Origin of the sequence: Escherichia sp. E.sYA108 (assembly GCF_011754335.1) — a bacterium.
Taxonomy (GTDB): Bacteria; Pseudomonadota; Gammaproteobacteria; order Enterobacterales; family Enterobacteriaceae; genus Escherichia; species Escherichia coli.
On sequence record NZ_JAAQVZ010000001.1, the window covers coordinates 2,244,962 to 2,475,647 of the forward strand.

General features: G+C 49.8%; 226 protein-coding genes, 2 tRNA genes, 1 other RNA gene, 6 pseudogenes and 1 other annotated feature (1 of these 236 only partly in view). Of the genes and pseudogenes, 117 read left to right on the forward strand and 118 right to left on the reverse strand.

All coding sequences use genetic code 11. The annotated features are described in order from the left end of the window. Positions 1-120: 120 nt before the first annotated feature. The 3 genes from sdaA to pabB all read right to left on the reverse strand — a co-directional run bounded on the left by sdaA (position 121) and on the right by pabB (position 3,612). A complete protein-coding gene (gene sdaA, locus HBM92_RS10465; protein ID WP_000624295.1) occupies positions 121-1,485 on the reverse strand; it encodes an L-serine ammonia-lyase in 1,365 nt (454 codons plus the stop codon). Positions 1,486-1,668: 183 nt separating this feature from the next. Then, entirely contained in the window at positions 1,669-2,247 is a 579-nt protein-coding gene (locus HBM92_RS10470) for a CoA pyrophosphatase (protein WP_000456733.1), read from the reverse strand. Between the two features lie 3 nt (positions 2,248-2,250). Continuing rightward, positions 2,251-3,612, reverse strand: coding sequence for an aminodeoxychorismate synthase component 1 (gene pabB / locus HBM92_RS10475; RefSeq protein ID WP_000855013.1), 1,362 nt, complete (start codon positions 3,610-3,612; stop codon positions 2,251-2,253). 73 nt (positions 3,613-3,685) lie between these two features. Between pabB and HBM92_RS10480 the strand changes: the two genes are divergently transcribed. Continuing rightward, a complete protein-coding gene (locus tag HBM92_RS10480) occupies positions 3,686-3,865 on the forward strand; it encodes a YoaH family protein (protein ID WP_000457334.1) in 180 nt (59 codons plus the stop codon). A 119-nt stretch (positions 3,866-3,984) separates the two neighbouring features. Here HBM92_RS10480 and HBM92_RS10485 read toward each other — a convergent pair whose 3' ends face one another. Further along, on the reverse strand, positions 3,985-4,284 hold the full coding sequence (locus HBM92_RS10485) for a DUF1889 family protein (RefSeq protein WP_001111997.1): 300 nt from the start codon (positions 4,282-4,284) through the stop codon (positions 3,985-3,987). A 421-nt stretch (positions 4,285-4,705) separates the two neighbouring features. Then, positions 4,706-5,050, reverse strand: a complete 345-nt coding sequence (locus HBM92_RS10490) for a RidA family protein (protein WP_001295493.1) — start codon at positions 5,048-5,050, stop codon at positions 4,706-4,708. A gap of 131 nt (positions 5,051-5,181) precedes the next feature. Here HBM92_RS10490 and HBM92_RS10495 point away from each other — a divergent pair, with 131 nt between their 5' ends. From HBM92_RS10495 to rnd, 5 genes are all read left to right on the forward strand, one after another. Beyond that, positions 5,182-7,092, forward strand: coding sequence for an ATP-dependent DNA helicase (locus HBM92_RS10495; RefSeq protein WP_000128847.1), 1,911 nt, complete (start codon positions 5,182-5,184; stop codon positions 7,090-7,092). A gap of 57 nt (positions 7,093-7,149) precedes the next feature. Then, on the forward strand, positions 7,150-7,845 hold the full coding sequence (gene tsaB / locus HBM92_RS10500; RefSeq protein ID WP_001220976.1) for a tRNA (adenosine(37)-N6)-threonylcarbamoyltransferase complex dimerization subunit type 1 TsaB: 696 nt from the start codon (positions 7,150-7,152) through the stop codon (positions 7,843-7,845). A 39-nt stretch (positions 7,846-7,884) separates the two neighbouring features. After that, positions 7,885-8,466: a Slp family lipoprotein YeaY gene (yeaY, locus tag HBM92_RS10505; RefSeq protein ID WP_000290576.1), complete on the forward strand. Its 582-nt coding sequence runs from the start codon at positions 7,885-7,887 to the stop codon at positions 8,464-8,466. 204 nt (positions 8,467-8,670) lie between these two features. Then, positions 8,671-10,356 (forward strand): long-chain-fatty-acid--CoA ligase FadD, encoded by a 1,686-nt coding sequence (gene fadD / locus HBM92_RS10510; protein WP_000758422.1) that lies wholly within the window; start codon positions 8,671-8,673, stop codon positions 10,354-10,356. Between the two features lie 81 nt (positions 10,357-10,437). Further along, positions 10,438-11,553, forward strand: coding sequence for a ribonuclease D (gene rnd, locus HBM92_RS10515; protein ID WP_001296131.1), 1,116 nt, complete (start codon positions 10,438-10,440; stop codon positions 11,551-11,553). 92 nt (positions 11,554-11,645) lie between these two features. Here rnd and HBM92_RS25300 read toward each other — a convergent pair. Then, positions 11,646-11,801 (reverse strand): annotated as a pseudogene (locus tag HBM92_RS25300) (tartrate dehydrogenase); the annotation flags it as partial. Here HBM92_RS25300 and HBM92_RS25305 point away from each other — a divergent pair. From HBM92_RS25305 to HBM92_RS10540, 5 genes and pseudogenes are all read left to right on the forward strand, one after another. Then, a pseudogene (locus tag HBM92_RS25305) lies at positions 11,802-11,969 on the forward strand (LysR family transcriptional regulator); the annotation flags it as partial. A 126-nt stretch (positions 11,970-12,095) separates the two neighbouring features. Continuing rightward, positions 12,096-12,734 carry a leucine efflux protein LeuE gene (gene leuE, locus HBM92_RS10525; RefSeq protein ID WP_000457211.1) on the forward strand — a complete coding sequence of 213 codons (639 nt, stop codon included), beginning with the start codon at positions 12,096-12,098 and terminating at the stop codon, positions 12,732-12,734. Positions 12,735-12,906: 172 nt separating this feature from the next. Continuing rightward, the gene (gene yeaR, locus HBM92_RS10530) at positions 12,907-13,266 is read left to right on the forward strand and encodes a DUF1971 domain-containing protein YeaR (RefSeq protein WP_000939318.1); all 360 of its coding nucleotides are present in this window, start codon (positions 12,907-12,909) and stop codon (positions 13,264-13,266) included. A 3-nt stretch (positions 13,267-13,269) separates the two neighbouring features. Further along, complete coding sequence (locus tag HBM92_RS10535; RefSeq protein WP_000513737.1) at positions 13,270-13,452, forward strand: DUF1869 domain-containing protein; 183 nt, start codon at positions 13,270-13,272, stop codon at positions 13,450-13,452. Between the two features lie 147 nt (positions 13,453-13,599). Next, positions 13,600-13,848, forward strand: coding sequence for a GlsB/YeaQ/YmgE family stress response membrane protein (locus HBM92_RS10540; protein WP_000512153.1), 249 nt, complete (start codon positions 13,600-13,602; stop codon positions 13,846-13,848). Positions 13,849-13,907: 59 nt separating this feature from the next. Here the strand turns inward: HBM92_RS10540 and yoaJ are convergent, their stop codons facing one another. The 3 genes from yoaJ to dgcP are packed head-to-tail and all read right to left on the reverse strand — an operon-like array spanning position 13,908 to position 15,141. Then, positions 13,908-13,982 (reverse strand): protein YoaJ, encoded by a 75-nt coding sequence (gene yoaJ, locus HBM92_RS10545; protein WP_001386836.1) that lies wholly within the window; start codon positions 13,980-13,982, stop codon positions 13,908-13,910. 2 nt (positions 13,983-13,984) lie between these two features. Continuing rightward, complete coding sequence (locus tag HBM92_RS10550; protein ID WP_001219350.1) at positions 13,985-14,083, reverse strand: YoaK family small membrane protein; 99 nt, start codon at positions 14,081-14,083, stop codon at positions 13,985-13,987. A gap of 32 nt (positions 14,084-14,115) precedes the next feature. Further along, on the reverse strand, positions 14,116-15,141 hold the full coding sequence (dgcP, locus tag HBM92_RS10555; protein ID WP_001283456.1) for a diguanylate cyclase DgcP: 1,026 nt from the start codon (positions 15,139-15,141) through the stop codon (positions 14,116-14,118). 182 nt (positions 15,142-15,323) lie between these two features. On the opposite strand from dgcP, the gene yoaF reads away from it, so the two are divergent. Continuing rightward, the gene (gene yoaF / locus HBM92_RS10560) at positions 15,324-15,578 is read left to right on the forward strand and encodes a DUF333 domain-containing lipoprotein YoaF (RefSeq protein WP_000691930.1); all 255 of its coding nucleotides are present in this window, start codon (positions 15,324-15,326) and stop codon (positions 15,576-15,578) included. Between the two features lie 21 nt (positions 15,579-15,599). Here the strand turns inward: yoaF and HBM92_RS10565 are convergent, their stop codons facing one another. Then, entirely contained in the window at positions 15,600-15,947 is a 348-nt protein-coding gene (locus tag HBM92_RS10565; RefSeq protein WP_001025381.1) for a DUF488 domain-containing protein, read from the reverse strand. A gap of 54 nt (positions 15,948-16,001) precedes the next feature. Beyond that, complete coding sequence (gene nimT, locus HBM92_RS10570; RefSeq protein WP_000128510.1) at positions 16,002-17,183, reverse strand: 2-nitroimidazole transporter; 1,182 nt, start codon at positions 17,181-17,183, stop codon at positions 16,002-16,004. A 96-nt stretch (positions 17,184-17,279) separates the two neighbouring features. On the opposite strand from nimT, the gene nimR reads away from it, so the two are divergent. After that, entirely contained in the window at positions 17,280-18,101 is an 822-nt protein-coding gene (gene nimR, locus HBM92_RS10575) for a DNA-binding transcriptional regulator NimR (protein ID WP_000972263.1), read from the forward strand. Here the strand turns inward: nimR and HBM92_RS10580 are convergent. Then, a complete protein-coding gene (locus tag HBM92_RS10580; RefSeq protein WP_000460707.1) occupies positions 18,058-18,504 on the reverse strand; it encodes a DUF441 domain-containing protein in 447 nt (148 codons plus the stop codon). The genes nimR and HBM92_RS10580 overlap by 44 nt on opposite strands. A gap of 169 nt (positions 18,505-18,673) precedes the next feature. Between HBM92_RS10580 and yoaI the strand changes: the two genes are divergently transcribed. Beyond that, entirely contained in the window at positions 18,674-18,778 is a 105-nt protein-coding gene (gene yoaI, locus HBM92_RS10585) for a small membrane protein YoaI (RefSeq protein WP_000999628.1), read from the forward strand. On the opposite strand, the gene yeaK is transcribed toward yoaI, so the two are convergent. From yeaK to yeaG, 5 genes are all read right to left on the reverse strand, one after another. After that, positions 18,779-19,282, reverse strand: a complete 504-nt coding sequence (yeaK, locus tag HBM92_RS10590; protein ID WP_000138034.1) for a mischarged aminoacyl-tRNA deacylase — start codon at positions 19,280-19,282, stop codon at positions 18,779-18,781. A gap of 42 nt (positions 19,283-19,324) precedes the next feature. After that, positions 19,325-20,815, reverse strand: coding sequence for a diguanylate cyclase DgcJ (gene dgcJ / locus HBM92_RS10595; RefSeq protein ID WP_001298230.1), 1,491 nt, complete (start codon positions 20,813-20,815; stop codon positions 19,325-19,327). A gap of 180 nt (positions 20,816-20,995) precedes the next feature. Continuing rightward, positions 20,996-22,471, reverse strand: coding sequence for a GGDEF domain-containing protein (locus HBM92_RS10600; RefSeq protein WP_000621385.1), 1,476 nt, complete (start codon positions 22,469-22,471; stop codon positions 20,996-20,998). Between the two features lie 146 nt (positions 22,472-22,617). Beyond that, a complete protein-coding gene (locus HBM92_RS10605; RefSeq protein ID WP_000219684.1) occupies positions 22,618-23,901 on the reverse strand; it encodes a YeaH/YhbH family protein in 1,284 nt (427 codons plus the stop codon). Positions 23,902-24,013: 112 nt separating this feature from the next. Beyond that, positions 24,014-25,948: a protein kinase YeaG gene (gene yeaG, locus HBM92_RS10610; RefSeq protein ID WP_001019882.1), complete on the reverse strand. Its 1,935-nt coding sequence runs from the start codon at positions 25,946-25,948 to the stop codon at positions 24,014-24,016. A gap of 435 nt (positions 25,949-26,383) precedes the next feature. Between yeaG and mipA the strand changes: the two genes are divergently transcribed. Both mipA and yeaE read left to right on the forward strand, forming a co-directional pair. Beyond that, positions 26,384-27,130 (forward strand): scaffolding protein MipA, encoded by a 747-nt coding sequence (gene mipA / locus HBM92_RS10615; protein WP_000163775.1) that lies wholly within the window; start codon positions 26,384-26,386, stop codon positions 27,128-27,130. An 89-nt stretch (positions 27,131-27,219) separates the two neighbouring features. Further along, the gene (yeaE, locus tag HBM92_RS10620; protein WP_001296125.1) at positions 27,220-28,074 is read left to right on the forward strand and encodes a methylglyoxal reductase YeaE; all 855 of its coding nucleotides are present in this window, start codon (positions 27,220-27,222) and stop codon (positions 28,072-28,074) included. Positions 28,075-28,124: 50 nt separating this feature from the next. Here the strand turns inward: yeaE and HBM92_RS10625 are convergent, their stop codons facing one another. Continuing rightward, positions 28,125-29,009 (reverse strand): D-hexose-6-phosphate mutarotase, encoded by an 885-nt coding sequence (locus tag HBM92_RS10625; RefSeq protein ID WP_001298237.1) that lies wholly within the window; start codon positions 29,007-29,009, stop codon positions 28,125-28,127. An 83-nt stretch (positions 29,010-29,092) separates the two neighbouring features. Further along, entirely contained in the window at positions 29,093-30,088 is a 996-nt protein-coding gene (gene gapA / locus HBM92_RS10630; protein WP_000153502.1) for a glyceraldehyde-3-phosphate dehydrogenase, read from the reverse strand. Positions 30,089-30,429: 341 nt separating this feature from the next. On the opposite strand from gapA, the gene msrB reads away from it, so the two are divergent. The 10 genes from msrB to HBM92_RS10680 all read left to right on the forward strand — a co-directional run bounded on the left by msrB (position 30,430) and on the right by HBM92_RS10680 (position 40,239). Continuing rightward, positions 30,430-30,843 (forward strand): peptide-methionine (R)-S-oxide reductase MsrB, encoded by a 414-nt coding sequence (gene msrB, locus HBM92_RS10635; protein WP_001284618.1) that lies wholly within the window; start codon positions 30,430-30,432, stop codon positions 30,841-30,843. Positions 30,844-30,884: 41 nt separating this feature from the next. Then, positions 30,885-31,157: a YeaC family protein gene (locus tag HBM92_RS10640; RefSeq protein WP_001046792.1), complete on the forward strand. Its 273-nt coding sequence runs from the start codon at positions 30,885-30,887 to the stop codon at positions 31,155-31,157. A gap of 369 nt (positions 31,158-31,526) precedes the next feature. Then, complete coding sequence (locus HBM92_RS10645) at positions 31,527-32,603, forward strand: zinc-binding dehydrogenase (protein WP_000645203.1); 1,077 nt, start codon at positions 31,527-31,529, stop codon at positions 32,601-32,603. A 26-nt stretch (positions 32,604-32,629) separates the two neighbouring features. Then, the gene (locus HBM92_RS10650; RefSeq protein ID WP_000435290.1) at positions 32,630-34,009 is read left to right on the forward strand and encodes an MFS transporter; all 1,380 of its coding nucleotides are present in this window, start codon (positions 32,630-32,632) and stop codon (positions 34,007-34,009) included. A gap of 16 nt (positions 34,010-34,025) precedes the next feature. Beyond that, complete coding sequence (locus tag HBM92_RS10655; protein ID WP_000798120.1) at positions 34,026-35,069, forward strand: NAD(P)-dependent alcohol dehydrogenase; 1,044 nt, start codon at positions 34,026-34,028, stop codon at positions 35,067-35,069. A gap of 20 nt (positions 35,070-35,089) precedes the next feature. Next, positions 35,090-35,926: a ketose-bisphosphate aldolase gene (locus tag HBM92_RS10660; protein WP_000878889.1), complete on the forward strand. Its 837-nt coding sequence runs from the start codon at positions 35,090-35,092 to the stop codon at positions 35,924-35,926. 4 nt (positions 35,927-35,930) lie between these two features. Beyond that, on the forward strand, positions 35,931-36,878 hold the full coding sequence (locus HBM92_RS10665; protein WP_001298227.1) for a sugar kinase: 948 nt from the start codon (positions 35,931-35,933) through the stop codon (positions 36,876-36,878). A 9-nt stretch (positions 36,879-36,887) separates the two neighbouring features. Beyond that, positions 36,888-37,868, forward strand: a complete 981-nt coding sequence (ydjG, locus tag HBM92_RS10670; protein ID WP_000723717.1) for an NADH-dependent methylglyoxal reductase — start codon at positions 36,888-36,890, stop codon at positions 37,866-37,868. Between the two features lie 136 nt (positions 37,869-38,004). Beyond that, complete coding sequence (locus HBM92_RS10675) at positions 38,005-38,763, forward strand: DeoR/GlpR family DNA-binding transcription regulator (protein ID WP_000719088.1); 759 nt, start codon at positions 38,005-38,007, stop codon at positions 38,761-38,763. 117 nt (positions 38,764-38,880) lie between these two features. Then, a complete protein-coding gene (locus HBM92_RS10680; protein ID WP_001357805.1) occupies positions 38,881-40,239 on the forward strand; it encodes an MFS transporter in 1,359 nt (452 codons plus the stop codon). Positions 40,240-40,331: 92 nt separating this feature from the next. Here HBM92_RS10680 and pncA read toward each other — a convergent pair whose 3' ends face one another. From pncA to sppA, 3 genes are all read right to left on the reverse strand, one after another. Next, positions 40,332-40,973 carry a bifunctional nicotinamidase/pyrazinamidase gene (gene pncA, locus HBM92_RS10685; protein WP_001135068.1) on the reverse strand — a complete coding sequence of 214 codons (642 nt, stop codon included), beginning with the start codon at positions 40,971-40,973 and terminating at the stop codon, positions 40,332-40,334. 10 nt (positions 40,974-40,983) lie between these two features. Beyond that, a complete protein-coding gene (gene ansA / locus HBM92_RS10690) occupies positions 40,984-42,000 on the reverse strand; it encodes an asparaginase (RefSeq protein WP_001170168.1) in 1,017 nt (338 codons plus the stop codon). A 166-nt stretch (positions 42,001-42,166) separates the two neighbouring features. Continuing rightward, the gene (gene sppA / locus HBM92_RS10695; protein ID WP_001259835.1) at positions 42,167-44,023 is read right to left on the reverse strand and encodes a signal peptide peptidase SppA; all 1,857 of its coding nucleotides are present in this window, start codon (positions 44,021-44,023) and stop codon (positions 42,167-42,169) included. Positions 44,024-44,183: 160 nt separating this feature from the next. Between sppA and HBM92_RS10700 the strand changes: the two genes are divergently transcribed. From HBM92_RS10700 to HBM92_RS10725, 6 genes are all read left to right on the forward strand, one after another. Further along, positions 44,184-44,735, forward strand: coding sequence for an NAD(P)H nitroreductase (locus tag HBM92_RS10700; RefSeq protein WP_000339296.1), 552 nt, complete (start codon positions 44,184-44,186; stop codon positions 44,733-44,735). A 116-nt stretch (positions 44,736-44,851) separates the two neighbouring features. Further along, the gene (gene selD / locus HBM92_RS10705; RefSeq protein ID WP_001298241.1) at positions 44,852-45,895 is read left to right on the forward strand and encodes a selenide, water dikinase SelD; all 1,044 of its coding nucleotides are present in this window, start codon (positions 44,852-44,854) and stop codon (positions 45,893-45,895) included. Positions 45,896-45,899: 4 nt separating this feature from the next. Continuing rightward, on the forward strand, positions 45,900-47,846 hold the full coding sequence (gene topB, locus HBM92_RS10710; RefSeq protein WP_001235780.1) for a DNA topoisomerase III: 1,947 nt from the start codon (positions 45,900-45,902) through the stop codon (positions 47,844-47,846). A gap of 118 nt (positions 47,847-47,964) precedes the next feature. After that, positions 47,965-48,765 carry a hypothetical protein gene (locus HBM92_RS10715; RefSeq protein ID WP_000750708.1) on the forward strand — a complete coding sequence of 267 codons (801 nt, stop codon included), beginning with the start codon at positions 47,965-47,967 and terminating at the stop codon, positions 48,763-48,765. Positions 48,766-48,834: 69 nt separating this feature from the next. Next, positions 48,835-50,535: an Hsp70 family protein gene (locus HBM92_RS10720; protein WP_000583405.1), complete on the forward strand. Its 1,701-nt coding sequence runs from the start codon at positions 48,835-48,837 to the stop codon at positions 50,533-50,535. Next, positions 50,532-52,475, forward strand: a complete 1,944-nt coding sequence (locus HBM92_RS10725) for a J domain-containing protein (protein ID WP_000995914.1) — start codon at positions 50,532-50,534, stop codon at positions 52,473-52,475. Before HBM92_RS10720 ends, HBM92_RS10725 begins: the two co-directional genes overlap by 4 nt. A 55-nt stretch (positions 52,476-52,530) precedes the next feature. Here HBM92_RS10725 and gdhA read toward each other — a convergent pair whose 3' ends face one another. Continuing rightward, complete coding sequence (gene gdhA, locus HBM92_RS10730) at positions 52,531-53,874, reverse strand: NADP-specific glutamate dehydrogenase (protein ID WP_000373044.1); 1,344 nt, start codon at positions 53,872-53,874, stop codon at positions 52,531-52,533. 235 nt (positions 53,875-54,109) lie between these two features. Here gdhA and HBM92_RS10735 point away from each other — a divergent pair, with 235 nt between their 5' ends. Beyond that, positions 54,110-54,382: a YnjH family protein gene (locus HBM92_RS10735; protein ID WP_000085248.1), complete on the forward strand. Its 273-nt coding sequence runs from the start codon at positions 54,110-54,112 to the stop codon at positions 54,380-54,382. On the opposite strand, the gene nudG is transcribed toward HBM92_RS10735, so the two are convergent. After that, positions 54,348-54,755 (reverse strand): CTP pyrophosphohydrolase, encoded by a 408-nt coding sequence (gene nudG / locus HBM92_RS10740; protein ID WP_000781864.1) that lies wholly within the window; start codon positions 54,753-54,755, stop codon positions 54,348-54,350. The genes HBM92_RS10735 and nudG overlap by 35 nt on opposite strands. A gap of 86 nt (positions 54,756-54,841) precedes the next feature. Between nudG and HBM92_RS10745 the strand changes: the two genes are divergently transcribed. Then, the gene (locus HBM92_RS10745) at positions 54,842-55,462 is read left to right on the forward strand and encodes a CDP-alcohol phosphatidyltransferase family protein (protein ID WP_001298224.1); all 621 of its coding nucleotides are present in this window, start codon (positions 54,842-54,844) and stop codon (positions 55,460-55,462) included. 8 nt (positions 55,463-55,470) lie between these two features. Here HBM92_RS10745 and ynjE read toward each other — a convergent pair whose 3' ends face one another. From ynjE to xthA, 9 genes are all read right to left on the reverse strand, one after another. After that, positions 55,471-56,778 (reverse strand): thiosulfate sulfurtransferase YnjE, encoded by a 1,308-nt coding sequence (ynjE, locus tag HBM92_RS10750; protein WP_001304310.1) that lies wholly within the window; start codon positions 56,776-56,778, stop codon positions 55,471-55,473. 66 nt (positions 56,779-56,844) lie between these two features. Further along, positions 56,845-57,498 carry an ATP-binding cassette domain-containing protein gene (locus HBM92_RS10755; RefSeq protein WP_001304311.1) on the reverse strand — a complete coding sequence of 218 codons (654 nt, stop codon included), beginning with the start codon at positions 57,496-57,498 and terminating at the stop codon, positions 56,845-56,847. Continuing rightward, positions 57,498-59,033: an ABC transporter permease gene (locus HBM92_RS10760; protein WP_000224927.1), complete on the reverse strand. Its 1,536-nt coding sequence runs from the start codon at positions 59,031-59,033 to the stop codon at positions 57,498-57,500. Before HBM92_RS10760 ends, HBM92_RS10755 begins: the two co-directional genes overlap by 1 nt. Next, on the reverse strand, positions 59,006-60,172 hold the full coding sequence (locus HBM92_RS10765; protein ID WP_001215364.1) for an ABC transporter substrate-binding protein: 1,167 nt from the start codon (positions 60,170-60,172) through the stop codon (positions 59,006-59,008). Before HBM92_RS10765 ends, HBM92_RS10760 begins: the two co-directional genes overlap by 28 nt. Before the next feature lie 9 nt (positions 60,173-60,181). After that, on the reverse strand, positions 60,182-60,730 hold the full coding sequence (locus HBM92_RS10770; protein WP_000524076.1) for a carboxymuconolactone decarboxylase family protein: 549 nt from the start codon (positions 60,728-60,730) through the stop codon (positions 60,182-60,184). Beyond that, a complete protein-coding gene (locus HBM92_RS10775; protein ID WP_000977153.1) occupies positions 60,730-61,437 on the reverse strand; it encodes a TVP38/TMEM64 family protein in 708 nt (235 codons plus the stop codon). The genes HBM92_RS10770 and HBM92_RS10775 overlap by 1 nt, the downstream gene beginning before the upstream one ends. Positions 61,438-61,450: 13 nt before the next feature. Continuing rightward, positions 61,451-62,128 carry a lipoprotein YdjY gene (gene ydjY / locus HBM92_RS10780; protein ID WP_000939207.1) on the reverse strand — a complete coding sequence of 226 codons (678 nt, stop codon included), beginning with the start codon at positions 62,126-62,128 and terminating at the stop codon, positions 61,451-61,453. A gap of 4 nt (positions 62,129-62,132) precedes the next feature. Further along, positions 62,133-62,843 (reverse strand): TVP38/TMEM64 family protein, encoded by a 711-nt coding sequence (locus HBM92_RS10785; protein WP_001304313.1) that lies wholly within the window; start codon positions 62,841-62,843, stop codon positions 62,133-62,135. Positions 62,844-63,009: 166 nt separating this feature from the next. Beyond that, positions 63,010-63,816, reverse strand: coding sequence for an exodeoxyribonuclease III (xthA, locus tag HBM92_RS10790; RefSeq protein WP_000673932.1), 807 nt, complete (start codon positions 63,814-63,816; stop codon positions 63,010-63,012). A 445-nt stretch (positions 63,817-64,261) separates the two neighbouring features. On the opposite strand from xthA, the gene astC reads away from it, so the two are divergent. The 7 genes and pseudogenes from astC to ves all read left to right on the forward strand — a co-directional run bounded on the left by astC (position 64,262) and on the right by ves (position 71,882). Beyond that, positions 64,262-65,482, forward strand: a complete 1,221-nt coding sequence (astC, locus tag HBM92_RS10795) for a succinylornithine/acetylornithine transaminase (protein WP_000081990.1) — start codon at positions 64,262-64,264, stop codon at positions 65,480-65,482. Beyond that, a pseudogene (astA, locus tag HBM92_RS10800) lies at positions 65,479-66,513 on the forward strand (arginine N-succinyltransferase). Before astC ends, astA begins: the two are co-directional and overlap by 4 nt. Further along, a complete protein-coding gene (gene astD, locus HBM92_RS10805; protein WP_000177325.1) occupies positions 66,510-67,988 on the forward strand; it encodes a succinylglutamate-semialdehyde dehydrogenase in 1,479 nt (492 codons plus the stop codon). Before astA ends, astD begins: the two are co-directional and overlap by 4 nt. Further along, entirely contained in the window at positions 67,985-69,328 is a 1,344-nt protein-coding gene (gene astB, locus HBM92_RS10810) for an N-succinylarginine dihydrolase (RefSeq protein WP_000994986.1), read from the forward strand. The genes astD and astB overlap by 4 nt, the downstream gene beginning before the upstream one ends. Continuing rightward, on the forward strand, positions 69,321-70,289 hold the full coding sequence (gene astE / locus HBM92_RS10815) for a succinylglutamate desuccinylase (RefSeq protein WP_000368521.1): 969 nt from the start codon (positions 69,321-69,323) through the stop codon (positions 70,287-70,289). The genes astB and astE overlap by 8 nt, the downstream gene beginning before the upstream one ends. 329 nt (positions 70,290-70,618) lie before the next feature. Then, on the forward strand, positions 70,619-71,104 hold the full coding sequence (spy, locus tag HBM92_RS10820; RefSeq protein ID WP_001228972.1) for an ATP-independent periplasmic protein-refolding chaperone Spy: 486 nt from the start codon (positions 70,619-70,621) through the stop codon (positions 71,102-71,104). Between the two features lie 202 nt (positions 71,105-71,306). Continuing rightward, positions 71,307-71,882 carry an environmental stress-induced protein Ves gene (gene ves / locus HBM92_RS10825; RefSeq protein ID WP_000455604.1) on the forward strand — a complete coding sequence of 192 codons (576 nt, stop codon included), beginning with the start codon at positions 71,307-71,309 and terminating at the stop codon, positions 71,880-71,882. Here the strand turns inward: ves and cho are convergent. Together cho and nadE are read right to left on the reverse strand one after the other, a co-directional pair. Further along, positions 71,842-72,729, reverse strand: coding sequence for an excinuclease Cho (gene cho / locus HBM92_RS10830; RefSeq protein ID WP_000252363.1), 888 nt, complete (start codon positions 72,727-72,729; stop codon positions 71,842-71,844). The genes ves and cho overlap by 41 nt on opposite strands. Before the next feature lie 229 nt (positions 72,730-72,958). Next, positions 72,959-73,786, reverse strand: coding sequence for an ammonia-dependent NAD(+) synthetase (gene nadE / locus HBM92_RS10835; protein WP_000175018.1), 828 nt, complete (start codon positions 73,784-73,786; stop codon positions 72,959-72,961). Positions 73,787-73,987: 201 nt separating this feature from the next. Between nadE and osmE the strand changes: the two genes are divergently transcribed. The 7 genes from osmE (at position 73,988) to chbG (ending at position 79,866) form a co-directional block, all read left to right on the forward strand. Further along, complete coding sequence (gene osmE / locus HBM92_RS10840; protein WP_001039046.1) at positions 73,988-74,326, forward strand: osmotically-inducible lipoprotein OsmE; 339 nt, start codon at positions 73,988-73,990, stop codon at positions 74,324-74,326. A gap of 299 nt (positions 74,327-74,625) precedes the next feature. After that, entirely contained in the window at positions 74,626-74,946 is a 321-nt protein-coding gene (chbB, locus tag HBM92_RS10845) for a PTS N,N'-diacetylchitobiose transporter subunit IIB (RefSeq protein ID WP_000412169.1), read from the forward strand. Between the two features lie 84 nt (positions 74,947-75,030). Further along, the gene (chbC, locus tag HBM92_RS10850) at positions 75,031-76,389 is read left to right on the forward strand and encodes a PTS N,N'-diacetylchitobiose transporter subunit IIC (RefSeq protein ID WP_000073030.1); all 1,359 of its coding nucleotides are present in this window, start codon (positions 75,031-75,033) and stop codon (positions 76,387-76,389) included. A 50-nt stretch (positions 76,390-76,439) separates the two neighbouring features. Beyond that, the gene (gene chbA, locus HBM92_RS10855) at positions 76,440-76,790 is read left to right on the forward strand and encodes a PTS N,N'-diacetylchitobiose transporter subunit IIA (protein ID WP_000968919.1); all 351 of its coding nucleotides are present in this window, start codon (positions 76,440-76,442) and stop codon (positions 76,788-76,790) included. Between the two features lie 7 nt (positions 76,791-76,797). Next, positions 76,798-77,640, forward strand: coding sequence for a transcriptional regulator ChbR (gene chbR / locus HBM92_RS10860; RefSeq protein ID WP_000983641.1), 843 nt, complete (start codon positions 76,798-76,800; stop codon positions 77,638-77,640). Positions 77,641-77,742: 102 nt separating this feature from the next. Further along, positions 77,743-79,095, forward strand: a complete 1,353-nt coding sequence (gene celF / locus HBM92_RS10865) for a 6-phospho-beta-glucosidase (protein WP_000078752.1) — start codon at positions 77,743-77,745, stop codon at positions 79,093-79,095. Between the two features lie 12 nt (positions 79,096-79,107). Next, positions 79,108-79,866 (forward strand): chitin disaccharide deacetylase, encoded by a 759-nt coding sequence (chbG, locus tag HBM92_RS10870; RefSeq protein ID WP_000440430.1) that lies wholly within the window; start codon positions 79,108-79,110, stop codon positions 79,864-79,866. A gap of 46 nt (positions 79,867-79,912) precedes the next feature. Here the strand turns inward: chbG and katE are convergent, their stop codons facing one another. After that, positions 79,913-82,174, reverse strand: coding sequence for a catalase HPII (gene katE / locus HBM92_RS10875; RefSeq protein ID WP_000077879.1), 2,262 nt, complete (start codon positions 82,172-82,174; stop codon positions 79,913-79,915). Between the two features lie 182 nt (positions 82,175-82,356). Here katE and cedA point away from each other — a divergent pair, with 182 nt between their 5' ends. Then, on the forward strand, positions 82,357-82,620 hold the full coding sequence (gene cedA, locus HBM92_RS10880; protein WP_001241562.1) for a cell division activator CedA: 264 nt from the start codon (positions 82,357-82,359) through the stop codon (positions 82,618-82,620). Between the two features lie 46 nt (positions 82,621-82,666). Here cedA and tcyP read toward each other — a convergent pair whose 3' ends face one another. From tcyP to hxpB, 3 genes are all read right to left on the reverse strand, one after another. Further along, positions 82,667-84,058 (reverse strand): cystine/sulfocysteine:cation symporter, encoded by a 1,392-nt coding sequence (gene tcyP, locus HBM92_RS10885; protein WP_001010714.1) that lies wholly within the window; start codon positions 84,056-84,058, stop codon positions 82,667-82,669. A gap of 132 nt (positions 84,059-84,190) precedes the next feature. Further along, positions 84,191-84,781, reverse strand: coding sequence for a metal-dependent hydrolase (locus HBM92_RS10890; protein WP_001327813.1), 591 nt, complete (start codon positions 84,779-84,781; stop codon positions 84,191-84,193). 163 nt (positions 84,782-84,944) lie between these two features. After that, positions 84,945-85,613, reverse strand: a complete 669-nt coding sequence (hxpB, locus tag HBM92_RS10895) for a hexitol phosphatase HxpB (protein WP_000106821.1) — start codon at positions 85,611-85,613, stop codon at positions 84,945-84,947. 146 nt (positions 85,614-85,759) lie between these two features. On the opposite strand from hxpB, the gene HBM92_RS10900 reads away from it, so the two are divergent. Then, the gene (locus HBM92_RS10900) at positions 85,760-86,296 is read left to right on the forward strand and encodes a YniB family protein (RefSeq protein ID WP_000222171.1); all 537 of its coding nucleotides are present in this window, start codon (positions 85,760-85,762) and stop codon (positions 86,294-86,296) included. A 40-nt stretch (positions 86,297-86,336) separates the two neighbouring features. On the opposite strand, the gene HBM92_RS10905 is transcribed toward HBM92_RS10900, so the two are convergent. The 3 genes from HBM92_RS10905 to pfkB all read right to left on the reverse strand — a co-directional run bounded on the left by HBM92_RS10905 (position 86,337) and on the right by pfkB (position 88,623). Next, positions 86,337-87,197, reverse strand: coding sequence for a fructosamine kinase family protein (locus HBM92_RS10905; RefSeq protein WP_000267670.1), 861 nt, complete (start codon positions 87,195-87,197; stop codon positions 86,337-86,339). Between the two features lie 105 nt (positions 87,198-87,302). Next, positions 87,303-87,593: a type V toxin-antitoxin system endoribonuclease antitoxin GhoS gene (gene ghoS / locus HBM92_RS10910; RefSeq protein WP_000146146.1), complete on the reverse strand. Its 291-nt coding sequence runs from the start codon at positions 87,591-87,593 to the stop codon at positions 87,303-87,305. A 100-nt stretch (positions 87,594-87,693) separates the two neighbouring features. Then, positions 87,694-88,623 (reverse strand): 6-phosphofructokinase II, encoded by a 930-nt coding sequence (pfkB, locus tag HBM92_RS10915; RefSeq protein ID WP_001298221.1) that lies wholly within the window; start codon positions 88,621-88,623, stop codon positions 87,694-87,696. Positions 88,624-88,909: 286 nt separating this feature from the next. Between pfkB and HBM92_RS10920 the strand changes: the two genes are divergently transcribed. Beyond that, entirely contained in the window at positions 88,910-89,668 is a 759-nt protein-coding gene (locus tag HBM92_RS10920; RefSeq protein WP_000771396.1) for a YdiY family protein, read from the forward strand. Positions 89,669-89,720: 52 nt separating this feature from the next. Here HBM92_RS10920 and yniD read toward each other — a convergent pair whose 3' ends face one another. Together yniD and HBM92_RS10930 are read right to left on the reverse strand one after the other, a co-directional pair. Beyond that, positions 89,721-89,828, reverse strand: a complete 108-nt coding sequence (gene yniD / locus HBM92_RS10925; protein WP_001313892.1) for a small membrane protein YniD — start codon at positions 89,826-89,828, stop codon at positions 89,721-89,723. 170 nt (positions 89,829-89,998) lie between these two features. Next, positions 89,999-91,028, reverse strand: a pseudogene (locus HBM92_RS10930) (ShET2/EspL2 family type III secretion system effector toxin). A gap of 522 nt (positions 91,029-91,550) precedes the next feature. Between HBM92_RS10930 and thrS the strand changes: the two are divergent. From thrS to selO, 14 genes are all read left to right on the forward strand, one after another. Beyond that, complete coding sequence (thrS, locus tag HBM92_RS10935) at positions 91,551-93,479, forward strand: threonine--tRNA ligase (RefSeq protein WP_001144202.1); 1,929 nt, start codon at positions 91,551-91,553, stop codon at positions 93,477-93,479. A gap of 3 nt (positions 93,480-93,482) precedes the next feature. Then, on the forward strand, positions 93,483-94,025 hold the full coding sequence (infC, locus tag HBM92_RS10940; protein ID WP_001700733.1) for a translation initiation factor IF-3: 543 nt from the start codon (positions 93,483-93,485) through the stop codon (positions 94,023-94,025). Positions 94,026-94,121: 96 nt separating this feature from the next. Next, entirely contained in the window at positions 94,122-94,319 is a 198-nt protein-coding gene (rpmI, locus tag HBM92_RS10945) for a 50S ribosomal protein L35 (protein ID WP_001124225.1), read from the forward strand. 52 nt (positions 94,320-94,371) lie between these two features. Further along, positions 94,372-94,728: a 50S ribosomal protein L20 gene (rplT, locus tag HBM92_RS10950; protein WP_000124850.1), complete on the forward strand. Its 357-nt coding sequence runs from the start codon at positions 94,372-94,374 to the stop codon at positions 94,726-94,728. 116 nt (positions 94,729-94,844) lie between these two features. Next, positions 94,845-94,969, forward strand: a sequence feature (Phe leader region). Further along, entirely contained in the window at positions 94,851-94,895 is a 45-nt protein-coding gene (gene pheM / locus HBM92_RS10955) for a pheST operon leader peptide PheM (protein WP_001386830.1), read from the forward strand. (Overlaps the previous feature by 45 nt.) 209 nt (positions 94,970-95,178) lie before the next feature. Then, the gene (pheS, locus tag HBM92_RS10960; protein WP_000018588.1) at positions 95,179-96,162 is read left to right on the forward strand and encodes a phenylalanine--tRNA ligase subunit alpha; all 984 of its coding nucleotides are present in this window, start codon (positions 95,179-95,181) and stop codon (positions 96,160-96,162) included. 14 nt (positions 96,163-96,176) lie between these two features. Continuing rightward, positions 96,177-98,564 (forward strand): phenylalanine--tRNA ligase subunit beta, encoded by a 2,388-nt coding sequence (gene pheT / locus HBM92_RS10965; protein WP_000672322.1) that lies wholly within the window; start codon positions 96,177-96,179, stop codon positions 98,562-98,564. Positions 98,565-98,568: 4 nt separating this feature from the next. Then, positions 98,569-98,868, forward strand: coding sequence for an integration host factor subunit alpha (gene ihfA, locus HBM92_RS10970; RefSeq protein WP_001229265.1), 300 nt, complete (start codon positions 98,569-98,571; stop codon positions 98,866-98,868). Positions 98,869-98,968: 100 nt separating this feature from the next. Continuing rightward, positions 98,969-99,949, forward strand: coding sequence for a vitamin B12 ABC transporter permease BtuC (gene btuC, locus HBM92_RS10975; RefSeq protein ID WP_000956506.1), 981 nt, complete (start codon positions 98,969-98,971; stop codon positions 99,947-99,949). 61 nt (positions 99,950-100,010) lie between these two features. After that, the gene (gene btuE, locus HBM92_RS10980; RefSeq protein ID WP_001154183.1) at positions 100,011-100,562 is read left to right on the forward strand and encodes a bifunctional thioredoxin/glutathione peroxidase; all 552 of its coding nucleotides are present in this window, start codon (positions 100,011-100,013) and stop codon (positions 100,560-100,562) included. After that, complete coding sequence (gene btuD / locus HBM92_RS10985; RefSeq protein ID WP_000029464.1) at positions 100,562-101,311, forward strand: vitamin B12 ABC transporter ATP-binding protein BtuD; 750 nt, start codon at positions 100,562-100,564, stop codon at positions 101,309-101,311. Before btuE ends, btuD begins: the two co-directional genes overlap by 1 nt. A 77-nt stretch (positions 101,312-101,388) precedes the next feature. Next, positions 101,389-101,853, forward strand: a complete 465-nt coding sequence (locus HBM92_RS10990; protein ID WP_001209785.1) for a C40 family peptidase — start codon at positions 101,389-101,391, stop codon at positions 101,851-101,853. Positions 101,854-102,099: 246 nt separating this feature from the next. After that, positions 102,100-102,813, forward strand: a complete 714-nt coding sequence (gene ydiV, locus HBM92_RS10995) for an anti-FlhDC factor (protein WP_001304326.1) — start codon at positions 102,100-102,102, stop codon at positions 102,811-102,813. A 62-nt stretch (positions 102,814-102,875) separates the two neighbouring features. Next, complete coding sequence (selO, locus tag HBM92_RS11000; protein WP_000175635.1) at positions 102,876-104,312, forward strand: protein adenylyltransferase SelO; 1,437 nt, start codon at positions 102,876-102,878, stop codon at positions 104,310-104,312. 3 nt (positions 104,313-104,315) lie between these two features. Here selO and hemP read toward each other — a convergent pair whose 3' ends face one another. The 3 genes from hemP to ppsR form a co-directional block, all read right to left on the reverse strand. Beyond that, positions 104,316-104,507: a hemin uptake protein HemP gene (hemP, locus tag HBM92_RS11005; RefSeq protein ID WP_001313872.1), complete on the reverse strand. Its 192-nt coding sequence runs from the start codon at positions 104,505-104,507 to the stop codon at positions 104,316-104,318. Positions 104,508-104,638: 131 nt separating this feature from the next. Continuing rightward, positions 104,639-105,685 carry a 3-deoxy-7-phosphoheptulonate synthase AroH gene (gene aroH, locus HBM92_RS11010; RefSeq protein ID WP_001082226.1) on the reverse strand — a complete coding sequence of 349 codons (1,047 nt, stop codon included), beginning with the start codon at positions 105,683-105,685 and terminating at the stop codon, positions 104,639-104,641. A 156-nt stretch (positions 105,686-105,841) separates the two neighbouring features. Then, on the reverse strand, positions 105,842-106,675 hold the full coding sequence (gene ppsR, locus HBM92_RS11015; protein WP_000368046.1) for a posphoenolpyruvate synthetase regulatory kinase/phosphorylase PpsR: 834 nt from the start codon (positions 106,673-106,675) through the stop codon (positions 105,842-105,844). Between the two features lie 332 nt (positions 106,676-107,007). Between ppsR and ppsA the strand changes: the two genes are divergently transcribed. Then, a complete protein-coding gene (gene ppsA, locus HBM92_RS11020; RefSeq protein ID WP_000069372.1) occupies positions 107,008-109,386 on the forward strand; it encodes a phosphoenolpyruvate synthase in 2,379 nt (792 codons plus the stop codon). A 56-nt stretch (positions 109,387-109,442) separates the two neighbouring features. On the opposite strand, the gene fadK is transcribed toward ppsA, so the two are convergent. The 5 genes from fadK to HBM92_RS11045 are packed head-to-tail and all read right to left on the reverse strand — an operon-like array spanning position 109,443 to position 114,502. After that, positions 109,443-111,089, reverse strand: a complete 1,647-nt coding sequence (gene fadK, locus HBM92_RS11025) for a medium-chain fatty-acid--CoA ligase (protein WP_001546207.1) — start codon at positions 111,087-111,089, stop codon at positions 109,443-109,445. Positions 111,090-111,145: 56 nt separating this feature from the next. After that, positions 111,146-111,439, reverse strand: coding sequence for a ferredoxin family protein (locus tag HBM92_RS11030; protein WP_000081072.1), 294 nt, complete (start codon positions 111,437-111,439; stop codon positions 111,146-111,148). Then, complete coding sequence (locus tag HBM92_RS11035) at positions 111,436-112,725, reverse strand: FAD-dependent oxidoreductase (RefSeq protein ID WP_001278508.1); 1,290 nt, start codon at positions 112,723-112,725, stop codon at positions 111,436-111,438. The genes HBM92_RS11030 and HBM92_RS11035 overlap by 4 nt, the downstream gene beginning before the upstream one ends. A 54-nt stretch (positions 112,726-112,779) precedes the next feature. After that, positions 112,780-113,718: an electron transfer flavoprotein subunit alpha gene (locus tag HBM92_RS11040; protein WP_000080731.1), complete on the reverse strand. Its 939-nt coding sequence runs from the start codon at positions 113,716-113,718 to the stop codon at positions 112,780-112,782. A gap of 19 nt (positions 113,719-113,737) precedes the next feature. Then, entirely contained in the window at positions 113,738-114,502 is a 765-nt protein-coding gene (locus tag HBM92_RS11045; RefSeq protein WP_000692162.1) for an electron transfer flavoprotein, read from the reverse strand. A gap of 315 nt (positions 114,503-114,817) precedes the next feature. Here HBM92_RS11045 and HBM92_RS11050 point away from each other — a divergent pair, with 315 nt between their 5' ends. Next, the gene (locus HBM92_RS11050) at positions 114,818-115,729 is read left to right on the forward strand and encodes an AraC family transcriptional regulator (protein ID WP_000284798.1); all 912 of its coding nucleotides are present in this window, start codon (positions 114,818-114,820) and stop codon (positions 115,727-115,729) included. Between the two features lie 42 nt (positions 115,730-115,771). Here the strand turns inward: HBM92_RS11050 and HBM92_RS11055 are convergent, their stop codons facing one another. The 9 genes from HBM92_RS11055 to ydiK all read right to left on the reverse strand — a co-directional run bounded on the left by HBM92_RS11055 (position 115,772) and on the right by ydiK (position 125,048). Beyond that, a complete protein-coding gene (locus HBM92_RS11055) occupies positions 115,772-116,923 on the reverse strand; it encodes an acyl-CoA dehydrogenase (RefSeq protein ID WP_000347850.1) in 1,152 nt (383 codons plus the stop codon). A 13-nt stretch (positions 116,924-116,936) separates the two neighbouring features. Next, positions 116,937-118,532, reverse strand: a complete 1,596-nt coding sequence (locus HBM92_RS11060) for an acyl CoA:acetate/3-ketoacid CoA transferase (protein WP_000805707.1) — start codon at positions 118,530-118,532, stop codon at positions 116,937-116,939. Between the two features lie 145 nt (positions 118,533-118,677). Continuing rightward, positions 118,678-119,436: a type I 3-dehydroquinate dehydratase gene (aroD, locus tag HBM92_RS11065; protein ID WP_000860194.1), complete on the reverse strand. Its 759-nt coding sequence runs from the start codon at positions 119,434-119,436 to the stop codon at positions 118,678-118,680. 30 nt (positions 119,437-119,466) lie between these two features. After that, positions 119,467-120,333, reverse strand: a complete 867-nt coding sequence (ydiB, locus tag HBM92_RS11070; protein ID WP_000383469.1) for a quinate/shikimate dehydrogenase — start codon at positions 120,331-120,333, stop codon at positions 119,467-119,469. An 11-nt stretch (positions 120,334-120,344) separates the two neighbouring features. After that, positions 120,345-121,610: an MFS transporter gene (locus HBM92_RS11075; protein WP_001296106.1), complete on the reverse strand. Its 1,266-nt coding sequence runs from the start codon at positions 121,608-121,610 to the stop codon at positions 120,345-120,347. Positions 121,611-121,836: 226 nt separating this feature from the next. Next, complete coding sequence (locus HBM92_RS11080; protein ID WP_000795578.1) at positions 121,837-123,051, reverse strand: MFS transporter; 1,215 nt, start codon at positions 123,049-123,051, stop codon at positions 121,837-121,839. Between the two features lie 99 nt (positions 123,052-123,150). Then, a complete protein-coding gene (locus HBM92_RS11085; protein WP_001298235.1) occupies positions 123,151-123,507 on the reverse strand; it encodes a YdiL family protein in 357 nt (118 codons plus the stop codon). Between the two features lie 135 nt (positions 123,508-123,642). Then, positions 123,643-123,750, reverse strand: an RNA gene (rprA, locus tag HBM92_RS11090) — antisense sRNA RprA. Positions 123,751-123,935: 185 nt separating this feature from the next. Continuing rightward, complete coding sequence (gene ydiK / locus HBM92_RS11095; protein WP_000248637.1) at positions 123,936-125,048, reverse strand: AI-2E family transporter YdiK; 1,113 nt, start codon at positions 125,046-125,048, stop codon at positions 123,936-123,938. 213 nt (positions 125,049-125,261) lie between these two features. On the opposite strand from ydiK, the gene HBM92_RS11100 reads away from it, so the two are divergent. The 10 genes from HBM92_RS11100 (at position 125,262) to ldtE (ending at position 136,227) form a co-directional block, all read left to right on the forward strand. Continuing rightward, positions 125,262-128,318: an FAD-binding and (Fe-S)-binding domain-containing protein gene (locus HBM92_RS11100; RefSeq protein WP_000612982.1), complete on the forward strand. Its 3,057-nt coding sequence runs from the start codon at positions 125,262-125,264 to the stop codon at positions 128,316-128,318. Then, a complete protein-coding gene (menI, locus tag HBM92_RS11105; RefSeq protein WP_000637986.1) occupies positions 128,315-128,725 on the forward strand; it encodes a 1,4-dihydroxy-2-naphthoyl-CoA hydrolase in 411 nt (136 codons plus the stop codon). The genes HBM92_RS11100 and menI overlap by 4 nt, the downstream gene beginning before the upstream one ends. 99 nt (positions 128,726-128,824) lie before the next feature. After that, positions 128,825-129,013, forward strand: coding sequence for a YdiH family protein (locus tag HBM92_RS11110; protein WP_001296104.1), 189 nt, complete (start codon positions 128,825-128,827; stop codon positions 129,011-129,013). Positions 129,014-129,561: 548 nt separating this feature from the next. Next, complete coding sequence (sufA, locus tag HBM92_RS11115) at positions 129,562-129,930, forward strand: Fe-S cluster assembly scaffold SufA (protein WP_000367158.1); 369 nt, start codon at positions 129,562-129,564, stop codon at positions 129,928-129,930. An 8-nt stretch (positions 129,931-129,938) separates the two neighbouring features. Then, positions 129,939-131,426: a Fe-S cluster assembly protein SufB gene (gene sufB, locus HBM92_RS11120; protein ID WP_001304330.1), complete on the forward strand. Its 1,488-nt coding sequence runs from the start codon at positions 129,939-129,941 to the stop codon at positions 131,424-131,426. Between the two features lie 9 nt (positions 131,427-131,435). Continuing rightward, entirely contained in the window at positions 131,436-132,182 is a 747-nt protein-coding gene (sufC, locus tag HBM92_RS11125) for a Fe-S cluster assembly ATPase SufC (protein WP_000948882.1), read from the forward strand. Beyond that, positions 132,157-133,428, forward strand: coding sequence for a Fe-S cluster assembly protein SufD (sufD, locus tag HBM92_RS11130; RefSeq protein ID WP_000908034.1), 1,272 nt, complete (start codon positions 132,157-132,159; stop codon positions 133,426-133,428). The genes sufC and sufD overlap by 26 nt, the downstream gene beginning before the upstream one ends. Then, complete coding sequence (gene sufS, locus HBM92_RS11135; RefSeq protein ID WP_000144571.1) at positions 133,425-134,645, forward strand: cysteine desulfurase SufS; 1,221 nt, start codon at positions 133,425-133,427, stop codon at positions 134,643-134,645. The genes sufD and sufS overlap by 4 nt, the downstream gene beginning before the upstream one ends. Before the next feature lie 12 nt (positions 134,646-134,657). Beyond that, a complete protein-coding gene (sufE, locus tag HBM92_RS11140; protein ID WP_001196522.1) occupies positions 134,658-135,074 on the forward strand; it encodes a cysteine desulfuration protein SufE in 417 nt (138 codons plus the stop codon). Between the two features lie 148 nt (positions 135,075-135,222). Continuing rightward, the gene (gene ldtE / locus HBM92_RS11145; RefSeq protein WP_000817095.1) at positions 135,223-136,227 is read left to right on the forward strand and encodes a L,D-transpeptidase LdtE; all 1,005 of its coding nucleotides are present in this window, start codon (positions 135,223-135,225) and stop codon (positions 136,225-136,227) included. A gap of 62 nt (positions 136,228-136,289) precedes the next feature. Here the strand turns inward: ldtE and lpp are convergent, their stop codons facing one another. The 3 genes from lpp to HBM92_RS25310 form a co-directional block, all read right to left on the reverse strand. Next, the gene (gene lpp, locus HBM92_RS11150; RefSeq protein ID WP_000648420.1) at positions 136,290-136,526 is read right to left on the reverse strand and encodes a murein lipoprotein Lpp; all 237 of its coding nucleotides are present in this window, start codon (positions 136,524-136,526) and stop codon (positions 136,290-136,292) included. Between the two features lie 310 nt (positions 136,527-136,836). Further along, positions 136,837-138,249 (reverse strand): pyruvate kinase PykF, encoded by a 1,413-nt coding sequence (gene pykF / locus HBM92_RS11155; protein WP_001304331.1) that lies wholly within the window; start codon positions 138,247-138,249, stop codon positions 136,837-136,839. 7 nt (positions 138,250-138,256) lie between these two features. Then, on the reverse strand, positions 138,257-138,451 hold the full coding sequence (locus HBM92_RS25310; protein ID WP_242788909.1) for a hypothetical protein: 195 nt from the start codon (positions 138,449-138,451) through the stop codon (positions 138,257-138,259). 355 nt (positions 138,452-138,806) lie between these two features. Between HBM92_RS25310 and fumD the strand changes: the two genes are divergently transcribed. The 7 genes from fumD to ydhT all read left to right on the forward strand — a co-directional run bounded on the left by fumD (position 138,807) and on the right by ydhT (position 145,202). Further along, positions 138,807-139,016 (forward strand): fumarate hydratase FumD, encoded by a 210-nt coding sequence (fumD, locus tag HBM92_RS11160; RefSeq protein ID WP_000528342.1) that lies wholly within the window; start codon positions 138,807-138,809, stop codon positions 139,014-139,016. A 455-nt stretch (positions 139,017-139,471) separates the two neighbouring features. After that, a complete protein-coding gene (locus HBM92_RS11165) occupies positions 139,472-140,098 on the forward strand; it encodes a ferredoxin-like protein (RefSeq protein ID WP_001070247.1) in 627 nt (208 codons plus the stop codon). 20 nt (positions 140,099-140,118) lie between these two features. Beyond that, positions 140,119-142,221, forward strand: a complete 2,103-nt coding sequence (locus HBM92_RS11170) for an aldehyde ferredoxin oxidoreductase (RefSeq protein ID WP_001273524.1) — start codon at positions 140,119-140,121, stop codon at positions 142,219-142,221. Between the two features lie 12 nt (positions 142,222-142,233). Then, positions 142,234-142,872, forward strand: coding sequence for a YdhW family putative oxidoreductase system protein (locus HBM92_RS11175; protein WP_001298530.1), 639 nt, complete (start codon positions 142,234-142,236; stop codon positions 142,870-142,872). 63 nt (positions 142,873-142,935) lie between these two features. Beyond that, on the forward strand, positions 142,936-143,604 hold the full coding sequence (locus HBM92_RS11180) for a 4Fe-4S dicluster domain-containing protein (RefSeq protein WP_001529207.1): 669 nt from the start codon (positions 142,936-142,938) through the stop codon (positions 143,602-143,604). After that, complete coding sequence (gene phsC / locus HBM92_RS11185; protein ID WP_001070013.1) at positions 143,601-144,386, forward strand: thiosulfate reductase cytochrome B subunit; 786 nt, start codon at positions 143,601-143,603, stop codon at positions 144,384-144,386. The genes HBM92_RS11180 and phsC overlap by 4 nt, the downstream gene beginning before the upstream one ends. 3 nt (positions 144,387-144,389) lie before the next feature. After that, the gene (gene ydhT, locus HBM92_RS11190) at positions 144,390-145,202 is read left to right on the forward strand and encodes a protein YdhT (protein ID WP_000587573.1); all 813 of its coding nucleotides are present in this window, start codon (positions 144,390-144,392) and stop codon (positions 145,200-145,202) included. 5 nt (positions 145,203-145,207) lie between these two features. Here the strand turns inward: ydhT and HBM92_RS11195 are convergent, their stop codons facing one another. From HBM92_RS11195 to HBM92_RS11210, 4 genes are all read right to left on the reverse strand, one after another. Then, positions 145,208-146,818: an FAD-NAD(P)-binding protein gene (locus HBM92_RS11195; protein WP_000848173.1), complete on the reverse strand. Its 1,611-nt coding sequence runs from the start codon at positions 146,816-146,818 to the stop codon at positions 145,208-145,210. A 125-nt stretch (positions 146,819-146,943) separates the two neighbouring features. Then, the gene (locus HBM92_RS11200) at positions 146,944-147,249 is read right to left on the reverse strand and encodes a monooxygenase (protein ID WP_000212649.1); all 306 of its coding nucleotides are present in this window, start codon (positions 147,247-147,249) and stop codon (positions 146,944-146,946) included. Between the two features lie 108 nt (positions 147,250-147,357). Next, positions 147,358-147,434 (reverse strand) — tRNA-Val (locus HBM92_RS11205). 4 nt (positions 147,435-147,438) lie between these two features. Further along, positions 147,439-147,515 (reverse strand) — tRNA-Val (locus HBM92_RS11210). Positions 147,516-147,822: 307 nt separating this feature from the next. Here HBM92_RS11210 and HBM92_RS11215 point away from each other — a divergent pair. Beyond that, positions 147,823-149,079 (forward strand): AIDA repeat-containing protein, encoded by a 1,257-nt coding sequence (locus HBM92_RS11215; RefSeq protein WP_000534254.1) that lies wholly within the window; start codon positions 147,823-147,825, stop codon positions 149,077-149,079. A gap of 40 nt (positions 149,080-149,119) precedes the next feature. Here HBM92_RS11215 and mdtK read toward each other — a convergent pair whose 3' ends face one another. Further along, positions 149,120-150,493 carry a multidrug efflux MATE transporter MdtK gene (mdtK, locus tag HBM92_RS11220; protein WP_001174963.1) on the reverse strand — a complete coding sequence of 458 codons (1,374 nt, stop codon included), beginning with the start codon at positions 150,491-150,493 and terminating at the stop codon, positions 149,120-149,122. Between the two features lie 214 nt (positions 150,494-150,707). Between mdtK and ribE the strand changes: the two genes are divergently transcribed. Further along, entirely contained in the window at positions 150,708-151,349 is a 642-nt protein-coding gene (gene ribE / locus HBM92_RS11225) for a riboflavin synthase (protein WP_000493948.1), read from the forward strand. Between the two features lie 39 nt (positions 151,350-151,388). On the opposite strand, the gene cfa is transcribed toward ribE, so the two are convergent. Both cfa and punC read right to left on the reverse strand, forming a co-directional pair. Continuing rightward, positions 151,389-152,537, reverse strand: coding sequence for a cyclopropane fatty acyl phospholipid synthase (gene cfa / locus HBM92_RS11230; protein ID WP_000098896.1), 1,149 nt, complete (start codon positions 152,535-152,537; stop codon positions 151,389-151,391). A gap of 290 nt (positions 152,538-152,827) precedes the next feature. Continuing rightward, a complete protein-coding gene (gene punC / locus HBM92_RS11235) occupies positions 152,828-154,039 on the reverse strand; it encodes a purine nucleoside transporter PunC (RefSeq protein WP_001182336.1) in 1,212 nt (403 codons plus the stop codon). 112 nt (positions 154,040-154,151) lie between these two features. On the opposite strand from punC, the gene punR reads away from it, so the two are divergent. Next, positions 154,152-155,084: a DNA-binding transcriptional activator PunR gene (gene punR, locus HBM92_RS11240; RefSeq protein WP_000269506.1), complete on the forward strand. Its 933-nt coding sequence runs from the start codon at positions 154,152-154,154 to the stop codon at positions 155,082-155,084. Here the strand turns inward: punR and purR are convergent. Continuing rightward, on the reverse strand, positions 155,081-156,106 hold the full coding sequence (purR, locus tag HBM92_RS11245) for an HTH-type transcriptional repressor PurR (protein ID WP_000190987.1): 1,026 nt from the start codon (positions 156,104-156,106) through the stop codon (positions 155,081-155,083). The two genes, punR and purR, sit on opposite strands and share 4 nt — an antisense overlap. Positions 156,107-156,404: 298 nt before the next feature. On the opposite strand from purR, the gene cydH reads away from it, so the two are divergent. Then, positions 156,405-156,494 (forward strand): cytochrome bd-I accessory subunit CydH, encoded by a 90-nt coding sequence (cydH, locus tag HBM92_RS11250; protein WP_000102278.1) that lies wholly within the window; start codon positions 156,405-156,407, stop codon positions 156,492-156,494. Between the two features lie 165 nt (positions 156,495-156,659). Continuing rightward, positions 156,660-157,829 carry an MFS transporter gene (locus tag HBM92_RS11255; protein ID WP_000701056.1) on the forward strand — a complete coding sequence of 390 codons (1,170 nt, stop codon included), beginning with the start codon at positions 156,660-156,662 and terminating at the stop codon, positions 157,827-157,829. Between the two features lie 145 nt (positions 157,830-157,974). Here the strand turns inward: HBM92_RS11255 and sodB are convergent, their stop codons facing one another. Then, positions 157,975-158,556, reverse strand: a complete 582-nt coding sequence (sodB, locus tag HBM92_RS11260; RefSeq protein WP_000007283.1) for a superoxide dismutase [Fe] — start codon at positions 158,554-158,556, stop codon at positions 157,975-157,977. Positions 158,557-158,683: 127 nt separating this feature from the next. Beyond that, positions 158,684-159,511, reverse strand: coding sequence for a peptidoglycan DD-endopeptidase MepH (gene mepH / locus HBM92_RS11265; RefSeq protein WP_000101207.1), 828 nt, complete (start codon positions 159,509-159,511; stop codon positions 158,684-158,686). Positions 159,512-159,845: 334 nt separating this feature from the next. Here mepH and grxD point away from each other — a divergent pair, with 334 nt between their 5' ends. Then, positions 159,846-160,193 carry a monothiol glutaredoxin 4 gene (gene grxD / locus HBM92_RS11270; protein WP_000108172.1) on the forward strand — a complete coding sequence of 116 codons (348 nt, stop codon included), beginning with the start codon at positions 159,846-159,848 and terminating at the stop codon, positions 160,191-160,193. 50 nt (positions 160,194-160,243) lie between these two features. Here the strand turns inward: grxD and HBM92_RS25810 are convergent. The 6 genes and pseudogenes from HBM92_RS25810 to nemR form a co-directional block, all read right to left on the reverse strand. Then, positions 160,244-160,369 (reverse strand): annotated as a pseudogene (locus HBM92_RS25810) (ATP-dependent helicase); the annotation flags it as partial. Beyond that, a pseudogene (locus HBM92_RS11275) lies at positions 160,362-160,472 on the reverse strand (endonuclease); the annotation flags it as partial. The pseudogenes HBM92_RS11275 and HBM92_RS25810, both read right to left, overlap by 8 nt. Positions 160,473-160,564: 92 nt before the next feature. Then, positions 160,565-161,212, reverse strand: a complete 648-nt coding sequence (gene rnt / locus HBM92_RS11280; protein WP_001282281.1) for a ribonuclease T — start codon at positions 161,210-161,212, stop codon at positions 160,565-160,567. 102 nt (positions 161,213-161,314) lie between these two features. Continuing rightward, positions 161,315-161,722: a lactoylglutathione lyase gene (gloA, locus tag HBM92_RS11285; RefSeq protein WP_001237802.1), complete on the reverse strand. Its 408-nt coding sequence runs from the start codon at positions 161,720-161,722 to the stop codon at positions 161,315-161,317. Between the two features lie 80 nt (positions 161,723-161,802). Then, positions 161,803-162,900 (reverse strand): N-ethylmaleimide reductase, encoded by a 1,098-nt coding sequence (gene nemA / locus HBM92_RS11290; RefSeq protein ID WP_000093619.1) that lies wholly within the window; start codon positions 162,898-162,900, stop codon positions 161,803-161,805. Between the two features lie 36 nt (positions 162,901-162,936). Continuing rightward, complete coding sequence (nemR, locus tag HBM92_RS11295; RefSeq protein ID WP_001032936.1) at positions 162,937-163,536, reverse strand: DNA-binding transcriptional regulator NemR; 600 nt, start codon at positions 163,534-163,536, stop codon at positions 162,937-162,939. A gap of 102 nt (positions 163,537-163,638) precedes the next feature. On the opposite strand from nemR, the gene HBM92_RS11300 reads away from it, so the two are divergent. From HBM92_RS11300 to sodC, 3 genes are all read left to right on the forward strand, one after another. Then, the gene (locus tag HBM92_RS11300) at positions 163,639-163,878 is read left to right on the forward strand and encodes a DUF1289 domain-containing protein (protein ID WP_001313857.1); all 240 of its coding nucleotides are present in this window, start codon (positions 163,639-163,641) and stop codon (positions 163,876-163,878) included. 48 nt (positions 163,879-163,926) lie between these two features. Next, a complete protein-coding gene (locus tag HBM92_RS11305; protein ID WP_000250640.1) occupies positions 163,927-164,823 on the forward strand; it encodes an aldo/keto reductase family oxidoreductase in 897 nt (298 codons plus the stop codon). 80 nt (positions 164,824-164,903) lie between these two features. Next, entirely contained in the window at positions 164,904-165,425 is a 522-nt protein-coding gene (gene sodC / locus HBM92_RS11310; protein ID WP_001298528.1) for a superoxide dismutase [Cu-Zn] SodC, read from the forward strand. Here sodC and HBM92_RS11315 read toward each other — a convergent pair whose 3' ends face one another. Genes HBM92_RS11315 through HBM92_RS11325 form a run of 3 tightly spaced genes read right to left on the reverse strand, consistent with a single transcriptional unit; the run spans position 165,426 to position 168,534 of the window. Continuing rightward, positions 165,426-167,438, reverse strand: coding sequence for an FUSC family protein (locus HBM92_RS11315; protein WP_000994343.1), 2,013 nt, complete (start codon positions 167,436-167,438; stop codon positions 165,426-165,428). Further along, entirely contained in the window at positions 167,438-168,295 is an 858-nt protein-coding gene (locus HBM92_RS11320) for an HlyD family secretion protein (protein ID WP_001304337.1), read from the reverse strand. Before HBM92_RS11320 ends, HBM92_RS11315 begins: the two co-directional genes overlap by 1 nt. A gap of 2 nt (positions 168,296-168,297) precedes the next feature. Then, on the reverse strand, positions 168,298-168,534 hold the full coding sequence (locus HBM92_RS11325) for a DUF1656 domain-containing protein (RefSeq protein ID WP_000670994.1): 237 nt from the start codon (positions 168,532-168,534) through the stop codon (positions 168,298-168,300). A gap of 200 nt (positions 168,535-168,734) precedes the next feature. On the opposite strand from HBM92_RS11325, the gene slyA reads away from it, so the two are divergent. Next, positions 168,735-169,169, forward strand: a complete 435-nt coding sequence (gene slyA, locus HBM92_RS11330; protein ID WP_000445640.1) for a transcriptional regulator SlyA — start codon at positions 168,735-168,737, stop codon at positions 169,167-169,169. A gap of 46 nt (positions 169,170-169,215) precedes the next feature. On the opposite strand, the gene slyB is transcribed toward slyA, so the two are convergent. Beyond that, positions 169,216-169,683, reverse strand: coding sequence for an outer membrane lipoprotein SlyB (gene slyB, locus HBM92_RS11335; RefSeq protein ID WP_000597201.1), 468 nt, complete (start codon positions 169,681-169,683; stop codon positions 169,216-169,218). A gap of 273 nt (positions 169,684-169,956) precedes the next feature. Between slyB and anmK the strand changes: the two genes are divergently transcribed. From anmK to pdxY, 5 genes are all read left to right on the forward strand, one after another. Further along, complete coding sequence (gene anmK, locus HBM92_RS11340; protein WP_000835061.1) at positions 169,957-171,066, forward strand: anhydro-N-acetylmuramic acid kinase; 1,110 nt, start codon at positions 169,957-169,959, stop codon at positions 171,064-171,066. 97 nt (positions 171,067-171,163) lie between these two features. After that, entirely contained in the window at positions 171,164-171,493 is a 330-nt protein-coding gene (gene mliC, locus HBM92_RS11345; protein ID WP_000061974.1) for a C-type lysozyme inhibitor, read from the forward strand. A gap of 58 nt (positions 171,494-171,551) precedes the next feature. Beyond that, positions 171,552-172,208, forward strand: coding sequence for a pyridoxamine 5'-phosphate oxidase (gene pdxH, locus HBM92_RS11350; RefSeq protein ID WP_001282316.1), 657 nt, complete (start codon positions 171,552-171,554; stop codon positions 172,206-172,208). 128 nt (positions 172,209-172,336) lie between these two features. Beyond that, positions 172,337-173,611, forward strand: a complete 1,275-nt coding sequence (tyrS, locus tag HBM92_RS11355; protein WP_001339629.1) for a tyrosine--tRNA ligase — start codon at positions 172,337-172,339, stop codon at positions 173,609-173,611. 61 nt (positions 173,612-173,672) lie between these two features. Beyond that, complete coding sequence (gene pdxY, locus HBM92_RS11360) at positions 173,673-174,533, forward strand: pyridoxal kinase PdxY (RefSeq protein ID WP_001443142.1); 861 nt, start codon at positions 173,673-173,675, stop codon at positions 174,531-174,533. Between the two features lie 43 nt (positions 174,534-174,576). On the opposite strand, the gene gstA is transcribed toward pdxY, so the two are convergent. From gstA to blr, 12 genes are all read right to left on the reverse strand, one after another. Continuing rightward, positions 174,577-175,182: a glutathione transferase GstA gene (gstA, locus tag HBM92_RS11365; RefSeq protein WP_000765756.1), complete on the reverse strand. Its 606-nt coding sequence runs from the start codon at positions 175,180-175,182 to the stop codon at positions 174,577-174,579. A 105-nt stretch (positions 175,183-175,287) separates the two neighbouring features. Then, positions 175,288-176,790 carry a dipeptide/tripeptide permease DtpA gene (gene dtpA, locus HBM92_RS11370; RefSeq protein ID WP_000100937.1) on the reverse strand — a complete coding sequence of 501 codons (1,503 nt, stop codon included), beginning with the start codon at positions 176,788-176,790 and terminating at the stop codon, positions 175,288-175,290. 610 nt (positions 176,791-177,400) lie between these two features. Next, positions 177,401-178,036 (reverse strand): endonuclease III, encoded by a 636-nt coding sequence (gene nth / locus HBM92_RS11375; RefSeq protein WP_001030339.1) that lies wholly within the window; start codon positions 178,034-178,036, stop codon positions 177,401-177,403. After that, positions 178,036-178,731 carry an electron transport complex subunit RsxE gene (rsxE, locus tag HBM92_RS11380; protein WP_001289647.1) on the reverse strand — a complete coding sequence of 232 codons (696 nt, stop codon included), beginning with the start codon at positions 178,729-178,731 and terminating at the stop codon, positions 178,036-178,038. The genes nth and rsxE overlap by 1 nt, the downstream gene beginning before the upstream one ends. 3 nt (positions 178,732-178,734) lie before the next feature. After that, positions 178,735-179,355 carry an electron transport complex subunit RsxG gene (gene rsxG, locus HBM92_RS11385; protein WP_000920791.1) on the reverse strand — a complete coding sequence of 207 codons (621 nt, stop codon included), beginning with the start codon at positions 179,353-179,355 and terminating at the stop codon, positions 178,735-178,737. Positions 179,356-179,358: 3 nt separating this feature from the next. Further along, positions 179,359-180,417 carry an electron transport complex subunit RsxD gene (gene rsxD, locus HBM92_RS11390; protein ID WP_000231933.1) on the reverse strand — a complete coding sequence of 353 codons (1,059 nt, stop codon included), beginning with the start codon at positions 180,415-180,417 and terminating at the stop codon, positions 179,359-179,361. Beyond that, a complete protein-coding gene (gene rsxC / locus HBM92_RS11395; protein ID WP_000915828.1) occupies positions 180,418-182,646 on the reverse strand; it encodes an electron transport complex subunit RsxC in 2,229 nt (742 codons plus the stop codon). Then, positions 182,639-183,217, reverse strand: a complete 579-nt coding sequence (gene rsxB, locus HBM92_RS11400) for an electron transport complex subunit RsxB (RefSeq protein WP_000991093.1) — start codon at positions 183,215-183,217, stop codon at positions 182,639-182,641. The genes rsxC and rsxB overlap by 8 nt, the downstream gene beginning before the upstream one ends. Next, entirely contained in the window at positions 183,217-183,798 is a 582-nt protein-coding gene (rsxA, locus tag HBM92_RS11405) for an electron transport complex subunit RsxA (RefSeq protein WP_000133193.1), read from the reverse strand. Before rsxA ends, rsxB begins: the two co-directional genes overlap by 1 nt. 76 nt (positions 183,799-183,874) lie before the next feature. Next, on the reverse strand, positions 183,875-184,315 hold the full coding sequence (locus HBM92_RS11410) for a DUF2569 domain-containing protein (RefSeq protein WP_000214176.1): 441 nt from the start codon (positions 184,313-184,315) through the stop codon (positions 183,875-183,877). Positions 184,316-184,400: 85 nt separating this feature from the next. Next, positions 184,401-184,616: a transcription modulator YdgT gene (gene ydgT / locus HBM92_RS11415; protein WP_000217950.1), complete on the reverse strand. Its 216-nt coding sequence runs from the start codon at positions 184,614-184,616 to the stop codon at positions 184,401-184,403. Between the two features lie 272 nt (positions 184,617-184,888). Beyond that, complete coding sequence (gene blr / locus HBM92_RS11420) at positions 184,889-185,014, reverse strand: division septum protein Blr (RefSeq protein ID WP_001296096.1); 126 nt, start codon at positions 185,012-185,014, stop codon at positions 184,889-184,891. 242 nt (positions 185,015-185,256) lie between these two features. Between blr and HBM92_RS11425 the strand changes: the two genes are divergently transcribed. Continuing rightward, positions 185,257-186,297, forward strand: coding sequence for an oxidoreductase (locus HBM92_RS11425; RefSeq protein WP_001282503.1), 1,041 nt, complete (start codon positions 185,257-185,259; stop codon positions 186,295-186,297). A 35-nt stretch (positions 186,298-186,332) separates the two neighbouring features. On the opposite strand, the gene add is transcribed toward HBM92_RS11425, so the two are convergent. The 3 genes from add to malX all read right to left on the reverse strand — a co-directional run bounded on the left by add (position 186,333) and on the right by malX (position 190,212). Further along, a complete protein-coding gene (gene add, locus HBM92_RS11430) occupies positions 186,333-187,334 on the reverse strand; it encodes an adenosine deaminase (RefSeq protein WP_000567511.1) in 1,002 nt (333 codons plus the stop codon). Positions 187,335-187,437: 103 nt separating this feature from the next. Then, complete coding sequence (gene malY / locus HBM92_RS11435) at positions 187,438-188,610, reverse strand: bifunctional maltose regulon transcriptional repressor/cystathionine beta-lyase MalY (protein WP_000459361.1); 1,173 nt, start codon at positions 188,608-188,610, stop codon at positions 187,438-187,440. A gap of 9 nt (positions 188,611-188,619) precedes the next feature. Beyond that, entirely contained in the window at positions 188,620-190,212 is a 1,593-nt protein-coding gene (gene malX, locus HBM92_RS11440; RefSeq protein ID WP_000125604.1) for a PTS maltose transporter subunit IICB, read from the reverse strand. Positions 190,213-190,386: 174 nt separating this feature from the next. Here malX and malI point away from each other — a divergent pair, with 174 nt between their 5' ends. The 6 genes from malI (at position 190,387) to uidC (ending at position 197,988) form a co-directional block, all read left to right on the forward strand. Beyond that, the gene (gene malI, locus HBM92_RS11445; protein ID WP_000179501.1) at positions 190,387-191,415 is read left to right on the forward strand and encodes a mal regulon transcriptional regulator MalI; all 1,029 of its coding nucleotides are present in this window, start codon (positions 190,387-190,389) and stop codon (positions 191,413-191,415) included. Between the two features lie 111 nt (positions 191,416-191,526). Next, entirely contained in the window at positions 191,527-192,294 is a 768-nt protein-coding gene (hdhA, locus tag HBM92_RS11450) for a 7-alpha-hydroxysteroid dehydrogenase (protein ID WP_000483379.1), read from the forward strand. 228 nt (positions 192,295-192,522) lie between these two features. Continuing rightward, on the forward strand, positions 192,523-193,113 hold the full coding sequence (uidR, locus tag HBM92_RS11455) for a DNA-binding transcriptional regulator UidR (RefSeq protein WP_000969092.1): 591 nt from the start codon (positions 192,523-192,525) through the stop codon (positions 193,111-193,113). A gap of 389 nt (positions 193,114-193,502) precedes the next feature. After that, on the forward strand, positions 193,503-195,314 hold the full coding sequence (gene uidA, locus HBM92_RS11460; protein ID WP_000945903.1) for a beta-glucuronidase: 1,812 nt from the start codon (positions 193,503-193,505) through the stop codon (positions 195,312-195,314). Next, positions 195,311-196,684, forward strand: a complete 1,374-nt coding sequence (uidB, locus tag HBM92_RS11465) for a glucuronide transporter (RefSeq protein WP_001075887.1) — start codon at positions 195,311-195,313, stop codon at positions 196,682-196,684. The genes uidA and uidB overlap by 4 nt, the downstream gene beginning before the upstream one ends. 38 nt (positions 196,685-196,722) lie before the next feature. Beyond that, positions 196,723-197,988, forward strand: a complete 1,266-nt coding sequence (gene uidC / locus HBM92_RS11470; RefSeq protein ID WP_001227048.1) for a glucuronide uptake porin UidC — start codon at positions 196,723-196,725, stop codon at positions 197,986-197,988. Positions 197,989-198,032: 44 nt separating this feature from the next. Here uidC and HBM92_RS11475 read toward each other — a convergent pair whose 3' ends face one another. Beyond that, the gene (locus tag HBM92_RS11475; RefSeq protein ID WP_001043378.1) at positions 198,033-199,541 is read right to left on the reverse strand and encodes a YdgA family protein; all 1,509 of its coding nucleotides are present in this window, start codon (positions 199,539-199,541) and stop codon (positions 198,033-198,035) included. A 100-nt stretch (positions 199,542-199,641) separates the two neighbouring features. Then, on the reverse strand, positions 199,642-200,817 hold the full coding sequence (gene manA, locus HBM92_RS11480; RefSeq protein WP_001170643.1) for a mannose-6-phosphate isomerase: 1,176 nt from the start codon (positions 200,815-200,817) through the stop codon (positions 199,642-199,644). A 198-nt stretch (positions 200,818-201,015) separates the two neighbouring features. On the opposite strand from manA, the gene fumB reads away from it, so the two are divergent. Together fumB and fumC are read left to right on the forward strand one after the other, a co-directional pair. Continuing rightward, complete coding sequence (gene fumB, locus HBM92_RS11485; protein ID WP_000066639.1) at positions 201,016-202,662, forward strand: class I fumarate hydratase; 1,647 nt, start codon at positions 201,016-201,018, stop codon at positions 202,660-202,662. A 142-nt stretch (positions 202,663-202,804) separates the two neighbouring features. Next, on the forward strand, positions 202,805-204,208 hold the full coding sequence (gene fumC / locus HBM92_RS11490) for a class II fumarate hydratase (protein WP_001099099.1): 1,404 nt from the start codon (positions 202,805-202,807) through the stop codon (positions 204,206-204,208). Here fumC and tus read toward each other — a convergent pair. From tus to rstA, 3 genes are all read right to left on the reverse strand, one after another. Beyond that, entirely contained in the window at positions 204,205-205,134 is a 930-nt protein-coding gene (gene tus, locus HBM92_RS11495; RefSeq protein WP_001327661.1) for a DNA replication terminus site-binding protein, read from the reverse strand. The two genes, fumC and tus, sit on opposite strands and share 4 nt — an antisense overlap. Positions 205,135-205,209: 75 nt before the next feature. After that, on the reverse strand, positions 205,210-206,511 hold the full coding sequence (gene rstB, locus HBM92_RS11500; RefSeq protein WP_000732519.1) for a two-component system sensor histidine kinase RstB: 1,302 nt from the start codon (positions 206,509-206,511) through the stop codon (positions 205,210-205,212). Positions 206,512-206,514: 3 nt separating this feature from the next. Further along, positions 206,515-207,234: a two-component system response regulator RstA gene (gene rstA / locus HBM92_RS11505; RefSeq protein WP_001298660.1), complete on the reverse strand. Its 720-nt coding sequence runs from the start codon at positions 207,232-207,234 to the stop codon at positions 206,515-206,517. A gap of 128 nt (positions 207,235-207,362) precedes the next feature. Between rstA and HBM92_RS11510 the strand changes: the two genes are divergently transcribed. Beyond that, positions 207,363-207,698: a GlpM family protein gene (locus tag HBM92_RS11510; protein WP_000524861.1), complete on the forward strand. Its 336-nt coding sequence runs from the start codon at positions 207,363-207,365 to the stop codon at positions 207,696-207,698. Here HBM92_RS11510 and folM read toward each other — a convergent pair. The 3 genes from folM to ydgH form a co-directional block, all read right to left on the reverse strand. Next, complete coding sequence (gene folM, locus HBM92_RS11515) at positions 207,695-208,417, reverse strand: dihydromonapterin reductase (RefSeq protein ID WP_000520812.1); 723 nt, start codon at positions 208,415-208,417, stop codon at positions 207,695-207,697. The two genes, HBM92_RS11510 and folM, sit on opposite strands and share 4 nt — an antisense overlap. 36 nt (positions 208,418-208,453) lie before the next feature. Continuing rightward, the gene (locus HBM92_RS11520; RefSeq protein WP_000412379.1) at positions 208,454-209,836 is read right to left on the reverse strand and encodes an amino acid permease; all 1,383 of its coding nucleotides are present in this window, start codon (positions 209,834-209,836) and stop codon (positions 208,454-208,456) included. A 185-nt stretch (positions 209,837-210,021) separates the two neighbouring features. Next, positions 210,022-210,966, reverse strand: a complete 945-nt coding sequence (ydgH, locus tag HBM92_RS11525; RefSeq protein WP_000769307.1) for a DUF1471 family protein YdgH — start codon at positions 210,964-210,966, stop codon at positions 210,022-210,024. Positions 210,967-211,489: 523 nt separating this feature from the next. On the opposite strand from ydgH, the gene pntA reads away from it, so the two are divergent. Further along, a complete protein-coding gene (gene pntA, locus HBM92_RS11530; RefSeq protein WP_001298661.1) occupies positions 211,490-213,022 on the forward strand; it encodes a Re/Si-specific NAD(P)(+) transhydrogenase subunit alpha in 1,533 nt (510 codons plus the stop codon). Between the two features lie 10 nt (positions 213,023-213,032). Next, complete coding sequence (gene pntB, locus HBM92_RS11535; RefSeq protein WP_000014036.1) at positions 213,033-214,421, forward strand: Re/Si-specific NAD(P)(+) transhydrogenase subunit beta; 1,389 nt, start codon at positions 213,033-213,035, stop codon at positions 214,419-214,421. Between the two features lie 24 nt (positions 214,422-214,445). Here pntB and tqsA read toward each other — a convergent pair whose 3' ends face one another. Further along, on the reverse strand, positions 214,446-215,480 hold the full coding sequence (gene tqsA, locus HBM92_RS11540; protein WP_001118215.1) for an AI-2 transporter TqsA: 1,035 nt from the start codon (positions 215,478-215,480) through the stop codon (positions 214,446-214,448). Positions 215,481-215,891: 411 nt separating this feature from the next. On the opposite strand from tqsA, the gene mdtJ reads away from it, so the two are divergent. Beyond that, entirely contained in the window at positions 215,892-216,257 is a 366-nt protein-coding gene (gene mdtJ, locus HBM92_RS11545) for a multidrug/spermidine efflux SMR transporter subunit MdtJ (protein ID WP_000276156.1), read from the forward strand. After that, a complete protein-coding gene (mdtI, locus tag HBM92_RS11550; RefSeq protein WP_000046657.1) occupies positions 216,244-216,573 on the forward strand; it encodes a multidrug/spermidine efflux SMR transporter subunit MdtI in 330 nt (109 codons plus the stop codon). The genes mdtJ and mdtI overlap by 14 nt, the downstream gene beginning before the upstream one ends. A 38-nt stretch (positions 216,574-216,611) precedes the next feature. Here the strand turns inward: mdtI and HBM92_RS11555 are convergent, their stop codons facing one another. The 3 genes from HBM92_RS11555 to asr form a co-directional block, all read right to left on the reverse strand. Next, complete coding sequence (locus tag HBM92_RS11555; protein ID WP_001260849.1) at positions 216,612-217,433, reverse strand: trypsin-like serine peptidase; 822 nt, start codon at positions 217,431-217,433, stop codon at positions 216,612-216,614. 99 nt (positions 217,434-217,532) lie between these two features. Continuing rightward, entirely contained in the window at positions 217,533-217,616 is an 84-nt protein-coding gene (locus HBM92_RS11560; RefSeq protein WP_000233090.1) for a hypothetical protein, read from the reverse strand. Positions 217,617-217,708: 92 nt separating this feature from the next. Continuing rightward, entirely contained in the window at positions 217,709-218,017 is a 309-nt protein-coding gene (asr, locus tag HBM92_RS11565) for an acid resistance repetitive basic protein Asr (protein WP_001362115.1), read from the reverse strand. Between the two features lie 270 nt (positions 218,018-218,287). Between asr and HBM92_RS25815 the strand changes: the two genes are divergently transcribed. Continuing rightward, positions 218,288-218,356, forward strand: coding sequence for a KPN_01571 family protein (locus HBM92_RS25815; RefSeq protein ID WP_223931501.1), 69 nt, complete (start codon positions 218,288-218,290; stop codon positions 218,354-218,356). 72 nt (positions 218,357-218,428) lie between these two features. Here HBM92_RS25815 and HBM92_RS11570 read toward each other — a convergent pair whose 3' ends face one another. Further along, positions 218,429-219,682, reverse strand: a complete 1,254-nt coding sequence (locus tag HBM92_RS11570) for an MFS transporter (RefSeq protein ID WP_000091856.1) — start codon at positions 219,680-219,682, stop codon at positions 218,429-218,431. A gap of 106 nt (positions 219,683-219,788) precedes the next feature. Between HBM92_RS11570 and HBM92_RS11575 the strand changes: the two genes are divergently transcribed. The 3 genes from HBM92_RS11575 (at position 219,789) to bioD (ending at position 222,857) form a co-directional block, all read left to right on the forward strand. After that, positions 219,789-220,682 (forward strand): LysR family transcriptional regulator, encoded by an 894-nt coding sequence (locus HBM92_RS11575; RefSeq protein ID WP_001047547.1) that lies wholly within the window; start codon positions 219,789-219,791, stop codon positions 220,680-220,682. 134 nt (positions 220,683-220,816) lie between these two features. Next, complete coding sequence (mlc, locus tag HBM92_RS11580; RefSeq protein ID WP_000225285.1) at positions 220,817-222,037, forward strand: sugar metabolism global transcriptional regulator Mlc; 1,221 nt, start codon at positions 220,817-220,819, stop codon at positions 222,035-222,037. Positions 222,038-222,161: 124 nt separating this feature from the next. Beyond that, a complete protein-coding gene (gene bioD, locus HBM92_RS11585) occupies positions 222,162-222,857 on the forward strand; it encodes a dethiobiotin synthase (protein WP_000919226.1) in 696 nt (231 codons plus the stop codon). On the opposite strand, the gene clcB is transcribed toward bioD, so the two are convergent. The 6 genes from clcB to ynfE form a co-directional block, all read right to left on the reverse strand. After that, positions 222,810-224,102 carry a voltage-gated ClC-type chloride channel ClcB gene (gene clcB / locus HBM92_RS11590; RefSeq protein WP_014639617.1) on the reverse strand — a complete coding sequence of 431 codons (1,293 nt, stop codon included), beginning with the start codon at positions 224,100-224,102 and terminating at the stop codon, positions 222,810-222,812. The genes bioD and clcB overlap by 48 nt on opposite strands. 158 nt (positions 224,103-224,260) lie before the next feature. Next, positions 224,261-224,875, reverse strand: coding sequence for a Tat proofreading chaperone DmsD (dmsD, locus tag HBM92_RS11595; RefSeq protein ID WP_000148699.1), 615 nt, complete (start codon positions 224,873-224,875; stop codon positions 224,261-224,263). Between the two features lie 42 nt (positions 224,876-224,917). Next, positions 224,918-225,772: a selenate reductase membrane anchor subunit YnfH gene (gene ynfH / locus HBM92_RS11600; protein WP_000526507.1), complete on the reverse strand. Its 855-nt coding sequence runs from the start codon at positions 225,770-225,772 to the stop codon at positions 224,918-224,920. Between the two features lies 1 nt (position 225,773). Continuing rightward, a complete protein-coding gene (gene ynfG, locus HBM92_RS11605) occupies positions 225,774-226,391 on the reverse strand; it encodes a DMSO reductase like molybdoenzyme iron-sulfur subunit YnfG (RefSeq protein WP_000213028.1) in 618 nt (205 codons plus the stop codon). Between the two features lie 10 nt (positions 226,392-226,401). Next, on the reverse strand, positions 226,402-228,825 hold the full coding sequence (gene ynfF, locus HBM92_RS11610) for a selenate/tellurate reductase subunit YnfF (RefSeq protein ID WP_016265898.1): 2,424 nt from the start codon (positions 228,823-228,825) through the stop codon (positions 226,402-226,404). 60 nt (positions 228,826-228,885) lie between these two features. Next, positions 228,886-230,686: the 3' portion of a selenate/tellurate reductase subunit YnfE gene (gene ynfE, locus HBM92_RS11615; protein WP_000041666.1), read on the reverse strand. 626 nt of this gene lie beyond the right edge of the window; the window shows 1,801 of its 2,427 coding nt (coding positions 627-2,427); the start codon falls outside the window, past its right edge; its stop codon occupies positions 228,886-228,888.

Below are 230,686 nucleotides of genomic sequence, written 5' to 3' on the forward strand. Positions count from 1 at the left end.
CTGTAAGCGTATGGCGACAAACGCCTGACGCAACAGTGGAAGTGTAGTGGGGAAAATTACAGCAGACGAGAAAGCGGGAATAAATTCGCCCATCCGTTGCAGATGGGCGAGTAAGAAGTATTAGTCACACTGGACTTTGATTGCCAGACCACCGCGTGAGGTTTCGCGGTATTTAGCGTTCATGTCCTTACCGGTTTCGTACATCGTTTCGATGACCTTATCCAGCGAGACGCGCGGTGCACTGGTGCGGCGCAGAGCCATCCGTGCGGCGTTAATCGCCTTCACAGAGGCAATGGCATTACGTTCAATGCACGGCACCTGAACTTGCCCTGCAACGGGGTCGCAGGTCAGACCGAGGTTGTGCTCCATGCCAATTTCCGCTGCCACACAAACCTGTTCCGGGCTACCGCCCAACAGCTCGGCAAGGCCCGCAGCAGCCATTGAACAGGCAACACCTACTTCGCCCTGGCAACCGACTTCCGCACCGGAAATAGACGCGTTCATTTTATACAGTGCACCAATCGCGCCCGCTGCCATAAAGTAACGGGTATAGATGTCCGGGCTAACTGATTCAATAAAGTGGTCATAGTAAGCCAGCACTGCCGGAACGATACCGCAGGCACCGTTAGTTGGCGCAGTTACCACACGGCCACCGGCGGCGTTTTCTTCGTTAACTGCCAGCGCAAACATGTTTACCCAGTCAATGACATTCATCGGATCGTTAGACAGTTTATCGCTGGAAACCAGCATCCGGCGCAGGGCCGACGCACGACGTGGCACGCGCAACGGGCCTGGCAGTACGCCTTCGGTATTCATCCCGCGATCGATACATGCCTGCATGGTTTGCCAGACATGCGCGAAATACTCGTCGATCTCTTTCTTGCTGTGCAGCGCCAGTTCGTTTTGCATAGCGAGACCAGACAGCGAAAAGCCGGTTTCATTACAGTACGCGAGCAGTTCGGTGGCAGATTTGAACGGATACGGCACGCTCACTTCGTTGGCAGCATCCTGACCAAAGTGTTCTTCATCGACGATAAAACCGCCGCCGATGGAATAATAAGTTTTGCTGTAGACGACTTCATCGCCGTTATAGGCGTGGATTTGCATACCGTTTTCATGCAGCGGCAGGTTACCGTTATGAAAACGCATCCCGTTGTCGCGCGGGAAATCCACTTCATGCCGTCCCTGTGCCAGCAGCAGACGTTCGCGCTCTTCTACGTCGCGAATAAAACCGGGAATACTGTCGATATCCACGGTGGCAGGTTCGTTACCTGCAAGACCCATAATAATGGCGATATCGGTGTGGTGGCCTTTACCCGTCAGCGACAGTGAACCATAAACGTCCACGGCAACGCGAGTAACGCTATCCAGTAAGCCTTTTTCGACCAGATCATCGACGAACTGTTTACCCGCCTTCATAGGCCCTACGGTATGGGAAGATGAGGGACCAATCCCCACCTTAAACATGTCGAATAGACTAATCACGATAATACTCCTGACAAGGTGACTGGACTTCCAGTAACGAACTAATAACAGCGCATAGTGTAAGAGGGAACGCGGCGACAGGCTTAACTATTCACATGAATTAAACTAATCAAAAACCGCGATTTAACTAATATTGCGATGATTGTCTCAAGTAGTGTTTTGTAGATGTAAAGATAAGTATAGTCAGGGTTTCACACCAATTTGCAGCGCCAGCTCACGAATTATGCCTGCGGTCATTCCCCATACAAAATACTGTTCGTACCAGGACAGCCATACCCGATGTGAATCGCCACGGCGGTAGATATCTAAAGGGTGATAACGACCCAGATGTAATGCCTGGGCGAGCGGCATTTCAAAGACCGCCGAGACTTCATCTTCACTGGCGCGATACGGCAGATCGGGCGGGATAATGCCGACCACCGGGGTTACCTGGTAGCCAGTTACGCTATCGACGGGCGGCAGCACGCCAATAACTTCAACGGCAGAAGGCGGTATAGCGACCTCTTCTTCAGCTTCGCGCAGCGCGGCGGCGATAACGGATGTGTCCGTGTCATCGACTGCACCTCCAGGGAATGCCACTTGTCCGGCGTGTTTACGCAGATGAATCGAACGCTGAGTCAGCAACAACCCCGGTTGCGGTCGACGGACGATGGGGATTAACACGGCAGCCTGACGATGATTTAGGGTTTCCCGGTTAATTTGCGGGCGCAAAAGTTGAAAGCGCGATAAAAAATCATCAAGCGTCAGGCTACGGTATTCCACGTCTTACTTCTCCAGTTGGCGTAATATCTTATTAACTTTATCAAAAGTTTCCTGATATTCCGCTTCTTCCTGGCTATCGGCGACAATTCCACCCCCCGCAGAGCAGTAAATTTGTCCGTTAATGGCAGTCAGCGTGCGGATAGTAATGCTGGTGTCCATGTTGCCGCAAAAGCTCAAATAGCCAATGCTGCCGCACCAGGCATTGCGTCGCTGCGGTTCCAGTTCGTCGATAATTTCCATAGCCCGTACTTTCGGAGCCCCGGTTATTGAGCCACCAGGAAAAGCCGCGCGCAGCAGATCGCTGGCGTGTAACTGTTCTGGTAGTTGCGCCGTTATGGTGCTGACCAGATGATGCACGGCAGGGAAGGGTTCCACCACGAACAGCTCTGGTACTTTTACCGAACCTGCTACGGCAACACGACCGATATCATTACGCATTAAATCGACAATCATCAGATTTTCGGCACGATCTTTCGCTGAGTTCGCCAGTTTTTCTGCTTGTTTGCTATCTTCCTGAGGATCGGGCAGGCGTGGTAGCGTGCCTTTAATCGGGCGGGTCTGGATTTCACTATTATCACAAAGAATAAACCGCTCTGGCGAAAGGCTTAAAATTGCACTCTGTTCAAGACGTAAAAAAGCGCTAAATGGCGCGCGGTTGGCCTGATTAAGCTGAAGGAATGCCTGCCATTCATCGCCAGAATAGGTCGCATGAAAACGCTGGGCGAGATTCACCTGATAGCAATCACCGCTGTGCAGATATTCCTGTACCTGGCGAAATTTTTCGCCGTACTGCTCGCGGGTCATATTGGATTGCCAGTCGGAAGTGAGCGTGAAATCTTCCTGCGGCGAGAATTGCTGGCTTTCCAGCCAGGCCCGACGAGCATTGACATCATTATGACTCAGCAAAGAAACTGTTTGACGCTGGTGGTCAACAACCAGCGCCCAGTCGTAGATACCCACAGCCATATCCGGCAGAACGATATCTTGCTGTGCAATTTCTGGCAGTGACTCAAAACGGCGGCCCAGATCGTAGCCAAACAACCCCAGCGCGCCGCCCTGAAATGGCAAATCTTCGTTATGCGCTGGGCGAATGTCTGCGCGATCCAGCACCTGCTGGAGCACCTGTAGCGGGTCATCAGTGGTCGTTGTGCGTTTTTCGCTTTCACTAACAACGGTTTCTTTACCGAAAGTGGTTAAAGTGCAAATCGGCTCGGCGACCACAATATCAAAGCGGCTATATGGATGATCGGCATAGCCGGAGTGTAAAAGCATCGCCCACGGCAGGTGGCTTAAGCGGGAGAAATAAAATTCAGCGGCGTCCTGACGCCAGGGTAAAGTAATCACAGCGGGAGATAACGTCTTCATCAGTCCTGACTCTACTGGCTATGTGCCGGGTAGCATGAAATAATTAGCGCCAACAATTTAGCAGGAGTTAACAATGTTTGCAGGTTTACCTTCACTCACCCATGAACAGCAGCAAAAAGCCGTCGAGCGGATCCAGGAACTGATGGCTCAAGGGATGAGCAGCGGCCAGGCAATCGCGCTGGTGGCAGAAGAGCTGCGTGCCAACCATTCCGGCGAGCGAATCGTGGCGCGTTTTGAGGATGAAGACGAGTAACACACTTATCCGTATCGCTTTCGTTATAGAAGCCGATGGTTATTTGATTGTGAGAAAAAGGACGCTTTTCATATGTGATTAAAAGCGTCCTGACCCATTTATGCTGATGTAAATTTAACTTAGACCAGTGCTTTTAGTTCTTCCTGCATATATGTTGAAAAGTATTCAGGATTTTTAATCACAATGCGTTCACCAGACTCCATTTTTTTTGCCCATCCAACCATTTTTTCCGTGAACCCCGGGTTCCAGCCTTCCAGGTCAGCTCGCGTCGTAATATCAGCGGCACTCGCGGGTACTCCCAGTTCTTTTAAATATTTAAAGATTCCCTTCGCCGTACTTTCATTCATCGAACTTGGTGTTGGTGCTGATACATCCATGGCACCAATGAAATCCAGGGCTTTATCTATTACAGCAGGCATATTCTTATCCTTAAAATTAACCATGTTATCGATAAGGCTATATATGACCTTAATTTGCATCTAATATCAAAGGGATTATAACGATATGGCACGAGTTAACCTGTTGACATTCAGGTGTTTTAAAGGTAGCAGCTCATGGTGTGTTATCCAGTAAGATGGAGAAAATTAATGGTCAGTCCTCACGCTATAACCAGATTGTTCAGGTAAGAAAGAAAACCAGAGATGCTAATCGAAGGGCGAACATAACGGCATGATTATGTTTATTTATATAGTTAGTTTTATAGATAAAATTGAAATTATAAAAATAAATAATGAATTAGCAGGAGCATCAACTGTAATATCTTAATCTCTGGTCGATTTATGCAAAACCGACCAGTATTGTCGATAAATTATCGTCTGACTTATTTTGCTTCGATAAAGCTTACACCGCAGCCACAATCTTAATTTCAACTTTATACTTCGGGTTCATCAAACCTGCTTGTACCGTGCAGCGCACCGGCGCATGACCCGCGACAACCCAGGCATCCCACGCTTTATTCATCGCCGCGAAGTCGTTTTTATCGGCCAGGAAAATGGTGGCATCCAGAATGCTCGATTTATTGCTGCCCTGTTTTTCCAGCACGGCGTCAATCTGCGCCAGCGTGTTGGCGGTTTGCTCAAAGGCATCGGCGTCGAGGTTTTCCGGTACACCAGTGTAGTAGAGCGTGTTGTTGTGGATTACCACATCAGACCAGCGGGCTTCGGCATCGATACGAACGATAGTCATCATTTTGTCCTCATTATACTTCCATTTTCGTGCTGCAAAGACTGCCACAATGTGAAGTCGCCGTCACCACTTCAACTGGCGAAAGCGCCCTCATCCTGACATAATCCCTGTTCAAATCAACAGGGGGTAGTGTGACGGACGATTTTGCACCAGACGGTCAGTTAGCGAAAGCGATACCCGGCTTTAAGCCGCGAGAGCCACAGCGACAGATGGCGGTAGCCGTCACCCAGGCGATAGAAAAAGGCCAGCCGCTGGTGGTGGAAGCAGGAACCGGTACGGGCAAAACCTACGCTTACCTGGCCCCTGCGCTGCGGGCGAAAAAGAAAGTCATAATCTCGACCGGCTCAAAAGCGTTGCAGGATCAGCTCTACAGCCGCGATTTGCCAACGGTCTCAAAGGCATTGAAATACACGGGCAATGTGGCGCTGCTGAAAGGGCGCTCAAACTACCTCTGCCTCGAACGTCTCGAACAGCAGGCGCTGGCGGGGGGCGATCTGCCGGTACAAATCTTAAGCGATGTGATCCTGCTGCGCTCCTGGTCTAATCAAACAGTCGATGGCGATATCAGCACCTGCGTCAGCGTGGCGGAAGATTCACAGGCGTGGCCGCTGGTCACCAGCACCAACGATAACTGCCTCGGCAGTGACTGCCCGATGTATAAAGATTGCTTTGTGGTCAAAGCACGCAAAAAAGCGATGGACGCCGATGTGGTGGTGGTGAATCATCATCTGTTTCTGGCGGATATGGTGGTGAAAGAGAGCGGTTTTGGCGAATTGATCCCGGAAGCGGACGTCATGATCTTCGACGAAGCCCACCAGCTGCCCGACATTGCCAGCCAGTATTTTGGTCAGTCACTCTCCAGTCGACAACTGCTCGACCTGGCAAAAGACATCACCATCGCCTACCGCACCGAATTAAAAGACACCCAGCAGTTACAAAAGTGCGCGGACCGTCTTGCCCAGAGTGCGCAGGATTTTCGCCTGCAACTCGGTGAGCCAGGTTATCGCGGTAACCTGCGTGAGCTGTTAGCTAATCCGCAAATTCAGCGGGCATTTTTACTGCTCGATGACACCCTGGAACTTTGTTATGACGTGGCGAAACTTTCGCTGGGGCGTTCCGCCTTGCTGGATGCGGCATTTGAACGCGCCACGTTATATCGCACGCGACTCAAACGGCTAAAAGAGATTAATCAGCCGGGTTACAGCTACTGGTACGAATGCACTTCGCGCCATTTTACTCTGGCTCTCACGCCGCTCAGCGTGGCGGATAAATTCAAAGAGTTAATGGCGCAAAAACCCGGTAGCTGGATCTTTACCTCAGCAACGCTGTCGGTGAACGACGATCTGCATCATTTCACCTCGCGGCTTGGCATTGAACAGGCAGAGTCGTTGCTGTTACCCAGCCCCTTCGATTACAGCCGCCAGGCGTTACTCTGTGTGCCGCGCAACCTGCCGCAAACCAATCAACCGGGTTCCGCACGGCAACTGGCGGCAATGCTGCGACCGATCATCGAAGCTAACAACGGTCGTTGTTTTATGCTTTGTACCTCGCACGCCATGATGCGCGATCTGGCCGAGCAGTTCCGCGCTACCATGACGCTTCCCGTTTTGTTGCAGGGGGAAACCAGCAAAGGGCAACTGTTGCAGCAATTTGTCAGCGCCGGTAACGCGCTTCTTGTGGCAACCAGCAGTTTCTGGGAAGGGGTGGACGTGCGTGGCGATACATTGTCATTGGTGATTATCGACAAATTGCCGTTTACCTCGCCGGATGATCCACTATTAAAAGCACGCATGGAAGATTGCCGTTTGCGCGGTGGTGATCCGTTCGATGAAGTACAACTGCCGGATGCGGTCATTACTCTCAAGCAGGGGGTAGGGCGATTGATTCGCGACGCCGACGATCGCGGCGTGCTGGTGATTTGCGATAATCGGCTGGTGATGCGCCCTTACGGCGCGACGTTTCTCGCCAGTCTGCCGCCAGCGCCGCGCACCCGTGACATTGCCCGTGCGGTTCGTTTCCTTGCGATACCATCCTCCAGGTAATTTGTTACGGAGTATGGTATGATGCGCGCCTTTTTATTGATCTAAGCACGAAGACCCATGCGAATTCTGGCTATCGATACCGCGACAGAGGCCTGCTCTGTCGCCCTGTGGAACGACGGTACTGTCAACGCTCATTTTGAGCTTTGCCCTCGTGAACATACTCAACGAATCTTACCGATGGTGCAGGATATCCTGACCACCAGCGGAACTTCCCTGACTGACATAAACGCTCTGGCTTACGGGCGCGGCCCCGGTAGCTTCACCGGCGTGCGCATTGGTATTGGCATTGCGCAAGGGCTGGCACTTGGCGCAGAGCTGCCGATGATTGGCGTCTCCACGCTAATGACGATGGCGCAAGGGGCGTGGCGCAAAAACGGCGCAACCCGCGTGCTGGCAGCTATTGACGCGCGAATGGGCGAAGTTTACTGGGCCGAATATCAGCGTGATGAAAACGGTATCTGGCACGGTGAAGAAACCGAAGCCGTACTCAAACCCGAACTCGTTCATGAACGAATGCAACAGCTTTCCGGCGAATGGGTGACAGTAGGGACGGGCTGGCAAGCCTGGCCGGATCTCGGTAAAGAGAGCGGGCTGGTTTTGCTCGATGGCGAAGTGTTACTGCCCGCTGCAGAAGATATGCTGCCGATTGCGTGCCAGATGTTTGCCGAGGGTAAAACGGTGGCGGTGGAACATGCTGAACCAGTTTATTTACGTAACAACGTCGCATGGAAGAAACTTCCGGGCAAAGAATGAATCTTAAGAGTATGCCCTGAGAAAAAAAGGAGTCGCATCATGGCGGTTCAAAAGAATGTTATCAAAGGCATACTGGCAGGTACGTTTGCGCTAATGCTGAGCGGTTGTGTTACTGTGCCAGACGCCATTAAAGGCAGCAGTCCCACGCCGCAACAAGATTTAGTTCGGGTGATGAGTGCGCCGCAGCTGTACGTTGGTCAGGAGGCTCGCTTTGGCGGCAAAGTGGTTGCGGTACAAAACCAGCAAGGGAAAACACGCCTGGAAATTGCCACCGTACCACTGGACAGCGGAGCCAGACCGACGCTGGGAGAACCTTCTCGCGGTCGCATTTATGCCGATGTGAACGGTTTTCTGGACCCGGTGGATTTCCGCGGACAACTGGTGACGGTAGTCGGGCCAATCACCGGTGCGGTTGACGGCAAAATCGGTAATACGCCCTATAAATTTATGGTGATGCAAGTAACGGGTTACAAACGTTGGCATTTAACCCAGCAGGTGATTATGCCGCCTCAGCCGATTGATCCATGGTTTTATGGCGGTCGTGGCTGGCCCTATGGCTACGGCGGATGGGGCTGGTATAATCCCGGCCCCGCGAGAGTACAAACAGTTGTAACTGAATAATTGCTTGTTTTTAAAGAAAAAGAAACAGCGGCCGGTCCGCTGTTTCTGCATTCTTACGGTAAAGATAAAAATAAATAGTGACGCGCTTCGCAACCTTTTCCTTGGGTAATTATCAAGCTGGTAAGATGAGTTAATATTATGTTAACAGTATGTTTATCACTTGGGGTTGCGATGACGACGAACGCGCATTTTAGAGGTGAAGAATTGAAGAAGGTTTGGCTTAACCGTTATCCCGCGGACGTTCCGACGGAGATCAACCCTGACCGTTATCAATCTCTGGTAGATATGTTTGAGCAGTCGGTCGCGCGCTACGCCGATCAACCCGCGTTTGTGAATATGGGGGAGGTGATGACCTTCCGCAAACTGGAAGAACGCAGTCGCGCGTTTGCCGCTTATTTGCAACAAGGGTTGGGGCTGAAGAAAGGCGATCGCGTTGCGTTGATGATGCCTAACTTATTGCAATATCCGGTGGCGCTGTTTGGCATTTTGCGTGCCGGGATGATCGTCGTAAACGTTAACCCGTTGTATACCCCGCGTGAGCTTGAGCATCAGCTTAACGATAGCGGCGCATCGGCGATTGTTATCGTGTCTAACTTTGCCCACACTCTGGAAAAAGTGGTTGATAAAACCGCCGTTCAGCACGTTATTCTGACCCGTATGGGCGATCAGCTATCTACGGCAAAAGGCACGGTAGTCAATTTCGTTGTTAAATACATCAAGCGTCTGGTGCCGAAATACCATCTGCCAGATGCCATTTCATTTCGTAGCGCCCTGCACAACGGCTACCGGATGCAGTACGTCAAACCAGAACTGGTGCCGGAAGATTTAGCTTTCCTGCAATACACCGGCGGCACCACTGGTGTGGCGAAAGGCGCGATGCTGACTCACCGCAATATGCTGGCGAACCTGGAACAGGTTAACGCGACCTATGGTCCGCTGTTGCATCCGGGCAAAGAGCTGGTGGTGACGGCGCTGCCGCTGTATCACATTTTTGCACTGACCATTAACTGCCTGCTGTTTATCGAACTGGGGGGGCAGAACCTGCTTATCACTAACCCGCGCGATATTCCAGGGCTGGTAAAAGAGTTAGCGAAATATCCGTTTACCGCTATCACTGGCGTTAACACCTTGTTCAATGCGTTGCTGAACAATAAAGAGTTCCAGCAGCTGGATTTCTCCAGTCTGCATCTTTCCGCAGGCGGTGGGATGCCTGTTCAGCAAGTGGTTGCAGAACGTTGGGTTAAACTGACTGGACAGTATCTGCTGGAAGGTTATGGCCTGACCGAGTGCGCGCCGCTGGTCAGCGTTAACCCGTATGATATTGATTATCATAGTGGTAGCATCGGTTTACCGGTGCCGTCGACGGAAGCCAAACTGGTGGATGATGATGATAATGAAGTACCACCTGGTCAACCAGGTGAGCTTTGTGTCAAAGGACCGCAGGTGATGCTGGGTTACTGGCAGCGTCCGGATGCTACCGATGAAATCATCAAAAATGGCTGGTTACACACCGGCGACATCGCGGTGATGGATGAAGAAGGATTCCTGCGCATTGTCGATCGTAAAAAAGACATGATTCTGGTTTCCGGTTTTAACGTTTATCCCAACGAGATTGAAGATGTCGTCATGCAGCATCCTGGCGTACAGGAAGTCGCGGCTGTTGGCGTACCTTCCGGCTCCAGTGGTGAAGCGGTGAAAATCTTCGTAGTGAAAAAAGATCCATCGCTTACCGAAGAGTCACTGGTGACCTTTTGCCGCCGTCAGCTCACGGGCTACAAAGTACCGAAGCTGGTGGAGTTTCGTGATGAGTTACCGAAATCTAACGTCGGAAAAATTTTGCGACGAGAATTACGTGACGAAGCGCGCGGCAAAGTGGACAATAAAGCCTGAGCGTTAAGTCAGTCGTCAGACGCCGGTTAATCCGGCGTTTTTTTTGACGCCCACTAAAGAGAATACAATTTGAATTACCAAATGATTACCACGGACGATGCGCTGGCTTCTTTGTGTGAAGCCGTCCGTGCCTTTCCGGCGATAGCCCTGGATACTGAATTTGTTCGTACGCGCACTTATTACCCGCAGCTGGGTTTAATTCAACTTTTTGATGGTGAGCATCTGGCGCTAATTGATCCTCTCGGGATCACCGACTGGTCACCGCTGAAAGCGATCCTGCGCGATCCGTCCATCACAAAATTTCTTCATGCAGGCAGTGAAGATCTGGAAGTGTTCCTCAATGTCTTTGGCGAATTACCACAACCCTTGATTGACACGCAAATCCTTGCTGCCTTCTGCGGACGCCCGATGTCATGGGGTTTCGCTTCCATGGTGGAAGAGTATTCCGGCGTTACGCTGGACAAGAGTGAATCGCGCACCGACTGGCTGGCCAGACCGCTGACCGAACGTCAGTGTGAATACGCAGCGGCGGATGTCTGGTATCTGTTACCGATCACCGCAAAGCTTATGGTAGAAACGGAGGCCTCCGGCTGGCTACCTGCGGCGCTGGATGAATGCCGCCTGATGCAAATGCGTCGTCAGGAAGTCGTTGCGCCGGAAGACGCCTGGCGTGATATCACCAATGCCTGGCAATTACGCACACGCCAACTGGCCTGTCTGCAACTGTTAGCCGACTGGCGATTGCGCAAGGCGCGAGAGCGCGATCTGGCGGTGAACTTTGTCGTGCGTGAAGAGCATTTGTGGTCGGTAGCGCGTTATATGCCGGGAAGTCTGGGCGAACTGGACAGCCTGGGCTTATCCGGTAGCGAAATCCGCTTCCACGGTAAAACGTTGCTGGCGCTGGTGGAAAAAGCGCAGGCATTGCCGGAAGAGGCCTTACCGCAGCCGATGCTTAACCTGATGGACATGCCGGGTTATCGTAAAGCGTTTAAAGCGATTAAGTCGCTGATTACTGACGTCAGCGAAACGCACAAGATCAGCGCCGAATTGCTGGCATCGCGTCGGCAAATCAACCAATTGCTGAACTGGCACTGGAAACTGAAACCGCAGAACAATTTGCCGGAGCTGATTTCCGGCTGGCGTGGTGAGCTGATGGCGGAAGCATTACACAATTTATTGCAGGAATATCCACAGTAAAATCTTCCGAAGCCGGACTGGGCGCGCTCAGTCCGGCTTCGGCAAACTACAAATCCAACAGCAGGCGGTTCAAATGAACTTATTTGAGCTTAACGCAAAATGCGCTCGACACCACGACGAGTAAATACCGATTCCTGAATGACGACTTCATTCTCTGTTCCTTCATTTACTCTACCGCCTGGCGAGGAATATTCGCCTTCGGTGTTTTTCCGGACCACGTAAAAATCGATGTCGCCAGGCTGTTTCCCGCCAGTGGTCATTTAGTACAAGTGCTACCGGAATATTACCAGCCAGCGAATGTCTGGGCCGTTTATGTTTCAAAGCTGTCGACGTCAGCGAAAGTGCGGATAACGGTAGAATTTTTACGCCAGTATTTTGCCGAGCACTACCCGAATTTTTCACTGGAGCAGGCCTGATTAATGATTCAATTATCGGGTTGATATCGGGTTAAAACCTGATTTTCTCCTTTCTAAGCCGCTACAGATTGGTTAGCATATTCACCTTTAATCGCGCATGATCGAAAGATAATTAAAGAGGTTAATGTGTTCGCTGAATACGGGGTTCTGAATTACTGGACCTATCTGGTTGGGGCCATTTTTATTGTGTTGGTGCCAGGGCCAAATACCCTGTTTGTACTCAAAAATAGCGTCAGTAGCGGTATGAAAGGCGGTTATCTTGCGGCCTGTGGTGTATTTATTGGCGATGCGGTATTGATGTTTCTGGCATGGGCTGGAGTGGCGACATTAATTAAGACCACCCCGATATTATTCAACATCGTACGTTATCTTGGTGCGTTTTATTTGCTCTATCTGGGGAGTAAAATTCTCTACGCGACCCTGAAAGGTAAAAATAGCGAGACCAAATCCGATGAGCCCCAATACGGTGCCATTTTTAAACGCGCGTTAATTTTGAGCCTGACTAATCCGAAAGCCATTTTGTTCTATGTGTCGTTTTTCGTACAGTTTATCGATGTTAATGCCCCACATACGGGAATTTCATTCTTTATTCTGGCGACGACGCTGGAACTGGTGAGTTTCTGCTATTTGAGCTTCCTGATTATTTCTGGGGCTTTTGTCACGCAGTACATACGTACCAAAAAGAAACTGGCTAAAGTGGGCAACTCACTGATTGGTTTGATGTTCGTGGGTTTCGCCGCCCGACTGGCGACGCTGCAATCCTGATGCTTTCAGCCCGCGTTGCCGCGGGCTTCCCACCTGTAATCCTCCCTGATTCTTCTCTGATCCGGTGCTAAAAAGTAACCAATAAATGGTATTTAAAATGCAAATTATCAGGCGTACCCTGAAACGGCTGGAATAAACCGTTTTCAGCGCATTCACCGAAGGAGGGAAAAGGATGCTGCAAATCCCACAGAATTATATTCATACGCGCTCAACGCCTTTCTGGAATAAACAAACTGCGCCTGCCGGAATATTCGAACGTCATCTTGATAAAGGAACGCGCCCGGGGGTTTACCCACGCCTTTCCGTTATGCATGGGGCGGTCAAATATCTCGGCTACGCTGATGAACACAGTGCAGAGCCTGATCAGGTGATCCTTATCGAAGCGGGGCAGTTTGCGGTGTTCCCTCCAGAAAAGTGGCACAACATTGAAGCCATGACTGACGATACTTATTTCAACATTGACTTCTTCGTTGCTCCTGAAGTCCTGATGGAAGGCACGCAACAACGGAAAGTCATTCATAACGGGAAATGAATCATGGGCAAAGCAACGTATACCGTGACCGTCACCAATAACAGCAATGGCGTTTCTGTCGATTATGAAACAGAGACGCCGATGACTTTGCTGGTGCCAGAAGTGGCGGCTGAAGTGATAAAAGATCTGGTGAATACCGTGCGTTCTTATGACACGGAAAACGAACATGATGTTTGTGGTTGGTAATTATCACTGATCGTTGATGGCGCAATTTCTGCGCCATCGCAAAAAATTCCTCCGTGATGCTCGTCACAAATCTTACCCTCCCGATGTTGTGCTATGCTTTTTATCAGCGACTAACCCGCTAATGCAAAACAGATAAGTGAGGAAACAATGGGCATTCTGTCATGGATTATTTTTGGGCTTATTGCCGGTATTCTGGCGAAGTGGATCATGCCAGGTAAAGATGGTGGTGGATTCTTTATGACTATCCTGCTGGGGATAGTCGGTGCCGTAGTCGGCGGATGGATCAGCACGCTGTTTGGCTTTGGTAAAGTCGATGGCTTCAATTTTGGCAGCTTCGTGGTTGCCGTTATTGGTGCGATTGTTGTGCTATTTATCTACAGGAAGATTAAAAGTTAACGCGTAAATTGCACAAAGGCTGCACACAGGCAGCCTTTGCTATTTTTTTAGATGTGACGTTACCACCATCCCAGCTCAGTGCCGAGTACGACAATAATCGCCACACCCATCATAATAATCGTTGTTTTTTTCATCTTTATGCTCCCGGGGCAGCATAGCCGCCAATAAAAAACCATGCTAAAAATACGACCGCTGTAATAAAGATTACAACCGGAAAAATAATACCGATTCGCATGTTATCACCAATCAAAAGGATGTGAATACGCCTCAGGAATGTAGCGCTGAATGCGTGACAAAAGGTGTTTTCTGTTTATGTTTTTTCTCCTGATACATCGCGATATCGGCAGCATGCAGGGCACTGTCTGCATCGGTCGTTTCAGGATCGACTTCTACTATGCCAAGACTGGCACCAGGATAATACAAATCAACATCACCTAAGTGATATTCTCCGCGTATTTGTTGTTGAATACGTTCTCGCAGCGACGAAATATCCGCATTCTCGTTGTTCAGTGAAACAACCAAAAACTCATCACCGCCGAGACGACCAATAACTTCGCCATTTTGCTGGAGCGTATTAAGGCGCTCGCCAACCTGAATGAGAAACAGATCGCCACTATTATGACCAAAACGATCATTGATTAATTTGAAGTTATCCAGATCGATAAACGCGATCATTATCTTATGGTTAAGATGCCGGGCGAGAGAAAACAGCGTCGTCAGATTTTCAAAAATCGCCCGCCGATTCGGTAGCCCGGTTAACGAGTCGGTATACGATTGCGCAATCAGCGCAGCATTAGCTTCGCGCAGCTGTTCAACCAGTGCCTCTTTTTGAATATATTGTGCAATCAGTCCGGCGAATAACTGTAAGACCTGTTCCGCGCGTTCACTCCACTGGCGCTTCTCACTGCTGGCGGCGCAAAGCGTGCCATAGAATGATCCATCCGGTAAGTGAATTGGCGTGCTCAGAAATGTGGTGATGCCAAGATTGCGTGCCGCAATACAGTCGCCCCAACGGTCAGGGACTTCATCGCTGAAAAAGCAGTTTTCATCAATGGCGCGTTTGCATAACGAGTAATCCCACGAGACGGTAAAATTCTCCGGGATGTGCATTTTCTGGCTATTACGGGCAAACATTATATGCTGCAGGCGCGCTTCGACATCCACTTTGGTCAGGTAGGTTGACTCCATATCAGTGACCATTTCCAGCATCTCCAGAAGCTGTCGAACCAGACTTTCCAGTGACTGTTCTTTGGCAAGGGATTGCGAGACGCGGGCGATAATCTGATCTGACACGAAACAACTCCAGGATACGGCGGGTAAATGCTGATAATTTAATCTTTGCAGGCATGATAAAACATCATCAACAAAGATGAAACAAGGCGTAATATGTTTTGAGTGAATGTAATAAAAATAGTGCTGCAAAACAAAACGATACAGCGATACTCTAAGCCTGGATAAATATGTGAGATCAATAAATGAAAATTATCAGTTTTGTTCTGCCTTGCTTGCTGGTCCTGGCTGGTTGTTCAACCCCTTCTCAGCCAGAAGCACCTAAACCGCCGCAGATTGGTATGGCAAATCCGGCGTCGGTCTATTGCCAGCAGAAGGGCGGGACGCTCATTCCTGTGCAGACAGCGCAAGGGGTCAGCAACAATTGCAAATTACCGGGCGGTGAAACGATTGATGAATGGGCATTGTGGCGACGGGACCATCCGGCTGGTGAAAAATAACCGCCGGATGCTGTACTAAAATCACAAGCTACGTAGCCAGTCTGCCAGCACCAGCGCATGGTTCTGCGTGGTGTTTTTTGCTGAGTAGAGCAGGGTCAGCGGCTGTTTTTTGGCGATGTCTGCCAGCCGCTTTCCTTCTTGCTCGTGTTGCGCCAGTTCTGCAAGATATTGCTCGCGAAAGGTTGCAAAATCGACGACTTCGCCGTGAAAGGCTTTGCGCAGCTCCGTTGACGGCGTGATTTCTTTATCCCATTCATCAAGGGCTAAATCGGTTTTTTTGATACCGCGTGGCCAGAGGCGGTCGACCAGTACGCGATAACCATCGCTCTGTTCAGCCGGATCATAAACGCGTTTGCACTGAATATTCATCGTATTTGTTCTCCCTTTCACGCATGATTTGTCACGTCACTATAGCACCGGATATTAGCGAATTTCTTTGTCTCTCCCGGCGCAAAGTCCGAAAATCGCCATCAGTAGTGAAAGTATTGCAACACCCAGCAGTGGTACGGACCAGTCACCGTTAGCATCGTGTATTTTACCCATCAGCGGCGGCCCACAGGCTGCCAGCAAATACCCGACGGATTGTGCCATCCCCGAGAGTGCCGCCGCCTGATGCGCAGAACTTGCCCGCAGACCAATGAACGTCAACCCCAGTATCATTGTTGCGCCGGAACCAAAACCGAAAAGCAGAGTCCAGGTGATCGCGTGTGCTGGCATAAAGCAGAGCCCAACCGCGCCCACTGCGCACATCAAGGCAACGAACGCTGCAATACCACGCTGATCTTTCATATGATGTAAGAAAAGTGGGATCAGCAAACCGGGAGCTGCTGTGGCTAGTTGCAGCAAACCATGCAGTGAACCCGCCTGTGCTTCGCTATAGCCGTGACTGATGAGAATCGCCGGAAGCCAGCCAATAATCACGTAATAGACCAGTGAGTTGATCCCAAGAAACAATGTTACCTGCCAGGCAAGCGGCGAACGCAAGATACCCCGAGTATGTAAGGCGCGTGAGGTACTCAAATTTGCATGTTGTTGACTTCGCCACTGTGGCAGCCATAAAAAAAGAGCCAGCAGAGGAAAACACATCAGCATGAGCAACGCGCCTTGCCAGCCAAAACCGTTCAAAGCCAGCGGCACTACCATCGCCGATCCCAGTGCCGCCGCAGCTCCCATTGTCAGGGAATATGCGCCGGTAAGTCTGGCGACGGAATGAGGGAAATCGCGTTTAATTAATCCTGGCAGTAAGACATTGCCTAATGCAATCCCACCGCCAATGACCGCTGTACCGCCAAATAATAAGTAAGGCGAAGGGAGAGAGCGAATTGCGATACCTGCACAGATCAAAAGTAACGCGGCAAACAGGCTACGTTCCACACCAAAACGTCGCGCCACCGGGGCGGCCAGCGGTGAGATCAGCGCAAAGGCTAATAATGGCAGGGTGGTCAATAAGCCGGTTTGCGCCGTCGTTAGCGAGTAAGCGGAACGAATCGTATCCAGTAACGGTGCTGCGCCGGTAAAGGTGACGCGTAATGTTGTGGCAATCATCAGAATGCCAGCGATAAGGACAATCCTGTTTTTGCCGCTTAATGAAGTTGAACAGGTCATATGCTTCTCATTGTTACAAACGAGGCTGTACCTTACCGTTTTTATTGTTATGTTGAATCAAGCTAAAATGACAAAATATCGCTAAATTCGGACAAAATGATGCACAGGTTGAATCTCAATGGCTATGAACCCGACCGACACCATGAAGCCGCGGTCGCATTTTGTATTCACGCCGGAACGGATGAGTTAACCAGTCCTGTACATCAGCACCGCAAAGGGCAGTTGATACTGGCACTACATGGTGCAATTACCTGTACGGTGGAAAATGCTTTGTGGATGGTGCCGCCACAATATGCGGTTTGGATACCGGGCGGGGTGAAACATAGCAATCAAGTGACAGCTAACGCTGAACTCTGTTTTCTGTTTATCGAGCCCAGCGCAGTGACAATGCCGACAACATGTTGCACATTGAAAATATCGCCCTTATGCCGGGAATTAATTTTAACCCTGGCAAACAGGACGACGACTCAGCGTGCTGAGCCGATGACCCGCAGATTAATTCAGGTCCTGTTTGATGAACTCCCTCAGCAGCCACAACAACAGCTGCACCTGCCCGTTTCTTCTCATCCTAAAATCCGCACAATGGTGGAGATGATGGCGAAAGAGCCCGTCGAGTGGGGCTCATTGGGGCAATGGGCTGGCTTTTTTGCGATGAGTGAACGCAATCTTGCCCGGCTGATAGTGAAAGAGACGGGGTTGAGTTTTCGCCAGTGGCGTCAGCAGTTACAGCTGATTATGGCGCTTCAGGGATTAGTGAAAGGCGATACTGTACAGAAAGTTGCTCATACGCTGGGGTATGATTCAACAACGGCCTTTATTACAATGTTTAAGAAAGGCCTGGGACAAACGCCAGGCCGATATATTGCGGGATTAACTACTGTTTCCCCACAATCAGCGAAACCAGACCCGCGGCAATAAGCGGGCCGACCGGTACGCCGCGAAACAGCGCCACGCCTAAAACAGTACCTACCAGCAGCCCGGCGACCAGTTGCGGCTGGCTGCCCATTAACGTCACGCCGCGCCCACCCAGCCAGGAGACAATAACGCCGACTGCAATTGCCACCAGCGATTTCCAGTTCAGAAACGAGTGAATCAGGGTTGAGGGCGGTAGCGTCCCGCTGGCGATGGGGGCCATAACGCCAATCGTCAGAATGATTATCCCGATACTTAGCCCCTGTTTTTCAATCCACGGGAAAAAGGTGCTTAACGGTGTGACGCGGACAATGATTAACACCAGAATTGAAACGGCGACAGTGGTGTTATGACTGATAAAGCCCAGCGCAGCTAACCCGAGCAGGATCAGCAAAGTGACATCAAACATCGTGGTTTCCTTGCCAAAAAATAATAAGCCTGCTTACTTTACGCTTGCTGCAGGCAGGAAGTAGAAAATCTTTACGTTTTCTGCATAAAAAATCAGGCGAACTGTCATCAAACTGCCATTTGTGCACGCTAACAATAACGTGAAAACAGCTATCTCCCGGGGGCATACTATGAACGATCAAATGTTCGTCGAGACACTGATTATCACGTCATCGTTTTTTGCCATTGCTGCTGTGCTGGTTTTGTCCGTTCTGCTTATTGAACGGACAGGCTAGTTACGCAGTGCGGCGGAAATTGACCAGTTCTGGTTGCGCAATACGCAAATAATCCGCGGTTTTCAAAATAACGGATTTATCCAGCATGCCTGCATTGAAGGCGATTTCATCAAATCGTTCGAAGAGTAGGGGGTCGGCAACCAGTTTGAGTTTTGGATGGAAGCTGAAAGGGGGGATCGCGCCGAAGACACAGCCTGTGAGTTCATCGACTTCCGCCGGGCTGGCCAACGAAGCGCGTAATCCGCCTATATGGCTGGCGAGTTGGCTCAGATCGGCCTGTTGATCGGCAGCGAGGATCGCCAGAACATGTTGATTTACGCCATTGCCTTTGACTTTACATACCAGTGCCTTAGCCCCCTGGCCTAAAGCGGTGCCACGAATTTCTGACACCGCTTCACATTTACCTACCGCTTCATGGGTAACGACGCGGAAGTTAGCACCTTCTTGTGATAATAAAGCGATTAACCGCTGATGCGTCACGCTTTCTTTAGCCATTTCAGTCATTTCATGCTCCTGAGATTACAAGCAAACAACTACAGAAGGTTATCATGAACGGCTGTTTTTGTTCTGCTTATTGACATATAAACGCTCATCGGAAGCTTTATACGCATCATGTAACGTATCGTTTTCTTTCATCGCGTAAATACCGGAAGAGAAGCCGATTTCTTTCTGCGGCGCGATATGTTGCAGACGTTTTTCGATACGTTCAGGCAGTTGTGCTGCAATTTGCGGCGTCGAATCGACAAGAATGATGCAGAATTCATCGCCACCGAGTCGGATGGCATAATCACTTTTACGAATCGATTGTTTAATCGCCTGAGCTAATAACGTAATCGCTAAATCCCCCTCCTGATGACCGAGGGTGTCATTTATTTGCTTTAACTTGTCCATGTCAATAGCAATAAACATCACCGAAGAACCGGATTGCACCAGTTTCTGCAACCGCTGCTCCAGTTCAGGGGTTAAAATTTTGCGATTATAGAGTCCAGTCATCGCATCACTAATATTTTCTCGCGACACATTTTGGTATAAGCGGAAGTGCATCCGCACCATATTCAGCAAAATTAACGCCGTCAAAATCCAGAACAGAACGCTTTTCCACGAAGACGTGATAAAGTAAAGAATATCAATGGATAACGAGACACGAATGCCGCCCGGTAAGTCATGGACGTAACTGACATACTGGAACAGATTATCTTCGCTCTGGTTGATGATAATGTCGCGCCCCGAATCTGTATCGGTTAGCGTGACATTGAGAAAACGCCAGAGGAGAGGGCGGTCATGAGTGTAAAAGATATTCCGCAGATTGTTTTTGTTAATATCCAGCAGCACAATCCCTTTTAGCTGCCCTGCGACATATACCGGCGTCAGCAAACTCATCACGTTCTGTTTAGTACGCTGATCCTGGTAAATGCTCGATAATACGGTACGCCCGGTAAATACTTTTTCAATATCTTTGCGATCGATACCAATACTTCCTGACTGCAGGAAGGACCAGTTATTCATCGCAAAGTATTCAACATTAACCGGCTCATAAAAATAGACATAGCGGTCATTGAGATCGAGATAATAGTGAAATTTCTCTTCGGCCATCCCAAGACCTGAACCGTAATCATCCTGGTGGCGGTTGCCTTCCACTGCCTGATCAAAAGCGGGTAATAGTGCTGCAGCTTCCACAATTGTGTCGCAGTCAGTGGATGCGGTTTGTAGTGTGCCGCGTAAGCCCGGGTATTTATGGGCAGTCAGGTTTAAGCCATGGGTATTATTGGCAGACTCAAAAGCCTCGCAGATGGCGCGCCGCTGTTCTGGCGGCACTTCCGACTGCTCAGCAGCGAGAGCGCGCATCACATGCGCGGCAATACTCTGATTCTGATACTTATCATAAAGAAAGGAAGAGTCTGCTCTCTGCACGATATAGCGCAGATAGGCACTCATTGCTCTGTCGCTGGCGACAAGTTCAAAAATAAGGAAGGAAGATGTCAGCACAATGACACTTGCGGCGATAAAATGCCGGAGCATTCTATGGTGCAATTTCATGATAAATGGCACTCCTTCGGTTAGTGAAACGAGAAAACCAGATAAAGTTCGATTGCGGCCTGGCACAGGGGCGCTAATTATACTCATCTCTGCGCCGCTGGGGAGGGGAAATTTAGGGGTAATAGTAATAAATTGTATGCAAAAGCCACGCAAAAAGCATGGCTCTGAATATTTTTGCACTTAAATATGATGAATAATCACTTTGTTGCCCCCCTCGCTTTTCGCTTCGCGTAAGGCTTTATCTGCTTCCGTCATGACAAGCGAGATATTATGCGTGTCACCCGTTGAAAAAACCGTGCCAATACTGATGGTCATTTGTTCAGGAACATCATATCTGTTACTAAAGCCGGTCAGGAGTTCGACATTTTTACGCATACGTTCCGCAATGATTTTTGCCTGGGCACTATTGAGTTCGGTAAATAGCAAGCCAAACACCTCACCCTCCAGTCGCGCTAAAATATCATCGGGGCGGATGCTTTGCTGGATAATATCGACAATTGATACCAGCACTTTATCACCCACACGATGTCCCCATTGGGCATTGATGCGTTTGAACTGATTAATATCAACCAGCATGACACAAAAGTCCTTAACAACAGGTCGCGACAATAATGACTCTACGCTGTTGAAAAAGTAGCGCCGATTATAAATATTGGTCAGTACATCATGAACTGCCAGTTTGCTGGAGAGTTGCAGTTCCTGAAAAATGTTATAAATCAGAAAAGACACAACAAACAGTTTACTGGAAACTTCAATCCCGCGACTGATATACCAGATGGTGTAATTATACTCATCCAGAGTCAGTAGAAGTAAGTTGCAGCATAGCGATGCCAGACATAATAATGCTATTAACGGCCATAGTTCGCTGGCTAATCGTGTACGCATGATAATAAAGAACAGTAAAAATGCCCACAAACAAACCAATATTTTTGTATAGTTGATTCCCCAGGTCGCAGTATGGTTGTCCGGACAGTAATCGACGACATACAAAGAATAGTCAGCGTTATAACTGCTCAGATTGTGTGCCAGAAGGGGAAAAACTAAAAAAGGAATCAGCGCCAGCAACAGAATGCCAGTTTTCTTCTTATTGTTGTCAAGGATGTTGTCTTTCCCATAACAAAAGAGCGCCAGCGAGGTTAAACAAATGAAACTGAGTTGGCGGAAAATATAGAAAATAGAAACATCATTCGACTTTGTCTGGATCAGTGTACTGCCGTTGATTGGTTTATGGATAATTACAATGGTTTCAACTAAATAGATAAGTCCACTTAAAAATGCAAGGCTTAAAATGAGTGTTGGTAAAATTTGTTTGTTAGTGAAATACTTCATTAACATGAAAAGGAAAATGACGGCGTTAAGGAAAAACAAAGCCACAACAACCATCAGGTAATTCATCTGTGGGATGAGTTTTACATTCGTGTTTTCGTTATATAAGGTAGTAATGCAAAATAAAATTAACGTCAGCAATAAGCTGAAAATAAAAAAGCCTTGAGCTTTTAATTTTTGTGTACCCATAGAAGCCATAAAAAGGAGAGCAATGTGAGTGCTGGATTTTATTGATGGCAGAGATATATAGTTTTGACCAGGATCAATTTTCGTTAACGATAAAAAATAATTAAAGAATAACCCCAGGGAAATACGTGTTGACCGAATCATTTTTCCGAATGATTGTTTTCTGGAACTAAATTGTGTAAAGGTTATGCTGTCATATTTAAAGCGATTGTAAGCTAATGTATGTAATAAAAGAGATAATTTACAGTGAGCTAAAAATCAGCCAGGCGATAATGACCCGGCTGACAGTTTTAGTCTTTAGCTGTTGCATTTTGTTTATGAAACAGTTCACGGAACACCGGATAAATATCATCCTGGTCGCGGATATGCTGCATCGCAAAGTTGTCGAAAGTAGATTGCAGATGCTCATATTCTCGCCACAGTGTCTGATGCGCGCGACGTGTAATTTCGATATAGCTGTAATAACGAACAACGGGTAATATTTTTTTCGCCAGAATTTCATGGCAAAGCGGAGAGTCATCGGCCCAGTTATCGCCGTCTGATGCTTGGGCTGCGTAAATATTCCACTGTGCCGGGTTATAACGCTCTTTCACTACCTCATCCATCAGTTTTAGGGCGCTGGAAACAATGGTGCCGCCAGTTTCCTGCGAGTAGAAAAACTCATGTTCATCGACTTCTTTCGCCTGGGTATGATGGCGGATGTATACGACTTCCACGTTCTTATACGTTCTGCTGAGGAACAGATACAGCAGAATATAAAAACGTTTAGCCATATCTTTAGTGGACTGATCCATTGAACCGGAAACGTCCATCAGGCAAAACATCACTGCCTGGCTGGAGGGATCGGGCCGTTTTTCGTAGTTCTTGTAACGTAAATCGAAAGTGTCAATGAAAGGAACGCGTTCAATTTTGGCGCGCAATTCAGCAATCTCTTTGCGCAGCCGTTCCTCTTCCAGCAGTTGCGCAGGTTCACTGTTGCTGATGATGGCCAAATTCTCTTCCAGTGCATGAAGTTCCCGCCGCTTGCCCGCCGTCATGGCTGTGCGCCGCGCCAGTGAGTTCTGCAATGAACGTACAACGCTGATATTGGCCGGAACGCCGTTAGCGGTATAACCCGCCCGATGCGTTTTATATTCGGTCAGCTGGCGTTGTTGGTTTTGTTTCAGATTCGGTAAGGCCAAATCTTCAAAGAGCAGATCAAGATACTCATCTTTCGAAATCTGAAAGACAAATTCATCCTGACCTTCACCATCCTGGCTGGCCTGGCCCTGACCACTGCCGGAACCTCCGCCACCACCCTGGGGACGCTCAATTCGGTCGTTCTGGACGAAATGGTCATTGCCCGGATGCACGCGGTGGCGCAGGCCTCCACGCCCCTGATGAAACATCGGTTCGCTAATATCTTCCGTGGGAATGGATACGGACTCGCCGCTGTCGACGTCAGTCACCGAACGCTTATTTATGGCCTCGGAGATCGACTGTTTAATTTGCGCTTTATAACGGCGTAAGAAACGCTGGCGATTCACCATGCTTTTATTTTTGCCGTTCAGACGCCGGTCAATAAACCAGGTCATATGCCCCCCGTACTACATTTGCCAACGGTATGCTACGCCTGTGTTGCCGCTTCTCTGGCCCACGGTTCGCTGTCGCTGTAGGCCCGGTAGCATGTGTACCGGGCCAGGGTTGTTAAGACGATTTACGTACGCGCAAATACCATTCGCACAGTAAACGCACCTGTTTACGGGTGTAGCCTTTTTCCATCATACGGTCGACAAAGTCGTCGTGTTTCTTCTGCTCGTCGGTTGACGTTTTGGCGTTAAACGAAATAACCGGCAACAGCTCTTCGGTATTGGAGAACATTTTCTTCTCGATAACCGTGCGCAGTTTTTCATAGCTGGTCCAGTTCGGATTACGTCCGCTGTTATTCGCTCTGGCTCGCAGTACGAAGTTAACAATCTCGTTGCGGAAATCTTTTGGATTACTGATCCCCGCCGGTTTCTCGATTTTCTCCAGCTCGGCGTTAAGAGACTCGCGGTCAAACAACTGCCCGGTATCCGGATCGCGATACTCCTGATCCTGAATCCAGAAATCCGCGTAGGTAACATAACGGTCAAAAATGTTCTGCCCATATTCTGAATAGGATTCAAGGTAGGCCGTCTGGATCTCTTTGCCGATAAACTCGGCATATTTCGGGATCAGATAACCTTTCAGGAACTCCAGATAGCGTTCTGCCTGCTCTTGCGGGAACTGCTCGCGCTCGATCTGCTGTTCCAGGACGTAGAACAGATGGACCGGGTTTGCCGCCACTTCTACATGATCGAAGTTGAACACGCGGGAGAGGATCTTAAACGCAAAACGCGTCGACAGACCGTTCATCCCTTCATCGACACCGGCGTAGTCACGATATTCCTGATACGACTTGGCTTTGGGATCAGTGTCTTTCAAACTTTCACCATCATAAACCCGCATCTTTGAATAAATGCTGGAGTTTTCTGGCTCTTTCAGACGCGAAAGAATAGAAAAACGTGACAGCGTTTCCAGCGTGCCAGGGGCGCAGGGGGCGTGAGTCAATTCACTGTGATTAAGCAATTTCTCGTAGATTTTGATCTCTTCGGAAATGCGCAAGCAATACGGCACCTTCACGATGTAAACACGGTCGAGGAAGGCTTCGTTGTTTTTGTTATTACGGAAAGTGACCCATTCGGATTCGTTCGAGTGGGCGAGAATAATCCCGTTGAACGGCAGGGCGGAGATACCTTCCGTCCCGTTGTAGTTACCTTCCTGGGTGGCGGTTAACAAGGGATGCAGCACTTTTATCGGTGCTTTAAACATCTCGACAAATTCCATGATCCCCTGATTGGCGCGGCACAGCGCACCGGAATAGCCGTAGGCGTCCGGGTCATTCTGCGCGTAGTGTTCGAGTTTACGAATATCGACTTTCCCTACCAGGGCGGAGATGTCCTGGTTGTTCTCATCGCCGGGTTCTGTTTTGGCGATAGCAATTTGTTGCAGAATTGACGGCCAGACCTTCACTACCCGGAACTTAGTGATATCGCCACCAAATTCATGCAGGCGTTTTGCCGCCCACGGCGACATGATGGTGCCGAGATAACGGCGAGGAATGCCATACTCTTTTTCCAGAATCTGCGCATCTTCCTGCGGATTGAAAAGACAGAAAGGATGATCGTTGACCGGGCTACGCTCACCGTTGGCGCTCAATACATAAATCGGTACGAGCTGCATTAATGATTTCAGTCGCTCAGCAAGCGATGATTTACCCCCACCCACAGGCCCCAGCAGATACAGGATTTGTTTCTTCTCTTCCAGCCCCTGAGCCGCGTGTTTCAGATAAGAGACAATCTGTTCAATCGCGTCTTCCATGCCGTAAAACTCTTCAAACGCCGGATAACGTGCAATGACCCGGTTAGAAAAGAGTCGAGAAAGTCTGGGTTCCTGGGCTGTATCGACCATGACAGGCTCACCAATAGCCATCAATAGCCGCTCAGCCGCGTTGGCATAAGCACTGCGATCTTGCCGACAAGTGGTAAGAAACTCCTGCAGTGTGAACTCTTCGTCCTTGGCAGCTTCATATCGCTGGCGATAGTGATCGAATATATTCATGGTATGCCGTCCTTTCGTTTTTTAGCACAGGTTAAGAGCCGTTCATATGAATAGTTGAGGCTCCCGGAAGAGGTAAACTGAACGACGTCTCTTGCTAAAACACAGCAACTCTCATGCCATTTTATTGACGATGAGAACAACGTGCCCGGTGATACACCTTCAAAATTAAGCGTAGATGGCAAATGGAAAACTTGCCTGCACGGCTTTCTTAATTTCAATGGCATATCAACAACTCATCCATAAATTTTGCATAATTAATGTAAATAATAGGGTCGCCGGTAACGCTAAATTCATTTGGCTGTAAGCGTGGTGTCATCTGCGTCAGGAAAATTAAACAGTTACTATAAAAAATGAAAACGTAAAAAGGTTGGGTTTCGATGTATTGACGGGTAAACTTTGTCGCCCGCTAAACATTTGTTTAAGGAATGATTAATTGTGACCAAACTCAAACTTCTGGCACTTGGAGTGCTTATCGCAACGTCTGCAGGCGTAGCGCACGCTGAAGGTAAATTTTCCCTGGGCGCAGGCGTAGGTGTCGTTGAACACCCATATAAAGATTACGATACCGATGTTTACCCAGTACCGGTAATCAACTATGAAGGCGATAACTTCTGGTTCCGTGGCTTAGGTGGTGGTTACTACCTGTGGAATGACGCAACGGACAAACTTTCAATTACCGCTTACTGGTCGCCGCTTTACTTCAAAGCTAAAGACAGTGGCGATCACCAAATGCGTCACCTGGATGACCGTAAGAGCACCATGATGGCTGGTCTGTCTTATGCTCACTTTACCCAGTACGGTTACCTGCGTACCACCCTGGCTGGCGATACCCTGGATAACAGCAACGGCATCGTCTGGGATATGGCCTGGTTGTATCGTTACACCAACGGTGGCCTGACCGTGACTCCGGGTATTGGTGTGCAGTGGAACAGCGAAAACCAGAACGAATACTATTATGGCGTATCGAGCAAAGAGTCCGCTCGCAGCGGTCTGCGTGGCTATAACCCGAACGACAGCTGGAGCCCTTACCTGGAGCTGAGCGCCAGCTACAACTTCCTCGGTGACTGGAGTGTTTACGGTATCGCGCGCTACACCCGTCTGTCTGATGAAGTTACTGACAGCCCAATGGTGGATAAATCCTGGACTGGCCTGATTTCTACCGGGATCACCTACAAATTCTGATAATGCATTTTTCCAGGGCATTTTGTGCATAAAAACAGGGCGTAATGCCCTGTTTTGCATTACGGTGGTGCAATACCTGGGAGGAAGCAATGCAACAAAAAATGATTCAATTTAGTGGCGATGTCTCACTGCCAGCCATAGGGCAGGGAACATGGTATATGGGCGAAGATGCCAGTCAGCGTAAAACAGAAGTTGCTGCACTACGCGCGGGCATTGAACTCGGTTTAACCCTCATTGATACCGCCGAAATGTATGCCGATGGCGGTGCCGAAAAAGTGGTTGGGGAAGCATTAATCGGTCTGCGTGAGAACGTCTTTCTCGTCTCTAAAGTCTATCCGTGGAATGCTGGCGGGCAAAAAGCGATAAATGCATGCGAAGCCAGTTTACGCCGTCTCAATACTGATTATCTCGATCTCTACTTATTACACTGGTCTGGCAGTTTCGCTCTCGAAGAGACTGTCGCAGCGATGGAAAAATTGATCGCCCAGGGAAAAATCCGCCGCTGGGGCGTTTCTAACCTTGATTATGCCGATATGCAGGAACTCTGGCAGCTGCCGGGGGGAAATCAGTGTGCCACTAATCAGGTGCTTTACCATCTCGGTTCACGAGGGATTGAGTACGATCTACTTCCCTGGTGCCAGAAACAGCAGATGCCGGTGATGGCTTACAGTCCATTAGCTCAGGCCGGGCGGTTGCGCAATGGACTGTTAAAAAACGCGGTAGTCAACGAAATTGCACATGCTCACAATATCAGTGCGGCACAAGTATTGTTGGCGTGGGTAATCAGCCATCAGGGTGTGATGGCGATCCCAAAAGCGGCAACTGTCGCACATGTCCAACAAAATGCGGCTGTGCTTGAGGTTGAACTTTCGTCAGCGGAATTAGTTATGCTGGATAAAGCGTATCCGGCACCAAAAGGAAAAACTGCGCTGGATATGGTGTGATGTTGATACGTGCCGGATGCATCGCACCCGGCACACAATATTAACGCAAATTAACGTTTCGCAACGCGAATGGATTGCGCCAGATGTGCAGGTTTCTCTTTGGTGACTTTTTGCGTTTCTGAAGCGTAAGCCGTTTCTACACAAACAAAGGTCTTGTAGCCATCATCCGGCATATCGCCCATGCTAACTGAAAGCGCCGGTCCTGGGTTCCAGCCTACAACGTTCAGATGATGCTGGTGGCCTACGGCGATAATACGATTCAGCGCTTCGTCATTAATTACGCTGCAATCTTGCGGATTCAGATACACGCGATCGGTACGGTCAGGGAAGGTCTGAATACCGTCGGTCAGTACATCTTCTTTCGCGTCATTTACTTTATCAATGAAGCGATCGCCTAGTCCACTGACGCTTACCTTAGCGATATCACCCACGTTAAAGTAGGTATGCAGAGCAGAGGTAGTTTCAAATTCGCCGTGTGCTTCAAGATCGATTTCACAGGTTTTACCCACGTGGAAATGCGCTAACAGCGTAAAGTCGTGCGGCCAGAATTTTTTCGTCTCTTCGCTTTGTGTCAATTCAAAAGTTAGCACTACACCATCAGCATCTTCACGATGTGATTTCAGCGTCCACGGCAGGTTGCGGGCAAAACCGTGCGCAGGCAGACCTTGTTGTGCAGCCGGACCAAACCACGGCCAGCAAAGCGGTATGCCACCGCGAATGGCGACGCCATTTTTGAACGGTGTGTTGTTACTTAACCACAGAACTTCTTCTTCACCCGCAGGTTTCCACGAGAGAAGGTGTGCGCCCTGTAATGCAAAAGAGGCTTTTACCTGGGGATGATCGACCACAATGAGGTCCAGTTCATCCAGTTTACGACGGGAGAGGACAGGGGAGATTTGTTCGATGACCGGAAGGGCAAAAATTTTCTTAATCATGACGCAGTCCTTTAACTTCATTTTATCAGGTAAAAAAAAGAGCGACCGAAGTCGCTCTTTTTAGATCACAGAGTCATCTCAACTTATTTGGAGATGTGAGCGATCAGGTCCAGAACTTTGTTGGAGTAACCGGTTTCGTTGTCGTACCAGGATACCAGTTTCACGAAGTTGTCGTTCAGAGCGATACCCGCTTTAGCATCGAACACGGAAGTGCAAACTTCGCCGTTGAAATCGGTAGATACTACGTCATCTTCGGTGTAGCCCAGAACGCCTTTCATTTCGCCTTCAGCAGCAGCTTTAACGGCAGCTTTGATCTGCTCGTAAGTTGCAGCTTTTTCCAGACGAACGGTCAGGTCAACTACGGATACGTTCGGGGTCGGAACGCGGAACGCCATACCAGTCAGTTTGCCATTCAGTTCTGGCAGTACTTTACCTACAGCTTTAGCAGCACCGGTAGAAGACGGGATGATGTTCTGGGAAGCGCCGCGGCCGCCGCGCCAGTCTTTGTGAGACGGGCCATCAACGGTTTTCTGAGTAGCGGTAGTAGCGTGAACGGTGGTCATCAGACCTTCGATGATGCCGAAGTTATCGTTGATAACTTTAGCCAGCGGAGCCAGGCAGTTGGTGGTGCAGGATGCGTTGGAAACGATGTCCTGGCCAGCATATTTGTCGAAGTTAGCGCCTTTAACGAACATCGGAGTGTTGTCTTTAGACGGACCAGTCATAACCACTTTCTTCGCACCAGCGGTGATGTGTTTACGAGCAGTTTCGTCAGTCAGGAACAGACCAGTTGCTTCAGCGACAACGTCAACACCAACTTCGTCCCATTTCAGGTTAGCCGGATCACGTTCAGCGGTAACACGGATTTTTTTACCGTTAACGATCAGATGACCGTCTTTCACTTCAACGGTACCGTCGAAACGGCCGTGAGTGGAGTCATATTTCAGCATGTATGCCATGTAATCAGCGTCTAACAGGTCGTTGATTGCAACGATCTCGATGTCAGAACGTTTCTGAGCAGCACGGAAAACAATGCGACCGATACGGCCAAAACCGTTGATACCTACTTTGATAGTCATATATTCCACCAGCTATTTGTTAGTGAATAAAAGGTTGCCTGTAAAATTACAAAAACCTTACGCAGCGTCAAGCGGAATCGTGTCAATCATTGCGACAAATCAATCCTGTGCCTAAGCATTACGCGACTGATTCGCCTCACTCTTCCTTTGGGCTTGAGACCACATGGGGTCGGCGCCCCGAATTTTAAAGGGCAATTACGATAAAAATGTGATTTTCATCACGATTTAGGTGCAGCCATTTCGTCGAGATCAAGTTTAGGACAAAATTTTGCCAGTTGGTGTTAATGTTTTGTTAGAATCAGTCACGTAATGTGAGCACGATTAAAGTGAGATGTGAGCAAATGGCTAATAAACCTTCGGCAGAAGAACTGAAAAAAAATTTGTCCGAGATGCAGTTCTACGTGACGCAGAATCATGGGACAGAACCGCCATTTACGGGTCGTTTACTGCATAACAAGCGTGACGGCGTATATCACTGTTTGATCTGCGATGCCCCGCTGTTTCATTCCCAAACCAAGTATGATTCCGGCTGTGGCTGGCCCAGTTTCTACGAACCGGTGAGTGAAGAATCTATTCGTTATATCAAAGACTTGTCACATGGAATGCAGCGCATAGAAATTCGTTGCGGTAACTGCGATGCCCATCTGGGCCATGTCTTCCCTGACGGGCCGCAGCCAACGGGCGAACGTTATTGTGTTAACTCTGCTTCTTTACGCTTCACTGATGGCGAAAACGGCGAAGAAATCAACGGTTGAAAAAACGATTCAGCAACTTATTCCACAGGAGCGGAAAAATTATGAATCTTGATGACATTATCAACAGCATGACGCCTGAAGTATACCAGCGTTTGTCGACCGCCGTTGAACTGGGGAAATGGCCTGATGGCGTTACGTTGACCGAGGAACAAAAAGAGAACTGCCTGCAACTGGTGATGCTGTGGCAAGCCCGCCATAATACCGAAGCACAGCATATGACAATTGACACAAATGGTCAGATGGTCATGAAGAGCAAACAGCAGTTAAAAGAAGATTTTGGTATCTCAGCAAAGCCTATTGCCATGTTTAAGTAAGTGGTTTATCCCCTTTTTGCCGCGGTTATAAAGGGGATAGCCAACAATGACCCCACGACTCATCTCAATTATCTCGCCCCGACCTGGCTAAGTCCCAGTCCGATCTCTTGCAGTCGCGTTCTCACCTGAATGACTTCTCCTGAACTTAAGTCTCAGGCCTATTTGGCCGGTAATCCCTCTCGAATTTGCTCTTTTTGCGTCCCGCCTTCCATCAACCTGTAACAGCCCCAGCCATTTTCTGCGTAATTGTGATCTAAGTTGTAAAACGCAGATCATTATCTGTGTTTTACAGATTTAATGTTGACCTCAAAAATCATGTGGGTAAGTATGATGACCATCTAAGCAAAACAAAACACAGAGGATGACGCAATGAAAGCACTGGCTCGGTTTGGCAAGGCCTTTGGCGGCTACAAGATGATTGATGTCCCACAACCCATTTGTGGCCCGGAAGATGTCGTGATTGAAATTAAAGCCGCGGCAATCTGCGGCGCAGACATGAAGCACTACAATGTCGATAGCGGTTCGGATGAGTTTAACTCTATCCGCGGCCATGAGTTCGCAGGTTGTATTGCGCAGGTTGGTGAAAAAGTCAAAGACTGGAAAGTGGGGCAACGCGTCGTGTCGGATAACAGCGGTCACGTTTGCGGCGTTTGCCCGGCCTGTGAACAAGGTGATTTTCTGTGTTGTACAGAAAAAGTAAACCTTGGTCTGGATAACAATACCTGGGGCGGTGGTTTTTCCAAATATTGTCTTGTTCCTGGTGAAATTCTCAAAATTCATCGTCATGCGTTGTGGGAAATCCCTGATGGTGTTGATTATGAGGACGCAGCCGTACTTGACCCTATCTGTAATGCCTACAAATCCATCGCGCAGCAATCGAAATTCCTCCCTGGTCAGGATGTGGTCGTCATCGGCACTGGCCCACTCGGGCTGTTCTCCGTACAAATGGCGCGGATTATGGGGGCGGTAAATATCGTCGTCGTTGGTCTACAAGAAGATGTGGCGGTCCGCTTCCCGGTTGCAAAAGAACTGGGTGCGACGGCAGTAGTAAATGGTTCTACCGAAGATGTGGTGGCGCGCTGCCAGCAAATTTGTGGCAAAGACAATCTGGGACTGGTGATTGAATGCTCCGGTGCCAATATCGCACTGAAACAAGCCATCGAAATGCTCCGTCCGAACGGGGAAGTGGTACGCGTTGGAATGGGCTTCAAACCTCTTGATTTCTCGATTAATGACATTACCGCCTGGAACAAAAGCATCATTGGGCATATGGCCTATGACTCCACCTCATGGCGTAACGCTATCAGGCTATTAGCCAGCGGCGCGATCAAAGTCAAACCGATGATCACGCATCGTATCGGCCTGTCGCAATGGCGCGAAGGGTTTGATGCGATGGTCGATAAAACTGCAATCAAAGTGATCATGACTTACGACTTTGATGAATAACTACTCTCCTGAAGGAACGTTATCGCATGGAACAGATAACAAAACCGCATTGTGGTGCACGGCTGGATCGCTTACCGGATTGCCGCTGGCATTCGTCAATGTTTGCCATCGTCGCGTTTGGCTTGCTTGTCTGCTGGAGTAATGCCGTTGGTGGCTTGATCCTCGCGCAGCTGAAAGCGTTGGGCTGGACAGATAATTCCACCACTGCCACATTCTCAGCAATCACGACCGCCGGAATGTTTCTCGGTGCGCTGGTGGGCGGCATCATCGGTGACAAAACCGGTCGCAGAAATGCGTTTATCCTCTATGAGGCCATTCATATTGCTTCGATGGTTGTCGGTGCTTTCTCACCGAATATGGATTTCCTTATTGCCTGCCGTTTTGTGATGGGCGTTGGGCTGGGAGCTTTACTGGTTACACTGTTTGCTGGTTTCACCGAATATATGCCCGGAAGAAATCGCGGAACGTGGTCCAGTCGGGTTTCCTTTATTGGTAACTGGTCATATCCGCTCTGTTCATTGATTGCGATGGGACTCACGCCGCTGATTAGTGCAGAGTGGAACTGGCGGGTACAACTGCTTATCCCTGCAATATTGTCACTTATCGCTACGGCGCTGGCCTGGCGCTACTTTCCTGAATCCCCGCGCTGGCTGGAATCGCGCGGACGTTATCAGGAAGCCGAGAAAGTCATGCGGAGTATAGAAGAAGGCGTCATACGCCAGACGGGTAAACCTTTGCCGCCTGTGGTTATTGCTGATGACGGTAAAGCACCACAAGCGGTGCCGTATTCAGCCTTACTGACAGGAGTATTACTGAAACGCGTGATATTAGGCTCTTGTGTGCTGATTGCCATGAACGTTGTGCAGTACACACTAATTAACTGGTTGCCAACGATATTCATGACCCAGGGAATTAATTTAAAAGACTCGATTGTTTTAAATACCATGAGTATGTTTGGCGCGCCATTTGGTATTTTTATTGCCATGCTGGTGATGGATAAAATTCCGCGTAAAACAATGGGGATGGGGCTATTAATCCTGATTGCGGTGCTCGGATATATCTATTCACTGCAAACCAGTATGTTGCTCATAACGCTGATTGGTTTCTTCCTGATTACTTTCGTCTATATGTACGTTTGCTATGCCTCGGCAGTGTATGTCCCTGAGATCTGGCCAACAGAGGCCAAACTCCGTGGCTCCGGTCTGGCGAATGCGGTAGGGCGAATCAGTGGTATTGCCGCGCCTTATGCCGTTGCAGTGCTGCTCAGTAGTTATGGCGTAACGGGAGTCTTTATTCTTCTGGGGGCTGTTTCAATTATTGTCGCAATTGCTATCGCCACCATTGGAATTGAAACCAAAGGTGTCTCCGTTGAAAGTTTAAGTATTGATGCAGTAGCCAATAAATAATACTGGTGGATTCAAAATGAAAAATTCAAAAGCAATATTGCAGGTGCCGGGCACAATGAAAATTATTTCAGCAGAAATACCTGTGCCTAAAGAAGATGAAGTTTTGATTAAAGTGGAATATGTCGGTATTTGTGGTTCAGATGTACATGGTTTTGAATCAGGCCCGTTTATTCCTCCTAAAGACCCAAATCAAGAAATTGGCCTGGGTCATGAATGCGCCGGGACGGTTGTGGCTGTGGGAAGCCGCGTGCGCAAATTTAAACCGGGGGATCGGGTAAATATCGAACCTGGCGTTCCTTGCGGTCACTGTCGTTACTGTCTGGAAGGCAAATATAACATTTGCCCGGACGTTGATTTTATGGCGACACAACCCAACTACCGCGGCGCATTAACGCACTATCTGTGTCATCCGGAGAGCTTTACTTACAAACTGCCAGACAATATGGACACGATGGAAGGGGCGCTGGTGGAGCCTGCCGCAGTCGGGATGCATGCCGCGATGCTGGCAGATGTTAAACCTGGTAAGAAGATAATTATTCTGGGAGCGGGTTGTATTGGTTTGATGACGTTGCAAGCGTGCAAATGCCTGGGAGCAACGGAAATTGCCGTCGTTGATGTGCTGGAAAAACGTCTGACAATGGCGGAACAGCTCGGCGCGACAGTGGTTATTAACGGCGCAAAAGAAGACACTATTGCACGCTGTCAGCAATTTACCGAAGACATGGGCGCAGATATTGTTTTTGAAACAGCGGGTTCTGCGGTCACCGTTAAACAGGCACCTTATCTGGTCATGCGCGGCGGTAAAATTATGATTGTTGGTACTGTACCCGGCGATTCGGCAATCAATTTCCTCAAAATCAATCGCGAAGTCACTATCCAGACGGTATTCCGCTATGCCAATCGTTATCCGGTCACGATTGAAGCTATTTCCTCAGGGCGATTCGATGTGAAATCGATGGTGACGCATATTTACGATTATCGGGATGTACAACAGGCATTTGAAGAGTCAGTTAACAACAAACGCGACATTATTAAAGGCGTTATTAAAATTAGCGATTAATTAATACGGGAGAACAGAACATGCTCGCAGATATCAGATATTGGGAAAACGATGCCACAAATAAACATTATGCAATTGCCCATTTTAACGTATGGAATGCAGAAATGTTGATGGGCGTTATCGACGCAGCCGAAGAAGCGAAATCACCGGTTATTATTTCTTTTGGCACAGGTTTTGTCGGCAACACCTCATTTGAAGATTTCTCTCACATGATGGTATCAATGGCACAAAAAGCAACGGTGCCGGTAATAACTCATTGGGATCATGGTCGGAGTATGGAGATTATTCATAACGCCTGGACTCATGGTATGAATTCATTAATGCGTGATGCTTCTGCATTTGATTTCGAAGAAAATATTCGTTTAACCAAAGAGGCTGTTGATTTCTTCCATCCGCTGGGTATTCCGGTAGAGGCGGAATTAGGGCATGTTGGTAATGAAACCGTTTATGAGGAAGCGCTGGCGGGCTATCACTATACCGATCCTGACCAGGCGGCTGAATTTGTTGAACGTACGGGCTGTGACTCATTGGCTGTCGCCATCGGCAACCAGCATGGGGTTTATACGTCAGAGCCACAATTGAACTTTGAGGTCGTCAAACGCGTACGCGATGCTGTTTCTGTTCCGCTGGTTTTGCATGGCGCATCAGGGATCAGTGATGCCGACATTAAAACTGCAATTTCGTTGGGTATTGCGAAAATCAACATTCATACGGACCTCTGTCAGGCCGCAATGGTAGCAGTGAAAGAAAACCAGGATCAGCCTTTCCTGCATTTAGAACGTGAAGTGCGTAAAGCTGTAAAAGAACGGGCATTGGATAAAATTAAACTGTTCGGTTCTGATGGCAAAGCGGAATAATAATATGGATAATCTCGACGTTATTTGTATAGGTGCCGCTATTGTTGATATTCCATTGCAACCGGTCAGTAAAAATATCTTTGATGTGGATTCTTATCCTCTTGAAAGAATCGCAATGACCACCGGGGGGGATGCAATAAATGAAGCAACAATTATTTCTCGTCTGGGCCATCGCACAGCATTAATGAGTCGTATTGGTAAAGATGCCGCAGGGCAATTTATTCTCGACCATTGCCGCAAAGAGAATATTGATATTCAAAGCCTGAAGCAGGACGTCAGCATAGATACCTCTATTAACGTTGGACTGGTGACGGAGGATGGCGAGCGGACCTTTGTCACAAACCGTAACGGCAGTCTGTGGAAATTGAATATTGACGATGTTGATTTTGCACGGTTTTCTCAGGCGAAATTATTATCACTGGCCAGTATTTTCAACAGTCCTCTATTGGATGGTAGAGCGCTAACAGAAATTTTTACGCAAGCTAAAGCCCGGCAGATGATTATCTGTGCCGATATGATCAAACCGCGGTTGAATGAAACGCTGAATGATATTTGCGAAGCATTGAGTTATGTCGATTATCTGTTTCCTAATTTTGCCGAGGCAAAATTACTCACCGGGAAAGAGACACTGGATGAAATTGCTGACTGCTTTCTTGCGTGCGGCGTAAAAACGGTGGTGATTAAAACGGGTAAAGACGGCTGCTTTATCAAGCGTGGTGACATGACGATGAAGGTGCCGGCGGTCGCAGGAATAACCGCTATCGACACCATTGGTGCGGGCGATAACTTTGCTTCAGGTTTTATTGCAGCACTGTTAGAAGGTAAAAATCTGCGTGAATGCGCACGCTTTGCCAATGCAACGGCGGCTATCTCGGTTCTAAGCATCGGCGCCACCACCGGTGTAAAAAACAGAAAGCTGGTCGAACAATTGCTGGAAGAATACGAAGGATAATGAAGGCAAATGAAAAAGATACCTTTAGGCACAACGGATATAACGCTTTCGCGAATGGGGTTGGGGACATGGGCCATTGGCGGCGGTCCTGCATGGAATGGCGATCTCGATCGACAAATATGCATTGATACGATTCTTGAAGCCCATCGTTGCGGCATTAACCTGATTGATACTGCGCCAGGATATAACTTTGGCAATAGTGAAGTTATCGTTGGTCAGGCGTTAAAAAAACTGCCCCGTGAACAGGTTGTAGTAGAAACCAAATGCGGCATTGTCTGGGAACGAAAAGGGAGTTTATTCAACAAAGTTGGCGATCGACAGTTGTATAAAAACCTTTCTCCGGAATCTATCCGCGAAGAGGTAGAAGCCAGCTTGCAACGTCTGGGTATTGATTACATCGATATCTACATGACGCACTGGCAGTCGGTGCCGCCATTTTTTACGCCGATAGCTGAAACTGTCGCAGTGCTTAATGCGTTAAAGGCCGAAGGGAAAATTCGCGCTATAGGCGCTGCTAACGTCGATGCTGACCATATCCGCGAGTATCTGCAACATGGTGAACTGGATATTATTCAGGCGAAATACAGTATCCTCGACCGGGCAATGGAAAACGAACTGCTGCCGCTATGTCGTGATAATGGCATTGTGGTACAGGTCTACTCTCCGCTAGAGCAGGGATTGTTGACCGGGACCATCACGCGTGATTACGTTCCGGGCGGCGCTCGGGCAAATAAAGTCTGGTTCCAGCGAGAAAACATGCTGAAAGTGATTGATATGCTTGAACAGTGGCAGCCACTCTGTGCTCGTTATCAGTGCACAATTCCCACTCTGGCACTGGCGTGGATATTAAAACAGAGTGATTTAATCTCCATTCTTAGTGGGGCTACTGCGCCGGAACAGGTACGTGAAAATGTCGCGGCACTGAATATCAACTTATCGGATGCAGACGCAACATTGATGAGGGAAATGGCAGAGGCCCTAGAGCGTTAAATACTCAACACGATTCACCTCTGTTTCTGTGAAAACTGTGATGAAAATCTGTGATTCAGACATGTTATTTTGAAAGTAAACATCGATTATGCGATAATTGCGCTAATGTGATGTAAAAAGATACAGGGGTGTAATCGTGGCGGCAAAAGACAGGATTCAGGCAATTAAGCAAATGGTTGCCAACGATAAAAAGGTGACAGTCTCAAATTTGAGTGGGATTTTTCAGGTAACCGAAGAAACCATTCGCCGCGATCTTGAGAAGTTGGAAGATGAAGGCTTTTTGACCAGAACCTATGGTGGTGCTGTTTTAAATACAGCGATGTTGACGGAGAATATCCATTTTTATAAGCGCGCTTCATCGTTTTATGAAGAGAAGCAGCTTATTGCACGCAAGGCACTACCCTTCATCGACAATAAAACCACCATGGCAGCCGATTCCAGTAGTACCGTAATGGAATTGCTCAAATTGTTACAGGACCGTAGTGACCTGACGTTGCTAACCAACTCGGCGGAAGCGATTCATGTTCTGGCTCAGTCAGAAATTAAAGTCGTTTCAACGGGTGGGGAACTAAACAAAAATACACTTTCACTGCAAGGAAGAATTACTAAAGAGATCATCAGCCGCTACCATGTCGATATCATGGTAATGAGTTGTAAAGGTCTTGATATTAACAGCGGCGCGCTGGACTCTAATGAAGCGGAAGCTGAAATCAAAAAGACAATGATCCGTCAAGCGACAGAAGTTGCGTTATTGGTTGATCACTCTAAGTTTGATCGCAAAGCTTTTGTCCAGTTAGCTGACTTTAGTCATATTAATTACATAATAACTGATAAATCACCGGGTGCAGAGTGGATAGCATTTTGCAAAGACAATAATATCCAGCTGGTGTGGTAATTTAAGCACACATTGTCAATATTATTTGTTCCTGCGCCTGGAAATAAAATGATGATAAAGATGCGGCAAGTGAATTTGCCGCAATTGCTACCTTTTTTAGCAAATCCGAGGCACCCAATGGAACAATATGATCAAATTGGCGCAAGACTGGACCGCTTGCCTTTGGCCCGGTTTCATTATCGTATATTTGGTATAATAAGCTTTAGTCTGTTATTAACGGGTTTTTTGAGTTACTCCGGTAATGTCGTCTTAGCAAAGCTGGTAAGCAATGGATGGTCAAATAATTTCCTCAATGCCGCCTTTACCTCGGCATTAATGTTTGGTTATTTCATCGGCTCTCTTACCGGTGGGTTTATTGGTGACTACTTTGGGCGGCGCAGGGCGTTTCGCATAAATCTTCTCATCGTCGGTATTGCGGCAACAGGGGCCGCTTTTGTCCCTGATATGCACTGGCTCATCTTCTTTCGCTTCCTGATGGGAACAGGAATGGGGGCGCTGATTATGGTTGGCTATGCCTCATTTACGGAGTTTATCCCCGCGACGGTGCGTGGAAAATGGTCCGCGCGGCTCTCATTTGTTGGTAACTGGTCGCCCATGCTCTCTGCGGCGATAGGCGTGGTGGTTATCGCTTTTTTTAGTTGGCGGATAATGTTTCTGCTGGGCGGTATTGGCATACTGTTAGCGTGGTTTCTCTCAGGTAAATACTTTATTGAGTCGCCACGATGGCTGGCAGGGAAAGGGCAAATCGCAGGTGCAGAAAGCCAACTTCGTGAAGTAGAGCAGCAAATTGAAAGAGAGAAGAGTATTCGTTTACCCCCGCTTACTTTGAACCAGAGCAACAGCAAGGTTAAGGTAATCAAGGGTACCTTCTGGCTCCTGTTTAAAGGGGAAATGTTACGACGTACATTAGTCGCGATTACTGTTTTAATTGCAATGAACATTTCGCTTTATACCATCACCGTATGGATACCGACCATATTTGTTAACTCCGGCATTGATGTTGATAAATCAATATTAATGACCGCTGTTATTATGATTGGCGCTCCGGTAGGGATATTTATTGCGGCATTAATTATTGATCATTTTCCTCGTCGATTATTTGGCTCTGCCTTACTTATTATTATTGCTGTGTTAGGCTATATCTATTCAATTCAGACTACAGAGTGGGCGATTTTAATCTATGGCCTGGTGATGATCTTCTTTTTATACATGTATGTGTGCTTCGCGTCGGCGGTTTATATCCCGGAACTTTGGCCAACGCATTTACGCCTGCGTGGTTCGGGTTTCGTTAATGCCGTCGGACGGATCGTCGCAGTCTTCACGCCCTATGGCGTTGCGGCATTATTAACACATTATGGGTCGATCACGGTGTTTATGGTGCTTGGTGTCATGTTAGTGCTCTGTGCGCTGGTTCTCTCCATTTTTGGCATCGAAACGCGGAAGGTGTCGCTGGAAGAGATTTCTGAGGTGAATTAAATCTTTCGTTGATGGCGTCAATTACCAGATGTATCACTGATGTGTTTTATCTGGCCTACAATGCCAGTACAGAATTGTAGGCCAGCGTAAAATTACTCCTGCGTTTCTTCCCAGTCTGCCAGCGTATATAGCGTTGCCCCAGCTGCTGACATCTCCATAAACGCGTGCGCACTGTCCTGTGGCTGGATATTTACGCCACGACAACCATCGGTAATCACGTTCACCTTATAGCCTAACTGTAACGCGTCCAGCACGGTAAACTTAACGCAATAGTCAGTAGCCAGACCCATAACGATCAATTCATTGATTACATGAGCGCGCAACCAGTCATCGAGCGCAGTTTTCTGCCGACGGCCGTTATCAAAAAAGGCACTGTAACTGTCAACTAAAGGATTTTCGCCTTTATGGAACACCGCTGCGATCGCTTTTTGCTTCAGTAACGGATGTAATTGTGCGCCTTCACTGTTCTGCACACAGTGATCGGGCCAGAAGGTTTGTGGCAAACCGTCGAGTTGGCCCGGCGTATAAGGCTCTACACCGTGCTGACTGGCAAAACTGCCGTGATTCGCCGGGTGCCAGTCCTGACTGGCGATAACCGCTTCACCGCGCGACTGGCACCAGTCAATCAGGCGGTTAGCGACATCCACCGTACTGTCACCTTCCGGCACGGCGAGCGCGCCACCAGCACAGAAATCATTTTGTAAATCGACCAGTAACAGGGCGCGAGGGGGCATTGCAGTCTCCTTAATCATCCGGCGTCAGTTCGCCACGCAGGTTTTGGCTCATGGCCTTGCGAATGGTTTCAGTATCAAGTTCCTGGCTAAGCAGGTAATGCAGTTTGGTTAGCGTGGCTTCTACAGTCATATCTGCACCGCCAATAACGCCGGCATGGGCGAGGGCGTTACCGGTGGCATAACCACCCATGTTCACTTTACCGGACATACATTGTGTCAGGTTGACCACCACAATACCGCGATCGCTGGCTTCTTGTAATTCCTGCAGGAAGGCTTTGTTTTGTGGCGCATTACCCACGCCATATGAGCGCAGAATCAATGCTTTCACAGGTTGGCGCAGAAAATTGCGCACGACGTCAGCAGAAATCCCCGGATAAATCGTCACTACGCCAATTGGTTGCGGCGTGATTGGATGAACGATCAATGCCCCTTCACCGTGCGGGACGGGTGGCGTATTCAAACGACGAATATGGATACCTGCTTCCAGTAACGGAGGAAGGTTTGGAGAGGCAAACGCATCAAAACCATCGGCATGTGCTTTGGTGGTTCGGTTGCCACGATACAGTCGATTATTAAAAAAGAGAGTTACTTCGTTGATAGGATAATTCGCCGCAACGTACAACGCATTCAGCAGATTAATTTGTCCGTCAGAGCGTAACTCAGCCAGCGGGATTTGTGACCCTGTCACAATGACCGGTTTACCGAGATTCTCGAGCATGAACGACAGTGCAGAGGCGGTATACGCCATCGTGTCTGTACCGTGCAGAATGACAAAACCATCATAATCGTCATAGTGCGCTTTAATATCTTCAGCAATATGCTGCCAGTCTTCTGGCGTCATATCAGAAGAATCCATCAATGGCGTATATTCATGAATGGTGAAATCTGGCATCTCCGGGCGATGGAATTCCGGCATCAGCGCCAGTTGGCGCTGTAGATGACCTGACACCGGAATATAACCCTGCTCGGAACGCTGCATCCCGATGGTCCCGCCCGTGTAGGCGACGTAAATTGATTTCTTTTGCATGATATTGATATGAATGATATCGAAAGAGCAAAAGTATATACGTGAGGCAGGGGGAGCGCACCTGATACTATGAGGATAAGGAAATATGTGGCGAGACAGCGGGAAGAGGATTCGTCGACGTAAAAAGTAATGTGGCCGACGATCTGTCGGCCACTTAGTACAAGACTTAACGCACGTTGGCGCAGGTCAGGCAAAACGCATAACGGTTTTGTGGGTCGTTAAACGCGGCCAGCTTGTCGCTTTCACTTTTAACGGTAGAGGCTACCGAGGCCAGCGGTGCAGGTAACATGGCCTGGAACGCATCTGGCAACATTGCCCGGACAGAACCAGACATGTTGTCCATCACTTTGTCGAAGAAGGTCGGTTCATCAACGTAGTATTCCAGATGCCACTGTTTCACTTTTGCCAGCTCTGCTGCTTTGGCGACCGCATCATCGAAATCCCCGAGACTATCGACCAGCCCGTTAGCTTTTGCATCCTGACCGGTCCAGACGTGACCCTGGGCGATTTTATCAATCTGCTCCGGCGTTGAATGACGCGCATCAGCAACCAGCGTGATAAAGCGTTTATAGCCATTCTCAATGCTTAACTGCATCATCTGCTGCGCTTCCGGCGGCAGTGCCCTGGTGATAGAAACATCTGCCAGCGGTGAAGTTGAGACACCATCAGTATGAACACCAATCGAATCCAGACTATTTTCTACGGTGGTGATCACGCCGAAGATACCGATAGAACCGGTCAGGGTGCTGGGGTTAGCCACAATGTAATTAGCTGGTGTGGAAATCCAGTAACCACCAGATGCCGCCATGCCGCCCATCGATACAACCACAGGCTTACCCGCTGCCCGGGCTGCTGCCAGTTCAGCGCGAATCACTTCAGACGCGGTAACGCTGCCGCCGGGACTATTAACACGCAGAACAATCGCTTTCACTTTCGGGTCAAGGCGAGCGTCGCGGATTTGTGCCGCAGTGGTATCACCGCCAACATTCCCCTGAGTTTCCTCGCCATCCATAATTGCGCCATTAGCGAAGACGACACCGATACTGTCACCGGTATCTGCCGGCGTTTTCAATGCGTAATCGTAATAACTGATGGCGCGATAATTTTTATCAGTTTTACTCCAGCCGAACTCTTTGGTCAGAGTTTTTTCGATTTCGGCACTCGATGCCAGTGCATCGACCAGCTTGTTTTCCAGCGCATATTTCGCGGTATCGCCACCGGTTTTGGTTAAACCCTCAAGCAACCCTTGCGCGCCAGGGAATACCTGCTGAGCAGGGATCTGGCGGTTAGCGGCAACAGTATTCAGATAGTTTTGCCACAGCTCACCAATCCAGCGGCTGTCAGCTTCGCGGGCTGCCGGCGACATATCATCACGAATAAACGGTTCAACGGCAGATTTATACGTACCCACGCGGAACACATGGGTGGAAACTTTCAGCTTATCCAGTAACGATTTGTAGTACAGACCGTTGGTGGCAAAGCCGTGCAGATCAACCACGCCTTGCGGAGACAGCCAAATTTTATTGGCGAAACTGGCGAGATAATATTGCCCCTGGCTGTAGTTCTCGCCAACGGCATAAACCGGTTTCCCGCTATCACGAAACTCTTTCAGAGCTTTGCCGATGTACTGCATAGACGGCTGGTCGCCGCCTGCGAAGTTTTTCAGATCCATCACAATACCGGTGATATTGCGGTCGTCCTTCGCCTGGCGAATGGTGTTGACGATATCAAACAGTGAGTTTTCCTGCAGACGATCGGAACTGGCACCAAGCAGCTGGCGGCTTAATTTACTAAACCGCTGAGAACTGTCGGGTTTATCGACGATCACACCAGAAATGTCCAGCAGCAGTGCGCCACGACTGGCCGTTTCTTTCGAATCACCACCACTGACCTGCATCCAGATCCCCACACCAACCAGCACGAGAAAAATAAAGAACAGGTTAAGTACCATTTCACGGACGAAATTCAGCAGACGCCACGTCCATTTAAAAAATCCGGCAATAAATCGCCAAAGGGTTCGCATGTATTCTCCCAACTTAAGGTCACACCTGTTTCAGGCGCAATAGATGTGGTTATCGTAATGACCCAACCGGCACTTGTCAGCAGGAATTGCGGACTGGGCTGTAACAAAATCCACTCTCGTGTTAATTTTGTGAATAAATATCATGACAGGAGTTAATCAAATGGATGCACTCGAACTATTGATCAATCGCCGTAGCGCCTCCCGCCTGGCTGAACCCGCGCCAACGGGTGAACAACTGCAAAACATCCTGCGTGCGGGTATGCGTGCGCCGGACCATAAGTCCATGCAACCGTGGCATTTCTTTGTGATTGAAGGGGAAGGGCGCGAGCGTTTCAGCGCTGTACTGGAGCAGGGGGCGATTGCTGCCGGTAGTGATAACAAAGCAATCAACAAAGCGCGTAATGCGCCGTTCCGCGCACCGCTCATCATAACGGTGGTGGCGAAATGCGAAGAAAATCATAAAGTCCCGCGCTGGGAACAGGAAATGTCTGCGGGATGCGCGGTCATGGCGATGCAAATGGCAGCAGTTGCCCAGGGGTTTGGCGGCATCTGGCGCAGTGGTGCATTAACTGAAAGTCCGGTAGTCCGTGAAGCATTCGGTTGCCGTGAGCAGGATAAAATTGTCGGTTTTCTCTACCTCGGTACGCCGCAGTTGAAAGCATCTACGTCGATAAACGTCCCGGACCCGACGCCGTTTGTGACTTATTTCTGATAATTGTCGCGAAACTGTCTGGATTGTGAGCAAAGGCGCAGGAATTCAGACACTCTCACTTATCACTTCATGGAATGAGGGTTACCATACCCGGATTGCATTGACAGGAGATGTCCATGAGCGAGAACTCGATTCGTTTGACCCAATACAGCCACGGCGCTGGTTGCGGCTGTAAAATTTCCCCAAAAGTGTTGGAAACCATCCTGCACAGTGAGCAGGCGAAGTTTGTTGATCCGAATTTGCTTGTGGGTAATGAAACCCGCGACGATGCGGCGGTATACGATCTGGGCAATGGCACCAGCGTTATCAGTACCACCGACTTCTTTATGCCGATCGTTGATAATCCTTTCGATTTTGGCCGCATTGCGGCGACTAACGCCATCAGCGATATCTTTGCTATGGGCGGCAAACCGATTATGGCGATTGCGATCCTCGGCTGGCCGATTAACAAACTTTCCCCGGAAATTGCCCGCGAAGTGACCGAAGGTGGACGCTATGCATGCCGTCAGGCGGGGATTGCGCTGGCTGGCGGTCACTCCATCGATGCGCCGGAGCCGATTTTTGGTCTGGCGGTAACGGGGATCGTACCGACCGAGCGGGTGAAGAAAAACAGTACCGCACAAGCCGGATGCAAACTGTTCCTGACGAAACCGCTGGGGATTGGCGTTCTTACCACGGCTGAGAAAAAATCACTGCTGAAACCAGAACATCAGGGACTGGCGACGGAAGTGATGTGCCGGATGAACATCGCAGGCGCGTCCTTTGCCAACATCGAAGGCGTAAAAGCGATGACCGACGTTACGGGTTTTGGTTTACTGGGGCATTTAAGCGAAATGTGTCAGGGCGCAGGTGTGCAGGCGCGCGTCGACTATGACGCGATCCCGAAATTGCCGGGGGTTGAAGAGTACATTAAGTTGGGCGCAGTGCCTGGCGGCACCGAACGTAACTTTGCCAGCTACGGTCATCTGATGGGTGAAATGCCGCGTGAAGTGCGCGATCTGCTGTGCGATCCGCAAACTTCTGGCGGTTTGCTGCTGGCGGTCATGCCGGAAGCAGAAAATGAGGTCAAAGCTACAGCCGCCGAGTTTGGCATTGAACTGACGGCGATTGGCGAACTGGTGCCAGCGCGCGGCGGTCGTGCCATGGTTGAGATCCGTTAATTCAATGCGGTTGTTTATTGCCGAAAAACCGAGTCTGGCGCGCGCCATTGCTGATGTCCTGCCTAAACCGCACCGGAAAGGCGATGGCTTTATCGAGTGCGGTAATGGTCAGGTGGTGACCTGGTGTATCGGTCACCTGCTTGAGCAGGCGCAGCCAGACGCCTACGACAGCCGCTATGCGCGCTGGAATCTTGCGGATTTGCCAATTGTCCCGGAAAAGTGGCAATTACAGCCCCGACCCTCCGTGACTAAACAACTTAATGTCATCAAACACTTCCTGCATGAAGCCAGCGAAATCGTTCACGCCGGAGACCCGGATCGCGAAGGGCAACTGCTGGTGGATGAAGTGCTGGACTACCTGCAACTAGCACCGGAAAAGCGCCAGCAGGTACAGCGTTGTTTGATAAACGACCTGAACCCGCAGGCGGTTGAGCGGGCGATCGATCGTCTTCGCTCCAATAGCGAGTTTGTACCGCTGTGCGTTTCTGCACTGGCGCGGGCGCGGGCTGACTGGCTGTACGGCATTAATATGACCCGTGCGTATACCATTCTCGGCCGCAATGCCGGTTATCAGGGCGTGCTTTCCGTGGGACGCGTGCAGACGCCCGTACTCGGACTGGTGGTGCGCCGCGACGAAGAGATTGAAAACTTCGTGGCGAAAGACTTCTTTGAAGTCAAAGCACATATCGTGACACCTGCAGATGAGCGGTTTACCGCTATCTGGCAACCGAGCGAAGCGTGTGAACCGTACCAGGATGAAGAAGGGCGCTTGTTACATCGTCCACTGGCGGAGCATGTGGTTAACCGCATTAGTGGTCAACCAGCTATTGTCACCAGCTATAACGATAAACGGGAATCAGAATCCGCGCCGCTGCCTTTTTCGCTTTCGGCGTTGCAGATTGAAGCGGCTAAACGTTTTGGTCTGAGCGCGCAGAACGTGCTTGATATCTGCCAGAAGCTGTACGAAACGCACAAGCTAATCACTTATCCGCGTTCCGATTGCCGCTATTTGCCAGAAGAACATTTTGCCGGACGCCACGCGGTGATGAATGCTATCAGCGTTCATGCACCGGATCTGTTGCCGCAGCCAGTGGTAGATCCAGATATACGCAACCGCTGTTGGGATGACAAAAAGGTCGATGCGCACCACGCCATCATTCCGACCGCACGGAGTTCTGCGATCAACCTGACGGAGAACGAAGCGAAGGTCTATAACCTGATTGCCCGTCAGTATTTGATGCAGTTCTGCCCGGATGCGGTGTTCCGCAAGTGTGTTATCGAACTGGACATTGCCAAAGGCAAATTTGTCGCTAAAGCCCGTTTTCTTGCTGAAGCAGGCTGGCGCACGCTGTTAGGCAGCAAAGAGCGCGATGAAGAAAACGACGGCACGCCGCTGCCTGTGGTGGCGAAAGGCGATGAATTGTTGTGCGAAAAAGGTGAAGTGGTAGAGCGGCAAACCCAGCCGCCACGCCATTTTACCGATGCAACACTGCTTTCGGCGATGACCGGGATCGCACGCTTTGTGCAGGACAAAGATCTGAAAAAGATCCTTCGTGCGACCGATGGTCTGGGGACAGAAGCGACTCGCGCCGGGATTATTGAACTGCTGTTCAAGCGAGGCTTCCTGACCAAAAAAGGGCGCTATATCCACTCCACCGACGCCGGAAAAGCGCTATTCCATTCGCTGCCAGAAATGGCGACGCGACCGGACATGACCGCGCACTGGGAATCGGTGCTGACGCAAATCAGCGAAAAGCAGTGTCGCTATCAGGACTTTATGCAGCCGCTGGTGGGGACATTGTACCAGTTGATTGATCAGGCTCGTAGCACTCCGGTCAGACGGTTTAAAGGAATTGTGGTACCAAGGAACGGAGACGAGAAAAATAAAGACGTGAAAAAAAGGGTCAAAAAAACTGCGCAGAAAAAGGATGCTACAGTTAAGCGTGACTGAACAATAGGGGTGTAATTCCGAAAATAAAGCCGAGTATGTTTATTAACATGTTCGGCTTTATTTTTATCGATATACTTCCATTGAATTATTTGATAAGCATACCTATAAGGATATATACATGAAAAAAACATTCATGGGAATTATTGTTTTATCGTCACTGTCACACTTTGCGGCGGCTGAAAGTTACACTGAAAAATTTTATCGTAAATTAACAACTGCAGAATTATCATGGGCTCAAAAACAAGAAGCCTTAAAGGAAGTCAATTGCAGTGAGTATTTAATTAAAAAAACAATTACCACCATTGATGGTTTTACCATTTTGTCGGAGGATATGTTATTCACCAAAAGACCAATTTTTCCTCAAGGAAAGATAGTTTGTTCTATCAGTCCGTATAATGAAGAAAATAAAGAATTCAGTTTTTCTTCAGAAGAGCAAGGCACTGTTGACGGCGTTGCATACCATTTAAGTCATGGACGCGTAGTTGCAGGTTACATCGGAGACGGACTATTTTCATGGGAAATGGAATGCGAAAACCGTAAATCGAAGAATAATGATAGTAGTGCAAAATTTTGCTATGTGAAAGATTTACAGTTTTATGTTCAGTATATTCCTGAGCTGAAAGAAATTAACGTTCCGAAAGGCTATGTTATAAGTCATGGGGAGACTCATTTCTCTGCTATTACCAGGTTTATGGTCGATAAACAAGAAATCTCTATTAATTCAAAGTTACCTTTCATCTATGGTGAATCTGCAAAGGAAGTTTTTAAAATAATTAAGCCAACATCAACGATTTCCTACGTTGCTGTTAATCCATTAAACAACAAAGAAAGCGATTATGAAGTTTCTGGTAAAATGATTGAGCAGTTACCTGCTGCATTAAAAATACTAGAACGTACCTGGTCTTTATACAAAAATTAAGAACAAAATGGTGGTTTAAATACCACCATTTAAAACAATTATTTTATAAGGATATTAAAAAGAATTACGATGATTATCGGTATCGACCTGGGTACAACTAACAGTTTGGCAGCTGTCTGGCGAAATGGACAAAGTGAACTGATCCCCAATGCGTTAGGTAAGTTTTTAACACCCAGCGTAGTTTGTGTTGACGAAGATGGTATGGTTTTGACAGGGGAGGCAGCTCGTGACCTGCAACTCATCAAACCACAAAACTGCGCATCAAATTTTAAACGCATGATGGGCACATCAAAGACGTTAAAACTGGGCGGACGGGAATTTCGTGCGGAAGAACTCTCATCGTTGATATTACGTCAGCTAAAAGAAGATGCAGAAAACTATTTGGGCGAAGAAGTCACTGAAGCGGTGATTAGCGTTCCCGCATATTTTGGTGATATGCAACGTAAAGCAACAAAAGCCGCTGCGACAATGGCAGGCTTAAATGTCGAACGTTTAATTAACGAACCAACCGCCGCTGCACTGGCGTATGGTTTGCATAATAAGGATGATGAACATCAATTTCTGGTATTCGATTTAGGTGGTGGTACGTTTGATGTCTCCATACTGGAGTTGTTTGACAATATTATGGAAGTACGTGCCAGTGCCGGGGATAACTTTTTAGGTGGTGAAGATATTGTCGATATCCTGATCGATGCATATTGCTCACGTCGGGATCTTCCTGAAAATATTGAATGGCGTGAACCGACACTCCAGCGGCATTTACGCATCGAGGCTGAGCGTGTCAAACGCGTGCTGAGTGTGCGAGATGAAGCCACTTTCAGTGTGGAGATTGAAGGAAGGCGATATTACTGGCATCTGACTACAGAAAAATTTGAATTTTTATTACAGACCTTTTTCGAACGAATCCATATGCCACTGGAGCGGGCAATTCGCGATGCCAAAATTAATTTTAGCCAATTAGACCAGGTTGTTCTTGTGGGTGGCACTACACGTATGCCACTGATTCGCAAACTTGTGACACGATTATTTGGTCGTATACCGGCAATGCATTTAAACCCGGATGAAGTCATTGCCCAGGGCGCGGCTATTCAGGCAGCACTTAAAGCGCGGCACAGCGAATTACGAGATGTTGTAGTGACTGATGTTTGCCCTTATACGCTTGGCGTTGATACCTCTAAATCGCTGGGGCATACCCGCGAATCAGGCTATTTTGCACCCGTTATTGAGCGTAACAGGAGTATTCCTTGTAGTCGCGTTCGTGCCTTTTACACGGCACATGATCAACAAACAGAGGTTAATTTTAAAATCTACCAGGGTGAAAGCAGGATGGTGGCTGATAATATTTTCCTTGCGGAGTTGTCAGTGAATGTTCCGCCAAAACCGGCCGGTGATGTGCGTATTGATGTTCGTTTTACGTACGACATTAACGGTATTCTTGATGTCGATATCAGCGTGCCACTGACAGGTGCTAAAAATAGTCTGGTTATTGAACAGAATCCAGGGGCATTAACGGCAGAACAAATACAGCAGTCGTTGTCCAAATTAAGCCTGTTAAAAATTCACCCACGCGATGAACAGATAAACCAGGCCTTTATTGCCCGTCTTGATAATCTCTATCAACTCACCCTGGCGGAAACGCGAGACTGGATAAGCAATTGCTCCCGTCATTTCAGTTATCTACTCGAGAAGCAGGATCCTGATCAACTTGCTGATTTTCGGACTAAAGTTGAACCTACATTAGACTCTCTGGAAAGAGAACGTCTGCAATGAACTGCTGGGAAATATTAGCTTTACAACCAGGTGCGGAAGAACGAGATATTAAGCGTCGTTATGCGCAACTGGTAAAAAATTGCCGCCCGGAAGATGATCCCGCAGCCTGGCAACAATTGCACGATGCTTATGAACAGGCTTTACGTTATGACGACGAAGATCAGTGGCAAGAAGAGGAAGAAGAGCAACCGATCAATATGTCCAGGGGTATTGTTCATCCTCGTCCTGTGATGACATTTCGCGCACCCAACACCTTTTCTGGTCATCCACTTCCTGATGTCACTATTAAATCAGAGGGGGAATTCACCTGGCGAGCCGTGCTGGATATGCTCTGTGAGGAGAATGAAGCAACCCCCGAACACGCCCCCATGCAACTTGCTAAGGCGTTATCTTTCCTTGAGAAAAAAGATCTCAGCTCACGAATGTGCTTTGAAGAAACGTTATTACTGCATCTTCATCGGGTATTCCGGCCATTATTAACTCTCGCTGCAGCACAAACGTTCAGATGGCATTTAGTCGCAGGCAGTCGTCAACCCGTAATCCAGACAGAAATTAACGAAAGTTGTCTTCTTTATTATCGCATCGAAAAACAAATTACCCCTTTCTTTGCCAGTAACTTGTCTCCACTGGAAGAAATGGAAAACGGGAAGGAAATGGCTACGATTTATCAATCATTAAAGGATAATGAAGAGAGCCTGAAATGGTTTGATATCGCAGTATTAAATAAAGTTGCTGAATTTGAACTATCAGACAACTATATGGCATTGTTAATAGAGTGTTTATCATATTCCTTGCGAAAAGAAAAAATGATTCGCAAGTGGAAATTAACAGAACGCTTCAATAATTTAGCAATGCAACATCATAGTGGATATAAAAAGCTGCTAAATGCCATAAAATTAAAAGGTCTTTTTTATTATCCATCTTCTGTATACCAGTCCTGCTTACATGCTGCAGAGCAAGGCTATTCACTAGCCTGGTATTCTCTTGGCAAAATGTATTACGAAGGTGATGAGGTTTCACAGGATCTAAAATTAGCCTTTAACTGGTTTACCCGCGCCGCGCAGCATAATGTTATCGATGCTCTGTATGCGCTGGGTATCATGTATAGCGATGGAAGGGGCACGGATAAGAATATTTGTGAGGCACGAAAATGGTTTTTACTTGCTGCCCAAAATGGCAACACATCTGCGCAATATGAGCTTGCCCGTATCTCACGCTTTGCTGTTGAGCCATTACGAAATTATGAAGAAGCATTGCAGTGGTATTTATCTGCCGCCACACAAGGACATGAGGTTGCCCAGTATGAGTTGGGACAAATGTATATACAAGGGATTGGCGTGGAGCGCGATGAGGTTCAGGCCCATCGTTGGTTTTTGCAATCAGCAGAACAGGGATATTTACATGCGCAATATCATACTGCCAGGTTGTATAGCGGAAGTGAGAGTATTCCACAGGACCAGGAAAAAGCGCTGTACTGGTTTACCAAAGCAGCAAAAAATGGGGCAGATGGGGCAGGGGATGCCATGTATGAATTGGGGAAATATTATTTAACCAACAATGATGATCCTGAAAATAACGCAGAGGCTACTCAATGGCTTACTGGTGCAGCGCAGCGTGGTCGAATAGAGGCGATATTTTTGTTAGCTGAAATGTATCTGTACGGTACAAAATATATCGCAAAAGATGAAAATCATGCGCTGCACTGGTACGAAAAAGCGGCGCGTTTAGGGGCGACCGAAGCGCAGCACCAGACTGCGGCAATGTATGCTCAGGGGACGGGCACTAAAATTGATAATAAACAAGCATGGATGTGGCTAACAATTGCCGGAAATAACAACCCCTGGATTGAAAAAGATGCGTTGCGATGCTTAATGTCTGAACAGGATATTCAGGATGCAGAACAAACGGCTGCAAATTGCAAACGTCTGCTAAGGATTTAATTAACTCAGGGAAAATCGTCTGGTTATAAGGAAAACCAGACGATTGTAATAACGATTAAATCACGCCCTGGCTTAACATCGCATCCGCAACCTTCACAAAACCGGCAATGTTCGCGCCCTGCACGTAGTTGGTTTGCTCACCTTCACCACCATGCTCAACACAGGCATGGTGGATATCCAGCATGATGTGATGCAAACGTGCGTCAACTTTCTCGGCTTTCCAGCCCAGGCGCGCAGCGTTTTGCGCCATTTCCAGGCCCGATGTTGCTACACCGCCAGCATTAGCCGCTTTACCCGGTGCAAACAGTACGCCTGCCTGCTGGAACAGTTCAGTCGCTTCGATGGTGGTCGGCATATTTGCCCCTTCGGCGACGGCTTTAACGCCATTGGCGATAAGCTGATGCGCGGCGTCAACATCCAGTTCGTTCTGGGTGGCGCAAGGCAGGGCGATATCAACCGGTACAGACCACGGCTGTTGGCCTTCGAGATAGACCAGACCAAATTCTTTGGCGTAATCTGCCACTCGACCATCGCGGCTGGCTTTGATTTCGATAAGACGCGCCAGTTTTTCTTTCGTGAATCCGCTTTCATCAACTACAGTGCCGCTGGAGTCTGACGCAGTGATCACTCGAGCACCAAATTCCATCGCTTTTTCGATAGCGTACTGGGCGACGTTGCCGGAGCCAGAAACGGAAACGCGCATCCCTTCAAAACCCATACCGTGGCGTTTTAGCATTGCTTCTGTGAAATAAACCAGACCGTAGCCGGTAGCTTCCGGGCGAATAAGACTGCCGCCAAATGAAAGGCCCTTACCGGTGAAGACGCAGGCGGTATTGTTGGAGAGCTTTTTCATCATCCCCGCCATAAAGCCGACTTCACGACCACCAACGCCGATATCACCTGCCGGAACGTCAGTATCCGCGCCCAGGTGGCGATACAGTTCAGTCATCAGCGCCTGGCAGAAACGCATAACTTCGCCTTCGCTTTTCCCTTTCGGATCAAAGTCGCTGCCGCCTTTACCACCGCCCATCGGTAGAGTAGTCAGGGCATTTTTGAAGGTTTGTTCGAAGCCGAGGAATTTGAGAATGGAGAGGTTAACTGACGGATGGAAGCGCATACCGCCTTTGTACGGGCCGATGGCAGAGCTGAACTGCACACGCCATGCACGGTTGACCTGCACCTGGTTGCGATCATCAACCCATACTACGCGAAATTGGATCACGCGCTCCGGTTCAACCAGACGCTCCAGTAATGACATCTGACGATATTTGGGATTTTGTTCAAGAAAAGGCCAGAGTGTGGTCATTACTTCACGAACGGCTTGCGCGAACTCGGTTTGATTCGGGTCGCGCTTTTGGACATGGTTGAGGAATGACTCCAGAGAATATGTCTGATCCATAGATATAAAACCCTTATATATTAATACGATTATGCTTATGTTGTTTATGTCATGTGCTTTTGCAGTTTTCGACTATACCATCAAGAATGTGACGGTAAGCAAGAAAAAAATGACCCAGGAAAGCAAATTAATAACGAGAGTAATCTCATAACCAAATGCGATAACTCAGACGCTAAAGTTTTGCCGCCCGGCTACCGTTATCTGTAGAAGAGACAATAACGTTAAGGAGTTCCCTGTGAGTCGAGCATTGATCGCCGTAGTATTAGCATTTCCATTAATTACACTGGCTAACCCGCATTATCATCCGGACGTGGAGGTAAACGTACCGCCAGAAGTGTTCAGTTCAGGCGGGCAGTCAGCGCAGCCCTGTACTCAGTGCTGCGTTTATCAGGATCAAAATTATTCTGAAGGGGCAGTAATTAAAGCCGAAGGAATACTGCTGCAATGCCAACGGGATGACAAAACCCTAAGCACTAATCCGCTGGTCTGGCGGCGCGTGAAGCCATAAACGCCTCTAATAATGGAATGTCAGCAGGGGCCAGCGGATATCGCAGCGCCTCTTCAGGTGAGCACCAGACCAGCGCCTGATGTTCATGTGCCTGTAACGTCCCGTGGAAGTCGGGTACGTGCCAGGCATGAAGATGGATAATCCGCCCCGAAACTTCTCGCTGATGGCTGGCAACATAGTCACCAACAGTTGCTTCGATGCCCAGTTCTTCGTTTAACTCACGCACCAGCGCCTGCCGCTGGCTTTCATCCGGCTCGACTTTACCACCGGCAAACTCCCATAATCCCGCCTGATCGCTATGGGCAGGGCGTTGCGCGAGTAAAATTTTGCCATCACGTTCGATGATGGCGGCAACAACTTCAATCATTTTCATAAATTACACACGGGCAGATAAGCGAAAAATGCCATAATATCCGCACTGTTGCTCAATCAGAAAGGTTTTATATTTAAGGAGTGCCTGTGCTAGACCGCCATCTTCATCCCCGGATTAAACCGTTGTTGCATCAGTGCGTGCGGGTTCTTGATAAACCGGGCATTACGCCAGATGGTTTAACATTAGTGGGATTTGCCATCGGCGTGCTGGCACTGCCTTTTCTGGCGCTGGGCTGGTATCTGGCGGCGCTAATCGTCATTTTGTTGAACAGGCTGCTTGATGGTCTGGACGGTGCGCTGGCGCGGCGCAGAGGGCTTACCGACGCGGGCGGCTTTCTCGATATTTCTCTCGATTTTCTTTTTTACGCGCTGGTGCCTTTTGGGTTTATCCTCGCCGCACCGGAGCAAAACGCCCTGGCAGGCGGCTGGCTGCTGTTTGCGTTTATCGGCACGGGAAGCAGTTTTCTCGCTTTTGCTGCGCTGGCGGCGAAACATCAGATTGATAATCCCGGTTATGCGCATAAATCGTTTTATTATCTGGGCGGGTTAACCGAAGGCAGCGAGACGATTTTGCTGTTTGTTCTGAGTTGCCTCTTTCCGGCCTGTTTTCCGTGGTTTGCGTGGGTATTTGGTGCGTTGTGCTGGATGACGACCTTTACGCGGGTGTGGAGTGGGTATCTGACGCTGAAGTCGCTCCAGCGTCAGTAATTGCAATGTTATTTACTGCTGTCCGGGCCGCGTTCACCGGTTGCTACCGGATTTTTTGGATCGCTGCTCCATTCGTACCAGCCACCGTCGTAAACGGAGACGTTATTCCAGCCCATTGCGCGTGCGTACATAAAGGTTTCTGACGCGCGCCAGCCAGTGCCGCAGTAGAATGAAACTTGCTGATCTGGTTTGATATTCCATGCTTTCCACATAGCGGTTATATCATCGGCGCTGCGCATGGTGCCATCCGGGTTATGGAAATCTTCCATATGCGTCGAGTCGCTACCTGCGTGTCCCCAACGTGCTCCGGCTATTTCACCTTTTGGTTTAATATAGCTGTAACCGCTGGTCGTACCGATAAATTCTGGCCACGAACGAATGCTCACCAGCGATGCATCCTGGCGATGCAGCAGTCCACGCGCTTGTTCCATATCAAGCATCAGTTGCGGTTGTGCCGGGATCTTCACGCCGAAATCCGGTTCCGCTTTCACTTTCGGTGGCGTTCCGCGCTCAACGGGCAGACCCGCGTCGGACCAGGTTTGCCAGCCTCCGTCCAGCAGGCGCACATCTTTCACGCCGGCATAAAGCATAATTTGCGCCACACGCGCTGCAGCGTATACGTCACGCCCGTACAGAATGACCGTGGTGTCATGGCGAATGCCGTGTTTTGCCAGCATCGCTTTCAGTTGTTCATCAGAAACTTTGTTCCACAGCGGTTCGCTTTCCACTTCGTTGGTGTCGATGTAGTCAGCGCCGGGAATATGGCTGATAAGGTAAAATTTTGGAGCGCCCCAGGCCGCTTCAATGACTTTCCAGTCACCGGCAGGTTTCGCCGTAACCTCTTTACCTTGTTGCAGGTTATGCAGCCACTGCGGATATACCAGCTGTTCAAAGTGCGGCAGTTTTTGCAGACGGGAAGGTTCGCTTAGCGCGTCACTCAGGATGGAGATATGCGTAAAACCTGCTTTTTGCAGTCGCGTTTTGACGGCGTCGACATCTTTGTCATTACCGTACAGCGCCACCGGGGCATCGGCTTTCAGGTTATGTTGCTTGATCCACTCGTTGAGCTGTTCGGTGCTCATTTTGTCGAGCCAGCTAGCAGAGAGGTTTAAGGCGGCAGGTTCATGACCGGAAGGGCCATTTAAGGTTTGTGGCCAGCCGTTATAAAACGCGCTGGGGCGAGTATCAATCGCTTTGCCATTTTGTTGTTGAAGCTGGTCAAGTGTAAGAGGCTTCGCCAGTTCAGCGGCCCACGAAGAAGCGCAAGCCAGCCCTAAAGCCATTGCCAGCGCGGTCATTTGAGAAACACGTTTCATCGAAAATCCCGACATTGTAGTTTTGAGAGCGCCATTCTGAACTGACGCATCGGGAAAAACTTTGCGTTATCGCAGTTTGTTGTAATTTTCTGACCACTGCGCCATATCCAGAACGGGGCTATCAGGAGGAACATCCTGAAGATCGTGCGTCACCTGCACAACAGGGATCGCCATGGCGCGAATTTCGCTGAACACCCAATGGCGAAAATTATCGCGCAGGGCCACATCAAGACGGCTGAATGGCTCATCCAGTAGCAACGCTTTTGGCTGAGCGAGAAGGGCGCGCAGCAGAGCAACGCGCGCTCGCTGACCGCCAGACAAAGTGGCAGGATCCTGATGGAACGCTCCGTCAAGGCCTGAACGCTCAAGTGCATCATTCACGGCATTACGTCGGGCATTCCCCTTAAATGTCTCCGGTAGCGCCAGCAGTAAATTTTGCCCGACGCTGAACTGGTCAAATAACAGTGCATCCTGGAAAAGAATGCCAATCTGACGCTGTGCGGTGGGTAGCATGTCAATCCGTTGCTCATTAAGCCATAGCTCCCCTGTACAAGAAAACTGTCCGGCCAGCGCACCAATCATCCACGAAAACAGAGTGGATTTCCCGCAGCCGGATGGTCCCATTAACGTGACAATGTCACCTTTATCTACTGAAAAGTTAACGTTTGTCAGCAAGCGGCTTTCTGGTAAACGTAGCGAAACATTTTTCACGCAGAGCATTAGCGGAGTCCTTGTCTGACATAACCTACCCATTTTGCGACTAACGCGGTCAGGGCAAAAATAATAAGCGGTAACAGCAGTTGCCATAAAGCCTGGGCGGCGAGAATACCGTTGCTGCCGCCGCTGCTTAATGCCACCGCTTCAGTGGTGAGCGTCGGAAAACGCCCCGCGCCCAGCCACAGCGTCGGCATATACTGCGCAATACTGACTGAAAATCCCACCGCGAAGGCAATCAGCGCAGGGCGCAACATGAGTGGGCATTTTACGTAAAAGAAGATTTTGGCCCGCGACCAGCCCAGTGTTTGCGCAATCAAAATTAACCGTGAATCAATGCGCTGCCAGGCGGGTTGCAGGATAAACAGCATCCACGGCATTACCCACAGCAGATGCCCCCAGACCACCGCCGTCCAGCTTCCATCCAGGTTCAGCCATAGCGCCAGCGTGTACTGGCCCGCCACCAGAGGCAGAGCGGGTAATAAAATGGGCAACCATAGCCACAACTGGCGACGCTGTGGCCCCCATTCCTGCCACAGCAGTAACAGGAGCAAAGCGATGAATGCCGCCACCAGCCCCATTGTCAGGCTGTTGATGAGCGCTTCACTATTGATCGTCGACTGATCCGCGAGGATCGCCAGCAGAACCACACACAGCACACCGGTTAAGGGTAAAAAACTCGCCAGCGTATTGCCTGGCAATAAAGGCGTGGCAGGCTTACGAACGCCATCTACGCGGGGAATAGTACGTCGCCAGCCACGCCATAGCAGATAGCCCAGCAAAACGTAGGCGGCGAGTAACAGCATCAGCAGCAGGCTGGCGAGTGCACCTTTCGTTTGTTGATCGGCGTCGCCCTGAGTTAACCACTGCCAGCTAATTACCGCCAGCGTCGGGGGATTACCTGGCCCAAGAATAATCGCCACATCCACGACCGACAGCGACCAGGCGACAATCGCCAGCATCGCCATTGCTAACGCAGACGCGACGGAGGGCAACAGCAGCCAGTTCAGGCATTGCCAGCGGCTGTAGCCCAGCGAATCCAGCACAATGAGTTGCTGCAACAGCCGTTTTTCGCTCAATACTGCCGCTAAGATCCACAGCAGAAATGCGCTTTCTTTTACCGCCAGGGTGAGGCCCAGCCCAATACCCAATTTGTCCATTGGCGGAGTGAAATACGGGAAATAGTCATAAAGCAGCCCTCCGTCAGCAAAGATCAGAAGGGCGCTGGTGGCAAAAGCCACATGGGGAATGGCGAGCAGCCACGGCAGACGGGCGCACATACGCTGCCATTTCGGCCCTGGCCACAGCGCCACAATCACCAGCAGGGCAATCAACAACGCCCCGACCGCCGCAATGGTTGTCGACACCAGCGTTGCCAGTAATGCCTGCGGTAACTGTGGATCGGCAAATAACGCCTGCCAGTGCGTCAACGACAAAGCAGGCGATATCAGCGTCAGAGCTGCCGGGATCAGCGGTGCATAAATCACCGCCATCATCGCCCACAGCAAAAAGATTAATGCGTACTGTAACGGTGTAGCCATTCTTGTTCCAGCGCATTTACCCAACCTGCGTGCGGTTCAGCCAGTACAGGCGGCAGATCCTGCGGCATTCTCGATTGCAATGATTCGCGCTGCCCGTCAGGCAGTTTTTGCGGATCGAGAACAGAAGGATCGCCCCAGACAGCGGGATCTGCTTTACGCAGTTGCGCATCGGGTGAGAGCAGGAAATTGGCAACTACCTTCGCCGCAGCACTGGCATTCGCGTTGGCAGGAATGGTGACGAAATGGACGTTGCCAATCATCCCCTCGCGAAAACCAAAACTGTAACTGCTTGCAGGCAAATCGCCGCTGGCGATTTTTTGCTGCGCATGTGCAGGGTTAAAGGTCAGCGACAGGCGCAATGTGTTAGCTTTCAGCAGAGCATCCATCCGCGCGGGCGAAGGCGGGAAATCCTTTCCTTCGCGCCATAAATACGGATGCAGTGCATCAAGATATTGCCACAAGGGCGCAGTGACGCGGGCGAAAGTCGCATCGTCCGGCGCTTCTTTTAATGCTGTGGGATCTGGCGTTAGCATAATCAGCAACTGTTCAAGAAACGCCGTGCCGGTAAAGTCCGGTGGGCGCGGATAGGTAACCGTGCCGGGATTGGCTTTAGCAAACTCCAGTAAGGCTTGCGGCGTTTGTGGTGGCTGTAGCGTAACATCGCGGCGGGCGATAAACGTCAGTTGTGCGCCGCCCCAGGGCGATTCAGCCCCTTCTGTAGGCACTGAAAAATCTTCCCGCACCGGAAGCTGTGTGTCGACATAGCGCCAGTTGGGCAGAGTCTCCGCCCAGCCCGTTTGTAATAAATTGGCCTCTTTTAAGGTGCGGAAGTTTTCGCCGTTCACCCAGAGCAGATCCACCGAACCGCCCGTTTTACGTCCGGCAGCAACTTCGGTCTGAATGCGTTTCACCGCGTCTGCGGCATCCGCGAGACGAACAATCTTCAGGTTTATAGCGTAATGGGTTTTCATCTCGCCGCTAACCCAGTCGAGATAGCGGTTAATTGCGGTATCGCCGCCCCAGGCGTTAAACCATACGGTTTGTCCTTTGGCCTCATTTTTTATTTCCTGCCAGTCACTGGCATGTGTTGCCAAAGAAAACAGCGATAACAATCCCAGCAACCACCCACAATGGCGCATCTTCTCTCCTTAAGAACGTTTTTCAGGAATACGGCACAGCCCCTGAGCGGGAATGTCCATGGCAGAATTAAAACGGGCTGACAGATTTTGCAGGCCTATCAATGCCGTCAGTTCGGTGAGCGCCTGAGCGTCAAAATGCGTAGCCAGTCGGGCGCGCAGGGCATCATCGACCGTTGGCGGCGTTACGCTTGCGGCTTCGGCGTACTCCAGCGCCAGCCGTTCTTCATCGCTAAAGAGCGGGCTTTGCCGCCAGTCAGCCACTGCCAGCAGTTTATCGGTGCTGCCGGTACGCTCGGCGACTTTCATACTGGTGATATCCACGCAAAACTCACACAGGCACATTTGCGCAATGCGCGCGCTGACAAGCGATCGTACTACCGGATCGAGCGGTGAGCGTTTGCGCTCCAGCCAGCCGACAAACATCGACACCAGATAAAAGATAAACGGGATCCGCCCCCACCAGCGAATGGGGCTTAGCACCTCGCCGTAATGGCGACGATGCAGCCACGCCTGCGGACGTAAAATGAAAGGAATTTTGCTAAGCGGCGGTAAACCCATCAGGCATTCCTCTTCTGGCGCTCAAGCCATATTTTCTTCGCCATAAAAATCACCACGGTCAGGGCAAACAGAATAAACAGTCCGGTGACAAACCAGAAAGTACCGCCTGTTAACATGCTGCCCGCCCAGGAATAAACAATAGTCGCCGGTAATTGACCAAGCCCGGTGGCGATAAAAAACGAGCGAAAACGTATTGAAGTCAAACCGGCAGCATAGCTGATTGGATCGAAAGGGACAAAAGGCAATAACCGACATACCAGGATGGTGTGTTTGCCGTAACGAGTGAAAAAGCCGTCCATACTGTCAAGTACGGTTTTGCCGGTTAATTTTTCCACCACTTCGCGGCCCATCACTCTGGCGATAAAAAAGCACAGCGCCGCGCCGGCCATCGAACTGGTCCACGACAGTAAGCCGCCCCAGAACGCACCAAACAGCGACGCATTGGCAAAGGTGATCAAAAACGCAGGTAGCGGTGCAGCAATGGCCTGTAAAATCATCAACAAGAACGAGACAACTGCCGCTAGTGCGCCGTAAGACTGAATAAAGCGTTCTATACCCTGTTGGTCCACGGCGGCAAACGCCGCAACGCTGCGATTGATAAACTCATGGACGCCGGGAAGCAGCGCCCATGCCAGCAGCACAGCGAACAACAGGATGATGAGGGTTATACGGTAGTACCAGATTTTACGCGATTGCATCTTCATCATCCGTTATCCTGCTTTATTCGGTGATTTTAAAGGTAACCGTTGCCAGCGTGTTATCCGCCGGGAGAACTGAGGCATTGCCTTTGAATTTCACTTCGCCGCGTTTTTCCACCGCACCATAAGTGTATGTTGCATTGCTGACGATGCCGACCGGGCAGCTATCCAGACACACCAGGCAACCCGTTTTCTTCTCTTCTGCTGCCGTTAAATTACCGCCAAAGCGCATGTCCAGTTTCTTGCCATTACTGTCAACAATCACTTCATCGAAGGAATACGCTTTTGCCGCCCCTTGCCAGTTGACCGAAATATCCAGTTTGCTGCCTGTGACATGAGTCGTTTCTTTATTATCCATCGTCATGTTTTCGCCCGGCGTACCACCTGCCTCTTTCAGGGCTTCATAAAATGCTTTCGGGGTCGCATAACCCATAAACAGCGATTTATGTCCGTTGGAGCCATCTTTAAACACAATACCGTGACGAGTGTCGTCGGTGAGGAAACGACCATTAATTTGCACCAGCATGGTTACCGTATGGTTATTGGCATCGACACGCAGCGGTTGGCTGTTCGAAAGTCCGTCGTATTCCACTTTTGCAGCCGCATTCTCTTTTTGATCGCAGCCGCTAAGCCCAGCAACAGCCAGTAAGCAGAGTGCAGCCAGTCCTTTTTTCCATGACACTGAATAATGTTGCAACATCGTTCTATCCTTCATTTTTTGGGTGAGAAAGTGGGCTGCGGCGAGAAGCAGACAGATCCACATGTTTGTGTCGGGCGTAGAGTTTTGCGAGCTGGACGAGAATAAACAGCGCCAGGCCCGCCAGACAGAGTTGTAAAATAAAGCGCAGCGTAATGCCTTCATTGGCGAGATCGCTTGCCATCACGGTATAAATAACAATACCGGGTAGGGTCGTGAGTGCCGAAATAAGGGTATAAGGCCAGAAGGCGATTGTGGTTAATCCGTAAGCGTAATTTTGAATATTGTAAGGAAACAACGGTATTAAGCGGGTCAGAATAAGAAAATCAATACCGTTACGCGCAATGCCTTTTTCAATGGCCTGGAAGGTATGGCTATGGCCAACGTATTTCAGCAGTAAATCACGTCCCAGCCAGCGCGCCAGCAGGAATGAGCACGAGGAGGCCAGCGTGGCGGCAATTAATGATAGTAGTGTCCCTAAGAGCGGGCCAAAAACTATTCCTCCCGCGATCACCAGTATGCTTCCTGGTAACAGAAAGAGGGTGGCAATGATGAATAACAGAATATAGAGGCTATAGCCGAACAATCCGCTCTGGCGAATGAGTGTCTGTAAGTGGGGTAAATCGGTGAGCAGATCGAATAAACCGAAAGCGTGGATAGCGTAAATGACCAGCGCAAAAATAAGACAGGCTAAAAGAAATTTACGCTCAGCGTTCATCGTGGAGTTTCCTATATCAAACTTGATAATAGAGAAGTGGTCAGACAACTAAAAACGCAGTGACGGTATAACAAAGGACGGCAGGCAACAAATCATTACTGACAGTTTGTTGATTTTTCTCAAGGTTAATTCTCCTGACCCAGTTTGAGCCAGGAGATCAGCTAAATTAGCGGCGGAAGGTCGCCCAGACGGGGGCGTGATCGGACGGTTTTTCCATGCTGCGAATTTCATAGTCGATGCCGGTTTCTACGCAACATTCTGCCAGCGGTTGGCTGGCGAGCAGCAGGTCGATGCGCAGACCGCGATTATCGTCAAAACCTTTTGAGCGGTAATCAAACCATGAGAAACGATCTGCTGTTTGCGGATTCGCATGGCGGAAGGTATCGACCAACCCCCAGCTCATCAGCCTCTCCATCCATTCGCGTTCCTCCGGAAGGAAAGAACATTTTCCGGTACGCAGCCAGCGCTTACGGTTCTCTTCGCCAATGCCAATATCCAGGTCGCCAGGACTGATATTCATATCGCCCATAATCAGCACCGGATTTTCACGCTTGAGTTCGGTTTCCAGGTAGTTTTGCAGATTCTGATAAAACTGCGCCTTTGCCGAGAATTTTATCGGATGGTCGCGGCTTTCACCCTGCGGGAAGTAACCGTTGATCACGGTGACATTGCCCAGCGGCGAGGGGATTTCCGCCATAATAATCCGCCGTTGCGCTTCTTCGTCGTCACCAGGAAAGCCGCGACGCACGGCAATCGGCGTCTCTTTGGTCAGCAGCGCCACGCCATAATGGCCTTTCTGCCCGTGATAAAACACGTTGTAGCCGAGCTTCGCCACCTCTTCGAGCGGAAACATATCGTCATGAACTTTTGTCTCCTGCAGGCCAATCACATCCGGTTGGTGCTTTTCGACGATGGCTTCAAGCTGGTGAGGTCTGGCGCGCAGGCCGTTGATATTAAAAGAGACAAATTTCATAGTCGCTGCCATTTATTCAGATAAAGAGTGCGTGGATGGTAGCAGAATTTCGCTTTGCTTACCGCCTGTTGTTAAGTGATTTGATCGATGGTTGTTAATGATGTCAACGATGGCGCAAAAAATGCCCGCTTTTGGTGCGCGTTGCGTCAGAATGGCGCAGTAATTTCCAGTAAATTTCGTCAATGATCACAATTCCAGAATTATATTTTACTTCTGCATAACATTGCGTTTTTTATTCTTTTTATTCACCCACATCGCAAACGTATTCACTTTATATGCACTTTAAATGCATATGATGTGGTTATAACTGCTTGATTTCCAGTTAGCCTCCGCCGTTTATGCACTTTTATCACTGGCTGGCACGAACCCTGCAATCTACATTTACAGCGCAAACATTACTCATTATTAACATATAAATAACGAATTATTTACTGTAGAGGTCGCTATGTCTCAGCCAATTACGCGTGAAAACTTTGATGAATGGATGATACCTGTTTACGCTCCGGCACCGTTTATACCGGTACGTGGCGAAGGTTCACGCTTGTGGGATCAGCAGGGGAAAGAGTATATCGACTTCGCGGGTGGCATTGCGGTGAACGCGCTGGGCCATGCGCATCCGGAACTGCGTGAGGCGCTGAACGAACAGGCGAGTAAGTTCTGGCATACCGGCAACGGTTACACCAACGAGCCGGTACTGCGACTGGCGAAAAAATTGATCGACGCCACGTTTGCCGATCGCGTCTTCTTTTGTAACTCCGGTGCGGAAGCCAACGAAGCGGCACTAAAACTGGCGCGTAAATTCGCTCACGACCGCTACGGCAGCCATAAGAGCGGCATCGTGGCGTTCAAAAATGCGTTTCATGGTCGCACGCTGTTTACTGTCAGTGCGGGTGGGCAGCCAGCCTATTCACAGGATTTTGCGCCACTGCCGCCGGATATTCGTCATGCTGCATATAACGATATTAACTCTGCCAGTGCGCTGATTGACGACGCCACCTGTGCGGTGATTGTCGAACCCATCCAGGGGGAAGGCGGTGTGGTGCCAGCCAGCAACGCATTTTTACAAGGTCTGCGTGAATTGTGTGACCGCCACAATGCGTTGCTGATCTTTGATGAAGTACAAACCGGTGTCGGGCGCACCGGGGAACTGTATGCCTGTATGCACTACGGCGTGACGCCTGATCTGTTAACTACCGCCAAAGCGCTGGGCGGCGGTTTCCCGGTTGGTGCGTTGTTGGCAACCGAAGAGTGCGCCAGCGTGATGACCGTTGGCACTCACGGCACCACCTATGGCGGCAATCCGCTGGCCTCGGCGGTGGCAGGCAAAGTGCTGGATCTCATCAACACGCCAGAGATGCTTAACGGGGTTAAACAGCGTCACGACTGGTTTGTTGAGCGTCTAAATTCCATTAATCACCACTACAGTTTGTTCAGTGAAGTTCGCGGCTTAGGTCTTTTGATTGGCTGTGTACTGAATGCCGATTACGCCGGGCAAGCGAAACAGATCTCTCAGGAAGCGGTGAAAGCAGGCGTGATGGTGCTGATTGCGGGTGGCAACGTGGTGCGCTTTGCGCCTGCGCTCAATGTCAGCGAAGAAGAGGTGACGACCGGACTGGATCGCTTTGCAGCTGCTTGCGAACACTTTGTTAGCCGAGGTTCATCATGATGGTCATTCGTCCCGTTGAGCGCTCAGATGTCTCGGCGCTGATGCAGCTTGCCAGCAAAACGGGCGGCGGCCTGACGTCGCTTCCCGCCAATGAAGCCACGCTTTCGGTGCGTATTGAAAGGGCAATCAAAACCTGGCAAGGCGAACTGCCCAAAAGTGAGCAGGGTTATGTGTTTGTACTGGAAGATAGTGAGACAGGCACTGTGGCGGGGATTTGCGCCATTGAGGTGGCGGTTGGGCTGAACGATCCCTGGTACAACTATCGCGTCGGCACGCTGGTTCACGCTTCGAAAGAGCTGAATGTCTATAACGCATTGCCGACGCTGTTTCTCAGTAACGATCACACCGGCAGCAGCGAGCTGTGCACGCTGTTTCTCGACCCGAAGTGGCGCAAAGAGGGCAACGGCTATTTGCTGTCGAAATCGCGCTTTATGTTTATGGCGGCTTTTCGCGACAAGTTTAATGACAAAGTGGTCGCCGAAATGCGCGGGGTGATTGACGAACACGGCTATTCACCGTTCTGGCAAAGCCTCGGTAAACGCTTCTTTTCGATGGATTTTAGCCGCGCTGATTTTCTCTGCGGCACCGGGCAAAAGGCATTTATTGCAGAACTGATGCCGAAACATCCGATCTATACCCACTTTTTATCCCAGGAAGCCCAGGACGTCATCGGTCAGGTACATCCGCAAACCGCGCCTGCCCGTGCGGTGCTGGAGAAAGAAGGTTTTCGCTACCGTAACTATATCGACATCTTTGACGGCGGGCCGACACTTGAATGTGATATCGACCGCGTGCGCGCCATCCGTAAAAGTCGGCTGGTGGAAGTGGCCGAAGGGCAGCCTGCGCAGGGCGATTTTCCGGCCTGCCTGGTCGCCAATGAAAATTATCACCATTTCCGCGTGGTGCTGGTGCGTACCGATCCAGCGACCGAGCGTTTGATTTAAACCGCCGCACAACTGGATGCCCTCAAATGCCACGCAGGGGATCGCGTTCGTCTGGTGCGCCTGTGCGCAGAGGAGAAAACAGCATGACTTTATGGATCAACGGTGACTGGGTAACGGGCCAGGGCGCATTGCGTGTGAAGCGTAATCCGGTATCGGGCGAGGTGTTATGGCAGGGCAATGATGCCGATGCCGCTCAGGTCGGGCAGGCTTGTCGGGCTGCCCGTGCGGCGTTTCCGCGCTGGGCTCGGCTCTCATTTGGCGATCGTCAGGTAAGAGTTGAACGCTTTGCTGGATTGCTGGAAAGCAATAAAGCCGAATTAACCGCGATTATTGCCAGAGAAACCGGCAAGCCGCGCTGGGAAGCGGCAACCGAAGTGACGGCGATGATCAATAAAATCGCGATATCAATTAAGGCGTATCACGTTCGTACCGGCGAGCAGCGTAGCGAAATGCCGGACGGCGCGGCGAGCCTGCGACATCGCCCGCACGGCGTGCTGGCGGTGTTTGGGCCGTATAATTTCCCTGGTCATTTGCCGAACGGACATATCGTTCCGGCATTGCTGGCAGGTAACACCATTATCTTTAAACCCAGCGAACTGACACCGTGGAGTGGCGAAGCGGTAATGCGTTTATGGCAGCAGGCTGGCTTGCCGCCGGGCGTGCTGAACCTGGTGCAGGGCGGGCGTGCAACGGGTCAGGCGCTGAGTGCGCTGGAGGATCTCGATGGCTTGCTGTTTACCGGCAGCGCCAATACCGGCTACCAGCTGCATCGCCAGCTTTCCGGTCAGCCGGAGAAAATTCTCGCCCTTGAGATGGGCGGTAATAACCCGCTAATTATCGATGAGGTGGCGGATATCGATGCCGCTGTCCATCTGACCATTCAGTCGGCGTTTGTCACTGCCGGGCAACGCTGCACCTGCGCCCGCCGTTTATTTCTGAAAAGTGGAACGCAGGGCGATGCATTTCTTGCTCGCATGGTTGCCGTCAGCCAGCGGTTAACGCCGGGCACTTGGGATGACGAACCGCAGCCATTTATTGGTGGGCTGATTTCTGAGCAGGCCGCACAGCAGGTGGTTACTGCCTGGCAGGAACTGGAGGCGATGGGCGGACGGACCCTGCTTGCGCCGCGCTTATTACAAGCAGGGACATCGTTGCTGACGCCGGGGATCATTGAAATGACAGGCGTTACTGGCGTGCCGGATGAAGAAGTGTTTGGGCCGTTATTGCGCGTCTGGCGTTATGACAATTTCGATGAAGCGATTCGAATGGCGAATAACACTCGCTTCGGCCTCTCTTGCGGTCTGGTTTCCCCCGAGCGGGAAAAATTCGATCAACTGTTGCTGGGGGCACGGGCGGGGATTGTTAACTGGAACAAACCGCTTACCGGTGCTGCCAGTACCGCGCCATTCGGCGGCATTGGCGCTTCCGGCAATCATCGCCCCAGCGCCTGGTATGCCGCAGATTATTGTGCCTGGCCGATGGCAAGTCTGGAGTCGGACTCGTTAACGTTGCCCGCAACGCTTAACCCCGGGCTGGATTTTTCCGATGAGGTGGTGCGATGAACGCCTGGGAAGTCAATTTCGACGGGCTGGTAGGGCTGACGCACCATTACGCGGGCCTGTCGTTTGGTAATGAAGCCTCTACCCGTCACCGTTTTCAGGTGTCTAACCCGCGACTGGCGGCAAAACAGGGCTTACTGAAAATGAAAAAACTTGCCGGTGCGGGATTCCCCCAGGCCGTGATCCCGCCGCACGAGCGTCCGTTTATTCCGGTGCTGCGTCAGTTGGGATTCAGTGGTAGCGATGAGCAGGTACTGGAAAAAGTTGCACGCCAGGCACCGCACTGGCTTTCCAGCGTCAGTTCCGCTTCGCCAATGTGGGTAGCCAATGCGGCAACGATCGCGCCATCCGCCGATACGCTGGATGGCAAAGTGCATCTCACTGTTGCTAACCTGAACAATAAATTTCACCGTTCGCTGGAAGCCCCCGTCACCGAATCGCTGTTAAAAGCGATTTTTAACGACGAAGAGAAATTTAGCGTCCATTCGGCGTTGCCGCAGGTGGCTTTGCTCGGTGACGAAGGAGCCGCGAATCATAATCGTCTCGGCGGTCATTACGGTGAACCGGGAATGCAGATTTTTGTTTACGGGCGAGAGGAGGGCAATGATACCCGACCGTCCCGCTATCCGGCGCGGCAGACTCGCGAAGCCAGCGAGGCGGTGGCAAGGCTGAATCAGGTGAATCCACAGCAGGTGATTTTCGCCCAGCAAAACCCCGACGTTATCGACCAGGGCGTTTTTCATAATGATGTGATTGCCGTGAGTAACCGCCAGGTGCTGTTTTGCCATCAACAGGCGTTCGCTCGCCAGTCACAGTTACTGGCAAACCTGCGTGCGCGGGTCAATGGTTTTATGGCGATAGAAGTTCCGGCGACTCAGGTTTCCGTGTCGGATGCGGTATCTACGTATCTGTTTAACAGCCAACTGCTGAGCCGCGATGATGGTTCCATGGTGTTGGTGCTGCCGCAGGAGTGTCGGGAACACGCCGGAGTATGGCGTTATCTCAACGAATTGCTTGCTGCTGACAACCCGATTAGCGAACTAAAAGTCTTTGATTTACGTGAAAGCATGGCGAATGGCGGTGGCCCGGCGTGCCTGCGGTTGCGCGTGGTGTTGACAGAAGAAGAACGCCGGGCGGTGAATCCGGCAGTGATGATGAACGATACGCTGTTTAATGCGCTCAATGACTGGGTGGATCGTTACTACCGCGATCGTCTTACTGCGGCGGATCTTGCCGATCCACAATTGCTGCGCGAAGGAAGGGAAGCGCTGGATACACTGACTCAATTATTGGATCTTGGTTCGGTTTATCCATTCCAGCGCGAGGGAGGGGGCAATGGATAATTTTCTTGCTCTAACCTTAACGGGTAAAAAACCGGTCATCACCGAGCGAGAAATCAACGGCGTTCGCTGGCGCTGGCTGGGCGATGGTGTGCTGGAACTGACGCCATTAACGCCACCGCAAGGCGTGCTGGTGATTTCAGCGGGGATCCACGGTAATGAGACGGCACCTGTGGAAATGCTGGACGCGTTGCTTGGCGCGATATCTCACGGTGAGATCCCGTTACGTTGGCGGTTACTGGTGATCCTCGGGAATCCTCCTGCGCTGAAGCAAGGGAAACGTTATTGCCATAGCGATATGAATCGAATGTTTGGCGGTCGTTGGCAACTGTTTGCTGAAAGCGGGGAAACCTGTCGGGCGCGCGAACTGGAGCAGTGCCTGGAAGATTTTTATGACCAGGGCAAAGAATCTGTGCGCTGGCACCTTGATCTACATACCGCAATTCGTGGCTCCTTGCATCCGCAGTTCGGTGTATTACCGCAACGCGACATTCCCTGGGACGAGAAATTTCTGACGTGGCTGGGTGCGGCGGGGCTGGAGGCGCTGGTGTTCCATCAGGAGCCTGGTGGTACGTTTACCCATTTCAGCGCCAGACATTTTGGCGCGCTGGCCTGTACGCTGGAACTTGGCAAAGCGTTGCCCTTTGGGCAAAACGATCTTCGCCAGTTTGCAGTAACTGCCAGCGCAATTGCTGCGCTGCTATCTGGTGAGAGTGTCGGTATCGTGAGAACACCGCCGCTCCGTTATCGGGTGGTTTCGCAAATTACTCGCCACTCGCCGTCCTTCGAAATGCATATGGCAAATGACACGCTGAATTTTATGCCGTTTGAGAAAGGAACATTGCTGGCGCAGGACGGGGAGGAACGTTTTACCGTAACCCATGATGTAGAGTATGTGTTATTCCCTAATCCGTTGGTAGCGTTGGGATTACGTGCGGGATTAATGCTCGAAAAAATAAGCTAATACTTACCCGCAGAAATCATTCTGCGGGTATTAAGTTGCTTTCTTATAAATTAATACAGATTAATCCTGGTTATTTGCTTTATTTATCACCAGTCATCCGGTATAGTTCTTCATAATCTCTGCAAAATCATCGTGTTGTAATATTCTCTCATCACTCTCCATCAAATTTTCTTTTTTTCTCCATAATTGGCGCAAAAGTGTTTTTTACACTTTCATTGTTTTACCGTTGCTCTGATTAATTGACGCTAAAGTCAGTAAAGTTAATCTCGTCAACACGGCACGCTACTTAAGAAAGCCGTAATAAATAACTGAAAGGAAGGATATAGAATATGCGTAAATTAACTGCACTGTTTGTTGCCTCTACCCTGGCTCTTGGCGCGGCTAACCTGGCCCATGCCGCAGACACCACTACCGCAGCACCGGCTGACGCGAAGCCGATGATGCACCATAAAGGCAAGTTCGGTCCGCATGAGGACATGATGTTCAAAGACCTGAACCTGACCGACGCGCAGAAACAGCAGATCCGCGAAATCATGAAAGGCCAGCGTGACCAGATGAAACGTCCGCCGCTGGAAGAACGCCGCGCAATGCATGACATCATTGCCAGCGATACCTTCGATAAAGCAAAAGCTGAAGCGCAGATCGCAAAAATGGAAGAACAGCGCAAAGCTAACATGCTGGCGCACATGGAAACCCAGAACAAGATTTACAACATCCTGACGCCGGAACAGAAAAAGCAATTTAATGCTAATTTTGAGAAGCGTCTGACAGAACGTCCAGCGGCAAAAGGTAAAATGCCTGCAACTGCTGAATAATCTTTCAGCCAAAAAACGTAAGACCGCCGGTCTTGTCCATTACCTTGCAGTAATGCGGTGGACAGGATCGGCGGTTTTCTTTTCTCTTCTCAAACAGATGCAAAAAAAGCCTGATCGCCACTAACGTAAATCACCCGAGTTGCCGATAACCATCCACGGTTACCTGAACGATAACAATGAAAAGAACGGGCCGGGAGCGGGTATGGAATACTTTGATATGCGTAAAATGTCGGTGAATCTGTGGCGAAACGCTGCCGGTGAAACGCGCGAAATTTGCACTTTCCCACCGGCAAAACGTGATTTTTACTGGCGTGCCAGCATTACATCCATCGCGGCGAATGGGGAGTTTTCTTTGTTTCCCGGTATGGAAAGGATAGTGACGTTGCTGGAAGGCGGCGAGATGTTCCTTGAAAGCGCAGACCGCTTTAACCATACCTTAAAACCGTTACAACCTTTTTCCTTTGCAGCGGACCTGGTGGTAAAAGCGAAACTGACGGCAGGGCAGATGTCGATGGATTTCAACATCATGACACGCCTGGATGTCTGTAAGGCGAAAGTCAGAATTGCCGAACGTACGTTTACTACCTTTGGTTCACGCGGCGGGGTGGTGTTTGTAATAAACGGGGCGTGGCAATTGGGCGACAAACTGCTCACTACCGACCAGGGCGCGTGCTGGTTCGATGGCAGGCACACCCTGCGGCTTTTGCAACCGCAAGGTAAACTGTTGTTCAGTGAAATCAACTGGCTTGCTGGTCATTCACCGGATCAAGTTCAGTAATTTCATAGTTACCGGAAAGCAGCGGCTTACAAAGAATTTTATAACCGTCGTGATCAAACCCGGCGGGTGCCCGAATTAACGTTGTCGCTTCTTTCAGCGAATTAACCGCCCCCAGCCACAGCCAGTTTTGAATAATATGATATTGAGTCATTTCCGGGTGCTGTTCTTTCAGCGCTACCGCACCTTTCCACGGCCAACAAACGACTCGTAAACGTTCCAGAGACTGGCGCAAACGTAGCGCATGATCGTCATGGCTCTCTTTACCGCAGCATGCTCCGGCGCAACGTTTTAGCGCTGAACGAAAACATGCACGACCGCGACTTAACGGCTCCAGTCCCAACAGGCCATAACAAAGTTTTTGTTCATCAGCGATGGTCTGCAATGCTTGCAAAGCTGCGCGCCTATTGGCAAACAGGCCAAACAGGTTGGGGGCTCGTGAAAAATCCACCTCTTTGGCATACACCACATCGACGCGCTTTTCATTTAATTGCAGGGCACAGAGCTGGCGATTGCGCCGCAAGCGTTTATTAAACAGTGGCTGTTGTTCTTTGATTAATCGCGCTTCAAGGAGCAGAGCGCCGATTTCACCGGCGGTACATATCCAGCTGATGCGTCGGGATTGCCGTAGCATGGCGGCTTCATCCGGGGTACGTAAATGAGAAAGGACGCGGCTGCGGATGTTAATGCTTTTGCCGATATAGAGCGGCATGGTGTCACTTTCGCCATGAAACAGATACACCCCTGGTCGGGTGGGTAAGTCATTAAGGAATGAACGTAAATGTTCGGGATATTCATAAATTGCCGCAGCTTCAAATTCGAGCCGCGGAGAAGTTAAACGCCGTACCACTGTTGACTCCGAATGCTGGTTATCTATCCAGTGTAACAGGCGGAGAGCGATTAAAAAAGAGGCGGGTCGATGACAAAGGTTACACCGTTTGACGTGCTACGCCTGTCAGGCCTATTCGACTCCTGCAATGTATTGAATTTGCATAGTTTTGTAGGTCGAGTAAGGCGTTCACGCCGCATCCGGCGTGAACAAAGTACTCTTTTTCACACAAACCAATATGTGCAAATTATTACTTTTTCCAGAAATCATCGAAAACGGTAATTGGCGGACGGCGTTTATGTTCGGTTTTCAGATACCAGTTCTCTATTGTTCTGGCGACCTGTTCAGGTACGTTTTTCCCTTCCAGATAGTCGTCGATATTGTCATAGGTCACGCCGAGTGCCACTTCATCCGGCAGAGAAGGGCGATCATCTTCAAGATCGGCCGTTGGCGCTTTCTTATAAAGGTGTTCCGGGCAACCTAATGCCGCCAGTAACTGTTTACCCTGACGTTTGTTGAGACGATACAGCGGATTAATGTCCGTACCGCCGTCACCATATTTAGTGAAGAATCCGGTAATAGCTTCTGCAGCATGATCGGTGCCCACCACGACACCGCTGGTCATACCCGCAATGCTATATTGTGCTTTCATCCGCTCACGCGCTTTTTCATTGCCACGGACAAAATCGCTCAGTTCAATGCCTGCTTCCCGCAATGCCTGCTCGCTGGCGAGTACCGCGCCCTTGATATTAACGGTTAATACGCGATCCGGTTGAATAAAGGCGATGGCATCCTGGCAATCTTGTTCGTCGGCCTGGACACCATAGGGCAGGCGTACGGCAATAAATTGCAGTGATTCGTTGCCGGTTTCCTGGCGCAGCTCATTAATCGCCATCTGGCACAGCTTACCGGCAAGCGTGGAGTCCTGACCGCCGCTGATCCCGAGCACCAGTGATTTAATGAACGGATAAGTTTGCAGGTAGCTTTTCAGAAAATCGATACTACGACGAATTTCCTCTTCAGCATTAATCTGCGGTTTTGCGCCCAGCGCCTTTATTATTTGTTGTTGCAATGTCATTGAACCCCTCCAGACAGAAAAGACAAAACGTCCTTAAAGCTAACCCGTTGCTACTGAAACGACAAGCGACAGCGGGCTGAATGGTGGTTAAAACGTCATACAGGAATCCTCTGAAAGCGGAGCCGTTTCGTTCACGGGCTTGAAAAAGCGCCCAATGTATTCCAGGCTTATCTAACACGCTGATAAACAAGAGGACGGAATATGAACAAGAATATGGCAGGAATTCTGAGTGCAGCGGCGGTATTAACCATGCTGGCGGGTTGTACGGCTTATGATCGTACCAAAGACCAGTTTGTACAGCCTGTGGTGAAAGACGTCAAAAAAGGCATGAGCCGGGCGCAGGTTGCACAAATTGCGGGTAAACCTTCGTCTGAAGTGAGCATGATCCATGCTCGTGGTACTTGCCAGACCTACATCCTGGGTCAACGTGATGGTAAAGCAGAAACCTACTTTGTCGCGTTAGATGATACCGGACATGTCATCAACTCCGGTTATCAGACCTGTGCTGAATACGACACTGATCCACAGGCTACGAAGTAATCACTTCGCCTGAAAGCTTGAGTAACAACGGAAACCGGCCATTGCGCCGGTTTTTTTTTGGCCTGTGTTCTTAATTATCTTCGCGAATTATTTGCCCGAAATGTGAAGAGGGTCATAACCACAGGTCAAGGAGAGACAATTTCTAAGGTCAAAGAAATACTATTGCTCAGGCCTATACCGTATACTCCTTTCAGCCACAAAAAAAGTCATGTTGGTTTCGCAAGTTACCCAGAGCATGGAAGCAGGTTAAGGCTTGCGGAGTGTCTGGCTGACAGATAATCGTCGATGAGGGCAGTTTTATGGAAAAGAAACACATTTATCTGTTTTGTTCTGCGGGCATGTCTACCTCTTTACTGGTATCAAAAATGCGCGCACAGGCAGAAAAATATGAAGTTCCGGTCATTATTGAAGCATTTCCGGAAACACTGGCTGGTGAAAAAGGTCAGAATGCCGATGTCGTGTTATTAGGGCCGCAGATTGCTTATATGTTGCCCGAAATCCAGCGTTTGTTACCCAACAAACCGGTTGAAGTAATTGACTCGCTGCTTTATGGCAAAGTCGATGGTTTAGGCGTGCTTAAGGCTGCGGTTGCAGCGATTAAAAAAGCCGCAGCAAATTAATTTATTTTAAATTTTCCCGTCAAAGAGTTATTTCATAAATCAATACCGCAATATTTAAATTGCGGTTTTAAAGGGTATTTTTCTATGAGTAATGTTATTGCATCGCTTGAAAAGGTACTCCTCCCTTTTGCAGTTAAAATAGGAAAGCAGCCACACGTTAATGCAATCAAAAATGGCTTTATTCGCTTAATGCCGTTAACCCTTGCGGGGGCCATGTTTGTATTAATTAACAACGTTTTTCTAAGCTTTGGGGAGGGGTCGTTTTTTTATTCCTTAGGTATTCGCCTGGATGCCTCAACCATTGAAACACTTAATGGTCTGAAAGGTATTGGCGGCAACGTATATAACGGAACATTAGGGATAATGTCTTTAATGGCACCGTTCTTTATTGGCATGGCGCTGGCAGAAGAGCGTAAAGTCGATGCGCTGGCGGCCGGGTTGTTATCCGTTGCAGCATTTATGACCGTCACCCCATATAGTGTCGGTGAGGCCTATGCGGTTGGCGCAAACTGGTTAGGTGGGGCGAATATCATCTCCGGGATTATTATTGGCCTGGTGGTGGCAGAAATGTTTACCTTTATTGTTCATCGTAACTGGGTCATTAAGTTACCTGATAGCGTTCCGACATCGGTTTCGCGCTCTTTCTCAGCATTAATTCCAGGTTTTATTATTCTTTCCGTGATGGGGATTATTGCCTGGGCGTTGAATACCTGGGGCACAAACTTCCATCAGATCATTATGGATACCATCTCAACCCCACTGGCATCGTTGGGTAGCGTGGTAGGCTGGGCCTATGTGATCTTTGTTCCACTGCTCTGGTTCTTCGGTATTCATGGCGCGCTGGCGCTGACCGCACTGGACAACGGCATTATGACGCCGTGGGCGCTGGAAAATATCGCGACCTATCAGCAATATGGTTCCGTCGAAGCGGCGCTGGCAGCCGGTAAGACCTTCCATATCTGGGCCAAACCGATGCTGGACTCCTTTATTTTCCTTGGTGGCAGTGGTGCGACTTTAGGCCTGATCCTGGCTATCTTTATCGCTTCTCGCCGTGCTGATTATCGTCAGGTGGCAAAACTGGCGCTGCCGTCCGGCATCTTCCAGATTAACGAACCGATTCTGTTTGGTCTGCCAATTATCATGAACCCGGTGATGTTTATCCCGTTTGTACTGGTACAACCGATTCTGGCGGCAATCACCCTGGCAGCGTACTACATGGGCATTATTCCACCGGTGACCAATATTGCACCGTGGACCATGCCAACCGGTCTGGGAGCCTTCTTTAACACCAACGGTAGCGTCGCCGCATTGCTGGTCGCACTCTTCAATCTTGGTATCGCAACGTTAATTTATCTGCCCTTTGTTGTGGTCGCTAACAAAGCACAAAACGCGATTGATAAAGAAGAGAGCGAAGAAGATATCGCCAACGCCCTGAAATTTTAATTGATGCCGGTACGGGTAATCGTGCCGGTAAGAATAGAGAGGAACGATGTATGATGGATCTCGATAATATTCCCGATACGCAAACGGAAGCTGAAGAGCTGGAAGAAGTGGTGATGGGGCTTATCATCAACTCCGGACAAGCGCGTAGCCTGGCGTATGCGGCACTGAAACAGGCGAAGCAGGGCGATTTTGCCGCAGCAAAAGCGATGATGGATCAGTCACGGATGGCATTGAATGAAGCGCATCTGGTACAGACGAAACTGATTGAAGGCGATGCTGGCGAAGGTAAGATGAAAGTGAGTCTGGTGCTGGTCCACGCTCAGGATCATTTAATGACGTCCATGCTTGCGCGTGAACTGATTACTGAATTAATTGAGCTTCATGAAAAACTGAAGGCATAAGGAGTCGATGATGCAGCCAGTGATTAACGCGCCGGAAATTGCCACTGCCCGAGAACAGCAGTTGTTTAATGGCAAAAACTTCCATGTGTTTATCTACAATAAAACTGAGAGTATCAGCGGACTGCATCAGCACGACTATTATGAATTTACTCTGGTATTAACCGGGCGTTATTTCCAGGAGATTAACGGTAAGCGCGTGTTACTGGAACGGGGCGATTTTGTTTTTATTCCGTTAGGTTCGCACCATCAAAGTTTTTATGAATTTGGTGCCACGCGTATATTGAACGTTGGGATCAGTAAACGCTTTTTTGAGCAGCATTACCTGCCGTTGTTGCCTTATTGCTTTGTAGCTTCGCAGGTATACCGGACCAATAACGCTTTTCTCACCTATGTGGAAACAGTGATTTCTTCATTGAATTTCCGCGAAACAGGGCTGGAAGAGTTTGTTGAGATGGTTACTTTTTATGTCATTAACCGTTTACGTCATTACCGCGAAGAACAGGTGATTGATGATATACCGCAGTGGCTGAAAAGTACGGTAGAAAAGATGCATGATAAAGAGCAGTTTAGTGAATCGGCGCTGGAGAATATGGTGACGTTGTCAGCCAAATCACAGGAATATTTGACGCGAGCGACTCAACGATACTATGGTAAAACGCCAATGCAGATTATTAATGAAATCCGTATTAATTTTGCCAAAAAACAACTGGAAATGACCAACTATTCAGTGACGGATATTGCGTTTGAGGCCGGTTATAGTAGCCCGAGCTTGTTTATTAAAACGTTTAAGAAATTAACATCCTTTACGCCTAAGAGCTATCGTAAGAAATTGACTGAATTTAATCAGTAAGTCGTTATACCTGACAATTCACATATCTGTCCTGTTGCTGGATTATTTATGTCCGGGGGCAGATATGCCAGATATCAGTATTCTGTACTGAAGGGAGAAATTATGAGCCAGAAATTAAAAGTCGTCACTATTGGTGGCGGGAGCAGCTATACCCCGGAGTTACTGGAAGGATTTATTAAGCGTTATCACGAATTGCCGGTCAGCGAATTATGGCTGGTGGATGTCGAAGGTGGTAAAGCGAAACTGGATATTATTTTTGATCTCTGCCAACGGATGATTGATAACGCTGGCGTCCCGATGAAGCTTTATAAAACGCTGGATCGCCGCGAAGCATTGAAAGATGCTGATTTCGTTACTACCCAACTGCGCGTTGGCCAATTACCGGCGCGGGAACTGGATGAACGTATTCCATTAAGTCATGGTTATCTTGGTCAGGAAACTAACGGCGCGGGCGGTCTGTTTAAAGGTCTGCGTACCATTCCGGTGATTTTTGACATCGTAAAAGATGTCGAAGAACTATGTCCGAATGCATGGGTGATTAACTTCACTAACCCGGCGGGAATGGTCACTGAAGCCGTTTATCGTCATACCGGATTTAAACGCTTTATCGGCGTGTGTAATATTCCGATCGGCATGAAGATGTTTATTCGCGATGTTCTGATGCTGAAAGACAGCGATGATTTATCTATCGATCTGTTCGGCCTCAACCATATGGTGTTCATTAAGGATGTGCTGGTAAATGGCAAATCACGCTTTGCCGAATTGCTTGATGGTGTGGCATCCGGGCAGTTAAAAGCATCTGGCGTTAAAAATATTTTCGATCTGCCATTTAGCGAAGGCTTAATTCGTTCTATGAATCTGTTGCCGTGTTCTTATTTGCTTTATTACTTCAAGCAAAAAGAGATGCTGGCTATTGAAATGGGCGAATACTACAAAGGCGGCGCACGAGCGCAGGTAGTACAGAAAGTCGAGAAACAACTTTTTGAGCTATATAAAAACCCGGAGTTGAACGTTAAGCCGAAAGAACTGGAACAGCGCGGTGGGGCTTATTATTCTGATGCTGCGTGCGAAGTGATCAACGCTATCTATAACGACAAGCAAGCAGAACATTACGTTAATATCCCGCATCATGGGCATATTGATAATATTCCGGCAGACTGGGCGGTAGAAATGACCTGTACGCTGGGGCGCGATGGCGCGACGCCACATCCGCGCATTACGCATTTCGATGATAAAGTGATGGGGCTGATTCACACCATCAAAGGCTTCGAGATTGCTGCCAGCAACGCCGCACTTAGTGGAGAATTTAACGATGTCTTACTGGCGCTAAACCTTAGTCCGTTGGTGCATTCCGATCGCGATGCTGAGCTGCTGGCACGCGAGATGATTCTGGCGCACGAGAAATGGCTGCCAAATTTTGCCGACTGCATCGCAGAGCTTAAAAAAGCACATTAACCGAGGCTGATTATGGAACGCTTACTGATTGTTAATGCCGATGATTTTGGCTTAAGCAAAGGTCAGAACTACGGCATTATCGAGGCCTGTCGCAATGGGATTGTCACGTCGACGACGGCGCTGGTGAATGGGCAGGCTATTGACCATGCGGTGCAGTTGAGCCGTGATGAACCGAGTCTGGCCATAGGGATGCACTTTGTCCTTACTATGGGCAAGCCTCTGACAGCTATGCCGGGGTTAACCCGCGATGGTGTGCTGGGAAAATGGATCTGGCAGTTGGCAGAAGAAGATGCTTTACCGCTGGAAGAAATTACTCAGGAGCTCGCCAGTCAGTATTTGCGTTTCATTGAGCTATTTGGACGCAAACCTACGCATCTTGATAGCCATCATCATGTGCATATGTTCCCGCAGATTTTCCCGATTGTGGCAAAGTTTGCGGCTGAAGAGGGGATTGCGTTGCGCATCGACCGTCAACCGCTATCTAACGATGGTGATTTACCGGCTAATCTGCGCAGTTCGCAGGGATTCAGTAGCGCGTTTTATGGTGAAGAGATTAGCGAGGCATTGTTCCTGCAAGTGCTTGATGATTCCAGCCATCGCGGGGAACGTTCGTTGGAAGTCATGTGCCATCCGGCGTTTGTCGATAATACGATTCGCCAGAGTGCTTATTGCTTCCCTCGGTTAACGGAACTGGATGTGCTGACTTCAGCGTCGTTGAAATATGCGATTGCTGAGCGTGGTTATCGGTTGGGTAGTTATCATGATGTGTAAGTAAGGTGGTAAGGTCACTCCCCAGGGGGCGTGACCTTATCCATATTTACGCCGGGATTTTGTCAATCTTAGGAATGCGTGACCACACGCGGTGTGCTGTCATCAGCGTTAACAGTTCATCCATAAAACTACCATCGGCGCTGTCAGCTTCCGCAATCCCTTCTTCACCCTGGTCAGCGACCTTGATTGTTGCTTTAAACTTGCGCGCGTCTCCTGCCAGCGCAATCGGTTTAAGGTGTTTGTAGGCTTCCATCAGATAGTAGTTGGCATCGCCGTTGTTAGCGATATCCGCAATATTGCCGCAAGGGACAATGACTGCATCGACCGTCAGCGAAGGCGCACCGGCAAAGGTAGCAGCTATAGGCAACACCGTACCGTCATCCGCAGTCACTTCCCCCATTCGGGAGTAGAGCAGTTTGGCATGAACGCCTTTGGCCTTCAGTGCCTTGAGAATGGCCAGAAGGTCTGCCGATCTCACTTCATCATTAAGCAAAATTGCTACCACGCGACCTTTCACATCACCGTCAGGAATGGCGTACAGACTTAAGGATGGATCCTTTTTCAGACCGTTGACGTCCGGAGGCGGGGTGATATTCAACTGGTCGTCAGTCAGTTCGATACCGAGATTTTTCGCCACCGCCTGGGCCAGAGTGAGATCAATATGCGCCAGCTGGTCAACAACGCGCTCACGAATATACGGACGAACTACTTTGCTTAACTCAAAACTGAAACCATCGACAATATGGTGCTGCTCGAATGGCGTCTGACTTAGCCAGAACAGACGCGGATGGGAATAATATTCGCCAAACGATGGACTGCGCTCGCGAACTTTATTCCCTTCCACGCGTTCCTGGTATGATTCAAAACCGCCGCGTTTCGGCCCCGGCGGTGTTTCGCGCGGCCAGTTATCGTTGATCGAGTTCGGTTCGTAATTCGCAGGGTTAGTGTCGATCCCCATACGATGCATGCCGTCACGCTGGAAATTATGGTAAGGGCAGGTCGGGCGGTTAATCGGAATTTCATGGAAATTCGGCCCACCAAGACGACTGATTTGTGTATCGGTATAAGAGAACAAACGCCCCTGCAATAACGGGTCGTTGGTGAAATCCAGACCGGGGACAATATGCCCTGGATGGAAAGCCACCTGTTCGTTTTCAGCAAAGAAGTTATCCGGATTACGATTGAGCACCATTTTGCCGACACGCTGAACAGGCACCAATTCTTCCGGGATAAGTTTTGTTGGATCGAGAAGATCGAAGTCGAACTTGAATTCGTCTTCTTCAGGAATCAACTGGAAGCCCAGTTCGTATTCAGGAAAATCGCCTGCTTCAATCGCTTCCCACAACTCGCGGCGGTGGAAGTCCGGGTCACGTCCGGTTAGTTTTTGTGCTTCATCCCAAACGAGTGAGGCTTTACCTGCCAGTGGTTTCCAGTGGAAACGTACGAACGTTGCCTTCCCTTCGGCATTAATCAGGCGGAAGGTATGAATACCGAAGCCTTCCATAGTGCGGTAACTGCGCGGGATACCGCGATCCGACATTGCCCACATCACGTTGTGCAGAGTTTCAGGTTGCAGAGAAACATAATCCCAGAAAGTATCGTGGGCGCTTTGCCCTTGTGGAATTGCCCAGTGCGGTTCTGGTTTTACCGCATGAACAAAATCGGGGAATTTATGCGCATCCTGGATAAAGAAGATTGGCGTGTTATTGCCAACGAGGTCAAAAATACCCTCTTCAGTATAGAACTTGGTGGCAAAGCCACGGATATCACGTACGGTATCGGCAGAGCCAGCGCCGCCCTGAACGGTAGAGAACCTAACAAATACTGGGGTGATTTTGTTCGTATCTGAGAGGAAATCCGCTTTGGTGATATCGCTTAAGCTTTTATATGGCTGGAAATAACCGTGAGCTGCTGATCCGCGTGCATGAACAATACGTTCCGGGATGCGCTCATGGTCAAAGTGAGTGATTTTCTCGCGCAGAATAAAATCTTCCAGCAGAGTTGGACCACGGCTACCGGCACGCAGTGAGTTTTGATCGTCGGCGATGCGCACGCCCTGATTAGTGGTCAGCGCATAATTTTCACTGCCTTTGCGTACGTCTTCCAGAGAATTAAGTTTTTCGTTACGCGTATCAGGGGCTTTCAGGCTCCCTGGGGCGGTAGGTTGTGCACCAGGCGGTGTTGGTTCAGCCGCTGGACGATGAGATCCGTCTTCAGGTGCCAGTGAGTCCATCCCCGGTTTCGCTTCGCTGGAATCGTGTAGTGGTGACTGGTGCTGATGTGGGTTCTTTTCGTTATGTTGCGACATTGAACTCGTCTCCTTAAATTATTACTGAAAGGGCCGCTGTTTTGGTCAAAAAACCCTCTAACTATAGACCACCAGCCAGATCCCGCTTCGGAAACTATTCTGGAAACGGTGTTATGAAATACACGCAAAGCGGGACGTACAGGGGCTAAATCGGCTAAACTACAGTTTTTCTGATTTTTAATATGCGTTTAGTGAAGCCAGTAATGAAGAAACCGCTCCGTCAGCAAAACCGCCAGATTATTAGCTATGTCCCACGCACGGAACCCGCGCCGCCAGAACATGCGATAAAGATGGATTCGTTTCGTGATGTCTGGATGCTGCGTGGCAAATATGTTGCGTTTGTACTGATGGGGGAGTCATTTCTGCGCTCACCGGCGTTTACTGTGCCTGAATCCGCCCAGCGTTGGGCAAATCAGATTCGTCAGGAAAATGAGGTCGAAGAATAAAAAAACACCTGTCGGGATGACAGGCGTTTAACGTAACAAATCAGGATTAACGGTGTGCCAGTTCGGCGTCGTCTTCGCTATCCAGAATGGCTTTATCGGTTTGCTTCAGCCACTGGCTGGTCAGCGTGCCAGCGGTCATCGAGCCACTAACGTTTAGCGCCGTACGACCCATGTCGATAAGCGGTTCAACGGAGATTAACAATGCCACCAGCGTTACCGGCAGGCCCATCGCAGGCAGCACAATCAGTGCGGCGAAAGTTGCACCACCACCGACACCGGCAACGCCTGCGGAACTAACGGTGACAATACCGACCAGCGTCGCAATCCACATCGGGTCCAGTGGGTTAATGCCCACCGTAGGCGCAACCATCACCGCCAGCATTGCCGGATACAAACCGGCACAACCGTTCTGACCAATGGTCGCACCGAAAGAGGCGGCGAAACTGGCGATGGATTCAGGAACACCCAGACGACGCGTTTGTGCTTCCACATTCAGTGGGATAGACGCAGCACTGGAACGGCTGGTAAAGGCAAACGTCAGTACTGGCCATACCTTACGGAAGTACTTCAGCGGGCTCACGCCATTAATGCCCAGCAGAAGGCCATGCACTGCAAACATAATCAGCAGACCGAGGTAGGACGCAACAACGAAACTTCCCAGTTTGATGATGTCTTGCAGGTTAGAACCTGCAACCACTTTGGTCATCAGCGCCAGAACACCGTAAGGGGTCAACTGCATGACCAGGCGAACCAGTTTCATCACCCAGCTTTGCAGGGTATCGATAGCGGTTAAGACGCGTTCACCTTTCGGCGCATCATCCTTCAGCAGTTTCAGCGCAGCTACGCCGAGGAATGCGGCAAAAATTACCACGCTGATAATTGACGTCGGATTGGCTCCGGTCAGATCGGCAAACGGGTTTTTCGGGATAAAGGACAAGACCAGCTGCGGAACGCTCAGGTCAGAGACTTTACCAACATAGTTACTTTCGATGGCGTTCAGACGTGCAGTTTCTGCACCACCCTGAACCAGACCTTCAGCCGTCAAACCAAACAGGTTGGTGACCAGCACACCGACCAGCGCTGCAATCAGCGTGGTAAACAAAAGCGTACCGATGGTCAGAAAACTGATTTTGCCTAACTGAGATGCGTTATGCAGACGGGCAACCGCGCTCAGAATAGAGGCGAAGACTAGCGGCATAACGATCATTTGCAGCAGTTGAACATAGCCGTTACCAACAATGTTAAACCACTGTACAGAATCTTTAAGTACCTGGCTGTCAGAACCATAAATGGTATGCAGGGCAAGGCCAAAAACCACACCCATCACAAGACCCACCAGCACTTTTTTCGCCAGACTCCACTGTTTGTGGCGGGTTTGAGCCAGCGCAAACAGCAGTACAACGAACACCACGATGTTCGCAATTAATGGAAAGTTCATCCCCGTTCTCCTGATCTTATTATTTCTATCACTGCGTAACAGTCATAGTGTTGGCGCAAGATTAACAGAACTGTGAGCTGGCTCTTATATTCAAATGGAATTGCTTATTCCAGAAAGGCGATTTTTGCCTTTTTAGTATTCAACCTGATGCTTAATAAGCCGATGAAACTGGATCTGTAAGGTATTGATCATTTGCGATGACCAACGAACAGCGCTGTTTTCGGGTAATGAATGGGGCATCCATACCGACCAGACAAATAATGCCATGCAGATAAAACGTTCCAGTTGGTTGCCCTTTTGGGAAACCAGGATAGGCAAGCGGAAACGCCAGCGGCATGGCCAGAGCAGGGGAACACCGGCGGGTGTCAGCATATCGGCAAGTATGTGGCTCAAATAACCCAGCACCATACCCTGCAACGCATCAGCCGGAATGAACCAGCTTTCAGGAACTTTAAGGTAAAAGGTTGCCAGCAGCGCAAATACCGCCAGCAGACTGTGGGTAAAACCACGATGCCCAAAAGCGCGGGCGATCGGTTTTGATATCCACTTTAATCGTTGCCCAAGAAACGACTTTGGGTGATCGATGTCCGGTAACAAACACGTCAGGATTGCGGAAGGGACAATATGCCACCAGTCACCCTGTGCCAGCACGGGCGTCAGCTCGGCATTTTTGGCAAATACCGCACAAGCAATAGAAAAGAGAAGGTGACCTTCCGCCGTCATGATAAAACTCACTAAACTGTCGATACGTACAGTATAGGGTTTTTATACAGTGCACGGAAGTGGTGACGGTGTAACTCTTTCTCTTAAATTGGCGATTAATCCGTCAGTTGAATGCAAATTCAGATAAAGAACCAGGGGCAGTGTGATCACTGCCCCCTGGTCATTAACCGAGAAGGTCTTTTGCGGTGAGTTCTGTCAGCGATGAGAGTTTGACGTTTGCTAATACAAAACGTGGATCATTTTGCGCTTCTGGCGCAGGAACGACGATGGAACGCATGCGGGCTGCTTTAGAGGCGATCATGCCATTTACCGAATCTTCCAGTGCCACGCAGGTCAGAGGGTCAACCCCCAGTTTTGCTGCGCAGTCGAGATATACTTGCGGATGCGGCTTGCTGTAAGGCAATTTTTCAGCCGAGGCGAGGGCATCGAAACTGTCGCGTAAATCAAACATGGTCAATACTTTTTCCAGCATATGCAGCGGTGACGCGGAGGCCAGCCCCACCAATAAACCTTGTTCTTTGCATAACGCAACGGCTTCACGCACACCTGGCAATAATGGACGTGTCTCTTCAACCAGTGAAATAGCACGGGCAATAACTTGTTCTACTACTTCCTGACGGCTTGGCCCATTCCAGGGTTGCCGGGCGTACCAAAGATCGACCACCATATCGATGCGTAAACCTAAGGTGTCCGGCAGCTCGTTACGACGGGAGATATCCACCCCCAGGCTTGCCATCACATCCAGTTCGGCTCGATCCCATAAAGGTTCTGAGTCGATAAGTAATCCATCCATATCAAAAATTGCAGCAAGAATCTGACGCGGGGTTGACATTACAACCTCTCCTTTAGAGCATTATATGTAAGGTATTAAGCCGTGCTTATGATTAAGCGCCTATCATATCGCCTTTAAAGAATGGGCGAAAACAGATATCTACAGGTAAACTAAGTGAAACGACGCGTCTTAATCAAGGAGAACTCATGACGTATCAACAAGCTGGACGCATTGCTGTTTTGAAAAGGATTTTGGGTTGGGTGATTTTTATACCTGCATTGATCTCTACATTGATTTCTTTGCTGAAATTTATGAATACCCGGCAGGAAAACCAGGAAGGCATTAATGCGGTCATGCTCGACTTTACTCATGTCATGATCGATATGATGCAGGCGAATACGCCTTTTTTGAATCTGTTCTGGTACAACTCTCCGACGCCAAATTTTAATGGTGGCGTGAACGTTATGTTCTGGGTGATTTTCATCCTGATTTTTGTCGGACTGGCGTTGCAGGATTCCGGAGCCCGGATGAGTCGCCAGGCGCGCTTCTTGCGGGAAGGTGTTGAAGATCAACTCATTCTGGAAAAAGCCAAAGGGGAAGAGGGGCTAACGCGTGAACAAATTGAGTCACGTATTGTTGTTCCGCACCATACTATTTTCCTGCAGTTTTTCTCGCTGTATATCCTGCCGCTTATTTGTATTGCTGCAGGTTATGTGTTCTTTTCTCTGCTTGGGTTTATTTAATCAAAAGGCCGCACGGAGCGGCCATTATCCTCAACCCATATCATGCTGCTAATAATCTATCCAGTGACTGCTGAGCAATAACCAAATGCTGACCGCCAAATAACCTTGCACGATTTAACAGCGTGTAGAGTTGGTAAACCGGTTGACGTTCAAGGAAATCGGCAGGTAGCGGGGATACTGACTGATAGCCGTCATAGATTTGTGGCGGCTGTTCAGTATGCAGCGGTAACATCGCCAGGTCGCACTCTCGGTCACCCCAGTAACAGGCCGGGTCGAAAATGTACGGGCCATCCGGACCCAGCGCACAGTTGCCGGACCATAAATCGCCGTGCAACAGAGAAGGCTGCGGTTGATGCGAGGCGAGACGCTGCTGAATATGCTCGACGATGGCATCGATATTGCCGAAAGCGATCCCTTTTTCTGCCGCCAGTTCCAGCTGCCAGCCAATCCGTTGTTCAGCAAAAAAAGTTGACCAGCGACGTTGCCAGGTGTTGGGCTGTGGAGTTGTGGAGAGCGCGTTATCGAAATCGAGGCCAAATTGTGGTTGGTCGCTCCATTGATGTAAACGCGCAATTTGCTGACCAAGAATAAATGCACTATGCGCATCCAGCGGGCGAGGTGGGAGATAATCCATCACCAGAAAACTGTAGTCACGGTCAGCGCCAACTGCCCAAACCTTAGGCACGGTGACGGTTTTACTACGCGACAGTAACTCCAGTTGGTCGGCTTCGGCGGTAAAACCGGGAAGCAGTTCCCTTTCATCACATTTGACGAAAAAGTCACGTCCTGCATAGCGCAAATGCCATGCGGCATGGACTTCTCCGCCAGGCAGTTCATTACGCAGTTCGATTTCGCCTTCACCTAACTGCTCGCTCAAAAGACGACTGATTGCCTGCCACATGATGTCTCTCCCATGTTGTCTGCCAGATCATAAGGTTAGCGCAAGAATGCGGTGTAAAAACACGAGCTAACGCACACCACAGACTGATTATTGCCCAAAAACCATTTATTTTCTGTTGCTATTCCATTCCTCCCAGGTCGTGATGGTGATTTCAGGATCTTTGCCGGTTGCACTGTGGGTAAGCCCCGAAACCAGTTCTCTAATTTCTTCTTCACTTTGGGTACTGATAAGTCCAAAAGTGTTAGTCCCCAGCTCATGGATATTGCCATCATCATCCGTCATGGTGAGCAAAAAACCGTCGCGAGTCAGGTAATTATTCAACTCGTTAATTTCAGTCAATGTATCCTCATGCAACATGACGGTTATTACATAACGGACAAGATCGCCACTGGCCATAGTTCACCCCTTTGTTATCACATGACTTTTGAGCATAGTCGGAGAAACGCGTTGCCGACAGGTTGGTGGTGATTCCCCCAATGCTGGGGGAATGTTTTTGTTAGCGGGAAAGGTACGCGTAAATTTTTTGCGTATCGTCATGGGAGCACAGGCGTGTTCCCTGGTTGAGTGTGGCTGCACTCCCCGCAGCTACGCCAAAACGGACCATCTCTTCAAGAGAGGCATTTTCTGCCAGTTTAAGTGTCATCGCGCCGACCATGCTGTCACCAGCGCCAACGGTACTCTGGCTTTTCACCGGTGGTGGCACCACCTGAATGCAGTTTTCACTATCAACGCCCAGCGCCCCTTGTGGACCCAGGGAAACGACAACCCGTTTGGCCTTGCCGCTATTAACGATTTCCTGCGCGGCTTTGCGGACATCGTCTGGCTGGGTGAGTTCGCGATTTACCAGCGCACTGAGTTCTTTTTGGTTAGGCTTAACCAACTCGATGTTACCAATCGCCAGTGCTGCACTTAACGCTTCGCCAGAACTGTCGACGATGCAGCGGATCCCTTGTTTTTGCGCAGCGGAAATCAGTTGGGTTAATTTTTCCAGCTTCACACCTGGCGGCAGGCTTCCGCTTATGACCAGGATGGCCCCGGATTCAATTTCCAGAACTTGCTCTTCGAGCTGGCGAAACTCATCTTCATTTAATGCCGCGCCTGGCATAACAAAACGATACTGCTCACCGCTTGCTTCCACATGTACGTGTAAATTCTGCCGGGTCCAGTCTTTGGCTTCTACAGTAGCGACGGGGACATTTTCATGCGCCAACAGTGAAACCAGATGTTCGCCGGTCGCGCCACCCGCCGGGAAGATCGCTGTGGCAGTGCCTCCAAGATGGGCAATGGCGCGGGCGACGTTGATGCCGCCGCCACCGGGTTCGAACACCGGTGCGGTACAGCGCAGTTTTCCTTCGGGATAAATTTGCGGGGTAATTGTTGCGCTATCAAGAGAGGGCGCAAGTGTCAACGTATAGATACGTACCATCATTTCCTCCTATAGGCTGATTTCAGTCTGGCACCGAATCAGCGGAAAGTGAAGAAATTAACAATATGATTTATTGGAGCTTTATTTAAAATTTTGCAGATAAATATATATAAATAAAAATCTGTTTTCGCCACATGCTTATTCAAAAAATGAAATAAGAATACATTGCTAAGTTATTCGCGCCTTTTTATAATTCGTTACCTTTCCAGGGACGCTAATCTTTGATCCTTAAGAAAGTTTCCGGGACCGCGATGGTCTCTTTTTTTGTTGTACGGACTCTTGATAAATGAAGCTTTTGAAGACAGTTCCTGCCATCGTTATGTTGGCGGGGGGCATGTTTGCGTCACTGAATGCAGCTGCCGATGATTCCGTTTTTACTGTCATGGACGATCCTGCCAGCGCTAAAAAACCTTTCGAAGGTAATCTGAACGCAGGATATCTTGCACAATCAGGCAATACGAAAAGCTCCTCACTTACGGCTGACACCACTATGACCTGGTATGGACAAACCACTGCCTGGTCGCTGTGGGGGAACGCCAGTAATACTTCTTCTAATGATGAGCGTTCTTCAGAAAAATATGCGGCGGGCGGGCGTAGCCGTTTTAATTTAACTGATTATGACTATTTATTTGGTCAGGCAAGCTGGCTGACAGACCGTTATAACGGCTATCGAGAGCGCGATGTGTTGACCGCGGGTTATGGTCGCCAGTTTTTGAATGGCCCGGTACACAGTTTCCGCTTTGAATTCGGCCCTGGTGTGCGTTACGACAAATATACCGACAATGCCAGTGAAACCCAGCCGCTGGGCTATGCCTCCGGGGCTTATGCATGGCAGTTGACTGACAACGCTAAATTTACGCAGGGTGTTTCGGTCTTTGGCGCGGAAGACACAACGCTGAACTCCGAAAGCGCATTAAATGTTGCTATTAATGAACATTTTGGACTGAAGGTGGCTTACAACGTTACATGGAACTCTGAACCTCCAGAGTCTGCACCGGAACATACCGATCGTCGGACAACCTTATCGTTGGGTTACAGCATGTAAAATTATCTGCCGGACCGTGTTATGCGGTCTGGCTGTTTTCGTTTGTCACTGCTCAGCCCCAAATCATTGCTGCCCAACGTACCAACAACATAGCGCCACAGATTGCCAGTAGCACCACCACCATCTTCCAGTGTTTTTTATCAAAGCGTTTAGTCGGCATACCAGTGTCCTGCATATCTCTTGTGCGTGATAACGGAGTGTAACAAAAGGGACAGGCATCAAGGGATTTTTTGTTATTACAGTCGTCGGGTGGCGTTGTACACCTGGTCACTGTTTCTGCATTTTATGAAAAAAATTATGTATCGATATACAAATATCATAAATAGCGGGTTATAAATACGTCTTTAGTTCATCAGCACTAAAACTCAGGCTTTGGCTGATTACATTTATAGCAGCATAATATGTTTCTACAGTTTTATGATGATTATGATGAATGGCTATATGAACAGCTGACATGTTGTCATGATTTTTAGCGGCCAACAGTGTAAATAACTGACGTTGGCTAAAAGAATATTTTTTCAAAAGTACCCAACGTTGATATATAAGATAACACGACATCTTTACTTACTGACAAAGTATGATTGTCTATATATAAAATCGCGGACATATGACTGACATTGTTTGCCATCATTCGACAGAAGAAAATATCTAAAGCAAAGCCAAAATCCTGACTCGCGATAACGCGACTCCTTGCAAGAGGATGGCGAAGTAATGCTCTGAATTCCGCGTCCCGGACTAAGGAAACATGCTGCTGTATGGATTCAACAGAGGAGTAATGTTTAATCAGGTTGACTTTGCCTTTTCCATTTCTCAATGAATCAAGGGCGTATTTTAATGACAGATGGCGACAAAAAATAGTGTCAGAAGGAGATTGCAAAAAAATGCACTATCATTGAGATTTACTGTTGGCTGTATGGTTTTTTCTCTATGAATTTTTTTGGACAGTTTCATGCAATGGTTACGTTTTTCGGCAGTTAACTGTTCCTGTTCAATATAATCCAGTATGCTTCGCAAATGGTTAGCTTTAATCGGCGTGGTTTCCAGGAATAAGGAAATGATTTCTTTTTTATAGTGTAATGTAATGAGTGTATTTTCTGCATGGATGGGTGAAGTGGCAAAGTTAATGATAAAAAGGGCAGTGGTATAACAATTGTGTGATATTTTTTCGACAGCTTGCGGTAAATTCCTGAGTAACACAGTATGACAGCATCGAACTTAAATAAGAGGTATCAAGTAGGGTGATGAGCTGGCGCGCAAATTGATTAATAGGCTCTGATGAAGGCGTTAGTATGTCGCTATCGATGTGCATTCTAAGAGGAGACTCATAATGAGTTCTGATAATGATATCGTTTTTACTCATAATCTATTCGCCTTATATATGTCTGGAGATTTTGAGGATGATGATTGATTATTATCGCCAGAACGAAATGCGCACGAAAAATTGCTATAAGAATTGTGTCACTTTTATCATTGCGATATGACTACTTCGTCATTAATCTCATGATCGTTTAAATACTACCGCCAAATCACGCAACGAACTTTGCTGGATTCAGTTTATGCTGCTGTAAATCCGCTCGTAGTAAACCTTTCAGACACTCTGTGATGTTATCAGTGGTTCTTTAAGCGTTTTGCTGGTGTACTCACTACAAACGAATTGCGAATCGAATCAATGTGAAACGGAAAGGTACAATCTCCCTTTTTTTAGTGTTAACATCGTTCAACCGGGTGGAAGGTGAGAGGTTAATGTCTTTCATTTGTGTACCTGATTGCGGACCAATTTAGCATTTGTTGGCTAGATGGTTTCGCAATGAACTGTTAATAAACAAATTTTTCTTTGTATGTGATCTTTCGTGTGGGTCACCACTGCAAATAAGGATATAAAATGCCTGTTATAACTCTTCCTGATGGCAGCCAACGCCATTACGACCACGCTGTAAGCCCCATGGATGTTGCGCTGGACATTGGTCCAGGTCTGGCGAAAGCCTGTATCGCAGGGCGCGTTAATGGCGAACTGGTTGATGCTTGCGATCTGATTGAAAACGACGCACAACTGTCGATCATTACTGCCAAAGACGAAGAAGGTCTGGAGATCATTCGTCACTCCTGTGCGCACCTGTTAGGGCACGCGATTAAACAACTTTGGCCGCATACCAAAATGGCAATCGGCCCGGTTATTGACAACGGTTTTTATTACGACGTTGATCTTGACCGCACGTTAACCCAGGAAGATGTCGAAGCACTCGAGAAGCGGATGCATGAGCTTGCTGAGAAAAACTACGACGTCATTAAGAAGAAAGTCAGCTGGCATGAAGCGCGTGAAACTTTCGCCAACCGTGGGGAGAGCTACAAAGTCTCCATTCTTGACGAAAACATCGCCCATGATGACAAGCCAGGTCTGTACTTCCATGAAGAATATGTCGATATGTGCCGCGGTCCGCACGTACCGAACATGCGTTTCTGCCATCATTTCAAACTAATGAAAACGGCAGGGGCTTACTGGCGTGGCGACAGCAATAACAAAATGTTGCAACGTATTTACGGTACGGCGTGGGCAGACAAAAAAGCGCTTAACGCTTACCTGCAACGCCTGGAAGAAGCCGCGAAACGCGACCACCGTAAAATCGGTAAACAGCTCGACCTGTACCATATGCAGGAAGAAGCGCCGGGTATGGTATTCTGGCACAACGACGGCTGGACCATCTTCCGTGAACTGGAAGTGTTTGTTCGTTCTAAACTGAAAGAGTACCAGTATCAGGAAGTTAAAGGTCCGTTCATGATGGACCGTGTCCTGTGGGAAAAAACCGGTCACTGGGACAACTACAAAGATGCAATGTTCACCACGTCTTCTGAGAACCGTGAATACTGCATTAAGCCGATGAACTGCCCGGGGCACGTACAAATTTTCAACCAGGGGCTGAAGTCTTATCGCGATCTGCCGCTGCGTATGGCCGAGTTTGGTAGCTGCCACCGTAACGAGCCGTCAGGTTCGCTGCATGGCCTGATGCGCGTGCGTGGTTTTACCCAGGATGACGCGCATATCTTCTGTACTGAAGAACAAATTCGCGATGAAGTTAACGGATGTATCCGTTTAGTCTATGATATGTACAGCACTTTTGGCTTCGAGAAGATCGTCGTCAAACTCTCCACTCGTCCTGAAAAACGTATTGGCAGCGACGAAATGTGGGATCGTGCTGAGGCGGACCTGGCGGTTGCGCTGGAAGAAAACAACATCCCGTTTGAATATCAACTGGGTGAAGGCGCTTTCTACGGTCCGAAAATTGAATTTACCCTGTATGACTGCCTCGATCGTGCATGGCAGTGCGGTACAGTACAGCTGGACTTCTCTTTGCCTTCTCGTCTGAGCGCTTCTTATGTAGGCGAAGACAATGAACGTAAAGTACCGGTAATGATTCACCGCGCAATTCTGGGGTCGATGGAACGTTTCATCGGTATCCTGACCGAAGAATTTGCTGGTTTCTTCCCGACCTGGCTTGCGCCAGTTCAGGTTGTTATCATGAATATTACCGATTCTCAGTCTGAATACGTTAACGAACTGACGCAAAAACTATCAAATGCGGGCATTCGTGTTAAAGCAGACTTGAGAAATGAGAAGATTGGCTTTAAAATCCGCGAGCACACTTTGCGTCGCGTCCCATATATGCTGGTCTGTGGTGATAAAGAGGTGGAATCAGGCAAAGTTGCCGTTCGCACCCGCCGTGGTAAAGACCTGGGAAGCATGGACGTAAATGAAGTGATCGAGAAGCTGCAACAAGAGATTCGCAGCCGCAGTCTTAAACAATTGGAGGAATAAGGTATTAAAGGCGGAAAACGAGTTCAAACGGCGCGCCCTAACCGTATCAATGGCGAAATTCGCGCCCAGGAAGTTCGCTTAACAGGTCTGGAAGGCGAGCAGCTTGGTATTGTGAGTCTGAGAGAAGCTCTGGAGAAAGCAGAAGAAGCCGGAGTAGACTTAGTCGAGATCAGCCCTAACGCCGAGCCGCCGGTTTGTCGTATAATGGATTACGGCAAATTCCTCTATGAAAAGAGCAAGTCTTCTAAGGAACAGAAGAAAAAGCAAAAAGTTATCCAGGTTAAGGAAATTAAATTCCGTCCTGGTACAGATGAAGGCGACTATCAGGTAAAACTCCGCAGCCTGATTCGCTTTCTCGAAGAGGGTGATAAAGCCAAAATCACGCTGCGTTTCCGCGGTCGTGAGATGGCGCACCAGCAAATCGGTATGGAAGTGCTTAATCGCGTGAAAGACGATTTGCAAGAACTGGCAGTGGTCGAATCCTTCCCAACGAAGATCGAAGGCCGCCAGATGATCATGGTGCTCGCTCCTAAGAAGAAACAGTAAGGCCTTCAAGTAGCACTGTCTGTGGAGCCTTTGGGCTTCACAGGCATTGTTCGCCTTTGTTTCGTTTATTAACAATGCGAAGTGGAAGTTATTAAAATGCCAAAAATTAAGACCGTACGCGGTGCTGCTAAGCGCTTCAAAAAAACCGGTAAAGGTGGTTTTAAGCACAAGCACGCTAACCTGCGTCACATTCTGACCAAAAAAGCGACCAAACGTAAACGTCACCTGCGTCCGAAAGCCATGGTTTCCAAAGGCGATCTGGGCCTGGTAATCGCGTGCCTGCCGTACGCATAAGCCGTTAACGTTTTTAACTTTTTAATTAGAATATAGATACAGGAGAGCACATATGGCTCGCGTAAAACGTGGTGTTATTGCACGCGCACGTCACAAGAAAATTTTGAAACAAGCTAAAGGCTACTACGGTGCGCGTTCTCGCGTATACCGCGTTGCCTTCCAGGCTGTTATCAAAGCTGGTCAGTATGCTTACCGCGACCGTCGTCAACGTAAGCGTCAGTTCCGTCAACTGTGGATTGCGCGTATCAACGCAGCAGCACGTCAGAACGGTATTTCTTACAGCAAATTCATCAATGGCCTGAAAAAAGCCTCTGTTGAAATCGACCGTAAGATCCTGGCTGATATCGCAGTATTCGACAAAGTAGCGTTCACCGCTCTGGTTGAAAAAGCGAAAGCAGCTCTGGCATAAGCCAGTTGAAAGAGGGAGCTAGTCTCCCTCTTTTCGTTTCAACGCCATCAAAACATTGACTTTTATCGCCGTAGCCTTTTCAATAAAGGTCTTTTGAAGAGTACCAAAAGGTAACGCAAGCAATGAATGCTGCTATTTTCCGCTTCTTTTTTTACTTTAGCACCTGACTCCAGGAGGCTAGCGCGTGAGAAGAGAAACGGAAAACAGCGCCTGAAAGCCTCCCAGTGGAGGCTTTTTTTGTATGCGCGTTTTGAAAAATAAAAAGCCTGTCTCATCAGGCGTAATTGTCGCAGCCAGTCTGGACACGGCCAGCGCGGAGAAACCGGAGCGTACTTAAGTACGTGAGGATTTCGAGCACTGCCCGGGACCAAAATGGCAAGTAAAATAGCCTGATGGGATGGGCTCTAAGTCCAACGAACCAGTGTCACCACTGACACAATGAGGAAAAACATGTCACATCTCGCAGAACTGGTTGCCAGTGCGAAGGCGGCCATTAGCCAGGCGTCAGATGTTGCCGCGTTAGATAATGTGCGCGTCGAATATTTGGGTAAAAAAGGGCACTTAACCCTTCAGATGACGACCCTGCGTGAGCTGCCGCCAGAAGAGCGTCCGGCAGCTGGTGCGGTTATCAACGAAGCGAAAGAGCAGGTTCAGCAGGCGCTGAATGCGCGTAAAGCGGAACTGGAAAGCGCTGCACTGAATGCGCGTCTGGCGGCGGAAACGATTGATGTCTCCCTGCCGGGTCGTCGCATTGAAAACGGCGGGCTGCATCCGGTGACCCGTACCATCGACCGTATCGAAAGTTTCTTCGGTGAGCTTGGCTTTACCGTGGCAACCGGGCCGGAAATCGAAGACGATTATCATAACTTCGATGCTCTGAACATTCCTGGTCACCACCCGGCGCGCGCTGACCACGACACTTTCTGGTTTGACGCTACCCGCCTGCTGCGTACCCAGACCTCTGGCGTACAGATCCGCACCATGAAAGCCCAGCAGCCACCGATTCGTATCATCGCGCCTGGCCGCGTTTATCGTAACGACTACGACCAGACTCACACGCCGATGTTCCATCAGATGGAAGGTCTGATTGTTGATACCAACATCAGCTTTACCAACCTGAAAGGCACGCTGCACGACTTCCTGCGTAACTTCTTTGAGGAAGATTTGCAGATCCGCTTCCGTCCTTCCTACTTCCCGTTTACCGAACCTTCTGCAGAAGTGGACGTCATGGGGAAAAACGGTAAATGGCTGGAAGTACTGGGCTGCGGGATGGTGCATCCGAACGTGCTGCGTAACGTTGGCATCGACCCGGAAGTTTACTCTGGTTTCGCCTTCGGGATGGGGATGGAGCGTCTGACCATGTTGCGTTACGGCGTCACCGACCTGCGTTCATTCTTCGAAAACGATCTGCGTTTCCTCAAACAGTTTAAATAAGGCAGGAATAGATTATGAAATTCAGTGAACTGTGGTTACGCGAATGGGTGAACCCGGCGATTGATAGCGACGCGCTGGCAAATCAAATCACGATGGCGGGCCTGGAAGTTGATGGTGTAGAACCGGTTGCCGGTAGCTTCCACGGCGTGGTCGTTGGTGAAGTGGTTGAGTGTGCACAGCATCCGAACGCTGACAAACTGCGTGTGACAAAAGTGAATGTCGGCGGCGATCGCCTGCTGGACATCGTCTGCGGTGCGCCAAACTGCCGTCAGGGCCTGCGTGTGGCGGTAGCGACCATTGGTGCTGTTCTGCCGGGTGATTTCAAAATTAAAGCCGCGAAACTGCGTGGCGAACCGTCTGAAGGGATGCTGTGCTCCTTCTCTGAGCTGGGAATTTCTGACGATCATAACGGCATTATCGAGCTGCCTGCGGATGCGCCGATTGGCACCGACATCCGCGAATACCTGAAACTCGATGACAACACCATCGAAATTAGCGTGACGCCAAACCGTGCCGACTGCTTAGGTATCATTGGTGTTGCGCGCGACGTTGCCGTGTTGAACCAGCTGCCGCTGGTTGAACCGGAAATCGTTCCGGTTGGTGCGACCATCGACGACACGCTGCCGATTGCAGTAGAAGCGCCGGATGCCTGCCCGCGCTATCTTGGCCGTGTGGTAAAAGGCATTAACGTTAAAGCGCCAACTCCACTGTGGATGAAAGAAAAACTGCGTCGTTGCGGGATCCGTTCTATCGATGCAGTTGTTGACGTCACCAACTATGTGCTGCTCGAACTGGGCCAGCCGATGCACGCTTTCGATAAAGATCGCATTGAAGGCGGCATTGTGGTGCGGATGGCAAAAGAGGGTGAAACGCTGGTATTGCTCGATGGTACTGAAGCGAAGCTGAATGCTGACACCCTGGTCATCGCCGACCACAACAAGGCGCTGGCGATGGGCGGCATCTTTGGTGGCGAACACTCTGGCGTGAATGACGAAACGCAAAACGTCCTGCTGGAATGCGCTTTCTTCAGCCCGCTGTCTATCACCGGTCGTGCTCGTCGTCATGGCCTGCATACTGATGCGTCTCACCGTTATGAGCGTGGCGTTGATCCGGCACTGCAGCACAAAGCGATGGAACGTGCGACCCGTCTGCTGATCGACATCTGCGGTGGTGAAGCGGGTCCGGTAATTGATATCACTAACGAAGCAACGCTGCCGAAGCGTGCAACCATCACTTTACGTCGTAGCAAACTGGATCGCCTGATCGGCCATCATATTGCTGATGAGCAGGTAACAGACATTCTGCGTCGTCTCGGCTGCGAAGTGACCGAAGGCAAAGACGAGTGGCAGGCAGTTGCGCCGAGCTGGCGTTTCGACATGGAGATTGAAGAAGATCTGGTCGAAGAAGTCGCGCGTGTTTACGGCTACAACAACATCCCGGATGAGCCGGTACAGGCAAGCCTGATTATGGGGACTCACCGTGAAGCTGACCTGTCGCTCAAGCGCGTAAAAACGCTGCTCAACGACAAAGGCTATCAGGAAGTGATCACCTACAGCTTCGTTGATCCGAAAGTGCAGCAGATGATCCATCCAGGCGTTGAAGCCTTACTGCTGCCAAGCCCGATCTCTGTTGAAATGTCAGCAATGCGTCTTTCTCTGTGGACCGGCCTGCTGGCAACCGTGGTGTACAACCAGAACCGTCAGCAGAATCGTGTACGCATTTTCGAAAGCGGTCTGCGTTTCGTGCCAGATACTCAGGCACCGTTGGGTATTCGTCAGGATCTGATGTTAGCCGGTGTGATTTGCGGTAACCGTTACGAAGAGCACTGGAACCTGGCAAAAGAGACCGTTGATTTCTATGATTTGAAAGGCGATCTTGAATCCGTTCTCGACCTGACCGGTAAACTGAATGAGGTTGAGTTCCGTGCAGAAGCGAATCCGGCACTGCATCCGGGGCAATCCGCAGCGATTTATCTGAAAGGTGAACGTATTGGTTTTGTTGGGGTTGTTCATCCTGAACTGGAACGTAAACTGGATCTTAACGGTCGCACTCTGGTGTTCGAACTGGAGTGGAACAAGCTCGCAGACCGCGTGGTGCCTCAGGCGCGCGAGATTTCTCGCTTCCCGGCGAACCGTCGTGACATCGCGGTGGTGGTCGCAGAAAACGTTCCCGCAGCGGATATTTTATCCGAATGTAAGAAAGTTGGCGTAAATCAGGTAGTTGGCGTAAACTTATTTGACGTGTACCGCGGTAAGGGTGTTGCGGAGGGGTATAAGAGCCTCGCCATAAGCCTGATCCTGCAAGATACCAGCCGTACACTCGAAGAAGAGGAGATTGCCGCTACCGTCGCCAAATGTGTAGAGGCATTAAAAGAGCGATTCCAGGCATCATTGAGGGATTGAACCTATGGCGCTTACAAAAGCTGAAATGTCAGAATATCTGTTTGATAAGCTTGGGCTTAGCAAGCGGGATGCCAAAGAACTGGTTGAACTGTTTTTCGAAGAGATCCGTCGCGCTCTGGAAAACGGCGAACAGGTGAAACTCTCTGGTTTTGGTAACTTCGATCTGCGTGATAAGAATCAACGCCCGGGACGTAACCCGAAAACGGGCGAGGATATTCCCATTACAGCACGGCGCGTGGTGACCTTCAGACCCGGGCAGAAGTTAAAAAGCCGGGTCGAAAACGCTTCGCCCAAAGACGAGTAATCTGATCTAACTAAAAAGGCCGCTCTGCGGCCTTTTTTCTTTTCACTGTCGAAGAGTCACCGTAAAATCAACGCCATGACACTTCAGCAGAACGGATACCATGCTGACACTTGCCCGCCAACAACAGCGACAAAATATTCGCTGGTTATTATGCCTGTCAGTTTTGATGCTGCTGGCGCTTCTCTTAAGCCTTTGCGCCGGTGAACAATGGATTTTGCCAGGTGACTGGTTTTCTCCTCGTGGCGAACTATTCGTCTGGCAAATTCGCCTGCCACGTACGCTGGCTGTATTGCTGGTTGGTGCGGCGCTGGCTATATCCGGCGCTGTAATGCAGGCGTTGTTTGAAAATCCTCTGGCAGAACCTGGACTACTTGGCGTCTCTAACGGCGCAGGCGTGGGGCTTATCGCCGCGGTATTACTTGGGCAAGGGCAACTCCCCAACTGGGCGCTAGGGCTGTGTGCGATTGCTGGCGCGCTTATCATCACTTTAATACTCTTACGTTTCGCTCGTCGTCATCTTTCGACCAGTCGGTTATTGCTGGCTGGCGTTGCATTAGGGATTATCTGTAGCGCACTAATGACGTGGGCTATCTACTTTTCCACCTCTGTTGATTTACGTCAGCTGATGTACTGGATGATGGGCGGTTTTGGCGGCGTAGACTGGCGGCAAAGCTGGCTGATGGTGGCATTGATCCCCGTATTGTTGTGGATCTGTTGTCAGTCCAGGCCGATGAATATGTTAGCACTTGGCGAGATCTCGGCGCGGCAACTGGGTTTACCCCTGTGGTTCTGGCGCAATGTGCTGGTGGCAGCGACCGGCTGGATGGTTGGCGTCAGTGTGGCGCTGGCGGGTGCTATCGGCTTTATTGGTCTGGTGATCCCACATATTCTCCGGCTGTGTGGTTTAACCGATCATCGCGTATTACTTCCCGGCTGCGCGCTGGCAGGGGCGAGCGCATTGCTGCTGGCCGATATTGTAGCGCGCCTGGCATTAGCTGCCGCAGAGCTGCCAATTGGCGTGGTCACCGCAACGTTGGGTGCGCCGGTGTTTATCTGGTTATTGTTAAAAGCAGGACGTTAGCCGCAAAAGACGGTCTATGATTAAAAGCTAAGATTTTTACTGACCACACCCAGGAGAAACGATGCAAGATTCCATTCTGACGACCGTAGTGAAAGATATCGACGGTGAAGTGACCACGCTGGAGAAGTACGCCGGTAATGTGCTGTTGATTGTCAATGTCGCCTCAAAGTGTGGCTTAACGCCGCAATATGAGCAGTTGGAGAATATTCAGAAAGCCTGGGCTGATCGTGGTTTTGTGGTGCTGGGATTCCCGTGTAACCAGTTTCTGGAGCAAGAACCGGGTAGCGATGAAGAGATTAAAACTTACTGCACCACCACATGGGGGGTGACGTTCCCGATGTTCAGTAAGATTGAAGTTAATGGCGAAGGACGCCATCCGCTGTATCAAAAATTGATTGCCGCAGCGCCGACTGCAGTCGCGCCGGAAGAGAGCGGATTCTATGCCCGTATGGTCAGCAAAGGTCGTGCACCGCTGTACCCTGATGATATTTTATGGAATTTTGAGAAATTTTTAGTTGGCAGGGACGGAAAGGTCATCCAGCGTTTTTCCCCGGATATGACGCCGGAAGATCCCATTGTGATGGAAAGCATTAAACTGGCGTTGGCAAAATAATGTCTATTGTGATGCAGTTACAGGATGTTGCGGAATCCACCCGCCTGGGGCCGCTTTCTGGCGAGGTTCGGGCTGGGGAGATCCTGCACCTGGTGGGGCCGAATGGCGCGGGTAAGAGTACCTTACTGGCGCGAATGGCCGGAATGACCAGCGGTAAGGGAAGCATTCAGTTCGCGGGGCAACCACTGGAAGCATGGTCTGCAACAAAGCTCGCGCTGCATCGCGCCTATCTTTCACAACAGCAGACGCCGCCGTTTGCAATGCCGGTCTGGCACTACCTGACACTGCATCAGCACGATAAAACGCGTACCGAACTACTGAATGATGTCGCAGGGGCGCTGGCTCTTGATGACAAACTCGGACGTAGCACCAATCAACTTTCCGGCGGTGAATGGCAACGCGTACGTCTTGCTGCGGTGGTGCTGCAAATCACACCACAAGCCAATCCCGCAGGCCAATTGCTGCTTCTTGATGAGCCGATGAACAGTCTTGATGTTGCGCAACAAAGCGCCTTAGACAAAATTCTGAGCGCGCTGTGTCAGCAAGGACTGGCGATTGTGATGAGCAGTCACGATCTCAACCACACATTGCGTCATGCGCATCGGGCGTGGTTGCTAAAAGGTGGAAAAATGCTGGCCAGTGGACGCAGAGAAGAGGTGCTCACGCCGGCAAATCTGGCGCAGGCCTATGGGATGAATTTTCGCCGTCTGGATATCGAAGGTCACAGAATGCTGATTTCGACCATCTGATTTCATTAGTATCTTGAAAATCGGGTAATTACGACGCTAAATTAATGCAAGAATAAAAAACAGAGGAACCGTACGGAATGCGTTTCTGCCTTATTTTGATCACAGCACTGTTTCTGGCCGGGTGTAGCCACCATAAAGCACCGCCGCCAAATGCCAGACTTTCTGATTCGATTACCGTTATTGCCGGTTTGAACGACCAGCTACAAAGCTGGCATGGCACGCCGTATCGTTATGGTGGCATGACGCGGCGCGGTGTGGACTGTTCGGGATTTGTGGTTGTGACGATGCGCGATCGTTTCGATTTGCAGCTGCCCCGTGAAACCAAGCAACAAGCCTCTATTGGCACGCAAATTGATAAAGACGAGTTGCTGCCAGGTGACCTGGTCTTTTTCAAAACGGGTTCCGGACAAAATGGTTTGCATGTAGGTATTTACGATACCAACAACCAATTTATCCACGCCTCTACCAGCAAGGGAGTGATGCGTTCCTCACTTGATAATGTCTATTGGCAGAAAAATTTCTGGCAGGCGAGACGAATCTAGTATGTCGAAAAATGGACGGCGATGATACATCGCCGTCCATTTACTCCTGAATACAGTAGTATTTTGCAGACAAAAATTCCGTAAATGGATTATTCGTTTATAATCAGGATAATCTAAAAAAAGGACCCCTGAAAAAGTGGTTAACATGGAACAAATGAAAGTTACTCCTTCTGTAATTGTTATGTCTTATGGCCTCATCCCTTTTAGCCGGATACTGAAAAACATCCTTCGAGAGGGAAGGTTACCATGAAGATTTTTTTGGAGAATCTTTATCATTCTGATTGCTATTTCCTGCCGATAAGAGATAACCAGCAAGACCTTGTCGGCGTTGAGTTAATTACCCATTTCTCCAGTGAAGATGGTACGGTTCGTATCCCGACGAGTCGGGTTATAGCGCAACTTACCGTGGAGCAACATTGGCAATTATTTTCTGAACAGTTGGAATTACTAAAATCATGCCAACACTTTTTTATTCAACATAAACTCTTTGCCTGGCTTAATTTAACGCCACAAGTGGCTACATTATTATTAGACAGGGATAATTTCGCAGGCGAACTATTAAAATATCCGTTTATTGAACTGTTGATTAATGAGAATTACCCGCATTTCAATGAAGGAAAAGATAATCGCGATCTTTTATCCTTATCGCAAATGTATCCCCTTGTGTTAGGTAATTTGGGAGCAGGTAATAGCACAATGAAAGCGGTGTTTGATGGTCTTTTCACCCGCGTCATGCTGGATAAAAGTTTTATTCAGCAACAAATCACGCATCGCTCCTTCGAACCGTTTATTCGTGCGATCCAGGCGCAAATTTCCCCTTGTTGCAATTGCATCATCGCGGGGGGCATTGATACGCCAGAAATATTGGCACAGATTATCCCCTTTGATTTCCATGCTCTCCAGGGATGCCTGTGGCCTGCGGTTCCTATAAATCAGATAACGACGTTGGTTCAGCGATAACCCTCCTGTTTGCTGGTGTTTAAGACGAGAGTAACCGTCTACACTATCAAACAGGAGGATCTATGACCCTGTCTTTTATTACCCGCTGGCGCGATGAATTGCCAGAAACCTATACAGCACTTTCCCCTACGCCTTTAAATAATGCCCGGCTGATTTGGCATAATACCGAACTGGCTAACACGCTGAGTATTCCATCGTCGCTGTTTAAAAATGGCGCAGGTGTCTGGGGCGGCGAAAACCTACTGCCGGGTATGTCACCACTTGCGCAGGTTTACAGTGGTCATCAGTTTGGCGTCTGGGCGGGCCAACTGGGTGATGGGCGCGGCATTTTACTCGGCGAACAACTGCTTGCTGATGGCACTACAATGGACTGGCATCTGAAAGGTGCTGGCCTGACGCCTTATTCGCGAATGGGGGATGGACGGGCGGTTTTACGTTCGACGATACGAGAAAGTCTCGCCAGTGAGGCGATGCATTATCTGGGCATTCCGACGACCCGCGCTTTAAGTATCGTCACCAGCGATTCGCCAGTGTATCGGGAAACGGTGGAGTCAGGCGCGATGCTGATGCGTGTGGCACCAAGTCATCTGCGCTTTGGTCATTTCGAACATTTTTACTATCGCCGCGAGCCGGAAAAGGTTCGTCAGTTAGCTGACTTTGCCATTCGTCATTACTGGTCACATCTTGATGATGAGGAGGACAAATACCGTCTCTGGTTTACCGATGTTGTCGCACGTACCGCCTCGTTAATTGCCCAATGGCAGACGGTCGGCTTTGCTCATGGGGTGATGAATACCGACAACATGTCGCTGCTGGGGCTGACGCTTGATTACGGGCCGTTTGGTTTTCTTGATGATTACGAACCCGGTTTTATTTGTAATCACTCGGATCATCAAGGGCGTTACAGCTTTGATAATCAACCTGCCGTCGCGTTGTGGAATTTACAGCGTCTGGCGCAGACATTGTCACCATTTGTTGCCGTTGATGCGCTGAATGAGGCCCTGGACAGCTATCAGCAGGTTTTGTTGACGCATTATGGACAACGGATGCGGCAGAAACTGGGCTTCATGACGGAGCAAAAAGAGGATAACGCGCTACTTAATGAATTATTCAGTCTGATGGCGCGAGAGCGCAGCGATTATACCCGCACATTCCGCATGCTGAGTCTGACCGAGCAGCACAGCGCGGCGTCACCGCTACGTGATGAGTTTATTGATCGTGCGGCATTTGATGACTGGTTTGCCCGTTATCGGGGGCGTTTGCAACAAGACGAGATTACCGATAGTGAGCGTCAGCAACTGATGCAAAGCGTTAACCCGGCTCTGGTGTTGCGCAACTGGTTGGCGCAACGGGCGATTGAAGCGGCAGAAAAGGATGATATGACGGAATTGCACCGCCTGCATGAGGCGTTGCGAAATCCTTTCAGCGACAGAGATGATGACTATGTCAGTCGTCCACCCGACTGGGGTAAACGGCTGGAAGTCAGCTGCTCGAGTTAAAGGCTACTTGGTCAACAGCAGCTTGCCAGCCTGAGTTTTACGGAGCAGATATTCTTGCCCGTCATGATCGATAATCAGTTTGCCATCCGGACCTAACAGTGTCTGGCTGGTAATTCGCCGGATGGGCTGCGGGGAAGCGGTCTTGTGACTGGCATCCGTTTCAGGCGTGAGTTTTCTGCTATCCGTATAACGCATAAAAATTAATAATAATTTATATAACAATGATTCTTATTATCAATATTATGGCGGGCCAGAGCAAGTAGTAATTTGTTGAGAAGACAACAAGTTGCGCAGAAATGCCCATCCCGTCAGGAATGGGCACGCATTCAGAAGCGAGTATCTACCGCAGAGGCGAGTTTTTCGACCAGGCGTTCGGTATCTTCCCAGCCCAGACACGGGTCGGTAATGGATTGACCGTAAGTGAGCGGCTGACCGCCGACGATTTTTTGCGTTCCTTCGCGCAGGAAACTTTCCGCCATAATTCCAGCAATCGCCGTAGAGCCATTGCGGATTTGCTGACAAATATCCTCACAAACTTCTAACTGGCGACGGTGCTGCTTCTGGCAGTTACCGTGGCTGAAATCCACCACCAGATGTTCAGGTAAATCAAACTCGTGCAGCGTATCGCAGGCTGCGGCGATATCATCGGCATGATAATTCGGTTTTTTGCCACCACGCATAATAATGTGGCCATACGGGTTGCCGCTGGTCTGATAGATGGTCATCTGACCATTTTTGTCTGGCGAGAGGAACATATGGCTGGCGCGGGCTGCGCGGATAGCATCCACGGCAATCCGCGTGTTGCCATCGGTACCATTTTTAAAACCCACCGGACAGGAGAGTGCCGAAGCCATTTCGCGGTGGATCTGACTTTCGGTAGTACGTGCGCCAATCGCACCCCAACTGATTAAATCAGCAATAAACTGACCGGTCACCATATCGAGGAACTCAGTCGCGGTAGGGACGCCCAGCTCATTTACCTGTAAAAGTAATTTGCGCGCCAGCTCCAGACCGTGATTTACCCGATAGCTACCGTTTAAATCTGGATCGGAGATGAGTCCTTTCCAGCCGACAACCGTTCGTGGTTTTTCAAAATAGGTGCGCATTACGATTTCCAGCCGTGACTGGTACTGGTTGCGCAGCGACTGCAGACGGGTGGCGTACTCCATCGCAGCGGTGAGATCGTGGATCGAGCAGGGGCCAATAATGACCAACAGTCGCTTATCTTCACCATTCAGTATTTTTTCAATTCTACGGCGGGAGTCGGTGACATGGGTGGCGACGCCAGGCGTTACGGGATACCGTAGCGCGAGTTCGGCGGGCGTTACCAGGCTCTCAATACGCGCAGTACGGAGTTCGTCAGTTCTGTTCATTACAAGTCTCAGAAATTTGTTGCTTCTACGGCAGGACTACCGGGAAGTGATGCGCATCACGATAAACCAATCGCAGCTGATTTCAAGTGCGAGGTGTGTCACACCTCGCCGGGTGGTTAGCATGATAACAAAAAAACAAGTTAATGCACTAGTTCTCTAGTACATTCGGCGGCTAAGGCCCATGATATCGAGGATCTTGGTGGCAATCTCTTCTACCGAATAATTGGTACTGTTAATCCACGGGATCTGATTTTTACGGTACAACGCTTCCACTTCCGCGACTTCCATCCTGCACTGACGAAGCGAGGCATAGCGACTGTTCTCCCGACGTTCCTCGCGAATCGCCGCCAGACGTTCCGGGTCGATAGTCAGGCCGAACAATTTGTGCTGAAGTGGTTTGAGCGACGCGGGTAGCACCAGATTATCCATATCGTCGGCAATAAAGGGGTAATTTGCCGCGCGGATACCAAATTGCATTGCCAGATACAGACTGGTGGGGGTTTTACCACAGCGAGAAACACCGAGCAGGATCACCTGAGCCTGGTCCAGATTGCGCAACGAAATACCGTCATCGTGGGCAAGGGTGTAATCAATCGCCGCAATGCGCGCATCATATTTATTGAGATTATTAGGGTTAAGGCCATGGGTACGATGAGCAATCGGCGTTGGATCCAGTTTCATCTCTTGTTGTAGCGGGGCAACCAGCGCCTGAACGATATCCTGGCAAAAGCCTTCACTTTGCAAGATGATAGCGCGAATCTCCGGCAACACGATGGAGTAGAAGACCAGCGGGCGCACACCTGTCTGGTGATAAATTGCGTCAATCTGATCTTTCACTGCCCGTGCACGGCTCTCATTTTCGACAAACGGCAGCGTAATGCTGCTGATAGTGACGGGAAATTGTGACATTACTGCGTGTCCTAATACCTCCGCAGTTATTGCCGTACCATCAGAAATATAAAAAACGTGGCGATCAACAGCATTATCCATTTTGTTCTTCCCGTGATGCAGACATAATTCTATGAAAGCATAAATTAAAAACGTACAGAAGCGTAGAACGTTATGTCTGGTTTATAAAATGAAACTTAAATTTTATTTTTTATGAAAACAGCATTTCATTTTTATGGTTTCGTTTATACCGATGGTTTATGTGGAAATTGTCGAAGAGAGCAGATTTGCGCAACGCTGGGATCAGTCTTAAAAAGTAAAAAAATATATTTGCTTGAACGATTCACCGTTTTTTTCATCCGGTTAAATATGCAAAGATAAATGCGCAGAAATGTGTTTCTCAAACCGTTCATTTATCACAAAAGGATTGTTCGATGTCCAACAATGGCTCGTCACCGCTGGTGCTTTGGTATAACCAACTCGGCATGAATGATGTAGACAGGGTTGGGGGCAAAAATGCCTCCCTGGGTGAAATGATTACTAACCTTTCCGGAATGGGTGTTTCCGTTCCGAATGGTTTCGCCACAACCGCCGACGCGTTTAACCAGTTTCTGGACCAAAGCGGCGTAAACCAGCGCATTTATGAACTGCTGGATAAAACGGATATTGACGATGTTACCCAGCTTGCGAAAGCGGGCGCGCAAATCCGCCAGTGGATTATCGACACTCCCTTCCAGCCTGAGCTGGAAAACGCCATCCGCGAAGCCTATGCACAGCTTTCCGCCGATGACGAAAACGCTTCGTTTGCGGTGCGTTCCTCCGCTACTGCAGAAGATATGCCGGACGCTTCTTTTGCCGGTCAGCAGGAAACTTTCCTCAACGTTCAGGGTTTTGACGCCGTTCTCGTGGCAGTGAAGCATGTATTTGCTTCTCTGTTTAACGATCGCGCCATCTCTTATCGTGTGCACCAGGGTTACGACCATCGTGGCGTAGCGCTCTCCGCCGGTGTTCAGCGGATGGTGCGCTCCGACCTCGCATCTTCTGGCGTGATGTTCTCCATTGATACCGAATCTGGCTTTGACCAGGTGGTGTTTATCACTTCCGCATGGGGCCTTGGTGAAATGGTCGTGCAGGGTGCGGTTAACCCGGATGAGTTTTATGTGCATAAACCGACACTTGCGGCGAATCGCCCGGCTATTGTGCGCCGCACCATGGGGTCGAAAAAAATCCGCATGGTTTACGCGCCGACCCAGGAGCACGGCAAGCAGGTTAAAATCGAAGACGTACCGCAGGAACAGCGTGACATCTTCTCGCTGACCAACGAAGAAGTGCAGGAACTGGCAAAACAGGCCGTACAAATTGAGAAACACTACGGTCGCCCGATGGATATTGAGTGGGCGAAAGATGGCCACACCGGCAAACTGTTCATTGTGCAGGCGCGTCCGGAAACCGTGCGCTCACGCGGTCAGGTCATGGAGCGTTATACGCTGCATTCACAGGGTAAGATTATCGCCGAAGGCCGTGCTATCGGTCATCGCATCGGCGCGGGTCCGGTGAAAGTCATCCATGACATCAGCGAAATGAACCGCATCGAACCTGGCGACGTGCTGGTTACTGACATGACCGACCCGGACTGGGAACCGATCATGAAGAAAGCATCTGCCATCGTCACCAACCGTGGCGGTCGTACCTGTCACGCGGCGATCATCGCTCGTGAACTCGGCATTCCGGCGGTAGTGGGCTGTGGTGATGCAACAGAACGGATGAAAGACGGCGAGAACGTCACTGTTTCTTGTGCCGAAGGTGATACCGGTTACGTCTATGCGGAGTTGCTGGAATTTAGCGTGAAAAGCTCCAGCGTAGAAACGATGCCGGACCTGCCGTTGAAGGTGATGATGAACGTCGGTAACCCGGACCGTGCTTTCGACTTCGCCTGCCTGCCGAACGAAGGCGTGGGCCTTGCGCGTCTGGAATTTATCATCAACCGTATGATTGGCGTCCACCCACGCGCACTGCTTGAGTTTGACGATCAGGAACCGCAGTTGCAAAACGAAATCCGCGAGATGATGAAAGGTTTTGATTCTCCGCGTGAATTTTACGTTGGTCGTCTGACTGAAGGGATCGCGACGCTGGGTGCCGCGTTTTATCCGAAGCGCGTCATTGTCCGTCTCTCTGATTTTAAATCGAACGAATATGCCAATCTGGTCGGTGGTGAGCGTTACGAGCCAGATGAAGAGAACCCGATGCTCGGCTTCCGTGGCGCGGGCCGCTATGTTTCCGACAGCTTCCGCGACTGCTTCGCGCTGGAGTGTGAAGCAGTGAAACGTGTGCGCAACGACATGGGGCTGACTAACGTTGAGATCATGATCCCGTTCGTGCGTACCGTTGATCAGGCGAAAGCGGTGGTTGAGGAACTGGCGCATCAGGGGCTGAAACGTGGTGAGAACGGGCTGAAAATCATCATGATGTGTGAAATTCCGTCCAACGCCTTGCTGGCAGAGCAGTTCCTGGAATATTTCGACGGCTTCTCAATTGGCTCAAACGACATGACGCAGCTGGCGCTCGGTCTGGATCGTGACTCCGGCGTGGTGTCTGAACTGTTCGATGAGCGCAACGATGCGGTGAAAGCACTGCTGTCGATGGCGATTCGTGCCGCGAAGAAACAGGGCAAATATGTCGGGATTTGCGGTCAGGGTCCATCCGACCACGAAGACTTTGCTGCATGGTTGATGGAAGAGGGGATCGATAGCCTGTCTCTGAACCCGGACACCGTGGTGCAAACCTGGTTAAGCCTGGCTGAACTGAAGAAATAAAATAAATACCCGGCGGCGTTTTGTCGCCGGGTTTATGTGATCCCCGAAGATGAAACTTATTCAATCTCTTCACAGACATCCTGAGTTAATCGCCGCATAATATCTTTCCTTAACAAAAACTTTTGTATTTTACCTGAGACAGTGCGCGGTAGTTTTTCGATTACCACGATATGTTCAGGATATTTATATTTTGCGACCCGTTTACGGCTAAAAAAAGCCACCACCTCTTCCTGCGATAATGAATGATGCGGCGCTTTCAGCACGACATAAGCGCATGAACGTTCACCTAAACGTTCATCGGGCATCGCAACCACACAGGCATCGTGAATTTTAGGATGCTGCAATAAAATATCTTCTACTTCACGGCTGCTAATATTTTCGCCGCCGCGGACAATAATATCTTTCTTGCGCCCGGTTATTTTTATATAGCCAGCCTCATCCATGCGGCAGAGATCGCCGCTGTAATACCAGCCTTCTTCATCCAGCGCACGGGCAGTTAATTCAGGTTCATCAAAATACCCCATAAACACATTGGGGCCACGCGAGGCTTCTTCACCTTCGCAACCTGGCGGTAAAGTCTTGCGTGCGTCATCGACCACTTTAATCTCTACACCTGCGGCAGCGTAACCGTCGGTGTGCATAAAGCGCGGCAAAGGATCGTCGAGATTCACCACCGCATGCGGCGAACTTTCTGTGGAACCATAAACACTTAATAATTTAATGCCGCGCTGCTGGCATTCTCGCGCCACTTTTTTGGGGATTGTGGTACCTCCGCAAAGAAAGAAGCGCAGCGCTGAAAGGTCTGCGGGTTGTTTCTCTAGTAAATTCAAAAGATCATAGACAAACGGCGTTGCGCCGAGCATACAGGTGCAACGCTGCTGCTCAAGCAGCGCGAGACACGCATCAGGAGTGAAAATATCTAACAACACGCTGCGAGCACCAATCAAAAAAGGTGCTGTTACGCCATGCAGAAAGCCCGTTGCGTGACCAAGTGGCGCAGGCATCATAAAGACATCCTGCCAGGTCAGATTTAGCCGCGCGCAATAAGCCCGCTCACTGGCGAGAATATTGTTATGCGTTAGCATCACACCCTTTGGCAGACCCTCGGTTCCGGAGGTAAATAGCACAGCGGCTAATTCATCGCCGTGGGTCGTTATCGCCGTGGTCAGAGGGGTATTGTCGGCGAGAATCTGACTTAATGAGAGGGAAGAGGTGGCGGGAGCCAGTTTGTCCACGCCGACAATTTGTTGTAGTTGTGGAAGCTGATTTTGCAGCGGCAGGATTAAATCTACCGGACGCGTTTGTTTAAACAACGTCGGTGCAAAGAACATTTTTGCCTGACACTTATTGAGCACCCACACCAGTTCTGCTTCCCGCCAGGAAGGTAACAGCGGCACGGAAACCGCACCGGTTTTCAGGCAGGCAAGATAGATAACGGTAAATTCACACCAGCCTGGCAGTTGAAATGCGATGCGATCGCCTGATTCAATACCCTTCGCTAACATCCAGTTTGCCAGACAGCTCGCGGCGTGATCGAGCGCGCTATAGGTGTACGTTGCACCATGATTATCGACCACGGCAATTTTGTCTGGCATCGCACGAGCGGTCTGCTGCCAGTAATCGGCCAGCGAAGCATCGCCCCATAACCCTTGCTGACGATACGCCGCACGACGTTGTTCGTTGAACGTTAATGTCACTTTCATTTTGGACTCTCGAAACAGAACATCAGGCCCGAGATGCGGGCCTGTGGGATGCATGATTAGCCGTAGCGAAATTCAATACCGAAGGTGCCTGCGGGATATTGCCACTGTTCGAGAATAGTGTTGCCGCACAGCACCCGACAGGTGCCGCACTCCAGACAACCGGCGGAATCGAAATGAATGTTTCCTGCGTCATCCTGCTTATAAAGTCCGGCAGGGCAAGCTTTCATTAATTTACGGAATTCATTGATATCGGGATTTGCCGCCAAAATGATATGCGGGTGGCCCTCATCAACATGGAATTTATTGACGCCTAATTTGATGTCGACGTTAACCGTAGCGTTCTGGCTCATAGCGCGGTTGCTCCCTTAATGCCATCTTTCAGCAAGTTGATCAGCCCAATTTTCTTCGCGTGTCCCATGATCATTTTGCGTACCGGCTGGTTTGGTTTGCCGTCAATGGTGAACATATCGTTCATGATGTCGGCGACCATTCGTGGGTATTGGCTAAACAGGCGCGGGTTTTCCATCAGCGCCGGGATCTTGCGGAAATGCTGCATATCGCGCATAACACAACTTTGTTCCAGCTCACGTTTGTATTGCGCCAGACTGCTGGCGGAGAAATCCGCGCGTTCTTTGGCGGCGATCACCGTTGTGGCGGCAGCCTGAGCTGATGCAATGGCTAAATCCATGCCGCGAACTGTAAAACCCAAATTCAGGCAGAAGCCTGCGGCGTCACCAACGATCATCACGCCATCGTTAACCAGCTGCGGCACCATTGCCAGACCGCCCTCCGGCACCATATGCGCGGAATATTCAAGCAGTTTGCCGCCGCTAATCAGCGGGCGAATGGCGGGGTGTTGTTTAAAATCTTCCAGCATTTGCGGCACGCTTTTTTGCGCATGGGCGATATCACTCAATCCACAAACCAGCCCCAACGATACGGAATCTTTGTTGGTATAGAGGAATCCGCCGCCCATCAGGCCGTCAGAAGGGGAACCGGCAAACAGCCAGGCGGCACCTTCCTCGCCCGTAACATTAAAGCGATCGTTGATCTGTTCTGGTGTCAGACCTATAACCTCTTTAACACCAACAGCGTAATGATGCGGATCGGAAGCGGAAACCATTCCCAGCGAGCGGCCAAGCATCGAGTTAACGCCATCAGCCAGAATCACCACATTCGCTTCGAGAATATCATCCCCGGCCTGGACGCCAGTGACCTTGTTTCCTTCACGAACCAGCGCATCGACGCGTACGCCCGGGATAAACTGCGCGCCCGCCTGCTCGGCTTGTTCCATCAACCACGGGTCCAGACGATTACGCAATACGGTATAAGACGCGTGTTGCGGAACATCTGGTTGCTCGCGGTGAAAATCGAGGGTAACGGCGCTTTCTTCGGTTAAGAAGGAGATTTTCTCGCGTGTGACCTTGCGTTCTACCGGCGCTGATGCTGCAAAGCCTGGAATAATTGCTTCAAGTGTGTGGGCATAAAGACGCCCGCCGGTCATGTTTTTACATCCGGCACTGTCGCCGCGTTCTATCACCAGGACATCCAGCCCGGCTCGCGCCATGACCAGTGCGGCAACGCTACCGGCAACGCCCGCACCGACCACAATGGCATCAAATTTGTCATCCGACATGCGTTATGCTCCCTTCCCGCTGCGTTTACAGCGGGAGATGTGGTTGAAAGGGAATTAGCGATTCAACTGGCTAATCAGGGCAGGGACGACTTTGTAGATATCGCCCACCAGACCGTAGTCGGCATAGTTGAAGATTGGCGCATTTTTATCTTTATTAATGGCGACAATCACTTTTGCGCCGTTGCCGCCAACCATATGCTGGATCTGCCCGGAGATCCCCAGCGTCAGGTAGAGATCGGATTTCAGCAACACGCCGGAGACACCGATATAACGTTCACGCTCCATCCAGTTCTCGCCTTCGGCAATTGGACGTGAACAGCCGACTTCAGCATTCAGCACTGCCGCCAGTTCGTGGACCATTTTCAGGTCATCCTGCGCCGCCAGACCACGACCGACGCCAACCACACGTTTTGCTTTGCTCAGGTCCACGCTGCTTGCCGCTTTCGCACGGCGTTCGCGACAGAGAATTTCATGACGCGGGGCAACATAAGGTACCGTTTCTGTCGGGCACTGATGAGAGATATCACGGGTGCACGGCTCCTGAACACCGGGTGCAAGGGTAATGATCGCCAGCGGGCTGTTGATCTTTTCCTGAGCGAACGCTAACCCGCCATACATCCGGTGTTCGGCGCAAATGTGACCATCGACAATATCCACCGCCGTGGCATCGTTCACCAGCGCCGCATTCAGTTGCACACTTAACCGTGCGGCCAGAGCTTTACCACGTTTCGTCGCGGCCAACAGCAACATAGCGGGGTGTTTATCTTTCAGCAGGGCAGCAATGCTTTCGGCGTAATTTTCAGTACGTTGCAGCGCGTCGTTTTGCTCAAGAACATAAATGCATTTTGGCCCATAAGGCATAACCGCCTGCGCCTGCTCGGTATTTTGTACAATGGCATACACCTGTTGGCCCCATTGCTGAGCGCCGCCAAACAGTTCAGCATAACGTTCAGGATTATCGCTAAAGACCCAGACGCTGTTTAATTGACTCATCGTTTCTTCTCCGTAGGCTTCAGTTCAGGGCTTTTTTCAGATGTTCCGCCAGCTCGGCAATGGCCTCCGGCGAATCGTTATCGAGAATGATGTGCTTACGTTTTGTTTGCGGCGGTACGCGAATACCGGTCAGTTCAGCAAGTGGTGCGCTCTGGCTCCAGCCAATATCACTTGCCTGCCACTGATTTACCGGTTTTTTACCCGCGCCGAGGATGGCTTTCATCGAAGGAATACGTGGTACGTTAATATCGGAGGTGACGCAGAGCACGGCTGGAACAGAGAGTTCAATAACTTCAACATCATCTTCAAGCGTGCGTTCAATCACCAGTGTATTGCCCTGACGCTGAATAGCACTCACTGCATTAATCACCGGAAGTTGCAGAAGTTCTCCGACCAGCAAGCCAACCTGCTGGGCATAAAGGTCGCCGGAACCTTCACCAAAGATCAGTAAATCGAAGCCGATCTTTTCAACTGCTGTCGCCAGCGCCTTTGCGGTATCGAGAGGCAGTGCATGCTCAAGTTGTGCATCCTGCACCATATACAGGCTGTGCGGCCCGCGGGATAGCACGTCTTTGCGCACTTTCGAGTTCTGCAACAAAGAGCCGCCGACGGTCAGCGCGGCTATCTCATCGTCATCTGTTGCAAGCTGGCTTGCAGCTTCAATGGCATTGAGATCGAACTGGCTGATTTTGGCGTCGGCATTGTCGAAATTCAGGGTGTATTCTGGAGTGACAACAATGTCCTGTTCTTCAGGCACCAGCTTAAAGCAGGTTATTATTTTCATGATTTCTCCTGTGAGTCGCATACGGAACCATCTCTGATGGAAGGTAAAAATGGCCTGAAAATAGTGTGCGATAGCGGTGCGGGGTTTTCGACGGAGCAAGCTGTTTTCCTTGCCAACAATCTTGCAAAAAAAATGCGATCGCTAAAACAAAAGTGCAATTTGCGGCAATATAGTTATTCCATGACCGTGCAATCTTGCATTCAGTGTAAATAATCTTGTTTAGCTCTCGCTAAACGCGGTTGTATAACCGCAATACACGCCGTATTTTATCCGGCATATATTGTTTTTGTTTGCTCATGGAATAGGGAGGTTGTCATGTATCAACGCTGTTTTGATAATGCCAGTGAAACGCTGTTTGTCGCCGGTAAAACGCCACGGCTTTCACGTTTCGCATTTAGCGATGATCCAAAATGGGAGTCTGGACATCACGTTCATGACAATGAAACCGAGCTGATTTACGTCAAGAAAGGGGTAGCAAGGTTTACCATCGATTCTTCGTTATATGTCGCGCATGCCGATGACATTGTGGTGATAGAACGTGGCAGGTTGCATGCGGTGGCCTCTGACGTTAACGATCCGGCAACGACGTGTACCTGTGCGCTGTACGGCTTTCAGTTTCAGGGGGCTGAGGAAAATCAGCTACTGCAACCGCATTCTTGCCCGGTAATTGCCGCAGGACAGGGAAAAGAAGTCATTAAAACCTTATTTAATGAGCTAAGTGTGATTTTGCCGCAAAGTAAAAATAGCCAAACATCTTCGTTATGGGACGCATTTGCCTATACGTTAGCAATTCTTTACTACGAAAACTTTAAAAATGCTTATCGTTCGGAGCAGGGATATATTAAAAAAGATGTTCTGATAAAAGATATTCTTTTCTATCTGAATAATAACTATCGCGAAAAAATCACTTTAGAGCAGTTATCGAAAAAATTTCGTGCCAGCGTCAGTTATATCTGCCATGAATTTACCAAAGAGTATCGTATTTCCCCTATTAACTATGTTATTCAACGGCGTATGACGGAAGCGAAATGGTCACTCACTAATACTGAATTATCTCAGGCAGAGATCTCCTGGCGTGTGGGTTATGAAAATGTCGATCACTTTGCCAAACTGTTTTTGCGCCATGTCGGCTGTTCGCCCAGCGATTACCGCAGGCAATTTAAAAACTGTTTTGCGGAACAAGAAATCCTATCTGAATTTCCTCAACCGGTAAGTCTTGCCGGATAAATCTGGCGGCGCAGTTTGTTAAGAGGCTGCGCCGCCTGCAGATTATTTGTTCTGATAATCTTTCAGGATCTGCCGACCTGCTACGTAAATCATAATTTCGTCTGTACCGCCGCCGATACGTTCACAACGGACATCACGCCAGAAGCGGGAGACGCGCGCCTCATCGGTATAGCCCAGACCGCCCATGATTTGAATCGCATCATCAATGACTTCCATTGCGGTACGTGCGCAGTACAGTTTTGCCAGCGCCGCGCTGGTGCGCAGTGACTGATGCTGATCGGCTTGCCATGCCACTTTCAACACCATGTTGCGCATGTTGTCGATCTTAATCGCCATCAGCGCCAGTTTTTCCTGGATCATCTGGTTATGACCAATGGGCTTACCAAAAGCGATACGCTGGTTGGCATAGCGGGCGGCATCTTCAAAGGCACACTCGGCAAAGCCGGTGCTGCGCGCGGCGTTGATCAGGCGCTCCATCTCAAAGTTGTACATCACATTGAGGAAACCCATTCCTTCTTCGCCCACCATGTCGCTCTCTTCAACTTCCACGTTGTCGAGATAGACTTCGCAGGTGCTGAGCATATGCCAGCCGATTTTATGCAGTGGATTGATTTTAATGCCGGGCTTACTGGAGTCGACCCACCACAGAGTAAAGGCCTTTTTCGGATCTTTCGGTTGCGGATCGCGCGCCAACACCAGCATATATGGATACTCTTTCGCACCGGTAATAAAGGTTTTCTGTCCGTTGATGTAAACCTTGCCGTTTTTACGCGTGTAAGTGGTAGTGGCACTGTTGTTGTCTGAGCCTGCGCCTGGCTCCGTCAATGCCAGGGCATAGGCGGGATCACCCGTTTCCAGGGTGCTCTCTGCCGTTTTACGTAGCTGCTCTGCAGAACCGAAACGGCGCATACTGTGAATACATTGACCGTTGGTAATCAAAAATGCCGGAGCACCGCATTTTGACACTTCCATCAGCGCCAGCATTTGGGTGACGTAATCCGCAGGGATACCACCAAATTCTTCCGGCACGCCAAGCATGGAAATACCGTTATCCGCCAGTGCCCGCATAAACTCACGCGGGTATGTCCCGTTTTGATCGCAGGTGCGGAAATACTCTTCCGGAAAGTTAGTCGTAATCAGTTCGCGAATACTGGCCAGCAGCAGTTCTTGTTCTTCAGTTAAAGAGAAATCCATCATTATACTCCTGTTAATGAGCCGCTTCAGGCAGGACAAAACCCATCGCCGCATCGATAAATAATCTTTCGTCCATCAGTTTGAGTTCTGGCGAAATCACTGGGGTGAAATCCATTTTGTCGAGAATATCTTTTTGTAAATCGACGCCAGGAGCGATTTCGATTAAATGCAGGCCGTCTTCTTTTAGCGTGAATACGGCGCGCTCAGTGATATAACGAACATCCAGCCCTCGCTCGAGAGCGATTTTTCCGCTGAAAGTTATTTCCGGTAGTTCCCGAATAAATTTCTTCACCCGTCCTTCCTGGACGATATTTAATTTGCCGTCGGTAATTTCTGTTTTTAAACTGCCCGCAGTTAATGTGCCGCAGAACACGATTTTCTTCGAAGTGGCACTGATATCAATAAATCCACCGGTGCCCATGATTTTACCATTGAATTTATGCACGCCGACGTTACCGTGCTGGTCGACTTCAGCAAAACTCAAATAACAAACATCCAGACCACCACCGTGATAAAAATCAAACTGGGACGTCATATCCAGAATGGCGCGGGTATTCACGTTCGCGCCAAAGGCGATCCCCTGTGAAGTAATACCGCCAATCGGACCTGTTTCTACCGTCAGAATAAAGTCATCAGCACAACCTTCTTCCCGGGCGACCAGGCCAATGCCGTCAGCAATACCGACGCCGACATTCCCCACTGCGCCTTTGCGCATTTCGAATAATGCACGCCGTGCAACTAATTTACGTTGGTTTAGGGGCAGGCTAAGTTTGGTACTGTCATCAAGGGTGAAGTCACCAGAAATAAAGCGGTTAACCGGTGCACCGCCATACAGTTGGGTTTGATCCGGATCGACCACCACAATATCCACCAGATAACCCGGAATACGGACAGATTTAGGATGCAGCGTGGCTTTCTTAACCATTTTCTGCACCTGCATCATCACAATACCGCCGTTATTGTGCACCGCCTGAGCAATAACCAATGCGTCGAGATACATCACCTCATCTTCAAAAGTGGCGTAGCCTTCGCTGTCGCAGGTGGTAGCGCGAATGAAGGCGATATCTGGCGCTATCGCTTTGTAATAGAGATATTCTTTGTTATCAAACTCGACCAGTTTAATCAGTTCTTCTTTAGTGACTTCATTCAGTTTGCCGCCTTGCTGGCGTGGATCGACAAATGTTCCGATGCCAATATCACTAATAATACCAGGCTGGTGGGCTGCGGCGGCGCGTAAGGTTTGTGTAAGTACACCTTGTGGATAGTTATAAGCAATAATTTTATTTTGTTCTGCGAGTTCAGAAATACGCGGCGATTGTCCCCAGTGACCGCATAATGCCCATTTCACCAGACCTTCTTGCGCCAGCGGACTAATACCACGGTCGGCGCGATCGCCAAGCCCTGTTGGACTAATAATCGATAAATTACGTGGTGTTTGAGTCTGTTTATATTTATCAGCAAGAGCAGTAATTAACGTGGTGGCTTCCAGAATACCGCCGCCAGCGCCTAACACACAAAGTGTTGCTTCGTCGGGAATATAATTCACCGCTTCCTGTGCCGACAGGACCGGCACTCGTCCATTAATACGAGGTGGTTTTACAGGTTTCATTGTTAATTCCTGATTCAGGTGTGATTTTCCCTACGCCAGATGGAGAATTAGCGCACAGAGACTCACGAAATATTTTTATTAAATACGGTTAAAAATACTCTTTTTAGTTCGGCGGGAGAGGGTATTCCCGCCGAAATATTATTGCTTATGCCTGATGTAAAATAGTTAATACCGTACGCAAATCATTTACCGAGATTTGCCCTGGCGCAGAGGCTTTTTTTACCGCACCAAAAGTTGCCGCCGACCCAAATACTTCACCAGCCAGACGAGAAATTACGCCAGTTTTTGCCATCGACATCGTGATGATTGGACGATCGGCATACTGTTCCTGCATCTCCAGGGTCGCGGCAAGCAACGTCAGCACATCGCTGGTACTTTGCGGCATCAGCGCAATCTTAGGAATATCGGCGTCGAAGGACTGCATTTTGCGCAGACGGGCAATGATTTCTTCGGCTTCCGGCGTTTTATGGAAGTCATGGTTGGACATGACAACTTTCACATCATGCGCGTGGGCGTAGGCGACGGTTTCTTTAACCTGATCATCGCCGGTAAATAACTCCAGATCGATCATATCAACCAGGCCACTGTCGATGGCTGCACGATTGAGTGCAATATAAGCCTCGGTGGAAATCGCCTGCTCGCCGCCTTCTTTGGCACTGCGGAAGGTAAACAGCAGCGGTTTTTCTGGCATGGTTTCACGGAGAATTTTTGCTGCCGCTATGACAGACTCCACATTGGAGAGATCGGCATAGTGGTCCACACGCCATTCCAGAATATCAAAGTCCGCTTCACGATAGGCGAGAGCTTCGGATTTCACGCTGGCGATATCTTTCGCCATCAGCGAGACGATGATTTTAGGTGCGCCCGTACCAATGACGAGATCTTTTACAGTTACGGTTTTCATTTTTTACCCTTTCTGCACGCGGTCAGCCTGTCAGGCACCGAACCCCATGACCTGTTTAACATATTCCAGAGGGAAATCTTTGCCAGTCCATAACGTGAACTGTTCAGCCCCTTGCCACAACAACATGCCGTATCCATCAATCGTTTTGCAACCCGCTTGTTGCGCCTGCTGCAATAACTTCGTCATATGCGGGTTATACACGCATTCAGTGACCAGAAGTCCCGGATGTAACAGACTGATATCATTAACCAATGATTCATTCTCAAGGGGTTTCATACCCACTTTGGTGCCATTGGTTAAAATGTCGGCGGAAGCCAGGGCTTCAGCAAAGGCTTGCTGATCGGCGAGATCGGTGACTGTCACGACGCAATCGGTGTTTTCGTTAACCCGCTGCGCGAAGGCGAGGGCTTTATCGAAGAACTCATCCCGACGGTTAAAGAGTTTAATTTCTTTTAAACCTTCAATTGCCCCCTGCGCGCCAATTGCCGTTGAGGCACCTCCGGCCCCTAACAGCACCATCGTTTTGCCTTTGATATCAAAACCGCTCTCTTTAATGGCGCGAATATGGCCCGTGCCGTCGGTGTTATAGCCACGCAGATAGCCATCATCATTTACGATGGTGTTGATGGCACCCACCAGTTTGGCTGCTGGCGTTAATTCATCAACATATTCACACGCCAGTTGTTTGTTCGGCATTGATACACCAGTTCCGCGCATTTTGAGGGCTTTTAATCCTTCAATTGCTCCGGGAAAACTATCGTTATCCACTTCAAAGGCCATATAGGTAAATGGCAATCCCGCTTTTTCTAAGGCTTTATTCTGCATTTCGGGCGATAAACTGTGGCGGATGGGATAGGCCATCAACCCAATCAATTCGTATTTTGCGGTAACATCCATAATTAACTCCTTTAACCTCTATGCTTAATCGTGTTTAACCGGGTGCTAAATTTATGCTCGCCAAACCGCACATCATTTTCAGGAATAATGAAAACGCGGTAATAGCGGATAAAAACAATAATTGCGGTAATCAGGGCCAGCAGCGCGAAAGTAAAATCGAGAACAATGATATATTGCAGGCCGATGTTCGACAGATAACCGGTAATCAGCGGAATAACAAAGTTAGCCAGTCCACCCATCATCATATATATACTGGTGACTTTGGCTTTGCTTTTGGGGAAAAACTCTGACATGACCGAAACGCCGAGCTGTAAAATGCCGCCAGCTGCTGAGAAACCGATAACAAAGGCTCCGGCATTACACACCAATGGAGAAGGGTACAGGTAGATAATGGCAGCTGTTATTGTTGCCAGTGCAGAGTTAAATACATTAGCCCAGATGGGACGGACCATTTTTTTCAGTAGTGCGGCAAAAATAAAGACACAGACCAGCGAACCCATACTGTAATAAGAGATGGTTTTTAATGCCTCAGCTTCTGACATACCAGCAAAAGCCATCGCATATTTGGGCATCCACACCACAATCACATAAAAGGTCGAGAATGCGGCTACACCGAACAGTACTGATGAAACACCTTCCAGCCAGACTAACGGTTTGCTGTTCATTTGCGGTAATTCATTAGCTACGCTGGCGTCCACCAACTGGCTGGGGAATTTGCTTTTCAACAGCATCAGCGTGATCAGTACAAACAGAATACCCGGAATAATCAGCCCATAGCCGTACCAGATGTTATTGAGCAACATATAGCTCACCAGCATTGGGTAGAACATTTGCCCGAATGACACCATCGCTTTAACCAGTATGACCGCCGAACCAGAGGCTTTCGGAAAGCATTCCATGAGCGCGGGGTAGCCACCCGTATCCAGCGCTGAGTTAGCGATACCTACGCACACTGCCAGACAGTAGGCGAGAGTTAAATTCGGGCAAGCAGGAATACCAAAGAAGAATAGCAGATACATTATTACTGCCATTAATATCACCGCCCGACGACCAAACTTATCGGAGATCACTCCGAAGAATAAAATACTGATCAATCGCCCCAATCCGATACCGGAAATTAAATAGGCAATGCCCGCGTTGTCAGTGGAAAACTTTTCTGCCAAAGATGTCATGTTTTGGGCAAGCGTAATAACACTAATGCCGTGCAGGAAATAGCTGAAGTAAATACAAAGAACAGCCAGGATAAATGGCGTGCTGAAAGCCTTATTTTGAGACATTTTCACAGCTCCTTGCTGAAAGATAATTTCGTTACCGTACGTATTGTTCTCCGACGGTTTACATAATTACTATACTGAAGATGATTTTCCCTGGGTACATGGCATAAAGTTTATGTTTCCAGGAATATTGCATGTCATAGTTTGTTTTTGATCGCGATTTTCCTTAGTTAGCGCAGAAAGAGTTATTTATCCGTAAGATCTTGCATAACCTGAAAAGAATATTGCATTACCCACCCGGAGCGATATTTTCCTTTAGCGTGTGATGCCGCGTTTCTTTGCGACTGCGTAAGCCAATAAACAGTGCCAGTATAAAGCCGATAGCAGCGATGGCGGTATCGAACCACATAATATCGGCAATACTTCTTTGCGAAAGATGAGCCGTAATCAACGGAATGGTAAATGTTGCAATGCTGCCAGCACTGTAATAGATCCCCGTTGCTTTTCCTTTAGCGTAGGGAAAACGTTCCGCCATTAACGTCAGGCCAATTTGTACAACACCGCCTGCGGAGGTAAAACCGATGACGAAAGCAAATATTATCACCACATAAAATGTGGGATGCAGGCAGACGGTGAGCAGGGCGATAAATGAGATAAAGGTGTACAGCATCAGTAATGTTGTTGGGCGAACGGTATTACGAATAAGTGGAGCAGTAATAAATACACACAGCAGCGAACCCACGGTGTAGATACTGAGTAATTTGATCGACATGGTGTATGACATGCCAGCGACAAATTGTCCGTATTGTGCCAGCCACTGGCTAACCAGATAAAACGTTGCCATTGAGATATAGCCATATAGGGAATAACTGGCTAAATCGATAATTGAACAGCGATGTTCCGTAGAGCTGGTGGTTTTCTTTATGACAGGTAAGTGACGACCCGGATGGGGTGGGAACGTACAACGGTATAAAAACAGAGCGTTAATAAACATAATGCCTGCGGCAATCATAAAGGACCAACCGAACCACAGTTCAGCCCACACTAACAGGCTGATAATTAGCGGTAATAAAAACTGTCCGCTGGAAACAAATGCTTTAATTAAAATATTGGCTGTACCCGGTGAGCGTGGAAAAGCTTCCATCAAACTGGGATAGGTGCCTGCATCGAGAAAACTGTTTGCCATTCCCGCCAGAAAGCCAAAAACATAAGCGATAATGATGTTATTGGTGTGCAGGATGCCAAAAAAGAAGGCCATATAGCAGCACATCCCGAGCATGATAAAAGGGCGGCGACCAAAGCGATCGGATAATAATCCTGCAAAAAGCAAGACACTTAATCGACCAATGCCCAGTGATGAGATAACTATCGAGACGCCCGCGGCATTAGTCTGCCAAAGCGTCTCCAGCGAGGCCATATTCAGGCTCATCAAAATGACGCCCATACCATGCACCAGGTAATTAAAATACAACCCAAGTGCGGTAGGGTAATAGGGATTTTTCATAGGTTCTACTTAGCAAAGGTGCTTTAAAAAGTGTAGCGATGTTGTGTCAGTATCCGTTCATTATTGTTGTAACAACGACAATTCCTTTCTGTGGAGAAATTAACAAAGCCGCTCCAGATCGTGTGCATATAATTCAGCGGCTACCGATTGATAGATCTTCCAGTCAATAAAATTGCCATCAGGGTAGACTTGTTGAAACGCGGTTAAGTCGGGGAAAAAACGCATGGTGTTGTTGCCGATGCGGTTATTTATTTTCTCTATGATGGCATGAAGATGTTTTTTTCGTTGCTGACGCATAGCCAACAGTTGCTCGACTACACAATCAGGAATGGCGCATTTGCCATTTTCCCACTGACGCCAGCTTTCACTGTTACCGGTCTGGGCAATCCAGGTCGCGCATTCATCAATAGTCATGGCAAAAATATGGCGAAGTGCCTGGAGTTCATAAGCGTTCATCGTGTAATGGCTGCATGAAATAAACAATAAAATATAAATAACATTATCAGCCTGCTGACGGCTTGAAGAGAGTCACAGTATCTTGTGCAACATTATTGGAAAGAGTGAGGGGCGAGGTAGCGAAGCGGAAAAATGTTAAAAAAAAGCCCATCGTGGGAGATGGGCAAAGACTACACACAGCAATTCGTTGTTTCACTCAGGGGATTTCCATGCTTATAAATCAATATGTTGATTTATAACCGTGAGCTAATAGTAGGCATACGGACTTTTTGCGTCGATCAGATTCGTCTCATTAGTTTAAAAACTGTAAAGAATTTGCGACAGGTACTACCAGCTGAATGGCGGTAAGCAGGAAAATATGGGGAAGAGCAAGCAAATATCAATTAGCAGGGGTTAACAATCAGGCGGCAGAGCCGCCTGATGAGAAATTACTTATTCGATTTCTCGATTTCGCCAAGTTCTTCGAGAATTTCTTCCGGTTGGTCCGTCGGCGGTGGGACTTCTTCCACCCACGCGGCAAAAAGACGCCAGGAAACGGCTAACAGAACCGGACCAATAAACAGGCCGATCATCCCGAAAGCAATCAAACCACCAATAACGCCAGAGAGAATCAGGATCAGCGGTAAATCGGCACCCATGCGAATTAACATTGGGCGGATGACGTTATCGAGCGTGCCAACCACACCGCTCCAAACTAACAGTACCGTTCCCCAGGTGGTATCGCCAGTCCAGTAGAGCCAGATAATCGCCGGAATCAGTACCGGCAACGGTCCAAGCTGGACAAGGCAGGAGAGGATCATTAACACCGTTAGCAAAGTTGCATAAGGTACGCCGGATACGGCGAGGCCGATACCGCCAAGCACTGCCTGTACTAACGCCGTCACCACCACACCCAGCGCCACCGCGCGGATAGCCTGTGCCGCCAGCAGCACGGCGGCATCTCCGCGAACGCCTGCCAGACGGGTTGCAAAATGGCGAATGCCTTGTGCCACCTGTTCACCGCGCCAGTACAGCAGGGCGCTGAAGAGAAGCATCAGCGCACAATGCACCATAAAGCGCCCGATATGCGCCGCCTGCCCAACGAACCAGGTGGTGGTGGTGCCAATATAAGGACGGACTTTCGCCATGATCGCCGTCCCCCCCATATCCAGCAAATTGTGCCAGCCTGCATATAGCTTCGCGCCAATCACCGGAATGGTATTAAGCCACGCCAGATCGGGTAACGTCATGTCACCACTGGAAATGGCTTTAATTAGCGGGCCGCTGCCGTCGACGATACTGTTAACCAGCAAAGCAATAGGGATGATAAACACCATCACTAATAACAGCGTCATCACCAGAACGGCGAGAGAGCGGCGACCAAACATGATCTTTTGCAAACGTAACAATACCGGCCAGGTGGCGATAACCACTGTACCGGCCCATGCAAAGCCGAGAATAAAGGGTTGTACAATCCACAGACATGCCACAATCATGATGGCTAAAAACAGCACCGAAAGCAGAATTTGTGCGACATCCCTGGGCTGACGAACATTTACCATAACTACTTTTCACCTTTTTTGTGCGTCAAATCGTCGACGCGACGTGAACACGCGAAACTCACCTGCATAATGATGAGCAATTTCAGCGGTTTTTAACAGGTCGATTCTGCCCTTAATTCTGATGGGCGTGTAAGAAAAAAATGTGGTACAACAACTCAGGCAACACGCAAACGATTAATCTCTCATCACAGACCGCAGGAAAGGGTCAATATAATGATTCCACAGATTTCCCAGGCACCCGGCGTCGTTCAACTGGTGCTTAATTTTTTGCAAGAGCTGGAGCAACAGGGTTTTACCGGCGATACGGCAACAAGCTATGCCGATCGTCTGACAATGTCGACCGACAACAGTATTTACCAACTTCTCCCCGATGCGGTGGTATTTCCGCGTTCAACCGCAGATGTGGCGTTAATTGCCCGTCTTGCCGCGCAGGAACGCTATTCATCGTTGATCTTTACCCCTCGCGGCGGCGGCACCGGCACTAACGGTCAGGCGCTCAACCAGGGGATTATTGTTGATATGTCCCGCCATATGAACCGCATCATCGAAATTAACCCTGAAGAGGGCTGGGTGCGCGTTGAGGCCGGGGTGATTAAAGACCAACTCAATCAGTACCTGAAACCCTTTGGCTACTTTTTTGCGCCAGAACTTTCGACCAGCAACCGGGCAACGCTCGGCGGGATGATCAATACCGATGCATCCGGTCAGGGATCGCTGGTCTATGGCAAAACGTCAGATCACGTACTTGGCGTACGCGCGGTGTTGTTGGGGGGCGATATTCTCGATACGCAACCTTTACCCGTCGAACTGGCGGAAACGCTGGGTAAATCCAATACCACAATCGGGCGAATTTATAACACGGTTTATCAACGTTGCCGTCAGCAACGCCAGTTAATCATCGACAACTTCCCCAAGCTTAACCGCTTTCTTACCGGTTACGATCTGCGTCATGTCTTTAACGATGAGATGACCGAGTTCGACCTGACGCGCATTCTGACGGGTTCAGAAGGGACGCTGGCCTTTATTACCGAAGCGCGACTGGATATTACGCGCTTGCCTAAAGTACGCCGTCTGGTGAACGTCAAATATGACTCTTTTGACTCCGCGCTGCGTAACGCGCCGTTTATGGTTGAGGCGCGGGCGCTTTCGGTAGAGACGGTGGACTCAAAAGTGCTGAATCTGGCGCGGGAAGATATTGTCTGGCATTCCGTCAGCGAGTTGATTACCGATGTGCCTGATAAAGAGATGCTCGGGCTGAACATTGTGGAATTTGCCGGTGATGATGAGGCACTGATTGACGAGCGAGTTAATGCACTCTGTGTGCGGCTTGATGAGCTGATTGCCAGCCAACAGGCAGGAGTGATCGGCTGGCAGGTGTGCCGCGAGCTGGCGGGTGTTGAACGTATCTATGCGATGCGCAAAAAAGCCGTTGGTCTGCTTGGCAATGCCAAAGGTGCTGCTAAGCCAATTCCGTTTGCTGAGGATACCTGCGTACCGCCGGAACACCTGGCGGATTATATTGCTGAATTTCGCGCGCTGCTCGACAGCCACGGCTTAAGCTACGGTATGTTCGGTCACGTCGACGCAGGTGTCTTGCACGTCCGTCCAGCACTGGATATGTGCGATCCGCAACAGGAGATTTTGATGAAGCAAATCTCTGATGATGTAGTGGCGCTTACCGCGAAATACGGTGGTTTGTTGTGGGGCGAACACGGCAAAGGTTTTCGCGCCGAATACAGCCCGGCGTTTTTTGGTGAGGAACTTTTTGCAGAACTGCGTAAAGTGAAAGCGGCGTTTGATCCGCATAACCGACTCAACCCCGGGAAGATTTGCCCGCCAGAAGGTCTCGATGCGCCGATGATGAAAGTGGACGCGGTGAAGCGCGGTACATTCGATCGACAGATCCCCATTGCGGTACGCCAGCAGTGGCGTGGTGCAATGGAGTGTAACGGCAACGGTTTATGCTTCAACTTTGATGCTCGTAGTCCGATGTGCCCGTCGATGAAGATCACCCAGAACCGGATTCATTCACCGAAAGGGCGCGCAACGCTGGTACGTGAATGGCTGCGTTTGTTGGCGGATCGCGGCGTTGACCCACTCAAACTGGAACAAGAACTGCCTGAATCCGGCGTCAGTTTGCGGACGTTAATTGCCCGCACGCGCAATAGTTGGCATGCGAATAAAGGCGAATATGACTTCTCACACGAAGTCAAAGAGGCGATGTCGGGCTGTCTGGCCTGTAAAGCTTGTTCGACTCAGTGCCCCATCAAAATTGATGTGCCGGAGTTTCGCTCTCGTTTCCTGCAACTCTATCACACCCGTTATTTACGCCCGCTGCGCGACCACCTCGTCGCTACGGTTGAGAGTTACGCACCGCTGATGGCACGCGCGCCGAAAACCTTTAACTTCTTCATTAACCAGCCGCTGGTGCGCAAACTCTCGGAAAAACATATCGGCATGGTTGATTTGCCGCTGCTGTCGGTCCCCTCGCTACAACAACAAATGGTGGGGCATCGCTCGGCAAACATGACGCTGGAACAGCTTGAAGCTCTCAATGCAGAGCAGAAAGCGCGCACGGTGCTGGTGGTGCAGGACCCCTTTACCAGCTATTACGATGCTCAAGTGGTGGCGGATTTTGTCCGTCTGGTCGAAAAATTAGGTTTCCAGCCCGTGTTACTGCCATTTTCGCCAAATGGAAAAGCCCAGCATATCAAAGGTTTTCTTAATCGTTTTGCGAAGACGGCGAAAAAGACGGCGGATTTCCTCAACCGTATGGCGAAGCTGGGTATGCCAATGGTAGGCGTCGACCCGGCGCTGGTACTTTGTTATCGCGATGAATATAAACTGGCTCTGGGCGAGGAGCGTGGCGAGTTTAACGTCTTACTGGCAAATGAATGGCTGGCAAGCGCACTTGACTCACAGCCAGTGGCTACAGTCAGCGGTGAATCATGGTATTTCTTTGGTCACTGTACCGAAGTTACCGCCTTGCCAGGCGCGCCAGCACAATGGGCGGCAATATTTGCCCGTTTTGGCGCGAAACTGGAAAATGTCAGCGTGGGGTGCTGCGGCATGGCAGGGACTTACGGACATGAAGCGAAAAACCATAAAAATTCGCTCGGGATCTATGAATTATCCTGGCATCAGGCTATGCAGCGACTGCCGCGTAACCGCTGTCTGGCGACCGGATATTCCTGCCGTAGTCAGGTAAAACGGGTTGAAGGCACAGGGGTACGCCATCCTGTGCAGGCTTTACTGGAGATTATTAAATGATATGGAAACGAAAAATCACCCTGGAAGCACTGAATGCTATGGGGGAAGGAAACATGGTGGGATTGCTGGATATTCGCTTTGAACATATTGGTGATGACACCCTTGAAGCGACAATGCCAGTAGACTCACGGACAAAGCAGCCTTTCGGGTTGCTGCATGGAGGTGCATCCGTGGTACTGGCCGAAAGTATCGGTTCCGTTGCCGGTTATTTATGTACCGAAGGTGAGCAAAAAGTGGTTGGTCTGGAAATCAATGCTAACCACGTCCGCTCGGCACGAGAAGGGCGGGTGCGCGGCGTATGCAAACCGTTGCATCTCGGTTCGCGTCACCAGGTCTGGCAGATTGAAATCTTCGATGAGAAAGGGCGTTTGTGCTGTTCGTCACGATTGACGACCGCTATTTTGTGACGTTGTCACCAGAAAAGTGTGACGCATATTGCTTTTGGTTATTATCTGCACAGTAAACGGTGGTATACTGTGCAGGTCTTGTCTAAAAGCGAGGATGCTATGTCTACTCAACTTGATCCCACCCAACTGGCCATTGAATTTTTACGCCGTGACCAAAGCAATCTTTCACCTGCCCAATATCTCAAGCGTCTGAAACAATTAGAACTTGAATTTGCTGACCTGCTTACTCTCTCTTCTGCTGAATTAAAAGAAGAAATCTACTTCGCCTGGCGTCTGGGCGTGCATTGATCCTGATTTAATGTCGCGAGTTCGCCAAATCGGCCTGGATTAATCTTCGTCCAGGTTCGAGGGCCTTTTTAATACAGCCTATCTACCCGCCTGATAACGTTCAAAAATAATACAAATCGCAGTTTGTGTTAAAACAGTGGGTTAGCTTTATGAGATTATCCTTATCGCCCCTTCAAGAGCTAAGCCACTGTGAGTGCCGGAGATAAGCGCCGGATGGGGTAGAAACCCTTAAGCCTGTGTCGCACAGACTTAAGGGTTTTCTTATTTCTGAACGCTGCACTTTTTTACCTATCTCTTAAATAGTCATTTTCAATGCAACTTTTTCTTTTTCATCACAGCCTTAATGCTCCTTAGATAATAATCATTATCTAACAATGAGATACCTAATTCTTAGCGTGCCTGTTAACCCACAAATCAGGGTCTATGCTTATTAAAAGCAGGTAAAAAGCATGTTTTACGCTAAAGCCCCTGCGTTTGCTGGGTTGAACTGATAATCATTATCACTAACATGCTGTTATACGCTGAAAGCGATGAAGTGAGGTAAATCGATGGACATGCATTCAGGAACCTTTAATCCACAGGATTTCGCCTGGCAAGGCTTAACGCTGACACCCGCAGCGGCGATACACATCCGCGAACTGGTGGCAAAGCAGCCTGGTATGATCGGCGTGCGCTTAGGCGTTAAGCAAACAGGCTGCGCGGGCTTTGGCTATGTGCTCGACAGTGTTAGCGAGCCGGACAAAGACGATCTGCTGTTTGAACACGACGGCGCGAAGCTGTTTGTCCCGCTGCAAGCGATGCCTTTTATTGATGGCACGGAAGTCGATTTCGTTCGCGAAGGACTTAATCAGATATTCAAATTTCACAACCCTAAAGCCCAGAATGAATGTGGCTGTGGCGAAAGCTTTGGGGTATAGGCGGTACTATGTCTCGTAATACTGAAGCAACTGACGATGTCAAAACCTGGACCGGCGGCCCGCTGAATTATAAAGAAGGATTCTTCACCCAGTTAGCCACCGATGAGCTGGCAAAGGGGATAAACGAAGAGGTGGTGCGCGCAATTTCGGCGAAGCGTAATGAGCCGGAGTGGATGCTGGAGTTTCGTCTCAACGCCTATCACGCATGGCTGGAGATGGAAGAACCGCACTGGTTGAAAGCGCACTACGACAAGCTGAATTATCAGGATTACAGCTACTACTCGGCACCATCGTGCGGTAATTGTGACGACAACTGCGCGTCTGAACCCGGCGCGGTGCAGCAAACTGGCGCGAACGCCTTTTTAAGTAAAGAGGTGGAGGCGGCGTTTGAGCAGTTGGGCGTTCCCGTGCGGGAAGGCAAAGAGGTGGCAGTGGATGCCATTTTCGACTCTGTTTCGGTTGCCACTACTTATCGCGAAAAACTGGCGGAGCAGGGAATTATTTTTTGTTCCTTTGGCGAGGCGATCCACGATCACCCGGAACTGGTGCGTAAATATCTCGGCACCGTGGTGCCGGGGAATGACAACTTCTTTGCCGCACTTAATGCGGCGGTAGCCTCTGACGGTACGTTTATTTATGTGCCTAAAGGCGTGCGTTGCCCGATGGAACTTTCCACCTATTTTCGCATTAACGCGGAAAAAACCGGGCAGTTTGAGCGCACCATTCTGGTGGCCGACGAAGACAGCTACGTTAGCTACATTGAAGGCTGTTCCGCTCCGGTGCGTGACAGCTATCAGTTACACGCGGCGGTGGTGGAAGTCATCATCCATAAAAACGCCGAGGTGAAATATTCCACGGTACAAAATTGGTTCCCTGGCGATAACAACACCGGCGGTATTCTCAACTTCGTCACCAAGCGTGCTTTGTGCGAAGGCGAAAACAGCAAAATGTCATGGACGCAATCAGAAACCGGCTCAGCGATTACGTGGAAATATCCCAGCTGCATTTTGCGCGGCGATAACTCCATTGGTGAGTTTTACTCAGTGGCGCTGACCAGCGGTCATCAGCAAGCGGATACCGGCACCAAGATGATCCACATCGGTAAAAACACCAAATCGACCATTATATCGAAAGGGATCTCTGCCGGACATAGTCAGAACAGTTATCGCGGCTTAGTGAAAATCATGCCGACGGCAACCAATGCGCGCAATTTCACTCAGTGCGATTCAATGCTGATTGGCGCTAATTGTGGGGCGCATACCTTCCCGTATGTCGAATGTCGCAATAACAGCGCTCAGCTGGAGCACGAGGCAACGACATCACGTATTGGTGAAGATCAACTGTTTTACTGCCTGCAACGCGGGATCAGCGAAGAAGATGCCATCTCGATGATTGTTAACGGTTTTTGCAAAGACGTGTTCTCGGAACTGCCGCTGGAATTTGCCGTTGAAGCACAAAAACTCCTCGCCATCAGTCTTGAACACAGCGTCGGATAAGGAATAAACATGTTAAGTATTAAAGATTTACACGTCAGCGTGGAAGATAAAGCTATCCTGCGTGGATTAAGCCTCGACGTTCGTCCCGGCGAAGTTCACGCCATTATGGGGCCCAATGGTTCGGGCAAAAGTACCTTATCGGCAACGCTTGCCGGGCGAGAAGATTATGAAGTGACGAGCGGCACGGTTGAGTTTAAAGGCAAAGATTTGCTTGCGCTGTCGCCGGAAGATCGTGCAGGTGAAGGCATCTTTATGGCCTTCCAGTATCCGGTGGAAATTCCCGGCGTCAGTAACCAGTTTTTCCTGCAAACGGCACTTAATGCGGTGCGCAGCTATCGCGGCCAGGAAACGCTCGACCGCTTTGATTTTCAGGATTTGATGGAAGAGAAAATCGCTCTCCTGAAGATGCCGGAAGATTTATTAACCCGTTCGGTAAACGTTGGTTTTTCCGGCGGCGAGAAAAAGCGCAACGATATTTTGCAAATGGCGGTGCTGGAACCGGAGTTATGCATTCTTGATGAGTCAGACTCCGGGCTGGATATTGACGCATTAAAAGTGGTTGCCGATGGCGTGAACTCGCTGCGTGACGGCAAGCGTTCATTCATCATTGTTACGCACTACCAACGCATTCTCGACTACATCAAGCCTGATTACGTCCATGTGCTGTATCAGGGACGAATTGTGAAATCCGGCGATTTCACGTTGGTCAAACAACTGGAGGAGCAGGGTTATGGCTGGCTTACCGAACAGCAGTAACGCACTGCAACAGTGGAATCATTTGTTTGAAGCTGAAGGGGCGAAACGCTCCCCGCAAGCACAGCAGCATTTACAACAATTGCTGCGTACCGGACTGCCGACACGTAAACATGAAAACTGGAAATATACGCCGCTGGACGGGCTGACCAATAGCCAGTTTGTCAGCATTGCGGGGGAGATAGCCCCACAGCAGCGTGATGCCTTAGCGTTAACGTTAGACGCCGTGCGGCTGGTGTTTGTCGATGGACGTTACGTGCCCGCACTGAGCGATGCAACTGAAGGCAGCGGATATGAAGTGAGCATTAACGACGACCGTCAGGGGTTACCCGACGCTATTCAGGCGGAAGTGTTTCTGCATTTGACGGAAAGCCTGGCACAAAGCGTGACGCATATCGCCGTGAAGCGCGGTCAACGGCCGGCAAAGCCATTGCTGTTAATGCATATCACCCAGGGCGTGGCAGGTGAAGAGGTGAATACTGCCCATTACCGGCATCATCTGGATCTGGCGGAAGGTGCCGAAGCAACGGTGATCGAACATTTTGTCAGCCTTAATGATGCTCGTCACTTCACCGGCGCACGGTTCACTATCAACGTCGCAGCGAACGCCCATTTGCAGCATATCAAGCTGGCGTTTGAAAACCCGCTCAGTCACCACTTTGCTCATAACGATTTGTTGCTGGCTGATGATGCCACCGCATTTAGCCACAGTTTCCTGCTGGGTGGCGCAGTGTTACGACACAACACCAGTACGCAACTCAATGGCGAAAACAGCACGGTGCGGATCAATAGCCTGGCGATGCCGGTGAAAAACGAGGTGTGTGATACTCGTACCTGGCTGGAACACAATAAAGGTTTTTGTAACAGCCGACAGTTGCACAAAACTATCGTCAGCGACAAAGGCCGCGCGGTATTTAACGGTTTGATCAACGTCGCGCAGCACGCCATCAAAACGGATGGTCAGATGACCAACAATAATCTGCTGATGGGCAAACTGGCGGAAGTGGATACGAAACCGCAGCTGGAAATCTATGCAGATGATGTGAAATGCAGCCACGGCGCGACGGTGGGGCGTATTGATGATGAACAGATGTTCTATCTGCGCTCGCGCGGGATCAATCAGCAGGATGCCCAGCAGATGATCATTTACGCCTTTGCTGCCGAACTGACGGAAGCACTGCGTGATGAAGGGCTTAAACAGCAGGTGCTGGCCCGAATCGGTCAACGGCTGCCAGGAGGTGCAAGATGACTTTTTCCGTTGATAAGGTGCGGGCCGATTTCCCGGTGCTTTCGCGTGAGGTGAACGGTTTGCCGCTGGCTTATCTCGACAGCGCCGCCAGTGCGCAGAAACCGAGCCAGGTGATTGATGCCGAGGCTGAGTTTTATCGTCATGGCTACGCGGCGGTGCATCGCGGTATTCATACCTTAAGCGCCCAGGCGACCGAGAAAATGGAGAACGTGCGCAAGCGGGCATCGCTGTTTATTAATGCCCGTTCGGCGGAAGAGCTGGTGTTCGTCCGCGGTACGACGGAAGGGATCAATCTGGTCGCCAATAGCTGGGGCAACAGCAATGTGCGGGCGGGCGATAACATCATCATCAGTCAGATGGAGCACCACGCTAACATTGTCCCCTGGCAGATGCTTTGTGCACGCGTTGGCGCAGAGCTGCGTGTGATCCCGCTCAACCCCGACGGTACTCTGCAACTGGAGACGCTGCCTACGCTGTTTGATGAGAAAACTCGCCTGCTGGCAATTACTCATGTCTCCAACGTGCTTGGGACAGAAAATCCGCTGGCGGAGATGATCACACTTGCGCATCAACATGGCGCAAAAGTGCTGGTGGATGGCGCTCAGGCGGTGATGCATCATCCGGTGGATGTTCAGGCGCTGGATTGCGATTTTTACGTGTTCTCCGGGCATAAACTGTATGGCCCTACCGGAATTGGCATTCTTTATGTCAAAGAAGCCTTGTTGCAGGAGATGCCGCCGTGGGAAGGGGGCGGTTCTATGATTGCCACCGTTAGCCTGAGTGAAGGCACTACCTGGACCAAAGCGCCGTGGCGGTTTGAAGCCGGTACGCCCAATACCGGAGGTATTATTGGCCTTGGCGCGGCGCTGGAGTATGTTTCGGCGCTGGGGCTTAACAACATTGCCGAGTATGAACAAAATCTGATGCATTACGCATTGTCGCAGTTGGCAGCGGTGCCGGATCTTACGCTCTATGGTCCGCCGGACAGACTTGGCGTTATTGCTTTTAATCTCGGTAAACACCACGCCTATGATGTTGGCAGTTTTCTCGATAATTACGGCATTGCTGTGCGTACCGGACATCACTGCGCAATGCCATTAATGGCCTATTACAACGTCCCTGCGATGTGTCGGGCGTCGCTGGCCATGTATAACACCCATGAAGAAGTGGATCGTCTCGTGACCGGCCTGCAACGTATTCACCGTCTGCTGGGATAACAGGGAGGCACTATGGCTTTATTGCCGGATAAAGAAAAATTGCTGCGTAATTTTTTACGCTGCGCCAACTGGGAAGAGAAATATCTCTACATTATTGAGTTGGGTCAGCGTCTGCCAGAATTACGTGACGAAGACAAAAGCCCGCAAAATAGCATCCAGGGCTGCCAGAGTCAGGTGTGGATTGTAATGCGCCAGAATGCGCAGGGAATTATTGAATTGCAGGGCGACAGCGATGCGGCCATTGTAAAAGGGCTTATTGCGGTCGTCTTTATTCTTTACGATCAAATGACGCCGCAGGATATTGTCAATTTCGATGTGCGCCCGTGGTTTGAAAAAATGGCGCTCACCCAACATCTCACCCCATCACGCTCACAAGGTCTGGAAGCGATGATTCGCGCAATTCGCGCCAAAGCCGCTGCACTTAGCTAAACTAAAGGGACAGCTTTCATCCGGTTGGCTCACATTGCCGGGTGGTCAATGTTTACACTGGCCTGCACAGGAGTGTTTTGGTTTCAGGTGAACATAAGCGCCATCCGACGTTTCAGCGTGAGTCTCCGGCAAATACAGGAGGTTTACAATGAAACGCGCGTCTTTGCTTACACTCACGCTTATCGGCGCTTTTAGCGCCATCCAGGCTGCCTGGGCGGTTGATTATCCGCTACCACCAACCGGCAGTCGACTGGTTGGGCAAAATCAAACGTATACGGTGCAAGAAGGGGATAAAAACCTTCAGGCCATCGCCCGACGTTTTGATACTGCGGCAATGTTGATCCTTGAAGCCAATAACACTATCGCCCCGGTGCCAAAACCCGGTACGACGATAACTATTCCTTCACAACTATTATTACCTGATGCGCCGCGTCAGGGGATTATTGTAAACCTTGCAGAGCTGCGCCTTTATTATTATCCGCCGGGAGAAAATATCGTGCAGGTTTATCCGATAGGTATTGGTTTGCAGGGGCTGGAAACGCCGGTGATGGAAACGCGTGTGGGGCAGAAAATCCCTAACCCAACCTGGACGCCTACGGCGGGCATTCGTCAACGTTCGCTGGAGCGTGGCATTAAATTACCACCAGTCGTTCCTGCCGGGCCCAATAACCCACTAGGACGTTACGCACTGCGCCTCGCGCATGGTAATGGCGAATACCTCATTCATGGCACCAGTGCGCCGGACAGCGTCGGTTTGCGCGTCAGTTCGGGCTGTATTCGCATGAATGCACCGGATATTAAAGCTTTATTCTCCAGCGTGCGGACGGGAACACCGGTGAAAGTGATCAACGAACCGGTGAAATATTCCGTGGAACCTAACGGGATGCGTTATGTTGAAGTACATCGACCACTATCGGCAGAAGAACAGCAGAACGTTCAGACAATGCCGTACACGCTGCCAGCAGGCTTTACGCAATTTAAAGACAATAAGGCTGTAGATCAGAAGTTAGTCGATAAAGCGTTGTATCGTCGGGCAGGGTATCCGGTTGCGGTGAGCAGTGGAGCAACTCCCGCAGCCAGCAATGCGCCTTCAGTAGAGTCAGCGCAGAATGGGGAACCAGAGCAAGGGAATATGTTACGCGCGACGCAGTAGCGGTAAATAGCAGGCAAAAAAATGGCGCACAATGTGCGCCATTTTTCACTTCACAGGTACTATTACTTGCGGTATTTAGTAGCCATGTTGTCCAGACGCTGGTTAGCACGAGCTGCGTCATCTTTAGCAGCCTGAACGTCGGAACGCATTGCGTTCACGTCGTTGCTCAGCTGGTCAACTTTAGCGTTCAGAGTCTGAACGTCAGAAGACAGCTGATCGATTTTAGCGTTGCTGGAGCAACCTGCCAGCAGAGTAGAACCCAGGATTACCGCGCCCAGTACCAGTTTAGTAGCTTTCATTATTAATACCCTCTAGATTGAGTTAATCTCCATGTAGCGTTACAAGTATTACACAAAGTTTTTTATGTTGAGAATATTTTTTTGATGGGAAGGCACTTATTTTTGATCGTTCGCTCAAAGAAGCATCGAACGCTGGGTTTTAGATAAAAAAATTGAGAGAAAACAGGATGCTTCCATCGGATTCATCTTAGATAAAGTGAGATTATATAGTGAAATCCGATTTGATTTTTTATTGCTTCTGGTTATCGATTAAATAAAAAAAGCGCCCATCAGGGCGCTTCGATATACAAATTAATTCACAAAAGCAATATTACAGGACGTGAACAGATGCGGTGTTAGTAGTGCCGCTCGGTACCAGTGCACCAGAAACCATAACTACGACATCACCTTTGTGTGCCAGACCGCTCTGCAGAGCCAGTTCTTTACCCAGACGGTAGAAGTCATCAGTAGATGTGATCTCTTTAACCAGCTGCGGCACAACACCTTTGCTCAGTACTAACTGGTGAGCCGTTTTTTCGTTGGTGGTCAGTGCCAGGATGGTGGCATCCGGGAAGTATTTACGTACTGCGCGAGCAGATTTACCGCCCTGAGTAGCAACCACGATCAGTGGAGCATCCAGTTTTTCAGCAGTTTCAACGGCACCACGGCATACCGCTTCGGTAATACGCAGTTTACGGTTGTCATTGTTGAACTCGAGACGGCTGTTCATCACGCGGTCGGTACGTTCGCAGATGGTCGCCATGATAGAAACCGCTTCCAGCGGGTATTTACCTTTTGCGGATTCACCAGACAGCATCACTGCGTCAGTACCGTCGAGGATGGCGTTTGCAACGTCACCGGCTTCTGCGCGAGTCGGGCGTGGGTTTTTGATCATGGAATCCAGCATCTGTGTCGCAGTGATAACAACTTTACGTGCACGGATACATTTTTCGATCATCATCTTCTGGGCGAAGATAACTTCTTCTACCGGGATTTCTACACCCAGGTCGCCACGCGCAACCATGATGCCGTCAGAGGCTTCGAGGATTTCGTCGAAGTTGTTGAGGCCTTCCTGGTTTTCGATTTTGGAGATGATGTGGATGTTTTCGCCGCCGTGCGCTTTCAGGTGCTCACGGATTTCGATAACGTCAGAACGCTTACGAATAAAGGAAGCAGCAACAAAGTCTACGCCTTGTTCGCAACCAAAGATCAGGTCCTGTTTGTCTTTTTCAGCCAGTGCTGGCAGGGCAATGGAAACGCCAGGCAGGTTCACACCTTTGTTTTCGCCCAGGTCGCCATTGTTCAGCACTTTACAGATAACTTTGTTACCTTCAATGGCGGTAACTTCCATACCGATCAGACCGTCGTCAACCAGTACGGTGTTGCCAACAGACAGGTCAGTAGTGAAACCTTCATACGTTACCGCAACCATTTCGCTGTTGCCGATAACAGATTTATCAGTAGTGAAAGTAAAGGACTGACCCGCTTTCAGAGAAACGTCGTTACCGCCTTCCAGTTTCATGGTGCGGATTTCTGGACCTTTGGTATCAAGCAGGATAGCGGCGGTTTTACCAGTTTTGCTCATCACGTTGCGCAGATTCTGAATGCGCTGACCGTGTTCTGCATAGTCACCATGAGAGAAGTTCAGACGCATAACGTTCATGCCAGCGTCCAGCATTTTAGCTAACATCTCTTCAGATTCGGTTTTCGGTCCGATGGTGCAAACAATTTTGGTCTTTTTCATGACAGTCTTAGTCTTTAAGTTGAGAAGGATGGGAGAAACTTGCTTTCTGGGCGCACTGCCGGAAAGCGAATCCGGTATTACGAAAGTGGTTGTGCCTCGCTCTAAGGATAGGTGACATCGAAAAAGCGTGCAGAGGAATGTGTGCTTGTGTCTCAGCCCAACGTGAGTGCCTGTTTTTGAGTCGTTGAGTTCTACAGTCCAAAGTGCTGAAACCATTCAAGAGTCAATTGGCGCGCATTATACGCTGAAATTAATCCAAAAGGAAAACAAAAACAGCGTTTCAAAAAATATACAACTTGTAAGACAATAAATTGTTATCAAAGATTCAGCGTTCCAGGGAAAAGGTTACGCAAAAACTTCGTTGTTTGCGCAACGTCTGGTGCCGGGGTTGTCAGTGTGAGGATAAGTGAAAAGTTCATCCGGTGTATAAATACATCATCGCTCAATTGCTACAGTTAAAATAATTTATCACGTTATTTGTCTGATTTTGTTTGATTTTTGTTTAATTGGTTAGATTGATATATGCTGATAGTTGGCATGATAAATAGGTATAAAGAATGGGAAACCGGACAAAAGAGGATGAACTGTACCGAGAAATGTGCAGAGTTGTCGGTAAAGTTGTGCTGGAAATGCGCGATCTGGGGCAGGAACCAAAGCATATTGTTATCGCAGGCGTATTACGTACAGCATTAGCCAATAAACGCATTCAGCGCAGTGAGCTGGAAAAGCAGGCGATGGAAACAGTCATTAACGCACTGGTAAAATGACCATTCAGGATGAGGCGGTAAGCTTCATCCTGATATTGTTAGTTCAGTTGCGGTCCAGTTAATCATTCTAAATAACAACTGCTGAAATTATATGAATTTCGGTGTGTATTTTAATTTATAGCGATAAAGTTATTTTTATTTTCTGCGATGAACTTCACAAATAATTGTCGGTTAAGTTAAATTTATTTCAAATGATAATAAATATCAGTTCACTTATAATTCCTTGCTTTGTGATTTTAATTGATAACGATCAATGTTAAGAGCCCAGAATAATCACATTATTTTTTCTCCTAACCATAAAGGATTAGTTTGTCAGCGTTAAATCTTTTCTCATACACTATCGGGTTTGGGAAAATATCTGGTGTTGAGGACAGAGTCAGCAGCGTATTAGTTGAGTGCCTAATATCAGGCTGCTGAATTGTCAGCACTGTGTTTGCGAAGAGGATGCGAAATAAATGAACCCGGTTGATCGTCCACTATTAAATATTGGCTTAACGCGATTAGAATTCTTGCGTATATCAGGAAAAGGCCTTGCTGGTTTAACAATTGCCCCTGCTTTACTGTCACTTTTGGGTTGCAAACAGGAAGATATTGATAGCGGCACAGTAGGGTTGATAAATACACCCAAAGGGGTGCTGGTGACCCAACGTGCGCGATGCACGGGTTGCCACCGCTGTGAAATCTCTTGTACCAACTTCAACGATGGCTCAGTAGGGACATTCTTCTCCCGTATCAAAATCCATCGCAATTATTTCTTTGGCGACAACGGGGTTGGCTCTGGCGGTGGCCTGTATGGCGATCTCAACTATACCGCGGACACCTGCCGTCAATGCAAAGAGCCGCAATGCATGAACGTCTGCCCGATTGGTGCGATTACCTGGCAGCAGAAAGAAGGCTGTATTACCGTCGATCATAAACGTTGTATTGGCTGTAGCGCCTGTACTACGGCATGCCCGTGGATGATGGCCACCGTAAATACCGAAAGTAAAAAATCCTCGAAATGTGTGTTATGCGGTGAATGCGCAAACGCCTGCCCAACAGGGGCGTTAAAAATTATCGAGTGGAAAGATATTACTGTGTGAATCTTGCAAAGGAAAAAATCATGGCTAACGGTTGGACAGGTAATATATTAAGAGTCAATCTCACGACAGGAAATATTACCCTCGAAGATTCCAGTAAGTTTAAAAGTTTTGTCGGTGGCATGGGCTTCGGCTACAAAATTATGTATGACGAAGTACCGCCAGGCACGAAACCTTTCGATGAAGCGAATAAATTAGTTTTTGCTACCGGCCCATTAACTGGATCTGGTGCCCCCTGTAGTTCTCGCGTAAATATCACCTCACTTTCTACTTTTACCAAAGGAAATTTAGTCGTCGATGCCCATATGGGGGGCTTTTTTGCAGCGCAAATGAAATTCGCTGGATACGACGTCATTATTATCGAAGGGAAAGCGAAATCACCGGTATGGCTGAAGATTAAAGATGACAAAGTTAGCCTTGAAAAAGCCGATTTCTTATGGGGAAAAGGGACGCGCGCAACGACTGAAGAAATTTGTCGCTTGACCAGTCCGGAAACCTGTGTGGCGGCTATTGGTCAGGCTGGGGAAAACCTTGTTCCTCTCTCTGGCATGTTGAATAGCCGTAACCACAGCGGCGGTGCGGGAACTGGCGCAATAATGGGTTCGAAAAACCTGAAAGCGATTGCGGTTGAAGGGACGAAAGGGGTCAACATTGCCGATCGTCAGGAGATGAAGCGTCTCAACGATTACATGATGACTGAACTTATCGGTGCGAATAACAACCATGTCGTGCCAAGTACGCCGCAATCGTGGGCAGAGTATTCAGATCCCAAGTCACGTTGGACAGCACGTAAAGGGCTGTTTTGGGGCGCGGCTGAAGGTGGTCCGATTGAAACGGGGGAAATTCCGCCAGGCAATCAGAACACGGTCGGCTTTCGTACCTATAAATCCGTTTTTGACTTAGGTCCGGCGGCAGAGAAATACACAGTAAAAATGAGCGGCTGCCACTCTTGCCCGATCCGTTGTATGACCCAAATGAATATTCCTCGGGTGAAAGAGTTTGGCGTGCCCAGCACAGGTGGTAACACTTGTGTAGCAAACTTTGTCCATACCACCATCTTCCCGAACGGGCCGAAAGATTTTGAAGATAAAGACGATGGTCGTGTGATTGGTAACCTGGTTGGTCTGAATTTGTTCGATGACTACGGCCTATGGTGTAACTACGGGCAGTTGCATCGCGACTTTACTTATTGTTACAGCAAAGGGGTGTTCAAGCGTGTTCTGCCTGCTGAAGAGTATGCGGAAATTCGCTGGGATCAACTGGAAGCGGGTGACGTTAACTTTATTAAAGATTTTTACTACCGTCTGGCGCATCGCGTGGGTGAGTTGAGTCACCTGGCTGATGGTTCATATGCCATCGCAGAACGCTGGAATTTGGGTGAAGAGTACTGGGGCTACGCGAAAAATAAACTCTGGTCGCCGTTTGGCTATCCGGTTCACCATGCCAATGAAGCGTCAGCGCAAGTCGGTTCCATTGTTAACTGTATGTTCAACCGTGACTGCATGACGCATACCCATATCAATTTTATTGGTTCCGGCTTGCCATTGAAACTGCAGCGTGAAGTGGCGAAAGAGCTTTTTGGTTCTGAAGATGCTTACGATGAAACCAAAAACTACACACCGATCAATGACGCAAAAATTAAATATGCTAAGTGGTCGCTGTTGCGGGTCTGTTTGCATAACGCCGTCACCCTGTGCAACTGGGTCTGGCCAATGACCGTTTCGCCGCTGAAAAGCCGTAATTACCGGGGCGATCTGGCACTTGAAGCCAAATTCTTCAAAGCGATCACTGGCGAAGATATGACTCAGGAAAAATTAGATTTAGCTGCAGAGCGTATCTTTACGTTGCATCGCGCCTACACGGTAAAACTGATGCAAACCAAAGATATGCGTAATGAACACGATCTTATCTGTTCCTGGGTATTCGACAAGGATCCGCAGATCCCGGTCTTTACTGAAGGTACAGACAAAATGGATCGTGACGATATGCATGCTTCGCTCACGATGTTCTACAAAGAAATGGGCTGGGACCCACAGCTTGGTTGTCCGACCCGCGAAACATTGCAGCGTCTGGGGCTGGAAGATATTGCCGCCGATCTGGCAGCACACAATCTACTGCCTGCGTAAGGAATGGGAGAGATGAACCATCAGGATGAATTGCCGTTAGCGGAAGTCAGCGAAATTGATGAGGCGAAGCGGCAATGGTTGCAGGGGATGCGTCACCCCGTTGATACGGTAACCGAACCAGAACCGGCTGAAATCCTGGCAGAGTTCATTCGCCAGCATTCTGCGGCTGGGCAGCTGGTGGCGCGCGCTGTGTTTCTCTCGCCGCCCTATTCGGTTGCAGAAGAGGAACTGTCAGTTTTGCTGGAAAACATTAAGCAGAACGGAGACTACGCGGATATCGCTTGTATGACGGGAAGCCAGGATGATTACTATTACTCAACGCAGGCCATGAGTGAAAACTACGCGGCGATGTCTTTGCAAGTTGTGGAGCAGGACATTTGTCGCGCCATTGCACACGCCGTTCGTTTTGAGTGCCAGACGTATCCTCGTCCTTACAAAGTCGCCATGCTGATGCAAGCGCCATATTACTTCCAGGAAGCGCAGATTGAAGCCGCGATCGCCACGATGGATGTTGCACCTGAATATGCCGATATACGGCAGGTGGAGTCATCGACGGCAGTGTTGTACTTGTTTAGCGAGCGATTTATGACCTATGGCAAGGCGTATGGCTTATGCGAATGGTTCGAGGTAGAGCAGTTTCAGAACCCCTGAAATTTCAGGGGGATGTCATGGATAGGGTGGACAGTTGCAGCCACTGCATTAGGGGATAATCAGATGTCCTTCACTCGACGCAAATTTGTTCTGGGGATGGGAACAGTAATCTTTTTTACTGGTTCTGCGTCTTCTCTGTTAGCGAATACGAGGCAAGAAAAGGAAGTTCGGTATGCCATGATTCATGACGAGTCACGGTGCAATGGCTGTAATATCTGCGCCCGCGCATGCCGTAAAACTAACCACGTCCCCGCTCAGGGAAGCCGTTTATCGATAGCACACATTCCAGTCATCGATAACGACAATGGAACGCAGTATCACTTTTTTCGCCAGTCATGTCAGCACTGCGAAGATGCTCCTTGCATCGACGTTTGCCCGACAGGGGCGTCGTGGCGTGATGAGCAGGGGATCGTGCGGGTAGAAAAATCGCAGTGCATCGGCTGCAGTTATTGCATTGGCGCTTGCCCGTACCAGGTTCGCTACCTTAACCCTGTCACTAAAGTGGCAGATAAATGTGATTTCTGCGCTGAGACCCGACTGGCAAAAGGCTTTCCGCCCATTTGCGTCAGTGCCTGCCCGGAACACGCATTGATCTTTGGTCACGAAGATAGCCCAGAAATTCAGGCGTGGTTGCAGGAAAATAAATACTATCAATATCAGCTACCTGGCGCCGGGAAACCGCATCTGTATCGCCGGTTCGGTCAACATTTGATTAAAAAGGAAAATGTATGAACCCGTCGCAACATGCTGAACAGTTTCAGAGCCAGTTGGCGAACTATGTGCCACAGTTCACCCCCCAATTTTGGCCGGTGTGGTTGATCATTGCCGGACTATTGCTGGTTGGGATGTGGTTGGTGCTGGGGCTACATGCCTTGCTTCGTGCTCGTGGCGTGAAGAAATCAGCCACCGATCATGGTGAGAGGATTTATCTTTACAGCAAAGCGGTCAGATTATGGCACTGGTCGAATGCGTTACTCTTTGTATTGTTGCTGGCAAGTGGGCTGATAAATCACTTTGCGCTGGTGGGCGCAACTGCGGTTAAAAGTCTGGTTGCGGTGCATGAAGTTTGCGGATTTTTGTTACTGGCATGCTGGCTCGGCTTTGTTCTGATCAATGCCGTTGGGGGTAATGGTCACCACTATCGCATTCGTCGTCAGGGGTGGCTGGAGCGAGCGGCAAAACAAACGCGATTCTATTTGTTTGGCATTATGCAGGGGGAAGAACATCCTTTCCCGGCAACAACCCAGTCTAAATTTAATCCCTTACAGCAGGTTGCCTATGTTGGTGTCATGTATGGATTGCTGCCGTTGTTACTATTGACGGGGCTGCTGTGTCTCTATCCGCAAGCCGTGGGAGATATGTTTCCTGGCGTAAGATACTGGTTATTGCAGGCGCATTTTGCTCTGGCATTTATAAGCCTCTTTTTTATCTTCGGTCATCTTTATCTTTGCACCACGGGGCGTACGCCACACGAAACCTTTAAAAGCATGGTCGATGGCTATCACCGGCACTAACGAATGATCATTACACGAGCAGACCTGCGAGAATGGCGTATCGGAGCGGTGATGTATCGCTGGTTTCTGCGCCATTTCCCACGCGGCGGTAGTTATGCCGATATTCATCATGCACTGATTGAGGAAGGATATACGGACTGGGCGGAGAGTCTGGTTGAGTATGCGTGGAAAAAATGGCTGGCGGATGAAAACTTCGCGCATCAGGAAGTTTCTTCTATGCAAAAACTGGCCACAGATCCCGGAGAGAGAGCATTTTGCAGTCAGTTTGCCCGCAGCGACGATCATGCTCGCATCGGCTGTTGTGAGGATAATGCCAGAATCGCAACTGCTGGGTATGCCGCGCAAATTGCCAGTATGGGTTATAGCGTGCGGATTGGAAGTGTCGGCTTTAACAGTCACATTGGCAGCTCCGGTGAACGCGCACGGGTTGCTGTAACCGGTAATTCTTCGCGGATAAGCAGCGCTGGAGATAGTAGTCGGATTGCGAATACCGGAATGCGAGTACGCGTTTGTACATTGGGTGAACGGTGTCATGTCGCCAGTAATGGTGACCTGGTGCAAATCGCCAGCTTTGGCGCAAACGCCAGAATTGCCAACAGCGGCGACAATGTACACATCATTGCCAGCGGTGAAAATTCAACGGTAGTGAGCACGGGCGTGGTCGACTCAATTATTCTCGGGCCAGGAGGAAGCGCCGCACTGGCATATCATGACGGCGAAAGAGTTCGCTTCGCCGTCGCCATTGAAGGTGAAAACAATATTCGAGCCGGAGTCCGCTATCGCCTTAATGAACAGCATCAGTTTGTTGAGTGCTGATAGCTTTACATTTGATTAAACGAAAGACGCCGACGAGCACGGGATGCAGGTTTTACGACCGCCCGAGCCATCGCCTCTCCAATTTCTGCACATGCCGTAAGTCCCTGAACGAAAGGCTGGTCGTGCATCAACCAGGGCAACGCGCCGAACGCTACGCGCCCACGAATATCTTCGGGTTGCTGTAACGTATAATCTTCGCCAACATCAGGGATTTCATCCCCTGTTTTCTGTAATTGTTCGCGTAGTCCAGGGAAAGGAATATCTTTCACTTTAAGCGGACGCTGCCCACGGGCATCAATAAAAACGTCAAACGAGTAGCTATTGTCTTCCGTTTTCAGGACGGTGCGCGACTCATTAATTTCCATTTCGTAGTCTTCACCGAGGGCGAGAATATGAATGATTCCCGCTTCACGTAAGGCCAGTAGTCGACGAATAGACTCTGAAGGGATTGTCGCATAATTATCGATGAAAACCCGGGCAAGGCCTTTACTGAACCGTTTATGGTCGTGTTCATTCAGATGAGGAACAATTTCCTGTACGGCTTCATGCAGGCGCAGAATGACATAACGCCAGGGAACAGTATGATTTTCTCGTTTATTGCGTTCGACCTCCTGGAGATTTTTTTCTGCCCAGTCGAATGGGTCGCGTTGTTTGCGCTCGGCAAACCAGGCTTGAGCAAAGGAATCGACATTCAGGCTTTCTAAGGCTATGCGTTGGCTCCAGTCTGGATCAGCAAATTTGATTTCCTCTACTATCAATCTAAATACCCGATCCAAAAGGCCCTCTTCGCCTTTTTGAATCTCAGCATTTAATGCTTGATCAGTGACGATGTGTAAGGGCTCGTAGGGAATAGGGCAATAGAAATCGGCTTCGGGTAAAATACCTGTGCGCGACATTAACGTAATATTTAGCTTTTCACTTGCGTTATCGCGGTGAAAAATGACGTGTTGTTTATCATCTTCAATGAACGAACCATGCTGAATAGCCACTGCCATTGCCGCATCCAGTCCGCTCAAGGATGTTCCCATAATACCCACGTTACACGCATCGACCTTTGCTTCCATCAGGCCTGACCACGGGCTGGGAAAATACGTTCTGGTTGCTTCTTCTTCATCAGGCCAGACGTGCCCCGTTGCGATCACCACTAAATCAAACGTCTCGCTGGGTAAATCCAGATTTGTAGCGAGCATGACGCCAGCATTTGTAATTTGCAGATCGGTAACCTGGCATGATTCATAAACAGCCACTGCAAATTTTTGCTGTCGTGCCTGGTCTACTAATCGTAAAAATTGATCGCGGAAATATTCGCCCAGCAGAATTCGCGGTAAAAACTGACGATCGTGCAAGGTTTCTTTTTTAACGCCATAACGCTGGAGATGGCTGGCTTCTTGCTTTTGTAGCCATTCGAGATACGTGCAATAAATCGGCGGTATTTCAATACTGGCAATGTTTGCCAGCATCAGTTTTGAGTTTTCATCATCACTGTATGGCATCCCGACACCGGCTTCGTCAGCCTGCTCGAAGATAGAAATAGAAAGTGGCGTTTGTTGCTGTAGAAGCGAGAATAAGGTGTAGATCCCCGTAGGCCCGGCACCCACAATAGCAATTGTTTTCATTGTTACTTACCTGTACGCATTCTTTCGAATTTAGTGTTATCAGGTAAGTTTGGTTGAGATTTTTAGAATTTGAGAAATTTCAGACAGGGATGAAAAGGGCACTAACCGCCCTTGATTAAAATCTGTCAGGCAAGTTTTGCCTGATTGAATTGACTCAGTGACACATTGACATCGAAAACTTTGGCGACAACTTCCTCAACGCCAAGATTTTTCAGTCGGGCAGTATGTTTTTCCAGATAGGTAAGGGCGCTTTTTTCATCAGAGAAAAGGTAGATCCCACCGGCTTCGTGGTTCTTTTCACTTTCTGTCCAAACCTTCCACAGAAAACCAGGTTCCTGATTAATCGACTCAGCAAGCGGTTTAAGCTGCTCAGCCATTGCGTCGCCAAATGGGCCATTAAAAGCAAAATGAAGTTGTAACAAAGTTGCCATAGCGATTCTCCTTCTGATAACGCATACGAAGACAGTGTAGATCTTTTAACGTATTGGATACATAGAAGAAACAGAGGGAAAAAAGGAGAAGACCAGATTAAGAAAATCTGGTGCGTCCGAGTGGACTCGAACCACCGACCCCCACCATGTCAAGGTGGTGCTCTAACCAACTGAGCTACGGACGCAGGATGGTGCGTTCAATTGGACTCGAACCAACGACCCCCACCATGTCAAGGTGGTGCTCTAACCAACTGAGCTATGAACGCAACGTTGTAGGTGACAACGGGGACGAATATTAGCGGCAGAGTGGGAAGGTGGCAAGAGGCAAAACGTAATTTTCTGCGCTATTTCGACCGTTTGCAGAGCTTTTAAGCAAATTGGCTATATTTTGTTGATTTGCAAGGGCGATTTTTATTCAGGATCGCATTTACATCTGATACAACCCAATAATCCGTGTATCAGAGTTTAAACAGAGTTGTTTGCCACCATCTCAAATCTGTCGTGGATAAATCCTTCGTAGCCTTTACACTTAGGTAGCAATAAAGGCACACAGATGCAGCAAAGGAATAAATCATGGGATCTGATGCGAAAAACTTGATGAGCGACGGGAACGTGCAAATTGTTAAGACCGGCGAGGTTATTGGCGCGACGCAACTTACTGAAGGCGAGTTGATTGTTGAAGCTGGCGGAAGAGCCGAAAATACCGTGGTCACGGGGGCTGGCTGGTTGAAAGTGGCAACCGGTGGGATAGCCAAATGCGCACAGTACGGTAACAATGGCACGCTATCGGTCAGCGACGGTGCCATTGCCACAGATATTGTTCAGTCCGAGGGAGGCGCAATTAGTCTCTCTACGCTCGCTACGGTTAATGGCCGCCATCCCGAAGGTGAATTCAGCGTTGATAAAGGTTATGCCTGCGGTTTGTTGCTGGAAAATGGCGGTAACCTGCGTGTACTGGAAGGCCATCGCGCGGAAAAAATTATTCTCGATCAAGAGGGTGGCCTGTTGGTCAATGGGACAACCTCAGCGGTCGTGGTAGATGAAGGTGGTGAATTGTTGGTGTATCCAGGTGGGGAAGCCAGCAATTGTGAGATTAATCAGGGCGGCGTTTTTATGCTGGCGGGGAAAGCCAATGATACGTTGCTTGCTGGTGGCACCATGAATAATCTCGGTGGTGAAGACTCTGACACTATTGTTGAGAATGGAGCCATCTATCGTCTGGGGACGGATGGTCTTCAGCTCTACAGTTCCGGTAAGACGCAAAACCTGTCCGTTAATGTGGGTGGTCGGGCTGAAGTGCATGCTGGTACGCTGGAAAACGCGGTAATACAAGGTGGGACAGTGATTTTGTTGTCACCCACCAGCGCGGACGAAAATTTTGTCGTAGAGGAAGATCGCGCACCGGTTGAACTGACCGGTAGTGTTGCATTACTGGACGGCGCTTCAATGATTATTGGCTATGGCGCAGATCTGCAACAATCAACGATTACTGTACAGCAGGGCGGTGTGTTGATTCTCGACGGCAGTACGGTAAAAGGTGACAGTGTCACTTTCAGTGTTGGTAACATCAATCTGAATGGCGGAAAACTGTGGCTGATCACTGATGCGGCAACGCAGGTGCATCTGAAAGTGAAACGCCTGCGTGGAGAGGGAGCGATTTGCCTGCAAACCAGTGCGAAAGAAATTTCACCTGACTTCATCAATGTGAAAGGGGAAGTTACTGGTGATATACACGTTGAGATAACAGATGCCAGTCGGCAAACTCTGTGTAACGCACTGAAACTACAGCCAGACGAAGACGGGATTGGCGCAACGCTCCAGCCTGCGTAAAAACACAGGCGCAACCCGTGAAGGTTGCGCCTTGTCTTTACTAGCGAGCTGCTCGTTGCAGAATGATGGCTGACGGCAGACGTTGCAGGAACCGCATACGCAGCATCATCATAATGGCTGCCGAAGTCAGGCCAATAATAAAGCCTATCCAGAAGCCTGCTGGCCCCATAGGTTCAACGACCAGATCGGTCAGTGCCAGAATATAGCCGCTTGGCAAGCCCAGCACCCAGTAAGCCGTAAAGGTGATATAGAAAATGGAACGCGTATCTTTATAACCACGCAAAATCCCACTGCCAATCACCTGGATAGAGTCAGAAATCTGATATACCGCCGCCAGCAACATCAAATGCGCAGCCAGCGTTACAACCTCGGGATTGTCGTTGTACAACAGGGCGATTTGCTCCCGCAGTGAAACCGTGAATATGGCTGTCAGGGTTGCCATACAGACACCCACCATAAGCCCGGTCCGCGCAGCGGTTTGCGCATCCAGCGTTGAGCCCTGACCCAGACGATAACCTACGCGGATGGTTACCGCTGCCGCCAGCGACATGGGAAGTACGAACATCAGTGAACTAAAGTTCAGGGCAATCTGATGTCCTGCGACATCAACAATACCGAGCGGAGACACTAACAGAGCCACGACGGCAAACAGCGTTACTTCAAAAAACAGTGCCAGCGCAATCGGCAAACCGAGTTGAATCAGTCGTTTCATAACCGCAGGATCGGGCTTCGCGGTGCCTTTTTCGTTACGAATATCGCGCATCGAGCGGGCGCGTTTAATGTAAGAAACCATGGCAAGGAACATGACCCAATACACCGCCGCTGTCGCTACGCCACAACCAACGCCACCGAGCTCTGGCATACCGAAATGACCATAAATAAAGATATAGTTCACCGGAATGTTCACCAGCAGGCCGATAAAGCCCATTACCATACCCGGCTTGGTTTTTGCCAGACCTTCACATTGGTTACGGGCAACCTGGAAGAAAAGATAGCCTGGCGCGCCCCACAGCAACGCACGCAGATAACCCACGGCTTTGTCCGCCAGAGCCGGATCGATGTTTTGCATGGAACGGATAATGTAACCCGCATTCCACAGCACCAGCATAATGAGAACGGAAACAAAACCCGCCAGCCAGAAGCCCTGTCGCACCTGATGCGCAATGCGCTCACGTCGACCGGAACCATTTAATTGCGCGATAACCGGCGTTAATGCCAGCAGCAGTCCGTGACCAAAGAGGATCGCCGGAAGCCAGATAGAAGTACCGATAGCGACCGCCGCCATGTCGGTGGCACTATAGCCGCCCGCCATCACGGTATCGACAAAACCCATCGCAGTTTGGGCGATTTGCGCGAGAATCACCGGGATTGCTAATGCTAATAACAGACGCGCTTCACTGATATACTTCTGCACGTGAACACCTTTTATTTGTAGTTATATGAGAGACTAAAAAGCCGCCTGAATGGGCAGCAAAAAGAAGAAGCAGGGGAAATTCAGTCTATTGTAGCGAGGATTTATTAATTCTCCAGTGAAAAAATAGTCATTCTTACCCCTTCACTGGTAAGGGCGTTTGCCACCTGCTATTGTGCTGAACAGAATGTCTTAACTGATTTCAGGAGTTGTAAGTATGTTTACGGGGATTGTACAGGGCACCGCAAAACTGGTGTCGATTGACGAAAAACCAAATTTTCGCACGCATGTGGTGGAGTTACCCGACCACATGCTGGACGGTCTGGAAACCGGTGCTTCCGTGGCGCATAACGGTTGTTGCCTGACCGTGACGGAAATTAACGGCAACCATGTCAGTTTTGATCTGATGAAAGAAACGTTACGCATTACTAATCTTGGCGATTTAAAAGTGGGGGATTGGGTAAACGTTGAGCGTGCGGCGAAATTCAGCGATGAAATTGGCGGACACTTAATGTCAGGTCATATTATGACCACCGCTGAAGTGGCGAAAATATTAACCTCGGAAAATAATCGTCAGATCTGGTTTAAAGTCCAGGATAGTCAGTTGATGAAATATATCCTGTACAAAGGATTTATTGGCATCGACGGTATTAGCCTGACCGTCGGCGAAGTCACGCCAACGCGTTTTTGCGTCCATTTAATTCCGGAAACACTGGAACGCACGACTCTTGGGAAGAAAAAACTCGGCGCACGCGTCAACATTGAAATCGATCCACAAACTCAGGCAGTGGTAGATACGGTAGAACGTGTACTGGCGGCACGAGAAAATGCCATGAATCAACCAGGTACACAAGCCTGATCTGAAATCGCCCCCGGAGAGGGGGCGATAGAATAGCCTTTAGCGAGCGACTCGAAGGCCGTTTTCAACACCGCGTGAGAACACGACCTGCCAGAGCTGAATATCACGGGCGCGGAAAGCACCTGCACAGGCATTCAGATAATAGGTAAACATCCGTTTAAAGCGTTCACTGTAGTTATCCGCAATTTCTGGCCATGCGGCGAGGAATCGTTCATACCACGCCATCAACGTAGTATCGTAATCAGCACCGAAGTTATGCCAGTCTTCCATCACAAAGTGGGGTTCGCTGGACTGAGCAATCTGGCGTACAGAGGGCAGGCAACCGTTCGGGAAAATATATTTATTAATCCAGGGATCAACATTCAGATCGGTTTTTTTCGAACCGATAGTATGGAGCAGGAATATACCTTCCGGTTTCAAATTACGATCCACCACCGCAAAATAGGTATCGTAATTTTTCGGTCCGACGTGCTCGAACATCCCCACAGAAACAATACGATCAAACTGGTCGTTCAGGTCACGATAATCTTGCAGCAAAATGGTGACATCCAGGCCTTCACAGCGTTCCTGAGCCATTTTTTGCTGTTCGGCAGAAATGGTGACGCCGACCACGCTTACGTCATAATTAGACGCCATGTAGTGCGCCAGTCCACCCCAGCCACAGCCAATATCCAGTACGCGCATCCCTGGTTTTAACTGCAATTTTTCACAAATCATTTTGAGCTTCGCCTGCTGGGCAGATTCCAGATTATCGGCATCTTTCCAGTAAGCACAGGAATATTGCATGAAGGGATCAAGCATGCGGCTGAACAAGTCATTACCCAAATCGTAATGCTCTTTGCCGACTATCCAGGCACGTTTTTTACTCTGCAGATTGAAGAGACGAGCGCCGGCAATACGCAGCGTGTCTTTGAAATGATGGGGAAGTTGGTTCTCGAGACCTGCGCGTAAGACTTTGCTAAAAAACATATCCAGTCGGTCACATTCCCACCAGCCATCCATATAACTTTCGCCTAACCCCAAAGAACCTTCCTGCAGAACGCGTTTAAAAAAATCGGGGTTTTTGACACGAATATCCGCCGGGGCAGAACCGTTAATGGCTATACCGGCACGGCTAAGTAATTCGTTGGCGATACGGTACCAGTTATCATCCGGTACACTGACTTCTTCTATACACGATGAACTCATAGTTTCTCCATCACTGGTCGGTGATCAGAACCTTAAAACAGCGTAGACGCTTTTTGGGCTTTGTGAGAAATCTCGCAGAAAAAACCGCGAGTCTATAATCCGACGTAGAACAGAGGGAAAGGAGGAACCCTTGCCGAAATGACCATCCATAGTGAGTCGGGAACGATCCTGTCCCCGTAATAACATAATATTTATCGTAGTTTTAACAACTCGAAATTAGTATAGGCCGCTAATTTCAATCATACAACAAAATTTTGTTAGCAGCCTAAGTATAAGTATATCGATATAGATCAGTGTGATTCGCTATGAGCGACTTCGGCATTGCCATGATTCTGGCAGCCAACTTCTTCACAACGTTGCATCATGTAACCCAGAGCGACCAGCACTACTGTTGATAACATCACGCTGGTGGTGGTGAGCAATGGCGTGCTGATACTGATAAGCCAGGAAACTACCAGACTTGCGAGGAAGCACAGACCCAGTTGCAGAGTGTTCTGCAACGCTGCGGCGCGACCGGTTGCATGTGGGAAGGGACGCAGCGCCTGGGCGACAACAATCGGGTAGATCGCACCGTTGGCAATCGCCATCACACAGAATGGGATCAGGATTTCGACCAGCGACACATGGCTAATGAAGCCCGCAGCCCAGGTCGCAATGACGCTGACAGCAAACAGTACCAGCAACCACGGTAATAACTGCTTGCCTTGCCATTTCTGCAGCGCGGCGCGACAGCCATAACCACCAATCAGAAACGCGATAGTTTGCGGGACGTAACTTAAACCAATAACTGCCGGGCTGTAACCCATTTCACTAAGGATGAACGGTGAACCGGTCAGCCATGCAAAAAAACTGGCTGAACAGGCCGCGTATATCAGCACGTTGCCGCGATAGGTTTTAGAACGTAGCAGGTCGGTAAAGGTCAGACCATCCTGACTATTGTTACGGGCCTTCGTCGTGGGTTTGAGCCAGAAAATAGGCAGAATCAGCACCACGGTAATGGCAAACAGGGTGGCGAAAATCGCCTGCCAGGAAAAATGGACCAGCAGCCAGCTTCCTAACAGAGGAGCCAATGCCGGAGACAGACCCACCAGCGGCATGATGGTCGCAAAAATACGGTTAACTTTCTGTGAAGGATAATAATCTGTCACTAATGCTTGCCAGATAACCGCCGCGGCGCAGACACCCACAGCCTGTACAAAACGCAATATCAGCAGCGTGGCGGCGTTTTCTACCCACAGCATCCCCAGACTACCTAACGCAAAAATTGTCAGGCCGATGAATAACACCGGTTTACGACCATAACGGTCGGAGAGTGGCCCCCACAGAAGCTGGGCTGCGGCAAAACCGGCAAGGAACAGACTAAGGCTGGCACTGACAGCAGACGCAGGCGTTTGCAGGTCGGCCTGTATGGCGGCGAAAGCAGGCAGATACATATCGGTTGCCAGAAAACCGAGTACGCTTAAACCTGCCAGCCAGACTAAAAATCTTTTCCCAGGTTGCATGTATATTCTCTAAATCTCTCAATTAAACACCGCCGCAAAGTGTAGGGAGTGAAATTAGTGTTGTGAAACGGTAATATTTGATGATTGGTTTCAAAAATTTTGCAGGCAGACTATGTGGTCAGAATATTCTCTGGAAGTTGTTGATGCGGTAGCGCGTAATGGTAGTTTTAGCGCCGCGGCCCAGGAGTTGCATCGCGTTCCTTCTGCGGTCAGCTATACCGTGCGTCAGCTGGAAGAGTGGCTGGCGGTGCCGCTTTTTGAACGACGTCACCGTGATGTGGAACTGACCGCTGCCGGGGCGTGGTTTCTCAAAGAAGGACGCTCTGTTGTCAAAAAAATGCAGATCACCCGCCAGCAATGTCAGCAGATAGCGAACGGCTGGCGCGGTCAGTTAGCTATCGCAGTGGATAATATTGTCAGGCCAGAGCGAACACGGCAGATGATCGTTGATTTTTATCGCCATTTTGATGATGTCGAACTTCTTGTCTTTCAGGAAGTGTTCAACGGTGTCTGGGATGCACTTTCCGACGGGCGCGTGGAACTGGCGATTGGCGCAACACGCGCGATTCCGGTAGGCGGTCGTTATACCTTCCGGGATATGGGGATGTTAAGCTGGAGTTGCGTTGTTGCCAGCCACCACCCGCTGGCGTTGATGGATGGCCCGTTCAGCGATGATACGTTGCGCAACTGGCCGTCATTGGTGCGCGAAGACACCTCGCGAACGCTACCTAAACGTATTACCTGGTTGCTGGATAACCAAAAAAGACTTGTCGTGCCTGACTGGGAATCATCGGCAACCTGTATCTCGGCAGGATTATGCATAGGGATGGTGCCAACACATTTCGCCAAACCGTGGCTTAATGAGGGGAAGTGGGTAGCACTAGAACTGGAAAACCCCTTCCCGGATTCGGCATGTTGTCTGACATGGCAGCAAAATGATATGTCGCCTGCGTTAACCTGGTTGCTTGAGTATCTCGGCGATAGTGAGACGCTGAATAAGGAGTGGCTGCGGGAGCCGGAAGAGACTCCCGCAACGGGTGATTAACGACGATAGTCGCGGAACGGGCCGTCAGCCACGGAGCGGCGTTCAATCAACCGCGGATGCACTTCAATGGACTGCGGTTCTTCACGTTTGTTGACGATACGATCCAACAGCATGTTGAACGCTGTTTCGCCCAGCGAATCTTTTGGCTGATGGATCGTGGTCAGCGCCGGCGTAAAATAGCGGGCGTTGCGCACGTTATCATAACCGATCAGCGAAACATCCTGCGGCACGCGCAGACCCATTTCATCAGCAGCACAAAGTGCGCCCATTGCCATGATATCGCCACCACAGAAGACGGCAGTAGGGCGATGCGACTGCGACAGGATTTGCTGCATGGCGCGATAACCGGATTCAGGTTCAAAGTCACCCTGCACAATCCAGCTTTGCGGCACTTTGATCATCGCTTCTTCCATCGCCTTCATAAAACCGGCAAGGCGGCCTGCGCCGGTGTTACGTTCCAGCGGGCCAGGGATAACGCCGATTTCGCGATGACCGCGTTCAATCAGATAACGCCCGGCCATGTAGCCGCCTTCGAATGCGTTATCAATGACCGCATCGGTGAAGTCAGCTTTTGCTTCACCCCAGTCCATCACCACCATTGGGATATGGCGATACTCTTCCAGCATCGCCAGCAACGGCTCTGGGTACTCAGAACACATCACCAGCAGACCATCGACGCGTTTTTGCGCCATCATCGACAGATAAGCCCGCTGTTTCTCAAGATTGTTCCACGCATTGCCCAGAATCAGGGTGTAACCTTTCTGGAAGCAATTTTTTTCGACCGCTTCAATGATCTCGGCAAAATAGGCCGCTTCGCTGCTGGTCGCCAGCAAACCGATAGACTTGGTGTGGTTAACCTTCAGGCTACGCGCCACCGCGCTAGGGGAGTAGTGTAATTCTTTGATTGCTGCCCACACGGCATTGCGCGTTTCTTCAGCGACGAAACGTGTTTTGTTGATCACGTGTGACACAGTTGTAGTTGAAACGTTTGCTCGTTTCGCTACATCTTTTATTGTTGCCATTCCATTTCACTCCAGACCCTAACTTCAGCTCCTGCAAATTCGCAAGGTAAACGTTTGCCTTTACACACCTTACGCACAACAAAAATGTTGCGGTACGCCGGAAAAACGACACGGAGCGTCAGGAAGGGGTCAATGGCCAGTACGCAAATAATGTAAGCGTGGAATTTTGGCCGATCTTGACGAAAAGGGGAAGTAGTAAAAACACTTATCATTATAAATGACGGGAGATTTTTTCATCACAGTGTGTAAAAATGCGTAATATCACTTTTTGTGTGGTAATAAAAAAGGAGAAAACTTGATGAGCACCGACCTTAAATTTTCACTGGTAACAACGATTATCGTCCTCGGTTTGATCGTGGCCGTGGGTTTGACTGCCGCGCTGCACTGATTTCCTCTCGAGGGAGCGCGTTCTCCCTCGCATCTCCTTCCTGTTTGTTAGCAAAATGGCAAAAGTGTTTTCTCTTTTTGTTATTTTCATTTTTTTGTGATTACTGTCATGCTTTCGCCACTTTAATGAATATCGCGTAATGACGCGAAGAGGTGGAGATAAGGCATGAAAATTAACTATCCGTTGCTGGCGCTGGCGATTGGCGCGTTTGGTATCGGGACAACGGAGTTCTCGCCAATGGGCTTGTTGCCCGTCATTGCGCGCGGTGTGGATGTCTCGATTCCCGCTGCCGGAATGTTAATCAGTGCTTATGCAGTTGGCGTAATGGTTGGCGCGCCGCTGATGACGCTTCTACTTTCTCATCGTGCCCGCCGCAGTGCGTTGATTTTCCTGATGGCGATTTTCACGCTTGGCAACGTACTTTCCGCCATCGCGCCGGATTATATGACCCTGATGCTTTCACGCATTTTGACCAGCCTGAATCACGGGGCATTTTTTGGTTTGGGTTCAGTCGTGGCCGCAAGCGTAGTGCCAAAACATAAACAGGCTAGCGCAGTTGCCACTATGTTTATGGGGTTAACCCTGGCAAATATCGGTGGCGTGCCGGCGGCGACCTGGTTGGGCGAAACCATCGGCTGGCGGATGTCATTTCTGGCAACAGCGGGGCTGGGCGTGATTTCAATGGTAAGTCTGTTCCTCTCATTACCTAAAGGTGGCGCAGGGGCGCGACCTGAAGTGAAAAAAGAGCTGGCGGTATTAATGCGTCCGCAGGTGCTGTCTGCATTGCTGACGACGGTGCTGGGCGCTGGTGCAATGTTTACCCTCTACACCTATATCTCTCCGGTACTGCAAAGCATTACCCACGCCACACCGGTGTTCGTCACGGCAATGCTGGTGCTGATTGGTGTCGGATTCTCTATCGGTAACTATCTCGGCGGCAAACTGGCAGATCGTTCAGTTAACGGCACGTTGAAAGGCTTTTTGTTGCTGCTGATGGTGATTATGCTGGCAATCCCGTTCCTGGCCCGCAATGAGTTCGGCGCAGCTATTAGCATGGTGGTGTGGGGAGCTGCAACCTTTGCGGTCGTACCGCCGTTACAGATGCGCGTGATGCGTGTCGCCAGTGAAGCGCCAGGTCTGTCTTCATCAGTCAATATTGGTGCCTTTAATCTTGGAAATGCGCTGGGAGCAGCTGCTGGTGGTGCGGTAATTTCCGCTGGGCTGGGATACAGTTTTGTGCCGGTGATGGGGGCGATTGTCGCGGGACTGGCATTATTGCTGGTGTTTATGTCAGCCAGAAAACAACCTGAAGCAGTTTGCGTTGCCAACAGCTAATTAAACAAAAACGCAGAAGGATAACCTTCTGCGTTACAGTTGCTGGCAACGTGCGATTTATCTTGCCGAATGCGCTGTTAACGCCTCATCCGCGTTGGCATGGTAAGCGAAGCGCATCAGATAATGTTGCATTTGCCATCAGTTATTATGCAGCGAGATTTTTCGCTACGAATTCCCAGTTCACCAGCGCCCAGAAGTGCTCCAGATAGCCAGGACGTGCATTGCGATAGTCGATGTAATAAGCGTGTTCCCAGACATCAACGGTCAGCAGCGGAGTCGCATCGGTGGTCAGTGGAGTACCCGCGTTAGAGGTTGAAACGATAGCCAGTTTGCCATCGCTGTTTTTCACCAGCCAGGTCCAGCCAGAACCAAAGTTTTTGATCGCTGCATCAGTAAACTGAGCTTTGAAATCGGCAAAGCTGCCAAAAGATGCGGCGATAGCTTCAGCGACTTTTCCAGTCGGTTCGCCACCCGCGTTCGGTGCCAGGCAGTTCCAGTAGAAAGTATGGTTCCAGACCTGAGCTGCGTTGTTGAATACGCCACCTTCAGAGCTGCGAATAATCTCTTCCAGTGATTTACCTTCAAACGCGGTACCTTTGATCAGGTTGTTCAGGTTAGTGACATAAGTCTGATGATGCTTGCCGTAGTGATACTCGATGGTTTCCGCAGAAATGTGCGGTGCCAGAGCATCTTTAGCATATGGTAGTGCAGGTAATTCGAATGACATTGCTACTCTCCTTTATTATTAATTTGCATACGTACAATAGCCTTATTGTGCGTATGGATAGGGTAGCAAATTAAAAGGTGAGACAAAAGATGAACTTACCCTGTTGCCGTAACAACAGGGTAAAGTTTTAGCGAAGTGTTTTTGGGGTCATTACCCGGCGAGCGCCAACATAGTGGCGCTGCCAGTAGTCTTCACTGAGAGAAGTGATTTGAATTTCCTGGCCCGTGCGCGGTGACTGAATAAATTTGCCGTTGCCGACATACACGCCGACATGATCGGCTGTACCGCGTCCCTGAGTACGGAAGAAGACCAGGTCGCCGTTTTTCAGTTCACTACGTTCGATTGGCGCTGCATCGCGCAGGTGATACATTTCATTCGCCGTACGCGGAATACGAATTTTCACCAAATCTTTATAAGCGTAATAAACCAGACCGCTGCAATCAAAACCGGTACGCGGTGAACTGCCACCCCAACGATATGGCTTACCAATTTGCTGCATCAGTTTATTCATTGCCACTTTTGTGGCTTTTTGCACCTTCGCTTTGTGCGCGTCGGCAAGGGTTCCTGACGCGGCATTTTTGACTTTCACACAATGCGATTTATAGCCCTTACGTTTGGTACACTTTTCGGTAAAGCTGGCTGAGGCCGTTTTATTGACGGCGTGTTTGCTGCGAGTTTTGGCGTTTTTAGAAGCGGTAATGGAAGATTTTTTAACGGAAGAAGCGGTTTTGCTTTTGGTCGTACTTTTACTGGCGGCTTTTTTCGCTGTTTTCTGGCTGGCTTTCTGGGTCTTTTGGGTGGTTGCCGTGCTTTTCTTTTTATCTGCTTTTTTGGTGATATGAGTGGTAGCAGAACTCTCCCTGGCTTGCTTTGAAGCATGGGCCATAGGCGTTAAAGGCAGGGTGGTAAAAAGTAAAGCACAGAGCGTGATCGAAATACGGTTTATCCGCGCCACTGAGCGTCCCTCTGTTAAGGCAGGTCTATCATGCCTGCGTCTGATTTACAAAACTTGATGATTCTAATGCATAGAAGAAGAGAAAGTTAATAGCTTTTATTGTTAAAAAATACGTTTCGTCGGCGAGCGCAAAAAAATGCAGCAGTGAAAGCTAAAAATGGTTATAAATACGCCAGTTTGCCGTGCATCAGGGAAGAAACGAATATTTGAAATGCAACAAATAGAGCAAAGGGATAAAATAGCAAAAGCGTGATGAAAATGTTATTTTCCGATGCCGCACTGACCCGCTACAATGTCAGATTACTGCCGTAAAGAAGTTTGAGGAAGCAAGACAATGAGCACCACTATCGAAAAAATCCAACGCCAGATTGCTGAAAACCCGATCCTGCTGTACATGAAAGGTTCACCGAAACTGCCGAGCTGCGGTTTCTCTGCCCAGGCAGTCCAGGCGCTTGCCGCATGTGGCGAACGTTTTGCCTATGTTGATATTCTGCAGAATCCGGACATTCGTGCGGAACTGCCGAAATATGCGAACTGGCCGACCTTCCCGCAACTGTGGGTTGACGGCGAGCTGGTGGGCGGTTGTGATATCGTGATCGAAATGTATCAGCGTGGTGAACTGCAGCAGCTGATCAAAGAAACTGCCGCTAAATACAAGTCTGAAGAGCCGGACGCGGAATAATCCGTCCTGCAATACTGACGGATGCGAACGGGCATCCGTCAGTCCTTTCTCTATCCCCAATCCAGCCCTTGTGGCGAACTTGAAAATCCCGCCTCACGTAACAGCGTAAACATCGGCGTTTGCCGGACCGGTAGGTCATTCACTTCTGTTAGCGTAAAGCGCAGCCGTGGTTCGCGACTGGACAGCGGTCGGCTGTTTAAAGGCGCGAAGAAACCAGTCGCGGGTCGCCGGTGAAAACACGTCCGGCAGGGGCGATGAAGGGTTTGGATTATTTGCCATTAACGCTATTCCCCGTGAATATCATGCATGATGCGTGGAATAGCCTCACTATAGATGCCTGAATCATTGCATGTCATCAGGCATCGACTCGATTACACCTCTTCGGCGGCAGGTAGCGGCCAGCCTCCCAGACGTTTCCAGCGGTTGACGATTTCACAAAACAGCACAGCAGTGCGTTCGGTGTCGTACAACGCGGAGTGCGCCTGGGTGCTGTCGAAGTCCATGCCAGCGGTCTGGCAAGCCTTTGACAATACGGTTTGTCCGAGTGCCAGCCCGGCCAGTGCAGCAGTGTCAAAAGTGGCGAAAGGGTGGAACGGGTTACGTTTCAGTGAGGCGCGTTCTGCGGCGGCCATCATAAAGCTGTGATCGAAATTGGCGTTGTGCGCCACCATAATGGCGCGGTTACAGCCGCTCGCTTTAATACCTTTACGTACAACTTTAAAAATTTCGTGCAGCGCCTCGTACTCGCTGACCGCGCCGCGATCGGGATCGTTCGGATCAATGCCATTGAAGGCAAGGGCCTCTGGTTGCAAATTTGCGCCGACAAATGGTTCGACGTGGAAATGTAATGTGGTGTCCGGCATCAGCCAGCCTTGTTCATCCATTTTCAGGGTGATGGCGGCAATCTCAAGCAGCGCATCGGTTTTGGCGTTAAATCCGGCTGTTTCAACATCGATCACAACAGGATAAAAACCACGAAAACGGTCGCACAGACCGGTAAGTTGAGCGTTATCGGACATCTGATTCTCTTAATACGGATAAATTGCAGCGCGCATTATGACAAATATTACTTGTCGATGCAGTAAAGATGCGGGCGCGATGAGTTCACGCCCGGCAGGAGATTAGTTGCCCAGACCGCGACCGGCGTCTTTCTCTTCGATTAATTCAATTTTGTAACCGTCCGGATCTTCCACAAATGCGATAACCGTAGTACCGCCTTTTACCGGACCCGCTTCACGGGTTACGTTACCCCCGTTTTGACGGATTTTTTCGCACGCTTCAGCGGCGTTATCTACGCTAAGCGCGATGTGACCATAAGCAGTGCCGAGTTCGTATTTATCCACGCCCCAGTTGTAGGTCAGTTCAATCACTGCTTCTTCGGTTTCCGGGCCGTAACCAACAAACGCCAGTGAGTATTTGTATTCCGGGTTTTCGCTGGTACGCAGCAGTTTCATGCCCAGCACGTTGGTATAAAAATCGATGGAGCGTTGCAGATCGCCAACGCGCAGCATGGTATGAAGAAGACGCATCTTTATATCCTCAAAATGGCTAACAGATTCAAAAAGTTGTTTTAGTATAGCGGCGGCTTTGCGCCGCTCGCAATGTTGGATTACAGCGTCGGGTAATCAGTGTAACCTTCAGCACCGCCACCATAAAAACTTTCGGCACGCTGTGGGTTAAGCTCAGCTTTGCGCTGCAAGCGGGCGACCAGATCCGGGTTCGCAATCCAGTCACGACCAAATGCTACCGCATCAATTAACCCTTTGCCGATCAGCGTTTCAGCTTTTTCTACTGTGTATGCACCTGCGCCGATAATCGGACCGTGGAAACGGGCGCGTACTTTTTCGCGAAACGCATCAGTATATGGTTCACCTCCCGCCCAATCTGGTTCTGACATATGAAGATAAGCAATGCCGCGTTTACCCAGTTGTTCAATCAGATACAGTGCATCGGCTTCTTCATTCGGGCCGTTATCCGTGTTCTGGAAAGTACCGATTGGCGAAATGCGAATGCCAATGCGATCGGCACCCCATTCTTCAATCCCGGCATCGACCACTTCCAGCACCAGACGCGCGCGATTTTCCACGCTGCCACCGTACTGATCGGTACGATGGTTTGAAGAAGGGGAAAGGAACTGATGCAGCAAATAACCGTGAGCAGAGTGGAGCTCTACCAGATCAAAACCGGCTTCACGCGCGTTAGCAATGGCCTGACGGAAATCATTGACGATACCCGGAATCTCTCCCAGTTCAAGCGCACGCGGCATGGATGTTTCAACACGGATCGCCTGACCATTTTCATCGCGCAGAGAAGTACGTGTTCCCGCGCTAAGTGCTGAAGGCGCTACCGGTGCCTGACCGCCAGGTTGCAGGCTGGCGTGAGAAATGCGTCCGGTGTGCCACAGCTGTACGGCCATATGACCATTTTCAGCATGAACGCCAGCGGTAATTTTTTTCCATGCGGCAATTTGTTCCTGGCTATGGATGCCAGGTGCACCTGCGTATCCTTTTGCCTGGGCAGAAATTTGCGTGGCTTCGCTAATAATCAAACCGGCACTGGCACGTTGGCGATAGTATTCCGCCATCAACGGGGTAGGGATGTCACCCGGTTCAATACTGCGCAGACGCGTCAGCGGTGCCATAAAAATACGATTTGCCGCCGTGATCGCGCCCACTTTCAGTGGGGAATACAGTTTTTCAGATGACATAAAGGCTCCCGGTCGTCTGGTGATAAAAAATGCCTGCTAAACGGCAGGCGTCGCAATAATGTTTTTTACATGGGCCAGCGCGTTTTCCAGTGGCTCGAAACTGCGCGAAATTTTGGCCTGCAGATTCGCGCCAAGCCACAGTGCGTAAAGCACTTGTGCCTGTTGCAGCGGTTCGCCACAAAAGGTTAAACAATGGTTCTCACGGCCATTTTCCAGCGCCTGAGAGAGCAGGGCGATCACGCCGCGAGCCCCTTTATCCATTGCGCTGCGCATATCTTCTGACAGATCGCACACTTCGGCAGAGAGTTTTACTGTCAGGCAACCACTGATGGTTCCATGTTGGCAAAACTGGTTCAGTGTTTGCTGGTAATAAGCCAGTATGCGGTCGCGGTAGTTACCTTCGCCGGATTGCAGCAACTCAGTCAGTCGCTGGTGATATGCGGCGTAATGGCGCTCAAGCATAGCAACGCCAAACGCTTCTTTAGAACGAAAGTAGTGATAGAAGGACCCTTTCGGCACTTCAGCGGTTTTTAGGAGTTCGCTTAGCCCCATCCCGGTGAATCCACGTTGCAGGCAAAGTTGCTCGCCCGTCGCCAGGAGATGTTCGCGAGTATCATGTTCGGTGTGTTTGTTCATGCGTTGGAGTGTAGTAGACCAGTCGGTCTAGTGCAAGCAAAGTTGCTACTTTGGACATTAACAGCTTCAATAATGGTAATAATCTTATCTGAGGAGGGCGAGGTGACGGAGCAATTAGAGTTCTTTCCCGTCCAGAGCCCGTGCCGGGGAATTTGCCAGTCTGACGAACGGGGATTTTGTCGCGGCTGTTTTCGTAGCCGGGATGAGCGTTTTAACTGGAATAAGATGAGCGATGGCGAAAAACAAGAAGTGTTGCGCCTTTGTCGGCAGCGATTAATGCGCAAATTACGTGTAAATAAGCCAGCGCCATCAGACGAACCGGAGCAACCATCACTCTTTTGACCCTAATCTTGCGTATACTCCTCTCATATCTGATAAGAGGAAGCGATTATGGTTCAGCGTATTACTATTGCGCCGCAAGGCCCGGAGTTTTCCCGTTTTGTGATGGGCTACTGGCGATTGATGGACTGGAACATGTCCGCCCGCCAGTTGGTCAGTTTTATTGAAGAGCATCTGGATCTCGGCGTGACCACCGTGGACCATGCTGATATTTATGGTGGCTATCAGTGCGAAGCGGCGTTTGGCGAGGCGCTGAAACTGGCACCTCACCTGCGTGAACGGATGGAAATCGTCAGTAAATGCGGTATCGCGACGACCGCGTGTGAAGAAAACGTCATTGGCCATTACATCACTGACCGCGATCACATCATTAAGAGCGCCGAACAGTCGCTAATTAATCTCGCGACCGATCATCTGGATCTGCTGTTAATCCACCGACCAGACCCGTTAATGGATGCCGATGAAGTGGCGGACGCCTTTAAACATCTGCATCAGAGCGGCAAAGTGCGTCATTTTGGTGTATCAAACTTTACACCTGCGCAATTTGCGCTGTTGCAATCACGCCTGCCATTTACTCTTGCCACTAATCAGGTGGAAATATCCCCGGTGCATCAGCCGTTACTGCTGGATGGCACGCTCGACCAACTGCAACAACTGCGTATTCGTCCGATGGCGTGGTCCTGCCTTGGTGGTGGTCGTCTGTTTAATGATGATTATTTCCAGCCGCTGCGTGATGAACTGGCTGTGGTGGCAGAGGAGTTAAACGCGGGCTCGATTGAACAGGTAGTTTACGCCTGGGTACTACGTTTACCGTCGCAGCCGCTGCCAATTATCGGCTCAGGTAAAATTGAGCGCGTACGGGCAGCTGTCGAAGCAGAAACACTGAAAATGACCCGTCAACAATGGTTTCGTATCCGTAAAGCGGCACTAGGTTACGACGTACCGTAAGCACTTTTAGGAATAGCCGCCGTTCAAAAATGTGTCACTGGTTTACACTTATTCAGGAATGCACAATGAACGGAGGTCCTATGAAACGTTTTAGTCTGGCCATTCTGGCGCTGGTTGTTGCGACCGGCGCACAAGCTGCCAGTGAAAAAGTCGAGATGAACCTCGTCACGTCGCAAGGGGTTGGGCAGTCAATTGGTAGCGTCACCATTACTGAAACCGATAAAGGTCTGGAGTTTTCGCCCGATCTGAAAGCATTACCTCCCGGTGAACATGGCTTCCATATTCATGCCAAAGGAAGCTGCCAGCCAGCCACCAAAGATGGCAAAGCCAGCGCCGCAGAATCCGCAGGCGGGCATCTTGATCCACAAAATACCGGTAAACATGAAGGGCCAGAAGGTGCCGGGCATTTAGGCGATCTGCCTGCACTGGTAGTCAATAATGACGGCAAGGCGACCGATGCCGTCATCGCGCCTCGTCTGAAATCACTGGATGAAGTCAAAGACAAAGCGCTGATGGTCCACGTTGGCGGCGATAATATGTCCGATCAACCCAAACCGCTGGGCGGTGGCGGTGAACGCTATGCCTGTGGTGTAATTAAGTAATTAAGAAGCCAGCGTACCTTGCGGCGGTGCTTGCTCAAGTTGCGAAAGCGAGCAGTACAGCCGCCAGACAATTGCCGCTAGTTCTCGGGCGGCAGGTTGATGATGACGGGCAAGGCTGTCGCAAATTCGCTGTAATTCTTCAAGTGTGGCCGCCAGTGATTTTTGCTGAACGCCACGCTCACTCATCACTCCCCGCAACAGTGAAATACAGTTATCCCGTACTCGCGATAACGGATCGGAACGCGATTCCCAGTCGCGCAATTGCCAGACAACATGAGAACAGTTCAGCAACACTACACCCCAGCGTAATAACCAACGGCGAGCCAGCGCATCCTGGCTGTTACTCAACTGACTGACGTGATGATAAGTGAGCGATTCAAATTCGCTTTCACTCAGTGTTGGATGGCGGCTTAGTTGATCGACAAAATCCCGGCGCAGCGCGCGAATATGGCGGCGGCTTTTACGAGCATCCGATCCTGGACGCAGAATGGCGAACGCTAACCACGCCAACGCGACGCCAACAATTTTTGCCAGATTATCGTTAAGAAAATCAGCAAAATCATACACGGGGGGATTAGTGACAGCGATAAACGAACCCATAAAAACAATCAGTTGCCCCCACAGTGCGGCAAATTTGGACATCTGCAATTTAAGAAGCTGCATCGTCGCCAGCAGTGGAAAGAGAAACAGTAAAAATTGCCACAGATCGCTAATCTGCACCATCAGGCCAAATTTGACCACAAAGCTGAATAGCGAAAGTAACACCAGCGTGCGCATCAGCAGTGACAACGACTTAAACGGTGCCGCGACGGCGGAGTAGAGTACGCAGCTAATCGCTGCCAGCGTTAATGCATTGGCACCTGCATCCCATTGCGAAGCAATACTCCATGCGCCAATCATCATCAACGTACAAAATGTACGCAGCCCGCTCCACATAGCTTCGGCGTTATCGGTATGACGAGCCAGGCCGGATGTCCGTGGGAGTCTGGCACGATCATCTACACCGCTTTGCAGACGATGTAATTCCTGACTACTTTGCAGATAAAGGCGGCAAAAATAACGTAGTCGCTGCCAGAAGGCGATGTGCCGGTAGTCGGCGACGTTGGTCGGGCGTAGTGGGGAGATAATACGTGTGACGGTGTAAACATCTGTTTGCGAACTGGCGAGCGCCGTCAGCAGCTGTTCGAGAATTTCTCGCGTGGCATCTGGCGGTGAGGGCCAGTTGAGCAACATACGTCGCAGGCTGGAGATGACACTGGTCATACGTAATTGCTGGTGGAGTAGCGCATTAAGGCGTGCGTTTTGCTGGCGAAAACGATAGTGGCTCCAGAAAGCCTGGATACGCAGCAAATTCATGGTCAGTATCTGCCCAATCACCCCTTCATGTGCAGCACGAATGGCATCGGTTGTTTCAGGCCGCCAGAGTAAACTGGCATGTTCCAGTAATCGGGCGTGCATGTTTTTCAATGCGGTTAAAAGGGCTGTAGCATCGGAACTGCTCGGCAGGATCATCATCATCATGCCGCCGCACAAAATACCGACTATCACCTCGCAAACACGCGCCTGAGCGATATCCCACAGCTGGCTGGCCTCAGTAATATTAACCATCGGAAAGGCGATGATGGCAGCCGTGTAGCCCGCCAGTTGAAATGCATACGCGACGTTATTCGTGAAGTGCGCACAGGCCCAGGTACAAAAGCCAAGCCACGCCGACATGCTCAATAGAAAAAACCACGGCTCATTGAGCGTATGTCCGGCAAGAAGCAGTGCCGCAATGGCTCCGAGCAAACTGCCAGCGATGCGTCCGAGGCTTTTGCTGATGACACCGCCAACGGTGGGAAAGCTAACCACCGCAGCCGAGGTCATCGCCCAATAGGGCTCATCAAGATTCAAATAATAGGCAACCGTCAGCGCCAGACACATGGCAATGGTATTGCGTAACGCATAACGCCATTGCGCCAGCGTGGCCCTGAACCAGGGCAAATTGCGCAAGGACCATGACGATGCGTTCATTATTGACCTACGGCAATGCTACAGGTGGTGCCCGACACCAGCGTGACATCGCCTGGGACTTTATCCAGCGTAAAGCGGACGGGAACGCGTTGGGCGAGGCGAACCCAGGGGACGTTAGGTTTCACATCCGGAATAAGGCTTGAGTCACTTTCAACGCTCTGATCATAAATCGCCCGACCGATACTGGACACGTGACCCTGTAACGTTTTGTTATCACTATAGAGGGTAATTTGTGCTGGTGCACCTTCGCGGATATGGCGCAACTTGGTTTCTTCAAAATAACCAATGACGTAAAACGAGTGGCTGTCGACAAGGGCAAACAGCGGTTTCCCGGTGTCAGCGTAGTCGCCGATGCGGGTAGTGAGATTAGTCACCCATCCACTCACCGGGGCGCGAATTTCCGTTTGTGCCAGTTGCCATTGTGCCTGTTTCAGCGTCGCCTGTGCGGCATCAACGCTGGCCTGCATCGCTTTAACATTGAGGTTAGCGGTATCGAGTTCTTCGGCAGAAATAAAATTTTGTGAGAGATGACGACGACGATTCGCTTCGTTATTGGCTTTTGCGAGGTCAGATTGCGCTTTCGCCAGCTGAGCCTGTGCGTTCAGCTCGGCGATCTGAAAGGGCGTTTTATCGATCGTGAGCAGAAGATCCCCCGCGTTAACCAGCTGGTTGTCTTTTATATTCAGCTCAATAATACGTCCCGACACCTGTGGGGTGATAGAAACCTGTTCTGCGCGTATTTTCCCGTCGCGTGTCCACGGAGATTGCATGTAATAATTCCACAGCCACCATCCGGCAAGAACCGCAACTACCGCTACAATGATTGTTGAGAAATACTTAATTGTTTTAATTGACATAGTTACCACGCAATCAGTATTGCCAGAGCAAGGCAAACGCAAATCGCAAACAGCGATAAATCCATTAACAAGGGATGCCAGATGTCACCAGCGTAGATCCAGCCACGAAGCAGGCGGTGTATGACAAGCCAGATGACGAATCCAAACGCGAAGGCTTTGAAAAACGGAGGAAAGTAGACGGATGCACCGAACACCAGATCTTGTAAGGGCAATCCTGTTGCATTGAGCATAAACTTCACAAAGTAGATTCCTTTACGACAGAATATATTGCGTTAGATTAATAAATATTCTTTAAGTGCGAAAAATTTACGCGCAATTTCTGAAAAATATGTCTGACGGTAACCAAATGCAGCAATACATTTGTTTTAGCAATACAATTGCTGCACACTATTCTAAAAGCCGCATAATATCTTAGCAAGCTAATTATAAGGAGATGAAATTGGAATCGCCACTAGGTTCTGATCTGGCACGGTTGGTGCGCATATGGCGTGCTCTGATAGACCATCGCCTGAAACCGCTGGAGTTAACACAAACCCATTGGGTTACGTTACACAATATCCATCAGTTACCTCCAGACCAGTCGCAAATTCAACTGGCAAAAGCGATTGGCATCGAGCAGCCATCACTGGTCCGTACGCTGGACCAACTGGAAGAAAAAGGGTTAATTTCGCGTCAAACTTGTGCCAGCGATCGTCGGGCTAAACGTATTAAACTGACGGAAAAGGCAGAGCCATTGATCAGCGAAATGGAAGCCGTTATTAACAAAACCCGCGCGGAAATTTTACATGGCATCTCCGCAGAGGAACTGGAACAACTGATTAAGCTCATCGCAAAACTTGAGCATAATATCATTGAGTTACAGGCCAAAGGGTGAAATGAAGGGGGCGTGTGGTCAGTAACCTGACCACACGCAAACTTATTTAGCGCGGGGAAACGGTCACCTGACTGCCATTGCTGGCCAGTACGACACGTTGGCCTGGAGAGAAATGAGTGTTCCCTTGTTTCTGTACCACCATGATGGTGTTGCCATCATCTTTACGAATTTCCAGCTCGACACCCTGCGTTTTGTTCATTGCACTCTGTACGCCCTGACCGGCTACACCACCTGCAACAGCCCCTGCTGCAGTAGCCAGAGAACGCCCGGTTCCGCCGCCAATAGTATTTCCCAGGAAACCACCAAGTACAGCACCACCAATTGCGCCGATAACGTTGGAATCATCACCGCCCTGAATCTGTACCTGACGTACATTAACGATGGTGCCATAGCTGACATTCTGTACTTGTTTCGCTTCAGAAGCGGTATAAACATCCCCTGACAGGGTGTCGTTATTAACACAACCGACAAGAGACAGACCTACCATTGAAACAACCAATACGCGTTTAATCATTGAAAAATCTCCTGTTCACCATGAAACGCCACGCAAGCATCCCTCATGGTCAAAGTATATGGCATATGTGAATCCATGGTTACATGTTCTACCAAATATGAGCAAATCATAATGAAAGTAGGATCAACCAATTATAAACAAAATATTCATGATGATTATTGATTTGAAGATAATGTTTTACTACCAACGGTAAAAATTGGTCATTCCGCATGGTATTCACGAAAAGTTTATGTTTGAGTGGTGCGCAAACGTCAGATTGAAAAAGGATGAACTATGAAATCGGGCCGCTTTATTGGCGTTATGTCAGGCACCAGCCTTGATGGTGTTGATGTTGTGTTGGCGACAATTGATGAACACCGGGTCGCACAGCTGGCAAGTTTGAGCTGGCCGATCCCGGTGTCTCTGAAACAGGCTGTACTGGATATTTGCCAGGGCCAGCAGCTTACACTTTCGCAGTTTGGACAGCTTGATACTCAACTTGGGCGACTTTTTGCTGATGCGGTCAATGCCTTGCTTAAGGAACAAAACCTGCAGGCGAGAGATATAGTTGCGATCGGCTGCCACGGTCAAACCGTCTGGCACGAACCGACGGGCGTGGCACCACACACTTTACAGATTGGCGATAACAATCAAATTGTGGCGCGCACCGGAATTACGGTTGTCGGTGATTTTCGCCGTCGCGATATTGCCTTGGGAGGACAAGGTGCACCGCTGGTACCTGCGTTCCATCATGCGCTGCTGGCTCACCCAACCGAGCGACGAATGGTGCTCAATATTGGCGGCATCGCCAATCTGTCACTGCTCATTCCTGGCCAGCCGGTTGGGGGCTACGATACCGGTCCTGGTAACATGCTGATGGATGCCTGGATCTGGCGTCAGGCCGGTAAACCTTACGATAAAGATGCCGAGTGGGCACGGGCGGGTAAAGTTATTCTCCCACTGCTGCAAAATATGCTCTGCGACCCATATTTCTCGCAACCCGCACCGAAAAGCACCGGACGCGAATACTTTAACTACGGCTGGCTGGAGCGCCATTTGCGCCATTTTCCGGGGGTTGATCCCCGTGATGTGCAGGCCACACTGGCAGAACTCACCGCCGTGACCATTTCTGAACAAGTTTTGTTGAGCGGTGGCTGCGAACGATTGATGGTATGTGGTGGAGGTAGTCGTAATCCGCTACTCCTGGCGCGTCTGGCGGCATTACTGCCAGGCACAGAAGTCACCACCACCGATGCCGTTGGCATTAGTGGCGATGACATGGAAGCATTGGCGTTCGCCTGGCTTGCCTGGCGAACGCTGGCGGGATTACCAGGAAATCTGCCTTCCGTCACTGGCGCAAGCCAGGAGACGGTACTGGGGGCTATTTTCCCCGCTAACCCGTGATATCAGAGTTAACTGAATTTTTCTTACCGCGTCTGCCGTTACACTTGGAACGTTAGGGAGGGCGTATTGCCCTCCAGACCAGGAAAGTCTTCGGGATATGTCTATGAAAAAACTGTTACTGATCTGTTTGCCGGTGCTTCTCACCGGCTGTAGCGCGTTCAATCAACTGGTTGAGCGCATGCAAACCGATACGCTGGAATACCAGTGTGATGAAAAACCGTTGACGGTCAAACTGAATAATCCGCGCCAGGAAGTCAGTTTTGTTTACGATAATCAACTACTGCATCTCAAACAGGGCATTTCAGCGTCTGGTGCACGTTACACCGACGGAATCTATGTTTTCTGGTCGAAAGGCGAGGAAGCGACTGTCTATAAACGCGACCGCATCGTCTTGAATAACTGTCAGTTACAAAATCCGCAGCGTTGAGATTTTTCCAGGGGCGGCGCACAATAGCGTCACCCACTGACAATCCGTAAAGAAAACCATGTCTGATAACGACGAATTGCAGCAAATCGCGCATCTGCGCCGTGAATACACCAAAGGCGGGTTACGCCGCCGCGATCTACCCGCCGATCCATTAACCCTTTTTGAACGTTGGCTCTCTCAGGCTTGTGAAGCCAAACTGGCTGACCCTACCGCGATGGTGGTCGCTACCGTGGATGAACATGATCAGCCTTATCAGCGCATTGTTTTACTCAAACATTACGACGAAAAAGGCATGGTGTTTTACACCAACCTCGGCAGCCGTAAAGCACATCAAATCGAAAATAATCCGCGCGTTAGCCTGCTGTTCCCGTGGCATACCCTTGAACGCCAGGTGATGGTGATCGGTAAAGCGGAACGACTTTCGACTCTCGAAGTGATGAAATATTTTCATAGCCGCCCGCGTGATAGCCAGATTGGGGCATGGGTTTCGAAGCAGTCCAGTCGCATTTCTGCCCGCGGTATCCTTGAAAGTAAATTCCTGGAGCTGAAGCAGAAGTTTCAACAGGGCGAAGTGCCATTGCCAAGTTTTTGGGGCGGTTTTCGCGTCAGCCTTGAACAGATTGAGTTCTGGCAGGGCGGTGAGCATCGCCTGCATGACCGCTTTTTGTACCAGCGTGAAAATGATGCGTGGAAGATTGATCGTCTTGCACCCTGAAAAGATGCAAAAATCTTGCTTTAATCGCTGGTACTCCTGATTCTGGCACTTTATTCTATGTCTCTTTCGCATCTGGCGAAAAGTCGTGTACCGGCAAAGGTGCAGTCGTTATATACATGGAGATTTTGATGGCAAGCAGTAACTTGATTAAACAATTGCAAGAGCGGGGGCTGGTAGCCCAGGTGACGGACGAGGAAGCGTTAGCAGAGCGACTGGCGCAAGGCCCGATCGCGCTCTATTGCGGCTTCGATCCTACCGCTGACAGCTTGCATTTGGGGCATCTTGTTCCATTGTTATGCCTGAAACGCTTCCAGCAGGCGGGCCACAAGCCGGTTGCGCTGGTAGGCGGCGCGACGGGTCTGATTGGCGACCCGAGCTTCAAAGCTGCCGAGCGTAAGCTGAACACTGAAGAAACTGTTCAGGAGTGGGTGGACAAAATCCGCAAGCAGGTTGCCCCGTTCCTCGATTTCGACTGTGGAGAAAACTCTGCTATCGCGGCGAACAACTATGACTGGTTCGGCAATATGAATGTGCTGACCTTCCTGCGCGATATTGGCAAACACTTCTCCGTTAACCAGATGATCAACAAAGAAGCGGTTAAGCAGCGTCTCAACCGTGAAGATCAGGGGATTTCGTTCACTGAGTTTTCCTACAACCTGTTGCAGGGTTATGACTTCGCCTGTCTGAACAAACAGTACGGTGTGGTGCTGCAAATCGGTGGTTCTGACCAGTGGGGTAACATCACTTCTGGTATCGACCTGACCCGTCGTCTGCATCAGAATCAGGTGTTTGGCTTGACCGTTCCGCTGATCACCAAAGCAGACGGCACCAAATTTGGTAAAACTGAAGGCGGCGCAGTCTGGTTGGATCCGAAGAAAACCAGCCCGTACAAATTCTACCAGTTCTGGATCAACACTGCGGATGCCGACGTTTACCGCTTCCTGAAGTTCTTCACCTTCATGAGCATTGAAGAGATCAACGCCCTGGAAGAAGAAGATAAAAACAGCGGTAAAGCACCGCGCGCCCAGTATGTGCTTGCAGAACAGGTGACACGTCTGGTGCATGGTGAAGACGGTTTGCAGGCGGCAAAACGTATTACCGAATGCCTGTTCAGCGGTTCCTTGAGTGCGCTGAGTGAAGCGGACTTCGAACAGCTGGCGCAGGACGGCGTACCGATGGTTGAGATGGAAAAGGGCGCAGACCTGATGCAGGCGCTGGTCGATTCTGAACTGCAACCTTCCCGTGGTCAGGCGCGTAAAACTATCGCCTCCAATGCCATCACCATTAACGGTGAAAAACAGTCCGATCCTGAATACTTCTTTAAAGAAGAAGATCGTCTGTTTGGTCGTTTTACCTTACTGCGTCGTGGCAAAAAGAATTACTGTCTGATTTGCTGGAAATAATGCATTAAGTGGAAAGGGGGAGTGAGAAATCACTCCCCCTGGTTTTTATACAGGGAACATGATGAAAAATATTCTCGCTATCCAGTCTCACGTTGTTTATGGTCATGCGGGTAACAGTGCGGCAGAGTTTCCGATGCGCCGCCTGGGCGCGAACGTCTGGCCGCTGAACACCGTTCAATTTTCTAATCACACCCAATACGGCAAATGGACTGGCTGCGTGATGCCGCCCAGCCATTTAACCGAAATTGTGCAAGGCATTGCCGCCATTGATAAATTACACACCTGTGATGCCGTATTAAGTGGCTATCTGGGATCGGCGGAGCAGGGTGAACATATCCTCGGTATCGTTCGTCAGGTGAAAGCAGCGAATCCACAGGCGAAATATTTTTGCGATCCGGTAATGGGTCATCCGGAAAAAGGCTGTATCGTTGCACCGGGTGTCGCAGAGTTTCATGTGCGGCACGGTTTGCCTGCCAGCGATATCATTGCGCCGAATCTGGTTGAGCTGGAAATACTCTGTGAGCATCCGGTAAAGAACGTCGAAGAAGCGGTTCTGGCAGCGCGCGAACTCATTGCGCAAGGGCCACAAATTGTGTTGGTTAAACACCTGGCGCGAGCTGGCTACAGCCGTGACCGTTTTGAAATGCTGCTAGTCACCGCCGATGAAGCCTGGCATATCAGCCGTCCGCTGGTAGATTTTGGTATGCGCCAGCCGGTAGGTGTTGGTGATGTGACGAGCGGTTTACTGCTGGTGAAACTGCTTCAGGGGGCAACGCTGCAGGAGGCCCTGGAACATGTGACCGCTGCAGTATACGAAATCATGGTGACCACAAAAGCAATGCAGGAATATGAGCTGCAAGTGGTTGCTGCTCAGGATCGTATTGCCAATCCAGAACATTATTTCAGCGCAACAAAGCTCTGAAATATCTCATTTCGGCCCACAACGACCTGTGGGCCGATGGCTATTACTTTAAGCCTTCCGCTGACAGCGCGTCTTGTACTTCCGGACGTTCAGCCATACGTTGCATAAATGCCGCAATGTGCTCTAACCCTTCCAGATTCAGTTTCACCGCGTATGCCCAGCGCAGAACCGTAAACAGATAGGCATCAGCAATTGTAAATCGTTGCCCGCAGATCCAGTGCTCATCCTTCAGTGCCTCGTTCACATATTGCAGCTTCTTCTCCAGCTGCGCGCGAACTGTCGATTTGTACTCTTCCGGTGTATCAGGGCGAAACAGAGGTGTGAAACCTTTATGCAGCTCGGTGGCGATGTAATTCAGCCATTCGATGGTTTTATAGCGGGAAATACTGTTTACCGGTGCCAGCAACTGGCGGTCGGGGACGCTGTCGGCAAGATACTGCATAATCGCTACGCCTTCCGTCAGCAAAGTACCATCGTCCAGCAGCAATGCAGGTACCTGTCCCTTAGGGTTAACGGCAAAGTAATCGTCACCGTTTTCGAGACGTTTTTTCATTAAATCCACACTGACGAGCGTAAAATCCTTTCCGCTCTCACGCAGGGTGATATGGGAAGCGAGAGAGCAGGCGCCCGGTTTGTAGAACAATTTCATCGGTAACTCCTTTTGTCTGTGGTTTAAAGTATGGTAGTGCGTTGCTGAACAAAAAAAAAGCCGCTAACGAAAAGTTAGCGGCTTGTAAAAGAGTTTCCCTGAATTTTACGCTACGGCTGCTTTCGCCGCTTTGTCTGCAGCGTCATCCTGCGTCATGCGGTGCAGTTTCGGCGCGGTAAACAGCATCAGTACTGCAATAACGGCAGTAGCGACACCAATCTGCAAGAATACGCGACCATAGACTTCCAGTGACATCAGCGGATCGGTAACGTTATCCGGCACAGCCATCATACCTGCAACATAACCACCAATCAGGTTTGCACCGGCAGTGGTCAGGAACCAGCTACCCATAATGAAGCCCATCAGACGCTGCGGAACGAGTTGTGCAACCATTGCCAGACCCAGGCCAGAGATCATCAGTTCCCCGATACTCTGCAGGCCATAGCTCGCGACCAGCCAGCTTACAGACACGATACCAGCGTCAGACGCGAATTTCGCACCCAGCGGCAGAATCAGGAACGCACCAGAACACATCACCATGCCGATAGCAAACTTGGTTGGCATTGGCAGGGTATCGCCCATCTTGTTATAGATAGCGGCCAGAATCGGGCTACCAATGATGATCCAGAACGGGTTCAGTGCCTGATACTGCTCAGGTTCTACGGCCAGGCCCAGAATGGTGTGTTCAACGTTACGAATCGCAAAGAAGTTCAGTGACGTTGGCATCTGGCTATAAAGCACGAAGAAGATAATGGCTTCGAGCATCAGGATGAAGGCAACGATCATTTTACGACGCGCAGCACCTTTCATCGCGAAGGCTTCTTTACCGAAGATAACCACGATACCGAAGGCAACAACGCCCAGCGCCATACGCGCAACTTCCTGATTGTGCAGCAGCCAGGTGGCGATAGCGATCAGTGCCACAACACCAATAATGGTCAGCAGCAGGTTACGGTAGTTGATAGGCTCGAAGTCTGGTTTTGAACCGTACTGTTTAACCCAACGTTGGCAGAAGGCGAAGTTAACGATAGTGATCAGCAGGCCTACAACGCTCAACGCAAACGCAACACTCCAGCCGTATTTCGCGGCCAGCCACGGCGTAGCAATCATAGAGAAGAAAGAGCCGATGTTGACGGACATGTAGTACATGGTGAATGCACCGTCCAGACGCGGGTCGTTTTTCTCATAGCATGTAGAAAGCAGAGAAGACGGGTTAGCTTTAAACAGGCCGTTACCGACCGCAATAGCCGCCATACCCATATAAACGATACCAGCGTCGTGACCAGACCAGGCAACCAGAGCATAACCAATCGCCAGCACAATAGCGCCGAGCATAATTACGCGTTTAGTACCCAGTACCTTGTCACCTAACCAGCCGCCGATAGCGACCAGACCATAAACCAGGGCACTAAAGGAAGAGAAAAGGGTGATTGAATCCGCTTCAGACATACCCAGTTGTTTAACCAGGTAAACAGCCATAATTCCTTGTAGGCCGTAATAACCAAAACGTTCCCATAACTCAATCGAGAAGATGAGATAGAACGCCTTAGGTTGTTTAAAAGCGTTCAAACTGACGCTTTCAGTTGGTTTTTGGTTTGCAGTGGACACTTTTACCTCTTTTTTTACATCCCATATTAACGGGGGTGCTTTCTCGCGTTATGTCTAAAAAACATACGCGCAATTGTTATAGTGGGAGGGGAAACGGCAGGTAATGTTCACTATCTTGCACTTTCAGACAAGTCCTTTGTAATAATCTGTTACATATAACTGAGGCGGGGAATTCAACCATTCCGGGAAATGTTATCCAGCGTTAAATTTTTCAAAAAACGTAACGGCAGATTTTTTCACTACCCTGAGAGGGTGATGATGGCTTAATGGCGATATGTTCTACTATTTGGCGTTTTTCCTAGTGAGATAGTCCAGTTTCTGAAAAATAGCCAGTGTAATGTTTTGTAGGTCAATATTTGTTGCGTGTGTAAATTTAAATGATTTTAACCTGATTCTTGCAATGTTTTTACATTGCCACAGCATCGTGATCTTGATCACGAATGAATAGAAAATTTCGCTATTAAAAAAACAATTAACCTGCATTTTTGGTTATCTGCAAACGGATTACCTGATGATAACGCTAAGCAATGGCATCATTGACGTTAAAAAGATGTTTTAAAAGAGGATAAAGAAAGGTTATGAATGGGGTAATCGGTGTTACCCCTGATCTTTAGATGTCAACTTTCTCTTTGTATTCACAAAGATCTTCAATAATACAAGAGCCACAGCGAGGCTTGCGGGCAATGCAGGTATAACGCCCGTGCAGGATCAACCAATGGTGGCAGTCGACTTTAAACTCTGCCGGAACCACTTTCAGTAGCTTTTCTTCTACCTGTTCGACGTTTTTCCCCGGCGCAAATTGTGTACGATTACAAACGCGGAAAATGTGCGTGTCGACAGCAATAGTCGGCCAGCCGAATGCAGTGTTTAATACGACGTTGGCTGTTTTACGACCTACACCAGGCAGGGCTTCAAGCGCAGCACGATCTTCCGGAACCTCGCCATTATGTTGTTCCAGTAATATACGGCAGGTTTTGATGATATTTTCTGCTTTGCTGTTATAAAGGCCAATCGTTTTGATATAGGTTTTCACCCCTTCAACGCCCAGTTCAAGCATCGCTGCAGGCGTATTAGCCACCGGGTAGAGTTTCGCCGTCGCCTTATTAACACTGACATCGGTCGCCTGAGCGGAAAGCAGTACGGCAATCAGCAATTCAAAAGGCGAACTGAAATTAAGCTCGGTGGTGGGATGAGGATTGTTCTCACGCAGGCGAGTGAGGATCTCCAGGCGTTTTGCTTTGTTCATCAGACATTCCCTGTTTCACCGTTTGGCAATGCACGTTCGGCAACTGCTTCAGTACGGCGCTTTTTCATTTTTTCATCAATCAGGTATTTTCCTGCCAGCATCAGTCCCAGGCCAATAAATGCACCTGGTGGCAGCATCGCCAGCAGGAAAGGGGAGTCGGTGTGGAAAATCTCCACGCGTAATACTTTCGCCCAGCTACCTAACAGCGCATCTGCACCGTCAAACAACGTGCCATTGCCGATAATTTCGCGTAGTGAACCCAGCACGAACATGGCGCAGGTTGCGCCCATACCAATTGAAAAGCCGTCCAGTGCCGAAAGCGCCGGACCTTTTTTGGCGGCGAAGGCTTCAGCGCGGCCCACAACGATACAGTTAGTGACAATCAGCGGAATAAAAATCCCTAATGATTGATACAGGCCAAAGGCGTAGGCGTTGATCAGCATCTGTACAGCGCTGACCACCGAGGCGATGATCATCACGTAAATGGGAATGCGGATCTCGGCGGGCGTCCAGTGACGCAGCGTCGAAATGGTCAGGTTGGTTAGCGTCAGTACCAGCGTAGTCGCAAGTCCTAAACCCAGAGCGTTAGTGGCAGTGGACGTGACCGCCAACAGCGGACAAAGGCCGAGCAACTGGACCAGCGCAGAGTTGTTTTTCCACAACCCCTGAACAATAACGTCTTTAATTTCGCTCACGTTTTATTCTCCACAGGCAGGAAGTTGAGAAAGTTGTGCCGGTAACGTCTGAGCGTACAATCCGGCGCGTTTTACCGCATTAACCACCGCGCGGGGAGTAATCGTCGCGCCGGTGAACTGGTCGAAATCACCACCATCTTTCTTCACCGCCCAGTTCGCATCATCCGCACCACTGATTTTTTTACCCGCAAAATGGGTGATCCAGTCAGAAAGGCGCAGTTCGATTTTATCGCCAAGCCCTGGCGTTTCGTGGTGCTCAGTCACGCGCGTGCCAAGTACCGTGCCGTTAAAATCGGCTCCCACCAGCAGCTGAATCGCACCGGAATAGCCATCTGGCGCGGTTGCTTCCAGAACGGCAGCTACCGGTTTGTCATCCTGTTTGGCGATGTAAACCCGATGCTCACCTTTACCTAACTCTGGCGCAGTTACCAGATAGCAACTCTGTGCCAGCGCATTGTTATAGCGTTCAGCTGGCAGCACCTGATCAAATAACGCCTTTTGTTGCAGACTGGCCTGTTCAGCAATTGTCGTTTTGGTCATCTGGTTGATGGCCGCAGTTAACCCTGTTGAACCCGCTGCAAAGAGCGCCAACGTAATGCCGTGTTTTCGGATAGTTTTCAGCATGGTTTACCCTTTGCGATGGCCGTAGACGCGCGGACGCGTGTAGTAATCGATCAGAGGAACCGTGATGTTCGCCAGCAGGACGGCAAAAGCAACGCCGTCAGGATAGCCGCCGAAACTGCGGATCATCCAGACTAATAAGCCCGCCAGCGCGCCGAAAATAAGACGACCACGATTGGTCGTAGAAGCGGTAACCGGGTCAGTCAAAATAAAGAATGCGCCGAGCATGGTCGCTCCAGACAGCAGATGAATTTGCGGTGCTGCCAGTGTTTCTGGTGAGAACAACCAGCCCAACGTTGCGCATAACGCCAGCGTTACTAAGAAGCTGAGGGGAATATGCCAGCGAATCGCTTTCTGCCACAGCAACCATACGCCGCCAGCCAGCCAGGCGAGATTTACCCATTGCCAACCAACGCCCGCCAGAATACCGCTGTAGATCGGATATTGCATAATCTGTTCAACCGAATGACCTGCGCGGACAGAGGTTTTGAATGTATCCAGCGGTGTCGCCTGACTAATGCCATCAATACCTAAGCGTAGCGTGTTCATATCACCACCACTGGCGGTATGACCGCTGAAAATAACCTGTATGGCGTCGATAAAACCAGGGATGTTGACCGCAATTTCATGTGGCGGTAACCAACTGGTCATCTGCACCGGGAAGGAGATCAGTAAGACCACATAACCAATCATTGCCGGATTAAACGGGTTTTGCCCCAGACCGCCATACAACTGTTTAGCGATGATCACCGCAAACACCGTACCCAGCACGACCATCCACCATGGCGCGAGGGGGGGAATACTTACCGCCAGCAATAAGCCTGTCAGCAATGCTGAGTTATCTTTCAACGTTGCAGCTACCGACTGCTTGCGTAGTTTGAGGACGAGAGCTTCGGCCAGAAGAGCACTGACCGACGCCAACAGGATCTGAACGAGAGTACCCCAACCAAAAAACCACAGTTGCGCTGCGATTCCTGGCACGGCTGCGAGCAATACCAACAGCATAATGCGCGATGTCTGGCGCTGGTTATGGGTATAAGGGGAGCTAGCTATTCTGAATACCATTTAGTCCTCGTTTACAACCTTTTGCTGGGCGGCTTTTTTGGCCTGAACGCGGGCAATAGCCGCAGCAACTGCCGCTTTGCGTGGATCAACCTGTTCTTCTGGTTCCGCATTAGCCTGTTGTTGCTGTTCCAGCTTGCGCGCTTTGGCGCGTGCAATAGCCGCTTCGACGGCGGCTTTGCGCGGATCGACCTGTTCTTCTGGTTCCGCATTAGCCTGTTGTTGCTGTTCCAGCTTGCGCGCTTTGGCGCGTGCAATAGCCGCTTCGACGGCAGCTTTGCGCGGATCAATCTGTTCTTCTGGCTCCGCATTAGCCTGTTGCTGTTCCAGCTTGCGTGCTTTGGCACGGGCAATAGCCGCTTCGACAGCGGCTTTGCGCGGATCAATCTGTTCTTCTGGCTCCGCATTAGCCTGTTGCTGTTCCAGCTTGCGTGCTTTGGCACGGGCAATAGCCGCTTCGACGGCGGCTTTGCGCGGATCAATCTGTTCTTCTGGCTCCGCATTAGCCTGTTGCTGTTCCAGCTTACGTGCTTTGGCGCGGGCAATAGCCGCTTCAACTGCAGTTTTACGTGGATCAGCAACGGTTGCAGCGTCGTTAGTTTGCTGCAGTTCTGCCTGTTTCGCTCTGGCTTGCGCTTTACGGGCTTCCCGTGCTGCAATAATTGCACTGTTATCCGGGCGTTCGCCCGCTTTAATCACAATAGGCTGTGTAGCCTGGGCCTGTTTCTCTTTCACCCGCGCCAGAGCGGCAGCAATCGCATCTTTATCTTTGGCTGCAGGTTGAACGGCTGCGCTCTTATGTCGTTCAAGGCGAGCCGCTTTTTCGCGCTCCAGACGAGCCTGGCGCGCTTCGAAACGCGCTTTGGCTTCTGCGGCGCGCTTTTCTTCCTGACGAATAGCCGCAATTTCAGCTTTTTCCTGACGGAAATATTGCACCAGGGGGATATTGCTCGGGCAAACCCACGCGCAAGCCCCACATTCAATGCAGTCGGCAATGTTATGCGTGGTGGCTTTATCGTGTTGCTGACCTTTGCTGAACCAGTACAGCTGTTGCGGCAAAAGATCCGCAGGGCAGGCGTCAGCACAGGCGCTACAACGGATGCAACTTTGTTCTTCCTGTGGTTCGCCAAGTTCATTGGCAGAGGGAGCCAAAAGACAGTTGGTAATCTTTACGACCGGGACATCCAGCCACGGCAAGGTAAAGCCCATTAGCGGGCCGCCCATAATCACCATTTGATCGGCAGAGGGGCAGAATCCGGCATCATTCAATAAATGACGCACTGGCGTACCCAGCCGTGCCCAGACGTTGCCCGGGCGAGCGATTGCTTCGCCAGTCAGGGTCACGACACGCTCGGTAATCGGCTCGCCATCAATAACGGCACGTTTCACTGCATAAGCGGTGCCGACGTTTTGCATTAATACGCCGATATCGGATGAACGCCCGCCATGTGGAACCTGCTTCCCGGTCAGAATGTAGGTTAATTGTTTAGCACCGCCAGAAGGATATTTGGTGGGAATCACCCGCAGAGAAATATCGTGAGAGTCTGCCAGCACCGCACGCAGCATGGAAATCGCCTGCGGTTTGTTATCTTCAATACCGATAAGAATTTCGCGTGGCTGCAGAATATGCGCAAGGATGCGGATACCCTCTACGACCTGAGCCGCACAATCCTGCATCAAACGGTCATCGGCGGTAATGTACGGCTCGCACTCAGCAGCGTTGATAATCAACGTTTCAATCTTATCTCCACCGCCCTGCAATTTAACGCCTGTCGGAAATCCCGCACCACCCAGCCCGGCAACACCAAACTGATGAATGCGCTCGATTAACTCTTCGCGACTGCGAGAGCGATAATCGGCCCAGCCGTCGCGCGGGATCCAGCAGTCTTCGCCATCGGCATCAATAATCACACTTAATTCAGCTAAAGCTGAAGGATGAGACGTAGAGTGGGGCGCAATAGCCGTAACGGTACCCGAGGTGGGCGCGTGAACAGGCAGCATTTTGCCGCGACCACGGGTAAGCGGCTGGCCGCGCAATACTTTATCGCCGACGCTAACGCACAACTCACCTTCAGCGCCAATATGTTGTTTCAGTGGAATGACAAAACGCTGCGCCAGTGGTACCTGGCGCAGGGGCGTACCGTTGGACTGGGTTTTCATCTCCGGTGGATGGATGCCGCCGTTGAAATCCCAGATTTTATTTTTTCTGAATGCAGAGAATAACTTAAGCATGGTGTTCCACGGGAATGATACGCACGGGAATGGTGTTCAGATCCCATTTCCAGGAGTCAGGAGTTTCTGCGACCGGTTGCAACGAGATGCAGTGCGTCGGGCACGGATCAACACATAAATTGCAGCCCGTACAGAGATCACTCATTACCGTATGCATGGCGCGGGTAGCGCCAACGATGGCGTCTACCGGACACGCCTGAATACATTTAGTGCAGCCAATACAGTTATTTTCATCAATAACCGCCACCATCCGCGCTGGCGTTAGCTCTGGCGCTTCGCCATCCAGCGGCTGCGGCTCGACATTAAGCAACTCGGCAATTTTTAGCATCACAGCTTCGCCACCTGGGGCGCAACGGTTGATTTTTTCACCGTTACAGCTGATGGCTTCCGCGTAGGGGCGACAGCCGGGATAACCGCACTGACCACACTGGCTCTGCGGTAAGATTTCGTCAATTTTCTCAACGACCGGATCGTCTTCCACCGCAAAACGGCGGGAGGCATAACCCAGAATGGCGCCAAACGCCAGGCCCAGCAGGCTCACGGCGGCAACGGCAATCCAGAAAGCATTCATTACAACTTCACCAAACCACTAAAGCCCATAAAGGCCAGAGACATAAGACCTGCGGTAATTAACGCAATGGCATTACCGCGAAAAGGTGCCGGGACATCAGCCACAGCAAGGCGTTCGCGGATGGCGGCGAAGAGCACCATCACCAGCGAGAAACCGACAGCGGCGGAAAAACCGTACAGCGCTGACTGCAAGAAATTGTGCCCGAGATTGATATTCAGCAACGCCACGCCGAGCACGGCACAGTTGGTGGTGATAAGCGGCAAAAAAATCCCCAGCAGACGGTAAAGTACCGGGCTGGTTTTGCGCACCACCATTTCGGTGAACTGCACAACCACAGCAATCACCAGAATAAACGCCAGGGTGCGCAGGTAAATCAGATTAAGTGGGATCAAAATCCACGTATCGATAAGCCAGGCGCAAATAGACGCCAGCGTCATTACAAACGTTGTTGCCAGCCCCATGCCCATCGCGGTTTCCAGCTTTTTGGAAACCCCCATAAACGGACAGAGACCGAGAAACTTGACCAGTACAAAGTTATTGACCAGTACAGTTCCGACAAACAGTAACAGGTAGTCAGTCATTTTTCGGCCTGAAATAAAAAAGCCGCCTATTATCCGTTAATCCAGAGCAGGCGACAACAGGTTAACTGTAAGGTTATTACGGATTCACAAACGTCGCTTTCACCCGCGACGAGCGTTTGAAATAGGGGACGATCAATGCGGTTGCCAACAAAGTAAACAGCAACTGGCGAACGGCTATGCCATCTTCTACGGGTGAAAAAGCGAACGCTTTTACTGCCAGCAATACGGAAATAAGCAGCCAGATAATATAGTGTTTAGGAACACAACGCCGACGTTTAAAGAAAGCGATGGTCAACCACAGTGTGTAATACCACATGGCGATAGCGGTAATAAAAGAAACGCCCCATAAGATTTGTGTCGTCAGTGCTTGTCCGCCGAGCGTTTGAAATGTTTGCGGAGAAGATAACGCAGCGGTATACAGCAACAACGCCAGCGTCGTACTCAACAGAGCGACTAAAAGCCAGGCCAACGGGCCAAGCAACCAGCCTCCAATACGTTGTGGCGTTGTGGTGGTCATAGGTTCTCCAGAATAGCGACGCAAACAGACAAATCTAATTTTAGGGGCGTTATTATAAGGCTTTTATAACCGATCGCTACTTTCTTTACTGGACATAGTGCCAGACGGACTTCGGTACCTGGCCGAGGTCAAACAAACGCCCGCCAGAAACCAGCTCTGCGCGACGGTGATCGGCAGCACGATACATATTGATCAGTTCCTGATCGTCCGTCAGGGTGTAATTAAGATGATCGTAGAGTTTTTCCAGACTTTCGAGTGAACTGATTTTGCGAAATTTTAATAAGTAGTCCTGAACAGTCATAAAAGGTCCATAAAATAATCAATACCAAAGGGGTAGGTATTATTAGTGATGATAAAATTTCACCAAAAGTGAACGCTTGTGTTATTACAATAATAAGAATGTGCTGATGGCAAATATTCAGGGATGAAAAACTGCTCTGGAAAGAGTAACGCGCTTTACTATCCCTGACAATCATCAACAACATCGAACAAGATAATAAATTCCTGGTTTAATATCCGACAAGTGAAAACATGCACCCGGACGGGCAGCATGTCGCTCAACAAGTGCGGAGCTTACTTGTGTTGTACTGTAGTACTCTGTTCAGGTGGCTGATAGTTGTCAATGTGACTCGCCACGCCAAGAAGAATGACTGAAACGACAAGAACGATCCAACCTGTTAATTCAATAAGACGATTCATTACAGCCCACATCTCTGTTGATTGATCCATTAACTTCAGGGGGTAAATGTTACTTAGCAATAATAGCTCCAGCAAGATTTTTACTGAGGTTTTTGCAATATTTAGCTTTTGTCGTTGGAAAAATCGCTATTTTTTTGACTTAAGTTAAACAACATCCCTTATTGCTGGCAGGTTATTAAACTGTTGAGCGAGGGTAAAGGATAGTGTCAAATAGCCATCATACTTCAATGAGAGGCAATGACATGAGCGACAACATCCGTGTTGGGTTGATTGGGTATGGTTATGCGAGCAAAACCTTCCATGCGCCCCTGATTGCGGGCACGCCCGGGCTGGAGCTGGCGGTAATCTCCAGCAGCGATGAAACAAAAGTAAAAGCTGACTGGCCAACGGTTACGGTTGTCTCTGAGCCGAAGCATCTGTTTAACGATCCCAACATAGACCTGATTGTCATTCCTACACCCAACGATACCCATTTTCCGTTAGCCAAAGCGGCGCTTGAGGCGGGTAAACATGTGGTCGTTGATAAACCCTTTACCGTGACACTGTCACAAGCGCGAGAGCTGGATGCGCTGGCAAAAAGCCTGGGGCGAGTGCTGTCTGTATTCCATAACCGTCGCTGGGATAGCGATTTCCTGACGCTTAAAGGTTTGCTCGCGGAAGGCGTGCTGGGTGAAATTGCTTACGTTGAGTCCCATTTTGACCGCTTCCGCCCGCAGGTGCGCGATCGTTGGCGTGAACAGGGCGGCCCAGGCAGCGGTATCTGGTACGATTTAGCACCGCACCTTCTTGATCAGGCCATTACGTTATTTGGTTTACCGGTTAGCATGACGGTAGATTTGGCACAGTTACGGCCCGGAGCGCAGTCGACCGATTATTTCCACGCTATCTTGTCCTATCCGCAGCGGCGAGTGATTTTACACGGCACCATGCTGGCAGCAGCCGAGTCAGCACGGTATATCGTGCATGGATCCCGAGGCAGTTATGTGAAATATGGCCTCGATCCACAGGAAGAACGTCTGAAAAATGGCGAGCGTCTGCCGCAGGAAGACTGGGGCTACGATATGCGCGATGGCGTACTTACCCGCGTGGAAGGTGAGGAACGTGTCGAAGAAACGCTGTTGACAGTGCCGGGGAATTATCCGGCTTACTATGCGGCTATTCGTGATGCGTTAAATGGCGATGGTGAAAATCCGGTTCCGGCAAGTCAGGCAATCCAGGTAATGGAGTTGATTGAGCTGGGCATCGAATCCGCCAAACATCGCGCGACTTTGTGCCTTGCGTGAAAAGGGGATGGTGCAATTAGCACCATCCATTTTTGTTACTTCGCGGCGACTTTTTCTCGCAGTGCGCGTTTTTCCTCTGCGCTGAGGAAAGCCATTTCCAGACCATTAATCTGTGCCTGGCGGATTTGCTCGCGGGATAACCCAGCAGCTGGCGCGGCAACGGTATATTCGTGAATGATATCCACTCCCTGCACGCCTGGATCGTCAGTGTTAATGCTGGCACGAATGCCATGCTCAAGGAACGTTTTCAGCGGATGTGCAGCCAGATCCGCCACGGTGCTGGTCTGAATATTGGAGGTCAGACAGGATTCAATACCAATTTGTTGCTCGGCGAGAAAATCCATCAGCGCCCGATCTTCAATGGCTTTTACGCCATGTCCAATACGCTCCGCCCCCAGTTCACGAATCGCCTGCCAGATGCTTTCCGGTCCGGCAGCTTCGCCTGCATGGACGGTAATATGCCAGCCCGCATCACGCGCGCGGTTGAAATGAGAAAGGAACAGACTTCCCGGGAAACCAAGTTCATCACCGGCTAAATCAAGTGCGGTAATCTGGTCACGGTGGGCTAAAAAGGCCTCCAGCTCTTGCTGACAGGCGGCTTCGCCGAAGGTCCGGCTCATAATACCGATAAGCTTCGCCTGCACACCAAAGGTGCGGCAACCTTCACGTACGCCATCGATCACCGCTTCGACAACACCCGCTACAGGCAGCTGATGTGCCATTGCCATGTAGCCTGGTGAAAAACGCAGCTCGACATAGTGCAGGCCGTTACGGGCTGCATCTTCAATGTTTTCAAATGCCACGCGGCGGCAGGCATCAAGAGAGGCGAGAACTTTAACGCCCCAGTCAAGTTTAGTCAGAAAGCTCACCAGATCGGGTTCGTTGGCAATGACCTGAACGTGGGGAATCAGTGTTTCCAGGGATTGTGCAGGAAGCGAGATATTATACTGGCGGCCAAGTTCAAGAATGGTCTGGGGACGAATGTTGCCATCAAGGTGGCGATGGATATCAGTTAATGGCAGGGTGGTATCAATCATGGTCGCACTCTTTTTCTGGATATAAAAGTGCGCACCATTATAAAAACAAAGCAGGGTAAAAATCCACGATTGCGCAACGATTTTTTACGTTGCGCAATTGGGGTTAACCAACAGCGCGGATGGCGTTAATTAATCCAGCCACACCTTTTTCCAGTTTCGAACGTGGGCAGCCGGCATTGAGTCGGACAAAACCACGACCTTCTTCACCGTAGGTATATCCCGGCATGATCGCGATCTTTTCTTGCTCGATAAGCGCTTTTTGCAACGCGTTGTCGTCAATATTCAACGGACGTAGATCAAGCCAGGCCAGATAAGTGGATTGCGGGATCTGCCAGTTGAGTTCAGGAAACGCAGCGTTCATTTTATCTGCGATATACGTCAGGTTATCTTTCAGATAGACGCGTAAGGCATCCAGCCATGGTGCGCCTTGCTGATAGGCGGCGATATGAGCAGTTAACGCCAGTACCGAAGGGGAAGAAAGCCCATCACGTCCTTTCAGTGCCGATAAATAGGCATCGCGGCTACTGCTATTTTCTATAATCCCGTAAGCACCGGTCAGGGCGGGAATATTGAAACTTTTTGATCCCGACGTTAGCAACGCCCAGTCTCCGCGCGCCACATTACTCCAGGGAATATGCGGCTGCTCGCCCCAAACCATATCCATATGGATTTCATCGGAAATAACCCGCACACCATGACGCTCGCACAGGTCAGCCATGATCTCCAGCTCATCGCACGTCCACACTTTCCCGGTAGGATTCTGTGGGCTACACAGGAGCATAATTTTACATTCTGGTTTCGCCAGCACGGCTTCCAGCTTGCCCATATCGCAAAACCAGCCGTCAGGCTGCTTCTCTAAAGCAACGGGCATTACTGTGCGCTGGTTACCTTCAATGGCCTTGTAAAATGCGTCATAGGCGGGTGTGTGGATCACCACGCCTTCACCTGTTTCAGACCACTGACGAATCAGTTCTGAAACCATATAGATAACAGAAGGGCCATACACCACCGACTGAGGATCGATGGCGGTGTAATGCTGGGTGGAAAACCAGTGGGCAATAGCCGCGAGAAACTCATCGTTTTTCCAGCGGCTGTAGCCAAACACGCCGTGTATCAGGCGCTGATTCAGCGCCTCGATAATGCAGGGGGCAGTGGCAAAATCCATGTCTGAAATCGTGAACGGTAACAGGTCAGCAGTGCCGAAACGGTCAGCGACATAATCCCACTGCGTACACCATGTGCCATGACGATCCACGACCTTTGAAAAATCGAACATATCTTATCCTTATGCCTGGACAGTATGCATCAGACCGGCCATTTCATCTTTTACTGACTGAACTTGTGGCCCGATAACAACCTGCAGGTTATGTTGATTAAGTTGTACTACGCCAATTGCCCGATTGTCCTTCAGTGCCTGCACATTAACAAGCGACATATCTTTTACAGACAAACGCAGACGCGTAATGCAGTTATCGAGGCTGACAATATTGTCGGCACCGCCTAAGGCTTCGAGGATTGCCGGAACGTTGTAACCTGATTTACCCGGCGCACCGGCAACGGCTTTTTCGATTGAACTGGCAACTTCACTATCGCGCCCCGGGGTTTTGAGATTGAAGCGGGTGATAGCGAAACGGAAGATGATGTAGTAAACGACAAACCAGATTGCCGCCACTACTGGCACCATGTACCACTTGGTTGACAGACCATGCAAAATACCGAACACCACAAAGTCGATGATATTGCCGTCGGTATTACCGATGGTGACGCCGAGCACAGACATGACAGTGAAGCCGAGGCCGGTTAACAGCGCGTGGATGACATACAGAACTGGCGCTACGAACAGGAACAGGAATTCCAGCGGTTCGGTCGTGCCGCCAACGACACAGGCGATCAGGCCAGAAATCAGCAGACCTTTAATTTTATGGCGATTTTCCGGGCGCGCACAGTGATACATAGCTAACGCTGCACCTGGCAGACCGCCGAGAAACGCAGGCATTTTACCTTGCGAAAGGAAACGCGTGGCGCTTTCAGAAAAACCGTGAGTGGTTGGGCAACTCAATTGCGCCTGGAAGATGGTCAGTGCACCGCTGACGGTTTGACCGCAGACTTCCTGCGTGCCGCCTGCGTCGGTAAAGCGAATTAATGCCACCAGAATGTGATGCAGACCAAACGGCAACAGCAGACGTTCACCGGTACCAAACAGCATCGGTCCGAAATCTCCCGCGCTGTTGATCATATGGCCTAAGCCGCTAATACCCATGGCGAAAATCGGCCAGACTAATGGAATCACCAGGCCGACAAGACCCATCACTAGCGAGGAGATGATTGGTACGAAGCGCGTACCGCCGAAGAATGCCAGCGCATCCGGCAGGCGGATATTATGGAATCGCTCATGCAGCATCCAGACGATAATACCGGCGATCACCGCACCGAGGATCCCGGTGTCGATCGACTGGATCCCAAGAATGCTCTGGATGTTATTGGCTTTCAGAACCGCGGCGTCCGTGGTTGGCAGAATGCCTTTATTGGTCAACCAGAAGTTTACCGCGAGGTTCATTACCGCATAACCGACGAAGCCAGCGAATGCCGCTACGCCTTTGTTTTCGCGTGCCAGACCCAGCGGGATGGCGATACAGAACATGACTGGCAGGAAACTAAAAGCAAACGAGCCAATCTTACTCATCCAGGTAAAGATAGCCTGCAACACGGGGTTGCCCAGGACCGGGATCAGGGTGATGACATCATGGCTGCTAAGAGAACTACCAATGCCGAGCATAATGCCGCAGAACGACAATAATGCCACGGGTAACATGAAGGTTTTGCCTAACTGCTGGAAGAACTCCCACAGCGTGACTTTCGGTGCTGTTTTCGCCGTCATAAAACGACTCCTCGTAGAGAACAATCTGGATTCAATAAATTGCGCGAGAAGATAAAACGTTTTATCAAATTTTAGTGAGGCATAAATCACATTACACAACGATAATAGCGGGTATAAGATAAATAAAAGGTAAAACGTTTTATCTGTCACATAATCAGGGAGTAGGTCATCTGCATGGCTACCGCCAAAAAAATAACCATTCATGATGTTGCGCTGGCTGCGGGCGTGTCGGTAAGTACCGTTTCGCTGGTGCTTAGTGGCAAAGGGCGAATCTCTACCGCCACAGGAGAACGCGTTAACGCCGCCATTGAAGAGCTGGGATTTGTGCGCAATCGCCAGGCGTCGGCGCTGCGCGGCGGGCAAAGCGGCGTCATTGGTTTGATCGTCCGTGATTTATCTGCGCCGTTTTACGCCGAATTGACGGCCGGATTGACGGAAGCTCTGGAAGCGCAGGGACGGATGGTTTTTTTGCTTCACGGCGGTAAAGACGGCGAGCAGCTGGCACAGCGGTTTTCACTATTACTGAATCAGGGTGTCGATGGTGTGGTCATTGCCGGGGCTGCAGGAAGCAGCGATGACCTGCGACGGATAGCAGAAGAAAAAGCTATCCCGGTGATTTTCGCTTCCCGTGCCAGTTATCTTGATGACGTTGATACGGTTCGCCCGGACAACATGCAGGCTGCACAGTTGTTGACGGAGCATCTCATTCGCAATGGGCATCAGCGTATCGCCTGGCTGGGAGGACAAAGTTCCTCATTAACCCTGGCAGAACGGGTGGGGGGCTATTGTGCGACTCTACTAAAATTTGGCCTGCCGTTTCACAGCGATTGGGTGCTGGAGTGCACTTCCAGCCAGAAGCAAGCCGCGGAAGCTATCACGGCGCTTTTACGTCATAACCCGACCATCAGCGCCGTGGTTTGCTATAACGAAACTATTGCGATGGGGGCATGGTTTGGTTTGCTGAAAGCAGGAAGGCAAAGCGGGGAAAGCGGAGTCGATCGTTACTTTGAGCAACAGGTTTCGCTGGCGGCATTTACCGATGCAACGCCAACCACACTTGATGATATACCCGTTACCTGGGCCAGCACGCCAGCGCGGGAACTTGGTACCACACTTGCGGATCGCATGATGCAAAAAATCACCCATGAAGAGACGCATTCTCGCAATCTTATTATTCCTGCCCGGCTCATTGCGGAGAAATAATCCTCTCTTTATCTGCTATACCTGGTAGTGTCCTTTCCTCAAGGTTAATGATAAAAAATGTGGCACACAGGCGGTGCCTTTTATTTTTACTGAAGTTCACAGGAGGTTTATGTGTTTAATTCTGACAACCTGAGACTCGACGGAAAATGCGCCATCATCACAGGTGCGGGTGCAGGTATTGGTAAAGAAATCGCCATTACATTCGCGACAGCTGGCGCATCTGTGGTGGTCAGTGATATTAACGCCGATGCAGCTAATCATGTTGTAAATGAAATTCAACAACTGGGTGGTCAGGCATTTGCCTGCCGCTGCGATATTACTTCCGAACAGGAACTCTCTGCACTGGCAGACTTTGCCGTCAGTAAGTTGGGTAAAGTTGATATCCTGGTTAACAACGCCGGTGGCGGTGGGCCTAAACCGTTTGATATGCCAATGGCAGATTTTCGCCGCGCTTATGAACTGAATGTATTTTCTTTTTTCCATCTGTCACAACTTGTTGCGCCAGAAATGGAAAAAAATGGCGGTGGCGTTATTCTGACCATTACTTCTATGGCGGCAGAAAATAAAAATATAAACATGACCTCCTATGCATCATCTAAAGCTGCGGCCAGTCATCTGGTCAGAAATATGGCGTTTGACCTGGGTGAAAAAAATATTCGGGTGAATGGCATTGCACCGGGGGCAATATTAACCGATGCCCTGAAATCCGTTATTACACCAGAGATTGAACAGAAAATGTTGCAACACACACCAATCAGACGTCTGGGCCAACCGCAAGATATTGCTAACGCGGCGCTGTTCCTTTGCTCGCCTGCAGCCAGCTGGGTAAGCGGACAAATTCTCACCGTCTCCGGTGGTGGGGTACAGGAACTCAATTAATACACTAACGAACCGGTAAACAGCCGTATGTGTTGTTTACCGGGATAGCGTGTGCAACTCGTCAACGTCTCTGCTAAACAACTGGCAGCCAAATCACGGCTATTGGTTAACCAATAGCCGGATAAAAAGCTTACGAATTGAGTGTGCCTTCGCACTATTCAACAGCAATGATAGGCGCTCACCTGACAACGCGGTAAACTAGTTATTCATGCTAACTATAATGGTTTAATGATGGATAACATGCAGACTGAAGCACAACCGACACGGACCCGGATCCTCAATGCTGCCAGAGAGATTTTTTCAGAAAATGGATTTCACAGTGCCTCGATGAAAGCCATCTGTAAATCCTGCGCCATTAGTCCCGGGACGCTCTATCACCATTTCATCTCCAAAGAAGCCTTGATTCAGGCGATTATCTTACAGGACCAGGAGAGGGCGCTGGCCCGTTTCCGGGAACCGATTGAAGGGATTCATTTCGTTGACTATATGGTCGAGTCTATTGTCTCTCTCACCCATGAAGCCTTTGGGCAACGAGCGCTGGTGGTCGAAATTATGGCGGAAGGGATGCGTAACCCACAGGTCGCCGCCATGCTTAAAAATAAGCATATGACGATCACGGAATTTGTTGCCCAGCGGATGCGTGATGCCCAGCAAAAAGGCGAGATAAGCCCAGATATCAACACGGCAATGACTTCACGTTTACTGCTGGATCTGACCTACGGTGTACTGGCCGATATCGAAGCGGAAGATCTGGCGCGTGAAGCGTCGTTTGCTCAGGGATTACGCGCGATGATTGGCGGTATATTAACCGCATCCTGATCCTCTCTCTCTTTCCGCGGGCTGGTGACAACTGAGCCCGCGTTTCATATCGTAATTTCTCTGTGCAAAAATCATCCTCCCCGGGATCGGAGAATCCCACCTAAATATTCATCATAGCAATATATCATGAGGGTTTATCGTTCCCAATATGTTCGAACGAACGTTCGATTGCTTATTTTGTGGCTTCTGTCAACGCTGTTTTAAAGATTAATGCGATCAATATCACGCTGTGGGTATTGCAGTTTTTGGTTTTTTGATCGCTGTGTCAGTTCTTTTTATTTCCATTTCTCTTCCGTGGGTTTCTCACAGATAACTGTGTGCAACACAGAATTGGTTAACTAATCAGATTAAAGGTTGACCAGTATTTTTATCTTAATGAGGAGTCCCTTATGTTACGTCCTGTAGAAACCCCAACCCGTGAAATCAAAAAACTCGACGGCCTGTGGGCATTCAGTCTGGATCGCGAAAACTGTGGAATTGATCAGCGTTGGTGGGAAAGCGCGTTACAAGAAAGCCGGGCAATTGCTGTGCCGGGCAGTTTTAACGATCAGTTCGCCGATGCAGATATTCGTAATTATGTGGGCAACGTCTGGTATCAGCGCGAAGTCTTTATACCGAAAGGTTGGGCGGGCCAGCGTATTGTACTGCGTTTCGATGCGGTCACTCATTACGGCAAAGTGTGGGTAAATAATCAGGAAGTGATGGAGCATCAGGGCGGCTATACGCCATTTGAAGCCGATGTCACTCCGTATGTTATTGCCGGGAAAAGTGTACGTATCACTGTTTGTGTGAACAACGAACTGAACTGGCAGACTATCCCGCCGGGAATGGTGATTACCGACGAAAACGGCAAGAAAAAGCAGTCTTACTTTCATGATTTCTTTAACTACGCCGGGATCCATCGCAGCGTAATGCTCTACACCACGCCGAATACCTGGGTGGACGATATCACCGTGGTGACGCATGTCGCGCAAGACTGTAACCACGCATCTGTTGACTGGCAGGTGGGGGCAAATGGTGATGTCAGCGTTGAACTGCGTGATGCGGATCAACAGGTGGTTGCAACTGGACAAGGCACCAGCGGGACTTTGCAAGTAGTGAATCCGCACCTCTGGCAACCGGGTGAAGGTTATCTCTATGAACTGTGCGTCACAGCCAAAAGCCAGACAGAGTGTGATATCTACCTGCTGCGCGTCGGTATCCGGTCAGTGGCAGTGAAGGGCGAACAGTTCCTGATCAACCACAAACCGTTCTACTTTACTGGCTTTGGTCGTCATGAAGATGCGGATTTGCGCGGCAAAGGATTCGATAACGTGCTGATGGTGCACGATCACGCACTAATGGACTGGATTGGGGCCAACTCCTACCGTACCTCGCATTACCCTTACGCTGAAGAGATGCTCGACTGGGCAGATGAACATGGAATTGTGGTGATTGATGAAACTGCAGCTGTCGGCTTTAACCTCTCTTTAGGCATTGGTTTCGAAGCGGGCAACAAGCCGAAAGAACTGTACAGCGAAGAGGCAGTCAACGGGGAAACCCAGCAGGCGCACTTACAGGCGATTAAAGAGCTGATTGCGCGTGACAAAAACCACCCAAGCGTGGTGATGTGGAGTATTGCCAACGAACCGGATACCCGTCCGCAAGGTGCACGGGAATATTTTGCGCCACTGGCGGAAGCAACGCGTAAACTCGACCCGACGCGTCCGATCACCTGTGTCAATGTAATGTTCTGCGACGCTCACACCGATACCATCAGCGATCTCTTTGATGTGCTGTGCCTGAACCGTTATTACGGTTGGTATGTCCAAAGCGGCGATTTGGAAACGGCAGAGAAGGTTCTGGAAAAAGAACTTCTGGCCTGGCAGGAGAAACTGCATCAGCCGATTATCATCACCGAATACGGTGTGGATACGTTAGCCGGCCTGCACTCAATGTACACCGACATGTGGAGTGAAGAGTATCAGTGTGCATGGCTGGATATGTATCACCGCGTCTTTGATCGCGTCAGCGCTGTCGTCGGTGAGCAGGTATGGAATTTCGCCGATTTTGCGACCTCGCAAGGCATATTGCGCGTTGGCGGTAACAAGAAAGGGATCTTCACCCGCGACCGCAAACCGAAGTCGGCGGCTTTTCTGCTGCAAAAACGCTGGACCGGCATGAACTTCGGTGAAAAACCGCAGCAGGGAGGCAAACAATGAATCAACAACTCTCCTGGCGCACCATCGTCGGCTACAGCCTCGGTGACGTCGCCAATAACTTCGCCTTCGCAATGGGGGCGCTCTTCCTGTTGAGTTACTACACCGACGTCGCTGGCGTCGGTGCCGCTGCGGCGGGCACCATGCTGTTACTGGTGCGGGTATTCGATGCCTTCGCCGATGTCTTTGCCGGACGAGTGGTGGACAGTGTGAATACCCGATGGGGAAAATTCCGCCCGTTTTTACTCTTCGGTACTGCGCCGTTAATGATCTTCAGCGTGCTGGTATTCTGGGTGCCGACCGACTGGAGCCATAGCAGCAAAGTTGTGTATGCATATTTGACCTACATGGGACTCGGGCTTTGCTACAGCCTGGTGAATATTCCTTATGGTTCACTTGCTACCGCGATGACCCAACAACCACAATCCCGCGCCCGTCTGGGCGCGGCTCGCGGGATTGCCGCTTCATTGACCTTTGTCTGCCTGGCATTTCTGATAGGACCGAGCATTAAGAACTCCAGCCCGGAAGAGATGGTGTCGGTATATCATTTCTGGACAATTGTGCTGGCGATTGCCGGAATGGTGCTTTACTTCATCTGCTTCAAATCGACGCGTGAGAATGTGGTACGTATCGTGGCGCAGCCGTCATTGAAGATCAGTCTGCAAACCCTGAAACGGAATCGCCCGCTGTTTATGTTGTGCATCGGTGCGCTGTGTGTGCTGATTTCGACCTTCGCGGTCAGCGCCTCGTCGTTGTTCTACGTGCGCTATGTGTTAAATGATACCGGGCTGTTCACTGTGCTGGTACTGGTGCAAAACCTGGTCGGTACTGTGGCATCGGCACCGCTGGTGCCGGGGATGGTCGCGAGGATCGGTAAAAAGAATACCTTCCTGATTGGCGCTTTGCTGGGAACCTGCGGTTATCTGCTGTTCTTCTGGGTTTCCGTCTGGTCACTGCCGGTGGCGTTGGTTGCGTTGGCCATCGCATCAATTGGCCAGGGCGTTACCATGACCGTGATGTGGGCACTGGAAGCTGATACCGTAGAATACGGTGAATACCTGACTGGCGTGCGAATTGAAGGGCTCACCTATTCACTATTCTCATTTACCCGTAAATGCGGTCAGGCAATCGGAGGTTCAATTCCTGCCTTTATTTTGGGATTAAGCGGATATATCGCCAATCAGGCGCAAACGCCGGAAGTTATTATGGGCATCCGCACATCAATTGCCTTAGTACCTTGCGGATTTATGCTACTGGCATTCGTCATTATCTGGTTTTATCCGCTCACGGATAAAAAATTCAAAGAAATCGTTGTTGAAATTGATAATCGTAAAAAAGTGCAGCAGCAATTAATCAACGATATCACTAGTTAATATTCAATAAAAATAATCAGAACATCAAAGGTGCAACTATGAGAAAAATAGTGGCCATGGCCGTTATTTGCCTGACGGCTGCCTCTGGCCTTACCTCTGCTTACGCGGCGCAACTGGCTGACGATGAAGCGGGACTACGCATCAGACTGAAAAATGAATTACGCAGGGCTGATAAGCCCAGTGCTGGCGCGGGGAGAGATATTTACGCATGGGTACAGGGAGGATTGCTCGATTTCAATAGTGGTTATTATTCCAATATTATTGGCGTTGAAGGCGGGGCGTATTATGTTTATAAATTAGGTGCTCGTGCTGATATGAGCACCCGGTGGTATCTTGATGGTGATAAAAGTTTTGGCTTTACCCTGGGGGCAGTAAAAATAAAACCCAGTGAAAGTAGTCTGCTTAAATTAGGTCGCTTCGGGACGGATTATAGTTATGGTAGCTTACCTTATCGTATTCCGTTAATGGCTGGCAGTTCGCAACGTACATTACCGACAGTTTCTGAAGGAGCATTAGGTTGTTGGGCTTTAACGCCAAATATTGACCTGTGGGGAATGTGGCGTTCACGAGTATTTTTATGGACCGATTCAACAACCGGTATTCGTGATGAAGGGGTGTATAACAGCCAGACGGGAAAATACGATAAACATCGCGCACGTTCTTTTTTAGCCGCCAGTTGGCATGATGATACCAGTCGCTATTCTCTGGGGGCATCGGTACAGAAAGATGTTTCCAATCAGATACAAAGTATTCTCGAGAAAAGCATACCGCTCGACCCGAATTATACGTTGAAAGGGGAGTTGCTCGGCTTTTACGCGCAACTCGAAGGTTTAAGTCGTAATACCAGCCAGCCCAATGAAACGGCGTTGGTTAGTGGACAATTGACCTGGATTGCGCCGTGGGGAAGCGTATTTGGCAGTGGTGGTTATTTGCGCCATGCAATGAATGGTGCCGTGGTGGATACCGACATTGGCTATCCCTTTTCATTAAGTCTTGATCGTAACCGTGAAGGAATGCAGTCCTGGCAATTGGGCGTTAACTATCGTTTAACTCCGCAATTTACGCTGACATTTGCACCGATTGTGACTCGCGGCTATGAATCCAGTAAACGAGATGTGCGGATTGAAGGCGCGGGTATCTTAGGTGGTATGAACTATCGGGTCAGCGAAGGGCCGTTACAAGGGATGAATTTCTTTCTTGCTGCCGATAAAGGGCGGGAAAAGCGCGATGGCAGTGCGCTGGGCGATCGCCTGAATTACTGGGATGTGAAAATGAGTATTCAGTATGACTTTATGCTGAAGTAAGAAAAAACGCCGGAGAGAAAAATCTCCGGCGTTTTGGCTGTGAATTACTGCTGCGGAATAGCGGGTACAGCCGGAACGTTTAATGCCGGCATCGCAAACATACCCACGAAATCTTCCAGTGGCATTTTCTGCCCGTTTAACGTTATCTGACCGTTAGCATATTGCAGGCTGGTGGTGATGGTATTGTCCTGCAAGGTGGTCAGACGGAACATCTGCCCCATTGCTGATGCACCTTCAACTTGCTGTTTCGCCAGTTTTTTCGCTTGATCTTCCTGATAACCTTCCAGCTTCGCTACCTGAGTCATTAACTCAGTTGCCATATCCACCGGAATGGTCAGTTTCGCATCCAGAGATTTAACCGACCGGTCCACTTCCTGCGCCAGCGTTTGCGGCGCTTCTTTAGTCGTTGCCGGATCTTTCAGGAACAGCGACAGATTCAGCGCACTTTCACCCTGACTGTTTTTCCAGCTTAGCGGCGCGATAGTAATCACCGGATCGCCTTTCAGCATCAGCGGCAGAGCGCTAAAGAAGGCTTCCGTCACTTTCTCCTGATAAAGTTCGGGATTGTTGGCAATTTCTGGCTGTGCCAGCAGCGCCTGAGTTTGCGCGTTATATTGCTGGCTAAACTGATGCCAGGCTTCGCCATCAATTTGGCCGACTTTTAAAGTCAGCTTGCCACTGCCCAGATCCTGATTCTGTACCTTCAGGCTGTTTAGCGAGTAATCCAGTTGGCTATTGACCGTTTTACCGTCATTGACCAGATCCGATTTACCGCTGATCTCCATGCCTTCCAGCAGTGCCAGTTCTTTGCCCTCCACTGAAATGGTCATTTTTTCCAGCGACAGTTTTTGGTTTCCTACGCGCTCACCAAAACTTGCCAGCGTGCTGGAACCGTCGGTTTTCAGATTATTAAAGGTTAACTGCACTTTCTGGTTGTATTCGTTAACCGCGTCTATCCGACCACTTTGCGCCTCCCCGGAAAGGGAGATAGCTTTGCCGTCTCTGTCTGCATTTAACTGGAACTCGCCGCCGCTAAATGCGACTTTTTCATCCTTTTGCTCGTAATTCAGTGGCTTGAGCGAAATGTCGGAACTGGAATCTCCGCTGTAACCAATGCGGGAGTTAATCTCAAAAGGCGTTTCACCTTTTGCCATATCAAACAGTGGTTTGCTTACTTCGTTATTAACCAGCGTGGTTTGAATTGATGCCATCGACGGGATCAGGTTCAGTTTTTTAAGCTGGGCAAGCGGGAAGGGACCATGATCAACCGATTCGTTGAAGATGACGCTCTGACCGCTTTTAATCCACGGATTTACTTTTCCGGCAATGGGTTTCACCAACAGTTGCAACTGGCTGCTGAATACGCCGCGATGATAGTTTTGATAACTGACTTCCAGGTTGGATTCAGGAGCTGTCAGTTTGAGTTGCGCGTTCGCCTGCGCGACCATGTCTTCGAGATGGGTTTCAATCTTCTTGCCTGTATACCATGCGCCGCCTGTCCAGACTACGCCTAGCGCAACAATGACGCCTACCGCTACCAGCGATTTATTCATAATGATTATCCATAAAATGAAATCAGGCGGACTGGCCGCCTGAAGGTGTTATAAGCCTTTAATAAGCTTAGCAAGAGATGTTAATTTTTTCAGTAAGCTCTTACAGCTTGTTGTAAACACGCGCTAAACGGCCGTGGCCTTTGACAGTCACCGGTGATTCGTTGGCGGCAATAAACGCTGATTCACCCGGTTTAAGCTGTAACTGCTGAGAACCTTTACACAGCGTTGCATCGCCTTCGACGCAGAACAAAATGGCGGCACTCTGCTGGCTGATGGTGGTTTCTTTATCACTAAGGTCATGCAACGAGAAGGCAAAATCATCCACAGGAATCGGGAAGTCCAGTTCTGCACCTTGTTTCACCGGCTGGGTCAACAACTGGTTAGCCGGTTTGGCTTCGAACTTCACGTTGGCAACCAGTTCCGGAATATCAATGTATTTAGGCGTCAGACCTGCACGCAGCACGTTATCGGAGTTCGCCATCACTTCCAGCGCCACGCCTTGCAGGTAAGCGTGCGGTGTTTCAGCGAACAGGAACATCGCTTCGCCAGGATTCAATTTCACCACATTCAGCAACAGCGGGGAGAACAGGCCGCTGTCTTCCGGGTAAAATTCAGAAATTAAACGAATCGTTTGCCATGGTTCACCCTGCTGGCTGTCGAGGGCCGATTTTAAAATCGCTAGCGCGCGGGATTTTTCTTCACCCTGCATATTCAACAGGCTGGCGAACAGTTCGCTTAAACGTTCGGCATCAGGCTGTTGTAAAAAGTGAGCAATCGCCGGATGTGCACCTGCGACTGGCTGGAGCAGGGAGACAATCTCGGAAAACTCACGAAACGCGTTCATCGCAAGGAAAGGCGTCAGCGCAAAAACCAACTCAGGCTTGTGATTAGGATCTTTATAGTTACGCTCAGCGGCATCCATCGGAATACCTGCAGCATTTTCTTTGGCAAAACCGATTTCAGAATTGCGTTTGTTTGGATGAACCTGAATGGAGAGCGGCTGGGCTGCGCATAATACTTTGAACAGGAAAGGCAACTCGCCAAAGCGTTTGGCAACGGCATCTCCCAAAAGAGTCGCTTTATCACTCTCAATCACATCACGCAGTGAAACGATATCTCCTGCGGCATCGTGCACACGTGAACTGCTCTTTGGATGCGCGCCCATCCACAACTCGGCCATCGGCTGGCTGGACGGATTTTCCATACCATAAAGTTCAGTCAACGCCGTTTTGCTGCCCCAGGCATAGTTTTGCACTGAGTTAATGAGTTTTTGCATGATCAATCCCTGTTTTAATGTGGAAATTAATCCCGCTATTAAAGCAAGAATCCTACGGGAAGTAACCTGGAGCCGCAAAAAGTCGTACTAGTCTCAGTTTTTGTTAAAAAAGTGTGTAGGATATTGTTACTCGCTTTTAACAGGGCAACGGAACACCCGCCCAGAGCATAACCAAACCAGGCAGTAAGTGAGAGAACAATGTCAAACAAACCCTTTCATTATCAGGCTCCTTTTCCACTCAAAAAAGATGATACTGAGTATTACCTGCTAACCAGCGAACACGTTAGCGTATCTGAATTTGAAGGGCAGGAGATTTTGAAAGTCGCACCCGAAGCGTTAACTCTGTTGGCGCGTCAGGCGTTTCATGATGCGTCATTTATGCTGCGTCCGGCTCACCAACAACAGGTGGCCGACATTCTGCGTGACCCGGAGGCCAGCGAAAATGATAAATATGTGGCGCTGCAATTCCTGCGTAACTCCGACATCGCGGCAAAAGGCGTTCTGCCAACCTGTCAGGATACCGGCACCGCGATTATTGTTGGTAAAAAAGGGCAGCGTGTATGGACCGGTGGCGGTGATGAAGCGGCGCTGGCGCGCGGTGTCTATAACACTTATATCGAGGATAATCTGCGCTACTCGCAAAACGCGCCGCTGGATATGTATAAAGAGGTGAATACCGGCACCAACTTGCCAGCGCAGATCGATCTTTATGCCGTTGATGGCGACGAGTACAAATTCCTCTGTATCGCCAAAGGTGGCGGTTCGGCAAACAAGACGTATCTCTATCAGGAAACCAAAGCGTTACTGACGCCGGGAAAACTGAAAAATTACCTGGTTGAGAAGATGCGCACGCTGGGTACGGCGGCCTGTCCTCCGTATCATATTGCGTTCGTTATTGGTGGAACTTCTGCAGAAACGAATCTTAAAACGGTGAAACTCGCTTCCGCTAAATACTATGATGAACTGCCAACGGAAGGGAATGAGCACGGTCAGGCGTTCCGCGATGTGGAACTGGAAAAAGAATTGCTGATCGAAGCGCAAAATCTTGGTCTGGGTGCGCAGTTTGGTGGTAAATACTTCGCTCATGACATCCGCGTGATTCGCCTGCCACGTCACGGCGCATCCTGCCCGGTCGGTATGGGCGTCTCCTGTTCTGCTGACCGTAATATCAAAGCGAAGATCAACCGTCAGGGGATCTGGATCGAAAAACTGGAACATAATCCAGGCAAATATATCCCGGAAGAGCTGCGCAAAGCAGGAGAAGGCGAAGCGGTGCGCGTTGACCTTAACCGTCCGATGAAAGAGATCCTCGCACAGTTGTCGCAGTATCCCGTTTCTACACGCTTATCGCTTAACGGCACGATTATCGTCGGTCGTGATATTGCTCACGCCAAACTGAAAGAGCGGATGGATAACGGTGAAGGGCTGCCGCAGTACATTAAAGATCATCCGATTTACTACGCGGGTCCGGCCAAAACGCCGGAAGGTTATGCCTCCGGTTCTCTTGGCCCAACGACCGCCGGACGGATGGATTCTTATGTCGATCAACTGCAAGCGCAGGGCGGAAGTATGATCATGCTGGCGAAAGGCAACCGCAGCCAGCAGGTGACGGATGCCTGTAAAAAACACGGCGGCTTCTACCTCGGCAGTATCGGTGGTCCGGCAGCTGTATTGGCGCAGGGAAGTATTAAGAGCCTGGAATGTGTTGAATATCCGGAACTGGGAATGGAAGCCATCTGGAAAATTGAAGTGGAAGATTTCCCGGCGTTTATCCTTGTGGATGATAAAGGAAATGACTTCTTCCAGCAGATACAACTCACACAATGCACCCGCTGTGTGAAATAAACAGAGCCGCCCTTCGGGGCGGTTTTTTTACATGGCACGAAAGACCAAACATTTGTTATCAAATGGTAAATAATGAGTAAGCTAAAAGTTGCTTAACGAAAGCAAAACAGAAAGAAAAAATTAATCAGGTGAGGAGCAGGCCATGAATACAGTACGCAGCGAAAAAGATTCGATGGGGGCGATTGATGTCCCGGCAGATAAGCTGTGGGGCGCACAAACTCAACGCTCGCTGGAGCATTTCCGCATTTCGACGGAGAAAATGCCCACCTCACTGATTCATGCGCTGGCGCTAACCAAGCGCGCAGCGGCAAAAGTTAATGAAGATTTAGGCTTGTTGTCTGAAGAGAAAGCGAGCGCCATTCGGCAGGCGGCGGATGAAGTACTGGCAGGACAGCATGACGACGAATTCCCGTTGGCTATCTGGCAGACCGGCTCCGGCACGCAAAGTAACATGAACATGAACGAAGTGCTGGCTAACCGGGCCAGTGAATTACTCGGCGGCGTGCGCGGGATGGAACGTAAAGTTCACCCTAACGACGACGTGAACAAAAGCCAAAGTTCCAACGATGTCTTTCCGACGGCGATGCACGTTGCGGCGCTGCTGGCGCTGCGCAAGCAACTCATTCCACAACTTAAAACCCTGACCCAGACGCTGAGTGAAAAATCCCGCGCATTTGCCGATATCGTCAAAATCGGTCGTACCCACTTGCAGGACGCCACGCCGTTAACGCTGGGGCAGGAGATTTCCGGCTGGGTAGCGATGCTGGAGCATAATCTCAAACATATCGAATACAGCCTGCCTCACGTAGCGGAACTGGCTCTGGGCGGTACAGCGGTGGGTACTGGACTAAATACCCATCCGGAATATGCGCGTCGCGTAGCAGATGAACTGGCAGTCATTACCTGTGCACCGTTTGTTACCGCGCCGAACAAATTTGAAGCGCTGGCGACCTGTGATGCCCTGGTTCAGGCGCACGGCGCATTGAAAGGGTTGGCTGCGTCACTGATGAAAATTGCCAATGATGTCCGCTGGCTGGCCTCTGGCCCGCGCTGCGGAATTGGTGAAATCTCAATCCCGGAAAATGAGCCGGGCAGCTCAATCATGCCAGGGAAAGTGAACCCAACACAGTGCGAAGCATTAACCATGCTCTGCTGTCAGGTGATGGGGAACGACGTGGCGATCAACATGGGTGGCGCTTCCGGTAACTTTGAACTGAACGTCTTCCGTCCGATGGTGATCCATAATTTCCTGCAATCGGTGCGCTTGCTGGCAGATGGCATGGAAAGTTTCAACAAACACTGTGCAGTGGGCATTGAACCGAATCGTGAGCGAATCAATCAATTACTCAATGAATCGCTGATGCTGGTGACTGCGCTTAACACCCACATTGGTTATGACAAAGCCGCCGAGATCGCCAAAAAAGCGCATAAAGAAGGGCTGACCTTAAAAGCGGCGGCCCTTGCGCTGGGGTATCTTAGCGAAGCCGAGTTTGACCGCTGGGTACGGCCAGAACAGATGGTCGGCAGTATGAAAGCCGGGGGTTAATCTGCAACATACAGGTGCAGCCGTGGAATGATTAAACGAAGCGGCTGCGCCTGTGGTTTATAACGGTGCTGCACATTGTCGGCATCGTAATTTAACAACTCACCAACGTCTGGCACGCCCGCGCCATTATCCCGATTAATCAGTGCAATCAGCGGCGTAGGGCAGGCGTGTTGTACTTGTTTTTGATCTCCTTTGTACCAGACGCGGGCAATCGGCTGCACCTTCACCGGACGTTTGATTTTTAACTTCGCGTTCTGTGGCAGGGCAGCGATATCCTGATATTCTCGCTCCAGTTTTCTTTGCCACTCCTCGCGCGTCCACGGTGCGACACTGCGTGGTGATTTCAGGCTTTTTTCCAGCTGTGCCAGGACTTCATCACGATGCAAATTTTTAATGATATGTTTATTAGCCCAGCCAAAACGTAAAGTGGCGGGGTCGTGCAGAACGGTGAGCGTGCGGTAAGCATTAAGTGTAATCAGCCCCGGCAAATGACGATGCACCCATTCAAAACGTGCCGCGGAGGGGAGTTCTGATTCAACCGTGACGATATGCTCGAACGTGGTCTTGAGTTTATTGATGTGCTGAATATGACTGACTAACGCTGCTTGCGAAAAGTTATCGACCTGGTAACACAACACGCCAGGCAGACGGACAGCGGCCTTGCTGCTGCGATTTTCGGACTGTTGTTGAATAAATAAATGGCGAAAATGACGCAACGCCAGCGATTGCGCGTCGTTGCCGAGATGTTGTTTTACCTCAATACGATTAAGCGGATTATGCTCATCCTCTTTTTTTACCTCCGGCAAAGAGAACACGCGGGCAACCAGCAATTTGTGCTGTTCTAGCTCAGCGGCAAATGCAGCCAGCTCTTGTTCCATCTGGCGAAAAGTAGTGTTGAGTCGGTCTACGAGATCGTAACGCGCCATAATATTAACCACTTTAGTTACAACATCCTTATTTTATAGCACAGTGGTGGTGACTTGACCACCGTGCGCATAGTGTCAGGCAGAGGTAAATTGCGGGATGTTATGCCATAACGGCCAGCTGAACGAGAAGCGGGCACCACCCAGTTCGCTGGTGTCACAATTAACCGTACCGCCCATTGCCAGTGCTATAGAGTGGACAATTGCCAGCCCCAGCCCGCAGCCGCCGGTTGAGCGATCCCGGCTGGGATCGAGGCGAACAAAAGGTTCAAAGATATGTTCGCGGTTTTCTGGGGCAATCCCTGGGCCATCATCCTCAACAATTAATGTCGCTCTATTCCCCGACAGTAGCAGGCTGGTTTCAACCGTTGAGTGACAGTAGCGCAGGGCGTTATTGAGCAAATTATCCAGCACGCGCTCCATTAAGCGCATATCCAACGCCGCATAATGGCCTTGCGCGAGCGTTTTTATCCGTACCGTTTTATCGGGCGTTACTGCCTGAATATCTGCCAGATGCGTTGACAGCCACAACGGCAGGTCTGGTTCGCTAAGATGAAGCTCATTTTGTGGGCGGTCGAGTCGGGCATAAGTCAGCAGCTCTTCGATTAAAGCTTCAAGTTGACTGATATCGCGATTCAACGCCTGGGATTCGGCGGCGCTCAGGTTATCGCTCATCTCCAGTCGATAACGCAGGCGCACTAACGGTGTTCGCAGTTCGTGAGCGATACCGTCAATAAGCTGTTTTTTGCTGGCAATCAAGGCGTTGATATTGTCCGCCATCTGGTTAAATGCGACGCCAAGTCGTTCAAAGCTCGAACCTTCATCAAAGTGGATACGCTCACTGAGATGCCCATCGCCAAATCGTTGCGCCGCTGCTTCCAGTTTTAACATATCCTGCCAGTGCGGACGCATCCAGATAAACACCGGAAAGGCGAGGGAAATGGCAATAAAAGCGATCAGGGCGATATCCAGCAATCGCATCTGATGGAGGTAATAAAGATAAGGAACAGGACCAACTGCCAGCACGTAGTGGCTGCGCGGGATACGTTGCAAAAAAGTGTACTGATCGTCCAGAGCGACAATTTCGCCGCCACGCAGCCGGTGCATGGAAATATCATCAAGATGGTATTTACTCAGTGGCTCGACACGCAGATCGAAAGAGAGATTTAAATCCATCTCTTTCAGCGTCTTACCCCAGTCGTGTGGGGGGATCTCACGCAATTCGCTGCGCATCAGATACAGCGAACTGTTCATCAAATCATCCAGCGACTGTTTGCCTGCGCGTTCGGCGGTAAATTTGTACACCAGCCCGACCAGCAGAGACATCACAAGGAAGCAGACAAACAATAACAGGTAAAACTGGATAAACAGTTTTTTCATCGCTTATTCCCACGCATGAGGCGCAAAAAGATAGCCTTTGTTACGCACGGTTTTAATACGATAAGGTTCTGCGGCGTTATCGAGCAGTTTTTTTCTTAACCGCGAAATAGCCACGTCCACGCTACGATCCAGTCCGTCATAACTGACGCCGCGTAAATTTTTCAGCAATGCATCGCGGTCCATGATTTGCCCGGCATGGGTAGCTAATTCCCACAATAATTCGAAATCAGCTGTCGAGAGCGAGATTTCAGTGTTAGCCAGGGTGACTACGCGGTTGATGGGATCGATGGTCAACGTGCCGAAATGCAGGGCTTTGTAGGGAGTCAGAGACGTTTCCTGAATACCTTTGGTCACTGTGGCTTGCTCATTCTGACGCAAATGCAAACGTAAACGCGCTAGCAAAACAGCAGGGGGCGTCGTTTTGAGAATATAGTCGCAGGCACCCATTTCCAGTGCCAGGATGTGGTTCATATCGCTATCGAGAGAGGTTAGAAGAACAATCGGTCCGGACCACTTTGCGCGTAAATCACGACAAATGGTCATGCCGTCCTTGCCTGGTAGCATGATGTCGAGTAACACCAAATCCGGATTTTCTCGCAGAATAGTTTCTTCGGCCCGGTCGCCGCGCGGCTCTACGGTAACCTGCATATCATGTTTTGCCAGGTATGCGGCAATCAGTGCACCGACTTCCGCATCATCTTCCACAAATACGATAGTGTTCATAACATTCACGGTAGATATAAAAACGTCACAATACACCGCACTGTTTTTACTTACTATCAATCGTTTCTAAACAAGGTTTCATCAGGTATTCTACTGATGACTTGTTATGAAAGTGTTAAGGTAAAAAGATGGGGCTGGTAATCAAAGCCGCGCTCGGTGCGCTGGTAGTGCTGTTGATTGGTGTTTTAGCAAAAACGAAAAATTATTATATCGCCGGGCTGATTCCACTTTTCCCGACCTTTGCGCTTATCGCGCATTATATTGTTGCCAGCGAACGCGGCATTGAAGCCTTACGCGCAACCATCATTTTTAGTATGTGGTCGATTATTCCCTATTTTGTTTACCTGGCGTCCCTATGGTATTTCACCGGAATGATGCGCTTGCCCGCTGCTTTTGTTGGCTCTGTTGCGTGCTGGGGAATAAGCGCATGGGTGTTGATTATATGCTGGATTAAGCTGCATTAACGCAGATGACGACCGCCATCAAGTGGGAGACTGCGTCCGGTGACAAAGCAGCTGGTAAGTAAGTAATCGACCAGGTCGATCACTTCTTTCTCGCCAGGCGCGGTTTTCATCAGTGATTTATTCAGCGCCTGTTGTCGATATTCAGCATCATCATGTTCATTAAACAGGATCAGCGATGGCGCAATAGAATTCACTTTCACTTCCGGTGCCAGCTTGCGGGCAAACGAGCGGGTCATATTATCCAGTGCCGCTTTGCTTGCAGCATACGCAATATGTTTGTCGCTACCGCGCTCCACCACATAATCGGTAAAGTGAATGATATCGCTGGCGGCGTGTCCGTGCCCACGCAGTAATCTTTCCAGAGCATGGTTGAGCAGGTATGGGGTATTAACGTGGATCTGCATCATGCAAGCCAGTACGTCGGTCAGTGGCGCTCCCGGTTTTTCCGCCATCCACGCGCTGGCGTTATGCAAAATAGCACGCAGACCATGGGTGCTTTTTAGTACTTCATCGGCAAACGCCATCACACCGTCGTTGGTCGAAAAATCAGCCTGAATACACTGCGCACCTGCCTTAATCAGTCCATCAATGGCGGGATAGTGCGTCCGATAGCTGACAATCACCGGTTGCTTTTGATTAATGAAATGCCATGCGAGGGCGAGGCCGATGCGGCGACCTCCGCCAGTAATTAATATTGGCAAGGACTGGGTTTTACCCATCGTTATCTCCTTTGCTATCCAACGATGGGATGAACGTTATCCCACCAGCATCCAGGTCGCCGGAACTGAGGCAATTAACAGCATGCCAATCAGCACCATTTCCTGACGATTCAGTACATTATCATGGGTATGCGTTTTACGCGCGTACAGGAAAACCAGCAGCCCCGGTGCATACAGAACAACGGATAACAGCAAGTGCATTGGACCAGAGGCGTACAATAACCATAAGCCATAAATGCAGGCACCGACACCTACCGCTTTATGCAGTGGACGGGTTGCGATTTTCAGCAAGAACGCGCCGACCAGGAAATAGGGCACCAGAATCATTTCTGAGGCGATGGTCAGCAATGTGTTGTAATCGGAACCGGTCAGCCAGATGAGCACCAGACAAATTTGCACGCAGATGTTGGTCAGCCACAGTGAAGCGGATGGCGCAGCTTGTGCGTTCTGGCGTGCAAAAATGCGCGGGAATGCTTTATGAGTGGCTGCAAGGAACGGAACTTCTGCTGCCATGATGGTCCAGCTTAAGTACGCGCCGCAAACGGAAACGATCAAACCGGCAGCGATGATGATTTCGCCCCACGGTCCCATCATTTCCACCATCAGACCGGCCATTGACGGGTTCCGAATTTCAGCCAGTTCAGGACGTGCCACCACGCCCAGCGAAAGCAGCGTTACCAGCAAATAAACGCCCAGAGCGGAGAGAACCGCCAGCAGTGTCGCTTTGCCAACATCACGCTTATTACGCGCACGCGCAGAAACAACCACGGCACCTTCCACACCAATGAAAACCCACAGGGTGATCAGCATGGTGTTTTTCACCTGTTCCCACACGGGTACGCCAAGTGCAAGTCCGGTGAAGTCGAGCTTGAAGGTATCCAGTTTGAACATCATCATCGCCAGCACAACAAACAGACCCAACGGCAACAATTTTGCCAGTGTCGCCACAAGGTTAATGCTGGCAGCGGTTTGCACCCCGCGCAGGATCAAAAAGTGAACAATCCACAATAAAGCCGATGCACCGACGATCGATTGCCAGGTATTACCATCGCCAAACAGGCGCAATTCCGGCGTGTCCGTAAAAAAGCTTAACGCGGAAAAAACGATCACCAGATAGGAGACGTTGGCGATGACCGCGCACAGCCAGTATCCCCATGCGGAACAAAAGCCGATTAGCTCGCCAAACCCTTCGCGGGCATAGGTAAAGATACCGCCGTCAAGTTCGGGGCGAATGCGCGTGAGGATCAGCATGGCAAAGGCCAGCAATAAAATGCCAGCGCCAGTAATACCCCAGCCGATGAGCAGTGCTGCCGGGCTGGCAACTGCCGCCATATTTTGCGGCAGACTGAAAACACCCGCGCCCAGCATTGAGCTTAATACCAGCGCGGTGAGTGCGCTCAGTCCCAGTTTCTTTTCCATCGATATCCAGTGATTAAAACGTGACAAGAAGAATAAATATTAGGGCAAAACGCATAAAAATGGAGTTTGCCACTGAAGCGCGGGATTTTACGAAGAGATGTGTCTGCATGCAATGGTCGCAGGGAAATTTATGACTAAAAATGCGAAAGGCGGCATCAAGCCGCCTTATAGGAGTAACTGAATAGTTATTTATACAGATCTGCGCTGACGGTCAGGTTATTACCACGTTCCTGCCACTGGCGGGTGATGTGGTAATACTTAGCACCTTTCTTCGCGGCACGTTTCGCAACCTGATAGGAGACTTCGGTCATGTTGCCGTAGTTGCCAGAGAATTTGATGCTGTCGAACGGGACCATCATCGCTGCTGTCGCTTTGTTCAGTTCTTCGACTTTAGTGCCATCCGGGAGCGTGACGGTGTAACGCCCGCCTTTTGATGACTGGGTTTCAAAGAAGCGACCGACTTCAGAACTTGGTGATGCGGTAGTCGCAACACCCGGGATCTCAACTTTCTTCGCAGCTTCGCCACCGGCAGCCAGAGCTGCACGTCCTGCTTCGGAATCTGCCGGGATGACATCCGGGCTCTGGACGATACGTTTCTTAGCATCTTTTTTATAGATGAATGCAGTAATACGCTGGTTGCCGCCCTGGTTGGCATCGATTTGACGAACGATGTAGAAAGAGTAGGCACCTTTCGCTTTTGCTGCTTTGGTGATGGCATCATTGACTTCTGGCTGGCTACGATAGAAGCCCTGGACGGTGACCGTGTCAAACGGTTCAATCAGAACAGCCTGATCTTTCGGCAGTTCGACAACACCGTTAATTACGCGATTACTTGTTTCTTCTGCTTTTTCAGCATCGGCTTTATAGAGGTCAGCGACCACACGCCAGTTACCGCTGTTACCAAAATCAGAAGTGTCGACAACATAAAAAGAGGCGGCACCTTCTTTATCTGCGCGACGAGAAACGGCTTTCACCGCTTCGCCAATAGCATTAAAACGACCGGTAATCACTACACGGTCAAAAGGTTTAACCGCTGCCGCTTGCTCCGGTGTCAGTTCTGTTGCTGCGTTAACGGAGAATGCCGTAGCAGAAAGCAGTGCCGACGCCAGGAGGGTGTTCTTAAGCTTCATAAAAATAATCCTTCGCCTTGCGCAAACCAGGTACTGGTATTGTTATTAACGAGAAACGTGGCTGATTATTGCATTTAAACGGTGTAACTGTCTGCGTCATTTTTCATATCACATTCCTTAAACCAATTTTAATTCTGCTCAAATGACCGTCTATGCTTAAAAAACAGCCGTATCACCATCAATACTACTGAAGCAACTGAATTGTATAAGTTAATTTAATGTTAAGTAGTGATTTGTGCCGGGGCGATGTCTCGTTTTACCCGGCCGCCGAAGACAATTATCAGTCTTTATCCGGCGTTCTAAGGTGTTTATCCCACTATCACGGCTGAATCGTTAATATTTTGCGAGTTCACGCCGAAATACTGATTTTTGGCGCTAGATCACAGGCATAATTTTCAGTACGTTATAGGGCGTTTGTTACTAATTTATTTTAACGGAGTAACATTTAGCTCGTACATGAGCGGCTTGTGTGGCTCCTGACACAAGCAAACCATCATCAATAAAACCGATGGAAGGGAATATCATGCGAATTGGCATACCAAGAGAACGGTTAACCAATGAAACCCGTGTTGCAGCAACGCCAAAAACAGTGGAACAGCTGCTGAAACTGGGTTTTACCGTCGCGGTAGAGAGCGGCGCGGGTCAACTGGCAAGTTTTGACGATAAAGCGTTTGTGCAAGCGGGCGCTGAAATTGTAGAAGGGAATAGCGTCTGGCAGTCAGAGATCATTCTGAAGGTCAATGCGCCGTTAGATGATGAAATTGCGTTACTGAATCCTGGGACAACGCTGGTGAGTTTTATCTGGCCTGCGCAGAATCCGGAATTAATGCAAAAACTTGCGGAACGTAACGTGACCGTGATGGCGATGGACTCTGTGCCGCGTATCTCACGCGCACAATCGCTGGACGCACTAAGCTCGATGGCGAATATCGCCGGTTATCGCGCCATTGTTGAAGCGGCACATGAATTTGGGCGCTTCTTTACCGGACAAATCACTGCGGCCGGGAAAGTGCCACCGGCAAAAGTGATGGTGATTGGTGCCGGTGTCGCAGGTCTGGCCGCCATTGGCGCAGCAAACAGTCTCGGCGCGATTGTGCGTGCATTCGACACCCGCCCGGAAGTGAAAGAACAAGTTCAAAGTATGGGCGCAGAATTCCTCGAGCTGGATTTTAAAGAGGAAGCGGGCAGCGGCGATGGCTATGCCAAAGTGATGTCGGACGCGTTCATCAAAGCGGAAATGGAACTCTTTGCCGCCCAGGCAAAAGAGGTCGATATCATTGTCACCACCGCGCTTATTCCAGGCAAACCAGCGCCGAAGCTAATTACCCGTGAAATGGTTGACTCCATGAAGGCGGGCAGTGTGATTGTCGACCTGGCAGCCCAAAACGGCGGCAACTGTGAATACACCGTGCCGGGTGAAATCTTCACTACGGAAAATGGTGTCAAAGTAATTGGTTACACCGATCTTCCGGGCCGTCTGCCGACGCAATCCTCACAGCTTTACGGCACTAACCTCGTTAATCTGCTGAAACTGTTGTGCAAAGAGAAAGACGGCAACATCACTGTGGATTTTGATGATGTGGTGATTCGTGGCGTGACTGTGATCCGTGCGGGCGAAATTACCTGGCCGGCACCGCCGATTCAGGTATCAGCTCAGCCGCAGGCGGCACAAAAAGCGGCACCGGAAGTGAAAACTGAGGAAAAATGTGCCTGCTCACCGTGGCGTAAATACGCGTTGATGGCGTTGGCAATCATCCTTTTCGGCTGGATGGCAAGCGTTGCGCCAAAAGAGTTCCTTGGACACTTCACTGTGTTCGCGCTGGCCTGCGTTGTCGGTTATTACGTGGTGTGGAATGTATCGCACGCGCTGCATACACCGTTGATGTCGGTCACCAACGCGATTTCAGGGATTATTGTTGTCGGAGCACTGTTGCAGATTGGCCAGGGCGGCTGGGTTAGCTTCCTTAGTTTTATCGCGGTGCTTATAGCCAGCATTAATATTTTCGGTGGCTTCACCGTGACTCAGCGCATGCTGAAAATGTTCCGCAAAAATTAAGGGGTAACATATGTCTGGAGGATTAGTTACAGCTGCATACATTGTTGCCGCGATCCTGTTTATCTTCAGTCTGGCCGGTCTTTCGAAACATGAAACGTCTCGCCAGGGTAACAACTTCGGTATCGCCGGGATGGCGATTGCGTTAATCGCAACCATTTTTGGACCGGATACGGGTAATGTTGGCTGGATCTTGCTGGCTATGGTCATTGGTGGGGCAATTGGTATCCGTCTGGCGAAGAAAGTTGAAATGACCGAAATGCCAGAACTGGTGGCGATCCTGCATAGCTTCGTGGGTCTGGCGGCAGTGCTGGTTGGTTTTAACAGCTATCTGCATCATGACGCGGGAATGGCACCGATTCTGGTCAATATTCACCTGACGGAAGTGTTCCTCGGTATCTTCATCGGGGCGGTAACGTTCACGGGTTCGGTGGTGGCGTTCGGCAAACTGTGTGGCAAGATTTCGTCTAAACCGTTGATGCTGCCAAACCGTCACAAAATGAACCTGGCGGCTCTGGTCGTTTCCTTCCTGCTGCTGATTGTATTTGTTCGCACGGACAGCGTCGGCCTGCAAGTGCTGGCATTGCTGATAATGACCGCCATTGCGCTGGTATTCGGCTGGCATTTAGTCGCCTCCATCGGTGGTGCAGATATGCCAGTGGTGGTGTCGATGCTGAACTCGTACTCCGGCTGGGCGGCTGCGGCTGCGGGCTTTATGCTCAGCAACGACCTGCTGATTGTGACCGGTGCGCTGGTCGGTTCTTCGGGGGCTATCCTTTCTTACATTATGTGTAAGGCGATGAACCGTTCCTTTATCAGCGTTATTGCGGGTGGTTTCGGCACCGACGGCTCTTCTACTGGTGATGATCAGGAAGTGGGCGAGCACCGCGAAATCACTGCAGAAGAGACAGCGGAACTGCTGAAAAACTCCCATTCAGTGATCATTACTCCGGGGTACGGCATGGCAGTTGCGCAGGCGCAATATCCTGTCGCTGAAATTACTGAGAAATTGCGCGCTCGTGGTATTAATGTGCGTTTCGGTATCCACCCGGTTGCGGGGCGTTTGCCTGGACATATGAACGTATTGCTGGCTGAAGCAAAAGTACCGTATGACATCGTGCTGGAAATGGACGAGATCAACGATGACTTTGCTGATACCGATACCGTACTGGTGATTGGTGCTAACGACACGGTTAATCCGGCGGCGCAGGATGATCCGAAGAGTCCGATTGCTGGTATGCCTGTGCTGGAAGTGTGGAAAGCGCAGAACGTGATTGTCTTTAAACGTTCGATGAACACTGGCTATGCTGGTGTGCAAAACCCGCTGTTCTTCAAGGAAAACACCCACATGCTGTTTGGTGACGCCAAAGCCAGCGTGGATGCAATCCTGAAGGCTCTGTAACCCTGACGGCCTCTGCGGAGGCCGTCACTCTTTATTGAGATCGCTTAACAGAACGGCGATGCTTTGACCTCCCGCTGTTTGTTCAAGCGCAATTTTGACAATAATTGTCAACGGCACGGAAAGCAGCATACCCACCGGTCCTAACAACCATCCCCAAAAAATCAACGACAAAAATACCACCAATGTGGAAAGCCCCAGCCCACGTCCCATGATGCGCGGCTCCAGAATATTGCCGAAGACCAGATTAATCAGCAGATATCCCGCCAGCACCAGCAACGCTTCGTAGAAGCCATTAAACACCAGTACCTGAGCGATAGGGGGGATTGCCGCGAGAACTGAACCAATATTCGGGATGTAATTAAGCGCAAAGGCCAGCAATCCCCAGACAAAAGCGAAGCGAACATCGAGTGCGGCGAGCATCGCCCAGGCGACCAGGCCGGTGATGATGCTGATGGCTGTTTTCAGCACCAGATAATGAGACACACTGTCAATCGCACGCTGAATCGCCGCCATCCCTTCAACCGGACGCGCCATCATTTGCTGAAATTTTCCGGGCAATTGTGGCACTTCGAGCAGCATAAACAGCACCGTCAGCAGCAATAAAAAGATTGATGACATGGCATTAGATAACTGCGTCAATAAGTTGGTGAGCAACGTCATCGCCGCGTTCGGATCAATGTAATGCGCCAGTTGGTCAACTGAGACATCAATCCCTACGCGTTGCAACAACGGTTCAATCGCTTGCAGCGGCGTCATAATAGAGTTGCGATATTGCGGTAACGTCCGCGTCAACTCGTTGAGCGCGGAACCCAGATAAGCTAATAGCAACACCATCGCCATCACGATGATGGTCATCAAAATCGACACTGCCAGTACACGCGGCACTCGCCAGCGGACCATGTGTTGCACCAGCGGGTTAAGAATAACAGCAATAAATAATGCGAGAATAAACGGCACGATGATCTCGGCGGCAAAACGGATACCGCAGAGAATAATGACCAGCATTCCCAACATAATGACGATTTTTAGGCCATTGAGCGTGATGATCGGCTTTGCCATGCTTGTCCCCGTTTTTTCTTCCTTGGCTAATAATAATGTCTTTTTCGCTCCGTCATCATAACGAAAATCAAACCGCTCAGGTAAAGAAGTGAAAATATTTTGAGTTAATTCTTAAGCTATGATACAAATCAGGCGTGTTCAACTACCGAGGACAATTATCATCCGCGATGACGAGAAGCAACACTGCGGATAATTGTAATATTATGGACAATTTGTTCAGGACGTTATTTTCTACATTTACCCATCTTCGTACCTCATCCACTATCTTGCTCGTAGGTGAGCAGCACTGGCGCAACGCGCTTTAGTCCTTTCTTCTGCTTAAGCTTGCGCTATGCGCGGGGCTTGACCACTTTACTTTGGTTTCGCTGAATTAAGCGAAAATTAAAATAATTCTCTTGCAGGAGAAGGACAATGTATATTTATTGGATTTTATTAGGTCTGGCTGTTGCTACAGAAATTACCGGTACGCTGTCTATGAAATGGGCGAGCGTCAGTGAGGGAAATGGCGGCTTTATTTTAATGCTGGTGATGATTTCTCTGTCGTATATATTTCTCTCTTTCGCCGTTAAAAAGATCGCCTTAGGCGTGGCTTATGCGCTGTGGGAAGGTATCGGTATTTTATTTATTACCTTGTTTAGCGTTTTGTTATTCGACGAAAGTCTATCGCTGATGAAAATTGCCGGGTTAACCACCCTGGTCGCCGGGATTGTATTGATCAAATCAGGTACCCGTAAAGCGCGTAAACCTGAACTGGAGGTGAACCATGGCGCAGTTTGAATGGGTTCACGCCGCCTGGCTGGCATTGGCAATCGTGCTGGAAATCATTGCTAACGTCTTTTTGAAATTTTCTGACGGCTTTCGTCGCAAAATATTTGGCTTGCTCTCTCTGGCGGCGGTGCTGGCTGCCTTTAGTGCGCTTTCTCAGGCCGTTAAAGGGATCGACTTGTCTGTCGCTTATGCATTGTGGGGCGGGTTTGGTATTGCCGCCACGTTAGCCGCAGGTTGGATCTTGTTTGGTCAACGGTTAAATCGTAAAGGCTGGATTGGCCTGGTCTTGCTGTTGGCTGGAATGATCATGGTGAAACTTGCCTGATGAACACGCTGCCCGCGCTGTCGGGCAGCGTTTGAACATTATTTTTGCGACAGTTGATCCAGCTTGTCGCGAAAACCGGTAACAGAAATGGCCCGGTTATCGGCGCGCCAGCGATCTTTCGCGGCAGGAGCCGAGCTTTGCACCCCAATTAATTGCCAGCCGTCATCGGTATGCAACATCAGAGGCGAACCGCTGTCACCCGGCAAGGTATCGCACTGATGCGACATCACCGACGTTTGCGCCCAGCCAGTCACTTCACAGTTTTGATGACTGTACAACGTATCGAGATGATCTTCAGGGTAGCCCGCCTGAGTCACTTTACGACCAGCCGCTTTTAATGCGGCGGTAAGCGCGGCTTTATCTCCCTCAAATAACGGCAACGGTGTAATGCCAGAAGGGGGATTACGTAGCACAATCAAACCGAAGTCCCAGGGCGCAGCTGCGGGAGGTACAATCCAGCCATCCCCATCTGCTTTTAACCGCTTTCCCAGTGTCGGATCAACGCGGCCTTCTATGTCGTGGATCTCATAGCGCCAAAGACCTTTATTTGACACGAAACGCAGCGCTACCGCTTTATCGGCTTTACCCTTTGGCGGCGTCAATAAACAGTGTCCTGCCGTTAATGCCAGATTGGGTGCAATCAGCGTCGCCGTACATAAATTGCCGCTGGCCGTTTCCAGTTGGCCAACCGCATCCCACGGTGATTGGGTCGTGTCATTCACTGGCACACGATCATCATGACCAAAAAACAGGGTGCTGACCTCATCGTTTGCCGATTTGGCAACGTCTGGTTTATCTGCAAACACAAAAGCAGACGTCAAACTAATTGCACCCAACACTACAGCAATGGTTGTACGCATATCACACTCTGGTGGGTAATTATGATTATTAAAAGCAAACCCTCATAAATACTATAGACGGGACGGGATGAAAGTGGGAGTAAAATCAGATAACTACGATCAGGAAAGATAAAAACGGGCGGCAATCAGTGCGCATAAAATAAGGATGATAAGAATGAACTCAAAGCGATAACGGCCCACCATACTACCCTCCGCTAAAGGCGGTGCTAAACGTTACCCGCTTAGCACCGTAATTTTCAGGCGCGAGGGGGCGCGCCAGCATTACTGTTGAAAACTTACGCTGCGGGTTGTGCAGCAGGTTTTGCCGGTTGCTGATGGCTGTGTTTCTTGGCGTGTTTCTTCGCTGCCTGCGCTTTTTGTTCAGGAGCTTTCTGTTCAGCTTTGGCATTTTTATGATGCTTTTTAGCCGCCTGCGCTTTCTGGGCAGGTGCTGCTTTATGCTGTTTTTTATGATGTGTGGTTTTCGCAGGCGCTGCTTTGGTGGTCGTCGCAGTCGGAGCAGGTGTGGTCGCAGTCTCTGCAGCAAAGGCAGCAGAAGACAGACCCATAGCAGCGGCAACAACCAGAGCTAATACTTTTTTCATTGTCATACCCTCAATTTGTTTTTTCATTTAACCCCACTGCGGGGCCGTTGAAATAACTATATCCCTGGGAATGGCAGACTTCCGTGAGTGGTTGGTTTCAGCGTGTAACGATATGTACAAACGCTGAATAAATTACAGCGTTGATAATAACGTATTGTGACTTAAGGAAAATTTAGCTACCAATAATAGTAGTCTTGATCGTGTTAACTATTTTACTACTTACAAAGCGGTAGAATAACTGCGCATCAGTAATAAATGACACACAGCAAAATGAATCCGTTTATTTGGGTACTTATAATCCTGATGACGCTAGATGCGCTGCGGGAATTGGCTTTTTAGGATGGCTATTAACGTTGGTTTGAGCAGGCAATAAGTCCGGACGGGTATTTACCTCAGTCCGGACTTATTTTTTCAGGCGTGCAGACGATGATGCAAACGCGTCCCGACCAGCAGAGCAATGACCAGCATCAGAGCAATAAATGCGCCGACGCCGTTCCAGCCATAGTTATGCCAGAAAACACCACCCAGCGTCCCGGCAATACTCGACCCCAGATAGTAACTGAACAGATACAGCGAGGAGGCCTGGCCTTTAGCGCGTTTTGCGCGGGGGCCGATCCAGCTGCTGGCAACGGAGTGGGCTGCGAAGAATCCGGCTGAGAAGAGTAACATTCCGGCAAAGATCAGCCACAGCGAGCTGAATAAGGTCATCAGTAAACCAAACAGCATAACCCCCGTCGAAAACAACATCACCGGACCGCGTCCATAGCGGGTGGTCATGGTTCCGGCTTTGGGTGAGCTCCATGTACCGGTCAAATAAGCCAGCGATAATAAGCCAACCACGGCCTGACTGACATGCCAGGGGGAAAGCATCAACCTATAGCCGATGTAATTAAACAGCGTGACGAACGACCCCATCAGCAAAAAGCCTTCTGCGAACAATAACGGTAATCCCCGGTCACGCCAGTGCAGACGAAAGTTGATGAATAACGTCTTAGGGCGCAGCGAAGTCGGGCGAAAATGGCGTGATTCAGGGAGGATTTTCCAGAACATCAACGCCGAGGCCAACGCGAAACAACCGATTGCCGCCAGCGCAATTCGCCAGTTAAAAAAGTCCGTGAAGACACCGCTAATTAAGCGTCCGCTCATGCCGCCAATTGAGTTGCCGCTGATATACAACCCCATTGAAAAGGCCACGAAACTGGGGTGGATTTCCTCGCTAAGATAAGTCATGCCAACGGCTGCCACGCCACTTAACGAAAGCCCAATCAAGGCGCGCATAATCAAAATGCCGTGCCAGCTGGTCATCATTGTCGAAAGTAACGTACAAATGGAGGCCAACAGTAGCGCCGTGACCATCACTGGTTTGCGACCAATGGCATCGGATAGCGGGCCAGTAAACAGCAAACCGATAGCCAACATCGCCGTTGAAATGGACAGTGAAATACTACTGTTCGCGGGCGTTAAGCCAAACTCTTGTGAAAGCACCGGAAGGATAGGTTGCACACAATAGAGAAGTGCGAAAGTTGCCAGTCCGGCAGAGAAAAGCGCCAGGGTGACGCGCATAAATTGCGGCGTACCGCGTTTAATAAATTGATTTGACTGAGAAATGCTTTGCTTGTCAGTGTCGCTTGCCGGAGCGCCATCAACAGTTGTAGTACGGCTCACTTGAAATCCTTGCTAAATATGCCTGTGGATCAGGCTTATGAATAGATTAGGAAAATCGAATTGTTCTGTCTAATATATTAATAATCTCAAATAAGATGTTTTAAATATGAATCTTGAACTTCGTCATCTGCGTTACTTTGTCGCTGTTGCAGAAGAGCTGCATTTCGGGCGTGCCGCTGCCCGCCTGAATATTTCGCAACCACCGCTAAGTCAGCAGATTCAGGCGCTGGAGCAACAAATTGGTGCCCGACTGCTGGCACGGACCAATCGCAGTGTATTGCTGACGGAAGCAGGAAAACAGTTTCTTGTAGATAGTCGGCAAATCCTGTCTATGGTGGATGATGCTGCCGCTCGCGCTGAAAGGCTGCATCAGGGCGAAGCGGGGGAGTTGCGCATTGGTTTTACTTCGTCCGCTCCTTTTATTCGGGCGGTGTCCGATACGTTATCGCTGTTTCGCCGTGATTATCCCGATGTCCATTTACAAACCCGCGAAATGAACACTCGCGAGCAAATCGCTCCGCTCATTGAAGGAACGCTGGATATGGGATTGCTGCGTAACACAGCGTTACCGGAGACGCTTGAACACGCAGTCATCGTCCATGAACCGCTTATGGCGATGATCCCGCACGATCATCCCCTGGCAAATAACCCGAGTGTAACGCTGGCTGAACTGGCGAAAGAACCCTTTGTCTTTTTTGATCCGCACGTCGGAACAGGGCTGTATGACGATATTCTCGGGCTGATGAGACGTTACAATTTGACGCCCGTCATCACTCAGGAGGTGGGTGAGGCAATGACCATCATCGGTCTGGTTTCCGCTGGTCTGGGTGTTTCAATTTTGCCTGCGTCATTTAAACGTGTTCAGCTCAACGAAATGCGCTGGGTGCCGATTGCTGAAGAGGATGCGGTTTCTGAAATGTGGTTGGTCTGGCCGAAACATCATGAACAAAGTCCGGCTGCGCGTAACTTTCGTATTCATCTGCTGAATGCTCTCAGGTGAGGGAAATTTCAGCGAAAAAGCCCGAAAAATGTGCTGTTAATCACATGCCTAAGTAAAAATTTGACGACACGTATTGAAGTGCTTCACCATAGCCTACAGATTATTTCGGAGCGCGAAAATATAGGGAGTATGCGGTGGTTGCTGAAAATCAGCCTGGGCACATTGATCAAATAAAGCAGACCAACGCGGGCGCGGTTTATCGCCTGATTGATCAGCTTGGTCCAGTCTCGCGTATCGATCTTTCCCGTCTGGCGCAACTGGCTCCTGCCAGTATCACTAAAATTGTCCGTGAGATGCTCGAAGCACACCTGGTGCAAGAGCTGGAAATCAAAGAAGCGGGGAACCGTGGCCGTCCGGCAGTGGGGCTGGTGGTTGAAACTGAAGCCTGGCACTATCTTTCTCTGCGCATTAGTCGCGGGGAGATTTTCCTTGCTTTGCGCGATCTGAGCAGCAAACTGGTAGTGGAAGAGTCGCAGGAACTGGCGTTAAAAGATGACTCGCCATTGCTGGAGCGTATCATTTCCCATATCGATCAGTTTTTTATCCGCCACCAGAAAAAACTTGAGCGTCTGACTTCGATTGCCATAACCTTGCCGGGAATTATTGATACGGAAAATGGTATTGTACATCGCATGCCGTTCTACGAGGATGTAAAAGAGATGCCGCTCGGCGAGGCGCTGGAGCAGCATACCGGCGTACCGGTTTATATTCAGCATGATATCAGCGCATGGACGATGGCTGAGGCCTTGTTTGGTGCCTCACGCGGGGCGCGCGATGTGATTCAGGTGGTTATCGATCACAACGTGGGGGCTGGCGTCATTACCGATGGTCATCTGCTACACGCAGGCAGCAGTAGCCTCGTGGAAATAGGCCACACACAGGTCGACCCGTATGGGAAACGCTGTTATTGCGGGAATCACGGTTGCCTCGAAACCATCGCCAGTGTGGACAGTATTCTTGAGCTGGCACAGCTGCGTCTCAATCAATCCATGAGCTCGATGTTACATGGACAACCGTTAACCGTGGACTCATTGTGTCAGGCGGCATTGCGCGGCGATCTACTGGCAAAAGACATCATTACCGGGGTAGGCGCGCATGTCGGTCGCATTCTTGCCATCATGGTGAATTTATTTAACCCACAAAAAATACTGATTGGCTCACCGTTAAGTAAAGCGGCAGATATCCTCTTCCCAGTCATCTCGGACAGCATCCGTCAGCAGGCCCTTCCTGTGTATAGTCAGCACATTAGCGTTGAGAGTACTCAGTTTTCTAACCAGGGCACGATGGCAGGCGCTGCGCTGGTAAAAGACGCGATGTATAACGGTTCTTTGTTGATTCGTCTGTTGCAGGGTTAACATTTTTTAACTGTTCTACCAAAATTTGCGCTATCTCAATTTGGGCCAGGAAAGCATAACTTAGACTTTCAAGGTTAATTATTTTCCTGGTTTATATTTGTGAAGCATAACGGTGGAGTTAGTGATGCTGAAGCGTTTCTTTATTACCGGTACAGACACTTCTGTAGGGAAAACGGTGGTTTCCCGCGCATTGCTACAAGCGTTAGCCTCCCAGGGAAAAACGGTTGCGGGATATAAACCCGTAGCGAAGGGGAGCAAAGAGACACCCGAAGGGCTGCGTAATAAAGATGCCCTGGTGTTGCAGAGTGTTTCAACCATCGAACTGCCTTATGAAGCAGTTAATCCTATCGCGTTAAGCGAAGAAGAAAGTAGCGTGGCGCACAGTTGCCCAATCAATTACACCCTCATTTCAAACGGCCTGGCAAACCTGACCGATAAAGTCGATCATGTCGTGGTAGAAGGGACTGGCGGCTGGCGCAGTCTGATGAATGATTTGCGTCCGCTCTCTGAATGGGTGGTGCAGGAACAACTGCCGGTGTTGATGGTTGTCGGTATTCAGGAAGGTTGCATTAACCATGCACTGCTAACAGCTCAGGCGATTGCCAACGACGGGCTGCCGCTCATTGGCTGGGTGGCTAACCGAATCAACCCAGGACTGGCGCATTATGCGGAAATCATTGATGTGCTCGGTAAAAAACTTCCGGCACCGCTCATTGGTGAACTGCCTTATCTGCCGCGCGCCGAACAGCGTGAACTAGGGCAATACATCCGCTTAGCTATGCTTCGCAGTGTGCTGGCGGTAGATAGAGTCACGGTGTAACGTCCGCGAAATTACCGACGCAATTACGCAGGCAATCAATAAACCGGGGAGTAGCTGATACTCCCCGGTCATTTCACATATCATCAACGTCGACATAATCGGCGCGTGCGTGGTCGCCGCCAACAGTGTCGCCATCCCGGTCAATCCGAGTAAAAGCGTAATTTCTTCGCCATCAGGTAACCATAATCCCAGGCTACGACCATACAACATGCCAATGGCAAGACCGATAAATAGCGTCGGTGTAAAGACACCACCGGGCGCGCCAGAACCACTACTCGCCAGCACGGCACACAGTTTACAGAGGAAGATCCCGGCAATGATCATTAACAGTGGCGGAGCGGTTAAAAAGGATTGTACGGTGCTATAGCCGTTGCCCCACACTGCAGGTGTGAACAGGGAAAGCAGACCCACGATCAACCCGCCCAGTGCCAGTTGCCAGGGCGGCGCAAGCTTGAGACTCACAAATCCACGATGACAGGCGTTCATTAACGTTAACAACAGTGGTCCGCACAGACCTGCCAGCACACCTGTACTGATAATCAGCGCATAGTCACGAGCCTGAACCGTCACTGAGAGTTGTACGCTGTAGAGTAATGCGTCGCTATGATTAATAAGATTGCTAATCAGCAACGCCACGACGGCGGAAATAATCACCGGGCCGAGAGAGGCCAACATCATAGTGCCAAACAGCACTTCGGCTATAAATAAACTGCCAGCAAGCGGGGCGCGATAGGCCGCAGCCATTCCCGCCGCAGCTCCACAGGCGATCCATAATTTCCACTCCTGGCGTGGCGTAAAACGTTGGGCAAAACACGAGGCTGCAAGGGCAGCTAAAAGAATCATCGCACCTTCGCGACCAATTGCACTGCCGCTGGTTACTACCAGTAGAGAGGCAAGCGATTTAACCAGGCTTGCTGCGTAATCAAACTGACCATCGGTTTGCAACGCTTCCATGTAATCGGTCGGCGCATGAGGGCGTTGCTGGGTAAATTTCTGCCAGCCCATCAGCAACAAACCCGCCGCCAGTCCGCCGAGCGCCGGGGTTAGCAGCCGTCGCCACGGGGAAAGATTTGTCGCTGCATTGACCAGACTGCCGGAGTCATTATTGAGGAACAGCCACTCCAGTAGCAGCATCGCATGACGAAACCCGGCAACGGCAAAGGCCGCAAGAATACCGACGATTGTTGCGATAAGCAGACGGCGGAACATAGTGCGCAGATCCGGATAGATGTGTAGATGATGCATGAGCAGAAATGGGCAATGAAACACGGGCGACTATTTTGCGGCAAAAGAGGCCAGCCGCAAAAGCAGTGCGTGCTTTAAGAGATAAAAAACGTGACACTGTAACCTATTAATTGCCGAATTGCGTGTAATCGTCACCATCCGGCAATAATACGGTGATCCTATCGAAACAGCGGTTTAACCGCGACAGGAATCAACAGTTGTGATTGCCATTGCGCCAGCGTTAAGCGAGCGAGTTCACCCAGTGCACGGTAGAAAGGGTGTTCTGCTTTTTCGATAAAAACGTCAAGAAAACGTGTTGACCACGGAAAAAGGTGCCATGCCAGCAATTCTTCGCATTCTGTCTGGCGACCATTCTCCGCCAACCACGCAGCCATCAGCAGCAGTGAACCAAAATGATCTTCCGGTTCGTTTTGCTTCATTTCGAACTGAATGCCTTTCTCGCGCATCCACTGACGAAGTGCCAATGTTGAATCGCCAAACAGCACAGATTCGCGATCCAGCCAGACCGATCCCCACGGCGGAGACGGCAGTGCCCACGGGCCGACAAACAAACGCTGCCAGGCCTGGGCGTGAGTCTCTTCACTCTGTGTCTGAAAAGCCGTCACCAGCGGCGCTAATGACGCTTCTGGTAGAGGCCACTGAGTTTCCCAGCCGTCACGGGTGAGTACCGCAACCAGAGGTGCGGCTTCTGCACTCTCTGGAGCGTAATAAAACAGCGCGCCCAACACGCGCGCCGCAACAGAAAAATTATCTTGCTGTGAAAAATGGGTCATTCCTAACATCCTGAAATGTGCGGGTTGCCCCGCACCAATTTGTTAACCTGCAATAGCCATTCCTACTGTCATGTGCAGGCCATAAAAGAGCACACGCCCGATCATCTCACCGCCAAGAATGAGGATTAACCCCAGAACAAGTCCGGCAACGTGAGGTTCACGGCGACGAATGAGCGGACAAAGCCAGCATCCTAGACCTGCGCATAACAATACCACACGCCAGACCTGTAAGGAGGCGTAATCTGGTACCAGTGCGCTGGCTTGTTGTACGGATGAGTGAATAGACGCCAGAGACAAACCTTGCAGCACAATCAACCCGGCACAAGCGATCAGCGCCAGAATGCTAATGATGGCAAATGGTGTGGTATTAAATGTAACGCGGGCTGCACGTAGAATTGTGGCAGCAAGTATTGGACCGCTCAACAATACCGTCAGGAAGAAAGCCAGCGTAGTGTAACCGTTATGCCAGGTTGGCACAGTGTCGATTTGATACACGCAGGTCATCATCCAGACGAAAATGATGCCGAGCGCCATGCTGACAAGTAACCAGAGTTTCCCCAACGCTTGCGGCATTTTACCGATGACCGCCACCAGCCACCATAATCCGCCAACGGCAAAAAATATGGAACCGGCAGCAATCTCGTTACTCAGACCAGAAGCTCCGATTCTATTCAGCGAGTTAAACGCCCGCAGTGGCGATCCCAGGTGCATGACAGAGGCAATAAACCCGATGCCCATCAACAGCCAGAGGAAAAACATGCCACGAATAATGTGCTGACGGTCTGCGTTATTTTTGGCGGCGAACCAGCCAATTCCGCTAACAATCAGCGCGCCTACTACGCATTGACCCAATACGGTAAAGATAACCAGTGGCCATTCATGCCATCCATTTCCCATTTTACACTTCCTCCGGATTAGCCAGATAACCAGTGGTATCGCCGGTCGGGCGGCTGTTGGCGTTAGGTTTGATAACGATATTGGGTTTTGTGAAATGCGCGCGCGGCAGTGGCGCGACGGCAGCCAGAGTGCCGTGCTTCTGGCGCAATTCTTCAATTGGACCGAACTCAAGTGCACGCAGTGGGCAGGATTCGACACATATGGGTTGTTTCCCCTCGGCGACGCGCGAATAACAACCATCGCACTTCGTCATGTGCCCTTTTTCAGCATTGTACTGTGGCGCGCCGTACGGACAAGCCATGTGGCAGTAGCGGCAGCCGATACAAACATCTTCATCAACCACCACGAAACCATCTTCACGCTTATGCATTGCACCGCTGGGGCAGACTTTTGTACATGCGGGGTCATCGCAATGGTTACAGGAGATGGAGAGATAATAAGCGAACACGTTCTGGTGCCAGACGCCATTATCTTCCTGCCAGTCGCCGCCAGCATATTCATAAATACGGCGGAAACTGACTTCCGGGCCAAGATCTTTAAAATCTTTGCACGCCAGTTCGCAGGTTTTACAGCCAGTACAGCGGCTGGAATCGATAAAAAATCCATATTGTGTGGTCATGGGCTACTCCTTAAACCTTTTCGATCTGGACAAGATTGCTGTGCGACGGGTTTCCCTTTGCCAGCGGTGAAGGGCGGTGAGAGGTCAGAATATTGATACTGCCGCCGTGATCGACCCGGTCACCAAACATATCCGCTTTAAGCCAAGCACCTTGCCCGATGGCGGTAACGCCAGGCAGAATACGCGGAGTCACTTTTGCGGCAATCAGCATTTCTCCATTATTGTTAAATACCCGCACGGTATCGCCATGACGGATACCGCGTGCCTGAGCATCAATGGGGTTGATCCACACCTCTTGTGGGCAGGCCTGCTGTAATACATCAATATTGCCGTAACTGGAGTGGGTACGCGCTTTGTAGTGGAAGCCCGTTAACTGCAGTGGATAAGTTTTCCGCAGGGGATCGTCCCAGCCATCAAAACCTGGCGTATAAGCTGGAAGAGGATGAATAATTTCATCTTTTTTCAATTCCCAGGTATCCGCAATCTTCGCCAGTCGTTCAGAATAAATTTCGATTTTTCCCGAAGGTGTTTTCAATGGGTTTGCCTGTGGATCTACACGGAATGCGCGGAAAGCGACGTAGTGTTCTTCCGGGCATTTTTTCTTAAAGATCCCGGTCGTTTTCATCTCCTCGTAGTCGGGCATCTCAGGGTTACGTTCCTTCGTTTTCGCATGGAGATATTTGATCCATTCATGCTGACTGCGACCTTCAGTAAAGGTTTGATAAACGTCTGGTCCTAAGCGTTTGGCGACTTCACTCAGCATCCAGTAGATGGGTTTGCGTTCAAATTTTGCTGAGGTTGCGGGTTGGGCGAGGATCACATAGCCCATATTCCCGGCAGACTCATGAGAGATGAGGTCTTCTTGCTCTGTTGGCATCAGGTCGGGTAACAGGATATCGCAATACTTAGCCGAGGCAGTCATGAAGTGGTCAATGCCAACAATCATCTCGCACTTGCTGTCATCCTGAAGCACCTCATGGGTGTGATTGATGTCGCCATGTTGATTGATCAATGTGTTACTGGCGTAGCACCATAAAAACTTGATGGGGACATCCAGTTTTTCTTTTCCACGAACACCATCACGGGGCGCGGTCATTTCCGTACCATGGTCGATAGCATCTGTCCATGTAAAGACGGAAATCTGCGTTTTAACAGGATTCTCGAGCATCGGTAACCATTCTACCCCCAGATCCCAGCTACCTTCGCGTACACCTGAGTTGCCGCCGTTTATGCCGACGTTACCGGTGAGAACGGAAAGCATGGCAATAGCGCGGGACGTTTGTTCGCCGTTGGAGTGTCGTTGTGGCCCCCAACCCTGACAAATATAAGCAGGTTTTGCTGAACCGATCTCTCGTGCCAACTGGATAATTTTTTCTGCCGGTATGCTGGTGATTTTTGCTGCCCATTCCGGCGTTTTAGCTATGCCGTCAGGCCCTTCGCCCAGAATATAGGCTTTATAATGCGCGTTACGTGGTGCGTTGGCGGGCAGCGTTTTCTCATCGTAACCAACACAATATTTGTCGAGAAATGGCTGATCGACCATGTTTTCAGTAATCAGTACCCAGGCAATCGCACAGGCCAGTGCGCCATCGGTGCCAGGGCGAATGGGCAGCCATTCATCTTCACGTCCGGCAGCTGTGTCGTTATAACGTGGATCGATGACGATCATGCGTGCATTTGAACGTTCGCGGGCTTGCTCGACGTAGTAAGTGACACCACCGCCGCTCATCCGCGTTTCTGCCGGGTTATTTCCGAACATAACGACCAGTTTCGTATTGGCGATATCATCCGGGCTGTTGCCATCATTGGCACCGAACATATAACTCATCGCGGCACTGATCTGTGCGGTACTGTAGCTACCATAGCGACTGAGAAAACCACCGCAAGAGTTCATCAGACGGTACGGGACGTTCGAGTTGGTGATGTTTCCGCCATCTACGCCTGTTCCGTACAGGACATGTACAGCCTCATTGCCGTAATCTTTTAGGATCCGCCGAAGATTATCACTGATGGTATCCAGGGCTTCATCCCAACTTATCCGTTCAAATTTACCTTCACCGCGCTTGCCGACGCGCTTCATGGGATATTTCAACCTATCAGGATGATTCATCCGTCGACGGATAGAGCGCCCGCGTAAACACGCTCGAACCTGATGATTACCGTAGACGTCGTCACCTGTCGTATCAGACTCCACCCAGTACACGGTGTCATCTTTCACATGCAAACGTAACAGACAGCGGCTCCCGCAGTTAACGGTGCAGGAACTCCAGACCGCTTTCTCTTCTACCGGTGCCTGTGCCGCTCGGACCATTTGGGAAAACGGCAAAGTGAAAGCACTGCTTGCCAGCGCGAGACTGCCAAGTGCGGAGGTTTTCATCAGACTTCTACGGCTGATTTCAGCCTTCATGAGCGCCTCTGTGGTATGGATTTTCATCATTACTCACTTATTGCTTTTCAAACAAAATGTCATGCCAGAATTTATGGTTGTAGTGGGTTATATTTTTTCGATCTCGACCAGATTAGTGTGCTGCGGGTTTCCCTTCGCCAGTGGTGAAGGGCGCAGAGTGGTTAGCGTATTCACACAGCCGCCGTGGTCGATTTTATCGCCAGACATATTGGCCTCGTGCCAGGCTCCCTGGCCCATAGCGCTAACCCCAGGGAGAATGCGTGGTGTCACTTTGGCTGGTAGCCGAACTTCGCCACGATGGTTAAACACCCGCACCATATCGCCGTTGGCAATCCCACGTTTCTGTGCGTCAATAGGGTTGATCCACACTTCCTGACGGCAGGCTGCCTTCAGGACATCAATGTTGCCGTAGGTCGAGTGCGTACGGGATTTGTAATGGAAACCAAACAGTTGCAGTGGGAAGGCACTACGTTCAGGGGAGTCCCAGCCTTCAAAGGTTGAGGCATAAACCGGCAGTGGGCTTATCACTTCATCTTTTTCCAGTTCCCAGGTACGGGCAATTTCCGCCAGCTTGCTGGAATAAATTTCAATCTTACCGGAAGGCGTTTTAAGTGGATTTGCCTCGGGGTCGTCACGAAATGCTTTGTAGGCGACAAAATGACCATTGGGATCTTTACGCTTATAGATACCCATTTTTTTTAATTCGTCGTAAGACGGTAACGCCGGATCTTTGGCAAGCATTTTGGCGTACAGATGTTGTAACCATTGTTCCTGCGTGCGACCTTCAGTGAACTTTTGATAGACGTCAGGTCCAAGACGTTTCGCGACTTCACTCAGGATCCAGTAAATTGGTTTGCGTTCGAATTTTTCGCTGGTGACAGGCTGGAGGAAAATGAGATATCCCATGTTACCGGCGTAGTCGTTAGGAATAATATCTTCCTGCTCAACGGTCATCAGGTCTGGCAGCAGAATGTCGGCATATTTTGCCGATGAGGTCATAAAGTTTTCGATGACCACAATCATTTCGCATTTCGATTCGTCCTGCAGAATTTCATGCGTTTTGTTGATGTCAGAATGCTGATTAACCAGGGTATTTCCCGCGTAGTTCCAGATGAACTTAATGGGCACATCTAGTTTATCTTTGCCCCGGACGCCGTCGCGGATTGCCGTCATTTGCGGGCCATGATCGATAGCATCTGTCCAGCTGAAGCAGGAGATTGACGTTTTGACCGGATTATCCAGCACCGGCAAGCGTTCGATGGTAATGGTGTAGGTCGATTCACGCGCACCACTATTTCCGCCGCTGATGCCGACATTGCCCGTCAAAATAGGCAACATAGCAATAGCGCGTGCCGTCAGCTCGCCGTTTGCCTGGCGTTGCGGCCCCCAGCCCTGGCAGATATAAGCGGGTTTTGCTGTGCCAATTTCACGCGCCAGTTTGATGATACGGTCTACCGGGATACCTGTAATTTGCGAAGCCCACTGCGGCGTTTTCGCTGTTTTATCATCGCCTTCACCAAGAATATAGGCTTTATAGTGACCATTTTTGGGTGCATCTGCGGGTAAGGTTTTTTCGTCATAGCCGACGCAGTATTTATCGAGAAAAGGTTGATCAACGAGATTTTCGTTAATCAATACCCAAGCAATACCCGCAACCAGCGCGGCATCGGTGCCCGGGCGAATAGGAAGCCATTCATCTTCACGACCAGCAGCCGTATCGGTATATCGCGGATCGATAACAATCATTTTTGCGTTCGATTTCTCGCGTGCTTTTTCAAGAAGATAAGTGATGCCACCGCCGCTCATGCGGGTTTCAGCCGGGTTGTTACCAAACATCACGACCAGCTTGCTGTTTTCAATATCCGTGGTGCTGTTGCCATCATTACTG

Bases quoted from the DNA above. Each gene is read 5' to 3' on its own strand.
- pabB (WP_000855013.1), bottom strand. From the start codon at position 3,612: ATGAAGACGTTATCTCCCGCTGTGATTACTTTACCCTGGCGTCAGGAC.
- HBM92_RS10480 (WP_000457334.1), top strand. From the start codon at position 3,686: ATGTTTGCAGGTTTACCTTCACTCACCCATGAACAGCAGCAAAAAGCC.
- HBM92_RS10485 (WP_001111997.1), bottom strand. From the start codon at position 4,284: ATGCCTGCTGTAATAGATAAAGCCCTGGATTTCATTGGTGCCATGGAT.
- HBM92_RS10490 (WP_001295493.1), bottom strand. From the start codon at position 5,050: ATGACTATCGTTCGTATCGATGCCGAAGCCCGCTGGTCTGATGTGGTA.
- tsaB (WP_001220976.1), top strand. From the start codon at position 7,150: ATGCGAATTCTGGCTATCGATACCGCGACAGAGGCCTGCTCTGTCGCC.
- yeaY (WP_000290576.1), top strand. From the start codon at position 7,885: ATGGCGGTTCAAAAGAATGTTATCAAAGGCATACTGGCAGGTACGTTT.
- rnd (WP_001296131.1), top strand. From the start codon at position 10,438: ATGATTACCACGGACGATGCGCTGGCTTCTTTGTGTGAAGCCGTCCGT.
- yeaR (WP_000939318.1), top strand. From the start codon at position 12,907: ATGCTGCAAATCCCACAGAATTATATTCATACGCGCTCAACGCCTTTC.
- HBM92_RS10535 (WP_000513737.1), top strand. From the start codon at position 13,270: ATGGGCAAAGCAACGTATACCGTGACCGTCACCAATAACAGCAATGGC.
- HBM92_RS10540 (WP_000512153.1), top strand. From the start codon at position 13,600: ATGGGCATTCTGTCATGGATTATTTTTGGGCTTATTGCCGGTATTCTG.
- HBM92_RS10550 (WP_001219350.1), bottom strand. From the start codon at position 14,083: ATGCGAATCGGTATTATTTTTCCGGTTGTAATCTTTATTACAGCGGTC.
- yoaF (WP_000691930.1), top strand. From the start codon at position 15,324: ATGAAAATTATCAGTTTTGTTCTGCCTTGCTTGCTGGTCCTGGCTGGT.
- HBM92_RS10565 (WP_001025381.1), bottom strand. From the start codon at position 15,947: ATGAATATTCAGTGCAAACGCGTTTATGATCCGGCTGAACAGAGCGAT.
- nimT (WP_000128510.1), bottom strand. From the start codon at position 17,183: ATGACCTGTTCAACTTCATTAAGCGGCAAAAACAGGATTGTCCTTATC.
- nimR (WP_000972263.1), top strand. From the start codon at position 17,280: ATGATGCACAGGTTGAATCTCAATGGCTATGAACCCGACCGACACCAT.
- HBM92_RS10580 (WP_000460707.1), bottom strand. From the start codon at position 18,504: ATGTTTGATGTCACTTTGCTGATCCTGCTCGGGTTAGCTGCGCTGGGC.
- yoaI (WP_000999628.1), top strand. From the start codon at position 18,674: ATGAACGATCAAATGTTCGTCGAGACACTGATTATCACGTCATCGTTT.
- yeaK (WP_000138034.1), bottom strand. From the start codon at position 19,282: ATGACTGAAATGGCTAAAGAAAGCGTGACGCATCAGCGGTTAATCGCT.
- dgcJ (WP_001298230.1), bottom strand. From the start codon at position 20,815: ATGAAATTGCACCATAGAATGCTCCGGCATTTTATCGCCGCAAGTGTC.
- HBM92_RS10600 (WP_000621385.1), bottom strand. From the start codon at position 22,471: ATGATTCGGTCAACACGTATTTCCCTGGGGTTATTCTTTAATTATTTT.
- HBM92_RS10605 (WP_000219684.1), bottom strand. From the start codon at position 23,901: ATGACCTGGTTTATTGACCGGCGTCTGAACGGCAAAAATAAAAGCATG.
- yeaG (WP_001019882.1), bottom strand. From the start codon at position 25,948: ATGAATATATTCGATCACTATCGCCAGCGATATGAAGCTGCCAAGGAC.
- yeaE (WP_001296125.1), top strand. From the start codon at position 27,220: ATGCAACAAAAAATGATTCAATTTAGTGGCGATGTCTCACTGCCAGCC.
- HBM92_RS10625 (WP_001298237.1), bottom strand. From the start codon at position 29,009: ATGATTAAGAAAATTTTTGCCCTTCCGGTCATCGAACAAATCTCCCCT.
- gapA (WP_000153502.1), bottom strand. From the start codon at position 30,088: ATGACTATCAAAGTAGGTATCAACGGTTTTGGCCGTATCGGTCGCATT.
- msrB (WP_001284618.1), top strand. From the start codon at position 30,430: ATGGCTAATAAACCTTCGGCAGAAGAACTGAAAAAAAATTTGTCCGAG.
- HBM92_RS10640 (WP_001046792.1), top strand. From the start codon at position 30,885: ATGAATCTTGATGACATTATCAACAGCATGACGCCTGAAGTATACCAG.
- HBM92_RS10645 (WP_000645203.1), top strand. From the start codon at position 31,527: ATGAAAGCACTGGCTCGGTTTGGCAAGGCCTTTGGCGGCTACAAGATG.
- HBM92_RS10650 (WP_000435290.1), top strand. From the start codon at position 32,630: ATGGAACAGATAACAAAACCGCATTGTGGTGCACGGCTGGATCGCTTA.
- HBM92_RS10655 (WP_000798120.1), top strand. From the start codon at position 34,026: ATGAAAAATTCAAAAGCAATATTGCAGGTGCCGGGCACAATGAAAATT.
- HBM92_RS10660 (WP_000878889.1), top strand. From the start codon at position 35,090: ATGCTCGCAGATATCAGATATTGGGAAAACGATGCCACAAATAAACAT.
- HBM92_RS10665 (WP_001298227.1), top strand. From the start codon at position 35,931: ATGGATAATCTCGACGTTATTTGTATAGGTGCCGCTATTGTTGATATT.
- ydjG (WP_000723717.1), top strand. From the start codon at position 36,888: ATGAAAAAGATACCTTTAGGCACAACGGATATAACGCTTTCGCGAATG.
- HBM92_RS10680 (WP_001357805.1), top strand. From the start codon at position 38,881: ATGGAACAATATGATCAAATTGGCGCAAGACTGGACCGCTTGCCTTTG.
- pncA (WP_001135068.1), bottom strand. From the start codon at position 40,973: ATGCCCCCTCGCGCCCTGTTACTGGTCGATTTACAAAATGATTTCTGT.
- ansA (WP_001170168.1), bottom strand. From the start codon at position 42,000: ATGCAAAAGAAATCAATTTACGTCGCCTACACGGGCGGGACCATCGGG.
- sppA (WP_001259835.1), bottom strand. From the start codon at position 44,023: ATGCGAACCCTTTGGCGATTTATTGCCGGATTTTTTAAATGGACGTGG.
- HBM92_RS10700 (WP_000339296.1), top strand. From the start codon at position 44,184: ATGGATGCACTCGAACTATTGATCAATCGCCGTAGCGCCTCCCGCCTG.
- selD (WP_001298241.1), top strand. From the start codon at position 44,852: ATGAGCGAGAACTCGATTCGTTTGACCCAATACAGCCACGGCGCTGGT.
- topB (WP_001235780.1), top strand. From the start codon at position 45,900: ATGCGGTTGTTTATTGCCGAAAAACCGAGTCTGGCGCGCGCCATTGCT.
- HBM92_RS10715 (WP_000750708.1), top strand. From the start codon at position 47,965: ATGAAAAAAACATTCATGGGAATTATTGTTTTATCGTCACTGTCACAC.
- HBM92_RS10720 (WP_000583405.1), top strand. From the start codon at position 48,835: ATGATTATCGGTATCGACCTGGGTACAACTAACAGTTTGGCAGCTGTC.
- HBM92_RS10725 (WP_000995914.1), top strand. From the start codon at position 50,532: ATGAACTGCTGGGAAATATTAGCTTTACAACCAGGTGCGGAAGAACGA.
- gdhA (WP_000373044.1), bottom strand. From the start codon at position 53,874: ATGGATCAGACATATTCTCTGGAGTCATTCCTCAACCATGTCCAAAAG.
- nudG (WP_000781864.1), bottom strand. From the start codon at position 54,755: ATGAAAATGATTGAAGTTGTTGCCGCCATCATCGAACGTGATGGCAAA.
- ynjE (WP_001304310.1), bottom strand. From the start codon at position 56,778: ATGAAACGTGTTTCTCAAATGACCGCGCTGGCAATGGCTTTAGGGCTG.
- HBM92_RS10755 (WP_001304311.1), bottom strand. From the start codon at position 57,498: ATGCTCTGCGTGAAAAATGTTTCGCTACGTTTACCAGAAAGCCGCTTG.
- HBM92_RS10760 (WP_000224927.1), bottom strand. From the start codon at position 59,033: ATGGCTACACCGTTACAGTACGCATTAATCTTTTTGCTGTGGGCGATG.
- HBM92_RS10765 (WP_001215364.1), bottom strand. From the start codon at position 60,172: ATGCGCCATTGTGGGTGGTTGCTGGGATTGTTATCGCTGTTTTCTTTG.
- HBM92_RS10770 (WP_000524076.1), bottom strand. From the start codon at position 60,730: ATGGGTTTACCGCCGCTTAGCAAAATTCCTTTCATTTTACGTCCGCAG.
- HBM92_RS10775 (WP_000977153.1), bottom strand. From the start codon at position 61,437: ATGATGAAGATGCAATCGCGTAAAATCTGGTACTACCGTATAACCCTC.
- ydjY (WP_000939207.1), bottom strand. From the start codon at position 62,128: ATGTTGCAACATTATTCAGTGTCATGGAAAAAAGGACTGGCTGCACTC.
- HBM92_RS10785 (WP_001304313.1), bottom strand. From the start codon at position 62,843: ATGAACGCTGAGCGTAAATTTCTTTTAGCCTGTCTTATTTTTGCGCTG.
- xthA (WP_000673932.1), bottom strand. From the start codon at position 63,816: ATGAAATTTGTCTCTTTTAATATCAACGGCCTGCGCGCCAGACCTCAC.
- astC (WP_000081990.1), top strand. From the start codon at position 64,262: ATGTCTCAGCCAATTACGCGTGAAAACTTTGATGAATGGATGATACCT.
- astD (WP_000177325.1), top strand. From the start codon at position 66,510: ATGACTTTATGGATCAACGGTGACTGGGTAACGGGCCAGGGCGCATTG.
- astB (WP_000994986.1), top strand. From the start codon at position 67,985: ATGAACGCCTGGGAAGTCAATTTCGACGGGCTGGTAGGGCTGACGCAC.
- astE (WP_000368521.1), top strand. From the start codon at position 69,321: ATGGATAATTTTCTTGCTCTAACCTTAACGGGTAAAAAACCGGTCATC.
- spy (WP_001228972.1), top strand. From the start codon at position 70,619: ATGCGTAAATTAACTGCACTGTTTGTTGCCTCTACCCTGGCTCTTGGC.
- ves (WP_000455604.1), top strand. From the start codon at position 71,307: ATGGAATACTTTGATATGCGTAAAATGTCGGTGAATCTGTGGCGAAAC.
- nadE (WP_000175018.1), bottom strand. From the start codon at position 73,786: ATGACATTGCAACAACAAATAATAAAGGCGCTGGGCGCAAAACCGCAG.
- osmE (WP_001039046.1), top strand. From the start codon at position 73,988: ATGAACAAGAATATGGCAGGAATTCTGAGTGCAGCGGCGGTATTAACC.
- chbB (WP_000412169.1), top strand. From the start codon at position 74,626: ATGGAAAAGAAACACATTTATCTGTTTTGTTCTGCGGGCATGTCTACC.
- chbC (WP_000073030.1), top strand. From the start codon at position 75,031: ATGAGTAATGTTATTGCATCGCTTGAAAAGGTACTCCTCCCTTTTGCA.
- chbA (WP_000968919.1), top strand. From the start codon at position 76,440: ATGATGGATCTCGATAATATTCCCGATACGCAAACGGAAGCTGAAGAG.
- chbR (WP_000983641.1), top strand. From the start codon at position 76,798: ATGATGCAGCCAGTGATTAACGCGCCGGAAATTGCCACTGCCCGAGAA.
- celF (WP_000078752.1), top strand. From the start codon at position 77,743: ATGAGCCAGAAATTAAAAGTCGTCACTATTGGTGGCGGGAGCAGCTAT.
- chbG (WP_000440430.1), top strand. From the start codon at position 79,108: ATGGAACGCTTACTGATTGTTAATGCCGATGATTTTGGCTTAAGCAAA.
- katE (WP_000077879.1), bottom strand. From the start codon at position 82,174: ATGTCGCAACATAACGAAAAGAACCCACATCAGCACCAGTCACCACTA.
- cedA (WP_001241562.1), top strand. From the start codon at position 82,357: ATGCGTTTAGTGAAGCCAGTAATGAAGAAACCGCTCCGTCAGCAAAAC.
- tcyP (WP_001010714.1), bottom strand. From the start codon at position 84,058: ATGAACTTTCCATTAATTGCGAACATCGTGGTGTTCGTTGTACTGCTG.
- HBM92_RS10890 (WP_001327813.1), bottom strand. From the start codon at position 84,781: ATGACGGCGGAAGGTCACCTTCTCTTTTCTATTGCTTGTGCGGTATTT.
- hxpB (WP_000106821.1), bottom strand. From the start codon at position 85,613: ATGTCAACCCCGCGTCAGATTCTTGCTGCAATTTTTGATATGGATGGA.
- HBM92_RS10900 (WP_000222171.1), top strand. From the start codon at position 85,760: ATGACGTATCAACAAGCTGGACGCATTGCTGTTTTGAAAAGGATTTTG.
- HBM92_RS10905 (WP_000267670.1), bottom strand. From the start codon at position 87,197: ATGTGGCAGGCAATCAGTCGTCTTTTGAGCGAGCAGTTAGGTGAAGGC.
- ghoS (WP_000146146.1), bottom strand. From the start codon at position 87,593: ATGGCCAGTGGCGATCTTGTCCGTTATGTAATAACCGTCATGTTGCAT.
- pfkB (WP_001298221.1), bottom strand. From the start codon at position 88,623: ATGGTACGTATCTATACGTTGACACTTGCGCCCTCTCTTGATAGCGCA.
- HBM92_RS10920 (WP_000771396.1), top strand. From the start codon at position 88,910: ATGAAGCTTTTGAAGACAGTTCCTGCCATCGTTATGTTGGCGGGGGGC.
- yniD (WP_001313892.1), bottom strand. From the start codon at position 89,828: ATGCCGACTAAACGCTTTGATAAAAAACACTGGAAGATGGTGGTGGTG.
- thrS (WP_001144202.1), top strand. From the start codon at position 91,551: ATGCCTGTTATAACTCTTCCTGATGGCAGCCAACGCCATTACGACCAC.
- rpmI (WP_001124225.1), top strand. From the start codon at position 94,122: ATGCCAAAAATTAAGACCGTACGCGGTGCTGCTAAGCGCTTCAAAAAA.
- rplT (WP_000124850.1), top strand. From the start codon at position 94,372: ATGGCTCGCGTAAAACGTGGTGTTATTGCACGCGCACGTCACAAGAAA.
- pheS (WP_000018588.1), top strand. From the start codon at position 95,179: ATGTCACATCTCGCAGAACTGGTTGCCAGTGCGAAGGCGGCCATTAGC.
- pheT (WP_000672322.1), top strand. From the start codon at position 96,177: ATGAAATTCAGTGAACTGTGGTTACGCGAATGGGTGAACCCGGCGATT.
- ihfA (WP_001229265.1), top strand. From the start codon at position 98,569: ATGGCGCTTACAAAAGCTGAAATGTCAGAATATCTGTTTGATAAGCTT.
- btuC (WP_000956506.1), top strand. From the start codon at position 98,969: ATGCTGACACTTGCCCGCCAACAACAGCGACAAAATATTCGCTGGTTA.
- btuE (WP_001154183.1), top strand. From the start codon at position 100,011: ATGCAAGATTCCATTCTGACGACCGTAGTGAAAGATATCGACGGTGAA.
- btuD (WP_000029464.1), top strand. From the start codon at position 100,562: ATGTCTATTGTGATGCAGTTACAGGATGTTGCGGAATCCACCCGCCTG.
- HBM92_RS10990 (WP_001209785.1), top strand. From the start codon at position 101,389: ATGCGTTTCTGCCTTATTTTGATCACAGCACTGTTTCTGGCCGGGTGT.
- ydiV (WP_001304326.1), top strand. From the start codon at position 102,100: ATGAAGATTTTTTTGGAGAATCTTTATCATTCTGATTGCTATTTCCTG.
- selO (WP_000175635.1), top strand. From the start codon at position 102,876: ATGACCCTGTCTTTTATTACCCGCTGGCGCGATGAATTGCCAGAAACC.
- hemP (WP_001313872.1), bottom strand. From the start codon at position 104,507: ATGCGTTATACGGATAGCAGAAAACTCACGCCTGAAACGGATGCCAGT.
- aroH (WP_001082226.1), bottom strand. From the start codon at position 105,685: ATGAACAGAACTGACGAACTCCGTACTGCGCGTATTGAGAGCCTGGTA.
- ppsR (WP_000368046.1), bottom strand. From the start codon at position 106,675: ATGGATAATGCTGTTGATCGCCACGTTTTTTATATTTCTGATGGTACG.
- ppsA (WP_000069372.1), top strand. From the start codon at position 107,008: ATGTCCAACAATGGCTCGTCACCGCTGGTGCTTTGGTATAACCAACTC.
- fadK (WP_001546207.1), bottom strand. From the start codon at position 111,089: ATGAAAGTGACATTAACGTTCAACGAACAACGTCGTGCGGCGTATCGT.
- HBM92_RS11030 (WP_000081072.1), bottom strand. From the start codon at position 111,439: ATGAGCCAGAACGCTACGGTTAACGTCGACATCAAATTAGGCGTCAAT.
- HBM92_RS11035 (WP_001278508.1), bottom strand. From the start codon at position 112,725: ATGTCGGATGACAAATTTGATGCCATTGTGGTCGGTGCGGGCGTTGCC.
- HBM92_RS11040 (WP_000080731.1), bottom strand. From the start codon at position 113,718: ATGAGTCAATTAAACAGCGTCTGGGTCTTTAGCGATAATCCTGAACGT.
- HBM92_RS11045 (WP_000692162.1), bottom strand. From the start codon at position 114,502: ATGAAAATAATAACCTGCTTTAAGCTGGTGCCTGAAGAACAGGACATT.
- HBM92_RS11050 (WP_000284798.1), top strand. From the start codon at position 114,818: ATGTATCAACGCTGTTTTGATAATGCCAGTGAAACGCTGTTTGTCGCC.
- HBM92_RS11055 (WP_000347850.1), bottom strand. From the start codon at position 116,923: ATGGATTTCTCTTTAACTGAAGAACAAGAACTGCTGCTGGCCAGTATT.
- HBM92_RS11060 (WP_000805707.1), bottom strand. From the start codon at position 118,532: ATGAAACCTGTAAAACCACCTCGTATTAATGGACGAGTGCCGGTCCTG.
- aroD (WP_000860194.1), bottom strand. From the start codon at position 119,436: ATGAAAACCGTAACTGTAAAAGATCTCGTCATTGGTACGGGCGCACCT.
- ydiB (WP_000383469.1), bottom strand. From the start codon at position 120,333: ATGGATGTTACCGCAAAATACGAATTGATTGGGTTGATGGCCTATCCC.
- HBM92_RS11075 (WP_001296106.1), bottom strand. From the start codon at position 121,610: ATGTCTCAAAATAAGGCTTTCAGCACGCCATTTATCCTGGCTGTTCTT.
- HBM92_RS11080 (WP_000795578.1), bottom strand. From the start codon at position 123,051: ATGAAAAATCCCTATTACCCTACCGCACTTGGGTTGTATTTTAATTAC.
- HBM92_RS11085 (WP_001298235.1), bottom strand. From the start codon at position 123,507: ATGAACGCTTATGAACTCCAGGCACTTCGCCATATTTTTGCCATGACT.
- ydiK (WP_000248637.1), bottom strand. From the start codon at position 125,048: ATGGTAAATGTTCGTCAGCCCAGGGATGTCGCACAAATTCTGCTTTCG.
- HBM92_RS11100 (WP_000612982.1), top strand. From the start codon at position 125,262: ATGATTCCACAGATTTCCCAGGCACCCGGCGTCGTTCAACTGGTGCTT.
- menI (WP_000637986.1), top strand. From the start codon at position 128,315: ATGATATGGAAACGAAAAATCACCCTGGAAGCACTGAATGCTATGGGG.
- HBM92_RS11110 (WP_001296104.1), top strand. From the start codon at position 128,825: ATGTCTACTCAACTTGATCCCACCCAACTGGCCATTGAATTTTTACGC.
- sufA (WP_000367158.1), top strand. From the start codon at position 129,562: ATGGACATGCATTCAGGAACCTTTAATCCACAGGATTTCGCCTGGCAA.
- sufB (WP_001304330.1), top strand. From the start codon at position 129,939: ATGTCTCGTAATACTGAAGCAACTGACGATGTCAAAACCTGGACCGGC.
- sufC (WP_000948882.1), top strand. From the start codon at position 131,436: ATGTTAAGTATTAAAGATTTACACGTCAGCGTGGAAGATAAAGCTATC.
- sufD (WP_000908034.1), top strand. From the start codon at position 132,157: ATGGCTGGCTTACCGAACAGCAGTAACGCACTGCAACAGTGGAATCAT.
- sufS (WP_000144571.1), top strand. From the start codon at position 133,425: ATGACTTTTTCCGTTGATAAGGTGCGGGCCGATTTCCCGGTGCTTTCG.
- sufE (WP_001196522.1), top strand. From the start codon at position 134,658: ATGGCTTTATTGCCGGATAAAGAAAAATTGCTGCGTAATTTTTTACGC.
- ldtE (WP_000817095.1), top strand. From the start codon at position 135,223: ATGAAACGCGCGTCTTTGCTTACACTCACGCTTATCGGCGCTTTTAGC.
- lpp (WP_000648420.1), bottom strand. From the start codon at position 136,526: ATGAAAGCTACTAAACTGGTACTGGGCGCGGTAATCCTGGGTTCTACT.
- pykF (WP_001304331.1), bottom strand. From the start codon at position 138,249: ATGAAAAAGACCAAAATTGTTTGCACCATCGGACCGAAAACCGAATCT.
- fumD (WP_000528342.1), top strand. From the start codon at position 138,807: ATGGGAAACCGGACAAAAGAGGATGAACTGTACCGAGAAATGTGCAGA.
- HBM92_RS11165 (WP_001070247.1), top strand. From the start codon at position 139,472: ATGAACCCGGTTGATCGTCCACTATTAAATATTGGCTTAACGCGATTA.
- HBM92_RS11170 (WP_001273524.1), top strand. From the start codon at position 140,119: ATGGCTAACGGTTGGACAGGTAATATATTAAGAGTCAATCTCACGACA.
- HBM92_RS11175 (WP_001298530.1), top strand. From the start codon at position 142,234: ATGAACCATCAGGATGAATTGCCGTTAGCGGAAGTCAGCGAAATTGAT.
- HBM92_RS11180 (WP_001529207.1), top strand. From the start codon at position 142,936: ATGTCCTTCACTCGACGCAAATTTGTTCTGGGGATGGGAACAGTAATC.
- phsC (WP_001070013.1), top strand. From the start codon at position 143,601: ATGAACCCGTCGCAACATGCTGAACAGTTTCAGAGCCAGTTGGCGAAC.
- ydhT (WP_000587573.1), top strand. From the start codon at position 144,390: ATGATCATTACACGAGCAGACCTGCGAGAATGGCGTATCGGAGCGGTG.
- HBM92_RS11195 (WP_000848173.1), bottom strand. From the start codon at position 146,818: ATGAAAACAATTGCTATTGTGGGTGCCGGGCCTACGGGGATCTACACC.
- HBM92_RS11200 (WP_000212649.1), bottom strand. From the start codon at position 147,249: ATGGCAACTTTGTTACAACTTCATTTTGCTTTTAATGGCCCATTTGGC.
- HBM92_RS11215 (WP_000534254.1), top strand. From the start codon at position 147,823: ATGGGATCTGATGCGAAAAACTTGATGAGCGACGGGAACGTGCAAATT.
- ribE (WP_000493948.1), top strand. From the start codon at position 150,708: ATGTTTACGGGGATTGTACAGGGCACCGCAAAACTGGTGTCGATTGAC.
- cfa (WP_000098896.1), bottom strand. From the start codon at position 152,537: ATGAGTTCATCGTGTATAGAAGAAGTCAGTGTACCGGATGATAACTGG.
- punC (WP_001182336.1), bottom strand. From the start codon at position 154,039: ATGCAACCTGGGAAAAGATTTTTAGTCTGGCTGGCAGGTTTAAGCGTA.
- punR (WP_000269506.1), top strand. From the start codon at position 154,152: ATGTGGTCAGAATATTCTCTGGAAGTTGTTGATGCGGTAGCGCGTAAT.
- purR (WP_000190987.1), bottom strand. From the start codon at position 156,106: ATGGCAACAATAAAAGATGTAGCGAAACGAGCAAACGTTTCAACTACA.
- cydH (WP_000102278.1), top strand. From the start codon at position 156,405: ATGAGCACCGACCTTAAATTTTCACTGGTAACAACGATTATCGTCCTC.
- HBM92_RS11255 (WP_000701056.1), top strand. From the start codon at position 156,660: ATGAAAATTAACTATCCGTTGCTGGCGCTGGCGATTGGCGCGTTTGGT.
- sodB (WP_000007283.1), bottom strand. From the start codon at position 158,556: ATGTCATTCGAATTACCTGCACTACCATATGCTAAAGATGCTCTGGCA.
- grxD (WP_000108172.1), top strand. From the start codon at position 159,846: ATGAGCACCACTATCGAAAAAATCCAACGCCAGATTGCTGAAAACCCG.
- rnt (WP_001282281.1), bottom strand. From the start codon at position 161,212: ATGTCCGATAACGCTCAACTTACCGGTCTGTGCGACCGTTTTCGTGGT.
- gloA (WP_001237802.1), bottom strand. From the start codon at position 161,722: ATGCGTCTTCTTCATACCATGCTGCGCGTTGGCGATCTGCAACGCTCC.
- nemA (WP_000093619.1), bottom strand. From the start codon at position 162,900: ATGTCATCTGAAAAACTGTATTCCCCACTGAAAGTGGGCGCGATCACG.
- nemR (WP_001032936.1), bottom strand. From the start codon at position 163,536: ATGAACAAACACACCGAACATGATACTCGCGAACATCTCCTGGCGACG.
- HBM92_RS11305 (WP_000250640.1), top strand. From the start codon at position 163,927: ATGGTTCAGCGTATTACTATTGCGCCGCAAGGCCCGGAGTTTTCCCGT.
- sodC (WP_001298528.1), top strand. From the start codon at position 164,904: ATGAAACGTTTTAGTCTGGCCATTCTGGCGCTGGTTGTTGCGACCGGC.
- HBM92_RS11315 (WP_000994343.1), bottom strand. From the start codon at position 167,438: ATGAACGCATCGTCATGGTCCTTGCGCAATTTGCCCTGGTTCAGGGCC.
- HBM92_RS11320 (WP_001304337.1), bottom strand. From the start codon at position 168,295: ATGTCAATTAAAACAATTAAGTATTTCTCAACAATCATTGTAGCGGTA.
- slyB (WP_000597201.1), bottom strand. From the start codon at position 169,683: ATGATTAAACGCGTATTGGTTGTTTCAATGGTAGGTCTGTCTCTTGTC.
- anmK (WP_000835061.1), top strand. From the start codon at position 169,957: ATGAAATCGGGCCGCTTTATTGGCGTTATGTCAGGCACCAGCCTTGAT.
- mliC (WP_000061974.1), top strand. From the start codon at position 171,164: ATGTCTATGAAAAAACTGTTACTGATCTGTTTGCCGGTGCTTCTCACC.
- pdxH (WP_001282316.1), top strand. From the start codon at position 171,552: ATGTCTGATAACGACGAATTGCAGCAAATCGCGCATCTGCGCCGTGAA.
- tyrS (WP_001339629.1), top strand. From the start codon at position 172,337: ATGGCAAGCAGTAACTTGATTAAACAATTGCAAGAGCGGGGGCTGGTA.
- pdxY (WP_001443142.1), top strand. From the start codon at position 173,673: ATGAAAAATATTCTCGCTATCCAGTCTCACGTTGTTTATGGTCATGCG.
- gstA (WP_000765756.1), bottom strand. From the start codon at position 175,182: ATGAAATTGTTCTACAAACCGGGCGCCTGCTCTCTCGCTTCCCATATC.
- nth (WP_001030339.1), bottom strand. From the start codon at position 178,036: ATGAACAAAGCAAAACGCCTGGAGATCCTCACTCGCCTGCGTGAGAAC.
- rsxG (WP_000920791.1), bottom strand. From the start codon at position 179,355: ATGCTGAAAACTATCCGAAAACACGGCATTACGTTGGCGCTCTTTGCA.
- rsxD (WP_000231933.1), bottom strand. From the start codon at position 180,417: ATGGTATTCAGAATAGCTAGCTCCCCTTATACCCATAACCAGCGCCAG.
- rsxC (WP_000915828.1), bottom strand. From the start codon at position 182,646: ATGCTTAAGTTATTCTCTGCATTCAGAAAAAATAAAATCTGGGATTTC.
- rsxB (WP_000991093.1), bottom strand. From the start codon at position 183,217: ATGAATGCTTTCTGGATTGCCGTTGCCGCCGTGAGCCTGCTGGGCCTG.
- rsxA (WP_000133193.1), bottom strand. From the start codon at position 183,798: ATGACTGACTACCTGTTACTGTTTGTCGGAACTGTACTGGTCAATAAC.
- HBM92_RS11410 (WP_000214176.1), bottom strand. From the start codon at position 184,315: ATGACCACCACAACGCCACAACGTATTGGAGGCTGGTTGCTTGGCCCG.
- ydgT (WP_000217950.1), bottom strand. From the start codon at position 184,616: ATGACTGTTCAGGACTACTTATTAAAATTTCGCAAAATCAGTTCACTC.
- blr (WP_001296096.1), bottom strand. From the start codon at position 185,014: ATGAATCGTCTTATTGAATTAACAGGTTGGATCGTTCTTGTCGTTTCA.
- HBM92_RS11425 (WP_001282503.1), top strand. From the start codon at position 185,257: ATGAGCGACAACATCCGTGTTGGGTTGATTGGGTATGGTTATGCGAGC.
- add (WP_000567511.1), bottom strand. From the start codon at position 187,334: ATGATTGATACCACCCTGCCATTAACTGATATCCATCGCCACCTTGAT.
- malY (WP_000459361.1), bottom strand. From the start codon at position 188,610: ATGTTCGATTTTTCAAAGGTCGTGGATCGTCATGGCACATGGTGTACG.
- malX (WP_000125604.1), bottom strand. From the start codon at position 190,212: ATGACGGCGAAAACAGCACCGAAAGTCACGCTGTGGGAGTTCTTCCAG.
- malI (WP_000179501.1), top strand. From the start codon at position 190,387: ATGGCTACCGCCAAAAAAATAACCATTCATGATGTTGCGCTGGCTGCG.
- uidR (WP_000969092.1), top strand. From the start codon at position 192,523: ATGATGGATAACATGCAGACTGAAGCACAACCGACACGGACCCGGATC.
- uidA (WP_000945903.1), top strand. From the start codon at position 193,503: ATGTTACGTCCTGTAGAAACCCCAACCCGTGAAATCAAAAAACTCGAC.
- uidB (WP_001075887.1), top strand. From the start codon at position 195,311: ATGAATCAACAACTCTCCTGGCGCACCATCGTCGGCTACAGCCTCGGT.
- uidC (WP_001227048.1), top strand. From the start codon at position 196,723: ATGAGAAAAATAGTGGCCATGGCCGTTATTTGCCTGACGGCTGCCTCT.
- HBM92_RS11475 (WP_001043378.1), bottom strand. From the start codon at position 199,541: ATGAATAAATCGCTGGTAGCGGTAGGCGTCATTGTTGCGCTAGGCGTA.
- manA (WP_001170643.1), bottom strand. From the start codon at position 200,817: ATGCAAAAACTCATTAACTCAGTGCAAAACTATGCCTGGGGCAGCAAA.
- fumB (WP_000066639.1), top strand. From the start codon at position 201,016: ATGTCAAACAAACCCTTTCATTATCAGGCTCCTTTTCCACTCAAAAAA.
- fumC (WP_001099099.1), top strand. From the start codon at position 202,805: ATGAATACAGTACGCAGCGAAAAAGATTCGATGGGGGCGATTGATGTC.
- tus (WP_001327661.1), bottom strand. From the start codon at position 205,134: ATGGCGCGTTACGATCTCGTAGACCGACTCAACACTACTTTTCGCCAG.
- rstB (WP_000732519.1), bottom strand. From the start codon at position 206,511: ATGAAAAAACTGTTTATCCAGTTTTACCTGTTATTGTTTGTCTGCTTC.
- rstA (WP_001298660.1), bottom strand. From the start codon at position 207,234: ATGAACACTATCGTATTTGTGGAAGATGATGCGGAAGTCGGTGCACTG.
- HBM92_RS11510 (WP_000524861.1), top strand. From the start codon at position 207,363: ATGGGGCTGGTAATCAAAGCCGCGCTCGGTGCGCTGGTAGTGCTGTTG.
- folM (WP_000520812.1), bottom strand. From the start codon at position 208,417: ATGGGTAAAACCCAGTCCTTGCCAATATTAATTACTGGCGGAGGTCGC.
- HBM92_RS11520 (WP_000412379.1), bottom strand. From the start codon at position 209,836: ATGGAAAAGAAACTGGGACTGAGCGCACTCACCGCGCTGGTATTAAGC.
- ydgH (WP_000769307.1), bottom strand. From the start codon at position 210,966: ATGAAGCTTAAGAACACCCTCCTGGCGTCGGCACTGCTTTCTGCTACG.
- pntA (WP_001298661.1), top strand. From the start codon at position 211,490: ATGCGAATTGGCATACCAAGAGAACGGTTAACCAATGAAACCCGTGTT.
- pntB (WP_000014036.1), top strand. From the start codon at position 213,033: ATGTCTGGAGGATTAGTTACAGCTGCATACATTGTTGCCGCGATCCTG.
- tqsA (WP_001118215.1), bottom strand. From the start codon at position 215,480: ATGGCAAAGCCGATCATCACGCTCAATGGCCTAAAAATCGTCATTATG.
- mdtJ (WP_000276156.1), top strand. From the start codon at position 215,892: ATGTATATTTATTGGATTTTATTAGGTCTGGCTGTTGCTACAGAAATT.
- mdtI (WP_000046657.1), top strand. From the start codon at position 216,244: ATGGCGCAGTTTGAATGGGTTCACGCCGCCTGGCTGGCATTGGCAATC.
- HBM92_RS11555 (WP_001260849.1), bottom strand. From the start codon at position 217,433: ATGCGTACAACCATTGCTGTAGTGTTGGGTGCAATTAGTTTGACGTCT.
- HBM92_RS11560 (WP_000233090.1), bottom strand. From the start codon at position 217,616: ATGGTGGGCCGTTATCGCTTTGAGTTCATTCTTATCATCCTTATTTTA.
- asr (WP_001362115.1), bottom strand. From the start codon at position 218,017: ATGAAAAAAGTATTAGCTCTGGTTGTTGCCGCTGCTATGGGTCTGTCT.
- HBM92_RS11575 (WP_001047547.1), top strand. From the start codon at position 219,789: ATGAATCTTGAACTTCGTCATCTGCGTTACTTTGTCGCTGTTGCAGAA.
- bioD (WP_000919226.1), top strand. From the start codon at position 222,162: ATGCTGAAGCGTTTCTTTATTACCGGTACAGACACTTCTGTAGGGAAA.
- clcB (WP_014639617.1), bottom strand. From the start codon at position 224,102: ATGCATCATCTACACATCTATCCGGATCTGCGCACTATGTTCCGCCGT.
- dmsD (WP_000148699.1), bottom strand. From the start codon at position 224,875: ATGACCCATTTTTCACAGCAAGATAATTTTTCTGTTGCGGCGCGCGTG.
- ynfH (WP_000526507.1), bottom strand. From the start codon at position 225,772: ATGGGAAATGGATGGCATGAATGGCCACTGGTTATCTTTACCGTATTG.
- ynfG (WP_000213028.1), bottom strand. From the start codon at position 226,391: ATGACCACACAATATGGATTTTTTATCGATTCCAGCCGCTGTACTGGC.
- ynfF (WP_016265898.1), bottom strand. From the start codon at position 228,825: ATGAAAATCCATACCACAGAGGCGCTCATGAAGGCTGAAATCAGCCGT.